196 protein-coding genes, 1 tRNA gene and 1 pseudogene (1 of these 198 cut by a window edge) are annotated in these 211,299 nt (G+C 69.3%); 71 read left to right on the top strand and 127 right to left on the bottom strand.

The features are described 5' to 3' along the window. From E3O44_RS18575 to E3O44_RS18565, 3 genes are all read right to left on the bottom strand, one after another. Positions 1-565: phytoene desaturase family protein (locus E3O44_RS18575; RefSeq protein WP_134536531.1), on the bottom strand; the 565-nt coding region annotated here is incomplete at its 3' end. Beyond that, positions 558-2,027: a lipase maturation factor family protein gene (locus E3O44_RS18570; protein WP_134536529.1), complete on the bottom strand. Its 1,470-nt coding sequence runs from the start codon at positions 2,025-2,027 to the stop codon at positions 558-560. The genes E3O44_RS18570 and E3O44_RS18575, both read right to left, overlap by 8 nt. A 103-nt stretch (positions 2,028-2,130) precedes the next feature. Beyond that, the gene (locus E3O44_RS18565) at positions 2,131-3,063 is read right to left on the bottom strand and encodes a cytochrome c oxidase assembly protein (RefSeq protein ID WP_134536527.1); all 933 of its coding nucleotides are present in this window, start codon (positions 3,061-3,063) and stop codon (positions 2,131-2,133) included. Between the two features lie 195 nt (positions 3,064-3,258). Here E3O44_RS18565 and E3O44_RS18560 point away from each other — a divergent pair, with 195 nt between their 5' ends. The 5 genes from E3O44_RS18560 to E3O44_RS18540 all read left to right on the top strand — a co-directional run bounded on the left by E3O44_RS18560 (position 3,259) and on the right by E3O44_RS18540 (position 8,728). After that, on the top strand, positions 3,259-4,284 hold the full coding sequence (locus E3O44_RS18560) for a LacI family DNA-binding transcriptional regulator (protein ID WP_134536525.1): 1,026 nt from the start codon (positions 3,259-3,261) through the stop codon (positions 4,282-4,284). Between the two features lie 162 nt (positions 4,285-4,446). Beyond that, positions 4,447-5,748, top strand: coding sequence for an extracellular solute-binding protein (locus tag E3O44_RS18555; protein WP_134536523.1), 1,302 nt, complete (start codon positions 4,447-4,449; stop codon positions 5,746-5,748). A gap of 6 nt (positions 5,749-5,754) precedes the next feature. After that, positions 5,755-6,708 (top strand): carbohydrate ABC transporter permease, encoded by a 954-nt coding sequence (locus E3O44_RS18550; protein ID WP_134536521.1) that lies wholly within the window; start codon positions 5,755-5,757, stop codon positions 6,706-6,708. Further along, positions 6,705-7,559: a carbohydrate ABC transporter permease gene (locus E3O44_RS18545; RefSeq protein ID WP_241976430.1), complete on the top strand. Its 855-nt coding sequence runs from the start codon at positions 6,705-6,707 to the stop codon at positions 7,557-7,559. The genes E3O44_RS18550 and E3O44_RS18545 overlap by 4 nt, the downstream gene beginning before the upstream one ends. Before the next feature lie 86 nt (positions 7,560-7,645). Continuing rightward, positions 7,646-8,728, top strand: a complete 1,083-nt coding sequence (locus E3O44_RS18540) for a glycoside hydrolase family 130 protein (RefSeq protein ID WP_198416025.1) — start codon at positions 7,646-7,648, stop codon at positions 8,726-8,728. 103 nt (positions 8,729-8,831) lie between these two features. On the opposite strand, the gene csrA is transcribed toward E3O44_RS18540, so the two are convergent. The 31 genes from csrA to E3O44_RS18385 all read right to left on the bottom strand — a co-directional run bounded on the left by csrA (position 8,832) and on the right by E3O44_RS18385 (position 37,363). Then, positions 8,832-9,218, bottom strand: a complete 387-nt coding sequence (csrA, locus tag E3O44_RS18535) for a carbon storage regulator CsrA (RefSeq protein WP_241976429.1) — start codon at positions 9,216-9,218, stop codon at positions 8,832-8,834. Next, complete coding sequence (locus tag E3O44_RS18530; RefSeq protein ID WP_134536519.1) at positions 9,215-10,396, bottom strand: hypothetical protein; 1,182 nt, start codon at positions 10,394-10,396, stop codon at positions 9,215-9,217. The genes csrA and E3O44_RS18530 overlap by 4 nt, the downstream gene beginning before the upstream one ends. Beyond that, on the bottom strand, positions 10,371-12,422 hold the full coding sequence (locus E3O44_RS18525; RefSeq protein ID WP_134536517.1) for a flagellar biosynthesis protein FlhA: 2,052 nt from the start codon (positions 12,420-12,422) through the stop codon (positions 10,371-10,373). Before E3O44_RS18525 ends, E3O44_RS18530 begins: the two co-directional genes overlap by 26 nt. Next, positions 12,419-13,633 carry an EscU/YscU/HrcU family type III secretion system export apparatus switch protein gene (locus E3O44_RS18520; protein ID WP_134536515.1) on the bottom strand — a complete coding sequence of 405 codons (1,215 nt, stop codon included), beginning with the start codon at positions 13,631-13,633 and terminating at the stop codon, positions 12,419-12,421. Before E3O44_RS18520 ends, E3O44_RS18525 begins: the two co-directional genes overlap by 4 nt. Further along, entirely contained in the window at positions 13,634-14,392 is a 759-nt protein-coding gene (locus tag E3O44_RS18515; RefSeq protein ID WP_134536513.1) for a flagellar biosynthetic protein FliR, read from the bottom strand. It abuts the gene before it with no gap. Continuing rightward, entirely contained in the window at positions 14,392-14,667 is a 276-nt protein-coding gene (fliQ, locus tag E3O44_RS18510; RefSeq protein WP_134536511.1) for a flagellar biosynthesis protein FliQ, read from the bottom strand. The genes E3O44_RS18515 and fliQ overlap by 1 nt, the downstream gene beginning before the upstream one ends. Beyond that, positions 14,667-15,467, bottom strand: coding sequence for a flagellar type III secretion system pore protein FliP (gene fliP, locus E3O44_RS18505; RefSeq protein ID WP_134536603.1), 801 nt, complete (start codon positions 15,465-15,467; stop codon positions 14,667-14,669). The genes fliQ and fliP overlap by 1 nt, the downstream gene beginning before the upstream one ends. A 143-nt stretch (positions 15,468-15,610) precedes the next feature. Beyond that, the gene (gene fliO, locus E3O44_RS18500) at positions 15,611-16,180 is read right to left on the bottom strand and encodes a flagellar biosynthetic protein FliO (RefSeq protein WP_134536510.1); all 570 of its coding nucleotides are present in this window, start codon (positions 16,178-16,180) and stop codon (positions 15,611-15,613) included. After that, entirely contained in the window at positions 16,181-16,879 is a 699-nt protein-coding gene (gene fliN, locus E3O44_RS18495) for a flagellar motor switch protein FliN (protein WP_134536508.1), read from the bottom strand. Next, positions 16,876-17,784 carry a flagellar motor switch protein FliM gene (locus tag E3O44_RS18490; protein ID WP_241976428.1) on the bottom strand — a complete coding sequence of 303 codons (909 nt, stop codon included), beginning with the start codon at positions 17,782-17,784 and terminating at the stop codon, positions 16,876-16,878. Before E3O44_RS18490 ends, fliN begins: the two co-directional genes overlap by 4 nt. Before the next feature lie 117 nt (positions 17,785-17,901). Continuing rightward, positions 17,902-18,816, bottom strand: a complete 915-nt coding sequence (locus E3O44_RS18485; RefSeq protein WP_134536506.1) for an OmpA/MotB family protein — start codon at positions 18,814-18,816, stop codon at positions 17,902-17,904. Beyond that, on the bottom strand, positions 18,813-19,625 hold the full coding sequence (locus tag E3O44_RS18480) for a motility protein A (RefSeq protein WP_134536504.1): 813 nt from the start codon (positions 19,623-19,625) through the stop codon (positions 18,813-18,815). The genes E3O44_RS18485 and E3O44_RS18480 overlap by 4 nt, the downstream gene beginning before the upstream one ends. Further along, complete coding sequence (locus E3O44_RS18475) at positions 19,625-19,930, bottom strand: flagellar FlbD family protein (RefSeq protein ID WP_134536502.1); 306 nt, start codon at positions 19,928-19,930, stop codon at positions 19,625-19,627. The genes E3O44_RS18480 and E3O44_RS18475 overlap by 1 nt, the downstream gene beginning before the upstream one ends. 146 nt (positions 19,931-20,076) lie before the next feature. Next, positions 20,077-21,273 (bottom strand): flagellar hook protein FlgE, encoded by a 1,197-nt coding sequence (locus E3O44_RS18470; RefSeq protein WP_134536500.1) that lies wholly within the window; start codon positions 21,271-21,273, stop codon positions 20,077-20,079. 73 nt (positions 21,274-21,346) lie between these two features. Further along, entirely contained in the window at positions 21,347-21,826 is a 480-nt protein-coding gene (locus E3O44_RS18465; RefSeq protein WP_134536498.1) for a flagellar hook assembly protein FlgD, read from the bottom strand. A gap of 89 nt (positions 21,827-21,915) precedes the next feature. After that, positions 21,916-23,988 carry a flagellar hook-length control protein FliK gene (locus E3O44_RS18460; RefSeq protein WP_134536496.1) on the bottom strand — a complete coding sequence of 691 codons (2,073 nt, stop codon included), beginning with the start codon at positions 23,986-23,988 and terminating at the stop codon, positions 21,916-21,918. Further along, positions 23,988-24,692 (bottom strand): C40 family peptidase, encoded by a 705-nt coding sequence (locus E3O44_RS18455; protein ID WP_134536494.1) that lies wholly within the window; start codon positions 24,690-24,692, stop codon positions 23,988-23,990. Before E3O44_RS18455 ends, E3O44_RS18460 begins: the two co-directional genes overlap by 1 nt. Then, positions 24,689-25,123 (bottom strand): hypothetical protein, encoded by a 435-nt coding sequence (locus E3O44_RS18450; protein WP_134536492.1) that lies wholly within the window; start codon positions 25,121-25,123, stop codon positions 24,689-24,691. Before E3O44_RS18450 ends, E3O44_RS18455 begins: the two co-directional genes overlap by 4 nt. Beyond that, complete coding sequence (locus E3O44_RS18445; RefSeq protein ID WP_134536490.1) at positions 25,123-26,448, bottom strand: FliI/YscN family ATPase; 1,326 nt, start codon at positions 26,446-26,448, stop codon at positions 25,123-25,125. The genes E3O44_RS18450 and E3O44_RS18445 overlap by 1 nt, the downstream gene beginning before the upstream one ends. Further along, on the bottom strand, positions 26,445-27,176 hold the full coding sequence (locus tag E3O44_RS18440; RefSeq protein ID WP_134536488.1) for a FliH/SctL family protein: 732 nt from the start codon (positions 27,174-27,176) through the stop codon (positions 26,445-26,447). The genes E3O44_RS18445 and E3O44_RS18440 overlap by 4 nt, the downstream gene beginning before the upstream one ends. Next, a complete protein-coding gene (gene fliG / locus E3O44_RS18435; protein WP_134536486.1) occupies positions 27,166-28,185 on the bottom strand; it encodes a flagellar motor switch protein FliG in 1,020 nt (339 codons plus the stop codon). The genes E3O44_RS18440 and fliG overlap by 11 nt, the downstream gene beginning before the upstream one ends. Next, positions 28,182-29,801, bottom strand: a complete 1,620-nt coding sequence (fliF, locus tag E3O44_RS18430; RefSeq protein WP_134536484.1) for a flagellar basal-body MS-ring/collar protein FliF — start codon at positions 29,799-29,801, stop codon at positions 28,182-28,184. The genes fliG and fliF overlap by 4 nt, the downstream gene beginning before the upstream one ends. Then, positions 29,801-30,121: a flagellar hook-basal body complex protein FliE gene (fliE, locus tag E3O44_RS18425; RefSeq protein ID WP_134448951.1), complete on the bottom strand. Its 321-nt coding sequence runs from the start codon at positions 30,119-30,121 to the stop codon at positions 29,801-29,803. The genes fliF and fliE overlap by 1 nt, the downstream gene beginning before the upstream one ends. After that, on the bottom strand, positions 30,121-30,513 hold the full coding sequence (locus E3O44_RS18420) for a flagellar basal body rod protein FlgC (RefSeq protein ID WP_134448950.1): 393 nt from the start codon (positions 30,511-30,513) through the stop codon (positions 30,121-30,123). Before E3O44_RS18420 ends, fliE begins: the two co-directional genes overlap by 1 nt. After that, complete coding sequence (locus E3O44_RS18415; RefSeq protein WP_134536482.1) at positions 30,513-30,854, bottom strand: flagellar basal body rod protein FlgB; 342 nt, start codon at positions 30,852-30,854, stop codon at positions 30,513-30,515. The genes E3O44_RS18420 and E3O44_RS18415 overlap by 1 nt, the downstream gene beginning before the upstream one ends. Before the next feature lie 243 nt (positions 30,855-31,097). Beyond that, positions 31,098-32,723 carry an HNH endonuclease signature motif containing protein gene (locus E3O44_RS18410; RefSeq protein WP_134536480.1) on the bottom strand — a complete coding sequence of 542 codons (1,626 nt, stop codon included), beginning with the start codon at positions 32,721-32,723 and terminating at the stop codon, positions 31,098-31,100. Positions 32,724-32,832: 109 nt separating this feature from the next. After that, the gene (locus E3O44_RS18405; RefSeq protein WP_134536478.1) at positions 32,833-33,159 is read right to left on the bottom strand and encodes a hypothetical protein; all 327 of its coding nucleotides are present in this window, start codon (positions 33,157-33,159) and stop codon (positions 32,833-32,835) included. Next, on the bottom strand, positions 33,152-33,601 hold the full coding sequence (gene fliS / locus E3O44_RS18400) for a flagellar export chaperone FliS (protein ID WP_241976427.1): 450 nt from the start codon (positions 33,599-33,601) through the stop codon (positions 33,152-33,154). Before fliS ends, E3O44_RS18405 begins: the two co-directional genes overlap by 8 nt. Then, positions 33,598-34,986 (bottom strand): flagellar filament capping protein FliD, encoded by a 1,389-nt coding sequence (gene fliD, locus E3O44_RS18395; protein ID WP_134536476.1) that lies wholly within the window; start codon positions 34,984-34,986, stop codon positions 33,598-33,600. Before fliD ends, fliS begins: the two co-directional genes overlap by 4 nt. A gap of 177 nt (positions 34,987-35,163) precedes the next feature. After that, complete coding sequence (locus E3O44_RS18390) at positions 35,164-36,336, bottom strand: flagellin N-terminal helical domain-containing protein (RefSeq protein WP_134536474.1); 1,173 nt, start codon at positions 36,334-36,336, stop codon at positions 35,164-35,166. An 85-nt stretch (positions 36,337-36,421) separates the two neighbouring features. Further along, on the bottom strand, positions 36,422-37,363 hold the full coding sequence (locus E3O44_RS18385) for a sigma-70 family RNA polymerase sigma factor (RefSeq protein ID WP_134536472.1): 942 nt from the start codon (positions 37,361-37,363) through the stop codon (positions 36,422-36,424). Between the two features lie 440 nt (positions 37,364-37,803). Here E3O44_RS18385 and E3O44_RS18380 point away from each other — a divergent pair, with 440 nt between their 5' ends. From E3O44_RS18380 to E3O44_RS18335, 11 genes are all read left to right on the top strand, one after another. Beyond that, the gene (locus tag E3O44_RS18380) at positions 37,804-38,289 is read left to right on the top strand and encodes a flagellar protein FlgN (protein ID WP_134536470.1); all 486 of its coding nucleotides are present in this window, start codon (positions 37,804-37,806) and stop codon (positions 38,287-38,289) included. Positions 38,290-38,299: 10 nt separating this feature from the next. Beyond that, positions 38,300-39,832, top strand: coding sequence for a flagellar hook-associated protein FlgK (flgK, locus tag E3O44_RS18375; RefSeq protein ID WP_134536468.1), 1,533 nt, complete (start codon positions 38,300-38,302; stop codon positions 39,830-39,832). A 2-nt stretch (positions 39,833-39,834) separates the two neighbouring features. Continuing rightward, the gene (gene flgL, locus E3O44_RS18370; RefSeq protein ID WP_134536467.1) at positions 39,835-40,794 is read left to right on the top strand and encodes a flagellar hook-associated protein FlgL; all 960 of its coding nucleotides are present in this window, start codon (positions 39,835-39,837) and stop codon (positions 40,792-40,794) included. Further along, complete coding sequence (locus E3O44_RS18365) at positions 40,791-41,177, top strand: flagellar assembly protein FliW (protein ID WP_134536465.1); 387 nt, start codon at positions 40,791-40,793, stop codon at positions 41,175-41,177. Before flgL ends, E3O44_RS18365 begins: the two co-directional genes overlap by 4 nt. A gap of 159 nt (positions 41,178-41,336) precedes the next feature. After that, the gene (locus E3O44_RS19355; RefSeq protein WP_166792719.1) at positions 41,337-41,504 is read left to right on the top strand and encodes a hypothetical protein; all 168 of its coding nucleotides are present in this window, start codon (positions 41,337-41,339) and stop codon (positions 41,502-41,504) included. Continuing rightward, positions 41,501-42,184 carry a cytochrome b N-terminal domain-containing protein gene (locus E3O44_RS18360; RefSeq protein WP_134536463.1) on the top strand — a complete coding sequence of 228 codons (684 nt, stop codon included), beginning with the start codon at positions 41,501-41,503 and terminating at the stop codon, positions 42,182-42,184. The genes E3O44_RS19355 and E3O44_RS18360 overlap by 4 nt, the downstream gene beginning before the upstream one ends. Further along, positions 42,181-43,146 (top strand): hypothetical protein, encoded by a 966-nt coding sequence (locus E3O44_RS18355; protein WP_241976426.1) that lies wholly within the window; start codon positions 42,181-42,183, stop codon positions 43,144-43,146. Before E3O44_RS18360 ends, E3O44_RS18355 begins: the two co-directional genes overlap by 4 nt. Before the next feature lie 197 nt (positions 43,147-43,343). Next, positions 43,344-44,312, top strand: coding sequence for an acetylxylan esterase (locus tag E3O44_RS18350; RefSeq protein WP_134536461.1), 969 nt, complete (start codon positions 43,344-43,346; stop codon positions 44,310-44,312). Positions 44,313-44,381: 69 nt separating this feature from the next. After that, positions 44,382-44,954, top strand: a complete 573-nt coding sequence (locus E3O44_RS18345; RefSeq protein ID WP_134536459.1) for a hypothetical protein — start codon at positions 44,382-44,384, stop codon at positions 44,952-44,954. Between the two features lie 332 nt (positions 44,955-45,286). Continuing rightward, positions 45,287-45,766: a hypothetical protein gene (locus tag E3O44_RS18340; protein ID WP_134536457.1), complete on the top strand. Its 480-nt coding sequence runs from the start codon at positions 45,287-45,289 to the stop codon at positions 45,764-45,766. A gap of 510 nt (positions 45,767-46,276) precedes the next feature. Next, complete coding sequence (locus E3O44_RS18335; protein WP_166792718.1) at positions 46,277-47,221, top strand: N-acetylglucosamine kinase; 945 nt, start codon at positions 46,277-46,279, stop codon at positions 47,219-47,221. Between the two features lie 402 nt (positions 47,222-47,623). Here the strand turns inward: E3O44_RS18335 and E3O44_RS18330 are convergent, their stop codons facing one another. The 6 genes from E3O44_RS18330 to E3O44_RS18305 form a co-directional block, all read right to left on the bottom strand. Then, positions 47,624-48,268 (bottom strand): iron-sulfur cluster assembly scaffold protein, encoded by a 645-nt coding sequence (locus E3O44_RS18330; RefSeq protein WP_420897943.1) that lies wholly within the window; start codon positions 48,266-48,268, stop codon positions 47,624-47,626. After that, positions 48,265-49,581 (bottom strand): SufS family cysteine desulfurase, encoded by a 1,317-nt coding sequence (locus tag E3O44_RS18325; RefSeq protein WP_134536453.1) that lies wholly within the window; start codon positions 49,579-49,581, stop codon positions 48,265-48,267. The genes E3O44_RS18330 and E3O44_RS18325 overlap by 4 nt, the downstream gene beginning before the upstream one ends. A 4-nt stretch (positions 49,582-49,585) precedes the next feature. Further along, positions 49,586-50,392, bottom strand: a complete 807-nt coding sequence (locus E3O44_RS18320) for a sulfate/molybdate ABC transporter ATP-binding protein (RefSeq protein ID WP_134536452.1) — start codon at positions 50,390-50,392, stop codon at positions 49,586-49,588. Positions 50,393-50,528: 136 nt separating this feature from the next. Next, positions 50,529-51,293: an ABC transporter permease gene (locus E3O44_RS18315; RefSeq protein WP_134536593.1), complete on the bottom strand. Its 765-nt coding sequence runs from the start codon at positions 51,291-51,293 to the stop codon at positions 50,529-50,531. Between the two features lie 274 nt (positions 51,294-51,567). Beyond that, positions 51,568-52,410 (bottom strand): molybdate ABC transporter substrate-binding protein, encoded by an 843-nt coding sequence (gene modA / locus E3O44_RS18310; RefSeq protein WP_420897942.1) that lies wholly within the window; start codon positions 52,408-52,410, stop codon positions 51,568-51,570. Next, complete coding sequence (locus E3O44_RS18305; RefSeq protein WP_134536450.1) at positions 52,407-52,811, bottom strand: TOBE domain-containing protein; 405 nt, start codon at positions 52,809-52,811, stop codon at positions 52,407-52,409. Before E3O44_RS18305 ends, modA begins: the two co-directional genes overlap by 4 nt. 79 nt (positions 52,812-52,890) lie before the next feature. Here E3O44_RS18305 and E3O44_RS18300 point away from each other — a divergent pair, with 79 nt between their 5' ends. The 3 genes from E3O44_RS18300 to E3O44_RS18290 all read left to right on the top strand — a co-directional run bounded on the left by E3O44_RS18300 (position 52,891) and on the right by E3O44_RS18290 (position 57,576). After that, complete coding sequence (locus E3O44_RS18300; RefSeq protein WP_134536448.1) at positions 52,891-53,400, top strand: MogA/MoaB family molybdenum cofactor biosynthesis protein; 510 nt, start codon at positions 52,891-52,893, stop codon at positions 53,398-53,400. A 340-nt stretch (positions 53,401-53,740) separates the two neighbouring features. Then, positions 53,741-54,589 carry an FAD binding domain-containing protein gene (locus E3O44_RS18295; RefSeq protein WP_134536446.1) on the top strand — a complete coding sequence of 283 codons (849 nt, stop codon included), beginning with the start codon at positions 53,741-53,743 and terminating at the stop codon, positions 54,587-54,589. Continuing rightward, on the top strand, positions 54,586-57,576 hold the full coding sequence (locus E3O44_RS18290; RefSeq protein ID WP_134536444.1) for a molybdopterin-dependent oxidoreductase: 2,991 nt from the start codon (positions 54,586-54,588) through the stop codon (positions 57,574-57,576). Before E3O44_RS18295 ends, E3O44_RS18290 begins: the two co-directional genes overlap by 4 nt. Positions 57,577-57,641: 65 nt before the next feature. Here E3O44_RS18290 and E3O44_RS18285 read toward each other — a convergent pair whose 3' ends face one another. The 5 genes from E3O44_RS18285 to E3O44_RS18265 form a co-directional block, all read right to left on the bottom strand. After that, on the bottom strand, positions 57,642-58,334 hold the full coding sequence (locus E3O44_RS18285) for a class I SAM-dependent methyltransferase (RefSeq protein WP_241976425.1): 693 nt from the start codon (positions 58,332-58,334) through the stop codon (positions 57,642-57,644). Between the two features lie 127 nt (positions 58,335-58,461). Then, positions 58,462-59,313, bottom strand: a complete 852-nt coding sequence (locus tag E3O44_RS18280) for an ABC transporter permease (protein ID WP_241976424.1) — start codon at positions 59,311-59,313, stop codon at positions 58,462-58,464. Continuing rightward, entirely contained in the window at positions 59,313-60,125 is an 813-nt protein-coding gene (locus tag E3O44_RS18275) for an ABC transporter permease (RefSeq protein WP_134536442.1), read from the bottom strand. Before E3O44_RS18275 ends, E3O44_RS18280 begins: the two co-directional genes overlap by 1 nt. Further along, on the bottom strand, positions 60,125-60,946 hold the full coding sequence (locus E3O44_RS18270; protein ID WP_134536440.1) for an ABC transporter ATP-binding protein: 822 nt from the start codon (positions 60,944-60,946) through the stop codon (positions 60,125-60,127). The genes E3O44_RS18275 and E3O44_RS18270 overlap by 1 nt, the downstream gene beginning before the upstream one ends. Before the next feature lie 149 nt (positions 60,947-61,095). Next, entirely contained in the window at positions 61,096-62,199 is a 1,104-nt protein-coding gene (locus tag E3O44_RS18265) for an ABC transporter substrate-binding protein (RefSeq protein ID WP_134536438.1), read from the bottom strand. Positions 62,200-62,433: 234 nt separating this feature from the next. Here E3O44_RS18265 and add point away from each other — a divergent pair, with 234 nt between their 5' ends. From add to E3O44_RS18245, 4 genes are all read left to right on the top strand, one after another. Continuing rightward, positions 62,434-63,462: an adenosine deaminase gene (gene add / locus E3O44_RS18260; RefSeq protein ID WP_134536436.1), complete on the top strand. Its 1,029-nt coding sequence runs from the start codon at positions 62,434-62,436 to the stop codon at positions 63,460-63,462. Positions 63,463-63,674: 212 nt separating this feature from the next. Further along, positions 63,675-65,120: an allantoinase AllB gene (allB, locus tag E3O44_RS18255; protein ID WP_134536434.1), complete on the top strand. Its 1,446-nt coding sequence runs from the start codon at positions 63,675-63,677 to the stop codon at positions 65,118-65,120. A 41-nt stretch (positions 65,121-65,161) separates the two neighbouring features. Further along, on the top strand, positions 65,162-66,067 hold the full coding sequence (gene pucL, locus E3O44_RS18250) for a factor-independent urate hydroxylase (RefSeq protein WP_134536432.1): 906 nt from the start codon (positions 65,162-65,164) through the stop codon (positions 66,065-66,067). 41 nt (positions 66,068-66,108) lie between these two features. Next, entirely contained in the window at positions 66,109-67,575 is a 1,467-nt protein-coding gene (locus tag E3O44_RS18245; RefSeq protein WP_134536431.1) for an amidohydrolase family protein, read from the top strand. Between the two features lie 119 nt (positions 67,576-67,694). Here E3O44_RS18245 and E3O44_RS18240 read toward each other — a convergent pair whose 3' ends face one another. Beyond that, positions 67,695-68,072, bottom strand: a complete 378-nt coding sequence (locus E3O44_RS18240) for a hypothetical protein (RefSeq protein WP_134536429.1) — start codon at positions 68,070-68,072, stop codon at positions 67,695-67,697. A 111-nt stretch (positions 68,073-68,183) separates the two neighbouring features. Next, entirely contained in the window at positions 68,184-69,200 is a 1,017-nt protein-coding gene (uraD, locus tag E3O44_RS20025) for a 2-oxo-4-hydroxy-4-carboxy-5-ureidoimidazoline decarboxylase (RefSeq protein ID WP_420897941.1), read from the bottom strand. A 64-nt stretch (positions 69,201-69,264) separates the two neighbouring features. Here uraD and E3O44_RS18225 point away from each other — a divergent pair, with 64 nt between their 5' ends. Continuing rightward, a complete protein-coding gene (locus tag E3O44_RS18225) occupies positions 69,265-69,948 on the top strand; it encodes a nucleotidyltransferase family protein (RefSeq protein WP_241976423.1) in 684 nt (227 codons plus the stop codon). Between the two features lie 89 nt (positions 69,949-70,037). Here E3O44_RS18225 and E3O44_RS18220 read toward each other — a convergent pair whose 3' ends face one another. From E3O44_RS18220 to E3O44_RS18205, 4 genes are all read right to left on the bottom strand, one after another. Continuing rightward, entirely contained in the window at positions 70,038-71,369 is a 1,332-nt protein-coding gene (locus E3O44_RS18220) for a Zn-dependent hydrolase (RefSeq protein ID WP_134536427.1), read from the bottom strand. Beyond that, positions 71,366-72,589: a pyridoxal-phosphate-dependent aminotransferase family protein gene (locus E3O44_RS18215; RefSeq protein WP_134536582.1), complete on the bottom strand. Its 1,224-nt coding sequence runs from the start codon at positions 72,587-72,589 to the stop codon at positions 71,366-71,368. The genes E3O44_RS18220 and E3O44_RS18215 overlap by 4 nt, the downstream gene beginning before the upstream one ends. Before the next feature lie 171 nt (positions 72,590-72,760). Next, positions 72,761-74,599 carry an AtzH-like domain-containing protein gene (locus E3O44_RS18210; protein ID WP_241976422.1) on the bottom strand — a complete coding sequence of 613 codons (1,839 nt, stop codon included), beginning with the start codon at positions 74,597-74,599 and terminating at the stop codon, positions 72,761-72,763. After that, positions 74,592-75,692, bottom strand: coding sequence for an acetamidase/formamidase family protein (locus E3O44_RS18205; protein ID WP_134536425.1), 1,101 nt, complete (start codon positions 75,690-75,692; stop codon positions 74,592-74,594). Before E3O44_RS18205 ends, E3O44_RS18210 begins: the two co-directional genes overlap by 8 nt. A gap of 188 nt (positions 75,693-75,880) precedes the next feature. Between E3O44_RS18205 and E3O44_RS18200 the strand changes: the two genes are divergently transcribed. From E3O44_RS18200 to E3O44_RS18190, 3 genes are read left to right on the top strand one after another with little or no spacing between them, the layout of a single operon-like run. Next, positions 75,881-76,588: a YoaK family protein gene (locus E3O44_RS18200; RefSeq protein WP_241976421.1), complete on the top strand. Its 708-nt coding sequence runs from the start codon at positions 75,881-75,883 to the stop codon at positions 76,586-76,588. A 50-nt stretch (positions 76,589-76,638) separates the two neighbouring features. Then, a complete protein-coding gene (gene clpS / locus E3O44_RS18195; protein WP_198416016.1) occupies positions 76,639-76,923 on the top strand; it encodes an ATP-dependent Clp protease adapter ClpS in 285 nt (94 codons plus the stop codon). Further along, complete coding sequence (locus tag E3O44_RS18190) at positions 76,923-77,471, top strand: DUF2017 family protein (protein ID WP_134536421.1); 549 nt, start codon at positions 76,923-76,925, stop codon at positions 77,469-77,471. The genes clpS and E3O44_RS18190 overlap by 1 nt, the downstream gene beginning before the upstream one ends. 196 nt (positions 77,472-77,667) lie before the next feature. Here E3O44_RS18190 and E3O44_RS18185 read toward each other — a convergent pair whose 3' ends face one another. Further along, a complete protein-coding gene (locus E3O44_RS18185; RefSeq protein WP_134536420.1) occupies positions 77,668-79,005 on the bottom strand; it encodes a glycosyltransferase in 1,338 nt (445 codons plus the stop codon). Beyond that, a complete protein-coding gene (locus E3O44_RS18180; protein WP_134536418.1) occupies positions 79,002-81,437 on the bottom strand; it encodes a glycosyltransferase in 2,436 nt (811 codons plus the stop codon). Before E3O44_RS18180 ends, E3O44_RS18185 begins: the two co-directional genes overlap by 4 nt. A gap of 224 nt (positions 81,438-81,661) precedes the next feature. Between E3O44_RS18180 and E3O44_RS18175 the strand changes: the two genes are divergently transcribed. Beyond that, the gene (locus E3O44_RS18175) at positions 81,662-83,977 is read left to right on the top strand and encodes an FdhF/YdeP family oxidoreductase (RefSeq protein ID WP_134536416.1); all 2,316 of its coding nucleotides are present in this window, start codon (positions 81,662-81,664) and stop codon (positions 83,975-83,977) included. On the opposite strand, the gene E3O44_RS18170 is transcribed toward E3O44_RS18175, so the two are convergent. The 5 genes from E3O44_RS18170 to fdhA all read right to left on the bottom strand — a co-directional run bounded on the left by E3O44_RS18170 (position 83,974) and on the right by fdhA (position 88,237). Continuing rightward, complete coding sequence (locus tag E3O44_RS18170) at positions 83,974-84,438, bottom strand: MarR family winged helix-turn-helix transcriptional regulator (RefSeq protein WP_134536414.1); 465 nt, start codon at positions 84,436-84,438, stop codon at positions 83,974-83,976. The genes E3O44_RS18175 and E3O44_RS18170 overlap by 4 nt on opposite strands. Further along, positions 84,438-84,878: an SRPBCC family protein gene (locus E3O44_RS18165; RefSeq protein WP_134536412.1), complete on the bottom strand. Its 441-nt coding sequence runs from the start codon at positions 84,876-84,878 to the stop codon at positions 84,438-84,440. The genes E3O44_RS18170 and E3O44_RS18165 overlap by 1 nt, the downstream gene beginning before the upstream one ends. 58 nt (positions 84,879-84,936) lie before the next feature. Continuing rightward, positions 84,937-85,857 carry a formate dehydrogenase accessory sulfurtransferase FdhD gene (gene fdhD, locus E3O44_RS18160; protein WP_134536410.1) on the bottom strand — a complete coding sequence of 307 codons (921 nt, stop codon included), beginning with the start codon at positions 85,855-85,857 and terminating at the stop codon, positions 84,937-84,939. A gap of 9 nt (positions 85,858-85,866) precedes the next feature. After that, complete coding sequence (moaA, locus tag E3O44_RS18155; RefSeq protein WP_134536408.1) at positions 85,867-86,913, bottom strand: GTP 3',8-cyclase MoaA; 1,047 nt, start codon at positions 86,911-86,913, stop codon at positions 85,867-85,869. A gap of 109 nt (positions 86,914-87,022) precedes the next feature. Further along, complete coding sequence (gene fdhA / locus E3O44_RS18150; RefSeq protein WP_134536406.1) at positions 87,023-88,237, bottom strand: formaldehyde dehydrogenase, glutathione-independent; 1,215 nt, start codon at positions 88,235-88,237, stop codon at positions 87,023-87,025. 218 nt (positions 88,238-88,455) lie between these two features. Between fdhA and E3O44_RS18145 the strand changes: the two genes are divergently transcribed. The 7 genes from E3O44_RS18145 to E3O44_RS18115 all read left to right on the top strand — a co-directional run bounded on the left by E3O44_RS18145 (position 88,456) and on the right by E3O44_RS18115 (position 95,278). Next, positions 88,456-89,724, top strand: a complete 1,269-nt coding sequence (locus tag E3O44_RS18145; protein ID WP_134536404.1) for a ThiF family adenylyltransferase — start codon at positions 88,456-88,458, stop codon at positions 89,722-89,724. 2 nt (positions 89,725-89,726) lie between these two features. Then, positions 89,727-91,109, top strand: a complete 1,383-nt coding sequence (locus E3O44_RS18140; protein ID WP_134536402.1) for a molybdopterin molybdotransferase MoeA — start codon at positions 89,727-89,729, stop codon at positions 91,107-91,109. Between the two features lie 32 nt (positions 91,110-91,141). Continuing rightward, complete coding sequence (moaC, locus tag E3O44_RS18135; RefSeq protein ID WP_134536400.1) at positions 91,142-91,720, top strand: cyclic pyranopterin monophosphate synthase MoaC; 579 nt, start codon at positions 91,142-91,144, stop codon at positions 91,718-91,720. A gap of 12 nt (positions 91,721-91,732) precedes the next feature. Then, complete coding sequence (mobA, locus tag E3O44_RS18130) at positions 91,733-92,752, top strand: molybdenum cofactor guanylyltransferase (protein ID WP_134536398.1); 1,020 nt, start codon at positions 91,733-91,735, stop codon at positions 92,750-92,752. After that, positions 92,749-93,036, top strand: a complete 288-nt coding sequence (locus tag E3O44_RS18125; protein ID WP_198416014.1) for a DUF6457 domain-containing protein — start codon at positions 92,749-92,751, stop codon at positions 93,034-93,036. The genes mobA and E3O44_RS18125 overlap by 4 nt, the downstream gene beginning before the upstream one ends. Beyond that, positions 93,036-93,275 (top strand): MoaD/ThiS family protein, encoded by a 240-nt coding sequence (locus tag E3O44_RS18120; protein WP_134536396.1) that lies wholly within the window; start codon positions 93,036-93,038, stop codon positions 93,273-93,275. Before E3O44_RS18125 ends, E3O44_RS18120 begins: the two co-directional genes overlap by 1 nt. Before the next feature lie 143 nt (positions 93,276-93,418). Next, on the top strand, positions 93,419-95,278 hold the full coding sequence (locus E3O44_RS18115; RefSeq protein ID WP_134536394.1) for an HNH endonuclease signature motif containing protein: 1,860 nt from the start codon (positions 93,419-93,421) through the stop codon (positions 95,276-95,278). 199 nt (positions 95,279-95,477) lie between these two features. On the opposite strand, the gene E3O44_RS18110 is transcribed toward E3O44_RS18115, so the two are convergent. Continuing rightward, positions 95,478-95,918: a molybdenum cofactor biosynthesis protein MoaE gene (locus E3O44_RS18110; protein WP_241976420.1), complete on the bottom strand. Its 441-nt coding sequence runs from the start codon at positions 95,916-95,918 to the stop codon at positions 95,478-95,480. Between the two features lie 172 nt (positions 95,919-96,090). Here E3O44_RS18110 and E3O44_RS18105 point away from each other — a divergent pair, with 172 nt between their 5' ends. Continuing rightward, a complete protein-coding gene (locus E3O44_RS18105; protein WP_134536392.1) occupies positions 96,091-97,599 on the top strand; it encodes a leucyl aminopeptidase family protein in 1,509 nt (502 codons plus the stop codon). A gap of 82 nt (positions 97,600-97,681) precedes the next feature. Here E3O44_RS18105 and E3O44_RS18100 read toward each other — a convergent pair whose 3' ends face one another. The 9 genes from E3O44_RS18100 to E3O44_RS18060 form a co-directional block, all read right to left on the bottom strand. Then, positions 97,682-98,917 carry an acetyl-CoA C-acetyltransferase gene (locus tag E3O44_RS18100; RefSeq protein WP_241976419.1) on the bottom strand — a complete coding sequence of 412 codons (1,236 nt, stop codon included), beginning with the start codon at positions 98,915-98,917 and terminating at the stop codon, positions 97,682-97,684. Further along, the gene (locus E3O44_RS18095; protein ID WP_134536390.1) at positions 98,902-99,579 is read right to left on the bottom strand and encodes a 3-oxoacid CoA-transferase subunit B; all 678 of its coding nucleotides are present in this window, start codon (positions 99,577-99,579) and stop codon (positions 98,902-98,904) included. The genes E3O44_RS18100 and E3O44_RS18095 overlap by 16 nt, the downstream gene beginning before the upstream one ends. A gap of 1 nt (position 99,580) precedes the next feature. Then, positions 99,581-100,405, bottom strand: a complete 825-nt coding sequence (locus E3O44_RS18090) for a CoA transferase subunit A (protein WP_134536388.1) — start codon at positions 100,403-100,405, stop codon at positions 99,581-99,583. A gap of 21 nt (positions 100,406-100,426) precedes the next feature. Beyond that, entirely contained in the window at positions 100,427-101,782 is a 1,356-nt protein-coding gene (gene pcaDC, locus E3O44_RS19915; protein WP_134536386.1) for a bifunctional 3-oxoadipate enol-lactonase/4-carboxymuconolactone decarboxylase PcaDC, read from the bottom strand. Next, positions 101,779-103,311 (bottom strand): lyase family protein, encoded by a 1,533-nt coding sequence (locus tag E3O44_RS18080; protein WP_134536384.1) that lies wholly within the window; start codon positions 103,309-103,311, stop codon positions 101,779-101,781. Before E3O44_RS18080 ends, pcaDC begins: the two co-directional genes overlap by 4 nt. Further along, a complete protein-coding gene (gene pcaG / locus E3O44_RS18075; protein WP_134536382.1) occupies positions 103,304-103,897 on the bottom strand; it encodes a protocatechuate 3,4-dioxygenase subunit alpha in 594 nt (197 codons plus the stop codon). The genes E3O44_RS18080 and pcaG overlap by 8 nt, the downstream gene beginning before the upstream one ends. Then, positions 103,890-104,660, bottom strand: a complete 771-nt coding sequence (gene pcaH / locus E3O44_RS18070; protein ID WP_134536380.1) for a protocatechuate 3,4-dioxygenase subunit beta — start codon at positions 104,658-104,660, stop codon at positions 103,890-103,892. The genes pcaG and pcaH overlap by 8 nt, the downstream gene beginning before the upstream one ends. Before the next feature lie 30 nt (positions 104,661-104,690). Beyond that, positions 104,691-105,872: a 4-hydroxybenzoate 3-monooxygenase gene (locus E3O44_RS18065; protein WP_134536378.1), complete on the bottom strand. Its 1,182-nt coding sequence runs from the start codon at positions 105,870-105,872 to the stop codon at positions 104,691-104,693. A gap of 115 nt (positions 105,873-105,987) precedes the next feature. Then, on the bottom strand, positions 105,988-106,797 hold the full coding sequence (locus E3O44_RS18060) for an IclR family transcriptional regulator (protein ID WP_134536376.1): 810 nt from the start codon (positions 106,795-106,797) through the stop codon (positions 105,988-105,990). A 51-nt stretch (positions 106,798-106,848) separates the two neighbouring features. On the opposite strand from E3O44_RS18060, the gene E3O44_RS18055 reads away from it, so the two are divergent. The 7 genes from E3O44_RS18055 to E3O44_RS18025 all read left to right on the top strand — a co-directional run bounded on the left by E3O44_RS18055 (position 106,849) and on the right by E3O44_RS18025 (position 115,842). Then, complete coding sequence (locus E3O44_RS18055; protein ID WP_134536374.1) at positions 106,849-107,640, top strand: IclR family transcriptional regulator; 792 nt, start codon at positions 106,849-106,851, stop codon at positions 107,638-107,640. Positions 107,641-107,783: 143 nt separating this feature from the next. Next, on the top strand, positions 107,784-109,451 hold the full coding sequence (locus E3O44_RS18050) for an FAD-dependent oxidoreductase (protein WP_134536372.1): 1,668 nt from the start codon (positions 107,784-107,786) through the stop codon (positions 109,449-109,451). Continuing rightward, complete coding sequence (locus tag E3O44_RS18045) at positions 109,448-109,765, top strand: Dabb family protein (protein WP_134536370.1); 318 nt, start codon at positions 109,448-109,450, stop codon at positions 109,763-109,765. Before E3O44_RS18050 ends, E3O44_RS18045 begins: the two co-directional genes overlap by 4 nt. Further along, positions 109,762-110,559 (top strand): SDR family NAD(P)-dependent oxidoreductase, encoded by a 798-nt coding sequence (locus E3O44_RS18040; protein WP_134536368.1) that lies wholly within the window; start codon positions 109,762-109,764, stop codon positions 110,557-110,559. The genes E3O44_RS18045 and E3O44_RS18040 overlap by 4 nt, the downstream gene beginning before the upstream one ends. A 76-nt stretch (positions 110,560-110,635) precedes the next feature. Further along, positions 110,636-112,012 carry an MFS transporter gene (locus tag E3O44_RS18035; protein WP_134536366.1) on the top strand — a complete coding sequence of 459 codons (1,377 nt, stop codon included), beginning with the start codon at positions 110,636-110,638 and terminating at the stop codon, positions 112,010-112,012. A 66-nt stretch (positions 112,013-112,078) separates the two neighbouring features. After that, positions 112,079-112,351 carry a hypothetical protein gene (locus E3O44_RS18030; RefSeq protein WP_134536364.1) on the top strand — a complete coding sequence of 91 codons (273 nt, stop codon included), beginning with the start codon at positions 112,079-112,081 and terminating at the stop codon, positions 112,349-112,351. Then, positions 112,348-115,842 carry a DNA polymerase III subunit alpha gene (locus E3O44_RS18025; RefSeq protein WP_134536362.1) on the top strand — a complete coding sequence of 1,165 codons (3,495 nt, stop codon included), beginning with the start codon at positions 112,348-112,350 and terminating at the stop codon, positions 115,840-115,842. The genes E3O44_RS18030 and E3O44_RS18025 overlap by 4 nt, the downstream gene beginning before the upstream one ends. Before the next feature lie 136 nt (positions 115,843-115,978). Here E3O44_RS18025 and E3O44_RS19875 read toward each other — a convergent pair whose 3' ends face one another. The 7 genes from E3O44_RS19875 to E3O44_RS17985 all read right to left on the bottom strand — a co-directional run bounded on the left by E3O44_RS19875 (position 115,979) and on the right by E3O44_RS17985 (position 127,363). Continuing rightward, positions 115,979-117,262: a hypothetical protein gene (locus tag E3O44_RS19875; protein ID WP_194088623.1), complete on the bottom strand. Its 1,284-nt coding sequence runs from the start codon at positions 117,260-117,262 to the stop codon at positions 115,979-115,981. Between the two features lie 237 nt (positions 117,263-117,499). Next, complete coding sequence (locus tag E3O44_RS18010; RefSeq protein WP_134536360.1) at positions 117,500-119,695, bottom strand: transglycosylase domain-containing protein; 2,196 nt, start codon at positions 119,693-119,695, stop codon at positions 117,500-117,502. A gap of 169 nt (positions 119,696-119,864) precedes the next feature. Continuing rightward, entirely contained in the window at positions 119,865-121,553 is a 1,689-nt protein-coding gene (locus tag E3O44_RS18005; RefSeq protein WP_134536358.1) for a cellulase family glycosylhydrolase, read from the bottom strand. A gap of 232 nt (positions 121,554-121,785) precedes the next feature. Then, a complete protein-coding gene (locus tag E3O44_RS18000; RefSeq protein ID WP_174774856.1) occupies positions 121,786-122,277 on the bottom strand; it encodes an aromatic ring-opening dioxygenase LigA in 492 nt (163 codons plus the stop codon). Between the two features lie 204 nt (positions 122,278-122,481). Then, positions 122,482-123,348, bottom strand: coding sequence for a pyruvate formate-lyase-activating protein (pflA, locus tag E3O44_RS17995; protein ID WP_134536356.1), 867 nt, complete (start codon positions 123,346-123,348; stop codon positions 122,482-122,484). Positions 123,349-123,442: 94 nt separating this feature from the next. Next, positions 123,443-125,707: a formate C-acetyltransferase gene (gene pflB, locus E3O44_RS17990; RefSeq protein ID WP_134536355.1), complete on the bottom strand. Its 2,265-nt coding sequence runs from the start codon at positions 125,705-125,707 to the stop codon at positions 123,443-123,445. 267 nt (positions 125,708-125,974) lie between these two features. Then, positions 125,975-127,363, bottom strand: a complete 1,389-nt coding sequence (locus tag E3O44_RS17985; protein WP_134536353.1) for an FAD-binding oxidoreductase — start codon at positions 127,361-127,363, stop codon at positions 125,975-125,977. Between the two features lie 156 nt (positions 127,364-127,519). On the opposite strand from E3O44_RS17985, the gene E3O44_RS17980 reads away from it, so the two are divergent. Both E3O44_RS17980 and E3O44_RS17975 read left to right on the top strand, forming a co-directional pair. Continuing rightward, positions 127,520-128,188 carry a GntR family transcriptional regulator gene (locus tag E3O44_RS17980; protein ID WP_134536351.1) on the top strand — a complete coding sequence of 223 codons (669 nt, stop codon included), beginning with the start codon at positions 127,520-127,522 and terminating at the stop codon, positions 128,186-128,188. A 48-nt stretch (positions 128,189-128,236) separates the two neighbouring features. Then, positions 128,237-129,427, top strand: a complete 1,191-nt coding sequence (locus tag E3O44_RS17975) for an MFS transporter (RefSeq protein ID WP_134536349.1) — start codon at positions 128,237-128,239, stop codon at positions 129,425-129,427. Here E3O44_RS17975 and E3O44_RS17970 read toward each other — a convergent pair. From E3O44_RS17970 to E3O44_RS17955, 4 genes are all read right to left on the bottom strand, one after another. Beyond that, positions 129,424-130,101 carry a TetR/AcrR family transcriptional regulator gene (locus E3O44_RS17970; RefSeq protein WP_134536347.1) on the bottom strand — a complete coding sequence of 226 codons (678 nt, stop codon included), beginning with the start codon at positions 130,099-130,101 and terminating at the stop codon, positions 129,424-129,426. The two genes, E3O44_RS17975 and E3O44_RS17970, sit on opposite strands and share 4 nt — an antisense overlap. After that, positions 130,098-131,360, bottom strand: coding sequence for a nitroreductase family protein (locus E3O44_RS17965; protein ID WP_134536345.1), 1,263 nt, complete (start codon positions 131,358-131,360; stop codon positions 130,098-130,100). Before E3O44_RS17965 ends, E3O44_RS17970 begins: the two co-directional genes overlap by 4 nt. Positions 131,361-131,420: 60 nt before the next feature. Then, entirely contained in the window at positions 131,421-132,107 is a 687-nt protein-coding gene (locus E3O44_RS17960) for an ABC transporter ATP-binding protein (protein WP_134536343.1), read from the bottom strand. A gap of 79 nt (positions 132,108-132,186) precedes the next feature. Continuing rightward, positions 132,187-133,707, bottom strand: a complete 1,521-nt coding sequence (locus tag E3O44_RS17955) for an ABC transporter permease (protein WP_134536341.1) — start codon at positions 133,705-133,707, stop codon at positions 132,187-132,189. A gap of 199 nt (positions 133,708-133,906) precedes the next feature. Between E3O44_RS17955 and E3O44_RS17950 the strand changes: the two genes are divergently transcribed. Continuing rightward, positions 133,907-135,400: a maltokinase N-terminal cap-like domain-containing protein gene (locus tag E3O44_RS17950; RefSeq protein ID WP_166792716.1), complete on the top strand. Its 1,494-nt coding sequence runs from the start codon at positions 133,907-133,909 to the stop codon at positions 135,398-135,400. Between the two features lie 56 nt (positions 135,401-135,456). Here E3O44_RS17950 and E3O44_RS17945 read toward each other — a convergent pair whose 3' ends face one another. After that, positions 135,457-137,211, bottom strand: a complete 1,755-nt coding sequence (locus tag E3O44_RS17945) for an AMP-binding protein (protein ID WP_134536337.1) — start codon at positions 137,209-137,211, stop codon at positions 135,457-135,459. On the opposite strand from E3O44_RS17945, the gene E3O44_RS19350 reads away from it, so the two are divergent. Both E3O44_RS19350 and E3O44_RS17940 read left to right on the top strand, forming a co-directional pair. After that, the gene (locus E3O44_RS19350) at positions 137,196-137,342 is read left to right on the top strand and encodes a hypothetical protein (protein WP_166792715.1); all 147 of its coding nucleotides are present in this window, start codon (positions 137,196-137,198) and stop codon (positions 137,340-137,342) included. The genes E3O44_RS17945 and E3O44_RS19350 overlap by 16 nt on opposite strands. Positions 137,343-137,456: 114 nt before the next feature. Then, a pseudogene (locus E3O44_RS17940) lies at positions 137,457-138,416 on the top strand (glycosyltransferase family 2 protein); the annotation flags it as partial. Positions 138,417-138,752: 336 nt separating this feature from the next. On the opposite strand, the gene E3O44_RS17935 reads toward E3O44_RS17940, so the two are convergent. The 4 genes from E3O44_RS17935 to E3O44_RS17920 are packed head-to-tail and all read right to left on the bottom strand — an operon-like array spanning position 138,753 to position 141,759. After that, on the bottom strand, positions 138,753-139,283 hold the full coding sequence (locus E3O44_RS17935) for a dihydrofolate reductase (protein ID WP_241976417.1): 531 nt from the start codon (positions 139,281-139,283) through the stop codon (positions 138,753-138,755). Further along, on the bottom strand, positions 139,273-140,082 hold the full coding sequence (locus tag E3O44_RS17930) for a thymidylate synthase (protein WP_134536335.1): 810 nt from the start codon (positions 140,080-140,082) through the stop codon (positions 139,273-139,275). Before E3O44_RS17930 ends, E3O44_RS17935 begins: the two co-directional genes overlap by 11 nt. 27 nt (positions 140,083-140,109) lie before the next feature. Next, positions 140,110-140,844 carry a glutamine amidotransferase gene (locus tag E3O44_RS17925; RefSeq protein WP_134536334.1) on the bottom strand — a complete coding sequence of 245 codons (735 nt, stop codon included), beginning with the start codon at positions 140,842-140,844 and terminating at the stop codon, positions 140,110-140,112. Between the two features lie 60 nt (positions 140,845-140,904). Then, positions 140,905-141,759, bottom strand: coding sequence for a glycoside hydrolase family 25 domain-containing protein (locus E3O44_RS17920; protein ID WP_134536332.1), 855 nt, complete (start codon positions 141,757-141,759; stop codon positions 140,905-140,907). A 165-nt stretch (positions 141,760-141,924) separates the two neighbouring features. Here E3O44_RS17920 and E3O44_RS17915 point away from each other — a divergent pair, with 165 nt between their 5' ends. Then, positions 141,925-142,317: an S-adenosylmethionine decarboxylase gene (locus tag E3O44_RS17915; RefSeq protein WP_198416012.1), complete on the top strand. Its 393-nt coding sequence runs from the start codon at positions 141,925-141,927 to the stop codon at positions 142,315-142,317. Further along, positions 142,317-143,144, top strand: a complete 828-nt coding sequence (locus tag E3O44_RS17910; RefSeq protein WP_134536331.1) for a hypothetical protein — start codon at positions 142,317-142,319, stop codon at positions 143,142-143,144. Before E3O44_RS17915 ends, E3O44_RS17910 begins: the two co-directional genes overlap by 1 nt. Positions 143,145-143,147: 3 nt before the next feature. Here the strand turns inward: E3O44_RS17910 and E3O44_RS17905 are convergent, their stop codons facing one another. Then, positions 143,148-143,570 carry a VOC family protein gene (locus tag E3O44_RS17905; protein WP_134536329.1) on the bottom strand — a complete coding sequence of 141 codons (423 nt, stop codon included), beginning with the start codon at positions 143,568-143,570 and terminating at the stop codon, positions 143,148-143,150. 142 nt (positions 143,571-143,712) lie between these two features. On the opposite strand from E3O44_RS17905, the gene E3O44_RS17900 reads away from it, so the two are divergent. Further along, on the top strand, positions 143,713-144,624 hold the full coding sequence (locus E3O44_RS17900) for a LysR family transcriptional regulator (protein WP_134536327.1): 912 nt from the start codon (positions 143,713-143,715) through the stop codon (positions 144,622-144,624). Here the strand turns inward: E3O44_RS17900 and E3O44_RS17895 are convergent. Next, on the bottom strand, positions 144,593-145,447 hold the full coding sequence (locus tag E3O44_RS17895; RefSeq protein ID WP_134536568.1) for an aldo/keto reductase: 855 nt from the start codon (positions 145,445-145,447) through the stop codon (positions 144,593-144,595). The two genes, E3O44_RS17900 and E3O44_RS17895, sit on opposite strands and share 32 nt — an antisense overlap. 86 nt (positions 145,448-145,533) lie before the next feature. Beyond that, entirely contained in the window at positions 145,534-146,505 is a 972-nt protein-coding gene (locus E3O44_RS17890) for an aldo/keto reductase (RefSeq protein ID WP_134536325.1), read from the bottom strand. A 109-nt stretch (positions 146,506-146,614) separates the two neighbouring features. Here E3O44_RS17890 and E3O44_RS17885 point away from each other — a divergent pair, with 109 nt between their 5' ends. After that, the gene (locus E3O44_RS17885; protein WP_134536323.1) at positions 146,615-146,941 is read left to right on the top strand and encodes a hypothetical protein; all 327 of its coding nucleotides are present in this window, start codon (positions 146,615-146,617) and stop codon (positions 146,939-146,941) included. A gap of 42 nt (positions 146,942-146,983) precedes the next feature. Here E3O44_RS17885 and E3O44_RS17880 read toward each other — a convergent pair whose 3' ends face one another. From E3O44_RS17880 to E3O44_RS17860, 5 genes are all read right to left on the bottom strand, one after another. Continuing rightward, positions 146,984-149,566: an ATP-dependent Clp protease ATP-binding subunit gene (locus E3O44_RS17880; protein WP_134536321.1), complete on the bottom strand. Its 2,583-nt coding sequence runs from the start codon at positions 149,564-149,566 to the stop codon at positions 146,984-146,986. Positions 149,567-149,735: 169 nt separating this feature from the next. Continuing rightward, positions 149,736-150,038: a hypothetical protein gene (locus tag E3O44_RS17875; protein WP_134536319.1), complete on the bottom strand. Its 303-nt coding sequence runs from the start codon at positions 150,036-150,038 to the stop codon at positions 149,736-149,738. A 51-nt stretch (positions 150,039-150,089) separates the two neighbouring features. Continuing rightward, a complete protein-coding gene (locus E3O44_RS17870) occupies positions 150,090-150,833 on the bottom strand; it encodes a maleylpyruvate isomerase family mycothiol-dependent enzyme (protein WP_134536317.1) in 744 nt (247 codons plus the stop codon). Positions 150,834-150,857: 24 nt separating this feature from the next. Beyond that, complete coding sequence (locus tag E3O44_RS17865; protein ID WP_134536315.1) at positions 150,858-151,493, bottom strand: CE1759 family FMN reductase; 636 nt, start codon at positions 151,491-151,493, stop codon at positions 150,858-150,860. Positions 151,494-151,495: 2 nt separating this feature from the next. Beyond that, entirely contained in the window at positions 151,496-152,623 is a 1,128-nt protein-coding gene (locus E3O44_RS17860; protein WP_134536313.1) for an LLM class flavin-dependent oxidoreductase, read from the bottom strand. A gap of 516 nt (positions 152,624-153,139) precedes the next feature. Here E3O44_RS17860 and E3O44_RS17855 point away from each other — a divergent pair. Further along, positions 153,140-153,376 (top strand): hypothetical protein, encoded by a 237-nt coding sequence (locus E3O44_RS17855; protein WP_134536311.1) that lies wholly within the window; start codon positions 153,140-153,142, stop codon positions 153,374-153,376. A gap of 19 nt (positions 153,377-153,395) precedes the next feature. Here E3O44_RS17855 and aroD read toward each other — a convergent pair whose 3' ends face one another. After that, the gene (gene aroD / locus E3O44_RS17850) at positions 153,396-154,175 is read right to left on the bottom strand and encodes a type I 3-dehydroquinate dehydratase (RefSeq protein ID WP_241976416.1); all 780 of its coding nucleotides are present in this window, start codon (positions 154,173-154,175) and stop codon (positions 153,396-153,398) included. Further along, on the bottom strand, positions 154,172-155,074 hold the full coding sequence (locus E3O44_RS17845; protein WP_134536310.1) for a shikimate dehydrogenase family protein: 903 nt from the start codon (positions 155,072-155,074) through the stop codon (positions 154,172-154,174). Before E3O44_RS17845 ends, aroD begins: the two co-directional genes overlap by 4 nt. Positions 155,075-155,221: 147 nt before the next feature. Between E3O44_RS17845 and E3O44_RS17840 the strand changes: the two genes are divergently transcribed. The 3 genes from E3O44_RS17840 (at position 155,222) to E3O44_RS17830 (ending at position 158,741) form a co-directional block, all read left to right on the top strand. Then, positions 155,222-156,202 (top strand): Gfo/Idh/MocA family protein, encoded by a 981-nt coding sequence (locus E3O44_RS17840; protein ID WP_134536308.1) that lies wholly within the window; start codon positions 155,222-155,224, stop codon positions 156,200-156,202. A 98-nt stretch (positions 156,203-156,300) separates the two neighbouring features. Continuing rightward, the gene (locus E3O44_RS17835) at positions 156,301-157,794 is read left to right on the top strand and encodes an arylsulfatase (RefSeq protein WP_134536306.1); all 1,494 of its coding nucleotides are present in this window, start codon (positions 156,301-156,303) and stop codon (positions 157,792-157,794) included. Positions 157,795-157,838: 44 nt separating this feature from the next. Then, entirely contained in the window at positions 157,839-158,741 is a 903-nt protein-coding gene (locus E3O44_RS17830) for a formylglycine-generating enzyme family protein (RefSeq protein ID WP_134536564.1), read from the top strand. On the opposite strand, the gene E3O44_RS17825 is transcribed toward E3O44_RS17830, so the two are convergent. The 4 genes from E3O44_RS17825 to E3O44_RS17810 form a co-directional block, all read right to left on the bottom strand. Further along, positions 158,728-160,443, bottom strand: a complete 1,716-nt coding sequence (locus E3O44_RS17825; protein ID WP_134536304.1) for an HNH endonuclease signature motif containing protein — start codon at positions 160,441-160,443, stop codon at positions 158,728-158,730. The genes E3O44_RS17830 and E3O44_RS17825 overlap by 14 nt on opposite strands. Before the next feature lie 442 nt (positions 160,444-160,885). Further along, positions 160,886-162,316, bottom strand: a complete 1,431-nt coding sequence (locus E3O44_RS17820; RefSeq protein WP_134536302.1) for a DHA2 family efflux MFS transporter permease subunit — start codon at positions 162,314-162,316, stop codon at positions 160,886-160,888. Next, positions 162,306-162,836 carry a PadR family transcriptional regulator gene (locus tag E3O44_RS17815; RefSeq protein WP_134536300.1) on the bottom strand — a complete coding sequence of 177 codons (531 nt, stop codon included), beginning with the start codon at positions 162,834-162,836 and terminating at the stop codon, positions 162,306-162,308. Before E3O44_RS17815 ends, E3O44_RS17820 begins: the two co-directional genes overlap by 11 nt. Before the next feature lie 14 nt (positions 162,837-162,850). Continuing rightward, positions 162,851-163,381, bottom strand: a complete 531-nt coding sequence (locus E3O44_RS17810) for a hypothetical protein (protein WP_134536298.1) — start codon at positions 163,379-163,381, stop codon at positions 162,851-162,853. 152 nt (positions 163,382-163,533) lie between these two features. Here E3O44_RS17810 and E3O44_RS17805 point away from each other — a divergent pair, with 152 nt between their 5' ends. Further along, entirely contained in the window at positions 163,534-164,145 is a 612-nt protein-coding gene (locus tag E3O44_RS17805) for a helix-turn-helix domain-containing protein (protein WP_166792714.1), read from the top strand. 6 nt (positions 164,146-164,151) lie between these two features. Here the strand turns inward: E3O44_RS17805 and E3O44_RS17800 are convergent, their stop codons facing one another. The 10 genes from E3O44_RS17800 to E3O44_RS17755 form a co-directional block, all read right to left on the bottom strand. Continuing rightward, complete coding sequence (locus tag E3O44_RS17800) at positions 164,152-165,246, bottom strand: peptidase C39 family protein (RefSeq protein ID WP_134536294.1); 1,095 nt, start codon at positions 165,244-165,246, stop codon at positions 164,152-164,154. A gap of 64 nt (positions 165,247-165,310) precedes the next feature. Beyond that, positions 165,311-167,083 carry an ABC transporter ATP-binding protein gene (locus E3O44_RS17795; protein ID WP_134536292.1) on the bottom strand — a complete coding sequence of 591 codons (1,773 nt, stop codon included), beginning with the start codon at positions 167,081-167,083 and terminating at the stop codon, positions 165,311-165,313. Further along, complete coding sequence (locus E3O44_RS17790; protein WP_134536291.1) at positions 167,080-167,991, bottom strand: ABC transporter permease; 912 nt, start codon at positions 167,989-167,991, stop codon at positions 167,080-167,082. Before E3O44_RS17790 ends, E3O44_RS17795 begins: the two co-directional genes overlap by 4 nt. Then, complete coding sequence (locus E3O44_RS17785) at positions 167,988-168,980, bottom strand: ABC transporter permease (RefSeq protein WP_134536289.1); 993 nt, start codon at positions 168,978-168,980, stop codon at positions 167,988-167,990. Before E3O44_RS17785 ends, E3O44_RS17790 begins: the two co-directional genes overlap by 4 nt. 2 nt (positions 168,981-168,982) lie before the next feature. After that, complete coding sequence (locus E3O44_RS17780) at positions 168,983-170,620, bottom strand: ABC transporter substrate-binding protein (protein WP_134536287.1); 1,638 nt, start codon at positions 170,618-170,620, stop codon at positions 168,983-168,985. A gap of 164 nt (positions 170,621-170,784) precedes the next feature. Then, complete coding sequence (locus E3O44_RS17775; RefSeq protein ID WP_134536285.1) at positions 170,785-171,852, bottom strand: LLM class flavin-dependent oxidoreductase; 1,068 nt, start codon at positions 171,850-171,852, stop codon at positions 170,785-170,787. A 66-nt stretch (positions 171,853-171,918) separates the two neighbouring features. Beyond that, positions 171,919-172,521 carry an FMN reductase gene (gene msuE, locus E3O44_RS17770; protein WP_134536283.1) on the bottom strand — a complete coding sequence of 201 codons (603 nt, stop codon included), beginning with the start codon at positions 172,519-172,521 and terminating at the stop codon, positions 171,919-171,921. A 9-nt stretch (positions 172,522-172,530) separates the two neighbouring features. After that, positions 172,531-173,988, bottom strand: a complete 1,458-nt coding sequence (locus tag E3O44_RS17765; protein WP_134536281.1) for an NtaA/DmoA family FMN-dependent monooxygenase — start codon at positions 173,986-173,988, stop codon at positions 172,531-172,533. 133 nt (positions 173,989-174,121) lie between these two features. Continuing rightward, positions 174,122-174,195 (bottom strand) — tRNA-Met (locus E3O44_RS17760). A 159-nt stretch (positions 174,196-174,354) separates the two neighbouring features. After that, the gene (locus tag E3O44_RS17755) at positions 174,355-176,460 is read right to left on the bottom strand and encodes an FAD/NAD(P)-binding protein (protein WP_198416002.1); all 2,106 of its coding nucleotides are present in this window, start codon (positions 176,458-176,460) and stop codon (positions 174,355-174,357) included. 187 nt (positions 176,461-176,647) lie between these two features. Here E3O44_RS17755 and E3O44_RS17750 point away from each other — a divergent pair, with 187 nt between their 5' ends. The 5 genes from E3O44_RS17750 (at position 176,648) to E3O44_RS17730 (ending at position 181,180) form a co-directional block, all read left to right on the top strand. After that, positions 176,648-177,274, top strand: a complete 627-nt coding sequence (locus E3O44_RS17750; RefSeq protein ID WP_241976415.1) for a GNAT family N-acetyltransferase — start codon at positions 176,648-176,650, stop codon at positions 177,272-177,274. A 4-nt stretch (positions 177,275-177,278) separates the two neighbouring features. Then, a complete protein-coding gene (locus tag E3O44_RS17745) occupies positions 177,279-178,328 on the top strand; it encodes an amino acid ABC transporter permease (protein WP_134536279.1) in 1,050 nt (349 codons plus the stop codon). After that, positions 178,325-179,134 carry an amino acid ABC transporter ATP-binding protein gene (locus E3O44_RS17740; RefSeq protein ID WP_166792713.1) on the top strand — a complete coding sequence of 270 codons (810 nt, stop codon included), beginning with the start codon at positions 178,325-178,327 and terminating at the stop codon, positions 179,132-179,134. The genes E3O44_RS17745 and E3O44_RS17740 overlap by 4 nt, the downstream gene beginning before the upstream one ends. A 77-nt stretch (positions 179,135-179,211) precedes the next feature. Then, positions 179,212-180,216 carry a transporter substrate-binding domain-containing protein gene (locus E3O44_RS17735; RefSeq protein ID WP_134536275.1) on the top strand — a complete coding sequence of 335 codons (1,005 nt, stop codon included), beginning with the start codon at positions 179,212-179,214 and terminating at the stop codon, positions 180,214-180,216. Between the two features lie 121 nt (positions 180,217-180,337). Further along, positions 180,338-181,180, top strand: a complete 843-nt coding sequence (locus tag E3O44_RS17730; protein WP_134536273.1) for an alpha/beta fold hydrolase — start codon at positions 180,338-180,340, stop codon at positions 181,178-181,180. Here E3O44_RS17730 and E3O44_RS17725 read toward each other — a convergent pair. Then, entirely contained in the window at positions 181,152-181,952 is an 801-nt protein-coding gene (locus E3O44_RS17725; protein ID WP_166792712.1) for an alpha/beta fold hydrolase, read from the bottom strand. The genes E3O44_RS17730 and E3O44_RS17725 overlap by 29 nt on opposite strands. A 135-nt stretch (positions 181,953-182,087) precedes the next feature. On the opposite strand from E3O44_RS17725, the gene E3O44_RS17720 reads away from it, so the two are divergent. Continuing rightward, entirely contained in the window at positions 182,088-182,648 is a 561-nt protein-coding gene (locus E3O44_RS17720) for a cysteine hydrolase family protein (protein WP_134536269.1), read from the top strand. 207 nt (positions 182,649-182,855) lie between these two features. Here the strand turns inward: E3O44_RS17720 and E3O44_RS17715 are convergent, their stop codons facing one another. Together E3O44_RS17715 and E3O44_RS17710 are read right to left on the bottom strand one after the other, a co-directional pair. Continuing rightward, on the bottom strand, positions 182,856-184,253 hold the full coding sequence (locus E3O44_RS17715; protein ID WP_134536267.1) for an NtaA/DmoA family FMN-dependent monooxygenase: 1,398 nt from the start codon (positions 184,251-184,253) through the stop codon (positions 182,856-182,858). Continuing rightward, entirely contained in the window at positions 184,253-185,557 is a 1,305-nt protein-coding gene (locus tag E3O44_RS17710; protein WP_134536265.1) for an LLM class flavin-dependent oxidoreductase, read from the bottom strand. Before E3O44_RS17710 ends, E3O44_RS17715 begins: the two co-directional genes overlap by 1 nt. A gap of 219 nt (positions 185,558-185,776) precedes the next feature. Here E3O44_RS17710 and E3O44_RS17705 point away from each other — a divergent pair, with 219 nt between their 5' ends. The 4 genes from E3O44_RS17705 (at position 185,777) to E3O44_RS17690 (ending at position 191,224) form a co-directional block, all read left to right on the top strand. After that, positions 185,777-186,757 carry an ABC transporter permease gene (locus E3O44_RS17705; protein ID WP_134536263.1) on the top strand — a complete coding sequence of 327 codons (981 nt, stop codon included), beginning with the start codon at positions 185,777-185,779 and terminating at the stop codon, positions 186,755-186,757. Continuing rightward, the gene (locus E3O44_RS17700) at positions 186,754-187,764 is read left to right on the top strand and encodes an ABC transporter permease (RefSeq protein WP_134536261.1); all 1,011 of its coding nucleotides are present in this window, start codon (positions 186,754-186,756) and stop codon (positions 187,762-187,764) included. Before E3O44_RS17705 ends, E3O44_RS17700 begins: the two co-directional genes overlap by 4 nt. Further along, positions 187,761-189,512, top strand: a complete 1,752-nt coding sequence (locus tag E3O44_RS17695) for a dipeptide ABC transporter ATP-binding protein (RefSeq protein WP_134536259.1) — start codon at positions 187,761-187,763, stop codon at positions 189,510-189,512. The genes E3O44_RS17700 and E3O44_RS17695 overlap by 4 nt, the downstream gene beginning before the upstream one ends. Before the next feature lie 77 nt (positions 189,513-189,589). Further along, on the top strand, positions 189,590-191,224 hold the full coding sequence (locus E3O44_RS17690; RefSeq protein ID WP_134536258.1) for an ABC transporter substrate-binding protein: 1,635 nt from the start codon (positions 189,590-189,592) through the stop codon (positions 191,222-191,224). Positions 191,225-191,275: 51 nt separating this feature from the next. Here E3O44_RS17690 and E3O44_RS17685 read toward each other — a convergent pair whose 3' ends face one another. Both E3O44_RS17685 and E3O44_RS17680 read right to left on the bottom strand, forming a co-directional pair. Continuing rightward, the gene (locus E3O44_RS17685; RefSeq protein ID WP_241976414.1) at positions 191,276-191,536 is read right to left on the bottom strand and encodes an SHOCT domain-containing protein; all 261 of its coding nucleotides are present in this window, start codon (positions 191,534-191,536) and stop codon (positions 191,276-191,278) included. A gap of 92 nt (positions 191,537-191,628) precedes the next feature. Then, a complete protein-coding gene (locus E3O44_RS17680; RefSeq protein WP_134536254.1) occupies positions 191,629-192,075 on the bottom strand; it encodes a DUF6325 family protein in 447 nt (148 codons plus the stop codon). Between the two features lie 302 nt (positions 192,076-192,377). Here E3O44_RS17680 and E3O44_RS17675 point away from each other — a divergent pair, with 302 nt between their 5' ends. Both E3O44_RS17675 and E3O44_RS17670 read left to right on the top strand, forming a co-directional pair. Next, positions 192,378-192,761, top strand: coding sequence for an SHOCT domain-containing protein (locus E3O44_RS17675; protein ID WP_134536252.1), 384 nt, complete (start codon positions 192,378-192,380; stop codon positions 192,759-192,761). A gap of 62 nt (positions 192,762-192,823) precedes the next feature. After that, on the top strand, positions 192,824-193,783 hold the full coding sequence (locus tag E3O44_RS17670; protein ID WP_134536250.1) for a 1-phosphofructokinase family hexose kinase: 960 nt from the start codon (positions 192,824-192,826) through the stop codon (positions 193,781-193,783). A 51-nt stretch (positions 193,784-193,834) separates the two neighbouring features. On the opposite strand, the gene E3O44_RS17665 is transcribed toward E3O44_RS17670, so the two are convergent. From E3O44_RS17665 to E3O44_RS17635, 7 genes are all read right to left on the bottom strand, one after another. Continuing rightward, positions 193,835-194,086 (bottom strand): hypothetical protein, encoded by a 252-nt coding sequence (locus E3O44_RS17665; protein ID WP_134536249.1) that lies wholly within the window; start codon positions 194,084-194,086, stop codon positions 193,835-193,837. After that, a complete protein-coding gene (locus E3O44_RS17660) occupies positions 194,079-197,471 on the bottom strand; it encodes an ATP-binding protein (RefSeq protein WP_134536247.1) in 3,393 nt (1,130 codons plus the stop codon). The genes E3O44_RS17665 and E3O44_RS17660 overlap by 8 nt, the downstream gene beginning before the upstream one ends. Continuing rightward, positions 197,468-198,262, bottom strand: a complete 795-nt coding sequence (locus E3O44_RS17655; RefSeq protein ID WP_166792711.1) for a DUF4194 domain-containing protein — start codon at positions 198,260-198,262, stop codon at positions 197,468-197,470. The genes E3O44_RS17660 and E3O44_RS17655 overlap by 4 nt, the downstream gene beginning before the upstream one ends. After that, the gene (locus E3O44_RS17650; RefSeq protein WP_166792710.1) at positions 198,255-199,757 is read right to left on the bottom strand and encodes a DUF3375 domain-containing protein; all 1,503 of its coding nucleotides are present in this window, start codon (positions 199,755-199,757) and stop codon (positions 198,255-198,257) included. Before E3O44_RS17650 ends, E3O44_RS17655 begins: the two co-directional genes overlap by 8 nt. A 107-nt stretch (positions 199,758-199,864) precedes the next feature. Further along, on the bottom strand, positions 199,865-201,160 hold the full coding sequence (locus E3O44_RS17645) for an MFS transporter (RefSeq protein ID WP_372488160.1): 1,296 nt from the start codon (positions 201,158-201,160) through the stop codon (positions 199,865-199,867). Positions 201,161-201,314: 154 nt separating this feature from the next. Then, on the bottom strand, positions 201,315-201,620 hold the full coding sequence (locus E3O44_RS17640) for a hypothetical protein (RefSeq protein ID WP_134536236.1): 306 nt from the start codon (positions 201,618-201,620) through the stop codon (positions 201,315-201,317). A gap of 173 nt (positions 201,621-201,793) precedes the next feature. Next, positions 201,794-202,792, bottom strand: coding sequence for an LLM class flavin-dependent oxidoreductase (locus E3O44_RS17635; RefSeq protein WP_134536235.1), 999 nt, complete (start codon positions 202,790-202,792; stop codon positions 201,794-201,796). Between the two features lie 60 nt (positions 202,793-202,852). Between E3O44_RS17635 and E3O44_RS17630 the strand changes: the two genes are divergently transcribed. Continuing rightward, on the top strand, positions 202,853-203,497 hold the full coding sequence (locus tag E3O44_RS17630) for a YitT family protein (protein WP_134536234.1): 645 nt from the start codon (positions 202,853-202,855) through the stop codon (positions 203,495-203,497). Between the two features lie 71 nt (positions 203,498-203,568). Here the strand turns inward: E3O44_RS17630 and E3O44_RS17625 are convergent, their stop codons facing one another. The 7 genes from E3O44_RS17625 to E3O44_RS17595 all read right to left on the bottom strand — a co-directional run bounded on the left by E3O44_RS17625 (position 203,569) and on the right by E3O44_RS17595 (position 210,260). Beyond that, complete coding sequence (locus E3O44_RS17625) at positions 203,569-204,171, bottom strand: sugar O-acetyltransferase (protein WP_241976412.1); 603 nt, start codon at positions 204,169-204,171, stop codon at positions 203,569-203,571. Between the two features lie 73 nt (positions 204,172-204,244). Then, complete coding sequence (locus E3O44_RS17620) at positions 204,245-205,933, bottom strand: long-chain-fatty-acid--CoA ligase (protein ID WP_134536233.1); 1,689 nt, start codon at positions 205,931-205,933, stop codon at positions 204,245-204,247. A gap of 134 nt (positions 205,934-206,067) precedes the next feature. After that, positions 206,068-206,877 (bottom strand): DUF1206 domain-containing protein, encoded by an 810-nt coding sequence (locus E3O44_RS17615; RefSeq protein ID WP_134536232.1) that lies wholly within the window; start codon positions 206,875-206,877, stop codon positions 206,068-206,070. Positions 206,878-207,036: 159 nt separating this feature from the next. Beyond that, positions 207,037-207,306, bottom strand: a complete 270-nt coding sequence (locus tag E3O44_RS17610; RefSeq protein ID WP_166792709.1) for an SHOCT domain-containing protein — start codon at positions 207,304-207,306, stop codon at positions 207,037-207,039. 14 nt (positions 207,307-207,320) lie between these two features. After that, positions 207,321-209,624, bottom strand: coding sequence for a heavy metal translocating P-type ATPase (locus tag E3O44_RS17605; RefSeq protein ID WP_134536230.1), 2,304 nt, complete (start codon positions 209,622-209,624; stop codon positions 207,321-207,323). After that, positions 209,621-209,866 carry a heavy-metal-associated domain-containing protein gene (locus E3O44_RS17600; protein WP_134536228.1) on the bottom strand — a complete coding sequence of 82 codons (246 nt, stop codon included), beginning with the start codon at positions 209,864-209,866 and terminating at the stop codon, positions 209,621-209,623. The genes E3O44_RS17605 and E3O44_RS17600 overlap by 4 nt, the downstream gene beginning before the upstream one ends. Positions 209,867-209,915: 49 nt before the next feature. Beyond that, positions 209,916-210,260, bottom strand: a complete 345-nt coding sequence (locus tag E3O44_RS17595) for a metal-sensitive transcriptional regulator (protein WP_134536226.1) — start codon at positions 210,258-210,260, stop codon at positions 209,916-209,918. Positions 210,261-210,401: 141 nt separating this feature from the next. Here E3O44_RS17595 and E3O44_RS17590 point away from each other — a divergent pair, with 141 nt between their 5' ends. After that, positions 210,402-211,299 carry the 5' end (the start) of a DEAD/DEAH box helicase gene (locus tag E3O44_RS17590; protein WP_134536224.1) on the top strand. 965 nt of this gene lie beyond the right edge of the window, so the window shows 898 of its 1,863 coding nt (coding positions 1-898); the start codon lies at positions 210,402-210,404; its stop codon lies off the right edge, out of view.

Raw genomic sequence — 211,299 nt, 5'->3', positions numbered from 1 at the left:
CGGGCTGGCGGCCGGGAGCGTGCGCCGCCACCCCGGAGAGGAGGGCCGGCGCCGCTGGGCCGCGGAACAGCATCCGCCCGGCGGGGGTGCCGAGGGCGAGCACGCGGAGGCCGTACTCGAGGGCGGCGCGCGGGTCGTCCGGCCGGCGCAGCAGCTGGTGGCCGGTGAAGGAGACGACGCCGTCGATCCGGTCGACCAGGGGGCGGAGCAGCCGGGTCCAGGCCGGGCCGTCGGGGCCGAGGCCCGCGGCGGTGCGGTCGAGGTCCCGGTAGGCGACGGCGGCGCGGCGGGCATCGAGCGGATGCGCGTATGACACCTCCGGGATCACGAACGGCACCCGCTCGGTGAGCCCGAAGGCGCGGAAGAACGGGGAGGCGAGCGCGGCGGGGTGCACCGCGGAACCGAGGTCGTGCCGGAAGCCCGGCAGGGTGAGCTCGCCGGTGCGGAGGCCGCCTCCGGCCATGGCGGCGCGCTCGGTGACGGTCACCGACAGGCCCGCCCGCGCGCAGACCACCGCGGCGGCGAGACCGTTCGGCCCGGCCCCGACCACGTTCACGTCAGGCATCGGGGCCTCGCGGGAGGGCGACCGGCCGCACGTAGAACCCGGCCGGGGTGCGCACCCACCAGTCCCCGGTCAGGCGCTTCTCCGCACCCGTGGCGAAGCGGTAGTGGAACAGCCGGGCGCGCACGTACCGGGGCGGGGCGTCGGGAAACGGGTTGACCCGCAGCATCCGCAGGGTCGGCCGGTCGCCCTCGAGCAAGCGCACCAGGAACATCTCGAACCACCGGGTATCGCGCACGCCGAGGGCGAGGAACCACATCAGCCAGTCGAGCCGCAGGTGATAGGGCGCGAACTGGCGGGGAAGGCGGGCCGGGTCCCCCGGTTTGCCGTGGAATTCGTAGGCGCGCCAGGCCTTCTCGTCGCCGGGATCGTCGGCGGAGCTGCCCTCGACGATGATCTCGTAACGCTTCTTCGTGACGGTACCGAAGGCCCCGTAGGCGTTCACGAGGTGGTACCGGTTGAAGCTCGCGTTCATCAGCTGCCTGCGGGCGACCAGGTTGCGGGCCGGCCAGAAGCTCAGCACCACGAGCAGCAGGGTCACCGCGAGCACGAGCCAGACGAACCACGGCGGCGCTGCAGCGGGCGAGGCCACAGCCGCACCGGCCGGGCCGCCGGGGAGGAACGGGAACACCGTCCGGAACGCCCGGTCGTCGACGGCCGCGAAGACGAGCACGATCGTGATCCAGTTCAGCCAGGCGAAGTTGCCCGTGACGACGAGCCAGAGCTGGGTGAGGGCGAGCACGGCGGCGGCGACGGATGCGACGGGCTGGGGCGCGAAGAGGAAGAACGGCACCACGAGTTGCGCGACGTGGTTGCCGAGCACCTCGCCGCGGTGGAACCAGGCCGGCAGCCGGTGCACGAACGAGCTGAGCGGATTCGGCATCGGCTGCGTCTCGTGATGGTAGGTCAGGGCGGACAGGTCCCGCCATTCCTGGCCGCCGCGCATCTTGATCATGCCGGCGCCGAATTCCAGCCGGAATACGAGCCAGCGCACGAAGACGATGATCGTGAGCGGAGGGGCCACCTCGTTCGAGCCGAGGAAGGCGACGACGAACCCGGCCTCGAGCAGCAGGCTCTCCCAGCCGAAGGAATAGAAGGTCTGCCCGACGTTGACGATCGACAGGTAGCCGGCCCAGAGCAGCAGGAAGGCGAGCATCGGCAGCCAGGGCGGGCCGAGCTGCGGCAGGCCGGCCACGAGAGTCGCGGCCAGCAGCACGCCGCCCCAGGCCAGCACCCGCAGCATCCGGTCGGAGTACCGCCAGTGGAAGAGGCTCGGCGCGTCGCGGAACCGGAGCCGGGACACCCAGTCGCGCACCGGCAACAGGCCGTGGTCCCCGAGCAGCGCCGGGAACTGGTTGGCCGTGGACAGGAACGCGACGAGGAAGATCGCGGCGACGCCGCGCTGCAGCACCTGACGCGCTATCGAGTAGTCGCCGGCATCGAAGACGGCACCGAAGAGATCCATCGTGCAGTCACCCTAGCCCCGCCCGGCCCCGCGGGGCAGGGTCAGGGGCGCGGCACCGGGTCATGGGCGCGGAGACGGGTCAGGGGCGGGGTCAGTGCCGGAGTCAAGGGGCGCGGCGCAGGTGTTCCGCGGTAAGGGCGGCCATCTCCTCGTCGGAGAGTTCGTCGAGTTGTTTCGCCTCGTGGCGGTCGGTGCGGTTCCAGCGCAGGAACAGGATGATCAGCACCGGGATGTCGGCGACCTCGGCGATGAACCAGAGGAAGTCGCCGGAGAGGTGCTGGTCCCAGAGCGGCGACGGGAACCAGGCGGGAAACGAGCCGACGAGGGCCGGTGCGCCGTCGAGCACGGTCTCATTGAGGCGCAGCAGAATCCCGGGGATGGCATCCATCACGAGTTCGACGAAGGCGAGCATGAATTCGGCGGTGATGAAAAGGCTCGTGCGCAGCAGCGCGTGGTCGGTGATCGGCAGCACCATGAGCAGCCCGACGAGCGGCACGAGCAGCGTCAGGCCCGCCTCGGCGACCGGATTGCTGCGCAGCACGAAGGCGAACGGCGTCAGGAAGACGAGGAAGGCGGCGATCGCGAAGAGCGGGGCGAAGACGGCGTTGCCGACCAACCGCACGAACCAGGACCCGAGGACGGCGTTGAACCCGTGCAGCGCGCGCCCGCCGAGGGCGGCCCTGGCCAGCTCGACCGGGCGGCCGAGGCTCAGGAGCGCCGGAACCACGAAGAGCAGCAGCGCGATCCGGGTGGTGAACGCCCAGCGCAGGTCGAGGCTCCAGGCGCCCAGGAAGCCGAAGGACACCCACGCCCAGGAGCCGAGCCCGAGCAGGAAGAAGCCGAGGGTCGGGCGGAGCGGCCAGGCGGTCCCCCTGCGGCCCGCGGCGCGAACGCCCACGAGGTACAGGGCGGCGGCGACAAGGATGCCGGCACCCGCGACCGGATCGAACCGGGCGGTGCCGAGGAAGTCGAGGAAGGTAGGCGTGAGCGACCATTCTGGCTGAGGTGCCGCCGGGAAGTCCGGGGCCCGTCCCATTATGCGTCCCCGCCCTCCCGCGAGAGTACGTTTGTGGCCCTTAAGCCGCGGGTTTAAGGGCCACAACTCCGCTCTCGCGGAGGGGGGCGGGCGGGAATGAGTGCGATGGGTGGTTGACGAGGGGGACTAAACCGGTATAGGTTGGCCTAAACCGGTTCAGACAACGTGGGCGGGTGCTATCGATGAGGAGGCGCGATGAGTGAGAACAAGGTGACCATCGCTGATGTGGCCCGCGAGGCCGGCGTCAGCAAAGGCCTCGTCTCCTTCGCCCTCAACGACCGGCCCGGTGTCTCCGCCGAGAGTCGCGTCCGCATCCTCGAGATCGCCGAACGGCTCGGCTGGACCCCCTCGCTGCGGGCCAGGTCGCTGTCCACCCGGCGATCGTTCGCGCTCGGCCTCGTGATCGCCCGCGACCCAGAAGTGCTCGGCTCGGACCCGTTCTTCCCCTCGTTCATCGCCGGCGTCGAGACCGTCCTCGCCCCGCAGGGTCTCGCCCTCGTCCTGAGCGTCGTCCCCGACGAGACGACCGAGATGCGCACCTACCGCGCACTCGTCTCCGACGGCCGCGTCGACGGGGTCTTCCTGAGCGACCTCCGGCACAACGACCCCCGCATCCCGTTGCTGCAGGAACTCGGCCTTCCCGCCGTCACCCTCGGCCGGCCGGACACCAAGAGCCCGTTCCCGTGCATCTCGGTCGACGACACCCCCGGCGTCGCCGAGACCGTGCGCTACCTCGTCTCGCTGGGCCACCGGCGCATCGCCCACGTCGCAGGCAGCCCGGCGCTCCTGCACGGCAGCCGCCGCCGGGCCGCCTTCGACACAGCCCTCCGCGAGGCCGGGCTGCCGGCCGGGCAGTCCATCGAGACCGACTTCTCCGTCGCGGCGGGGGCGGATGCCGCCCGCAGGCTCCTCACGCAGGACTCGCCGCCCACCGCCATCGTGTTCGCCAACGACCCGATGGCCATCGCAGGCCTCGGCGTCGCCCACGAACTCGGCCTGCGCGTTCCGGACGACGTCTCGATCACCGGCTTCGACGACATCGACTTCACCCGCTACGTCTATCCCGCCCTCACCACGGTGCGCACCGCCCCCAGCGACTGGGGCCGCGCTGCCGGCCGAACCCTGCTCGACCTCATGGAGCACGGCACGGCACCCGACGTCGATCTTCCGGCGGGCCGCCTCGTCATCCGAGGCTCCGCCGGTACCCCGGTGCGACCCTAGCCGCCGCACGGCCCCGCCCCTCCCCTCCGATCCGCCACCGCACCTACCGTCCTGCACCGACCCGCGTCGGCCGCAGTCCTCCCGCATGCCCTGTTCCCGCATGCCGCACCACAGTCACTCACCCGAGGCAGAGCTGCCGCGGGGTACGAAATGGAGAGAACCATGCACACAGCACGAACCCGGCGAGTCCTCGCCGCGACAGCGGCATCGGCCGCCGTCATCCTCGCCCTCGGCGCCTGCTCGTCCGGCGGCGGCGCGGCCGGAGCGGCGACGACGGCCCACGGCCCGATCACGATCTGGTACTCGAACAACGCGACCGAGATCGCCTGGGGCAAGCAGATGGTGACGGCCTGGAACGCCGATCACCCGAATGAAACCGTCACCGCGCAGGAGATCCCCGCAGGAAAGAGCAGCGAGGAAGTGATCGGCGCCGCCATCACGGCGGGCAACGCACCCTGCCTCGTCTACAACACGGCCCCGGTCGCGGTTCCCCAGTTCCAGAAGCAGGGCGGCCTCGTCGATCTGAGCAGCTTCGCCGACGGCGACTCCTACATCAAGGCCCGCTCCGGCGCCACCGCGACCCAGTACGAGTCCTCCGACGGAAAGTTCTACCAGATGCCGTGGAAGTCCAACCCCGTGATGATCTTCTACAACAAGGACATGTTCGCCAAGGCCGGACTCGACCCGGAGAACCCGAAGCTCGCGACCTACGACGAGTTCCTGACCGCATCCCGCGCCCTCGTCTCCAGTGGGGCAGCCGCGAACGCGATCTACCCCTCCCCGACGAGTGAGTTCTACCAGAGCTGGTTCGACTTCTACCCGCTGTACGCCGCCGAGACCGGGGGCAAGCAGCTCGTCGAAGACGGCAAGGCGACGTTCACCGGCGACGAGGGCGCCAAGGTCGCCGAATTCTGGAAGACCATGTACACCGAGGGCCTCGCGAACAAGGAGCTCTACCAGGGCGACTCCTTCGCCGACGGCAAGGCCGCGATGTCGATCGTGGGACCGTGGGCGGTTCCGGTGTACAAGGACAAGGTCAACTGGGGCGCCGTTCCGGTGCCGACGAGCGCGGGGACATCCGCTGACAAGACCTACACCTTCAGCGACGCGAAGAACGTCGGCATGTACACCGCGTGCAAGAACCAGGGCACGGCCTGGGACGTGCTGAAGTTCTCGACGAGCGAGGCGCAGGACGGCCAGCTGCTCAGCCTGACCGGCCAGATGCCGATCCGGTCCGACCTCACCACCACGTACCCGGACTACTTCGCCGCGAACCCGGCATACGTCGCCTTCGGCGACCAGGCCGCCCGCACCGTCGAGGTGCCGAACGTGTCGAACTCGGTCGAGGTGTGGCAGACGTTCCGTGACGCGTACTCGAAGTCGGTCATCTTCGGTCAGGGCGACATCGCCTCCACCCTGGGCGGCGCGGCTGACAAGATCAACGCCCTGGTCTCGAGTAAGTAGCACCTCGTGACCGTCACCGAATCGCGGACCTCGTCCGCCGGGAGCCCCACGCGGGCTCCCGGCGGACGGGCCACCCGGCGCCGCCCGTGGCTCGGCCGGAACCCGATCGGGCTCCTGCTCAGCGCCCCCTATCTCGTCTTCGTGATCGCCGTCTTCGCGTACCCGCTCGTCTTCGCGGTGTACATGGCGTTCCACGACTACTTCTTCGCCGCCCCCGGCGCCCAGGTCGACCGCCCCTTCGTCGGCCTCGACAACTTCCAGACGGTGCTCTCTGACCCCGCGGTGATCCGCTCGTTCGGAAACGTCGGTATCTTCCTGCTGATCAACGTGCCGCTGACCGTCGTGCTCTCGCTCGTGCTCGCAACGGCGCTCAACAAGGCCGTGCGCGGCCGCACCTTCCTGCGGGTCGCCTACTACGTGCCCTACGTCACCGCGAGCGTCGCGGTCGTCGGCGTCTGGCTCTTCCTCTTCAGCGGCGGCGGCCTCGTCAACCAGATCCTCGGTCCGCTCGCTCCGGACCCGTCCTGGCTGATCAGCCCGACCTGGGCGATGCCCACGATCGCCCTGTTCGTGACCTGGAAGCAGCTCGGCTTCTACATCCTGCTCTACCTGGCCGCGCTGCAGAGCGTGTCGACCGAGCTCTACGAGGCGGCCGCGACGGACGGGGCCGGTGCGATCCGCAAGTTCTTCTCCGTCACGATCCCGGGCGTGCGCCCGGCGACGGTGCTCGTGCTGCTGTTGTCGACCGTGACGGGGGCGAACCTCTTCACCGAGCCGTACCTGCTCACCGGCGGCGGCGGACCGAACGGGGCATCGACCTCTCCCGTACTGCTGATGTACCAGAAGGGCATCGAGCAGGGAAACCCGGACACCGCGTCCGCCATCGGCATCATCCTGGTGATCGGCGTGCTCATCATCGCGTTCATCCAGCGCAAGATCGCCGGAGGTGACGAATCATGAGCACAAAGACCAGCGGCATGAGCCGCGGACAGAACATTCTCCGCGGCGTCGTGCTCTCCATCGGAGCCGTGGCGTTCCTGTTCCCGTTCTACTACATGATCGTCGGCTCACTGCAGAAGTCGCCGGACACCTCCATCGCCGGCGCATTCCCGAACCCGGCCAACCTCACCCTCGAGAACTACGCGGACATCAACAGCCGGGTCAACCTGATGCAGACCCTGCTCAACTCCGGCATCTTCACCGGCGGAGTCATCGTCGGCACCCTCGTCTTCGGGGTGCTCGTCGGTTATGCGCTCGCCCAGCTGCAGTGGCGCGGCCGCGGGATCACCTTCGCGCTCGTGCTGCTCGTGCAGGTCGTTCCGTTCCAGCTGCTGATGATCCCGCTCTATGTGATGATCGCGAGGGACTACGGCCTCGCCGACAACTACCTCGGCATGATCCTGCCGTTCGCCATCAACTCGACGGCGGTGATCATCTTCCGGCAGTACTTCCTGCAGGTCCCCCGCGAGCTCTTCGACGCGGCCAGGATCGATGGTGCCGGCGAGGTCGTGCTGCTCTGGCGGATCGCCATCCCGCTCGTGCGCCCCGCCCTGCTCACCGTCGTGCTGCTGACCTTCATCGGCCCGTGGAACGAGTTCCTCTGGCCGTTCCTGGTCACCAAGCAGGCCTCGATGCAGCCGCTCGCGGTCGCCCTCGCCAACTACATCAGCACCGTCGCGGCCTCCGCGGCGAACCCCTTCGGAGCGGTCCTCGCCGGTGCCTGTGTGCTGGCCGGACCGGCCGTCATCCTCTTCATCCTCTTCCAACGACACTTCGTCTCGACCGACATCGGTTCCGGCGTGAAAGGCTAGTCATGCGCGAATCCACTGCAGCATCCCCCATCCCGGCCCGTGCCCCCTCCCCCGGGACGGTACCGGCAGCATCCGCCCCGAAACGGATGCCCGGAGCGGCATTCCCCTACCGGCTCACCCGGATGGGCGTCGTCATGACGCCGGAGCCGGGCAACGATCTCGAGGCGGAGGGCGTGCTCAACCCCGGCTCCGGGCACACGCAGGACGGCACCCTCTACCTGCTGCCGCGGCTCGTCGCGACCGGGAACGTCTCCCGGGTCGGGCTCGCCCGCGTGATCATCACCGACGGCGTTCCGACGGGTGTCGAACGCGACGGCGTCGTGCTCGAGCCCGACCAGGGCTGGGAACGCGGCGCCCACAACGCCGGCGTCGAGGACCCGCGCGTCACGTTCATCCCGCGGCTCGGCCTGCACGTGATGACCTATGTCGCCTACGGGCCGCTCGGCCCGCGCACGGCCCTCGCGGTCTCGTCAGACCTCCGCAGCTGGCGCAGGCTCGGCCCGGTGCTGTTCGCCTTCGACGAGGCACTGGACATGGACCTCAACCTGTTCCACAACAAGGACACCGTCTTCTTCCCCGAGCCCGTCACGGGACCGAACGGTGTGGAGTCCTTCGCGGTGCTGCACCGCCCGATGTGGGACCTCGGGGAGGTCAAGCCGGGTGAAGGCATCCGGGTGCCCGCCGGGGTCACCGACACCCGGCAGAGCATCTGGATCAGCTACGTGCCGGTTGCGGACGTGCTCGCCGACGTGACGAAGCTCGCCTTCTGGAGCGGCCACCGGTTCCTCGCCGGGCCGGAGTTCGCCTTCGAGGAACTCAAGATCGGCGGCGGTCCCGCTCCGCTGCGGGTGCCGGAGGGCTGGCTGCTGCTGCACCACGGCGTGACCGGCGTGATCGACGGCGCGTTCTCGCAGCAGCAGAAGGTGAACTACGCGGCGGGGGCCATGATCCTCGACGCGGACGACCCGACCATCATCCTGCAGCGCACGAGCGAGCCGCTCCTGAAGGCCGAAACGCCCGACGAGCTCAGCGGCATCGTGCCGAACGTGGTCTTCCCGACCGCGATCGAGGAGATCGAGGGCCGCCAGTACGTCTTCTACGGAATGGCGGACTCGAAGATCGGCGTCGCCCGCCTGGACAGCAGCACCCTGGACCCGACTGACGGATAGTTCCGGAACCCCCCGTTCGGAACATCCGCCCAGTTGCGGAAAAAGCACCCTCGCCGACACGGCGAGGGTGCTTTTTCCATGATTCAGCGGCGGATGCCGGGGCTCACTCCGCCGGGAGCGGCGGGCGCGGAACGGGCGGCCGGGTGGCCGCCGCGGGGGTCGCTGGCGTCGCAGTCGCGGGCGCTCCGGCGTCGGGTGCAACGGTAGGTGCAGCGGCGGGTGCAGCGGTCGGCGGGCGCAATAGGCCGAGGGCGGCCTTGAGGTGCGCTTCCGCGGCCTCGGCGTCCTCGTCGGAGAGACTCCCGCTCTGGCTCGCGGAAAGGTTGGCCTCGATGACGGCTCGGAGCACTTCGTCGCGCTGGATCTTGACGCCGCGGGGGGCGTCGACGCCGATGCGGATGCTGTCGCCGCGTACATCGAGGACGGTGATGACGATGTCATCGCCGATGAGGATCTTCTCCCCCGGCTTGCGCGTGAGAACCAGCATCATGCCAGCCTAGCGCGGGCATCGGGCGCGTCAGGGAGGCGGGGTGCCCGCCGTCCGAGCGTCGCGGAATCGGCAGGGGCGCCGTCGACCCAGCCGACCGGGATCCCGAGGTCGTCGACGGTTTCCGGCGACGACGTCGTTGCCGACCCGACCACGGCGACCGCGTCGATCGGGATGACCGCAGCGACCAGACCGACCCAGTCGGCGGTGTCCGAGGGCTTGCGCCCGGCATCCACCACGACCCAGGTCTGGTCGGCGCCGACCATGAGCAGGTCGCCGCCGAGGTATTCGCGGTCGCCCGGGGTCTCGCCGATGCCGAAGGCGAGGAAGCACGTGCGCCCGCGGGCGACTCCCCCGGCGCGGGCCGCGAGGGCGGAGCGGCGGTCGTCGACCCGGCGGGCCCCCTCCGACAGCACGGAGCCAGCCACGAGCACCTCGGCAGCCCCGTCCATCGCCGCCATCATGCCGGCGACCCGCAGGGTTTCCGCGGGCGTGCCGACGAGCACGACGAGGTCTCCGGGGTGGGTGAACGGTCGCGGCACGGCGGTCGGTTCCGCGGGTCGCTGCACCGGATGCCCGGCACGGGGCACGAGGGTCGCCGGTCGCCGGTACATCCCCGCGTCCCGCGGTGCGCCAGCCTCGGTCGCGTGACCGGACGGCTCCGCCGCGCGCACGGACCCGGGCAGCGGACCGGACGCCGGCCCGGACGCAGACTCAGGAATGGGCTCGGGAACCGGCTCAGACACGGTGAAGGTGAGCTCGTCCATCAGCTGGGCGAAGCCCGCCGACCCGGTCGAGAGCAGCGGGGCCTGGACGGCGGGTCGCTGCCTCCCGAGTGTGCCCGCATCGTCGGCCCCGTCGGCGTCCTCGAGCAGGGCGAGGATCCCGAGCCGCGCGGCGCGTCCCGGCACCACGTCACCGCTCGCGTCAGCGCCGTCGCCGCCCGGCTCGTCGCGCTCGAGCGGTACCATCCGCACCGGCTGGGCGTGCGCCGCCCGGCGGCGCCGCTCGGGCACTTCGACCGTCACCTCGTAGTGGCGGCGGGCGAAGAAGCCGCGGATGCCGCCGACCGTGACCCGTTCGGCGGAGACGATGCGGGCATCCGCCCCGTGTTCGGCGAGGATGCGTGCCTTCAGCTCCGGAAGCGTCGGACCGTCAAGCTGAAATCGTTTCGGTTCCACGGACCACCCCCACGGTTTCGATGGCGACGTTCGCGGAGGTGACCTCAAGGTAGGACAGCACCGGGAGGCCGCCGGTCTGCGCGGAGACGAGCCGGTGGATCGCCGGTCGCAGCGCGGGGGCGCAGACGAGCACGGCGGTCAGCCCGCTCGCCTCGACGGTCGCGAGCGAGGCCTTGAGCGAGCTCAGGATCGCGTCGATCCTGGCGGGTTCGAGCATGATCTGGGTGCCCTGCTCCGAGGCGCGCATGCCCTCGAGCAGGGACTGCTCGAGGCCGGGTTCGATCATGATGACGCGGAGGAGTCCGTCGTCGAGGTACTGGGCGGCGAGTGCCGGGCCGAGACCCTGCCTGGCGGCCTCGATCAGGCCCTCCGGGTCGGTCGATGCCTTCGCCCGCAGCGAGAGGGCCTCGTAGATCCGGGAGAGGTCGTTGATCGGGATCTGCTCCATCAGAAGGCCCTGCAACACCCGTTGCACCTCGGCGAGGGACAGCATGCCGGGGATCAGGTCGTCGACGGCGGCCGGGTTGACCTGCTTGACGCCGTCGGTCAGCACGCGCACGTCCTCCCGGGTGAGGAGACGCGCCGCGTTCCCGGTGACGATCGAGGAGAGGTGGGTCACGAGCACGGACACCCGGTCGATGACGGTCGCGCCGGCCATCTCCGCGCTGTGCCGCATCTCGCTCGGCACCCATTTTCCGGCGAGGCCGAAGACCGGCTCGATGGTCGCGGTGCCCGGGAGGCCGTCGAGGTTGTCGCCGAGGGCGAGCACCTTGCCGGACGGGGCGAGTCCGCGGCCGGCTTCGACGCCCGCGATGCGGATGACGTAGGTCGCGGAGGGCAGCTCGACGCTATCGCGGGTGCGCACCGGCGGAACGACGACGCCGAGGTCGATCGCGATCTTGCGGCGGAGGGCGCGCACCCGGGCGAGCAAGTCGTCCTGGGCTCCCGAGACGAGGTCGACGAGATCGGAGGCGAGCAGGATCTCGAGGGCGTGCACCCGCATCGACTCGATCAGGTCCTCGGGGGTGTCCGAGCGCACCGGCGCACGTTCGGCGACGGCGGCCGCGGCCTGCCTGACCTGCTCCCGCGCCTCGCTCGCCTTGATCCGCTGGGAGACGAGCAGCAGGCTCGCCCCGGCGACCACGAACGGGAGGATGGGCATCCCGGGGATGAGCGCCATCAGGAGGGCCGCGCCGCCGGCGATCATGAGCGCGTTGCGGGACTGGGTGAGCTGCGCCGACGCGGTCGCGCCGATGTCGGACTCGGCGTTGGACCGCGTCACGATCATGCCGGTGGACACGGCCATCAGCAGGGCCGGGATCTGGGTGACGAGCCCGTCTCCGATGGTCAGGAGCGAGTAGGTGCTCATCGCGTCCGTGATCGACATGCCGCGCTGGATCATGCCGATGCCGATGCCGCCGACGAGGTTGATGATGATGATGATGATCCCGGCGATCGCGTCACCCTTGACGAACTTCGACGCGCCGTCCATGGCGCCGTAGAAGTCGGCCTCCGCGGAGACCTCGGCCCGGCGTTCCCTGGCCTGGGTGTCGGTGATCAGGCCGGCGTTGAGGTCGGCGTCAATCGCCATCTGCTTGCCGGGCATGGCGTCGAGGGTGAACCGGGCGCCGACCTCGGCGACTCGCTCGGCACCCTTGGTGACGACGACGAACTGGATCACGACGAGGATCAGGAAGATCACGGCGCCGATGATGATCGACCCGCCGACGGCGACCTGGCCGAACGAGGCGATCACCTGGCCGGCGTAGCCGTCGCCGAGCACCAGACGGGTGGATGCGACGTTGAGGCCCAGCCGGAACAGGGTCGCCACGAGGAGGAGGGACGGGAAGACCGAGAAGTCGAGCGGCTTCTTGACGAACATGGTCGTGAGCAGCACCACGAGGCCGAGCAGGATGTTGACGATGATCAGCATGTCGAGCAGCACGGCGGGCACGGGGACGACGAGGAGCAGGATGATGCCGACCACACCGATCGGCACGGCGAGCCTGGAGAGCGTGGTCTTCATCGGGAACCTCCGGTGGAGTGAGCGGCGGAGTGGGACGCGGAGCGTGAGGCCGGGCGCCCGGCGGAGCCGGCTCCGGCGAAGGCCGTCGGCACGGCGTGGGCGGCCTGGGTGAGGGTATGCACGCCGGCGTCCTCGCCGTAGCCGGTCGTGTATCCGGAGCCGGAGCTCGACCCGCGGGTCTTGAGCGCGAGCACGAACGCGAGCACGCGGGCGACGGCGTTGTAGAGCTCGACCGGGATCTCGTCACCGAGCTTGCAGGCGCTGTGCAGCGCCCGTGCGAGCGGGATGTCGCGCACGATCGGCACCCCGTCGGTGGCCGCCTGCTCGCGGATGCGCAGGGCGATGTTCCCTGCTCCCGTCGCCACCACCCTCGGTGCGGACTTGCCCGGCTCGTAGCGGAGGGCGACGGCGAAGTGGGTCGGGTTGACCAGCACGACGTCGGCGGTCGAGACGGATGCGATCATCCGGTTCCGGCTCATGGCGAGCTGCCGGGAGCGGCGTTGCGACTTGATCCTGGGGTCGCCTTCCGAGCTCTTGTTCTCGTCGGTGACCTCCTTCTTGGTCATCCGGGTGCGTTTGCGGTTGCGGCGCATCACCACGAAGACGTCGGCTGCGGCGAGCACGAGCCCGGACACGATGGCCGCCTGCACGAGCGAGGCGGCTCCGCCCCCTGCCGCGTCGATCAGGGCCGCGACCGGGAGGCCGCCCGCGGTCATCAGGACGGGGGCGAGGCCCTGGATCACGAGGGTCAGCACGACGCCGACCGCCGCGGTCTTCAGCAGGGCCTTCACACCCTGCCAGACCGCCTGGCCGCCGAAGGTGCGGCCGAGCCCGGTGACGAGATTGAACTGGTCGTACTTGCCCTCGAGCTTCTTGAGGTGCACTCCGCCCTGGGCGGCGGCACCGAGGAGCACGACGGCGAACACGGTCGCCAGCAACGGGGTCAGGGTGCCGGTGAGCGAGGAGAACGCATCGCCCATCAGCTGTTCGGCGAGTTCGGGGCTCGGATCGGCCATGATCGCGTGCAGTCCGTCGAGCTGGCTGGAGCCGGCCTGGGAGCCGAGGCTGATCGTGACGGGGGCGAGGGCTGCCGCGGCGCCGATGCCGATCCAGGCGGTGAGGTCCTGCGACTTGGAGAGCTGGCCCTTGGCGCGGACCTCTTTCATCCGCTTGTCGGTGGCCTGCTCGGTCTTTTCGCCGGAGTCCGACATCTACCTCACCCCGAATACGGTCGACACGGCGGTGTCGGTGAGTGCGGACACGATGCGCGGGAGCGCGACGAAGGCGCTCGCCCCGAGGGTGAGGGTGATCAGGATCTTGAGGGGGAAGCCGAGGGCGAAGGCGTTGAGCGCCGGCGCGACCCGGGTGAGCAGGCCGAGGCCGGCATCCGCGAGGAAGAGCACGACGATGAGCGGGCCGGCGATCTGCACGGCGGAGAGCAGCAGCTGGCCGACGGCGTTCGTCGCGGCCTGGACCGGGGCGGCGAGGTCCATTCCCCCGCCGATCGGGATGGCCGTGAAGCTCCGGGTCAGGCCGCCGATGATGAGCTGGTAGCCGCCGGACGCGAAGAGGAGCGCGAGGGCGGTCATCTGGTAGAGCCGGGTGAACATGGCGCCGTTGACCATCGCCTGCGGGTCGAAGCCCTGGGCGAGCTGAAATCCGCCGAACTGGTCGATCAGGTTGCCGGCCGACTGCACGGCCGAGAACACGATCAGCACGAGGAAGCCGAGCATTCCGCCGACGACGATTTCCAGCAGGAGCGCGAGGATGAAGCCGCCGGTGTCCGGGGAGACGTAGCCGGGGGTGACGACGGGCGACACGGCGAGGGCGAGCCCGAGCGAGAGCATGCCCTTGATCCGGAGCGGGAACGCGTTGTAGGAGAACGGCGGGGCGATCACGAGGAACGCGATGAGGCGCACCCCGGCGAGCATGACGGCCTCGATCCAGGTGAAGTCGAGGGTGATGTTCATCAGCCGCCGCCGATGAGGGTCGGGATCTTGTCGAAGAGCGCGGTCGTGAACGAGACGATCTCGGAGATCATCCAGTGCCCGCAGATGAGCAGGGCGATGCAGACGGCGATCGCCTTGGGCACGAAGGAGAGCGTCACCTCCTGGATCTGCGTGATCGACTGCAGCAGGGAGATGGCGAAACCGACGACGAGGGCGGTGATCAGGATCGGCGCGGAGAGCTTGCCCGCGACGATGATCGCCTGCATGCCGATGTCGAGAATGGCGTTGGTGTCCATCAGCCACCCCGGTAACTCGTGATGAGGGTCGTGATGATCAGTCCCCAACCGTCGACGAGCACGAACAGCAGGATCTTGAACGGGAGCGAGATCATCACCGGCGGCAGCATCATCATGCCCATCGACATCAGTGCGGCGGAAACGACGATGTCGATGACGAGGAACGGGATGAAGATGACGAAGCCGATGATGAAGGCCGCGCGCAGCTCGGAGATCATGAACGCCGGGATCAGGGTGAGCAGGGACACCGCGTCACGGCTGACCGGGTTGGCCTGGTCGGCGGCCCTGGTCATCAGGGCGAGGTCTTCCTCACGGGTGTGGGCGAGCATGAAGGTGCGCAGCGGCGCCGAGCCGATCGTGACCGCGTCGTCGAACGAGAGCGTGCCGTTCAGGTAGGGCTGCAGGGCGTGGTTGTTGATGTCGGTGAGCACGGGCGCCATGATGAACAGCGACAGGAACAGGGCGAGGCCCGCGAGCACCTGGTTCGGCGGAATCGACGGGAGCGCGAGCGCGTTCCTGGTCATCGCGAGCACCACGAAGATCTTGGTGAAGCTCGTCATCATCAGCAGCAGGGCCGGGGCGACCGAGAGCAGGGTGATCCCGATCAGGGTCACGATCGCCGACGACGGGGAACCGTCCGGGCCGTTGATGTCGACGCTGAGCCCGGTGCCTGCCGCGGGCGTCGGAGTGCTCGGCGCGACCGGGTCGATGGGCGCGACCGGGGCAACCGTCGCGGCGTGGCCCGCGCTCGTGGCGAGCAGCACGACGGCGACGACGATGACGAGAACGAGCGCCGCCATCACGAGGAGTCGTGCGTGACGGCGCCGGTCGGCGGAACGCAGCGAGTCGGAGCGCTCGGCGCCGAAACGGAGCGCGTTCGGGCGCAGTCCGTCCGAGCGCAGCGCACGAAGCCCGGACAGGGCGGGGCGCACGGTGCGGGTGCTCACCGTCCCTGCCGGAGTGCCGCGGCAGTCTGCTGCCACGTCGCCGGCGAGAGGATCGATCCGGCCAGACGGTTCGGCCGCGAGCTCGAGCCCGGTCCCGACTCGTCGCGCACGGCCGGGTCTGCCGCGCGGGTGCCCCTGTCGTGACGGGGCCGGAAGGTGAGCGGCGCCGGAAGTGCCTCGTCGTCGGCCGCTGCTGCGGTCGCCGCACCCTCGTACGCGCGCGCGGTGGAGGCGTCCGCCCGGGCGAAAGGACCCGTCGTGGCGCGCGAGTCCGCGTCGGCATCCGCCGCGTGCAACGTCGTGGCGAAGCTCTCCGCGGGGCTCACCGCGTCGTGCAGCACGGTGACGGACTGTTCGGTCACTCCGAGCACGAAGCGCCGGCCCTCGACGTCGACGACGACGACGGATGCCTTCTGGCCGAGACCCTGCCGGCCGACAACCGAGACGAGGCTGGCTTTGGGGCCACGGCGGGTGCCCTTCTGCATGCGGCGCTGCAGGACCCAGAGGAGTCCGACGACGACGGCGAGCGACAGCGCGACGCGGAGGGCGACGAGGAGGGTGTCCATCTAGCCCAGGCTCTCGGCGACATCGAGGATCTGGGTGATCCGCACGGCATAGTCCTGGTCGACGACGACGATCTCGCCGTGTGCGATGAGCCGGCCGTTCAACAGGATGTCGGCGGGGGCTCCCGCGGAGCGGTCGAGCTCGATCACGGCGCCGGGTTCGAGGGCGAGCACGTCGCGCACGGACATCCGGGTGCGGCCGATCTCAACGGTCAGGGCCATCTCGACGCTGTTGATCCGGCCGAGCTTTCCGACCACGGACGGGTGCTCGGCCTGCGGGATTCCGGACCCAGCACCGTTCTCGCGGAGGCGGATCGCGAACCAGGCGCTCACGACGCCCTCGCTCGCGAGCTCGAAAACGCTCGTGTCGGCATCCGCGAACAGGGCGGTGACGTCTTCGAGGCGGGAGGCGCCGAGTACGCCGATGCCGAGGACCGTCGCGGCACTGTCGAGGGCGGGCCGGAGGACGTCGAGGCTCGCGAAGGCGCCGTTGCCGGCAGCGGCGTCGAGGGAGTGCGGGTCGGTGAGGACGATCGCGAGGTCGGCGCTCGTGACGCCGACGAAGGACGCGACGACGCCGGCGCCGAGGCGTCCGGCAAGGGCCCCGCCGGAGCACGGGGTCGCCTGCAGGCGGGTGGGCGTTGGCAGGACCGTGAGCAGGGCCTCGACGAGATTGCGGATGGCGGTCGTGGCAGGGCTCATGGGGACAGTTCCTCGGTGTCGGTGACGATGCAGGCCAGGCGGGAGCCGTTGGATCCGACGGCGGCCCTGGCCAGGGTGTGCCCGTCGACGACGAGGTCGAGCGGGCGATGCCTGGAGTGCGGGACGGGCAGCAGGTCACCGACGGCAAGGCCGAGGATGACGCTCGGGAGCACCCGGATCGGGCTGAGCTGCAGGGACAGGTCGACGGGCACCCAGGCGAGCTGGGCGTGCAGCTTCGCCTGCTGCTCTTCCGCGGTGATGACCGGGATAGACTCCCCGAGTTGCGGAAGCAGGGTCTCGGCGGGCATCGCGAGAGTTGCGGTCGAGGTCGTCTCGCCGACCCGCATCGAGAACGTCGCGACGATGACGAGGTCGCTCGTTGCCGCGGCCTGGGCGAACTGCGAGTTGTACTGGATGCCGCCGAACGAGATCGGCAGGACGAGGAGCGTCCCGAGGGAGTAGCGCAGGTCCTCGAGGGCGTCCTCCATCAGGCGTCGGACGAGGGCGAGCTCGATCTGGGTGAAGGTGCGCTCGGGAAGCGGAGGGCCCTCGCTGCCGCCGAGCATGTGGCTGACCCAGGACAGGGCCGCCGCGGTCGGGAACTGGATGACGGCCTTGGCCGCGAGGCTGCCGATCGGGCAGAGCACCATCGCGGTCGATGACGGCAGCGAGCTCGCGTATTCGTCGTAGCTGCGCATCAGGACGTGCTCGCAGGTGACCTGGGACATCACGCGGACCTTCGCGGTCAACTGGGTGCCCCACTGGCGGGCGAAGGTCTCGAAAGCGAGTTCGAGAACGCGCGAGTGCTCGCGCGCGAGGGTCGTCGGACGACGGAAGTCGTACACCTCGACCGAGCGCTCTGGCGCTGCGGGCACGCCAATGCTCTGTTGTTCCTGGACCGTCACGACTGCAACTATCGGCCGGTGAATCCGTCCGGTAAGCAGCTCGCCGGGATTCCGGGCGAAATCATGCGCGGGTTGACTGCTCTGCCTGGCTCAGGATGCCTGGCGTCCGTCCGCCGCTCAGGGTCCGGCCTGCTGCCCGGCGAGGATCGAGGGGATCAGCGCGCGGACGGCATCCGGTTCGCTCGAGAGCAGGACGACGTCGACGCGGCGATTCTGCGCCATCGCATCGAGGGAATCGGCGGTCGTGACGGAGCGGGTCGAGCCGTAGCCGATCGCGGAGATCCGCTCCCCCGCCACACCGCCAGACTCGACGAGCCTGCGCAGGACGCTCGTCGCCCTCGCCGAGGAGAGTTCCCAGTCGGTCGCGTAATTCAGGGTGACGCCGTGCCGGTCGGCGTGGCCTTCGACCCTCACTTCGCGCTTGTCGGCTGCGAGGATGGGCGACAGGGCATCGATGACCGCCGTCGCCTTCGGGCTCAGGGTGGCGAGGTTGGGGGCGAAGAACGCGTCCGTTCCGACGAGCCCGATGGTCAAACCGCGGGCATCGATCGTGAACTGCACGATCGAGTCGATGCCTTGCGCGGTGACGGCGGCCTGCAGGGCCGCCTGCACCGAGGTGAGTTCTGAAATCTCCTGGGTCGCGATCTGAAGGTCCGTGAGCGCGGGCGTCGGGGCAGGGGTCGCCGTTGCGGTCGCGGTCGACGTCGAGGTCGCGCCCGTCGTGCCGAGGTCCTGTGCAGCCGGGTCATTGGCGTTCGCGTTCGCGGCAGAGACGACCACACCCGTTGCCGTGTCGATCTTGCCCACGTCGACGGAACCGAAGCCCGTCGCGAGGGAATTCTTGAGCTGCACGAACTTGACCTCGTCGACGGAAGACATCGCGAACAGCACGATGAACATGCACATCAGCACGGTGACCATATCCATGTACGACGCCATCCAGCGCTCGTCGACGTGCTCGACGTGTTCTTCTTCGAGGCCGCGGCCTCGGCCACGGCCTCGGGCCCCGCCGCGCCCCTTGGCCGCACTCATGCTGCCTCGGACAGTGATTTGTCTGCCTTGTCCGCCTTCTCCGCCTTGCTGGCCTTCTTAGCCGGAGCGGACGGGACCATGGCCCTGAGACGTTCGCCGAGGAGCCGCGGCTGGCTGCCGGCCTGAACCGCGAGAGCTCCTTCCATCAGGAGGGTCATCCGTTCGACCTCGAGGTCGGAGAGCCGCTTGAGGCGGTTGCCGATCGGCAGCCAGATGAAGTTGGCCGAGACGAGTCCCCACAGCGTCGCGACGAAGGCCGCGGCGATCATCGGGCCAAGCGTCGCCGGGGAGTCGAGGTTCTCAAGGACGTGGGTGAGCGAGATGACGGTGCCGATGATGCCGACCGTCGGGGCGTACCCGCCGAGGGTCACGAAGAATTTCGAGGCGTTCCGGCTGATCTTCGTCGCGGTCGCGAGCTCGTCCTCGAGCAGGATCCGCAACTCGTCGCCGTCGGTGCCGTCCGCGATGTTCTGCAGGGCCGTGCGCAGGAACGAATCGTCGATCGCGTCTGCCTCCTGCTCGAGCGCGAGGAGCCCGGCACTGCGGGCCTTCTCCGCGAGCACGACGATCTGGTCGATCACGTCCTGGGGTGGGGTGGTCTTTCCCTTGAACGCACTGGGAAGCGCCTTGAACGCGTTGAGGGCGTCGTTGATGGTTCCGCCGGCGATGCCGACGGCGATCGTGGCGCCGAAGACGAGGATCATCGGTGCCGGCAGCAGGATCGACATGATCGTCGATCCCTCGAGGGAGATCATGGCGACCATGGAGCCGAAGGCGAGGGCGATCCCGATCAGGGTTGCCGGATCCATCAGAGCCTCCGCGGGCGCTGCCCGCTGCCCGGTTGGACCTGGTCCTCGATCGCGTGCGGTCCCGTCGGGATCTCGAGGGAGCGGGCGCCGGACCGGTAGTCGCGGTCGTCGGTGAGGGAGGCGAGCGAGATCACGTGCGCCCGGAAGCGGGCGATCTTCTCGATGATCTCGTCGAGGGTCTCGAGGACGATGAACTTCGCCCCGTCGACCATGACCAGGGTCGTGTCCGGGCTGGCGTGGATGCGCTCGATCAAGTCGGGGTTGATCGCAAACTGGCTGTCGTTTAGCCGTGTCACAACGATCATGGGGCCCGTCCCTGGTCTCGACGGTCACACCGACCGTCAGGCACCACTGTCGGTCGTCGGACGCCGAAGGTTAGTTCCGGGCCGGCGGATGCCCGTGGCCGGGTCCTCGACGGACCCGGCCACGAACGCGCCGAAGCTCTACGGGACTACCGCTTGAGGTTTGTCAGCTCGGTCAGGACCTCGTCAGACGTCGTGATGATGCGGGCGTTGGCCTGGAAACCGCGCTGGGCGACGATCAGGTTCGTGAACTCCTGGGAGAGGTCGACGTTCGACATCTCGAGGGAGCCGCTGGTCAGGGTGCCCATTCCGGCGGACCCGGCGGCGCCGAGGACGGCGGTTCCCGAGTTCGTGGTCGACCGGTACTCCGATGATCCGGCCTTTTCGAGACCACCGGGATTCGTGAAGGTCGCGAGGGCGATCCGGCCGATCGACTGCTGCTTGCCGTTGCTGAACAGACCGGTCAGGGTGCCGTCGGCACCGAGGGTGAACGACGTCAGCGAGCCGGCCGCGTGGCCGTCGGTGCTCGTGGCGGTCAACACGCTGAGCTTGGCAGCGCCCGAGATCGTGCTGAGGTCGACATCGATATCGACACCGTTGACTGTTGCAGTGAATTTGTTCGGCGTCGACGTCATTACCCCACCGGCGAACGTCAGAAGAGGCGTGTCCGTCGACGAAGGTGACGAGACGCTCCAGGTCGGGGCGACACCAATCGCCGCCGTGTTCTTGAACGTCAAGGAGACCTGGATCGCGGCGCCGGTCTTGTCATACGCCGTGAATTCGCGGACCACGGTCGCATCAGGGGCCGCATCCGCCGGCAGGTTGCCGGTCACGGTGGCCTTCGCTGAAGCCAATGGCGGCTGAATGGTTGTGAGCGGCAGGGTAATCGTGCCTAGCGCCCCTCCTTGATTGACCGTGCCCGCCGCGTCGGCGTTCCAGCCCTGTACGAGCGCGCCGGACGGCGACACAAGCCGGCCCTGGGCGTCGAAGTCGAACGCTCCTGCGCGGCTGTAGAGGGTCTGACCGGCGAGCTGGGTGACGAAGAAGCCGTCGCCGGAGATCATCATGTCGGTCGCGCGACCGGTCGACTGGGTGGAGCCCTGGGCGAAGTTGGTGGAGATACCCGCGACCTGCACGCCGAGGCCGACCTGGGCCGGGTTGGTGCCGCCGACGACGGTCTGGGGCGAGCCCGCGCCGTGGGTCAGCTGGGACAGGGTGTCCTGGAACTGTGCCGATGAGGACTTGAACGCGGTCGTGTTGACGTTGGCGATGTTGTTCGCGGTGACGTCCAGCATGGTCTGGTGCGCGCGAAGGCCGGAGATTCCGGAATACAGGGAACGAAGCATGGGATGCTGCCTTTCGAAACGGTAAGGGTGGAAAGCGTGTGGTGACTGGGGGCCGGAAGGGCTGTGTCGTGCGTCAGGTCGTGGTCGCCGCGGCAACCGGTGTCGCCGGGGTCGTCACTCCGGAAATCGCGTCGAGTTTGACGTTCACTCCCCCGACCGTGACCTGGGGCACCGAACCGGCGTAGGACACGGCGGAGGCGACTCCCGTGACCGCGGTCCCGGTGGCATCCGTGTATGTCACGTTCTGCCCGACCAGGGCGGCTGCCGCGATGCGCATCTGAAGCGAGAAGTTCTCGTCGGAGGTCGTCGACAGCGCCGTGAGCTTCTCCATCATGGAGAGCTGAGTGGTCTGACTGATCATCTGGTTCGAGTCCATCGGCGAGCTCGGGTCCTGGTTCTTCAGCTGCGTGACGAGCAACCTCATGAAGGCCTCCGAATCGAGGCTCTGGCTCGGCGTGCGCGCTGTCGTCGATCCGCTGTAAACGCCGGCGGTCGCGGTCGCTGCTCCCGTTGCTCCGGCTGCCGAGGCGGCCACGATGGCTTCGATCGTCATGGGTTCTCTCTTCTGGTGGTTCTCGTGGATCTCGTGGTCGTGGTGTCGAACAGGATCGGTGTCCGGCCGGTCATCCGCTGGGCTGTCACTCAGGCCAGCACATCGACGGAGGGGCGGTAGCCGAGGGGGTCGTCCCGGAACCTCGGTGCGGCCGGAGGGAACCCGGTCTCCCGAGCGTCACCGGGTTGATCGGGTGCCCGGGCGGATCCGGGATCCGGACTGGACCGGGCATCCTGCCTGCCGGGGGCGCCGAAGGCACCGGAGCCCGCTGCACGGGAATCGTCGGGCTGGGAGTTTCCGGACAGGTCAAGCCGGGTATCCAGACCACCCTGGGCGAGGTCGCGCCGAAGCTCGGGCAGGATCGCCCGCAGCGCGTCCCTGCCGAGATCGGTCGGGGCGAACAGTTCCACCCGAATCGCACTGCCGCCGATGTGGGCCCGCACGATGACGGGGCCCAGGTTGTCGGGGTTCACGGTGATGGTCATCGCGTGTTCGCCGTTCGCCGCGCCGATCAGGCTGGCGAGGCCGCGGCCGACCTGGCCGGCGAACGGCAGGTCGGCGAGCGGCGCAGCTCCCGGCGTCGCGGTCGAGGCTCCGGCAGCGGATGCCGCCGTGACGGCCGCATTCGAGGCGACCGTGTGCGGGGCAACCGGGAATGCGGTGCCCACGGTGGTCGGGTCGGTGGGGGTCGCCGCGGAAGCGACGGACGCGAAAGCCGTGCCTGCGGCAGCAAGGGGTGCGGTTGCCGTTGCCGAACGGAATGCGCCGGCAGGGTCGGCGACCGCTCCCCCGTTGGAATTGCCCGTTCCGGCATGGTCCGAACCGGCACCGGCCGAAAGGTTGCCGTCCGAGCCGGTGACGGCCGCGGAGGCGGCGCGCGGGTCGACCGGTGTCGTGGGCGCGAGGCCCACGCGGGTGTCGCCGGGAGTAGCAGCGGTGCGGGCGGCCGCGGCGGATGCGCGGCCCGCCAGGTCCGTGAGGACGGCACCCGGTGTCTCGGTGTTCGTACCGGAGAGCGTCGCCCCCGTCGAACCCGCCTGGCCGTTCGGTGCGTCCGTGCCGGTCGTCGGTGCGCCGGGAGCGACACCGCTCGCGCCGGTGGCCGCGCCGGTCCCGCGGTCTCCCGGAACGCCGGTCGGTACGGCCGCTTCGGCCGGAACCGCCCCCGTCGTGACGCCCTGGGCGCCGGACGTCGTGGTCCCGAATGCAGAATTCACGGGCGTTGACTCTGCCGGTGCGGCACCGACGGGAGACGGCAGTGAAGCCGCGGCGGCGCCCACCGGCGCCCACTCGAGGGTCGCGGAACCGACGGGCGCGGATTCCGGAGCCGTCGAACCGGACGACGGAGCAGGGGCGACCGCTGAACCGCTGGGCGCAGTATCGCCTGATGCCGCGCCTGAAGCCGCACCTGAAGCCGAGACCGACCCGGCGGCTGAAGTCGACGTCGAGGCCGAGAGGGATGCCGAATCGGCCAGGAGCAGGTCACGCTTCGCGGCTGCCGGCGCGTGGTCAGCTCCCGGCTGGCTCGCCGGCTGTCCAGCCTGTCCGGGTGCCCCGGACGTCGCTGCTGATCCGGATGCCGACTGTCCGGAGGAGATCTCCCTGCCGGCAGATCCGTGGCCGGACAGGGACGTCGGTTCCGGCTGGGAGTCCCGCTCGGTGTGGGCGCTCCGTGCGGCCCTGACCGAGCGCACGTCCCTGGCGATCTGGACCGACCGTGCCGCACGGGCATCCTGCGCGTCCCGTGCCGTCTGTCCGGATTTCTGGGCCGATTCCCCGGCGGATTCCCGTGTGTCCTGGCGTGCCGACGTTCGGGCTGCCGATGTCCGGGCGGCGTCATGCGCCGAGGACCGCGCGGCGGACGCGTCCATCCGCTCGCGGGCGGAGGCATCCGCGGTCGAGCGCGACAGCGCAGCCTCAGCCGCCCGTGCGGTCACGGCCCGCGCGTCGACGGAGGCACTCGAGGCCTCACGACGCTGGATCGTCCCGGCGTCCCTGGCCGTGTCGAGCGCGGCGGCGAAGCTGCCCGCGCTCATGTTCGCTCCGGAACTCGTCCCGTTCCCGGTCCGGGCATCCGACGCTGCACTGGCGAGCAGGGCCTGGGCGTTGGCCCGGGCGAGGGAGGCGTGCGCGGACACGGCGCTACCGAAAGATGCCGGCATCAGGAGGCGCTCTTCATCATCGAGGCGAGGGCGGCGCTGAGGAGGTCGGCGGTGCCGGATGTCGCGGCAGCCTTCGCCGCGGTCAGGGCCGCGGACGCCGAGGATGCGGCACTGGACGCAGCGGGGGCGTCCGGAATCACACGGCGAATGGTGTCGATGTCCGAATCCTTCATGTAGGCCTCGACCTCGCAGACCGTGCGGCCTTCGTAGGGAGCGTGGATGACCTTGTGGTTGCCCGCATAGATCAGGATGTGTTCGCCGCCGCCCGTGACGATCAGGTCCCCCGGCTTCGCGTCGGCGAGGGACGCGACCTCGGTGCCGATCTTCATCTGCCCCGAGACGAGGCGCGGAACGGAGATGCCCATGTCGGCATAGACCTTCTGTACGAGCCCGGAGCAGTCCATGCCGCTCGAGCTGGTGCCGCCGAAGACGTAGGGTACGCCGAGGTATTTCTGTGCCGAGGTGACGATGTCGGTTCCGGTCACGCTGCCGGTGGCGACGCCGGCACCGCTCGCCGCGCTCGTCGCCTTGCTGGCCGCGGCCGCGAGGGCGTCTGCGAAGGTCGCCGCGGTTCCGGTGCTGTCTGCGGTGGTGGTCGCGGCGGCGGCCGCAGCCGTCGGCGCCGAGGCGGCGTTCAGGGCATCGAAGCGCGCCAGGGTGGCCTGGATCGTGCTGATCCGGCTCAGGGCGTCGACCATCGTCATCGGGTGCCTCCGGCCTTGCGGCGGTGCCACCCGGTCGACGCGATCTCGTCGAGCACGGTCTGCTCCGCCCGGAGGTCCTCCGCGGCGACGAAGATGCCGTGGCGGTCCTCGAGCTTTTCGAGTCCGACGGACTCGGCACGCTTCGCGGTGAAGGCGGCGTGCGCGGTCTCGGCGGTCCGCCGGTAGTCCCGGCCGAGCGCGTCGAGGTCGGCGAGCATGCTCTGCGCCGAGGTACGGCCGGCCGCGATCGCGGCGAGGGATGCCGTGCCGGTCGCCTCGCTCGGGAGCACGGTCAGGGCCGCGGATGCCTCCGCACGCCTGGCCTCGTTCGAGTGCAGCAGGGCGTTGGCCGCGGCCAGTTCCCCGGCAGCGGCGTCTTGCTGCAGGTGGCGCAACCGGAGGAGTCCGGCGAGGGCGAAGTCACGTTTCATCAGAGGCCTCCGAACAGCCGGGTGAGTCGGGTGAGCTGGTCCCAGGCGAGCGGGGCGGACGTCTGGTCGTCCATCCGCTGCTGCAGGAATTCGTTGATCGCGGCCTCGTTGTCCACGGCCGCGTCGACGAGCGGGTTGGTGCCGGCCTTGTACGCGCCGACGTCGAGGAGGTCCTGGGCGTTCCGCCGCGCGGCGAGCACCTTGCGAAGCGTTCCGGCGAGCCGGTTCTGTTCCGGGGTGTTGACCCGGGAGGCCACCCGGGAGATCGAGGCGAGGGCGTCGACGCTCGGGAAATGGCCTTGGACGGCGAGCTTGCGGTCGAGGACGACGTGTCCGTCGAGGATCGAGCGTGCGGCATCCGCGATGGGTTCGTTGTGGTCGTCGCCGTCGACGAGCACCGTGTAGATGCCCGTGATCGAGCCGGACCGGTCGGTGCCTGCGCGCTCGAGCAGCCGCGCCATCAGGGAGAACGTCGATGGCGGGTAGCCGCGGGTTGCCGGGGGTTCGCCGACGGAGAGGCCGATCTCGCGCTGGGCCATCGCGACCCGGGTGAGCGAGTCCATCATCAGCATGACGTCCGCGCCCTGGTCCCGGAAGGATTCGGCGATGCGGGTCGCGACGAAGGCGGCGCGCAGGCGCATCATGGCCGGTTCGTCCGAGGTCGACACCACGACGATGGAGCGGGCGAGGCCCTCTGCCCCGAGGTCGTCTTCGAGGAATTCGCGCACCTCACGGCCGCGCTCCCCGACGAGGGCGATCACGGAGACCTGCGCGTCGGTGCCGCGCGCGATCATCGACAGCAGCGAGGACTTGCCGACCCCGGAACCGGCGAAGAGGCCCATGCGCTGGCCGCGGCCGACGCTCGTGAGGGTGTCGAGTACGCGCACGCCGAGCTGCAGCGGCGTCGTGATGCGGGACCGCTGCATCGCGGAGGGGCTGTCGTGGTCGATCGAGACGTACTCCTCGACGACGAGGGGTCCCTTCCCGTCGATGGGGCGGCCCATCCCGTCGATGACACGGCCGAAGAGGCCGCTGCCGGTGGGCACGAGGTGCGGGGTCGCGTCGGACCGGACCGGTGCGCCGACCCGGATTCCGGTCATCCGGCCGAGCGGCATGCAGCGGATGCCGTCCTGCGTCGTCGCAACGACCTCCGCATCGATCTCGGCGTCGTCCCCGATCGCGACCAGGTCGCCGATCGCCGAGTTGAGCCCACGGACCTCGAGGCCGAGGCCGACGATGGACGAGACCACGCCGACCCGTTCGGGGCGGGCGACCCGGAGCGCGCGCGCTAATGCGACGGGGCGCGGTTCCCAGGTGAGAGTCATCGGGTTCCCCCGAGGAGCGCGGCGCGGGCCCGCTCGAACGCGGTGCCGATCCGGGCGTCGAGGAAACCGTCCGCGAACTCGGAAACAGCGTCGCCGCGGGCGAGCGACGGATCGGCCTGGAACTGCACGCCGGTGGCGGCGATGACGGCCGGGTCGATCACGGCGAGGTCGGCGGGGTGCATGCGCACCGCGTTCGGACGCGTCGCCGATGCGGGGTCGAGCGCGCGGCGCATGGCCAGCCGTGCGGCGGCCGGTCCGTCACGGAGTTCGTATCCGATCACGGCCTCCGCGAGGTCGAGGGCCGTGGCGATCAGGGTATCTTCGGCGTCGTGCAGCACGGGCAGGGTCCGCGCGTCCAGCGCGGTGCTCGCCGCGGTCAGGAGCCGGACGGTGCGGTCGAGCTGCGCCTGGATCTGCCAGACCCGGGCGGCGTGATCCGCTTCGAGGCGCGCGACCTGGGCCGCGATATCGCTCGCTGCCGCCCGTATGCCCGCCGTGTATCCGGCCGCATGTCCCTGGACCCTCGCGGCCTCGATGGTGTCATCGCCGGTCACGGCGCGCAGGGTCGGGAAGGAGATCGCGGAGAACGGCGGGTCGCCTGCCGTATCGGACGACCTCAGGGACGCCGGGCTGGTCGCCGGTCCGGCCGCGGCCGGGACTCCTTCGGCAGCGGCGTCCACGAGCACGGGCTCGGCGTGACGGAACGGGATCGCGGGGCTAGACAACATAAGCGTCCTCGTCCGCGCGGGTCACGGTGATGCTGCCCTGGGCCTCGAGGTCGCGGATGGCCCGCACGATCGTCGCGCGGCCCTCCTCGACCTGGGAGACGCGAACGGGCCCGAGCGCGCGGATCTCGTCGTCGAGGATCTCCCGGTTGCGTTCGGAGAGGTTCTTGCGGATGATCTCGATGACGCCCTCGGTGGAGCCCTTCATCGCGATCGCGAGGATGCCGGCGTCGATGCCGCGGAGGACCTGCTGCACGTCGCGGTCCTCGAGGCGGACGATGTCGGCGAAGGTCAGCATCCGGGCGCGCACCTGTTCGGCGAGGACCGGGTCCCGGGCGTCGAGCGCTTCGAGGAGGGAGCGCTCGGTGGCGACATCCGCCCGGTTGATGATCTCGACGAGCGGCTGGATGCCGCCGACGACCTCGACCGAGTCTCTGGTGGCGGTGACGGCACCGACGCGGGCCTTGAGCGAGTCGGTGACGACGCGGATGGCTTCGGGCGTCGCCGTTCCCATACCGGCGATGCACTGGGCGACCTCGGCGGGCAGGGTGCCCTCGAGGCCGGCGATCACGGCGGAGGCGTGTTCGGGCCGGAGGTGGGCGAGGACCAGGGCGATGGTCTGCGGCAGTTCGCCGTCGAGGAGGGTGAGGATCTGGAGCGGTTCCGCGGTGTCGAGGAATTCGAAGGCCTTGCCGGCCATCGAGGAGGCGACCTTGCTCATGACCCCGGCGGCGCGCTCCGCGCCGAAGGATGCCTCCAGCAGGCCGACCGCATAGGCGTGGCCGCCGCGGGGGGCGCGTCCGCCGCGCATGGTGAGGTCGTGGAATTCGAGAACGGTCGTCTCGGCGACGTCGGCGTCGACCCGGCGCAGTTGCACGATCTCGGCGGCGATGTCGGCGGCCTCGGCCTCGCTGAACTGCTTCATCACTTCGGTCGCGCGGTCGTGGTCCATGTTCATCAGAACGATGGCGACCTTCTGGGTTCCGGTCAGAGGGACCTGTGCGTCGATCATGCGGGCTGCCGGTCATCCATGAGGCCGCGGAGGTACTCTGCCGTCTTCTTCGGATCGCGCTGGGCGAGGGCGTCGATCTCGACGCGCATCCGCTCGGAAGCGACCGGAGGAGTGAAGGCCGGGACGCCGAAGGCGACGGTCGGGCTCGGGTCGATCATGATCGGCGCGATCGGGGCGGTCAGTCCGAACGGGACCGCGGCGGGAGCGAGGGCCTGACGCACCTGGAGCATGTCGTCGACCTCGATCGATTCGCGGCTCTGGCGCCGTGACCGGCGGGCGTAGAGCAACATGCCGAGGATCAGGGTGATCAGGATTCCGGCAGTGATGATGCCGATGCGCACGATCTCGCCCATCCGGTCCGCCGAGGTCTGGGCATCCTGCTGGGCGAGGGCCGCAGCCGCGTCCGTGGCGGCCTGGCCGTTGAAGCTGACGACCTCGACCGTGACGGCGTCGCCGCGAGTCGAGTCGATGCCGGCGGCCGAGGAGACGAGGCTGGTCACGTCGGCGACGTTGAGGCTGCCGATCGTGTCCTTGTTCACGGCGACGGAGACCGTCTGGCGGTTGACGGCGCCGGCCGGGATCGTGCGGGTCTCGGTGACCTTGTTGACGGCGTTGTTCTTCGTCGTGTCCGCCGAGGTGAAGGAACCGTCGGTGCTTGTCCCCGTGGGGGTCGTCGTGGTGGTTGTGGTGCCGAGCACGCCGGCCGCACCGGCAGCGCCGGAGCCGGTGTACGTCTCGGTCTTGACGGCCTCGTTGAGGGCGGGAGCGTTCGTCGGCGAGGTGAACGATTCCTCGACGCGGGAGGCGGACTGTGCGCTCATGTCCGCGGCGACGACGACGGTCGCGTTGCCGGCGCCGAGCACCTTGTCGAGCATGGCCTGGACGGAACCGCGCACGCGCTGCTCATAGTCGGTGGACTGTTCGGCGCCGGTTCCGGTGACACCGGTGCCGACGGCCGAGAGCACGATGCCCTTGGAGTCGATCACGGCGACGTCGGTGGGCTTCATGCCGTCGATCGACGCGCTCGTCAGGTGCACGATGGCCTGGACCTGGTCGCTCGAGAGTGTCACGCCGGTCTGGGTGGCGACGAAGACGGATGCCGTCGGGTCCTGCTTTTCGGACACGAACACGGTGTCCTTGGGGATGGCCAGGCGCACCGAGGCGGTCTTGACGCCCTGCATGGCCTGGATCGTGTTGGCGAGCTCACCCTCGAGGGCCCGCTTGTAGGTCACCGACTGCTGGAATTCGCTCGCGGTCACGCCCATTTTGTCGAGGAGCGAGTATCCCCCGGTGTCCGAAGTCGGCAGCCCGGCCGCGGCGGCCTTGAGCCGCTCGGCGTAGACATCCGCCTGGGGAACGAGGATCGTCGCGCCGCCGTCGCTGAGCTGGTAGTCGACCTTGTCGGTCGCGAGCTGGTCGACGATGGCGCTCGCGTCGGCGCCGGCGAGCCCGGAGAACAGCGGCGTGTACGCGGGCTTCGTGGCCCACATCGTGAGCGCGGCGATGCCGAGTGCGAGCACCGCGACGCCGATGATGGCGACCGTGCGCTGCGCGACGGTGAATTCCCGGATGTTCTGTCCGAGGCGCTGGAAGAAGGAACTGATCTGGCGGGGCATCAGGCCTGCATCCTCATGATCTCGTTGAAGGCGTCGACGCCCTTATTACGCACGGCGGCGACGAGTTCGAGGCTCACCTGTGCGCGGGTGGCTGCGATGGTGGCGCTCGCGATGTCATTGAGGTTGCCGGTGACGGCGGCGACGGCCTGGGTGTTGGCGGTCGACTGCAGCTGCTGGAGGTTGTCGACGGCGCCGGCCATGGCAGTTCCGAAGCCCGAGCCGTCGGTGGCCGTGGTGGCCTGGCTGGATTGCGTCGCCTGCACGCTCTGGGTGGCCTGGCTGGCCTGGAGCGCGAGCGCCCCGATGGATGCGATGGTCATCAGGCACGGCCGATCTGAAGTGCTGCTTCGTAGGTTGTCTTGGCGCGGTCGACGACGGCCGCATTTGCCTGGTAGCCGCGCTGGGCCATGATCAGGTCACCCATCTGCTCGCCGAGGTCGATGTCCGGGTGACGGACGTAGCCGGCCGCGTCGGCGAGCGGGTTGGTCGGGTCTGAGACGAGGATGCCGGCGGCCGAGCCCTGCGCGGTGCCCGCGACCTCGACGCCGTTCACTCCGGCGCCGGCCTGCGCCACGATGTAGCGGGCCTGGAAGGCATTGCCGCTCGTCGGCGTGACGGTGTTGACGTTGGCGATGTTGTCAGCGATCGCATCGAGCCACTTGCGGTGCAGGGTGAGGCCGGAGCCGGCGATTCCGATCGCGTCGAGGCTCATCAGGCGGTCTTCATCGCGGCGCGCACGGCGCTGAACGGCATGTTCATCTCTTGCGCGGCGAACTGGTACCGGAGCACGGTCGAGGTGTTCGCGAGCGTCTCGGTGTCGAGGTTGACGTTGTTGCCGTTGACGTTGGTGGGTTCGAGCGACTCGGTGGTCGTTGCGGCCGTGCTGCCGTTGCCATCGGCGACCGACTTGGCGAGGGCGGACTCGAACGCGACCTGCTTGGCGTGGTAGTTGGGGGTGTTGACGTTGGCGATATTGCTCGCGATAGTGCTCTGTCGCAGAGAGAGTGCAGCCAGTGCGCTCGTGAGAGCGGTGGAGGTCACGGATTCAAGCACGGTTACCCGATTCGTCGTCAGATGTACTGGACGGCCGGTCCGTGGCCTGGTGCGAGCAATCCGTGCTCGTCTCTAGCTATCGGCCCGGTTCCGGCCCGCGTAAGGACTTTCTCTGCCGATTCCCGCCCTTGGCTCGAAAGGGGGGTGCGGCGGCCGTTTCGACCCGCCGACCGCCCGCCACTCCACCCGCATGTCAGCCCGCCTGTCCGCCCACTTACTCAGTCTGTCCGTCGGTCAATCGAGTCAGTCGTCATCGCGGAGGATCTCGCTCTTGCTCCTGAGGAGAATGGGCCTCTGTTCGGGGTCGAGTCCGGGTGGTGGGGTGAGCCAGTACCGGCCGGTGTCGTCTCGGGAGATGCGCCAGTGTTCGTTGTGGAGCCGCAGATGATCGGACCGACAGAGCAGGATCCCGCCGTCGAGGTTGGTCTCGCCGTGGTCGTCTTTCCAATGCTGGATGTGGTGGGTTTCGGTCCAGGAGGGTGGGCGGTCGCAGCCGGGCCACATGCAGCCGCCGTCCCGAAGGGCGAGGACCGCCCGCTGGGCCGGGCTGAACGTGCGCTGCTCCCGGCCGAGGTCGACGCCGCTGCCGTGGTCATCAAACGTGACATCGAGGAGACCGCTGTCGCACCGGTTTCGCTCTAAGGTCTCGGACGAGACCGTGACCGCGGTCCCCTCGATCACACCGGGCTGGAGTGCGGCGCCGTCGGTCTTGGGTTCCGCTTCGGCATCGGTTGAGGCCTCGGCCGTAACGGTGCCGGTGGGCGCCGTACCGGCGGGTGTTGTGCCCCTGGGGCGGATGGTGACCATGCGCACGGCGGGGCTGCGGCCGCCCGCGATGCGGTTCGGGTCGGCTTTGACGCCGAGTTTGGTCAGGGCGAGGAAGGCGTCCGCGGTGAGCTGCTCCGTGGTGCGCGGGTCATCCTGCACCCGCTTGGCCCAGGCGGCCTGCTCTTTGTCGACGAACCTGACCCCGCCGCGGCGGGGGCTGGTGATGGCGTCGTAGGTCTGCATCAGGTATTCGCCATCTTCCGGAGCGAACAAGCCGATCAGGCGTACCTGGCCGGTGGAGAGCCGGTAGAACCGCAAGGACCGGTCGTCGTAGGCGGCCTTCTCCCGGGCGGCGATGCCGGCCTCGTCGAGCACGTCCCGCATCCGGCGGGCCCGTTTGAACAGCTGGTCCGCGTTCAGGGTTCGTGCTTCGGTGAGGAGCCTGGCGAGGGCGGAGGCGAGTTTCTCCGGGGTGATCGCCCGGTCCAGGTCGCCCAGGCCCTTGCGGAGCGCATCGGCCTTCTCCACGCTGAGCCAGCCGTCCCCGAGGGCCCGGCCGATCGGGGCGTGCCACGGCGGCACCGCGGCCGAAGGAATCGGCGGTTGCACCGGCGGCAGGTCTGGAGCAGCCCCGTCGAGGGGCGGAGTGTCGTCGAGGAGCTTCTGCGCTTCCGCGGCTTCCCGGGCGGCCTTCTCGGCGTCGTCGGTCTCGGCCACCAGCCGGCCCACTCCGAGGAGCTTGACTGCGTCGCCCTTGCTCGACCCGGAGATGCTCTGCAGCAGGTCCTCCGGGCTGCGGAACCCCTTCCGGGCCGCGAGGCCTTTCCCGCCGAGTTCGGGACGAGACCGGCGGGCCAGGGTTGCGGCGAACCACGCCGCCTGGGTATCCAACGCCCGCCGGGCCCCCGCGATCAACGAGTGACCTTCGAGCACCGCCTCATCACTGAGCGTGTCGACAGCGGCGGACGAACCGCCCAGCCCGGTGACGATATCCGCCATCGACCGCAACCCACCGAGCACACCGCCATGCACTGACCCGCGCAACACTCGGTCGCCCTGCGGCTGATCGGGTGAAGCGGGCGACTCCGGGAAGTTGGTCATGCCTCAAAGTTACGACGGACCACTGACACTCTTTGAGCATGGCTCAGGTCTGTGGAAACCCCGTTTGATCAGCCACCTGTTGAGGAGAAGCGACCCTCAGCGAGTCCGATCAGCCGGTGACGTCTATATAGACGGAACGGTCGGCGCGCTGGGCGGTGAGGATGGTGCGCACGGCAGTGAGGTGCGCTCCGGCGGAGCGCCGGGCATCCTCGATCTCGCGGATCAGCTCGAGCTGGCCCGCGATCAGCAGCCGGGCGCGCTCCTCGAGCTGCACGGGAAGCTGACCCAGGTGTTCGGGCGCGCGCCACTGCACGCCCGTGGAGAACCGCTCCCCTTCGATCGCGAGCACCGCGTTGCGCGTGCCGCTGCCGAGGCTGCGTTCGAGCTCGTCGAGCACCCGCAGCCATTCCTCATACGATCCCGACGGCCTAGGCATAGCCGAGTTCCCCCCCGATTCGGGCACCCATCGACTGCGCGGGCAATTGCTCGGCGGCTTCGTGCCAAGTCTGACGCAGCGGCTCCAACAGGCCGATGCACTCCACCGTGCGAGCAACGTCCCGGTGCGCGTTGGCGCTCATGAGCGCGTTCTGCACGTACACGTAGATCGCGAACAGGCCTTCGGCGCCATCCCAGGCCTCTACGTTGAGGGAAGTGGACAGCTCGGACACGATCGCCTGAGCGTGCAGAAGGTTCTCCGAAGCAACCTGCCAGTCCTGGTTCAGCTGTGCCGCCTGCGCGCGGTTGAGATCCAGGAGAAGCCTGTCATACAGCATCGTCAGGAGCCGCGCCGGGGTGGCGGACAGGATCGATTCGCGGTTGAACTGCGCGCGGCGGGCCTGCGCGTTGCTCCCCATCATGCTCATAATTGCCATCATCATCCAGCGCTCGTAGTAGTGGTCGGGATCGCAGCGACCTGGGCGGTGAGCCAGGTCGACTGCGCTTTGAGAGCGGCGAGGGAGACCTCGAGCGCCGTGTAGGTGGCCTGTAGGGTGGAGCGTCGCGTGGCGAGGCTGATGTCCCACGCGCTGATCCGGGCGCTCATGTCCTTCACCGACGACTGCTGCCCGGTGATCTGATTTGTCAGCGCGCCGGTGTACTTGTCCGACACGGCCACGGCTGCGGCGGCCACCCGGGTGGCGATCTCCTGCACGGCTGCCTTGACCGTCGTCGGGTCCGCGGCCAGGGCCGTCGCGAACTTCGCAGGGTCGAACTCCATCGTGCCGGTCTTGGTGATGCTGATGCCGTACTCCGACGGAGAGTGCCCGTTGATCGGGGCGGATGCCGCGTTGAGCAGCTTCTGGCTCACGTCGCGAACGCCGCTGTCTCCGGTGAAGACACCCGGCGACATCACTGCGGCACCGGAGGCGTTGGTGCTGTTGGTGACGACGGTCTGGGTGGAGATGAGCGCAAAGATTCCGTTGAGCGAGTTCACGAGCCCGGAGGCGAGCGAGCTGATCGCGGCATCGTCGCGGGTGACCTTGATTGTCACGGGCGTGGTGGACTCGGCCGAGACAGTGACTGCGACGCCCGGAAGCAAGTCGGCGAAGGTATTCGTCGAGGAGGTGATCTTCTGCTCGGCAGGGGTGTTGGCCCAGAGCGTGATGCTCGCATCCTTGGCCTCAGTAGTGATGGCGGCGCCCGTCTGGGTGAGCACGTTCGTCGCGGTGTTGGCCGTGACCTCTGCCTTGGTGCCCTGGTAGATCGAGAATGCGCCGGCCAGTCCCGAGCCGCTGGCGGTGAACTGGAGACGGTACTGTGCGGCCCCACTCGCGTCCACGCCGGACGCGACCTTGGTCGCGGTGACGCCGGCACCGGCAGCATTGACCGCAGTGACGACATCGTCAAGGGACGTGGAGGCGGGCGTGATTTCGGTGCTGACGCCGTTCACGACGACGGTGAGTGCCGCGGGGCTGGCCGGCCAAATGGTCAGGGGCGCGGAGACGCCGACCTGCGTCTTGGCGAGGGCGCCGACGACGACGTCGATCTGGCCCGCACCCGCCCCAGCCGAAACCGCCGTGGTCACGCTCGTGGAACTGCTGGTCGCCGCATAGAGGTCGGTGGCCGCCGGCTTCGAAGCCGCGGTCGCGAGGGTCGCAAGGGCGGCGACCTGGTTGTTGAGCCCCTGAAGCGCAGTGATGAACTTTTGCGAGGTGGCAACGGATGCCTTGAGCAGCGTCTGAGGACGAGCCTCGACGCTGATCAGATTATTGATCAGGGTTGTGGTGTCCAGACCGCTGATGAGCCCATCGATCGCGTTTCCCATGCCTCCACCTCCTTAGGTGTGAAACTCTGTGCTGCTGATAGTGCTGCGAGTAGAACGTGTACTGCGACTGGAACGTGGAATGGCCGGCGACGTTCGAAGGATGAGGTCCAGTTCATCTCCCGCGCGCCGCCGGCCATAGTTCACCGGTCGGTTACCCGACTGCCTGGGCTATCCGATTTACTGGAGGAGCTTGAGCACGCCCTGGTTGCCCTGGTTCGCCTGAGCGAGCATGGCGGTACCGGCCTGCACCAGGATGCTGGAACGGGTGTACTTGACCATTTCAGCGGCCATGTCGGTGTCGCGGATGCGGGATCCGGCAGCGGTCAGGTTCTCGGTCGAGACAGCCAGCGTCTTGACGACGCTCTCGAACCGGTTCTGTACGGCACCCAGGTCGGCGCGAGCCGACGACACACTGTCGATCTTCGCATCCAAAACCGTGATGGCCGCCGCTGCGCCAATAGCGTTGGAAAAGTCGAGAGCACCAGCAGCGCCAGCCGTGTTAAGGGCAAATCCGGTGCCTGCCGTACCGGCCGTGTTCGCAGTGCTGCCGCCGTTTACCGTGCCACCATTGAGGGCGGTGACCACGAGCTTGTTGTCCTTGTCGACGGATGCGGTGAGTCCGGTCTTGAAGCCAGTGTCCGAGTTGAGTGCGTTTGCCACTTCCTGAACGGTCTTGTATGTACCGGCAGCCCCCAATGTGACGGCGACGCCAGTGTCAGTCGTGGCACCGACTGGTCCAGTCCTAACCGTGAAGCTCACGGTTCCGGTCACATCGGTCGGAGTATTGACCGCAATGACTGCTCCGGCTGCTCCCGATGTCAGGCTAGCCGCGAGGCTCTTGACATTCACGCCACCGGTCAGGTTGACGGCGATCTGGCTACCCGTGCCGCCACCATTCGCCCCAACCTGGAAGCTCATGGATGTCTTGCTCCCGTCGAGGAGGTTCGTGCCGCTAAAACTCGTGGACTCGCTGATCCGGTTGAGCTCGGTCGTTAGCTGACCGACCTCAGTGGTGATCGCTGATCGTGACTTGTCGCTGTTCGAGTCGTTACCGGCCTGAACGGCGAGGTCTCGCATGCGCTGCAGGATCGAGGTGACTTCGCTCAGCGAACCTTCAGCGGTCTGCACGACCGAGATGCCGTCCTGGGCGTTGCGACTGGCGACCGTGAGGCCACCGACCTGCGACTTGAGGCCCTCGGAGATTGCAAGGCCGGCCGCGTCGTCCGATGCGCGGTTGATGCGAAGACCACTGGAAAGCTTCTCGAGCGACTTGGACATGTCGTTCTGCGTAGCGGTCAGGTTGCGGTAGGTGTTGTTCGCCGCGATGTTGGTGTTGATCTGCATACCCATGATGTATTCCTCCGTGAGTGGGTGTTGGTGCGTCTACCCATCCATGGGCTGACACCTAGAGCTATCGGCCTCGGCCGCGTTCGCGTTAGCCGTTGAGCGAGAAAGATTCCCGGGCCGGGTAAACGCCGTGATCGCCGAGCGATCCAGCGGCGGCGGCGTACTTCGCGGCGGCGATCGCAGCGGTGCGCGAGGGCACCGGCAGGCTGATCGGCTGGGTGAGGGGAAGGTCGGTCGCGACGGCGGGCATCCGCTCGTTGACGATGCCGAGCATCGCGTGGTCGGCGAGCCTGGCAAGGTAAGCGCTGCGGCGGGCCGGCGCCACGCGGGACTCCGGCACGTAGTCGGCTTCGTCGTCGGCGTAGTGGGTGCCGAGGCCGTCGCGGAGCAAGCGGATGGCCTCCGCGCGCTGCTGGGACACGGCCGAGTGGGTGATGCCCAGGTCTGCGGCGATGTCCTTGACCGGGCGGTCGTCGAAGTAGACCTGCTCGATGATCTCGCGCATCTTGGGCGGGAGCGCGAGCACGGCCGCGCGCAGGTACGCGAGGCGCTCGGCGGAGAGCAGCGACTCCCCCGGCAGCACGGTGCTCGCCGGGATGTACTCGGCGGTGGTGTCGTCGAGGGCGATCACGGTGCGCTCGCTGTCGGCAAGTCCGGCGGCGGCGGTCTCGCGGTCGACGCCGAGTGCGGCGGCGATCTCGTCGACGCTCGCGGCACGGCCGAGGGCGGCGGCGAGGGTTTCCTGCACGGCGCGGGTTTCCTTGATGCGCCGGCGGGCGGTGCGGGTGGCCCAGTCGTTGGAGCGCATCTCGTCGGCGAATGCCCCGATGATGCGGCGACGGGCGAAGGCGCCGAAGGGAACCCCGAGATCGGGATTGAAAGCATCCGCGCTCGTGACGAGCGCGAGCGCGCCCGCGGACGCGAGATCATCGCGGGAGAGGTGCCGGGCCTTGGCCCAGACCTCGGAAACCAGGTACCCGACGAGGGGCAGGTTGTCGGTGACCAGCCGATTACGCTCAGTGCGATTCACGTCGCAGCCCCCTGTGTTCACCAAACCGAATGTTGAGCGAGAGACCTCTGGCAGGGCCAGGATTCTTCGCTTCGTACCGGGTGAGCACTGGGACAAATTCCAAGATCGGACGGGGGGTTCGGGGCCCCTTTATTACAAAATGTTTTGTCCGCACGTCAAACTTACAATCAGCCCACCCTGAGTCCAGCCGTGCGGCACCCCCACTCTGGGGGGACTGGCACCCCCCAACCGGGAAACGCTTACCACCGTGGATCCCCCCAACCCTCCCCCACTTCGGGAAAGCGTTGTCCTCATTTAGGTGGACATTCCCAGGCCCCACCTGCCAGTCTGAACACACAGATCGCTTACGTGCGGCGAAACCCTGCCGATAGTGCCATCTGAAGCCAGAGTCGACGCGGTCGTGCGTCCCTCGGCCCGACCGGAACCGTGTGGAGGAAATCGTGGGCGCCAATGAACTCTCCGCCCTCCTGTGGCGCGAGCGTGAGCTCCTCGAACTCCTCGTCTTCAAGCTCGACGAAGAACAGCTCCTCCTCACGAACGGCAAGACCCGCTGGCTCCAGCAGGGCACCCGTGAGGTCGAGCAGGTGCTCGGCCACGTGCAGGAAGCCGGCCTCGCCCGTAGCGTCGAGGTGGCCGCGATGTCGAACGAGTGGGGAACCAGCGAAGACGCCACGCTCCGCGAACTCGTCGCCCACGCCCCCGTCGGCCCCTGGACCGAGATCATGACGGCGCACCTCAAGGCACTCGGCGAGCTCGCCGCCCAGATCAAGGAACTCCGCGACGCCAACGAACACCTGCTGCGCTCGGCCGCACGCTCCAGCCAGGAGACGCTCGCCGACATCCGCGTGAACACGAACACCTACGACGCCCGCGGCACAGCGGATGCGCCCACCCCGCCCGCCCGCCTCTTCGACCAGTCGTTCTAACGGGAACCCCATGAGCACATTCGGCGGACTCAACACCGCATACTCCGGCCTCCTCGCCGCCCGGCAGGGCATGGACGTCGTCGGCCAGAACATCGCCAACGCCGGAACGGAGGGCTACACCCGCCAGCGCGTGACGACCTCCTCGGTGGATGCCGTGACGCGCGCCGGTCTATTCTCTTCCGGAGTCGGCGCCGGCCAGGGCGTCTCGGTGACCGGCATCGCCCGCCTCGGCAGCGCGAGCCTCGACGCCCAGGTGCGTGCGACTGCCGCGATCGCCGGCTTCTCTGCCGTGCGCGCCAACGCGTTCACCGCGGTGGAAGCAGCCACCAACGAACCCGGCACGAGCGGACTGTCCGCGACCCTCTCCAAGTTCTGGGCCGGCTGGCAGGACCTCTCCAACGCCACCGGCGACGCCGCACCGGCCGGCGTCGTGCTGAGCCAGGCCAACGCGGTTGCCACCCAGATCGCCTCCAACTACCAGGCCGTGGCGACCGAGTGGTCCTCCCAGCGTTCGAGCGTCGACTCGATGGTTTCCGAAGTCAATGCCGCGGCCACACAGGTCGCCGGGCTCAACTCCCAGATCCGCATGACGGTCGCAGCGGGCGGTTCCGCGAACGAACTCCTCGACAAGCGCAGCGCGCTCACCACGACGATCGCCGCACTCACCGGTGGGGTCGTCTCCGAACAGGCCGACGGCACCGTCAACGTCTTCGTCGGCGGGAACGCCCTCGTCAGCGGCGACCAGGCCCAGGCACTCGTCGCCGTCGGAGCGCGAACCCTCACGGGAACCGGGACCGGAACGGGCGCCGCGGGGACTGTGTCCATCGCGTGGGCACGCGCCGCGGGGACCCCGCTCGTGCCCGCCACTGTCGACGGCGGCGAGCTCGCCGGCGCCCTCTCCCTGCTCGGGCCCGCGACGATCGACCAGAAGACCGGCGCCGGCACCGGCTCGACCCTCGCCGACGTCGCTGCGACCTACAACTCCTTCGCGACGTCGCTCGCCGCGAGCGTCAACGGCGTCTTCAACCCCACGTCGACTCCCGGCGGGGATTTCTTCAAGGTCTCCACCACCGGGGCAGCTGCCCTCGGCGTGAGCGTCCTGCTGGCGACGCCCACCGACCTCTCTCATGCCCTCACCGCAGCCGGGACCGCGGCAACCGCCGCCGCCGTCGCAGTCGGATCCACCACCGTGACCTCGGCCGGCACGATCGCCGACGCCGTCTCGCAGTTGGGTGCGGGCAAGGCGACAGCAATCGACCCCACGACGAAGCTCCCCTTCACCTCGCCGAGCACAGACTGGTCCAATGCCGTGACCCGCCTCGCGGTGACGACGAAGTCCGAGCTCCAGGGTGCGTCCCTGGCCAGCGTCGCGTCGACCGCAGCGGTCAAAGCCCAGCTGTCCAACGCATCCGTCGACCTTGACGAAGAGAACGTGAGCCTTCTGATGTTCCAGCACGCGTACCAGGGCGCCGCCCGGGTCATGACCGCCGTCGACGAAATGCTCGACGTGCTCATCAACAAGACCGGATTGGTGGGCCGCTGACCATGATCTCCCGTGTCACCACCCAGACCCAGATTCGCGCGGCCCAGTCGAGCCTGCAGACCAACCTCGCCAGGCTCACCCAACTGCAGGAGCAGGCCTCGGCGCTCACGACCCTGAAGAACCCCTCGGACGACCCGGCACGCGCCGCGGACTCGCTGGCGGTGCGCGCCCAGCAGACCGCGGTCGCCCAGTACACCCGCAACGTCGACAACGGCACCGGCTGGTTGACCACCGCTGACTCAGCCCTGGCCGCGACGACCAACATCATGAACCAGGTGCGCGACCTCACCGTGCAGGGCGGCAACGGCTCGCTCTCGCAGACAGCGAAGAGCGCCCTCGCCACGCAGCTGCAGGGCCTCAAGCAGGACCTGCTCACCCAGGCAAACACGCAGTACCTCGGACGCAGCGTCTTTGCCGGCACCTCGGATACCCCTACAGCGTTTACCACGACAGCGGCGATCCCGGCGAATGGGGCAACCCCGGCGATTCCGGCGACTGTGAAGTACAACGGCACCGCCGGTGCGACCGTCGAGCGCCGCGTCGCCTCGGACTCGACCGTGCGCGTCGACTCGGACGGCGCATCCGTCTATGGAATCGGGACCGATTCAGTGTTCAGCCTCATCGACCACATCAGCAACGCACTCGATTCGTCGACAGGCGTTGCCGCTGCCGGAGCGACGGCGACGACGACCGCGAGCGACTACCTCTCGACCGTAGACACGAGACTGACCACGGTCATCGCCGCGCAGTCGGACAACGGAGTTCGGCAGAAGCAGATCGAAAGCGCCGGTGCCGGGCTCGTCACCAAGGCCGGAACGCTCGAAGCCCAACGATCCGGGATCGAAGACGTGGACCTCGCCCAGGCCGCCCTCAGCCTCAAACTCCAGGACGTCAGCTACCAGGCTGCACTCTCCGTGACCTCGAAGGTACTGCAGCACACCCTGATGGACTTCCTCCGATGAGCGCCACCCTGACCTTCGTCTCACCACCGCCCGGGCTCGCCCCGCTCACGGAGTTCGATCTGACCGAGATCGCGGGAGCCGACGGCCTGTATACACTGCAGTCCGCCGAAGACCGGCACACCCGGCTGTTCGTGCTCGACGCCGCGATCTACCTGCCGGACTACTCCCCCGTCATCACCGACGACCACGCCCTCTCCCTCGATCTGGCCGGCCCCGACCACGCGCTGGTGCTCGTCGTGACCAACCCGCGCGAAGGCGGAACGACCGTCAACCTGATGGCGCCGATCGTCGTGAACTCCGCGACCGGTCGCTGCGCCCAGATCATCCTCGAGGGTCAGGACTGGTCCCTCCGCGCCGAACTCGGCGCCGCGTCGGGAGCCTGACCGCGCGTTCCTGACCTGCGCGTTCCTGAACGGAGTCTCAGGGCATTTCCTCGACGAAAGATGAGCGGTTCCCCCCGAACGGGAATAGCGTGAGATCCATCGGGGCGTAGCCGCTCGGATCCACCCGCGGCTGCATACACCCCGGGCATGGAGCCACAAATGCATCCGCTCATCAGCTATTTTGCGAGCCTTGACAGTCCAGGTGTGTACCTCGGCTGGGGCGCATTCCAGATCCAGCTCGGCAACCTCATCGTGATTCTCGTGATGATCCTGCTGTTCGTGCTGGCCCTGTTCCTGCCGTTCCCGAGCGGGAAGAAACGGCCATGAGCATCCGTGAGGAACGGAAGACTGAACCCGTCGAGGAGTACTACACCTGGACGGGGAAAGCCCGCGGCTGGCTGCTGAAGCACTTACCCGCCGACAAGCTGCTGCCACAGGACCAGCCCAGCTACGTCGCATCCTGGATCTACGTCTTCGGAATGGGCGCGATCGTCTCACTCGTGTTCATCCTGGTCTCCGGTGTCGTGCTGAGCCTGAACGGCCCGGCCTGGTACCACGTCTCCGACTTCGGCCATTTCGTGAACAGCGTGCACCTCTGGAGCGTCGAGCTCTTCTTCATGACGATGGTCGTGCACCTCTGGGGCAAGTACTGGATGGCCGCCTGGCGCGGCGGGCGCACCCTCACCTGGATCACCGGGATGGGCGCCTTCCTCGTCTCCATCGTCGCGGCGTTCACCGGCTACCTGCTGCAGACCAATTTCGACTCGCAGTGGATCGCCTTCGAGGGCAAGGACGCGCTCAACGCTTCCGGCATCGGCGCGTGGTTCAACGTGGCCAACCTCGGCCAGATCTTCGGGTTCCACATCGTGCTGCTTCCCCTCGCCGTCGGCGCCGTCGTTGCGCTGCACGTGATCCTGGTGCGGATGCACGGGGTCGTCCCCCCGATCGACGCGGCCGAGACCGATGCGCAACTGAGCGGCCCGGACCGGACCGAGGCTACGCGATGAGCGCCCCGACGATGTCCCGCTCCGACAGGGATGGACTCGCCCGCCGCCCCTGGCGCGGAACAGTGCGCGAGTACGACCTCTTCAAGGAACTCACGGTGGCCCTCGTCGTCGTCGGGCTCGTGATCGTAGGTCTCTCGGCGATCTTCGGCTCGCCGGACGAACCGAGCGTGACCCTCAAGTCCTGGGCGCAGGCCGAGCCCGCCGACTTCGTCGCCACTGCGACCGCCGAGCTCGGCGGCACGAGCGAGACCGCCGGCTACGGCCCGCCCTACAACACCACGGCGGATGCGACCCAGACCATCGGTGCCTTCGACCTGCAGAGCTTCTCCGGGGTTCAGCTGCCGATCGATACCGCGAAAGACCTCGTGATCACCCCGCTGACGACGCTCAACGCGCCGCCGAGTGCCGCCCTTGACGCCTGGAACGCCGCGAGCGACACCGAGAAGACCGACTGGACCGCCGCATACACGGATGCCCTCACGAACGCCCCCGACGGCGACCCCGCCCAGGTCGTCACCGGCGACTACGGTCCCGTGCCGGTCCTGACCGACGCGTTGCTCACCATGGCGAGTCAGGGCGCCCTCGACGGCGTGCTCAACGCCCAGCAGTCGTTCTACAACAACGACTACACCCGCACGATCCTGTTCCTCGGCGACGGCGCATACTTCGGCGACCTCGCGACCGCCGCGCATCTCACGGGCGACCAGTGGGGCATGATGAACGAGACCGGCAACACCCCAGGGCAGTCCTGGCTGTGGCTCTTCTCCTTCTGGTATCAGATCGAACCGTTCGCATCCGCCCCCAACGCCGACCTGCTCGTCGTCCTTCTGATGCTCGTGCTGAGCGTGCTGTTGACGCTCGTGCCGTTCATCCCCGGCCTGCGGGACATCCCGCGCTGGATTCCGATCCACCGCCTGATCTGGCGGGACTACTACAAGAAGCGCGCAGCGGGCCGCGGCTGAGCGGTCGCGAACCCCCGGCCAGAACCGATTCGGGACGGTTCCGGCCGGGGCATTCTGCGGTGTGTCGGGCGTGCTGACGAGAGCGCGAAGCAGACCGAGGACTACGCTCGCAACGGGTCCGCAGAATCGGCGGCATCCGCCCGATCGCGCGCGCTCGAAGCCGAGCCGGTGCGAGCACGCCCGAAAGGCTCCTGCCCATGTCCCGTTACGACCTCAGCCTGCCCGAGCTTCGCGACTACCGGCCGGTCGTTGCCGAGCCGGACGAATTCGACGAGTTCTGGGAGGACACCCTCGCGGACGCCCGCCGCTTTCCCGACGAACCGCACCTGACCCGGGTCGATTCGCCGCTGAGCCAGGTTGAGGTCTACGACGTGACCTTCAACGGCTTCGCCGGGCAGCCGGTGCGCGCCTGGTTCCTGGTGCCGGCAGGCACGACCGGCCCGCTGCCCGCCGTCGTCGAGTACAACGGCTACGGCGGAGGTCGTGGATTCCCGCACGAGAATCTCGCCTGGGTGACGGCGGGCTACGCCTACCTGTTCATGGACACCCGGGGCCAGGGCAGCGTCTGGGGCTCCGGCGGCGAGACCGCCGACCCGGTCGGCACCGGTCCGTCCGTGCCCGGTTTCGTGACCCGCGGCATCGAACGGCCGCAGGACTACTACTACCGCAGGGTCTTCACGGATGCCGCCCGCGCGATCGACGCCGTGCGCACGCTCGACCGGGTCGACCCGACCCGAGTCGCCGTGTGCGGCGGCAGCCAGGGCGGCGGCATCGCACTCGCGGCCGCTGGCCTCAGCGAAGGGCTCATCGGGGTCATGCCCGAGGTACCGTTTCTCTGCCACTTCGAGCGGGCCGTTGAGATCACCGACGGAGATCCGTACCAGGAGATCGTGCGCTATCTCTCGGTGCACCGCGATCTCGTCGAGCAGACGTTCACGACGCTCTCGTACTTCGACGGCGTGAACTTCGCCAAGCGGGCGACGGCTCCCGCCCTCTTCTCCGTCGGGTTGATGGATCCGGTCTGCCCGCCGTCGACGGTCTTCGCCGCGCTCAATCACTACGCGGGCGAGGCAGACATCGAGGTCTACCCGTTCAACCAGCACGAGGGCGGCTCGGGGCACCACTGGCTGCGCCAGGCCGCCTGGCTCGAGGAGCGCATCCTCTAGCCTCTCCGCCGGAGCTCGGCCTGTGGATAACTCGAGCGGGACTTGGTCGGACTGATCTAGCCTGACCGCATGCGGATCCGCGCGAGGTACCGGCTGGCAGCGACGGCCCTCTGCGCCGCGCTCTGCACGGCCGACCTCCTCGCCCTGTCCGGGTGCGCGCCGTCGCCGCCGATCGCGCCCGAGTCTGCCTCCCCGACAGCGGATGCCCCCGCTTTCGCTTCCGACGCCGAAGCGCTGGAGGCCGCGCGAACCGCCTACGCCGCCTTCGCAGCCATGTCCACATCCGTCGGTCATGATGGTGGCAAGTCGCCTGAGCGGATGGCCGACGTGGCGGCCGGAGATGCGCTGACATATGAATTGCATTCCCTTCAAGACCTCGCCAATCGGGCGGTGAAGGGGACGGGAGAATTCTCCTTTGACTCGATGACACTGCAATCTGCGGATCTGAAATCAGGCACTGTGGTGACATATATCTGTCTTGATGTTTCGAGAGCCGATGTGGTTGACGCCAGTGGGTCAAGCACCCTCCCGCCCGACCGTCCCACCCGGTATCCCCTTGAAGTTACTTTCTCATTGGACGCATCGAAGGATCGATTGCTCGTCACTAAGTCGGACTCATGGCCTGGCACAAACTTCTGTTAGTGGGATGCGCGCTCGCATCATTGTCATTCGGTATTTCTGGACCTGCAGAAGGGGCACAGGCTCAGGAAGGTTGCTCCTTCTGGGGCGCAATTGGTGAAAACTGCCCACCACCGGTTACGGGCGTCGTGAACGGCGGGGGCGTGGATTTGTCGACGGGATTCGACTCGGGAGGACCCGGAGGCACAGCTTCGGGAGCGGCTGGCGGCTCGGGCGCTTCCGGCAGTCCGCAGGGCGCGGGCGCTCCGGCCGCAACACCGACGCCGGCCGCAGGGCTGCCGTTCGTGCGGGACGGATTCGCCGTCAACTGCCCGCTCTGCGACCCGAATCTCGTGGTGAGTATCAGCGATCTCGTGCATTTCCCGGCGGCCGTGCCCAGCAAGGGCATGGAGCCCAACGGCTGGGCGATCACCGGACTTCCGGCGAACTTCCTGGCCCGGGCATCCGTGCATGTGCGCTCGGGCGTGCTGCTCGGGTTCCCCGCCGAGGTCCGGTTCACGCCGATACGGTTCCACTGGGATTTGGGTGACGGCACCCGCATCGACTCCTCGACCGGCGGCGCGACCTGGGCCGCGCTCGGTGTGCCGGAGTTCTCGGACACCGCGACCAGCCACATCTTCCGCTCTACGGGCAGGCCTGCCGTCGTTCTCTCGGTCGTCTACTCGGCCGAGTACCGCGCAGGCGCTCAGCCCTGGCGTCCGGTTCAGGGGACACTCACGATCGCAGCGTCTCCGCTCACCGTCGTCGTCAGCACGGCCGCGACCGTCCTCGTCGGACAGGACTGCACGGCCAACCCGGCCGGTCCCGGCTGCTGACCTCGCGCTATTTCCGGCGCGACAGCCGGATGGCCACCACAATGATTGTGACTGCAATCGCCGCGATGAGTACGGCAAACCCCAGCACCGTCAGGCTCGTCCAGACGGACATTCCCATCACTGCTGCGCCTGTGTTCGGCGCCAGGCTGCGACCATCGTGCGCACTACTTACGGCGCGCGAGCCGAATGGCGATAACGATGATCGCCACAGCACCGGCGGCCATCACGGCGGTCACCCCGATGACGATCAACAGGTGCCAGCCCATCAGGTTGTTCAGCATTCTCCCCCCAGAGGCCGGCTGTCGGACCGGCGATACCAGAAGGCTAGCCGACCCCGGGTTCACGCGCACTCCCTGATACGGGGACCTCCCTGCGGAGTCCATCTCCGGGACTGGCCGCGCGCGGACTGCCCTGCGGGCACGGCAACGCGGAATGATAGGAACTGTGCACCGACACCCTCGCTGGTCGCACCGCAGTTTCGATTCGCCCCACGATCAAGGACGCCCCGCGATGACCGACGTATCCCGCTCCCTCACCATTGATGCCGGTCAGACCGGCATCCGTGCCCTGCTCCGCTCGGCCGACGGGCGCCACGACACCTTCGACTTCGCCGGCATCCGCACCGACCGGGCGCTGATGCCCCAGCTCGCCGATGTCGTCAAGGCCGTCGCGGCGACCGAAAGCGGGCTCTCCGACGACCTCGGAATCCGTACCCTGAGCGCCGGGATTTCCGGTTTCACCCAGTCAGACACCGATGCCGCCGAACTTCGCCATCTCACCCACGGGCTCGGAGTGCGCGACGTGTTCCTCGCCCACGACTCGGTGACCTCCTACCTGGGCGCCCTCGGCGATACCCCGGGTGCCGTGATCGCCGTCGGCACCGGCGTCGTCACGCTCGCGGTCGGTGTCGGCGCCGTCGCCCGGGTCGACGGCTGGGGGTACCTGATCGCGGATGCCGGCAGCGGCTATTGGCTCGGACGTGCGGCCCTCGACGCGGTCATGCGCGACTACGACGGACGCGGCCAGGTGACGGCCCTTCGTGACGCGGTTCAGAAGGAATTCCCGAACCTCGAAACCCTCTACCTCGAGCTGCAGGCGGACCCGGCCCGGGTGAGCCGGATCGCGGCGTGGTCACGCTCGGTCACTGCCCTCGCCGACACGGATGCCGTCGCCGCGGCGATCTGCGACGCTGCGGCCGCCGAACTCGCACTCTCGGTGCGCACGGGACTCGAACGGGTGGGCCAGTCGGAGTCCGACTCCCCCGTGATCGGCGGACTCGGGGGCGTGCTCCGGGCACCCGAGATCGCGACCCGCTTCGAGCGCGACCTCCGCGTGGTCTGGCCGGCCGCGGACATCCGCTTTCCCACCGCGAACGGTCTCGACGGCGCCGCGCTCCTGCCGAACCTGCCCGCCACCAGCGCCGTCCTCAGCCTGGTAGCCACGGCCCGCGCCTGACCCGCGCTGACCCGCGCCCGCCCCGCACGTCCGTCGCCCGCCACTCCCACGGTGCGCCACAGACTCCGCGAGGCGACCACACGATGCTGGGGACCCGGCGTGACGGGCGCGGTTGCCCGAGCGAGCGAGTGCATACGCGTGCTCCCCAGCGTGCGCGCCCCACGTTCCGCGCGCCCCACGTTCCGCGCGCCCCACGTTCCGCGCGCCCCACGTTCCGCGCGCCCCACGTTCCGCGCGCCCCACGTTCCGCGCGCCCCACGTTCCGCGCGCCCCACGTTCCGCGAGAGTACGTTTTTGGCCCTTAAAACCCGGTTTTAAGGGCCAAAAACGTACTCTCGCGGACGAGAATCGGCCCAGTGACCGCGGCGACGCCCTGCAGGCGACCGAACGTGACGGGCGCGGCTACGCGAGCGGACTTGCGGGGGCAGCGGATGCCGCGGCGACCTGCATCAGGGCGGCCTCGAACGCGACCCACGGCAGCATCGCGCACTTGACTCTGGCCGGATACTTGGACACCCCGGCGAAGGCCGCGGCGTCGCCGAGCACCTCTTCGTCTGGCTCGATCGTGCCGCGGGAACGGAGCAGTTCGCGGAAGGTCGTGACGAGCGCCTCGGCCTCGGCGACGGTCAGTCCGGTCATCGTGTCCGCAAGCACGGATGCCGACGCCATCGAAATCGAGCAGCCGTCACCCCGCCAGACAAACTGTTCGATCACGGGAGCAGGCGCCGGAACGGAAGCAGCGACGGCCGGAGTCGGTGCGGAATCGCTCGCCTGGGCATCCGCTTCGGATATCAGTACCGCGGAATCGAACGTCGACGCCGCCGCAGACCCGGGCTCGGTCGCCAACCCAGCACCGACGCGGACTCCGACGCGGACGGTGATCTCGTCGCCGCAGGTCGTGTTGACCTGGTGCGACTCGGCCAGGCGCAGCCCCGGCATACCGTCGGCGTCGAACACGCCGAACGGCTCCGCGGACGCACCATGCCGGTATTTGGCGTGGTCGAGGATGATCTGCTGGTACAGCTGCTGCAGCTCGCTCGAGCTCATAGCTTCACTCCAAAGAAGGGGGCGACCTCGTGCATGGCGGCCAGGAACTGGTCGACCTCGTCGGTCGTCGTGTAGAGGTACGTGCTGGCGCGCGTCGACGCGGTGATGCCGAGGCGTCGGTGCAGCGGTTGGGCGCAGTGGTGCCCGACGCGCACGGCGATGCCGGCCTCGTCGAGGAACTGGCCGACGTCGTGAGCGTGCACCCCGGCGACGTCGAAGGCAGCGAGGCCGATGCGTTCGATTCCGGCGGACGGGCCGAGCACCCGCACACCGGGGATCTCGGCGAGCCCGGCGACGAGGCGCTGGCCGAGTTCGGCTTCGCGGAGGGCGATCCGGTCCATCCCGGTCTCGGTCAGGTAGTCGACGGCGGCGGCGAGGGCGATCGCCTGCGAGATGCGCTGCGTGCCGGCCTCGAAGCGCTGCGGCGGCGCGAGGAACTCGGCGTGCTCCATGTCGACGGTCGTGATCATCGAGCCGCCGGTCAGGAACGGCGGCAGGCCGGCGAGCAGTTCGGCCTTGCCGAAGAGCGCGCCGATGCCGGTCGGGCCGAGCATCTTGTGCCCGGAGAAGACGGCGAAGTCCACGTCGAGCGCCGCGACGTCGACCGGCAGGTGCGGCACGGTCTGGCAGGCGTCGAGCATGACGAGCGCGTCGAAGCGGTGGGCGAGCTCGACGAGCTCGGCGACGGGGTTGATCGTGCCGACGACATTGGACGCGTGGGTGAAGGCAAGCAGCCGCGTGCGCGGGCCGACGATCGCGGCCGCGGCGGCGAGGTCGAGGGTGCCGTCGTCCAGCACGGGAATGAAGCGCAGGGTCGCCCCGGTCCGCAGGGCGAGCTGCTGCCACGGGATGAGGTTGGCGTGGTGCTCCATCTCGGTCACGACGATCTCATCGCCGGCCCCGATGCGGAACCGGGCGGCATCCGGCCCCCCGAGACCGAGCGAGGCGTTCGAGATCGCGTAGGCGACGAGGTTGACGCCCTCCGTCGCGTTGGACGTCCAGACGAGCTCATCGGGCTGCGCGCCGATGAAGGCCGCAACGGTCGCCCGCGCACTCTCGAAGACCTCGGTCGCCGCGAATGCCAGTGTGTGCGCACCCCGGTGCACGGCCGCGTTGCGTTGCTCGTAGTACTCCTGCTCGGCTTCCATCACGCTGATCGGGTTCTGCGAGGTGGCCCCGGAGTCCAGATAGTTGAGCGGATGCCCGTTGATGCGCTGCCCGAGGATGGGGAAGTCGTTGCGAATGCGAGCGACTTCGTCCTCGGTCAGCGCCACGGCGGCGGCACGACGGAACGATGGAGCGGAAAGCGTCATGCTCCTAGGTTAAGCCGTCTTCGCGGGATTCGGCCGTCCCGGGGGTGAGGCCGAAGGTGAGGGCCCGGGTGAACTCGGTCCGGGGGTTCGCGAAGACGTCGCGGGTGGGGCCGGCCTCGACGATCCGGCCGTGCTCGAGCACGATGACCCGGTCGGCGAGGGCGAGGGCGTCGAGGGGATCATGGGTGACCAGGATCACGGACCGGTCGGACAGCATCCGGTGCAGCAGCTGACGCTGGGCCGGTACGGCCGCGACGTCGAGAGAGGTCATCGGCTCGTCGAGCAGCAGCAGGCGCGGCCGGGCGGCGAGGGCGCGCGCGACGGCCACCCGCTGGGCTTGGCCGCCGGAGAGGGCGCCGGGCTTGCGGTCGGCGAGGTCGGCGACGTCCGCGGCGACGAGCCACTCCTCGGCGAGCTCACGCGCCGCGGCCCGGGGTATCCCCGCACTGCGCGGCCCGAAGGCGACGTTGTCGCGAACCGAAAGGTGCGGGAACAGCAGCGGCTCCTGCGCGAGGAGCACGGTGCCCCGGGCGTGCGGCGGAGTCCAGGTGCCGGTGCGCGGGCGGGCACCGGCGTCGGTGCCGGTGCGCGCGCTGCTCGATGCAGCGGATGCCCCCGGCAGGTCGAAGAGGACCTGGCCGGCGAGGCTCGCGTGGCCTGAGTCCGGCCGCAGGAGGCCGGCGCTGATCTGCACGACGGTCGACTTACCGGCCCCGTTGGACCCGAGCAGCGCGACGGTCTCCCCCGGCTGCACGCTGAACGAGACGTCGAGGTGCCGGCGCGCGAGCACGGCCGCGAATTCGAAGGTCACGACGCGCCACCTTCGCCAATTCGACTACCGGCCCCGACCGCGCACCCCGGGCCGGCAACGGATTCCGCCACACGCGCGCCCGCGCACCCCAAGCCGGCAACGGATGCCGCCCCGCGCGTGCCCGCGCACGCGGCGGTCACGAGAGGCCTCGCGGCCGGTGGGTCGCCACCATGACGACGACCGCGACCACGACGAGCACGAGCGCGAGGGCGACGGCGGCATCGGGATCCGTTTCGCGCTGCAGGTAGATTTCGAGCGGCAGGGTGCGGGTGACACCCTCGAGACTGCCCGCGAAGGTCAGGGTCGCACCGAATTCGCCCAGCGCGCGCGCGAAGGCGAGCACGGCCCCAGAGACGAGCCCCGGCACGACGAGCGGCAGGGTCACCCGCCAGAACACGGTGTTCGGGGCGGCGCCGAGGGTCGCGGCGACGGCCTCATACCGCGCGCCCGAGGCCCGCAGCGTCGCCTCGACGCTCAGCACGAGGAACGGGAGCGCGACGAACGCCTGGGCCAGCACGACGGCCGTCGTCGAGAATGCGATCTGGATTCCGAGCACCTCGAAGGTCTGGCCGAGCAGTCCGCGCCGCCCGAAGGTCGACAGCAGCGCGATCCCGCCGACGACGGGCGGCAGCACAAGCGGCAGCAGCACGAACGCCCTTACGAGGCGCTGGCCGCGGAACCGGCTCCGGGCGAGCACGACCGCCATCGGCACCCCGAGCAGCAGGCAGAGCGCCGTGCTCGCCGCGGCCGTGCGGAGGCTGAGCAGCAGCGCGGCGATCGCGGACGGCGAGGTGACGAGCGCGCCGAAGTTCCCCCAGTCGACCCGGGCCGTCATCCCGACGATCGGCAATACGATGAAAAGCGCTCCGACGGCCGCGATCGCGACGATCCAGCGCGGCATGCCGAGCACCTCGGTATCGTCCCGCGCGGTTCGGGCGCGGGACCTAGTCCCGCCGAAGACGTTCGTCACTGAGTAGCGCCCCACGCGAAATACGCCCGAACCGGGCCAAGCTGATGGAGGTGGGCGCGAGCGCGGCGCGCGCGAACATGGCCTGTCCGCCCGGGGCCGATCTGAGATGGCCCGATCTGAGCGGGGCCGAACGGAGCGAGGCCGACTCGGGGCGGGCCGGTACCAGTGGATGCCGGGCGGCGGGCATTCGAGAGGGTCGCGCCGGTCATGGGGTGCTGAAGCCGGCGGCGGCGAGCACCCTGTGTCCGGTAGGCCCGGTGACGAAGGCGGCGAAAAGGCCGGCGAGCTCGGCATGGGTACTCCCGGCGACGACGCCGATCGGATACGAATTCACGGCACTGCCGGATTCACTGAACGGGATGCCGAGGACGCTCGTGCCCGCGGCGGCGACGTCCGTGACGTAGACGAGGCCGGCATCCGCTTCGCCTGAGGAGACCTTGCCGAGCACGTCGGTGACGGCGTTCTCCTCGCTGACCGGGGTGAGGTTCACGCCGGTCGCCTTCTCGATCGTGGCGGTCGCGGCGCCGCAGGGCACCTGGGCGGCGCAGACGACGACCTTGGTGCCGGGGTCGGCGAGGTCGGCGAAGGTCGTGACGCCGGCCGGGTTGCCCGGCGGAACGGCGATTTCAAGGGTGTTGGTCGCGAAGACGGTCGGCGTTCCTGTGACGAGGCCGGCGGCGGTGAGCTTTGCCATGTTCTTGGTGTCGGCCGAGGCGAAGACGTCGGCGGGGGCGCCCTCGGTGATCTGGGTGACGAGGTCGGACGATCCGGCGAAGTTGAGCGCCACGGTCACGCCGGGGTTCGCGGCCTCGAACTCGGTCGCGAGCTCGGTGAACGTCTTCTTCAGGGAGGCTGCGGCGAAGACGGTCAGGGTCTCCGGGGCACGGCTTGCGGCGGTCGTCGACGACCCGGAGGATGCCGCGGCCGACGCGGACGCGGACCCGCCCGCCCCGGCCGGGCCGGCGCACGCCGTCGTCAGCGCGGCGGCGGCAAGGACGACGAGCGAGGCACGAAGGTACCGGCGAGCGTCGTGACGGCGAGCGCTCACGAATGCTCCTGGGGGATTTCGACGATCACGGTCGTGGCCTTAACGACGGCCACCGCGACGGACCCGGGCACGAGACCGAGTTCCCGCACGGCCTCGGTGCTCATCAGGGAGACGACGCGGTGCGGCCCGCACTGCAGCTCGACCTGGGACATCACCGGGTCGCTCACGACCCGGGTCACGAGGCCGACGAACCGGTTGCGGGCCGAACTCGCGGTGCCGGACGGGTCGGTCGGCACGGCGGCGTGTTCGGTGGCGAGGCGGGCGAGGTCGACGCCGTCGACGACCATGCGTCCCGCGGCATCCGTCGTGGCCGGCAGCACGGCGTTGTCGATCCAGCGGCGCACCGTGTCGTCGCTCACACCGAGGAACCCGGCGGCCTCTCGAATCCGTATTTGCGACATATGCAGCACTATATTCCCTCATCTGCGGATTTGTCCTGGGTCCGGCGTCGATTACCTCTCCGTGCGGCACACTGGGAGGATGACGACGAAGGCCCCAACGGATGCGACGCCGCGCGTCGCGCAGATCATCGTCGCGTCGACCCGCGCCGCGGCCGGTGTCTACCCGGACCGCACCGGGCCGGTCATCGAGGCCTGGCTCCTCGACAGGGGCTGGACCGTGGCCGCCCTCCACGTCGTGCCGGACGGCGACCGCGTCGGCCACGCCCTCGGCGCCGCGATCGCCGCGCACTGCGATCTCGTGATCACGACCGGCGGCACCGGCGTGAGCCCGCACGACGAGACGCCCGAGCAGACGCTGCCGCATCTCGACCGGCTCATCCCGGGACTGGCGGAGGAGCTCCGCCGCCGCGGCGCGGCATCCACCCCGCTTGCACTGCTCTCCCGCGGCCACGTCGGCGTCGCCCGCGGTCGAACCGTGGTCGTGAACCTGCCCGGCTCGACCGGCGGCGTGCGCGACGGCCTCGCCCTGCTCGACGACGTGCTCCCCCACCTCATCGACCAGCTCCACGGCCTCGACCACACCCCCTGAGCCGCCTCCTCCACGCGGCGACGCACCGCCCGCCGCACCGTCCCGAGACGTAACGTCGGAGATTTTCCCGACCCGCGGCATCCGCTGCCCGGATCCTTCGCGTGTCGCAAGAATCTCCGACGTTATCGAGGCCACCGGACGACTCAACGGGAGTGCAGGCCCGAGCGGATGCTGCTCGCCCGATTCGGTCTCCGGCGACGAGAATCTCCGTCGAATTGGTGAGGGGTACGGTCGCCGGGGCTCACTCCGGCGCGGCCCCGGACGGGGACGGGTACCGTGGACGAAACCCGCCCGGAAATGCGGTTGACTGGATACTCGGCCCCGGACGACTGGAGCAGCGATGGACCTGAATACCGTTGTGACGATCACGCCCGCCCGCGTGCGTTCCGATCTCTCGGCGCTCGGCGACACCGTCGCCCCGCTCGCCGGCGGCTCGGAGCTGTTCGCCGATCCCCGAGCGCATCTCACCGGCCTCGTCGACCTGCAGGCGTTCGGCTGGCCCGCGCTCACCGTCACCGGTGCCGGCCTCGAGATTGCCGCGACGTGCACCCTCGCCCAGCTCGCGGCGCTCCCCGCGGGGCCGGGCTGGACCGCGCATCCGCTGCTCTTCGAATGCTGCACCGCCCTCTACGGTTCGTTCAAGGTCTGGAACGTCGCAACCGTCGGCGGCAACCTCGCCACGGCCCTGCCCGCCGGCCCGATGACGAGCCTCGCCGCGGCCCTCGACGCCGAGGTGCTCGTCTGGCGGCGCGACGGCAGCGACGAGCGCCTCCCCGCCGCGGACTTCGTCACCGGCGACATGACGACGGTGCTCGGCACCGGCGACGTGCTGCGGTCCATCCACATCCCGGAGGCCTCGCTCCGCGCCCGCACAGCGTTCCGCAAGATCGCGCTCTCGCCGATCGGCCGCTCGGGCGCCGTCGTCATCGGCCGCCTCGACCGCGACGGCCGCTTCACCCTCACCGTCACGGCCGCGACCCTGCGGCCAGTGCAGCTCCGCTACGACGCGATCCCGGCCGCGGCCGAGCTCCGCGCCGACGTCGCAGGCATCGACGCCTGGTTCACGGATGCCCATGGCGCGGCCGACTGGCGCGCCGCGGTCAGCGCCGTGCTCGCCGAGGAGATCCGTCACCAGCTCGAGGCCCCGGAATCCGGCACCACCCCGACCGAAAGCGAGGCCCGCCCGTGAGATTCGAGATCAACGGCCAGTGGGTCGACGCCGCGGCTGCCCCCGGACAGTGCCTGCGCACCTTCCTGCGCGAACTCGAGCACTTCGAGGTGAAGAAGGGCTGCGACACCGGCGACTGCGGGGCCTGCTCCGTGCTCGTCGACGGCACCCCGGTGCACTCCTGCGTCTACCCCGCGTTCCGCGCGGAGGGAACCGCGATCACGACCGCCGCCGGCCTCGGCACCCCGGGCTCCCTCGCGCCCGTGCAGCAGCGCTTCGTCGACCACGCCGGATTCCAGTGCGGCTTCTGCACCCCGGGCATGGTCGTGACCGCGTCCACGCTCACCGAGCACGACCTCGAAGACCTTCCGCGCCTACTCAAGGGCAACATCTGCCGCTGCACGGGGTACCGCGCGATCGACGACGCCATCCATGGGCGGCACACCCCGGCCGACGGCTCCGCCCCGTGCGCCCTCCCGGCAGACGGCCTCGGCCCCGTGGTCCGCACCGGAACCCGCGCGACGACCCAGGCCGGGCAGACGCCCACCGCGCCCACCCCGCCCGCGCGCGGCTACGTCGGCTCCTCGACCCACGCCCCCGCGAGCGAGCGGGTCGTGAGCGGCCTCGAACCGTACACTCTCGACGTCGCGGTGCCCGGCCTGCTGCACGTCAGCGTGCTGCAGAGTCCGCACGCGCACGCCCGCATCCGCTCGATCGACACCGGGCGAGCCGCGGCCCTGCCCGGCGTGCACGCGGTCCTCACCCACACCGACTCCCCCGCGACCCTGTTCTCGACGGCCCGGCACGAGGACCGCACCGACGACCCCGACGACACCCTCGTCTTCGACCGGGTGCTCCGGTTCCGCGGCCAGCGGGTCGCGGCCGTCGTCGCGGATACCGTCGCGATCGCCGAGGCCGCCTGTCGGCTGATCGAGGTCGAGTACGACCTCCTCCCCGCCGTCTTCGACCCGGTCCTCGCAGCGGCGCCCGGTGCGCCCCTCGTGCACGGCGAGAAGGATGCCGCCGCGAGCCGCGTCGCCGACCCCTCCCGCAATCTCGTGGCCGAGTTGCACGGCGAGTACGGCGACCTCGAGGCCGGTCTCGGCGAGGCGACCCACCTCGTCACGGGCACCTGGCAGACCCAGCGGGTCGCCCACACCCACCTCGAGACCCACGGCACGATCGGTTGGCTCGAACACGCCGGCACCCCCGAGCAGCGGCTGGTACTGCGGACGAGCTCGCAGGTGCCGTTCCTCGTGCAGCGTGAGATCTGCCACATCTTCGACCTCGACCCGGCCGCGGTCCGCGTCTTCACCGCGCGCGTCGGCGGCGGGTTCGGCGGCAAGCAGGAGATCCTCACCGAGGACCTCGTCTCCCTCGCGGTGCTCGCGACCGGCCGCCCGGTGCAGTACGAGTTCAGCCGCTCCGACGAGTTCCGGGTTGCACCCACCCGGCATCCGATGCGGGTCGGCGTCACCCTCGGCGCGACCGACGACGGCCGGCTCACCGCCCTCGCCCTCGACGTGCTGAGCGACACCGGCGCCTACGGCAACCACGGCCCCGGCGTGATGTACCACGGCAGTTCCGAGTCGGTCAGCCTCTACTCCGTGCCGAACAAGCGAGTGGACGCCCGCAGCGTCTACACGAACAACCTCCCGTCGGGCGCCTTCCGCGGCTACGGACTCGGCCAGGTCATCTTCGGTGTCGAGTCGGCGCTCGACGATCTCGCCCGCGACCTCGGCGTGAGCCCCTTCGACCTCCGCCGGCTGAACTCGGTGCGGCCGGGCGACCCGCTCGTCGTCACCCACGTCGAGGGCGACGACCTCATCTTCGGAAGCTACGGCCTCGACCAGTGCCTCGACCTCGCCGAGGCGGCCCTCGCCCGCGGCAACGGCGTTCCCGTTCCCACCGGACCGGAGTGGCGGGTCGGCGAGGGCATGGCGACCGCGATGATCGCGACGGTCCCCCCGCGCGGACACTTCGCTCAAGCATCCGTCACCCTCTGCGCCGACGGCCGCTACGCCGTACGCGTCGGCACCGCCGAGTTCGGCAACGGCACCACGACCGTGCACACCCAGCTCGCCGCGACCGCGCTCGGCACGAGCCCCGACCGGATCGACATCCTCCAGTCCGACACCGACACGATCGGCTACGACACCGGCGCCTTCGGCTCGGCCGGCGTCGTCGTCGCCGGCAAGGCTGTGCTCGGGGCGTCGACCGCACTCGCCGCGGTGCTCCGGCAGGCGGCAGCGGATGCCCGCCCCGGCACTCCCGCGGACGCCTGGCTCCTCGAGCCCGACGGCCTCCGCTGCGGCAGCACCGCCGTCTCCCTCACGGAGCTCGCCGCCCGCGCGGCGGCCGCGGCGCCCGCCGGCGACGCGTCCGTCAGCACAACTCCGGTCGACCCGACGGACGTCGGCACAACTCCGGTCGACCCGATATCCATCGGCTCCGCCCCAGCTCCCTCCGCCCCAGCGGCTCTCACCACACCGCCCACCGCAGCGCCTGAACCGGCACCGTCCTCGACCGTTCTCCGCGGCACGAGCTCCGAGGACGGCGCCGTGCGCTCGGTCGCCTTCAATGTGCAGGCCTTCCGGGTCGCCGTGAGCACCCTGACCGGTGAGGTCCGCATCCTGCAGTCGATCCAGGCGGCTGATGCCGGTGTCGTGATGAACCCGGCGCAGTGCCGCGGCCAGATCGAGGGCGGCGTGGCCCAGGCGATCGGCACCGCGCTCTTCGAGGAGGTGTTGCTGGACGGCGAGGGCACCGTGACGACGAGTGTGCTGCGCAACTACCACGTGCCCCTGCTCGCGGACCTACCCGTCACCGAGGTGTACTTCGCCGAGACGACTGACGAACTCGGCCCGTACGGCGCGAAGTCGATGAGCGAGTCGCCGTACAACCCGGTCGCCCCTGCGCTCGCGAACGCGGTCCGCGACGCGATCGGCATCCGCCCGTACGAGCTGCCGATGTCCCGCGACCGGATCTGGCGCCTGATGCACCCCTGACAGCCACCTTTCCGGTCGAGAGCGCCCGTCACGCCGGTGCCTCTCGACCGGAACGGCAACCCTCGCTACGCGGCCGCGGGAGGAAGGGCGGGCGACGCGAGCAGCAGGTGGTAGGCGTCCGGGCCGCGTCCGACCCGGAGGTGCCGGGTCTGCACGAGCCCGGCGCTCTCGAGGGCTGCGGTGATCTCCTCGGTCGGCCGCACCCGGAAGCCGTACTCGACCACGGGCATCCGCTGCATCGCTGCCGGGTCGAACACGCCCACGACGAGCCGGCCGCCGGGCCGGAGCACCCGCGCGAACTCCGCCGCCGCCCGGCCGAGGTCCGGCAGGAAGTAGAAGGTGTTGAGGGTGATCACCCCGTCGAGGCTCGCGTCCGCCAGCGGCAGGTATTCCATCGACGCCTGGAACAGCGACAGCCGACCGGCGGTGAGGGCGTCCCGAAACCGCCGGTGCGCGGCATCCAGCATGGTCTCCGAACGGTCCACCCCGTCGACGTGCCCGTCGGGTCCGACCCGCTCGAGCAACAGCTCGATCCCGACACCGCCGCCGAAGCCGACGTCGGCGAGCCGGGATCCGGGCGCCGCCTCGAGCGCGTTCACGGCGGCGCGGATGATTCCCCGGTTCCGTCGGTTGAGCATCCGCCCGACCATCCGGCCGCGCAACCCGCTCGGATGCCCGAGCTGCTCGGCAAGTGCCCGGAGCATGGGTGCGGGAGTCTTGAGGGTGCCCATCGGCTTACGGTTCCGCGGAGTGTCCATGCCAGGAACAGTAGCCCCGTGCCGGTGCGCCCACTACGGCTGGCCCAACCGCCGAACGCGGGTGTTCCGCCGGTGCGCGGGTGGTGCACCACCCGCGCTGCGGCGGAACACCAGCGCTCGAGCCTGACTAGGCCCCGGTGCTGCTTTCCATGCCCATCCGGCGCAGCACGAGGTTCTCCACGAGCTGGGCGACGCCGTACAGAACGATGGACACGAGCGTGATCGCCACGACGGATGCCCACACCTCGTAGTTCTTCACCTGGGCGACCGCGATCACGATGCCGTGGCCGAGGCCCTGCCCGGTGGAGAGCCATTCGGCGAGAAGTGCGCCAGTGATCGCGCCGGGGATCGAGATCTTGACGGCCGCGAAGAACGACGGCAGCGAGCTCGGCAGCGCCACCTTGCGGAGCGCCGTGAACGCGTTACCGCCGTAGACGGCGATGACGTCGTTGATCTGCGGCGACGACGATCGCAGGCCGAAGGCGATGTTCACGAGAGCGGGGAACAGCACCACGATCGCGCCCATCACGACGACGAGGCTCGGCCCGCGCCCGGTGATCAGGCTGATCACCGGCACGAGAGCGACAAGAGGCACCGAGCGCAAGAGCAGGGCGATCGGCATCAGCGCGCTCTCGATGCCGCGGGAGAGCGTGAACGCGATCGCGAGCACGAGGGCGACGACGAGTCCGGCAACGAAGCCGAGGAAGGCATCCCCCAGGGTGACCGTGAGGTTGGTCAGGATCGTCGCGCGGTTGACGGCGGCGTTCGGAACGGTGAAGAGCCAGTTCCAGACGTCGAGGGGTCCTTTGGCGATGAACGGGGACACCCCGAGCAGCAGGATCAGGCCCTGCCAGGCGACGAGGACGATGACGAGGGTGATCAGGCCGGTGAGCGCGGCGCGCCCGACGACGGCGCCCAGGCCGCGGACGACCTTCGCGGTGCTCGGCGGGCGAGCCGCCGACATGGTTTCGAGGGTCATCAGGAGTTCCGTCCCGTCAGCCAGGGTGTCGCGAGCCTGCTGATCAGCCCGAAGAGGCCGTAGCCAAGGCCCGCCAGAAGGCCGGCGACGAGCGCGAGCCCCCAGACCCGGTCCACGTTCGCCGCTGACCCGGCCGCGAGCATCGCGATGCCGAGGCCGCGGTCGACGCCGCCGAGGTATTCGCCGAGGATCGCGCCGAGCAGCGCGGCGGGAGCGGCGATCTGCAGCGCGGAGAGCACGCTCGGCAGCCCGGCCATCAGCCGCACCTTGCGCAGCTGCATGAACCGGCCGCCGCCATAGACGCTGACGAGGTCAAGGCTCGCGGGGGTCGCCGCCTTGAGGCCGACGAGGGAACCGACGACGGTCGTGAAGAACACAGACATCGCGGCGAGGAAGATCGCGGTGCCGGAGAGTTCACCGCCGCGCGGGGCGCCGATCACGATGTAGGCGATCGGGCCGATCGCGACGATCGGGATGCAGTAGGTGATGACCGCGATCTGCAGGGCGACCTTCTCGATCCGCGGCACGACGAGCACAAGGCCGGCGAGCACCAGAGCGGCCGCGTTGCCCCAGAGGAACCCGACGGATGCCTCGCCGACGGTGATCGACACATGCGAGAGGTAGAACGCCCAGCCGTCCGAGACCAGCTGGGAGAGGACGGCGCCGGGGGTCGGGATCGCGCCGCCCGGGACGGTGCCGATGCCGCGGAAGACCGTGGTCGCACCGAGCCACCACAGGGCGACCACGACGACCACGCCGATCAGCCCGGTCGCCCACGACGGGAGAGTGCGGAACGAGGCGAAGCCGCGCATCAGTCCGTCTCCGCCACGGAAAGGGCGTCGGGGCTGAAGAGGAGTTCGGAGGCGCGGTCGTGCAGGGCGTGGAATTCGTGGGAGCGCATCATGTCCGGATGCCGCGGGCGGGGCAGGTCGATGTCGATGACCTCCTTGATGCGGCCGGGTCGGGGGCTCATCACCGCGACCTGGTCGGAGAGGAAGATCGCCTCCGAGATGCCGTGCGTGACCATCATCGTGGTCGCGGGCTTCTCGGTCCAGATCCTGAGGAGTTCGATATTGAGGCGCTGGCGGGTCATGTCGTCGAGGGCGCCGAAGGGCTCGTCGAGTAGCAGCACGGAGGGCTTCAGCACGAGGGACCTCGCGATGGACACCCGCTGCCGCATGCCGCCGGAAAGCTGGGCGGGCTTGGCGTGTTCGAAGGCGGTGAGCCCGACCAGGTTGATCAGTTCGGAGACGTAGTCCTCGTCGACGGGCATCCGTGCGACCTCGAACGGGAGCTTGATGTTGCCGCGCACGCTGCGCCACGGCAGCAGGGCGGCGTCCTGGAAGGCGATGCCGAGCTCGTGGCCGCTGCGGAGCTCGGCCGGGCTCTTGCCGTCGACCTTCGCGGTGCCGCTCGTGGGTTCCTCGAGGCCGGCGAGGATGCGCAGGATCGTGGACTTGCCGCAGCCCGACGGGCCGAGCAGGGACAGGAAACTGCCCTTGTCGGTGTGCAGGGTCGCGTCCTCGAGCGCGGAGACTTCCTTCCGGCCCACGGTGAAGACCTTGTGGAGCCCGGAAATGTGGAGGCCGGTGCCCAGAGCGTTGCTCTGGACACCGGCATCGGTCGTACTCACAGGGTGTGTTCCTTTACTGGGCGTCGGCGGCCGCTTTCGGGGCGGCCGCGTTTCGATGTTCCTGCGTACTGCTGGTTGTGCTGGTGATGCTGGTCTGGCTGGTGATGCTGGTCTGGCTGGTGGTGCTGATGCGACCCGGAGGGAACGACCTACTTGGCGTAGTTGACCAGGTCGGGGTTCTCGGCGTAGACCTCGGACAGCAGGCTCATGTCGAAGAGCTTGTCGGCCGTGATGGTGACACCGGCGGCAGCGAGCGTCTTGATGCTCTCCTGCTGCAGCTTATCGCTGATGGTGAAGAGGCCGTTCTTGACGGTGTCGTCGCTGACGATGAGGTCCTTCGACTGGATCGTGGCCTGCTTGGTCTCCTTCTCGATGGTGAGACCGAGGTCTGCGCCGTACTTGTCGATCGTGAGCTTGGCAGCGGCGGCGGGGTCCTTGATGGCAGCGGCCCAGCCCTTGATCTCGGCGATCAGGAGGCCCTTGAGCTTCGCACGGTCACCCGAGATCTCCTTGTCGGACGCGGTGAAGGTCTCCGCGACGAACGGGAGGCCGTTGTCGGCGAGGGGCAGGTTGACCGGGCCGAGGCCCTTGAGGTCGGCGTCGATGCCCTCGTTGGTGAGGTAGGAGAACCAGCCGTCGACCTCGCCGTTGAAGAGCGGGGTCGGGTCGTACTCGACGGGAACGGTGGTCAGCGAGGTCGGGTCGATGTTGTTGACCTTGAGGAACGCGTCCCAGAGGCTCTGGTTGCTCGCCTGCACGCCGATCTTCTTGCCCTTGAGGTCGGCGAGCGTCTTGATGTTGCCCACCTTGGCGAGCGAGAGGATCGAGAACGGGTTCTTCTGGTACGTGGCGCCGATGATCTTGATCGGGGCGCCCTCGTTCGCGATGACCGTTCCGGTGGAGATCGCGTTGCCGATGCCGAGGTCGACGGTTCCGGAGATGACGCCCGCCTCAGCGGATGCCGGGCCGGCGATGAGGTCGACGGAATCGAAGCCGGCCTTGGTGAAGTCGCCGTTGGCGTCGGCGAGGAACTCGCCCATGAACTCTGTGTTCTTGATCCAGGACAGCTGGATGCTCGCGGTGCCGAAGGACGCGGGGGCGCCGGCGGTTGCGGAGGTTGCGGGAGTGGAGCTCGTTGCGCAGGAGGTGAGCGCGATGGTCACGACCGCCGCAGCAGCGATGCCCTGCAGGATGCGACGGGCGGGGCGCCCTGCCGGTGAACGGTGTGCTGTTAAACCTTGGGTCCGGGTCATGAAGCTGTTCCTCTCGATGGTGCTCGTGGGGTGCCGTCGGGGTGCCGTCAGGGAAAACGGCTGCTGTGATACCGTGCGGCACACGTGCGGGTTCCCTGAATTTAGACCCCGCAGATGACGCTGCGACCTCGACAGTGTTTCCGTCGTGTTGCAGCATTCTGGGTAACCGTCGCGGGAGGAAAAGTGCATCTGCCGCGTGATACGGTCACGGCGTCCGCCCGAAAAGGAGCCCCGATGCCGTCCGTTACTGAGCCTACTGCCGCGTTTGTGTCCGGATTGCCCAAAGCAGAGCTGCATGTGCACCTCGAAGGCACCCTCGAACCCGACCTCAAACTCGCCCTCGCCACCCGCAACGGAGTGGACATCGGCCAGTCGACGGTCGAGGAGGTGCGCGCGAGTTACGCCTTCGACTCCCTCGCGAGTTTCCTCGCGGTCTACTACCCCGCGATGGATGTGCTGGTCACCGAGCAGGACTTCTACGACCTCGCCACCGCGTACTTCCGCCGCGCCGCCGCAGACGGCGTGCGCCACGTCGAGGCCTTCTTCGACCCGCAGGCGCACACCACCCGCGGCGTGCCCTTCGAGACCGTCATTTCGGGGCTGCACCGTGCTGCAGCGGATGCGGTCGGTTACGGCCTCTCCGCCGACCTGATCCTCTGTTTGCTGCGTGACGCATCCGCTGAGAGCGCCCACGAGACCCTGCTGGCCGCCTTGCCCTACCGCGACCTGCTCGTCGGGGTCGGGCTCGACTCCGACGAACGCGGCAATCCCCCGGCGAAGTTCGCCGAGGTCTTCCAGATCGCCCGCGACGCCGGCCTCAAGCTGACGATGCACTGCGACATCGACCAGGTCGGCAGCATCGAGAACATCCGCCAGGTGCTCGGTGAGGTCAGGGTCGACCGGATCGACCACGGCACGAACATCCTCGAAGACCCGGCGCTCGTCGCCCTCGTCCGGGAGCGGCGGATCGGCCTGACCTGCTGCCCGGTCTCGAACAGCTTCGTGACCGCGGACATGAAGGCGCGGGAAATCGTCGAGCTCCTCGGCCTCGGGGTGCTCGTCACCCTCAACTCCGACGACCCCGCGTACTTCGGCGCCTACGTCGCAGACACCTACACGGCGTTCGCCCGGCAGGCCGGCGTCGGCAGGGACGAGCTCGTGCAGCTCGCCCGGAATTCCTTCGAGGCGAGCTGGCTCTCCGATTCCGAGCGTGCAGGCTACCTCGCCGAGATCGACGCCTTCCTCGAGGCGAACCCGGCCTGACCAGGCCTGACCCCGCCTGACCCGACCCCGCCCGTTCCCGTCGACCGCGCGGTGTTTCGCAGCCCGCCGCACCGCCCGCGTTTCGGGCATTCGCCGAGTGTGTGACGATCGCGTTTCACGAGTCCCGATTGGCACCCTGAGGTCCTCATCAGGGTGTTTGCTAGACCATCTGGCCGGCTCACGGCCGGGGATTCCAGCTGGCAGGAGGACCGATGCGCGAACGAGTCGACCGGGTGATCCGTTCGGACGCCGTGCTCACCCCCGCCGGTTTCGTGCCGGGGGCGGTGACGATCACGGGCGGGGCCGTCACCGCGATCCTGCCGATCGACGAGCCCGTCGACACCCGACCGATCGCGGAGTCCGGCCTGTCCGACGGTGCGGCCACGGACCTCCGTCTGCCGACGGGCCGGGTGCTGCTTCCCGGTCTCGTCGACACCCACGTGCACGTCAACGAACCCGGCCGCACGGACTGGGAGGGCTTCGCGAGCGCCACCCGCGCCGCAGCGGCCGGCGGTGTCACGACCCTGATCGACATGCCGCTCAACAGCATCCCGCCGACGACGACGGTCCGCGGACTCGAGCTCAAGCGTGCGTCCGCCGGCCCGCAGGCGAGCGTCGACGTCGGCTTCTGGGGCGGGGCGGTTCCCGACAACCTCGGCACCCTGCGCGACCTGGACGACGCCGGCGTCTTCGGGTTCAAGGCCTTCCTCTCCCCCTCGGGCGTCGACGAGTTCCCGGCGCTCTCCTCCGCAGAGCTTCTGACGGCCGCCGCCGAGATCGCCGCGTTCGGCGGCCTGCTGCTCGTGCACGCCGAGGATCCCGCCGAGCTCGACGCCGCCCCGCCCGCCCACGGGCGCTCCTACGCCGGCTTCCTCGCGAGCCGCCCGCCCCAGGCCGAGACGAGCGCGATCGACCGGGTGATCGACGCGGTGCGCCGCACCGGCGTGCGCGCGCACATCCTGCACCTCTCGGCGGGCGCCGCGCTGCCGCGGCTCCGTGCGGCGCGGGCGGCGGGCCTGCCGATCACGGTCGAGACCTGCCCGCACTACCTGTCCTTCGCCGCGGAGCAGATCCCCGACGGTGCCACGGCCTTCAAGTGCTGCCCGCCGATCCGGGACGCCGCGAACCGGGAGCTGCTCTGGGCGGCCCTCCGCGACGGCACGATCGATTTCGTGGCCTCCGACCACTCGCCGGCGACCCCGGAGCTCAAGCTCGGCCACGACGGCGACTTCGGTCTCGCCTGGGGCGGGATCTCCGGCCTCGAGCTGAGCCTGCCCGCGGTCTGGACGGCCGCCCGCGCCTCCGGGATCGGCCTCGACCGGGTGCTCGGCTGGATGTCGGCCGCGACGGCGCGCTTCGCTGGGCTGCCCGGCAAGGGGTCGATCCAGCCGGGGGCGGATGCCGACCTCGTCTCCTTCGCGCCGGAGGAGTCGTTCACGGTCGACGTCGGTGCCCTGCGGCACAAGAACCCGGTGAGCGCCTTCGACGGTGCGACGCTGACGGGCCGGGTGCACACCACCTGGCTGGCCGGTGCTGTCGTGCACGACACCGGGGTGGGAGACGGCGGAACGTCCGGGGCCACCTCGCCCGCGGCATCCGCCCACCCGGAACGCCCTCCCCGCGGCGCCCTGCTCCGCCGCCAGACACCAAAGCCCTGATTCCCCACCCCTTCCCCACCCTCCAGAAGGAGCACCATCCGATGTCGATCATCCTCGGACCCAACCGGTACGGAAAAGCGGAAAACCGGGTCGTGCGCATCTACCGCGACTCGCCGCGGCACGAGATCCACGACATCAGCGTCTCGACCGCGCTCCGCGGCGACTTCGCCAGGGCGCACCTCGCGGGCGACCAGCTGAACGTGCTGCCGACCGACACCCAGAAGCAGACCGCGTACTCCTTCGCCAAGGAGAAGGGGCTGCTCTCGATCGAGAGCTACGGGCTCGACCTCGCCACCCACTTCGTGGACACGGTCGAGCCCGTGCACAACGCCCGGGTCGAGATCGAGGAATTCGCCTGGCAACGGGTGCTCGTCGACGGCAGCGAGCACGACCACACCTGGGTGCGGCGCGGCCAGGAAGTGCGCACCGCAGCGATCACGGTCGAGGGCATGGGCGCTGACCGGCGCAGCTGGGTGATCGGCGGTCTCAAAGACCTCGTGATCCTCAAGTCGACCGGCTCGGAGTTCGCCGGCTTCATGCAGGATCCTTACACGCTCTTGCAGCCCACCTCCGACCGGGTGATGGCGACCTCGCTCACGGCCGGCTGGCGGTTCGCCACGACGGATGTCGACTGGGAAGCAACCTACGCCGGCATCAAGCAGGTGCTCGTCAGCCAGTTCGCGACCGTGCACTCCCTCGCCCTGCAGCAGACGCTCTTCGAGATGGGGCGCGCCGTGCTCGAGGCGTTCCCGGTCATCGCCGAGGTGCGCCTGTCCGCGCCGAACAAGCACCACTTCCTCTACGACCTCTCCCCCTTCGGCGTCGCCAACGACAACGAGGTGTACCACGCCGCCGACCGCCCCTACGGGCTGATCCAGGCGACCGTGCTGCACGACGACGCCGCGGACGCCGGGCCCGCCTGGGACTCGTACACCGGGCTCGTCTAGGTGCGCGGCGTCCGGTTGCCCCAGCCCATACGATTGCCGTGATGAGTACCCCAGCGCACGCCCCGGCTCCCGGCTCCACGCCGTCCCGCGCGGCCTCGGCCCCCGGTCACGTCTACCGCGGCCACGTCTTCCACATCGCGGGATCCCCGGTCGTCGCCGACGCCAGGGAGCACCTCGTCTCGGTGCCGGACGGCGCCCTCGTCACCGCTCCGGACGGCACGATCGCCTGGGCCGGGCCGTTCGCCGAGCTCCCGGCCGGCTTCCGCGACCTCCCGGTGACCGACAACCGCGGCGGGTTCATCCTGCCGGGCTTCGTCGACACCCACCTGCACTACCCGCAGACCTACTCGACCGATGCGTATGGCGGCGGCCAGCTGCTCGAATGGCTCGACAACTGCGTGTTCCCCGCGGAGACCCGGCTGCAGGACCCCGAGTTCGCGGCGCGGATCGCCCGCGACTTCACCCGGCGCCGCGTCGCTGCCGGCACCACGAGCGCCCTCGTCTTCGGGTCGGCGTTCCCGCACGCCCAGGACGCCCTCTTCGCCGAGAGCCAGGCCGCCGGCCTGCGCCTGGTCAGCGGGCGCGGGGTGCAGACGGTCGGGTCCGGCCCTGCCGGCGCACTCCTGACCGGCGAGACCGAGGCCCTCGACCTGATCAGCGCGGAAATCGACCGCTGGCACGCCGTCGACACCGGCGACCCCGCGACGGCGCTGCTCCAGGTCGCGGTCGTGCCCCGGTTCAGCCTCTCGGTGACCCCGACGACCCTCGCCGGCCTCGGCGAGCTCTACGACGACGCGCGCGAACGCGGCGTGTACTTCCACTCGCACCTCAACGAGAACAACCGCCCGGGCACCGGCGAGATCGACGCCGTGAAGGCGGTGTACGGGGTCGACACCTACCTCGACACCTACGACGGGCTGTTTCTGCCGGGATCGCAGCGGGGCGGGTCGAGCCTGCTCGGGCGGCGCAGCATTCTCGCCCACGCGGTGCACTGCGAGGATGCCGAGCTCTCCCGACTCGCAGAGTCAGGCACCTCGGTGGCGCACTGCCCGACCTCGCAGCAGTTCCTCGGCTCCGGCACGATGCCGTGGCTGCGCACGACGTCGTTCGGCGTGAACGTCGCAATCGGCTCGGACATCGGCGCCGGCGACGAGTGGCTGATCTCGCGGGTGCTCAACGACTGCTTCAAGGTGCACCTGTCGGAGCCGGGCGACGCCGGGCTCTCGCTCGACCCGGCCGCGCTGCTCTTCACCGGGACCCTCGCCGGAGCCCGCGCCCTCGACATGGAGGCCCGGTTCGGCAACTTCGACGTGGGCAAGGACGCCGACTTCCTGCTCATCGAGCCGGACCGCTGGGAACCGCTCGCGACCGTGCTGAACCGCGGCATCCGGGCGGACGACGAGCGGATGGCCACGGACCAGACCCTCTTCGCCCTGCTGCTCGCGCTGCGCCAGCCCGCGATCACGGGAGTGTTCGTGCGAGGCCGCCGCGTGCAGGCCCCCGAGTAGCGCCGCCCGCCCGCCCGCCGGACTGCGCACCGGACCGAGCGCGGGTGTTGCGCCGCTGCGCGGGTGGCGCACCACCCGCGCAGCGGCGGACTACCCGCGCCCGTGCGCCCCGGCGACGGTCAGGGCTCGGGGTGCTCCTTCTCGAGGGCGTTCGCGAGCGCGATCGAGAACGCGGCCGCGAGGAGCACGAAGCGGAGGGTCACCGATATGTCTTCGTGGCCGGTCACGAGCATCCCGATCACATCGAGGCCAGAGAGCGTCAGCGCGACTATTCCGACGCCGGCGAACGCACGGCTCGCCAGGCGCCGGTCGTTGGCGTCCCGATACTCGAAATTACTGATCCGCAGCTGTTCGGATGCCCGGGGACTGCGGGCGTACCGGGCCACTCCGACCCAGATCACGGCGAAGCCGAGCAGCACGGCCGCTCCGACCAGATTGCCCAGCACCGCCGCCACGACGGCCGCGATCAGGAATGCCGCGCTGATCAGTGAATTCACTGGCGATATTGGCAGGCGATCTCGGATCGTCGACACGATGGTCTCCTCACTGGCGGTGTGGGTCGGACACCGGGATCGGCGGGTCGGCGGCCGGCCGGCGGATCCCGCGGGTCAGCTGCCGCGGTACGTCGAGTAGGCGAAGGGGCTGAGCAACAGCGGCACGTGATAGTGCGCGGCCGGGTCGCTCAGGTCGATGGTCACCGAGATTTCCGGGTACAGGGTCGGCTGGCCGGTGCCGGCGAAGTAGCGCCCGGTGTCGAAGGTGAGGCGGTACCGACCCGCGGGAAGATCGGCCGGGCCGAGCACGGAAACCCGGCCGTCGGCATCCGTGCCGGCGCTTGCGAGCGCGTGCCAGCCGGACTCGAGTCGCTGCTCGAGCTCGACGGGCACGCCGGCGGCGGGCCGGCCGGACACGGCATCGAGCACGTGGGTGGTGATGCGGCTTCGGGGCGCGATGTTCCCGGAGTCGGACACCGAGGTCGCGGCTGCCTCGGTCTCGATAGCGCTGCGTGTGCGGGTGCTCGTGTCGGTGCCAGCCGCGGTCGCGGCAACGACGTCGGCCACGACCGCCGAGACGACGTCCCGGTCGGCCGGCGCATCGGCGGAGCCGCCTGCGGTCGCGCGCTCCGCGGCGACCCGCTCGGCGACGGTGCCGGCGAGCGTGGCCAGCCGGAGCAGGGCGATGTCGCGCAGCTCGGTGCCGACGATCTTCAACTCGGCGGCGTCGTCGAGCGCGAGGCGCCGGTGCAGTTCGGCGAGGATCTCGGTGCGCGACCGGCCGGCGGCGCGGATCAGGAAGACGCGGCCGAACCGCTCCTCGTACGCCCGGTTGCCCTCGGCGATGGCGGCGGCGAGGGTGGCGTCTGTGGCGTCCGACGAGGACTGCTCGCGGCGGGAGAATCGCGCGGACGGCGAGTCGCCACGGGCCGTCTCGCCGATCCGCGGATGCCCGGACAGGGCTTCGTCGATCTCGCTGCGGCTGAGCGGCGTCGCGGCCGTGCGGGCGGCGGCGAGCAGGGCAGCCGCGGACTCGAACGGTGACTGTGCCGCGACCTCATCGGCCCAGCGGGGTACGGCCAGGCAGGTCAGGAGCGCCTCGCGAAGCTCAGGTGTCGACATCCTCTTCATGAAAGCTCTCCTCGTCCTGGTCCAGCCTAGAGCGCCCGCGGCGACAGCGCATACGATGGCGGACATGGTGGATGCAGACGCAGCGCGCGACCGGGCGGATGCCGGGAAAGCCCCGGTCGCGGGCATTCTGCTGGCAGCGGGGGCCGGTTCCCGGTTCGGGCAGCCGAAGGCGCTCGCGCGCGGCGCCGACGGTGTGCCCTGGCTCGTGCGGACGGCCGGCGTGCTGCGGGCGGCAGGCTGCGCGCCGGTGATCGTCGTGCTCGGGGCCGAGTCCGCCGCGGCCGTCGAGCTGCTCGCCGAGGCGGGCCTGATCGACGGGTCGGCCCCTGCGTTGGCCGGGCCCGAGGCCGACCGTGGCACGGTCGTCGTGCAGGCCGCCGACTGGGCCGACGGGCTGTCGGCCTCGCTGCGCGCGGGGATCGGCACGGCCCTGAGCCTCGCCGGGGCCGTGGCCGCCGTCGTCGTGGTCCCCGTGGACGTCCCCGACCTCGACGCCGCGACCGTGACGCGGGTGCTCGACGCTGACGCGGGCGTGACCCGCGACAGCCTGAGGCAGGCCGTGTTCGGCGGCCGGCCCGGGCATCCGGTGCTGATCGGCCGCGCACACTGGGAGCCGCTGCGGGCGCAGCTCACCGGCGATACCGGGGCGCGCCCGTATCTCCGCTCGCACGACGTGTTCCCTGTCGAGTGCGGCGACCTCACGACGGGCGCCGACGTCGATACCCGCCCCGGCGTCCCCGAGGCATAACTCCTGCACATTCCCGGCCGGCCGGCAGGAGGCCCCGGAAACACGGGCCGGTCTGCGTGAGCCAACAGAATTTGCAGGAGTTATGCCAACTACAGGGCCGGGTAGTCGGCGGCGAGGGCTCGGACGGCCACCTCGAGGGCGTCGACGGCGAGGGCGACGTCGGCCGCGGTGACCGACTCGTCCGGGTGGTGGCTGATCCCGCCGGCGCAGCGCACGAAGAGCATGCCGACGTCGGTGATCGCCGCGATCGCCATCGCGTCGTGACCGGCGATCGAGGGCAGCTCGCGCGGGGCGTCGTCGGCCGGGGCCTCCGGGCCGGAATCCGATCCGCCCTCGTCGGGCCGGGCCGCGTCGGCCGGTGCCGTTGTCGGCTCGGTCGAGCGGATGCCCGCCGCAATCGCCGCGCGCAACCGCGGTGAGCAGGCGACGGCCGCGGCCTCGTGCACCTGGGTGCTGGCGAGGTCGAGGCCCCGCGTGCCGCAGATGTCCGTGAGTGCGGACTCGATCAGTGTCCAGCCGCGGTCCCGGTCGGCGTCGTCGGGAGCGCGCAGGTCGAGGCTGAATTCGACCTTCCCGGGAATGACGTTGACGGCGTCAGGGAAGACCCGCAGGTGCCCGACGGTCGCGGTGAGCCCCTCGGCACGCGCAATGCGCTCGATGGTGGTGATGCCTTCCGCCGCTCCGGCGAGGGCGTCGCGGCGGCGGGGCCACGGCGTCCCGGAATGCCCGGCCGAGCCGGTGACCGTGAGCAGGAAGCGGCGGGCCCCGGCGATTCCGGTGACGACGCCGAGGGCGCGGCCTTCCTCCTCGAGCACGGGCCCTTGTTCGATGTGCGCCTCGAGGTAGCCCAGGAGTTCCTGGGGTGCCCGGGCGGCGTCTCCGACCTTGGCGGGGTCGAGCCCGAAGGCGAGGAACGCCTCGCGGAGGCTCACGCCGCCCGCGTCGCGCAGGTCCCACCAGGACTCGAGCCAGGTGCCGGCGACAGCGCGGCTGCCCAGCAGGGTCGTGCCGAAGCGGGTGCCCTCCTCGTCGCCGAACGCGGCGATCTCGAGCGCGAACGGCAGCGGGCGGCCGGAGGCGGCGATCCGCCCGGCGACCGCGATGGCAACGAGCACACCGAGGATGCCGTCATAGCGGCCCGCCGCACGCACGGTGTCGAGATGGGAGCCGAGCATCAGGGCGGGAAGCCCGCGGGTACTGCCGGACAGGCGCGCGCACTGGTTGCCGGCGGCATCCTGCCAGGTGGTGAGCCCTGCTGCGGTCATCCAGCCGGCAACCCGGTAGTTGACGGCGGCGTGCTCCGCCGAGAGGTAGGTCCGCTCGATCCCGTCGGTGAGGGAGGAGTGCCGGGCGAGCTCGTCGCACCGGGCCAGAATGACGGCGGCCTCGGCATCCGACACGGTCGGCACCGCGGCCGTCATGAGAGCACCGCGGCGTCGTCGGACGCAGCAGCGTCACGGTCCGCGTCGGCGTACAGGTCCCAGGCCGCGCCGACTCCCCCGCCACCGGTGACGGATGCCCCCGCGCGCCGGAGCACCTGCTCGAGCGCCGCGAGGGTGGTCAGCACGGTGTCCTTGCGGGCGTTGTAGCCCATCACGCCGATCCGCCAGACCTTGCCGTGCAGCGGTCCGAACGAGGTGCCGATCTCGATGCCGAAGTCCTCGAGCAGGGTGCCGCGCACCGCGTCACCGTTGACCCCGTCGGGGATCTCGACCGCGACGACGTTGTTCATCCGGTGGGCCGGGTCGCCGAACACGGACAGCCCGAGGCCGTGCACTCCCGCGAGCATCGCCGAGCCGTGCAGCCGGTGCCGGGCGACGGCCTCTGCCATGCCCTCCTCGACGAGGATGCGCGCGCACTCGCGGGCGCCGTAGAGGGCGGTCGTGGCCTCGGTGTGGTGGTTGAGCCGGCGCGGACCCCAGTAGTCGAAGAGCATGGCGAGGTCGAAGTAGTTCGAGCGGATCCGGTTGGGCAGCACCGCGTCCCCGGCCTCCCGGATGCCGGCCTCGATGCTCCGGCGGGAGTCGATCACGTCGACGGCGCGGGCCGAGAAGGTGGCCGGTGCGGAACCGGATGGCCCGGCGAGGCACTTCTGCAGGCCGGCGGTCACGGCGTCGAGGCCCCAGGCATCCGCTTCGAAGGTGTTGCCGCCGAGCGACGCCGTCGCGTCGGTGTAGAAGAGCACGCCGTGCCGGGCGCAGATGTCGCCGAGCTCGTCGAGCGGCTGGGCGAGGGTCGTCGAGGTGTCGCCGTGCACGATCGCGAGCAGCGTCGGCCGGGTCTCGATGATCGCCTGTTCGATCGCGGCGGGCGTGAACACGGTGCCCCACGGCACCTCCCGCACGTGCACCTCGGCGCCGACGCGTTCGGCGATCTCGCGGAGGAGGTGGCCGAAGCGTCCGAAGATGGGCACGAGCACCCGGTCTCCCGGCTGGATCAGTGAGACGAGTGCCGCCTCGATCCCGGCACGTGCCGTGCCGTCGATCAGGAGCGTCTGCTCATTGCCGGTGCGGAATACGTCGCGGTACAGGCCCATCGTCTCGGTCATATACCCCGTCATCGCCGGGTCGTACTGGCCGACGAGCTGCGCGGACATGGCACGCAGCACCCGTGGGTCGGCATTGATCGGCCCCGGTCCCATCAGCAGGCGCTGCGGCGGGTTGATCGGAAGGCTCGGGACGGGGGTCGACTGCAGCGGAAAGGTCACATGACCAGCTTAGGCACGCGGCGTTTCCACGGTGTTACCCCGCCGCATCCGGCGTTCGGTCAGGGATTCCGTCGGCCTCGCCCGCGGGGCCGGCCGTCGACGGGCTCAGCCCTCGAGCCCCGCAGCGAGCCCGGCGGCCAGGTCGAGCAGGGCCAGGTCGGAGTGACGCGGTCCGACGAGGCTGAGCCCGACCGGCGCCCCGGCGACGGACAGGCCGGGCAGGGACACCGCGGGGTACCCGCCGATCGCGGCGAGGCAGGTCAGGGAGAGCGTCGCGGTGCGGATCGCTTCGATCCGGGCCCCGGACGAGGTGCGGGCCGGCGCGGTCGATGAGGTGGAGGGCAGCAGCAGGATCCGGCCGTCGAGGGCCGCGTCGAGCCGTTCCCTGGCCTCGGCGAGGTCGATCCGGTGCGCGCCTGCCTCGTCCTCGTCGATGAGCGAGGCGAACGCGAAACGGGAGCGCACGTCGGGGCCGAGCGTGCCGGGGTGGGCGTCGACCCAGTCGCCGTGGGCGTGCCAGGCCTCGGCCGCCTGCACGGTGCGGAACGTCTCGAATAGGCGGGTCAACGGGTCGAGGGAGACGATCTCAACTGCGGACAGGTGCCCGCTTCCCTCGAGGCGGTCGACCGCGGCGACGAACGCCGCCTGCACCCCCTCCTCCGCTGCGAACACGGTCTGGGTGCACACGGCGAACCGGGCGGGCAGCAGCGGCAGCTGCTTGTCGGTGTCGAGCGAGACGGCGGCGGCGGCCCGGAGCAGCTCCGGGTTCCTGGCGAGCCAGCCGACCGTGTCGAACGAGGGCGCGAGCGGGAGCACCCCGTCGCGGCTGACCGCCCCGTGGCTCGTGCGCAGCCCCCAGAGCCCCTGGTAGGAGGCAGGCACCCGGATCGACCCTGCGGTGTCGGTCGCGAGGCCGAGGTCCGCCTGGCCGAGGGCGACGGCGGCGGCGGGTCCGCTTGACGAGCCGCCCGGCAGTCCTCCCGGTACGCGCGGATTCGGGGGTGTCCCCGAGTGCACGTTGGTCCCGGCGATGCTGTACGCGAACTCGTCGGTCTGGGCGATGCCGATCACGCTCGCCCCCACCCGGAGGAGGGCGGTGAGCGAGGGTGCGCTCTCGGTCGCGGCGGTCGCGCTCTCGAGGTAGGCCGGGGTGCCGGCCCCGACCGCGAACCCGGCCACGTCGAAGAGATCCTTGACCGCGACCCGCACGCCCGCGAGGGTTCCGCCGGCCTCGCCGGCGACGAGCGGCGTGCCGACCACCCGCCAGATGGTCCGGTCGATCGCGGGAGCGGATGCGGCGACCTGCGCAGCCTCGATCCGCCAGCCCGCCGCGGTCCGGCTCCAGAGTTGCGTCACCAGTCCGGCCCCGCCGGCCACGGGCGCGTTCTCGGCGACGATCAGGGCGTGGTCGGTCCCGATGGCCCGCACGTGCAGTGAGCGGATGCTGCGCCGCACGACCCCGGGTCGGCCGGCGCGGAATCCGGCGATCGCGTCGCTCCCGACGAGCAGCCCGGCCGCGTCGCCGCGGAGCGTGTCCGGTCCGGGAGCGAAGAACCCCGCGAGCGCCTCGAGGTCATTGGCCGCGAGCGCGGCCTCGTAGGCCTCGAAGGCGGCGAGCAGGCCACCGGGCAGCTCCCCCGTGATCGAGGTCGGCCGAAGCTCGGGCGCAGCGGCCGAGGGTGCGGCGCGCACGGGCCGTCCGGCGGGGAGCGCGGCGGCCGGGGACGTTGCGGCAGGGGGCATCGCCGCCGTGGGCCCGGCAAACGCAGGAGTGGCTGCCGAGGGCGTTGCGGCCGAGGGCACGGGCACGGGCACGGGCACGGGCACGGGCACGGGCACGGCGACCGTAGGCGTGCCGACCGCAGGCGGGGCCGGACGGAGCACGGCAGGGACGGACGCACGAGCCGCCGTGACTTCGACGGGTCGGCCGTTCTGCTCAAGCACCGAAGTCCGCCGTCCGGATGCGGGCGTGCACGCCCGTGACACGGTCGACGACCTGGGAGATGTTGAAGTCGGTCGCCGCACTCAGGTAGGCGTACGCGAGGGTCTGGTCCATGCCGTAGCGGGCCCCGAGCAGGGCGATCGCGGCGCGCACACAGGCCCGCATCGCTTCGTCGAGGTCCGGGTCGAGCCCGGTCGGCACGAGGAACTCATCAGTCTCGGCGAGCGGTCCGGTGAGCCGGCCGAAGAGCGCCGCCGCCTCCTCCGCCGGAATGACGTCGAAGCGGATGCGCACCCGCAGGCTCGCCTCGAGCGCCGTCAGCGCCACCTCGCCGTCGCCCTGCGCGAAGTGCGGGTCGCCGACGTAGGCGAGCGCGCCCGGCACCTGCACGGGCAGGTACAGCGCGCTGCCGACGGTGAGCAGGCTGATGTCGAGGTTGCCGCCGTGCGCGCCGGGCGGGACGGAGTGCGGCCGGGTGTCACCGGCGACGCCGACGCCCATGATGCCGAGGAACGGGTCGAGCGGGAAGCGCACGACCCGGTCTCCGCCGGGGACGAGCGGCAGGGTGCCGACGAGCGCCCCGGCTTCCGTCCCGTATCCGGGATCGGTGTCGACCTCGGTGAACACGGAGACCGTGCCCGGTCCGACGGGGTACTCGCCGGGCAGCGCCCCGCGGCCGTGGCGGCTCGAGATGACGCCGTACGGCACCCGGGGCGTCGCCTCGAGCAGGGTCATCCTGAGCAGGTCGCCCGGGAGCGCACCGCGCACCTCGATCGGTCCGGTCACGACGTGCGGACCGTCCGCCTCGGCGTCCCGCGGGTAGTCGCTCGCGGCGAGCGCAACGGCATCCGTGAGCACATCGATCGCCGCGACGCCGTGGCCGCCGAAGAAGGCGAGCGGGTCCCTACCCTGGTCCTCGAGCAGCCCCTCGTGGCTGAGGGTGTCGATCGTCACGACGTCACCGGATGCGATCGAGAGCACCGCGGCATCCGCCGCACAGGGCAGGCGGCCCCACAGCACGGTCTGCGGGGTGGCCGGAAGGTAGTGCCCGGGCGGAATACTCCCCATGCCTGGGTGGAGTACGACGTACGACATGGGAGCGCCTTCCAGGTACGCAGAAACAAGAACGTGGTGCTTCACACTATTGGTGCCTCGCGATCGAGGCTATCTCCCGTTTGCGTGCCATTCCACCAGCCGGTACGTTTCAGGTCACTGTTGACACGATCGACATGAGTTTTACCTCCAGGAAACATACCCAGCAGTCCCCGTCCCGAAGGATCATCGTGCTCGAGAAGCTCCGCCGTCATCCCGCGAACCTGCACCTCGGCCTCATGCTGGCGCTGACGTTCTCCACCGGCCTGGCGGATGCCGTCGGGTACCTCGGCCTGGACAAGGTGTTCACCGGCAACATGACGGGCAACGTCGTCATCCTCGGGATGGCGCTCGCCGGCGCGAGCAACCTGCCCGTGCTCGGCCCGTTGCTCGCCCTGTTCACCTTCATGCTCGGGGCGGCCATCGGCGGCCGGGTGCTGCGGCCCGTCGCGATCGGCTGGACGACCCACGCGACGGCGCTGTTCGCGGTGCAGGGCGCGATCATGGCGGGACTGGCGCTTGCCCTGGTCCTCGGCGGCGGGCATCCGGCGCAGCCCTTCGACCTGGTGATCACGAGCCTCCTCGCCGCGATGATGGGACTCCAGGCGGGGGTCGCCCGGCACATCGGGGTCAAGGACGTCACGACGGTCGTCGTGACGTCGACCATCACCGGGCTGGCCGCGGACTCGAGACTCGGCGGCGGCAAGGGCCAGCCGTGGTTCCGCCGGGTGGCCGCCATCCTGCTGATCTGCGCGGGCGCCCTGGTCGGGGCCCTCCTGCTCTCGGTGCACATCGCCTGGGGCGTCGCCCTCTCTGCCGTGATCACCCTCGCCGTCGCGGCGCTCGGGCATGCGGCCGGGCGCCCGCACCACGCGCCGGAAGCCGTGGTGCGAGGATGAATTTCCGGTAACGGTGGCGGGAACGACCCCCGGCATGTCAGGCTTAACCGGTGCCGAAGACTTTTGAAAAATCGGACCTGCGTGAAGCCGTCTCCCTCGACCGCCCCTGGGTCACCATCGTGTGGGACGATCCGGTCAACCTGATGTCCTATGTCTCCTACGTGTTCCGCAGCTACTTCGGGGTCGCACCCGAGGAAGCCGAACGCCTGATGCTGCGGGTGCACAACTCCGGCAGGGCCGTCGTCGCAACCGGAAACCGCGAGTCGATGGAGCGCCACGTCGAGGCGATGCACGGCTTCGGGCTCTGGGCCACCCTCTCCCACGAGGACTCGTGATGCTGTTCACCCGCGATCCCGCCGGAACGGTGTCCGCGAGCTTCGAAGCCGTCGAGCTCGGGCTGCTCCGGCTCGCCGCGAGCCAGCTGATCGAGCTCCTGCTCGCAGCGGAGTCGCATGCCCTCGGAACCGGCGCGGACCCGGCGCTCACACGGCTGCTTCCGGATGCCTACCCGGGCGACGCAGAGGCCTCCGCCGAGTTCCGGCGTTTCACCTCCGGGGACCTCCTCGAACGCAAACTCGACAACGCCAGGGTGCTGCTCGCGACGCTCGGCGAGGAGCCCCTCGACGAGATCGCCGACGAACCCGTCGGGCCCCTCGTGGACGACCTCTTCGAGGTCCCGGCGACGCCGATCGCGCTCGACGCCCCCGCCGTACAGTCCTGGCTGCGCACGCTCACCGACCTGCGGCTCACCCTCGCCGAGCGGCTCGAGATCTCGCCGGACGGCGAACAGCACCTGGACGCCGACGAAGCCCCGCTGCTCAGCAGCATCTACGAGTGGCTCGGCATGGTGCAGGAGTCCCTCGTCTACGCCATCGACCGCTGAGTCCCAGCCGCAGAGCCGGGCACTGAGTCCCGGAGGCAGCATCCGCACTCGCGCAAAGTCGGAGATTTTCGCGACACGCCGTGCCTCCACGAAGCGGATGCGGCGAGTCGCGAAATTCTCCGACGTTACGCCCGTCACCGGTCGCCGGAACGCCGCGACCGAAGGAGCGGGACAGCGACGGAGGAAGGCGGCGCGATCAGCCCGCTGCAGGGACCGCCGCGAGCGCCGTCAGCGCCTCGTAGGCCCGGCGCGGGCCCGTTCCGCCCTGCAGTGACCCGCTGAGGTCGTCGAGCCGCACCCGGTCGGGTGCCGCGAGCGCGAGCACCGACCGGAGCGCGTCGCCGAGTTCGACCGCCGTCGCGGTATTGGGCGCGAGCGAGAGCCCGAACCCGGCGGTCTCGACCGCCTCCGCCCCGGCGAACTGGTCGGTGGAGAACGGCAGCACGAGCAGCGGTACCCCGGCGGTCATCGCCTCGGTCACGCTGTTGTTCCCGCCGTGCGTGACGGCGACCGCGGCGGCACCGAGCAATGCGACCTGCGGCAGGAAGCCGCGCACGAGCCAGGAGTCCGGGATCGGGCCGAGTTCGGCGGGGTCCGTGGACCCCGTCGCGAGAGCGACCCGGACATCGAGGCCGCGGAGGGCATCCGCCACCCGGGCGAGCACGTCGCCGCGCACCGACAGGAAGCTCCCGAAGCTCACGTAGACGAGGGGCCGGTCGTCGCCTGCCGCAACGGCGTCGGCAAGCCACGCCTCCACCTCGGGGTCGCGGGCCTCGGCGCGCACCGCGGAGCCGAGGAACACGTGCTGCGGAAGCAGGGCCGTGCGATCGGGCGCGTGCAGTTCACCCGGGTAGTTGAGCATCAGCACGTCGCCGGATTCGGTGAAGGCGTCCCGGCTCGGCTCCGCCGCGGGGTCGAGTTCGAGCAGGGCGGCATTCCACTGGGCGGTGAAGGTGTCGCGTACCGCCTCGCAGGTGCGGTGGAGCCCGGCGAGGTCGTCCGGCTCCGGGGAGAAGGCGTCTGGCCAGGTGGACGGGTAGCCGTAGACCTCCGTGCCGACCGGAAGGGCGCTCGGGTGCCCGAGCACGACGTCGGCGTGACGGATGCCGGCGCTCAACAGGGCGAGGCGGGCGCTGAAGGCGAGGTGGTCGACAATGATCTGGTCCGGGCGCACCTCGGCGACGATGCGCTGCACCTCACGAGCGATCTCGACCGGGTTCCAGAGCAGGTCACTGCTGCGGGCCTCCGCCTGGAACCGCAGCGTCGGCACCAGGCCGAGCCTGGTCGCGGCGAAGAAGCCGCGGAGGGCGTCGTCCTCACCGCTCGGCTGTTGTTCCGCCCGGATGGTGCCGGGGTTCGAGCCGCGGCCGAGCTGCAGGTTCACCCGCTCGAAGCCGAACTCGGCGACGATCCCGGCCGTCGCGGGGCCGCTCGCGACGACGACCCGTTCCCCGGCGGCCTGCCAGGCCGTGCCGAGGGTCGCGAGCGGGAACAGGTGCGAGGCGTAGTCCGGGCTGATGATGAGCAGGGTCATGAGGCGCTCAGCGTCCAGGTCGACGCCAGTCCCCGGCCGGCGAAGCCCTGGCCGGAGAGACCCTGGCCGGTGAACGCCTGGCCGAAGCCCGTCCCCGCGTCCGCCCTGAGGCGTTCGTGCGCCTCGGCGACGTCGTGGTACACCCCGGAGAGGGTCGTCGCCATCGCCTGGATCGTGAACGAGCCGGAGACCATGGCCATGGCGCGCTCGGCGAATTCGGGACCGAAGGGGCCCGCCGCGAGATCGAGCGCCTCACGCACACCGCCGGCGAGACCGGCCGGGTTCCCGGTGTCGACCAGGAACCCGGTCACGCCCTGTTCGACGTAGGTGGCCGGTCCCCCGCCGTTCGGGGCGACCACGGTGAGCCCTGCCGCCATCGCCTCGAGTAGCGCGATGCCGAATTCCTCTTTCATGCTCGCGCAGACGTAGACGCCGTTGGCCGCTGCGAGACCGGTGCGGCCGAGGCGGGTGGCGGCGAGCCAGCGGGCGACGGTGTCGTTCGAGCGGTGCCCGGCGAGCAGCAGCCCGGCCGAGGCCGCGTCGCCGCGCGGGACGGCGGCGTGGATCCTGTCGAGCTGTCCGGCCTCGTCCGGGGTGGGGTTCGCAAGGTCGCCTCCGACGATCAGGAGGTTGCAGGCGGCCCGGAGCGCAGGGTCGGCCGCCCAGGCTTCGACGAGGGTCGCCATGCCCTTGACCCGGTGCAGCCGGCCGACCGTGATCGCGAGCGGCAGCGCGCGGCGCTCGGGCGGGAGGGTCGCGAGGAGGTCGTCGAGCTGTCCGAGGGCGACAGCGCCCTCGACGCTCATCTGCGCGGGAACCGTGGATGCGGGTGCTGCGGCGGCGTCGGACACGGGCTCGGCGTACGCTGCGGCCACGTCAGCCTCCTCCGGCGTGCCATCGCTCGCCCGGGCGTCGACGAGCGAGGCCTCGATCACGGCGATGTCGATGCCCTCTGCGACGATCGAGTGCCGTTCCGGGTGCTGCGTCACGTCGATGCCGACGAGCTCACGCAGGTCACGCTCGAGGTCGGGCCGGGGAAAGAGCACGGTGTGCGCGGCATCCGCTGCGAGGCGCTGGACGAGCCGCACGCGGAACCAGAAGTGTTCGGTCGCGTCGACCGTGCCGAAGGTCGCGCGGGTGAGGGCGCCGGCGGACTCGAGCGAGCGGATGAGGCTGTGCGGGTCTGGCGCGACGGTGAACACGACCGGGATGTCGAGTTCCCTGGCGACCGTCGAGGCGGCGAGGGTGCCGACGTCCGCCATCCGCAGGTGGATGGCGTCGACAGGTCCCGCGGCGCGGAGCACCCGGCGGATGCCGCGCTGGGTCGCGATCCGGCGCGACCAGGCGTCGGCGGATGCGACGGGCTCGCCGAGGAACGGTACTGTCGCGAAGGCGTGGCCAGACAGGGTCGACGACACCTCGGGCAGGCAGTCGAGGGCGGATGCGAAGCCGCCCCGGGAGAGGGTGAGCACCCGGCCGACCTCGCCGGCACCGCTGCCGGCGTCGCCGGTGGCCTGGCCGGCGACGAGGGCGTCCCCGAGCCGGACCAACAGGGTCGCGATGCCGCCGTTGTCGCCGGAGCCGACCCGGGTCAGCGCTCCGTCGATGTCGGCGTGCAGGAACAGCTGGGCGACGGTCGTTCCGCTGCTCCACGGGGCCCGCGGGTAGCTCGGCACGGTCAGGTCGATCACGGCGAGCCTGGCGACCTCGGCGAGGACCCCGCTGCCCGCGGCCAGCCCGGTGACGATCCGGAGGCCGGTGTCGCCGGAACCGAGCCCGGAACCGATCCCGGTTCCGATTCCCGCGCCGGCGCCCGAGAGGGAGCCAGGGGCGGCGTCTGCGAGCCCACGGTCGCCGATGGCGGCGATCGCCGCAGCCCGCACCTCGGTCGCCTCCGCCGGGTCGACGGCGACGCGGAACAGCGTGCGTTCCGGGATCCGCCCCGAGATCTGGCCGATCGTCTCGACCAGGCGCGCCCTCTCGCCCGGCTCGCTGACGCCGAGCAGTGCTCCCTCGACGGCGAGGGCGACGGGGGCCGCGACGGCCGCGCTCCATTGTTCGAGGGTGCGCTGGGCGATCATCCCGGCGAAACCGCCGTCGATGACCATGCCGAGCAGGGGTGCGACCGCGTCGAAGCGCGGTAGGCGGGCACCGAAGGCCCAGGCCGCGTGCTCGCGGAGGAAGAGCTGCTCGTGCCCGAGCAGCGAGACGAGCACCTCGTCGGCGGTCTCGTCGAAGACCTGGGCGAGGGCGTGCACGGCGGCGATCGCGGTGACCTGGTCTGCGGGGTCGACGGCGGCCTCGGCGAGCAGGCGCACGGCCCGGCTGCCACCGTCCCGGCTCGCGGAAACGGTGAGGTCGTCTGCGGCCATGATCGTGGCGAGGATCGAGTCTGCGGCCCTGAGCGAATCCAGTGTGCTCTGTGTTCCCATGGTCGAACTCCCTGTCTGCCGGCGGTGCCGCGGCTGGTGTCGGCCGAGGGGCCGAGAATGGCCCGGTGGGCCGGGACAAACGTCCCTCGTTGATTTAACGCCACTTTTCCGGCTCGCGGGCCCTTCCGGGCTGGGAATCAACCGAGAGGACGCTCCACCCTCCTGTGACCCGGCGAAGGCATCCGTTGCGCCGGTATGCAGTCAAGAGGAGCATCATGGATTGCATGACACGCCACGCTCCGATCCAGGACATCAACGAAGACTCCCTCGTCGTGAAGAAGCCGAAGACCAGCGCGGCGGGCCTCGAAGCCGTCGTCGTCGCGCTCGAGCGCGGCGTCGCCCAGGCCGGCATCGGCCGCACGGCCCGGGCCCTGCTCCGGCTCAACCAGCGTGACGGGACCGACTGCCCCGGCTGCGCCTGGCCGGAATCGCAGGGTCACCGCAAGACCGCCGAATTCTGTGAGAACGGCGCGAAGGCCGTCGCCGAGGAGAGCACCGTCCGCCAGGTGACCCCGGCCTTCTGGGCGGAGCACTCCATCGCCGAGCTCGCGACGAAGACCGAGTACTGGCTCGGCAACCAGGGCCGTATCACGCACCCCGTCGTCATCCGCCCCGGCGACACGCACTACTCGCAGATCTCCTGGAACGACGCGTTCGAGCTCATCGGCGAGCAGATCCGCGCGACCGTGCCCGACCGCACCGTCTTCTACACCTCCGGCCGCACCGCGAACGAGTCTGCGTTCCTGTACCAGCTGTTCGCCCGCTCGATCGGCACGAACAACCTGCCGGACTGCTCGAACATGTGCCACGAGTCCTCCGGGTCCGCCATGAACGCGACGATCGGCATCGGCAAGGGCACCGTCTCGCTCGAGGACATCCACCACGCCGAACTCATCCTCGTCGTCGGCCAGAACCCGGGCACCAACCACCCGCGGATGCTGTCCGCCCTGAAGGAGTGCAAGGACAACGGCGGAAAGGTGGTCGCGGTCAACCCCCTGCCCGAGGCCGGGCTGTTCAACTTCAGGGACCCGCAGTCCGTCTCCGGCCTGATCGGCGACGGCACCGCCCTCGCCGACGAGTACCTGCAGATCAAGGTCGGCGGCGACCTCGCCCTCTTCCAGGCGCTCGGCCACCTGCTCCTCGAGGAGGAGAAGAGGGTGCCCGGCTCCGTCGTCGACCAGGCCTTCGTCGACGCCAACACGCAGGGACTCGATGAGTACCGGGCCGCGCGCGGCGAGATCGACTGGGAGGAGACCGAGAAGGCGACCGGGCTGTCCCGGCTGCAGATCGCCGGCGTCGCGAGCATGCTCGTGGCGTCGAAGGCCACGATCATCTGCTGGGCGCTCGGACTGACCCAGCAGCCGCACTCGGTCAACACGCTCAAGGAGATCATCAACCTGCTTCTGTTGCAGGGCAACTTCGGCAAGCCGGGCGCGGGCGCCTGCCCGGTGCGCGGGCACTCGAACGTGCAGGGCGACCGCACGATGGGGGTCTGGGAGAAGCCGAAGGAGGCCTTCCTCACCGCACTCGACACCGAATTCGGCATCGTGTCGCCGCGCGCACACGGACTGGATTCCGTGGCGACGGTCGAGGCCTTCGAGAACGAGGACGTCGACGTGTTCGTCTCCCTCGGCGGCAACTTCGCCCTCGCCTGCTCCGACACCGCCAAGCTCGAGGCCGCGATGCAGCGGGTCGGGCTCACGGTGCACATCTCCACGAAGCCGAACCGCTCGCACGTGATGCACGGGCGCACCTCGCTGATCCTGCCGACCCTCGGCCGGACCGACACCGACGACAAGCACCCCGGTGGCCGCCAGGTGCTCTCCGTCGAGGACTCGATGTCGGTCGTGCGCACGACGCAGGGCCGCCTCGACCCGGTGTCCGAGCATCTGCTCGCCGAACCGGTCATCGTCGCCCGGATGGCGAGCGCGACCCTCGGCGCCGACCACCCCGTCGACTGGAAGGCGATGAGCGAGGACTACGACCTGATCCGCGACCACATCTCCCGGGTGATCCCCGGGTTCACCGACTTCAATCGCCGGCTGAAGACGAAGAACGGCTTCGTACTGCCGAACCCGCCCCGCGACACCCGCAGCTTCGCGACCGACATCGGCCGGGCCCGGTTCACGGTCAGCCCCCTCGAGTACCTGACGCCGCCGGCCGGGCACCTGATCCTGCAGACCATCCGCAGCCACGACCAGTACAACACCACGTTTTATGGGCTCGACGACCGTTACCGCGGCATCTCGAACGGGCGCAGGGTCATCCTGATCAACGAGGATGACGTCGTCGAACTCGGTTTTCACGACCGCGACCTCGTCGACGTGATCAGCACCTTCCGCGGTGAGGAACGCCGCGCGGACGAGTTCCGGCTCGTGGTCTACCCGACCCCGCGGGGCTGCGCGGCGGCGTACTTCCCCGAGGCGAACGCGCTGATGCACCGCGAACTCGTCGCCCGCGAGTCGAACACCCCCGGCTACAAGGCCATGTCGGTGCGCTTCATCGCCCACGAGCCCGCCCTGGTACCGACCGCCGGTTAGGACGCGGGGCCGAGCACCACGCGGAGCATCCGGGTGAAGGCCGCCCGCTCGGCGCCGAGCGGGGTGAAGAAGCGTTGGTCGACTCCTTCCACGGCCGTGGTTGCGTGTCGGGCGAGCTCGGCTCCCGCCGCTGTCACCCGGAGCGACCTGGCCCGGGCATCCGTCGGGTGACCCCGCCGTTCCACGAGGTCCTTCCGTTCCAGGGTGCGCAGCACCTGCGAGGTCATCATCGGGTCCGTTCCGGCGTGGCGGGAGAGTTCGCGCTGGGTGGTCGGCCCGTCTGTGTCGAGCCACGCGAGCGAGGCGAGCAGCACGAACTGCACATGGGTCAGGTCGAACGGCCGGAGTGCGGCCCGCTGGGCCGCCTGCCAGGCGTTGGTGAGCCGCCACAGCATCAGCCCCGTGCTGTCTTCCGCGGACGCGAACTCGCTGTCGAGCCCGTTCTCCCCGGCGTCCGGCATCAGTGGTCAGGGCCTGTAGGGGCAGCGGATGCCTCGGCGAGCGCGAACAGCCCGGCCATCGCCTCGGGGAAGTCCGCACTGATCTCCGGGCCGAGCCCCGGTCCGATCTCGTCGGCATCCTGCCCGGTGATCACGAGCTCGTGGGTGACCCGGGTTCCGCCGTCATTCGGTGTGAACGAGTGCCGGAACGTCAGCACGACGTCGCCGAATGTGGTCTCGTCGGCATACCGTTCGTTCGGGGCAAGTTCGATGATGCGGGACCGGAAGGTGTCCTGCCCGACCGGCGTGACGCTCAACTCGGTGCCGACGGTGAACGCCCCGTCCATTTCGAAGACGTCCCCGCCCGCGGCCGCGGCGACCCCGGTGTGGATGTCCCGAAACGCCGCCCAGACCGCGGCGGGCGTGGCGCTGGTGTCTGCCGTGTACTCAGTTCTCCACATGAGGTGACCTCTCGTCCGCAGCTGCCCCGCGAATCGGGGCAGTTAGTATGCGCACATACTAATTCGGCGTGGCGGAACCGGCAAGAGCCGAGGGGGCGGACGTCGCAGCACCCTCAGCACCGGCGACATCGTCCGCCGCGCGCCCGCCACCGCCCGTGATCCGCTCGGCGCCCGCGTAGATCACCATGGAGTCGCCACGCAGGAACCCGACGAGGGTCATGCCGACGTCCGTGGCGAGTTCCGCGGCGAGCGAGGAAGGAGCCGAGACCGCGGCCAGCATCGGGATGCCGGCCATCGCTGCTTTCTGGACGAGTTCGAAACTTGCCCGGCCGGAGACCTGGAGCACGGTTCCGCGCAGCGGCAGCCGGTCCTCCTTGACCGCCCAGCCGATCACCTTGTCGACGGCATTGTGGCGCCCGACGTCTTCGCGCAGCACAAGCAGTTCCCCGGTGGCGGCGTCGAAGAGTCCGGCCGCGTGCAGGCCGCCGGTCTTCTCGAAGACGGCCTGACCGGCCCGGAGCACGTCCGGGAACGTGATGAGGCGTTCGGCGTCGAGGAGGACGGGGTCGTCCGAGACGGTGAAGACCGACCGGGTGCGCACGGCGTCGATGTTCGCCTTGCCGCACAGCCCGCACGCGCTCGTGGTGAGGAAGTTCCGTTCCAGGCTCGGGTCGGGTGCGGCGACGCCGGGCGCGAGGCTCACGTCGAGGACGTTGTAGGTGTTCTCACCGTCGACGGTGGCGCCGGCGCAGTAGCGCGCCGCGAAGAAATGCTCGCCGCGGCTGATCACGCCCTCGGAGACCAGGAAGCCGGCGGCCAGGTCATAGTCGTTGCCGGGCGTCCGCATCGTCACCGCGAGCGAGGTGCCGTTCACGCGGATCTCGAGCGGCTCCTCGACGGCGAGCACGTCTTCCCTGGTGGTCCGGCGGCCGCCGACGGTGAGTCGGACGACCTTTCGTCGTGCAGTGATTCGTGTCATTGTTGCTGGTCACCCTCCGATGTACGACATTTCGATCTTCTTCTTGCCGGATGCCCGCAGCTCGCCCGTTTTCGCGCTCCGCAGGTCCGAGTACCGGTCGGTCCGCTCTCGCCAGACCGACGCCATGGCCGCGGACAGCTCGTCGTCCGTGGCGCCGCCGCGCAGAAGCGCGCGCAGGTCGTGTCCCTCCGTCGCGAACAGGCAGGTGAAGAGTTTGCCGTCCGTCGACACCCGGGCGCGGGAACAGGTCGAGCAGAACGACTGCGTCACGCTCGAGATCACCCCGATCTCACCGCTGCCGTCGCGGTAGCGCCAGCGCGCCGAGGTCTCACCGGTGTAGTTCGGGGCGACCTCCTCGAGCGGCAGTTCGGCGTCGATCCGGGCGATCACCTCGCTGGAGGGAACGACGGCGCCCATCTCCCAGCCGTTGCTCGACCCGACGTCCATGAATTCGATGAAGCGGAGGACGACCGGGGTGCCCTGGAAGTGCCGGGCCATCGCGACGATGTCCCCATCGTTCTGGCCGCGCTTGACGACCATGTTGACCTTGACCGGGCCGAGCCCGACGTTCGAGGCGACCTCGATGCCGTGCAGCACCTTCGCGACCGGGAAGTTCACGTCGTTCATGGCCCGGAAGGTCACGTCGTCGAGGGAGTCGAGGGACACCGTCACCCGGCGGAGCCCGGCCTCTTTAAGGGCCTGCGCCTTGACCGCGAGCGCGGAGCCGTTGGTGGTGAGGGCGATGTCGATGGGCCGTCCGTCCGGGGTGCGGAGCGCGGCGAGCTGGGCGACGAGGTCCTCGAGGCCGCGACGGAGCAGCGGTTCCCCGCCGGTCAGCCGGATCTTGCCGACCCCGTGCGCGACGCTCACCCGGGCGAGCCGGGTGATCTCCTCGAAGGTGAGCAGTTCGTCGCGTTCCATGAAGGCGAAGTCGCGGCCGAAGACCTCCTTCGGCATGCAATACACGCACCGGAAGTTGCACCGGTCCGTGACCGAGATCCGCAGGTCGTGCAGCGGCCGGCCCCGGGTGTCCGTGAGTGTCGGGTTTCCGGTCATACGCTCCACCCTAATCTTCTGTCAGCATGGCCCCGCGACACGGATGCCCGGCCAGGGCGGCCCTGGCCGGGCATCCGCTCGACACGGCTGCTGTTACGTCACTGGTTCACTACTTGACGTAACCGTTCGGGTTGAGCACATATTTCACGGACTTGCCGGCATCGAACTCGGCGTAGCCGCGCGGCGCGTCCTCGAGGCTGATCGCCTGCGCGTTGACGGCCTTCGCGATCTGCACCTTGTCGTTCAGGATCGCCATCATGAGCTTGCGGTTGTACTTCATCACCGGGCACTGGCCCGTCGTGAAGGACAACGACTTCGCCCAGCCGAGGCCGAGCCGGATCGAGAGCGACCCGACCTTCGCGGCCTCGTCGACCCCGCCCGGGTCACCCGTGACGTAGAGCCCGGGGATGCCGAGCGCGCCACCGGCCGCCGTGATCGTCATGAGCGAGTTGAGCACCGTCGCCGGACGCTCCTCCCCCGCGGCCTGGCCGTGCCCGCGGGCCTCGAAGCCGACCGCGTCGACGGCGCAGTCGACCTCGGGTACACCGAGGATCTGCTCGATCTGGTCCTGCGGGTCGCCCTTGCGCAGGTCGACCGTCTCGCAGCCGAAGCTGCGGGCCTGGGCCAGCCGCTCCTCGTTGAGGTCGCCGACGATGACGGCGGCCGCTCCGAGCAGGTGCGCGGACGCCGCAGCCGCGAGGCCGACCGGCCCGGCACCGGCGACGTAGACCGTCGACCCGACGCCGACATTGGCGCTCACCGCCCCGTGGAACCCGGTGGGGAAGATGTCGGAGAGCATGGTCAGGTCCATGATCTTCGCGAGGGCCTGGTCCCGGTCCGGGAACTTCAGAAGGTTCCAGTCGGCGTACGGCACGAGAACGTATTCGGCCTGGCCGCCGACCCAGCCGCCCATGTCGACATAGCCGTATGCGCTGCCGGGGCGGTCGGGGTTGACGTTCAGGCAGATCCCGGTCTTGCGCTCCTTGCAGTTGCGACACCGGCCGCAGGAGATATTGAACGGGACCGACACGATGTCGCCGACCTTGATGAACTCGACGTCCGGCCCCGTTTCGACGACCTCTCCGGTGATCTCGTGCCCGAGCACGAGGTCTGCGGGCGCTGTCGTGCGTCCGCGGACCATGTGCTGGTCCGAGCCGCAGATATTGGTGCTGACCGTGCGGAGGATGACCCCGTGCGGCACCTTCCGGCCGACATTGGCCGGGTTGACACCGGGCCCGTCCTTCAGTTCGAAGGTGGGGTAGTCGATGTCGATGACCTCGACGTGTCCCGGGCTCTTGTAGGCAACTGCTCTGTTCCCTGTCATTACATACCTTCCTAGATTCTGCGATGTGATCCTCTGTACACGGCCGCTCCGGTCGTGCGAGATTGCAGTGGTGCTAGTTGGTGCGCTGTGGGGGTGGTGCGTTACTCATCGGTACCGTCTTCGACGAAACACCCATCGGTGGGGGATATCAAGGGGGTGGCCGAGACTCTGGGCGGATGCGGATGCGCGGGCCTCCGGGAGCGCCTAGCGTAAGGGGCATGGCCCTTCCTCCCCTTGTCGAACCCGTTGCCCGGCTCACCCCGACCGAATCCGTGCGCACCGCCCGCCAGCGCCGCCTGCCGCAGCTCGACGATCTCGGCCAGCGCCGTCTCGCGAACGCGAAGGTGCTCGTGCTCGGCGCGGGCGGCCTCGGCTCCCCCGCCCTGCTCTACCTGGCGGCCGCCGGAATCGGCACGATCGGCATCGTCGACGGCGACGACGTCGAACCCAGCAACCTGCAGCGCCAGATCGTGCACGGGCAGGCGGATGTCGGCCGGCCGAAGGTCGTGAGCGCCGCGGAGTCCATCGCGGCCATCGCGCCCGCCACCATCGTCGTCCAGCACGCCGAGCGCCTGGACCACGGCAACGCCCGCGCGCTCATCTCCGGGTACGACGTCGTGATCGACGGCACAGACAACTTCCCGACCCGGTTCCTCGTGAACGACGTCTGCGCCGAACTGGGGAAGCCGCTCGTCTGGGCATCCGTGCTGCGCTTCGATGCCCAGCTCTCGGTGTTCTGGGCCGCCCCGCCCGCAGGGAGCGGCGTCGCGGGCGTGCAGTTGCGGGACCTGTTCCCGAATCCGCCGGCGGAGGGCGAAGTGCCCAACTGCGCGGAGGCCGGAGTGCTCGGCGCCCTCTGCGGCCAGGTCGGTTCGCTGATGGCGACGGAGGCGATCAAACTCGTCGCCGGCATCGGTGCGCCGCTGATCGGGCGGGTGCTCGTGATCGACGCCCTCTCCGGGCGCTTCACCGAGGTGCCCCTCGTCGGCGGAGACGCTGAGCTCCACGCCCGGGCCGCCACGGAGGCAGCGGAGGCCGCAGCCGCGACAGCGACCGGTTCCGGGCCTGCGCCCACTCCCGCCTGGCCGACGCTGTCACCGGCCCAGCTCGTCTCCCGGCTCGTGGCGCGTGCGAACGGCGCAGACGACTTCATCGTCGTCGACGTGCGCGAACCCGGAGAGCACGCCGAAAGCGCGGTCCCCGGCTCGCTGCTGCTCCCCCTCGACCAGCTGCGCAGCCCGGAGGGCCTGGCGTCGCTGCCCCGCGACGTACCCCTCGTGCTGCACTGCGCGCAGGGGCCGCGCGCCCTGAGCGCCGCCGCCGCGCTCGCTGCGGACGGCTTCACCGACCTGACCCTGCTCGAGGGCGGGATCGCGGCCTGGGACGCCGCCGTCACCCAGGGCTCAGCGCCGGGATCCGGGCAGAAATGGTCCACCCAGTGGTCGGGGACCTGGTCCCCGGAGTGGTCCATCGAAGCGCGGAGCTGACCGTGGTCGCACCGGAGGGCGACGCCGGCCACCACGGCCACATGCGGCGCGACGGGCACGGTGACGCGGCATCCGCCCGCCCGGTCGCCGAGCATCTCGACTGGATTCTGGCGCAGCTGCCCGTTCTCGAGCCCGTCCGGGTTCCGCTCGACCATGCGCTCGGGCTCGCACTCGCCGAGCCCGTCACGAGCGCGACGGACACCCCGCCCTTCGACAACTCGGCGATGGACGGGTACGCCGTGCGGCGTGCCGACCTGCTCGCCGCGACACCGGGGAGCCCGGTCATGCTGCCCGTCGTCGCCGACCTCGCGGCGGGTACCGCGCAGAACCCGCGCATCGACGCCGGGCAGGCCGCTCGCATCATGACCGGGGCTCCGATCCCCGACGGGGCGGATGCCGTCGTCCCGATCGAGGACACCGACCGGGGAATCGACCGGGTCGGCATCCTCAGGGCGCCGGAACCCGCCGCGCACATCCGCAGGGCCGGCAGCGATGCCGCCGCCGGCGACACCGTGCTGCGGGCGGGGACGACGCTGTGGCCGACCAGGATCGCCGCCGCCGCGAGCGCCGGCCGGGCCGAACTGCTTGTGCACCCCGCGCCCCGGGTCGCCGTGATCTCCACCGGAGACGAACTGATCGTGCCGGGCTCCCCAGCACGGCGCGGCCAGATCCCGGACTCCAATTCCTACCTGCTCTCCGCCGCCGTCGCCCAGGCCGGCGGCGTCGTGCACCGGATCGGCGCCGTCCCCGACAACGAGGAATCCCTCCGCAGAGTGCTCGACTCCCTCGTCGGAACGGTGGACGCGATCATCCTCTCCGGAGGGGTCAGCGTCGGAGCATACGACGTCGTCAAGGCCGTACTCGCTCCGCTCGGAATCTGGTTCGGTCCCGTGCGGATGCAGCCGGGCAAGCCCCAGGGCTTCGGCCGGCTGCCCGCAACCGGCACCGGCACCGGCAGCGGCGACGCCGGCAGTAGTGCCGTCAGCGCAGCCGGGGGCACGGGCACGGCCGGGAGTACTACCGGGAGCACGGCACCCGGCCCGATCGTGTTCGCCCTGCCCGGTAACCCGGTGAGCGCGTTCGTCTCCTTCGAGGCCTTCGTGCGTCCGGCGCTCCTGTTCATGGGCGGCCACGGCAACATCACCCGCCCGACGATCACCGGGACCGTCGCCCGCGGCTGGAGCTCCCCCAGCGGGCGGCAGCAGTACATGCCCGTCGTCTGCGAACGCCGCGGCCCGGAGACCCTGGTCTGGCCGGCCACTTCCGGCGGCTCCGGCTCGCACCTCGTCGCGGGGCTCGGCCAGGCCGAGGGCCTCGCCGTCGTCTCGGAGGACTGCGACACCGTGACCGAGGGTGATCTGCTCCCCGTCATGCTGGTGATATGAGTCATTCCGGAGATGTGAGCCATGCTGGTGTCATGACTTCCGCCCGAGACGAAACCACCGCCGCCCCGACCCCGCAGCCCGTACCCGATCGGCGGACAGTGCGGGGAGCGCAGGGCGGACAGGCCGCGCAGTCGGCGCAGCCGTTCACGCATCTCAATGCGGCCGGCCAGGCCCGGATGGTCGACGTGACCGAGAAGCAGCCGACCGTGCGCAGCGCGACCGCTGCGGGCTTCGTGTTCTGCGGACCCCGCGTGGTCGCCGCGCTTCGCGACGGCACGACGCCCAAGGGCGACGTGCTCGCCGTCGCACGCATCGCGGGCATCCAGGGTGCGAAGAAGTGCGCTGACCTGCTCCCCCTGGCCCACGTGATCGGGGTTCACGGTGCGGCGGTCGACCTCACGATCGAGGACACGGGCGTGCGCGTGGCCGCGACCATCCGCACGGCCGACCGCACCGGCGTCGAGATGGAGGCGCTCACGGCCGTGTCGATCGCTGCTCTGGCGGTCGTCGACATGGTCAAGGGACTCGACAAGTCCGTCAGCATCGGGGACATCCGCCTGATCAGTAAGACCGGCGGCAAGTCCGGCGACTGGCTGCGACCCGCCGAGTAGGGCCCGCCCATCATGCCCGACCCCCTCGCCCCGAACGAATTCGACGGAGTTGTGGGGAAGAACGCACCGGAGAAGCCCGAAACCGCGGGTTTTGGGCAAAATCTCCGTCGAATTGGTTCGGGACCCGGCGGCTCGGGGCCCGGCGGTTCGGAGCCCGGCGGCTCGGGGCCCGGCGGCTCGGGGCCGATCGACCTGATCGTGCTCGCCGGTGGCCGCGGCAGCCGCCTCGGCGGTGCCGTCAAGCCCGCCGTCGAAGTCGCCGGCCGCACACTGCTGTCCCGGGTGCTCGACGCGCGCACGCTCGCCCGTCGAGTCGTCATCGTCGGGCCGGTGTCGGCTCGGGTGGCCGCCGGTCCTGAGGCGAGCGGAGTGCTCTGGGCGCTCGAGGACCCACCGTTCGGTGGCCCCGTCGCGGGTATCGCCGCCGGCCTCGCCGCCCTCGCCCGGCCGGTACCCGCGCCCGCATCCACACCGGGAGCCATGCCCACACCCGCATCCGCATCCGCATCCGCAGCGGGAGCCAAGGCCGTCGCACCCGGGGCCCGACGCGAACCCGAAGCCGGACCCACACCCGCGGGCACGGCGCCCGCCCCGGCGGAGTGGCTGCTCGTGCTCGCGTGCGACCTGCCCTGGGCAGCGGCCGCCGCCGGCACCCTCGTAGCGGCCCTCAGCGATCAGGCCCTCGCTGACCAGGCCCGCGCTGAGCCTGGCCTCGCTGACCGCGCGGGTACGAACGCCTCCGGCCCGGACGCCCTCGATGGCCTGCACCTGTCCGACGCGGACGGTCACCCCCAGTGGCTCGCCGGCCTTTACCGGGCAAGCGCCCTCCGAAGCGCCGCCGCACGTCTGGGCCCCGGAGTGGACGGAGCGAGCATGCGCGCCCTCCTCGCCGGACTGCGTCTCGTCGGAGTCGCCGACGCTGACGGCAGCGGACGTGACGTGGACACGTGGCAGGATGTTGAGTGGAGCACCGCGCTCCTGTCGGGAACCAGCCCGATCAGCAGCACCCCTCCGAGGAGCGACACCGAATGAGCACCTCCACCCCCCTGCCTCCCGAGGCCCTCGACGACTGGCTTGCCGTCCTCGCCGCCGGACTCGACCTCGATCCGGCCGACGTTCCGGTCGGCGCGCTCCTGGACGTCGCCCGCGACGTCGCCCATGGCGTCGCCCGTCCTGCCGCCCCGCTCAGCACGTTCCTCGTCGGTTTCGCCGCTGCCCGCAACGGCGGCACCGCTGCCGACATCGAGCAGGCGTGCGCGACCGCCACCCGGCTCGCCCTGGCCTGGCCGGCGACGCACCCCACCGAGACGCGCTAGTGGCCGGCATCCGCTTCTTCGCGGCCGCAGCAGAGGCGGCCGGCACCGAGACCACGACCGTCGATGTTGCGAGCATCGGCGAGCTTCGAACCTTCCTGTCAGACCGGCACGGCGCCGAGTTCGCCAAAATCCTGTCGCGCTGTTCCCTGCTGGTCAACGGCACGAGGGCAGCGGATGATGCGGTCCCACTCGCCGGGACCGATATCGTCGACGTCTTGCCCCCCTTCGCCGGCGGCTGAGTCTCCGGCCACCTCCGACTCCCCACCGGGTCCGTGGGCCGCGAAAGCGATGGATCCTCCTCAACAGGTGCCTGATCAAAGGACGTTTCCACAGACCTGAGCCTTGCTCAAGGAATGTCGGTGGTTGGTCGTAACGTGGGGGCATGACCACCCTCCCCGTATCGCCCGCTTCGCCCGATCAGCCGCATGGCGACCGGGTGCTCGGCGGTGTGCTCGATGGGTTCCGGTCGATGGTGAATGTCGTCACCGGGCTGGGCGGTTCGTCCGCCGCTGTTGACACGCTCAGTGATGAGGCGGTGCTCGAGGGGCACGCGTTGATCGCGGAAGCGCGGCGGGCGCTCGATACCCAGGCGGCGTGGTTCGCGGCGGCCCTGGCCCGCAGGTCGCGTCCTGAGCTCGGTGGGAAGGGCCTGGCGGCCCGGAAGGGTTTCCGTAGCCCGGAGGATCTGCTGCAGTCGATCTCCGGGTCGAGCAAGGGTGATGCTGTCAAGCTCCTCGGGGTGGGACGGCTCCTGGTCGAGACGGATGCTGCCGAGAAGGCGGCGCGGGAAGCTGCCGAAGCGCAGAAGCTGCTCGACGAGACTCCGCCCCTCGACGGGCAGGACGGGATCGGCGGAGGGGCAGGCCCCGACGGGACCGGCGGGCAGCCACCCCTCGACGGGCTGGCGCCGAGCATGCCGCCGGTGCCGGCGGCCGCGGTACCACCCTGGCACGCCCCGATCGGCCGGGCCCTCGGGGAGGGCTGGCTCAGCGTCGAGAAAGCGGACGCACTCCGCAAAGGCCTCGGCGACCTAGACAAAGCGATCACCCCAGAGAAACTCGCCACCGCCCTCGCCCGGCTCCTCACCGAAGCACGCACCCTGAACGCCGACCAACTGTTCAAACGGGCCCGCCGGGTGCGGGACGTACTCGATGAGGCCGGCATCGCCGCCCGGGAGAAAGCCGCCTACGACGACCGGTCCCTGCGGTTCTACCGGCTCCACACCGGGCAGGTACGCATGGTCGGCCTCTTCGCCCCCGAAGACGGCGAATACCTGATGCAGACCTACGATGCCATCACCAGCCCCCGCCGCGGCGGGGTCAGGTTCGTGGACAAGGAACAGGCCGCGTGGGCCAAGCGGGTGCAGGACGACCCGCGCACCACCGAGCAACTCACCGCGGACGCATTCCTCGCCCTGACCAAACTCGGCGCCAAAGCCGACCCCAAGCGCATCGCCGGCGGCCGCAGCCCCGCCGTGCGCATGGTCACCATCCGCCCCCGGAACAACACACCCACCGGCACCACACCGACCGGGACCGCACCGACCGGGACCGCACTCATCGGCGTGGCACCGGCCGGTGCCACACCGACCGGGATTACACCCACCAGCGCCGCACCAACCGACGCCGCACCTACCGGGTCCGCGTTCACCGGCGTCGCACCGTCCGCGACGGCCCAGGTTCGGACCGCTCTTATCGGGACCGCAGCCGGCGGGACCGAACCGGGCGGGCCGACTCCCGACGCCGTGGCCGAAACCACAGCCGATGCCGGTCGCGAGACCGAGGCACCCGCGCTCCAGCCCGGCGTCATCGAGGGGACCGCGGTCACCGTCTCCACCGACACCCTCGAAAGAAACCGGTGCGACAGCGGGCTCCTCGATGTCACCTTCGATAACCACGGCAGCGGTATCGACCTCGGCCGGGAGCAGCGCACCTTCAGCTCAGCCCAAAGAGCGGCCCTCGCCCTTCGCGACGGCGGCTGCATGTGGCCCGGCTGCGACCGGCCACCCTCCTGGACCGAAACGCATCACATCCAGCACTGGAAAGACGACGAAGGCCCCACCAACCTCGACCAAGGCATCCTGCTCTGCCGGGCCGACCACCTCAGACTCCACAACGAACACTGGCGCATCACCCGAGACGACACCGGCCGCTACTGGCTCACCCCACCACCCGGACTCGACCCCGAACAGACAGCCATCCTCCTCACCAGCAAGAGCGGAATTCTCCGCGACGACGACTGAGCCGGCGGAGGATCGGCGCCGCAGAGCGGACGGTGGGGACGGCAGATTCGATGGGCCCGATGCGCTCGACAGGCTCGTACGCCCGGGAGGGCCGAGCGCCGGGTCCGCTACGGAACCACTGTGCAGCGGACGCCGGGTCGATTGCGAGCGACGCCGCTCACGCGAACGGCCGCCAGAGATGCCGGAGACTCCGGAGGCGCTAGAGCCCCAGGCCGACCCAGGAGTGGGTGCCGTCCACTTCGTACTGCTTCTTCCAGATCGGGACCTCGGCCTTGACCGCCTCGACGAGCCGCTCGCAGACCAGGAAGGCGTCGGCGCGGTGCGCGCTCGCGACGGCGGCGACGAGGGCGAGGTCGCCGACCTCGAGGTGGCCGATCCGGTGGCTCACGACGAGCTCGACCGCGGGGTTCGCGGCCCGGAACCGGGCGGCGATCTCCGTGAGGATGCGCCCGGCATCCGGATGGGCGCTGTAGTCGAGGCCCGTCACAGCGCCTGTGGCATCGGGGTCGTGGTCCCGCACCTGGCCGACAAAGGTCACGACGGCGCCGGCCGACCGCGACGACACCGCGAGGACATGCGCGGCGACGTCGAGCGTCTGCTCGGTCACGAGGGACAGCGGAGGTATGCGTTCGGAATCCACAGCCCCAGAGTACCCGCGGCTGCCCGCGATGACCCGCGAGCCCCCACGAATCCCCGCGAATCCCCGCGAATCCCCCGTACCGGCACCCTCCCTAAGTACCCGTAACGGGCAGTATGCTGTCGCCGGCGGAAACCATTCACCGTCGAATCGACAGCCGGAACGAGGTTCACCGATGACGCACCAGCCCCACAGACTGATCCCCGCGAGTTTCACTCCCGGCCCCTCCCTCACGCTGCGCACACGGGTCGAGATCACGCCCGACTTCGGTCGGAGCGCCACGATCGCCGGCTACGCCGTCTCGAGCGACGGTCCCGTTCCCCCGGCGATCGGGCTCGACCGTGCGGCGCTCACGGATGCCGGGTTCACCGGGGCGGTGGGCCAGACGCTCGTGCTGACCCGGGCATCCGCACCGACCCTCGTGGCCATCGGCGTCGGCGGGCAGGGGCAGCTCACGACCGCGACCCTCCGGGACGCCGCCGCCGCCTTCGCCAGGGCCGGCCGGCACGGACGCCATCTCGCGACGGACCTCATGAGCGCCGCGAGCGGCCTCGAACCGGTCGCGGCCAGCGCCGCCGTCGTCGAAGGAGCCCTGCTCGCCCGCTATCGCTACCTCGAACTCAAGACGAAGACCACCGAGGTACCCCTCGAGGCCCTCGACCTCGTCGGGAGCACAGCGCACCCCGCCGGCGTCACCCGCGGTCTCGCCCTCGCACGGGCGACGGCTCTGGCGCGCGACCTCGCGGCGGCCCCGCCCTCCCACCTCACGGCGACGGTCTTCGGCGACTTCGCCGAGGCCCTCGCACCGCAATTCGGGCTCGAGGTGAGCGTGTTCGACAAGGCGGAGCTCATCGACCTCGGCTGCGGCGGCCTCCTCGGCGTCAACGCCGGCAGCATCGAAGAGCCCAGGATGATCGAGGTCCGGTATCGCCCCTCGGGACAGCCGACCGGCCACCTCGCCCTCGTGGGCAAGGGCATCATGTATGACTCCGGCGGGATCGCGCTCAAGCCGGGAGACGTCACGCACCTCGCGATGAAGATGGACATGTCCGGTGCCGGCGCGATCTTCGCCGCGATGACGGCGCTGGCCGAACTCGGCTGCACGAACGCCGTGACCGGTTACCTGATGTGCACAGACAACATGCCCTCCGGTTCGGCGACGGCGATGGGCGACGTCCTCACGATCCGCGGCGGTACGACCGTCGAGGTGAAGAACACCGACGCGGAGGGGCGGCTCGTGATGGCGGATGGCCTCGTCCTCGCCACCGAAGAGGGCGTCGACGCCATTGTCGACCTCGCGACCCTCACCGGAGCGGCCCTCGTCTCGCTCGGCCCGATGATGGCGGCGCTGTTCGGCAACGAGCAGGGCATCGTCGACCAGGTACGCGCAGCATCCGACCTCACCGACGAGACCGTCTGGCAGCTACCGCTCGACCGCCGCTATCGCAACCAGCTCGACTCGGACGTCGCGGACATGTCGAACCTCGGCGGGCCATTCGCCGGTGCGACGACCGCCGCCCTGTTTCTCGCGGACTTCGTCGGCGACACCCCCTGGGCGCACATCGACATGTGCGGTCCCATGCAGTCGGACTCCGATGACTCCTGGCGGACCAAGGGACCGACCGGTTTCGGCGCCCGCCTGCTCGTCGAACTCGCGCTCGGCTTCCGGCCCCCGGCCTCCTGAAGACGACCGTCGCCACCGGAGACAGACGGCCCGCCCGTGTCAGGGAGCCCTGACGAGGTCGCGCTGTCCCGTTGGCGCGAGCTCACACCCTCTCGAAGACGGCGGCGAGGCCCTGGCCACCTCCGATGCACATGGTCTCGAGCAGGTAGCGCCCCCCGGTGCGGTGCAGGTGCCTGCTCGCTGTCGCCAGGATGCGTGCGCCGGTTGCGCCGACGGGATGACCCAGGGAGATGCCGGAGCCGTTGACGTTGGTGCGTTCCCAGTCGGCGTCGGTGAAGTTCCACTCCCGGCTTACCGCGAGCACCTGGGCGGCGAATGCCTCGTTGAGCTCGATCAGGTCGATGTCCGCAAGGGTGAGCCCTGCACGTTCGAGAGCTCTCTTCGTTGCGGGCACCGGTCCGATTCCCATCCGCGACGGCTCTACGCCGGCCCTGGCCCAGGTCACGAGGCGCACGAGCGGCGTGAGCCCGAGTTCGGCGGCGCGTTCCGGGGTGGTCACGAGGCACGCGGCGGCCGCGTCGTTCTGCCCGCTTGCGTTTCCGGCGGTGACCGTCGCGTCGGCATCCGTGCCCAGCAGGATGGGACGCAGCCCGGCGAGACCGGCCAGGGTCGTGTCCGGCCGCGGGGTTTCGTCGCGGGCGACGACGACGGCGCCTTTCCGCCCCGGAACAGTGACCGGCACGATTTCGGCATCGAAACGGCCCTCTGCGACGGCCGTCGCGGCACGCTGCTGCGACCTCACGGCGAGCTCGTCCTGCTCGGCACGACCGACGCCGTACTCCCGGCGCAGGTTCTCCGCGGTCTCGAGCATGCCGCCCGGAACCGGATAGTTGCGGCCGCCCGCGGTCTCCCGTCCGCGACTGAGTGCGTCGCGGAGCAGCAAGCCCGGCCCTGCCCCGATTCCGAAGCGTGACTCGACGGTGTAGAACGGCGCCTGGCTCATCGAGTCGACGCCGCCGGCCACGACGACGTCGCTGATGCCGGTCTGCACCTGCATCGCCGCGTCGAGCACGGCCTGCAGGCCTGAGCCGCACCGCCTGTCGAGTTGGAGCCCGCCGACGGTCACCGGCAGACCGGCGTTGAGGGCGGCGACGCGGGCGACGGATGCCGCCTCCGCGGTCGGGTAGGCCTGCCCGAGGATCACGTCGTCGATGACGCCCCCGTCGATGCCGGTACGTTCCAGCAGCGCCGCGATCACCGCGGCGGCGAGGTCGGCCGGTGCGACCGTGGCGAACACGCCGCCGAAGCGCCCGATCGGTGTGCGCAGCGGTTCACAGATGACGACCTCGCGCATCCGCTCGTTCATGCGCCGACCCACGACAGGAGGGTGCGAATGACGCCCGGTTCCGCGGGCACAAGCAGCCGCGCCCCGGTCGCCGCCTGGACGTCCGCGACGGCGACGCCCGGAGCGACCTCGCGAAGTACGAGCCCCTCAGCGGTGACGTCGATCACCGCGAGGTCGGTGATGATCCGGGTGACCACGGCCTTGCCGGTCAGCGGCAGGGAGCATTCTTCCAGGATCTTGAAGTCGCCGGCACGCGTGACGTGCTCCATCACGACGATCACGGTGTCCGCACCGTGCACGAGGTCCATCGCCCCGCCCATGCCCTTGATCAGCTTGCCCGGCACCGCCCAGTTGGCAATGTCTCCCGACGCCGAGACCTGCATCGCGCCGAGCACGGCCACGTCGATGACCCCGGCACGGATCATGCCGAAGCTCTGCGCGGAGTCGAAGTACGCCGCACCGGGATTGACGGTGATGGTCTCCTTGCCGGCGTTGATCAGCTTCGGGTCTTCCTCGCCCTCCCACGGGTACGCGCCGACGCCGAGCACCCCGTTCTCCGAGTGCAGGATGACCTGCACCCCCTCGGGCAGGAAGTTCGGGATCAGGGTCGGCAGGCCGATCCCGAGATTGACGTAGCTGTCTGGGGCGAGTTCCTGCGCGGCGCGGGCCGCCATCTCGTTGCGGGTCAGGGGCATGTCAGCCTTCCATTCTGGAGGTCGGGGCGGATGCCGCGGCCGCGGCGGCAGCTCCCGGCCGCGGCCGGGTCGTGACCTTCTCGATCGGCAGGTCGCGCGCATCCGCGTGGTTCAGCTGCACGATCCGTTGCACGTAGATGCCGGCGAGGTGCACGTCGTCCGGATCGATCTCGCCCGGTTCGACGAGCTCGTCGACCTCGGCAATGGTGATCCGGCCGGCCATCGCGGCCGGCGGGTTGAAGTTGCGGGCCGATTTCTCGAAGACGAGGTTGCCGTGGCGGTCGCCGCGAGCGGCGCGTACCAGGGCGAAGTCGGTGACGATCGCCTCCTCGAGCACGTATTCCTGCGTCTTGCCGAGCGAGGAGAACACCCGGGTCTCCTTCGGCGGTGAGGACACCAGTACCTCTCCACCCGGTCCGTAGCGCCAGGGCAGGCCGCCGTCGGCGACGAGGGTTCCGACGCCGCTCGCGGTGAAGAACGCGGGGATGCCGCTGCCGCCCGCGCGGAGCCGCTCGGCGAGGGTGCCCTGCGGAGTGAGCTCGACCTCGAGTTCGCCGCCGAGGTAGCGCCTGGCGAAGTCCTTGTTCTCGCCGATGTATGACGCGATGACCCGGCTGATCCTGCCCTCCCTGAGCAACTCGCCGAGCCCCCAGCCGTCGACGCCGCAGTTGTTGGAGACGACCCGGAGGTCGGTCGTGCCCCGGTCGAGCAAGGCGCGGATCAGCACGATCGGCACGCCGACGAGGCCGAAGCCGCCGACGGCGAGGGAGGCGCCGTCTGGGATGTCCGCGACGGCGGCCGCCGCTGAGGTGAACGTCTTATCCATGGAGCAGTCCTTCGGTTCGGTTCAGGGACGTGACGGGGTCTGGGACGAGTCGGCGCCGGGCTCGGCATCCGGGGCGCACTCGGCAGGCAGGGCGGCCTCCTCGTCCAGGGCGGCGAACGTCGTGCGGGCGATCGAGAGCGCCGAGTTCGCGGCAGGCACCCCGGCGTAGATCGCGGTGTGCAGCATCGCCTCGCTGATCTCGGCGCGGCTGAGCCCGTTGGTGAGCGCGGCGCGCACATGCATCGCGAGCTCGTGCTCGTGGCCCCCGGTGATCAGGCAGGCGAGGGTGAGGAAGCTGCGGGTGCGCCGGTCGAGGCCGGGCCTGGTCCAGATCTCACCCCAGGCGTAGCGGGTGATGAAGTCCTGGAAGTCGGCGGTCTCCGGGGTGATCGCGGCCGTCGCGGCATCCACGTGCGTGTCGCCCAGCACGGCCCGACGCACGGCCAGGCCCGCGGAGTACACCTCTGCCGCCGTGCGCGCGGCGGGTTCCCGGGCGCTGGGTCGCCCGATCGGGTGCTCGGCTGGCGGGGCTGGTGGCGTTTCCATAAGCTGGTCCAGCAGCAGGCCGGCGAGCTCCCGTGGCCGCTCGAGGGAGGGCAGGTGGGCGGCTCCGGCGATCTCGGCATACCGGGCACCGGGAACGGCCGCAGCGAGTTCGGCGACGAGGGCACGCGGCGTGGCGAGGTCGAGTTCCCCGGCCACGCAGAGCATCCGCAGGGGGATGCCGGCGACCGCCTCGCGCGCGTCGAAGCCGGCGAGCGCCTCGCAACAGAGCGCGTACGACTCGTCGTCGATGTCGAGGAGCCGGTTCAGCGCTCCGGCGCCCGCCGCGGGATCGCGCTCGAGGAACCCGGGGGCGAACCAGCGTTCGGCGCTGCCGATCACCATCGACGGCGTTCCGCTCGCCCTGATCCGCGCGGCGCGTTCGTGCCAGCCCTCCGCGGTGCCGATCCGCGCCGCCGAACACACGACGCTCAGGCTCAGAAGGCGTCCCGGGTGGCGGATGCCGAGCTCGAGGCCAACCGCGCCGCCGAGCGAGATCCCGGCGTAGTGGAAGGACTCCGGTGCGGCGTCCGGACCGAGAGCGGCGGCCGTCGCCGAATCGACGAGGGCGATCACCGCGTCGGCGAGTTCGGCGACCGTGAACGGTTCCCGCGCGGCCGGGCTGACCCCGTGTCCGGGCAGGTCGAAGCTGAGCACCCGGAGATTCGGGGCCGACGGCGCGCCCAGCGCATCGACGACCGCGTCCCAGAGCGTCGTCGTCGTGCCGAGCGAGGGTCCGAGGACGAGCAGCGGCGCCCGGCCGGCGGGACCGACCGGACCGGCCGGATCCGCCGGATCGGGGCGCAGCGTGCCGCGAAGGAGAGGCTGGGTCATCGGGAATCCGTCCTTGACTGGTGTGCGGGAACTGACTGCTGTGCGGGAACTGCCTGGCGTTCGGGTGCTTCCGGCTCTGCAGGCGCGTCCGGTTCGAACTGCGCCCGGAACCGGGCGAGCACCCGGTCGATTGCTGCGGAACCCTGGCCGAGGTCGGTGTCCGCGTCGAACGCGGCCCAGGCCTGGGCTCGCAGGGCGTCGGTCACGCCCGCGGTCGAGCCCTCTGCTGCAAGCAACCCTCCCAGAGTCACCCGCAGCGGCCGCCGGGTCTCATGGGACTCCTCCGCGGCGCGCTGCACGAGCGCGAAGGCCCTGGTCCTGCCGAGTGCCTCGGCGAGGAGCGTGGTCACGCGTTCGCTGAAGACGAGCCCGTCAGTGAACTCGAGGTTGACCCGCATCCGCCCGGGGTGGATGTCGAGCCGCCCGGCCAGGTCCGCCGCTCCGGTGACCGCGGACACCGCGAGCCGCTCGAGGTCCCGCAACGTCTGCCACTCGGCGTGCCAGGCGCCGCTCGGGCGCTGGTCCTCTGCCAGCAGGCTGCCGTAGAGCGACCCCAGCAGAGCCGGGGACTGGCGCGCTGCGGCGGTGACGAGCACGGCCGTGACCGGGTTGCGCTTGTGCGGCATCGCGCTGGAGCCGCCCTGCCCTGCGCCGAGCCGCTCGTTCACCTCGGCGATCTCGGTGCGGGACAGCACGGACACGTCGAGTGCGAACGCCCCGGCGACGCCGGTCACCGCGGCGAGCGCGGATCCGAGCTCCACGACCGGCAGGCGGTCCGTGTGCCAGCTGAGCAGCGGCCGGCGCAGCCCGAGCCGGGCGGCGAACCTTTCCGTGACGACGTCGACGGCCGGGGTGCCCGAAGCGGATGCCGTCGGCCCAGAGACCCCGGACCGGGCGTTCGCGATGGCGGTGAGCACCGCGAGGTTCCCGACTGCGCCGCCGAGCTGCGCGGGCAGCGCCGCGCGCACCCGGGCGAGGGCGGTGGCGGCCGTGAGCACGGCGTCCAGCCATCCGGCCGCGACGAAGCCGAAGCTCGTGGGCGACGCCTGCTGGCCCAGGGTACGGCCGGCCATGATCGTGTTCCGGTGCTGCCCCGCGAGCACGGCGAGCGCGGCGGCGAAGTTCCCGAGCCGGTCGGCGAGCTCGCCACAGACCCGGTCGGCGATGAGCATCGCCGACGTGTCGAGGATGTCCTGGCTCGTGGCTCCGACGTGGATGTGATCGGAGGACCCGGCGCGCACGCGTTCCGCTGCGAGGCCGAGGTGCTTCACGAGCGGGATCACGGGGTTGCCGCCGCCGCGCCCCTCCCGGGCGATCGCACCGAGGTCGAGCGCACCGGCGTCGGCGAGAGTGTCGCACACGCCAAGCATCCACTCGGGGGCGAGTGCGGCGTCGACGAGCGCCCGGGTCAGGGCGAGCTCGGTGTCGACCATCGCCTGCAGCCAGGCGGCGTCGCTCGTGAGCGTGGTGGCCTCGCTGCCGTGGGCGAGCGGGGCGAGCAGCCCGGCGTCGAGAACGGGCTCAGGCATCGAAATCCAGGAACACGGTCTCGTTCTCACCCTGAAGGTGGATGTCGAACCGGTACGAGGCCGCGCCCGTCGGCCCGGTTCCTTCCGGAACGCAGACGAGGGTCTGCCGCCGGGCCGCCGGGACCGCGGTGAGCACGGCATCCGCGGCGTTCCGCTCCGCATTCCCGGGGAAGTAGGCCCGGGTGAACAGGTGGTGGATGAGCCCCCTCGCGAACACGGCGACGAGCACGTACGGCGCACCGCCTGCGACCGGTCCGGGCTCGACCGTTGTGAAGGTGTAGTGGCCGCCGAGGTCGACGGCCGCCCTGCCGAAACCGGTGAAGCCGAAACCGTCGCGGGCGAGGGAGCCGCGCTCGTCCGGCAGGGCTCCGGTCTCGTCGGCCTGCCAGATTTCGAGGATGGCGTCGGGCACCGGATCCCCTGCACCATCGAAGACGGTGCCGTGCAGCCGGATCGCCCGCGGGTGGTGGCCGGGCACGAGCTCGGCTCCCCCGTCGTACGGCAACGCGAAACCGTAGAACGGGCCGACGGTCTGCGCGGGGGTCTGCACGTACCGGGCTTCCGGCGCTGCGGACGGTTCAGTCATGGGCTTCTTCGCTTTCCATCCACGTCGACTTCGGACCGGTGAGCACGATGTCCCAACGGTAGCCGAGCGAAAACTCGGGCACGCTCAGGTCGTGGTCGTACACGCCGATCAGCCGGGCGCGCGCCGCGGGATCGGTGATCGACTGGTAGATCGGGTCGAGCGCGAAGAGCGGATCACCCGGGAAGTACATCTGGGTGATCAGTCGCTGGGTGAACGCGGTGCCGAACAGCGAGAAGTGGATGTGCGCCGGGCGCCAGGCGTTCAGGTGATTCCGCCACGGGTACGGGCCCGGTTTGATCGTCGTGAACGAGTACTCGCCGTTGTCGCCGGTGATGACCCGGCCGACGCCGGTGAAGTTCGGGTCGAGCGGGGCCGGGTGCTGGTCGCGCTTGTGCACGTACCGGCCGCCGGCGTTGGCCTGCCACACCTCGACGAGCTGATGCCGCACCGGGCGACCCTCGCCGTCGAGCACCCGCCCGGACACCGTCATCCGCTCGCCGAGCGGCTCGCCGTTGTGTTGGATGGTCAGGTCGCTCTCGAGCGGGCTGACGTCGCTGTGCCCGAAGGCCGGCGAGTGCCGTTCGATCTCCTCCGGGTCCGCCCGCACGAGCTCGTGGGTCGGGTGCCGCAGGATCGAGCTGCGATAAGGCGGGTAGTCGCGACGCGGGTGCAGCTCAGGGGCGTTGCCCTCTGCAACGAGGGCACGGGCATCCGCCTCGATGGCCTGCATCTCTGCGGAGATCTCGTGTTGTGACGTGGTCATTGTCGATGATTCCTCTCGGGAGAATGGGGGCTAGAACGGCAGGCCGGAGTACTGCTCGGCGAGTTCGCGCTGGGCATGGACCGAGCCGGTGACGTAGTCGAGGCGGCCGAGCTGGCTCTGGTAGTCGAACTCCATCGTCTGCAGGTCGGTGCGGTTGCGGTGCAGCAGGTCGGTCATCCACTGCGAGAACTGCTGCACGCGCCACTGGCGACGGAGCGCCGCCTCGCCGTAACCGGAGAGGAGGGCGTCGTCGTCCGCGTAGTGGGCGGCGAGGGCTGCGGCGAGCATCGTGACGTCGGCGATGGCGGAGTTGAGTCCCTTGGCCCCGGTCGGCGGCACGATGTGTCCGGCATCCCCCGCGAGGAAGAGGCTGCCGTACGCGAGGCGGGAGGCCACGAAGCTGCGCATCGGCGTGATCGACTTGTCGGTGATCTCGCCCTCCTGGAGGGTCCAGCCCGGCACGCCGAGGCGAGCGTGCAGGGTCTCCCAGATCCGTTCGTCGGGCCACTGCTCGAGCGAGTCTGCGGTGTCGACCTGCAGGTAGAGCCGGGAGACGTGCGGCGAACGCATCGAGTGCATGGCGAAGCCGTCCTCGTGCAGCGCGTAGATCAGCTCGTCGGTCGACGGCGCCACGTTCGCGAGGATCCCGAGCCAGGCGTACGGGTAGCTCCGGTCGTAGAGCGTGATGGCTTCGCGGGGGATGCTGGCGCGACAGACGCCGTGGAAGCCGTCTGCGCCGACGACGAAGTCCGCCGCGATCGTGTGTGCCTCCCCCGCGTGGGTGAACGTCACCCGGGGTGCGCTCGACTCGAGGTCGTGCACCGCGACATCCGCCGCCTCGTAGTAGATCGTGGATCCGGCACTGGTATGCGCGTTGATCAGGTCTTTCACGACCTCTTGCTGGCCGTAGACCGTGACGCTGCGGCCGATGAGCTCCTGGAAGTCGACGTGGTGGCGCTCGCCCCGGAACTGCAGGTAGATGCCGTCGTGTTCGAGGCCCTCCGTCCGGATGCGCTCGCCGAGCCCCAGCCGGGTGAGGGTCTCGACGGCGCTCTGTTCGAGCACGCCGGCCCGGATCCGGGCGAGCACGTAGTCCTGGGAGCGGTTCTCGACCACGATCGAGTCGATGCCGGCGTCCCGCAGCGCCCAGCTGAGGAGAAGACCGGCGGGACCTGCGCCGATGATGGCGACACGGGTGTTTTCTGGGGACACGGGGTTCTCCTAGCGACGATGACAGGTGATCGCACCATCTTGCGGAATCAACGGCACCCCCGAGGTGGTGGTTTCCACTGAGTGAAAGACCGTCCGGCGGATGCCCAGCCTCGGCTCAGCCCGTGGCGCGGCGGTACCCGAGCGCCCTGCCCACCCCGTGGGCCGCAACGCGCACGGCCTGTTCCTGCTCGGGGCTTGGCCGGGGTGTTGTGCGCGTGACGATCGACACGGCCGCAACCACCTGCCCGGTTCTGTCCCTGATCGGCGCCGCGATCGAACTCGACCCGGCCGTCATCTCCTCGGACATGCGGGCGATGCCCTGGCTGCGGATGCCGGCCAGGCGCCGCCGCAACTCCTCGGGGTCGGTCACCGTCTGCGGCAGGAAACGCGGCAACGGTCCCGCCAGGTACTCCTGGATCACCTCGTTCGACGCGTTGGCCAGCAGGACGAGGCCGACCCCGGTCGCGTGCAGCGGCAGGCGGCCTCCCACGCGGGAGATCACCCGCACGGCCTGGTGGCCGGACAGCTTCTCGAGGTAGAGGGCGTCGCCTCCGTCGAGGATGGCGAGGTGCACGTGCTCATGGGTCGACTCGTACAGGTCTTCCAGATAGGGCAGGGCGATCGTGCGGAGGTTCCGCGCCGTCGGCGTCTGCACGCCGACCTCCCACAACCGCATCCCGAGCGCGTACCGGCCGTCCTCCTGGCGGGCGAGGCCGCCCCAGCTCGTCCACTCTCCGACGAGGCGGTGCACCGTCGTCAGCGGGATCCCGGTGCGCTGCGCGATCGCGGTGAGGGTGAGCGAACTCGCCGGCGGCGCGGTGAACGCGTCGAGGATGGCGAAAAGCCGCGCGGCCACACCGCGGTCATCGACCGGGAACGCCGCAGCGCCCTCGGTTCCCCTCGACTGTGCGGGCTTCCCTGACATCAGCACCACGCTACTCGCCCCCCACACCGGCGGGGAGCATACTGTGGGGCCATGGCGAATTCACGCTCCGGCGACTCCCTGCTGTCCCGGCTCGTAACGATTCTGGACGCCTTCGGTTCGCATCGCTCGTCCATGACGATCTCCACGTTGTCGCGACGGGTCGGCATGCCGCTTGCAACGACCCACCGTCTCGTCCTTCAGCTCCTCGACGAACGACTCCTCGAACGCGACGCGGACGGAGAAGTGCGCCTCGGCATCCGGCTGTGGGAACTCGCCTCCCGGGGGTCCCGCACCACGGACCTGCGCGAAATCGCGCTGCCCTTCATGGAAGACGTGCAGGCCGTCGTGCAGCAGCACACGACCCTGAGCCTGCTCGACAGCGAGAACGTGCTCTACATCGAGCGGCTCACGACCCGCGGGTCAGCGGTGAACATCACCCAGATCGCCGGTCGGCTGCCGATCCACGCGTGTTCGTCCGGCCTCGTGTTGCTGGCGTATTCCCCGCCGGAATTCCAGGACGATGTGCTCGGCCGGGAGCTCGTGCGCTACACGGAACACACCGTCACCGAACCTGCGGCACTGCGTCGGCTGCTGGCCGGGATCAGGCAGCTCGGCCATGCCTCCGTGCCCGGGATCATCGTTCCGGACACGACCGGGATCGCCGTTCCGGTGTTCGAACGGGGCGACCGGGTGATCGCTGCACTGAACGTGATCGTCCCGTTAGGCGAGGAGGACCTGCGCGCGACCGTCCCCGCGCTGAAGACCGCGGCGCACGGCATCTCCCGGGCCCTCGGCGCCGACCGGCCGCGTGGCGGAACAAGCCGGATGCCGCGGGCCGTCTGACCGGGACGCCCCGGGTCACCGGGCCCGGTCCCCCGGAGAGTTTTCCTCCCATTGAATGGGAGGGGCACGATGAGCGAGCCCGACCGTTGACAGTCTTCAGAAACGCAAAATTCTTGTGTCAACGACGACGGGAGTGGGATTCGATGCGAATTCTCCAGGGCAAGCCGCAGGACCGATTCGATGTCGTGGTGGTGGGGTCCGGCGCCGCGGCGCTCGCGGCCGCGGCGACGGCGGCCAACGAAGGCAAGAGCGTTCTGGTCGTCGAGAAGTCGGCCCTGCTCGGCGGCACGTCGGCGGTGTCGGGCGGGATGCTCTGGGTCGCCGCCAACCACCTCGCCCGTGCGGCCGGAATCGACGATTCTCCTGCGGACGCTGCCCGCTATGTCCGGGCCGTCTCCCGGGGCAGAGGCCGGGACGACCTGTTCGATGCCGCCATCACCCGCGGCGACGACATGCTGCGCTACCTCGAACGCGAGCTCGACGTGGCCTTCCTGCTGCTCGACAACTTCCCGGACTACCGGATGGACCTCGACGGCGCCCTCGACGGCGGACGCACGGTCGAACCCGCGCTCTACGACGCCGCCGCCGCGCTCGGCCCGCTGCGGGCGCACGTACGCACCGACGGCCGGGCGCCGTTCACGATGCAGGAGTACGAGAACTGGGGCGCCTTCACGCACTTTCCCTGGGCCGAGCTCGCTGCGCGGGAGACGGCCGGCCTCGTCGCCAAGGGGCAGGCGCTCGTCAGCATGCTGCTCGCCTCCTGCCTCGGGAACGACGTGACCCTCGCCGTCGAGGCCCGCGCCGAACGGCTCGTCGTCGTCGACGGCCGGGTCACGGGCGTCGTCGTCGACGGACGCACCTTCCACGCGAACGACGGCGTCGTGCTCGCCAGCGGCGGCTTCGAATGGGACAAGCGGCTCGCCGACGGGTTGCTCCAGACCCGGCTGCATGTCGTCTGCTCTCCCCCGTCGAACACCGGAGACGGCCTCCGGATGGCCCAGCGCCTCGGTGCGCGGACCGGCGGGACCCGTGAGGCCTGGTGGGCGCCGATGTCGGTCATCCCCGGGGATCTCCGCGACGGCGAGCAGGTCGGCACCCTGCTCCGCTTCGAACGCCAGGGGCCCGGCTCGATCATGGTCAACCAGCACGGGCGCCGTTTCGCGAACGAATCCCAGAATTACAACGACCTCGCCCGCTCGCTGCATTCCTGGGACCCGGCGGCCAATGCCCCACTGAACACCCCGGCCCACGTCGTCTTCGACCACGCCTTCCTCGAGCGTTACGGCGTCCTGAGCCACCGCGCCGGACAACCGACGCCGGCCTGGCTGCTCGAAGGCGCCACCCTGGCCGACCTCGCCGCGCGCATCGGCGTCGACCCTGCCGCGCTCGCGGACACGGTCGGCCGCTTCAACCACAATGCCGAGCTCGGCCAGGACCCCGACTTCGGCAGGGGCGGCAGCCGCTACGACACCTACTGGGGCGACGCGGCGAACGTCTTCCCCAACCCGAGCCTCGCCCCGCTCACCACCGGGCCGTTCTACGCGCTCGCGGTCGTGAACGGCGCCTTCGGCACCAGCGGCGGGGTATCGACGGATGCCGTCGGCCGCGTCCAGGACGTGGACGGCGACCCGATCGCGGGGCTCTTCGCGGCGGGGAACATCGCGGAGAGCGCCTACGGGGCCGGCTACCCCGGCGCCGGCGCGACCCTCGGACCCCTGATGACGATGGGCTACCTGATCGGCCGCACCCTCGCGGGGCAGCCGGCCGGCTACCCCGCCGAGGTCCCCGCGGCGGCGGCGGCGGCCCGGTGATCCGCCACGTCGTGCTGTTCCGGTTCGAGGACAGCTTCACCCCGGGGATCGAACGACGCTGGCGCAGCGGTCTCGACGGCCTCGTCGGCAGCGTTCCCGGGCTCCGGTCGCTCAGCGTCGGGCGGGACCTCGGCGGGGAGGCGCGGTCCTGGGACTGCGCCATCGTCGCCGACTTCGACTCGCTCTCCGACGTCGCCGGCTACGCCACTCATCCGCTGCACACCCCCCTGATCGCCCTGTCCGCGCCGCACAGCCGACAGATCGCCTCCGTCGATTTCGACCTGCCCACCCACCGAAAGGACTCCACGGAATGACCATCACCGACACGGCCGCAACGGCCGCAACAGCCGCGACCCCGCAGGGCCGCGTGCAGGGCAAGATCGTCATCGTCACAGGAGGGAGCGGCGACCTCGGCAGCGCCTGCGTGCGGCTCCTCGCCGGCGAGGGCGCCCTGGTCGTCAGCCTCGATGTCACCGCGCCGTCCGAACCGTGGCACGAGCCGGGAGTCACCTCACTCGAGCTCGACATCACCGACCCGGACCAGGTTGAGCGCGCCATCGCGCGGGTGCTCGCCGACGTCGGGGTCCCCGACGTGCTCGTGAACGCGGCCGGCATCATCGGGAGGGCGGCCCCGTCGCACGAGTCGACCCTCGCCGAGTTCGACCGGATCTTCAACGTGAACGTCAAGGGCACCTGGCTCATGACGAAGTACGTGGTCCCCGCCATGATCGCCGCGTCGCGCGGCAGCATTGTGAACTTCTCGTCGATCCACGGCATCACCGGCGGCAGGAGCGTTCCGCTGTACCACGCCACGAAGGGGGCCGTTCGGCTGCTCAGCAAGGCGGATGCCGCGACCTATGGCGAGTACGGCATCCGGGTGAACTCGATCCACCCCGGCTCGATGAACACCCGGATGAGCCGCACGGCCGCCGAGATGAGCCCGATCGGGCCGGAGGCGTACTACCGCCAGCTGGTCGACGGCAATCCGCTCCGCCGCCAGGGCGAGCCGGAGGAGATCGCATACGGCGTGCTCTACCTGGCCAGCGACGAATCACGCTTCACGACCGGTTCCGAGCTGGTCATCGACGGGGGCTACACCGCCGTCTGAACCAGGCTTCCCTTCCCGAGTCCCACTCGCCCCAACCCGCCCCAACCCAACCAGGCACCTTGTCAAAGGAGACAGCATGTCCAGCACGGTTCCAGCTCCGACCATCCCCCAGCGGATGCCGCGAAAGGCCGCCGCAGCGGCGTTCGTGGGCAGCGCCCTCGAGTACTACGACTTCTTCATCTACGGCGCGGCGGCCGCCCTCGTCTTCAACCACATCTTCTTCTCCGCCGCCGACCCGGCGATCGCGACGATCGCCTCCCTGGCGACATTCGGCGTCGGCTACGTCGCCCGGCCGTTCGGCGGGCTCATCCTCGGCCACTTCGGCGACCGGATCGGCCGGAAGCGAGTGCTGATCCTCACCCTCGTGATCATGGGGGTTGCGAGCCTCGCGATCGGCTTCCTGCCCACCTACGACCAGATCGGGGCATTCGCGCCCGCCCTGCTCGTGCTGTGCCGCCTGGCCCAGGGTTTCTCGGCCGGAGGGGAAGCGGCAGGGGCGAGCACCCTCGCGATCGAGCACGCACCCGAACACCGCCGCGCATTCTTCTCCGGTTTCACGATGACCGGATATGCCGCCGGGATGGTTCTCGCCACCATCGTCTTCATCCCGGTCGCCGCCCTTCCGGAGGACCAGCTGTATGCCTGGGGCTGGCGGGTGCCGTTCCTGCTGAGCGCGGTCGTTCTCGTCGTCGCCTACGTCGTGCGCTCCCGTCTCGACGAGACGCCGGTCTTCGCCGAGGCGAAGTCAGTCGCCGCCGTCGAGAGGTTCCCGGCCGCACAGGTGTTCCGGCACCAGTGGCGCGACGTCGTGCGCGTGCTCGTCTGCTCCCTGTTCGCCGTCACCCAGACCGTCTTCACGGTCTTCGGACTCGCATACGCCACGAGCCCCGCCGTCGGGATCGATCGCGGCACGATGCTCTGGGTCGCGACCGTGTCCATCGCGGGCTCCCTCGTCACCATCCCGCTCTTCTCGGCCCTGTCGGACCGCGTCGGGCGCCGCCCGGTCTGGATCGCCGGGACCCTGGGTTCCGCGGCGACGATCTTCCTCTACTTCTGGGCGATCTCGACCGGGTCGATCCCGCTCATCTTCCTCGGCGGCTTCCTGAACATGACCCTGTTCTATTCGATGGTCAACGGGCTCTGGCCGTCGTTCTTCACCGAGATGTTCGCCGCCCCGGTGCGCTATTCCGGCTTCGCGATCGGCACCCAGCTCGGATTCCTGCTCGCCGGCTTCGCTCCGAGCATCTGTTACGCCCTCCTCGGGAGCGGGATCGACGGCTGGGTGCCGGTCGCCGTCTTCACCGCGGCCACCATGGTGCTCTCGGCGATCGCCGCCGTCACCGCCCGGGAGACCTTCCGGGTGCCGACCGCCCTGCTCGGGGCACACGCCCTGCGCGTCGCGGCACCGGAGACCGCCCCTGCTGCGTCACCGACGACGGTCGGCGCTGGCTAGTGTCGGCGGGGTGACGTACACTCCCAATATCGAACATTTGTTCGATAGGTACGGAGGAGTCACCGAATGCCCCAGATCATCGACACCCGCGTCGACGTCGAGCTCTCGGCCGATGGCGACCCCCTGGCATTCACGTGGGACCGCTTCGAACACACCATCATCGGGCAGCCGCAGGCGGTGTTCACCCGCACCCGCTGGTGGGAGAACGACGGGGTTCCGACCCGCATCGACACCGAGCTGTGGCGGGTCGACGCGGCCCGCGGGGGCGAGGAGCAGCACCGCTACGACCTGCGACGCGACGTCGACGGGTCGTGGGTGCTCGCCCTCGACTGGGGATGAACGGGAACGGCACGGGCGTGCCCGCCGGCGGTTTCCCGCACCTGCACGTCGCGAGCGCATACTCGACGCACTACGGGGTGACGCTCCCCGAGGCCCTTGCCGGACAGGCGAGGGCTCAGGGCTCCTCCTTTCTCGCCCTCACCGATCGCGACGGACTCTATGGGGCGGTCAAGCACCTGCGGGCGTGCGTGGCGGAGGGCATCCGCGCCGGCCTCGGGGCCGACCTCGCGGTGCACGACGACGACCGGCTTCCACTCGGCCGTGTCGTCGTGCTCGCGCACGGCGGCACCAGCGGCCGCGGGTATGCGGCGCTGTGCCGCGCCGTGTCCGCCGCCCACCAGACGGTCGGGGCGGGAGCCGGGTCCGAGCCGAGCATCGGCCGGTCCGAGCTCGCCGAACTGGCCGGGCTCCGGACCCTGACCGTGCTGCTCGGGCCGACCTCAGACGTCGGCGAGGCGATCGAACGCCGCGCGACGAAGGAGGCCGGCGCCCGGTTGACCGCCTGGCAGCGGTCAATGCCCGCCGCGTCGGTGTGCCTCGAAATCGTCTGCCACCTCGCCGAACCCGGCAGCCCGGGCAGCGTCACTCCCGCCACCCGCATGCTCGCCCTCGCCGAACAGAGCGGCCTGCCCGCCGTGCTCACGAACGCCGTGCGTTATGGCGAACCGGAGGACGCGGTCACCGCAGACCTTGCCGACGCCGCACGCACCCTGACCCCGCTCGCCGAGCTCGAGCAGCCGCAGACGAACGGACAGGCCTGGCTCAAACCGGCAGGGGCGATGCGGCAGGTGGCCCGCATGGTCGTGGACGCCGGGCTGCACGACGACGGCGCGCTCGCCCGGTTGTTGCGCGACACCGAACTGCTCGCCGACCGCTGCACGCTCGACCCGCAGGCGGACATCGGCCTCGGCACCCCGCGGATGCCGGAGGCGCGCGTGATCGGCGTCACCGGCGACCCGCTCGCCGAACTCTGGAAACGCGGACGATCCGGCGTTGAGGAACGCTACGCGGCATCCGGTCGACCGGCCGTCGAATCGGCGCACACCCGCCTCGAGTACGAGATGGCCACGGTCGAGCACCTCGGCTTCGCGAGCTATTTCCTCACGGTCTCCCGGGTCGCCGACATCGTCAGGGGCATGGGCGTGCGCATCCAGGCCCGTGGCTCCGGCGTCGGCTCGGTGCTCAACTACGCCCTGCACACTTCCTCGGTCGAACCGATCGCGAACGGCCTGCTCTGGGAACGGTTCCTCTCCCCCGAACGGCAGACCCTGCCGGACATCGACCTCGACGTGGAGTCGGCCCGCCGCCACGATATCTACCGCACCCTCTTCCAGACCTTCGGCAGCGACCGGGTCTCGCTGATGTCGATGACCAACGCCTACCGTGGTCGTGGCGCCGTCAGGGACGCCGGGCTCGCCCTCGGCATGGACCCCGGGCAGGTGTCGGCGATCGCCAAGCAGATGTGGCGGTTCAACGCCCGCGACTTCCGCCGCGCCCTCGAGGAGAAGCCCGAGCTCGAACCGCTCGCCGCCGAGGTACGCGCGTCACAACAGCTCGACCAGCTCGTCGACCTCACGGCACGGCTCGACCGGCTGCCCCGGCATATCTCGGTGCATCCGTGCGGCGTGATCCTCTCGGACGCGAGCCTGCTCGACCGCACCCCGGTGCAGGCCTCGGGCATGGGGCTGCCGATGTCCCAGTTCGACAAGCACGACATGGACCCGATGGGACTGATCAAGCTCGACATCCTCGGCGTACGGATGCAGTCGGCGATGGCACATGCCGTCGAGGAACACCGACGCCTCACGGGCGAGAGCATCGACCTCGACCGGATCCCCCTCGACGACGAGCCGACCTACGAACTCATCCGCTCGACGCGCACCCTCGGCATCTTCCAGCTCGAGTCTCCCGGCCAGATGGAACTCGTCGGCAAGCTGCAGCCCGAGGTCTTCAACGACCTCACCGTGGAGATCTCCCTGTTCCGGCCCGGCCCGATGAAGAACAACATGCCCCTGCTCTACCTGCAGGCCAGGCACGGCGAGGTCATGCCCGACTACATCCATCCGCGGTTCGAGCCGATCCTGCGGGAGACCCGCGGCGTCGTCATCTTCCACGAACAGGTGATGCGGCTCTTCGACGAACTCACCGGCTGCGGCCTGGGCAAGGCGGATGTCTTCCGCAGGCACCTGGGGAAACCGGAGCAGTTGCCCCTCATCGAGGCATACGTGCGGGAGCAGGCCCTGACCCGCGGGTTCCCTCCCACTGTGATCGACCGGATCTGGACGGTACTCGCGGGCTTCGGTAGCTTCGGCTTCGCCAAGGCGCACGGCGCCGCGTTCGCCCTGCCCACCTACCAGTCCGCGTGGCTGAAGACCCATCACCCTGCGGTGTTCCTCGCCGGACTCCTCACCCACGACCCGGGCATGTGGCCGAAGGACCTGCTCGTGGCGGAGGCCCGGGTGCTCGGGGTTCCCGTGCTGCCGCTCGACGTGCAGCACAGCGTCCTCGACTACCGGGTCGAGGACCTTCCCCCAGGCTATGCCGCGCTCGTCCGGACCGAACCGGAGCCGACCGAACCGGAGCCGACCGAACCGGTGCCGAGCGGGCCGGCCGGTCCGCGCCGCGGTATCCGCCTGGCTCTGCCGGAGCTCTCCGGCAGCACCGCCGCCGAGCGGGCCCGGATCGTACGGCACCAGCCGTTCTCCTCGCTGCAGGACTTCCGGGACCGGGTGCGGCCCCGGCGGTCGAGCTTCGAGGCGCTCGCACGGGTCGGCGCCCTCGACAGCTTCATCGGCTACGACCGCGAGCGACGGCACGAGCTGCTCGCGCATATCCAGTCGCTCCGCGGCACGGCCGTCACCGTGCACGACGACCAGCTCGCCTTCGAGGTCGACCTGCCGGTTCCCCGGTACACCGGCGACCGGTTCACCGCCGTCACATCCCTCGAGCTGCGCGGCCGCACCCAGACCGAACTCGAGCTCCGTGACCTGAGCCTCGCCGTCTCCGGGCATCAGCTCGCCCGCTTCTATCCGCTCTTCGCCGAACTCGGCGTCACCCCGGCGTCGGCCCTCGCCGATCTGCCCGGCGGCACCGAGGTGCTCCTCGCGGGAGTGCGCCGGGCGACGAACACCCCGCCGATGCGCGGCGGGCGTCGCGTCGTGTTCGTGAGCCTCGACGACGGCACCGGACCGGTCGCGAACGTCGTGTTCTTCCATGACGCCCAGGAACGCATCGGCGGTCCGGTCTTCCAGACCAGGCACCTGCTCGTCCGCGGCCGCACCCGGCGCTCGGGTGCGAAGGGCGTTTCGGTCACGGGCGACATGCTCTGGGACCTCACCGATGCCGCGCGGCTGGTCAGACAGCGGCACAGCACCGAGCGTGCGGCGGAGAAGGCAGCGGGCGACGAGGCCAGGGCCGAGGCCCTTGCCGCCGAACTCGCCGCTGTCGCTCCAGCCAACGTGCACCGGCTCTGGTCCGTGCGCTCCGCCTGACCCGAACCGGTGCGGGCGGATGCGCGGGTTCCGGACAGGCGGATGCCCCGGTGTCGCAGGTGCGACACCGGGGCATCCGGTGGATCCTCGTGCGGGCCGCTCGGCTATCGAGCCGTCGGCCGGAGAGCGCCTGTTGCTACTGCGAGACCTGACTGGTGGTCTCGACGGTCAGCCACGGGCCGGCCGGGACATCGGCACGATCGACGAAACGCCAGTTGACGTGGTCGTTATCGCCGTCGAGGTCAGCGAAGCCGAGGCATCCGTTGAGGGCGGGTGACACGTCGGTGCCTGCACCCTGGCTCGGGTCGCCGCTGAACTGCTTGTTCACCGGACGGGCGTCGTTGCTTCCGAACACGTAGGCCGCGTCGTGGTACAGCGATCCGCTCGAGGGACCGGCGTCTTCGACCTGTCCGTAGCACGTCTTGCCATTGGGGCCGGTGAGCTGGACCCAGTGGTTCTTCATGTACGAGTAGTTCGAGTCACCGTGGTGCGCGCTGTACGGTGCCACGTTCGCCCACGGTACGACGGTGTCACGGTTCGCGAACGCCGTCGCGTCGTTGATGTCGTCGTACGGGAGGTCCAGGTAGAACGGGTTCTCGAGCGGCTTGGGCTGGCTGGTCGGGAAGTAGCCGTTTGCGGCTGTGCGCTTCTCGGTCGTGCAGGTGAACGTCGCAGCGGTCGCGCCGCTGGACGGACCATCGCACCCGCCGACGGGCGAGCCGCCGCAGCCGGTGTCCGTGGAGGATCCGAGCTGAACGCCGGTGTGGTGGAGCGCCCACTTGCTGTCATAGGTGCTGCAGACCTGGCTGCCGTCGCTGAGGTTCGCGTTGAAGATCTCGCCGACCCAGAAGGTCGTCGACACGATGTTGGTGTGCAGCGGGGACGTTCCGATGGCGATGGGGGGCGGCGTCGGAGTCGGCGTCGGAGTCGGCGTCGGAGTCGGCGTCGGCGTCGGAGTCGGAGTCGGCGTCGGAGTCGGAGTCGGCGTCGGAGTGGGCTTCGGAGTCGGGGCCGGGGTGGGCTTCGGAGTCGGCGTCGGAGTCGGAGTAGGCGTCGGCGTCGGGGCCGGGGTGGGCTTCGGAGTCGGCGTCGGAGTGGGCTTTGGCGTCGGGGCAGGCGTGGGCTTCGGCGTCGGAGTCGGAGTCGGCGTCGGAGTCGGAGTCGGCGTCGGCGTTCCCTGGTGGTGGTTCTTGCGGTGCGACCACACGCCGGTCACGGCGAGCCAGCCCGACGGGGCGCTGACGGACGACGAGCCTGACGAGGAGGACGAGGTGCCGCCGGAAGCGAACGCACACGAGGCCGTTGTGCCGACGACGATACACAGGGCCGCCGTTGCGGCGACGATACCGCTTGCGAGCTTGTGGCGCGCGGCTGTACTACGCGGCGAGGATTTCTCGGCGCGACGAAAGAGCTGTTGCATGGAGTTTTTTGCCTTTCAGATGACCGGAACGCGCCGATCACAAATCCATCCACAGAACCTACGACACGCATTTTCGATGGGTTGACTGTAACCCATTCGGGGGACAGGGCGCCGAAAAATACCCCCAGTTCTCGACCTGCGCTAGGGGCTTGACAAATTAAAATACTGAGAGATCGCCGTGATTACGGGGAACTCAGGACAAATTCAGAGTTGAGAAACTCTCAGGAAGGAAAACCGTCAGCGCGGCGTTGAAGGGGGCGCCGATGCCGGCGTCTTCGGTTTCGGTGTCGGCGCCGGCGCCGGATTGGTCTCGACGAAGTCGTCTCCACCGTACTTCGCGTTCGCGACCGACATCACAGCGGGCCACATCCGGTGTCTCGCGGTCGCGGCCTGGCCGCTGTCGAAGAAGGTCGTCCGCTGGTTCACCTGGCCGGTGAGGCTGACCACCGCGACGACCGTTGCCACCTTCGTGCTCGCCCCGGTCATCCAGGTGTCCTTGTTGCCATCCGTCGTCCCGGTCTTCCCGATCACGGGCACGCGCGGCGCCATGGCCCGGTTCGACTGCTGCCCGGTCCCGTTCGTCATGACCTTGTGCATGGCATACGCCATGCCGGCCGCAACAGTGGGGTCGACAGAGGCGGCGCACTCGCTGCTCGGTACGGGAACGTCCGCGCCGGTCGGACCGACGATCCGGTCGATCACGACCGGACTGCAGGTCACCCCCTTGTTCGCGATTCCCGCGAACGCGACGGCCATGCTCAGCGGGGCGATCTCGTTCGTGCCGATCACCGAGGATGCGCTCTGCAGGAGCGCGGTCGCATCGGCACGGTGCATCCGGAACGCCTCCGCCGTCTTCCGGATTCCGCACAGATCGAGTTTCTTGGCCATCCCGATGTACCCGGTGTTGATGGATCCCACGGTGGCCTCGAGGGCGCTGTAGTGCGCCCCGCTCTCGTCGGCGTCGTTCTTCGGGTTCCATTTCTCCTTGTCGTAGTTCTGGGGGCCGAAGCAACTGTCCTGGAAGGTGCCCCAGTTGGCCTTGCGGCGGGAGTCGACTCGTTCGTAGAGGGCATGGCCTTCCTTCAGCCACTCGGCCAGGGTGAATACCTTGTACCCGGAACCCGGCTGGAAGCCGCTCGAACCGCCATCGGCATAGTCGGTGTTGTAGTTGATGCTCGTGTAGTTCGCGCCCGTTGCCTCGACCGCGGGGTCCTGGCTATAGTCCTTGTTCTGAACCATCGCGAGCACCCTGCCCGTCCCCACCTGCACGCTGGCGATGACCGCGCCGACATCCCAGCCGGGGAACGTCATCGGAACGTTCTGCTTCATCGTGGCTTCTGCGGCGTCCTGAAGGTCGAGGTCTATGGACGTGTACACGTTGTACCCACCGCGCCGGAAGTTGAGCAGCCGGGTGTCGGCATCCGCCCCGAAGGTCGGATCGTTCCGAAGCACATGGGTCACGTAGTCGCAGAAATAGGCGCTGCCGCCGGCGGTCTGGCAACCGGTACTGGGTTCATGGATGCTGGGCTCGACCGGTGCCGCGACCGCCGCCGCGTAGTCCGCAGGTCCGATCGCGCCGTACTTCAGCATCGTCCCGAGGATATAGTCCCTACGGTCCCGGTTCGCCGCGTAGCCGTTGGCTGCACCATTGGTTGCACTGTTCGGGTCGTCGAGTTGGAACTTGACGGGGTTGTTGATGATGGCGACCAGGCTCGCGGCCTGCGGCAGACTCACGGCCGCGGCCGTCGTGTTGAAGTAGTACTCCGCGGCGGCCTCGATTCCGTACACCGTTCCTCCGAAGCCGTTGATGTTGAGGTACTGGCGAAGGATGTCCTTTTTGGAATACTTCTTCTCCACGCCGATCGCGAGTCGCATCTCCTTGAGCTTGCGCTCGGCGCTCGTGCGGGTGGCCGTGTTGTAGCAGGTGTCGCGCGCCGTCGGGTCGGGAAGCATCTCGCACTTCTGCACGAGGACGTTCTTGACATACTGCTGGCTGATGGACGACCCGCCCTGCGTCTCTCCCCCGAGGCTCACACTGAGCCCGGCCCGAATCGTCCCCTGCAGGTCGATGCCGCCGTGTTCATAGAAGCGCGGGTCCTCACTCGAGACCGCCGCATCCGTCACGAAGTGGCTGATCGCGTCCCAGCCGACCTCGATCCGGTTCTGGTCGTAGAACGAGGCGAGGAGTTGCGTCGAACCATCGCGCACTGCGTAGATATTGCTCTTCTGGGACAGCTGGTCGATCGAGAGGAATTCAGGCAGGCTTTCGAACGTGTTGATCGTGTCGGTGACGGCAAGCCCGGAGAGCGCCACGACGGGCGTCACCGACGCCGCGACCAGGAGTCCCGCGGCAGCGCTCAGGGCAACGAATCCGGACAACCCGCCGAGCACGCCACCAAAGGTCCGTCTTTCCTGGAATTCCTTCGTGCGCATCTGAACCCCCAATCACGGTTCATGGAACTCCGTGGTCGCGGGAAATGCTAGGGGTGTCTCACGATCGTTATCCGAGCGATCAGGTCAGAGAGCGTGCACGCGGTTGCCTCGCGGGTTGTGCTCGATTTCGTCACCATGCGCTGGTGACTCGAGTATGTTGCCCAGACGACTACCTGGCGGTGAGGACCAGCTTCGGTGCAACGGGGGCCTTGGCCGACTCGACCTGAAGGCCGACCCAGACACTCTGACCCGCGGGAATCGTGCTCGCCCAACCGGCGCCGGTGCACGTGATCGAGGTCTTGACCTTGACCGTGCACGTCATCCCCCAGGCGTTGGTGACCGCAGTCACGGTCGGATCGGCCCAGGTCACGCTCCACGCCTTGGCACCCGTCGCACTCGTCACCCGGAAGTCGGCGACGTACCCGGCGCCCCAGGCGCTCTGCACGTTCCATGTCGTGGTGATCGAAGCGACGCCGGGGACGGATGTCGGCATCGGCGTCGGCGTCGCGGTCGGCGTCGGCGTCGCAGTGGGCTTCGGCGTCGCAGTGGGCTTCGGCGTCGCAGTGGGCTTCGGCGTAGCGGTCGGCGTCGGCGTAGCAGTCGGCGTCGCAGTCGGCGTCGGCGGAATGACGATCGGAGTCCCGGCACCGAGCAGCGGTACGAGGGCCGCAAGCTTGGCCGCCTCCGGTGTCACCCAATCGTCTTTGACGATGCCGCCGGTGTCGCCGCTGTTCGGGTTGAACGACCAGTACGCGAAGCTCATGCCGTTGCCCGAGAGGTACGGCACCAGCTTGGCGAGCCACTTCTGGTCGGAGTCGGTCGCGAGCTTGGTGCCGAACTCACCGAGGAGCACGGGTGCGATCCCGGTCTTGCTGATGTAGCCCCAGTTCTGGTCCCAGACGGCGGTGAGGTTGTCGGGGTAGTTGGCCGCGCTGAACCATTTCTGCGCCCACACAGTGGACGGGTAGTCGTGCGGGGAGTACACCACCCGGTTCGCAACGGAGAGCACGACGGGCTTGGCCTTGACGCCGCTCAGGCCGCCGCCCCACCAGGTGGATCCGCCGGTGGCCTGGTTCTCGATACCCTCGACGAGGATCAGCAGCTTCGGGTTCACCGCGAGCACGGCGTTGCCACCGCGAGTCGCGGCGGCCTGCCAGTCGATCGCGGGGTCACCGCAGCCCCAGCAGGCCTGTCCGTGCGGTTCGTTGTGCAGGTCGAAACCGATCACGGTCGGATCGTTCTTGTACCGGGCGGCGAGTGCCTGCCAGTCGCTGATCCACTTGGCTTCACTGTATTGCGCGGTGTACCAGAGCTCGGATTGTGCTCCGGAATCCGGACGGTGCCGGTCGAGGATGACATTGAGCCCGGCGACCGTGGCCCGAGCGATCACCGTGTCCATGAGTTGCTGCGGGGTCAGCCCCGCGAGGGTCGGATTCACCGCGTAGTTGATCGAGTTGCTGGGAGCCCCACCGAGGCACTCGTTCGAGAAGGGCAGGCGCACGGTGTTGAATCCGAGCGACTTGATCTGCGCGAGACCGGCGTCGAGGCCGATCGTCCAGAGCCCGTGCGGGGCGCAGTTGCTCGTCTCCATTCCGAACCAGGAGATGGCCTTGACCACGTAGGTCTGGTTGGCGGAGTTCTGGATCGTGCCCCCCGCGGTGTGCAGCCAGCCGGACGGCGCACTGACGAGGGATGCCGCAGATGCCGCCGGTTGCGGAGTGGCCGTCACGAGGCCGCCCGTCACGAGCACGGCGGCGGCGATGAACGCGACCAGTCGCCCGGTGGCACCTCCGCGCCGCGGTCGTGTCGACGCCCCTGGGGCACTCCGCCACGTGGCATAGCTGTCGCGAGCACTCATGCTGGTCCCCCAGTATTCCGCGGACGTGGTTCCCGATGTCCGCCGCCCGGGGCAGCAGAATCGTCCGGTAGCCCCATAGTAGGGGTTCCCGTGTTTCGACTGCGTAACAAAGGTGCCCGCGGGGTGAACGCTGCGTGTCTGCCGGGCTGCTGGACGCTCCGGGTACGGAAAACGGGCCCCGCGAGTGCCGCGAGGCCCGTTGTACTGCCGGGTGTTACCGGGTGCTCCTCAATTAGGCGACTGCGGGAACCGCGGTCTTCTTCGAAGCGTGCGGCGTGAGGACGAAGATCGCCCAGCCGAACAGGCCGACGAGGATGCCGAGGCCCATGGCGAAGAAGGAGACGCCGAAGGCGACGATCGAGGTGAAGAGCGAGGCGCGCAGCAGCGACGCGGTCATAACCGTCGGGCGCACCTTGTCGTCCTGGGCGAGCTCGGCGTACGTCTTGCCGCCGGAGGCCTCCATGGCGTGGTGGTTAATGATGTTCGCCTGCGCGAGGGCGGAGAGGGGGTTGTCGACGGTCGTTCCGGCGAGGAACGATGCGTCGGCTGCGACTGTAATCTTCTCGCCGGCCAGCTGGCTGCTGACGGTGCCCCAGACGACGCCGCCGACGAGGAGCATAACGAGTCCACCGATAATGCCAAGGAGGCCGATAATCCGAAGAATACGCGCCTGGCCGGAACCGGCGATCAGGGGCTGGGCAGCCGTTGTCGTAGCGGTTGTCATGAGATACCTTTCCTGGTGTCGCGCCTGTCGTGACACTCGTGTTACCTACCAGTCTGCCAGTAATGAAAGCGCATTCATCACATTTTCTCGGCTGATTGCAACATTGGTGGTAAACGTTTTCATCGTGACGCACGAAAGGCGCGGCATCCGTGGGATGCCGCGCCTTTCTGAGCGTGCGGGGGCCGGTTTCAGTGCCGGTTCCGCCTAGAAGACGGTCAGGCCTCTCGAGCGGAATTGCTCCCGCACGCGCTCCAGCAACTCCTTGTCGGGGGGCGTCGCGCCGTGCAGCGGGTACGGGATCTCCAGGCGGTCCCACTTGTCCTCGCCCATCTGGTGGAACGGGAGCACTTCCACGCGCTCGACGTTCGGCCAGCGAGCCACGATGTCCGCGACGGCGTCGACGTTGTCGACGGCATCGGTGAGTCCGGGGACGAGCACGAAGCGGGCCCAGACGGGGATCCCCTTTTCCGCCAGGCGATCGCCGAAATCGAGGGTCGGCTGGAGTTCGCGCCCGGTGACCTCTTTGTACGTCTCGTGAAGCCCGGACTTGACGTCCAGAAGCACGAGGTCGAGGTTGTCGAGCAAGGTCTCGGAGGCGCTCTTACCGAGGAACCCCGAGGTGTCGAGGGTGGTGTGGATGCCGAGCTTGTGGCATTCCTCGAAGATGCGCTCCACGAAGGCCGGCTGCATGAGCGGCTCTCCGCCGGAGATGGTGAGGCCTCCCCCGGTGGCGTCGAAGACGCCCTTGTAACGCTTGAGGCGCGTGACCAGGTCGTCGAGGGTGGTGATCAACCCGTCGCGCATCTTCCAGGTGTCCGGGTTGTGGCAATACTGGCAGCGCAACAGGCACCCGGACAGGAACAGGGTCATCCGGGTTCCGGGGCCGTCCACGGCCGTGACGAGCTCCCACGAATGGACGCTCGCGACGGAACCATTGTGAATGGCGGCCATCTCGAGGTGGTGGAGTTCGGCAAGTTCTGCCTGTTCGGTGCTGGGGGTCTTGCCGTTCTCCAGTGCGACCAGAGCGACGGCGGGGCCGACGCTGGGTAGGCCGAGGTTTACTGCGGGCATATTCTCGTCCTACTCAGCGTCGCCGCCATTTGTTATCGGTGGATATTCAGTGCTGGTGAAGCGTGGTGCTGGTGGTGATCAGTACTGATCGGGATCAGTGCTGGTGGAACGTACGGCTGATGACGTCCATCTGCTGTTCGCGGGTGAGGCGCACGAAGTTGACCGCGTAGCCGGAGACGCGAATCGTCAGCTGCGGGTAGTTCTCCGGGTGCAGCATGGCGTCTTCGAGGGTTTCCTTGTTGAGCACGTTGACGTTGATGTGGTAGCCGGTGGCTTCCGTGTACGCGTCAATGAGTCCGACGAGGCTCGTGATCTGCTCGTCCTTGGTGTGACCGAGGCCACTGGGGACGACCGTGTTCGTGAGCGAGATGCCGTCCTGCGCCTGGCTGAACGGGAGCTTGGCGACGCTGAGCGCCGACGCGAGCATACCGTGCGTGTCGCGGCCGTTCATCGGGTTTGCACCCGGAGCGAACGGCTCACCCTTGCGACGGCCATCGGGCGTGTTGCCGGTGGCCTTGCCGTAGACCACGTTGGACGTGATCGTCAGGATCGACTGGGTGTGGATGGCGTTGCGGTAGGTCGGGTGCTTGCGGATCATGTTCATGAAGCGTTCCATGACATCGATCGCAATGGAGTCGACCTTGTCGTCGTCGTTACCGAACTTCGGGAATTCGCCCTCGATCGTGTAGTCGATGACGAGTCCGTTGTCGTCGCGGACCGGACGCACCTTGGCGTACTTGATCGCGGACAGGGAGTCGGCGACAACGCTCAGGCCGGCGATGCCACAGGCCATCGTGCGAACGATTTCCTTGTCGTGGAGTGCCATTTCGAGACGCTCGTACGCGTACTTGTCGTGCATGTAGTGGATGCAGTTCAGCGCGGTGACGTAGGTCTCGGCGAGCCACTCGAGCGTGACGAGGTAATTCGCAAAGACGGTGTCGTAGTCGAGGATCGTGTCGAGGTTCGGCGCGGTGGCCGGGGCGACCTGCTTGCCGGAAACCTCGTCCTTGCCGCCGTTGATCGAGTAGAGCAGCGCCTTGACGGCGTTGACCCGGGCACCGAAGAACTGCATCTGCTTGCCGACGCGCATCGGGGAGACGCAGCAGGCGATCGCAGCGTCGTCGCCGAGCTCGGCGCGGATGAGGTCGTCGGACTCGTACTGGATCGCCGACGTGTCGATGGAGACCTGGGCGCAGAAGCGCTTGAAGCCATCGGGAAGGCCGTCGTTCCAGAGGACGGTGAGGTTCGGCTCGGGTGCTGCGCCGATGTTGTACAGCGTCTGGAGGAAACGGAACGCCGTCTTGGTGACGAGCGGGCGACCGTCTTCACCGATGCCGCCGAGGGACTCGGTGACCCAGGTCGGGTCGCCGGCGAAGATCTCGTCGTATTCGGGGGTACGCAGGAAGCGCACGATGCGGAGCTTGATGACGAGGTCATCGATGAGCTCCTGTGCGCCTTCTTCGGTGATGGTGCCGTCGGCGAGGTCGCGCTCGATGTATGCGTCGAGGAAGGCCGAGTTACGGCCGAACGACATTGCTGCGCCGTTCTGTTCCTTGACGGCGCCGAGGTACGCGAAGTACAGCCACTGAACGGCTTCCTGGGCGGTCTGGGCCGGCTTGGAGATGTCGGAGCCGTAGGACGCGGCCATCTGGACGAGTTCCTTGAGGGCCCGGATCTGCTCCGAGTTTTCCTCGCGGGCGCGGATGATGTCCTCGGTCGAGGGCTCCATGTCGAGCTCGGCGCGGTCGTTCTTCTTGCCGGCGATCAGTGCGTCGACGCCGTAGAGGGCGACACGACGGTAGTCGCCGATGATACGGCCACGGCCGTAGGCATCCGGAAGACCGGTGATCAGGTGGCTGTTGCGAGCGCGACGCACACCGGGAGGGTAGACGTCGAACACGGCGGTGTTGTGGGTCTTGCGGTAGTCGGTGAAGATCTTCTCGAGCTCGGGAGAGACGGGGTAGCCGTAGGTCTCGAGGGAGTTGACGACCATGCGCCATCCGCCGAACGGCATGATCGCACGCTTGAGCGGCGCATCCGTCTGGAGGCCGACGATGACTTCATTGTCCTTGTCGATGTAACCCGGCTTGTGGGCTGTAATGGATGACGGCGTGAAGGCGTCGATGTCGTAGACGCCCTTACGACGTTCCTCGGGGAACATCGCGGACAACTTGGCCCAGACTCCCGTGGTGCGGGCGGTCGGCCCGGCCAGGAAGGACGCATCGCCGATATACGGCGTGTAATTGCGCTGAATGAAATCGCGAAGGTTAATCGAATCCTGCCACGGCCCGGAAACGAATTCCGCCTTGCCGTGCTGCATCGAAGTGTCGCCGCTGAGGACGCCCTCTGTAATTGTCATGTGGACTACTCTCCTCGTGGGATTGAGCTTTCCCGCCGCGGAAGATCCCGCGCTCGGGGTATCGAGCGGGGGACACGAGGCGCCAGACGTGCTTCGATGCACCGTGGTCCGCTCTCTTTTTCCAACACTACTCCCCGCCAAGGCCCGGTCGGGGGGTTGTCCTGCCGCGTCTCTCGCCCGCGCGTTTAAAAGGACTCGCCTAGCACAGTCAAACCCCGGTAAACCAGTGCTGAGAGTGACGATCCTGAGAATTCTCGAACCTGCGCGTCAGAGCTTTTTTCCGGGGTTCAGCAGGCTTGCGGGGTCGAAGGCGAGCTTGACGCGGCGCTGCAACTCCCGCACGGCGAGGCCGAGTTCGTCGTCGAGGTGCGCCTGCTTGAGCAGGCCGATCCCGTGCTCTCCAGACGCGGAGCCACCGAGCGTGACAGCGAGCTGGATCACCCGTTTGAAGGCACGATGGGCGGCGTCGACCTCCGCGGGCAGGTCGGGGTCGAACCCGATCACCGGGTGCAGGTTTCCGTCGCCGAGGTGTCCACCCGTGCTGATCGGAATCAAGAGTTCGCGGGAAATCTCCTGAAGCCCGGACAGGAGCGCCTGCAGCTGGGAGCGCGGAACGGTCACGTCCTCGTTGAGGCTCGCACCCCGCGCTGCCTGCAGGGCCGGCTGGAGGAGGCGGCGCGCGCTCATCAGCTGGTCGAGGTGCGCAGGGTCGTTGGCGATGACGATCTCGCCCGCTCCCCCGGCCTCGAGGATGCGCGCGTATTCGGCGACGTCATCGTCGGCCTGCCCCGCGGCATCCGACTGCACGAGGAGCAGCGCTGCCGCACCCTCCGGGAGGGTCGACGCGGGGTCGAAGGCGTTGATCGCGGTGATGCAGGATCCGTCGAGGAACTCGAGGACGCTCGGGCGCCGGTTGTTCGTGACGATCAACGCGGCGGCGGCGAGGGCCTCCGCTGTGGTCGAGAAGGTCGCGGAGACGCCGGAGGCAGGCGCGGGCGCAGGCAGCAGCCCGACCGTGATCTCGGTGATGATGCCGAGGGTTCCCTCCGAGCCGACGAGGAGGGCCGTCAGGTTGTAGCCCGCGACACCCTTGATGGTGCGCTGCCCTGTGTGCACGATGGACCCGTCTGCGAGGACGACCGTGAGGCGGCGCACGAAGTTGCCCGTCACGCCGTACTTGACGCACAGCATCCCGCCGGCGTTGGTGGCGACGTTGCCGCCGATCGTCGAACCCTTCCAGGAGCCCGGGTCCGGCGGGTAGAAGAGACCGGCGGCCGCGGCGGCCCTGGCCAGAGCGTACGTGCGCACTCCGGCCTCGACCGTCGCGGTCTGGTCCGCCGTGTCGACGGAGACGATCCGGTTCATCCGGGTGAGGTTCACGACAATGGCGCCGGTGATCGAGTTCGCACCTCCGGCGAGGCCGGTGCGGGCGCCCTGGGGCACGAGCGGAATGCCGTTGGCCGCCGCGAGGGTGACGATCGCCGCAACCTCGGCGGTGCTCTTGGGGAACACGACGGCGAGGGGCTCCCCCGCGGCGGTGCCGTCCGACTGGTCCGTGAGATACGCCTCGGTCGCCTGGCCGGTCACGAGCTGCGCCTGCGGCAGCACTCCGGCGAGTTCTTCGAGGATCGTCTGCGGGGAAAGCGTTTCAGTCACGGGGGCCTCTGGGTCAGAGTGGACGAGCCGGCACCGGGCAGTGGCCCGCGGCCCGGCGGTGGGTGTGCCTCAATCGGGGCGTTTGCCCAGTATATTCGGCGGCATATTCCGTAGCCGACTTGTAGTTATTGATGTATCTATGGCTAGGCTGGGGGTATGCCGACCGAATCAGCCTCCCTCCCGCCGGCCGGGGCGTCCGCCGTCGAGCGGGCGTACACGCATGTCGCGGACCTGATCATCTCCGGGGCTCTCCCCGCGAGTTCCTTCCTGACCGAGGGCGAGATCGCCGCCGCCCTCGCGCTCAGCCGCACCCCGGTGCGGGAGGCCTTCCTCGCACTCGAGGCGCGCGGCCTGATCCGGCTCTTCCCGAAGAAGGGGGCCGTCGTCACCGCGCTCGACGAGGCGGAGACCGCGGAGCTGCTCCAGGTGCGCATCATGCTCGAGACGACAGCGGTCCGACTACTGAGCGAACGCCAGGGCGGGACCGCTGCGGTGGACACCGACCTAGCCGCCCTGATCGGGATCCAGGCGGATGCCGCGGCGAGCGGCGACCTGCTCACCTTCGCCAGGGCCGACCACCGGTTCCACTCCCGGATCGTGGACGAGAACCGCAACCGGGTGATCGACGGCTTCTACGCCCAGCTCGGCCCGAGCCTCGAACGCCTCACCCACCGCGTCGCCTCCCGCGACCCCCGCAACCTCGAGCGCCTCCTCGCCGAGCACCGGACCCTGGCCGGTCACGTGTCCAGCGGAGACACCGGGGCGTACGACCGCGCCCTCCGCGAACACGTCGAGGCCGGGCACTTCACACCGCTCAACCACTGACCACCGCCAACTGCCCACACTTACCTTCGATCGCATTCCGAAAGTCCGATGATTCCCCGCACCATCCCCGCCTGGCTCCGCGCAGCACCCGCCATCTTCGTCATGGCCTGGGGCGGCAACCACTTCACCCCGTTGCTGCACATGTACGAAGCGCTCGGCCACTACACGACCGTGATGGCGGATGTCTTCCTCGGGGCATACGTCGTCGGGCTGATCCCCGGGCTCCTCATCGCCGGGGCGCTCTCGGACCGGTACGGACGCCGGCCGCTCGTGATCGCGGGCGTGATCACGGGACTCGTGGCCAGCATCCTCCTCGGTTTCGGATTTTCGAGCACGGTCATGCTCTGTGTCGGCCGCTTCCTGGCCGGACTGAGCGTCGGCGTCGCGATGTCGGTCGGAACCGCGTGGCTGAAGGAACTCTCCGCGCAGCCGTTCGACAGGCAGGCCGACTCGGTTGCGGGCGCCCGGCGCCCGGCGCTGACCCTCACCATCGGCTTCGGGCTCGGCGCCGGGGTCGCCGGTGCACTCGCCCAGTGGGGGCCGATGCCGACACTCGCCCCGTACCTCGTCCACATCGTACTGAGCGTTGCCGTGCTGCCGCTCCTGGTCACCGCGCCGGAGACCGTGCCGCGTTACCGCGCACACCGCCCGTTCTGGCGTGACCTCGCGGTTCCGCTCGCAGGGCACCGCCGCTTCCTGCGGGTCATCGCCCCGTCGGCGCCCTGGGTCTTCGGTGCCGCCGGGATCGCGTACGCGATCATGCCGAAGCTCGTGGACACCCAGCTCGGCGAGTTCAACCTCGCATATGCCACCCTGCTCACGGTCGTCACCCTCGGCACGGGGGCCCTGGTCCAGCCGCAGGTCGCCCGGATCAACGAGCTCACCAACGGGCGGGCACTCGTCGTCGGCATGGGCATGATGCTCGTCGGCATCCTGCTCTCCATCTGCGCCGCGGCGACCCTGTCCCCGATCGTGGCCCTCGTCACGGCGATCATGCTCGGCGCCGCGTACGGAGTGTGCGTCGTCGCCGGCCTCGTCGAGGTGCAGCGCATCTCCACCCCCGCCGACCTCGCCGGTATCACCGGCGTCTACTACAGCCTCACCTACCTGGGGTTCCTGCTGCCGGTCCTCTTCGCGGCACTCAACGCCGTCGCAAGTTACACCCTGCTGATGTCCCTCCTCGGTGTCGTCTGCGCCGCGTCCCTGGCCGTCGTGGCCTGGGGCATCCGCCGCGTCTAGCCCTTCCTGGGCGGCCGAGCGCTGAGGTAAGGCGTGAGCACCGCGCGCAGATAGCGCGTCCCGCCCGCGGAATCCGTCGTCCCACCGGAGTCCGCTCCGTCGAGCTCCTCGAATGCGAACCAGGATTCGGCGAGGATCCAGAGCGCCCGAACGAGGTCACCGAGCTCCGGATCGCCGAGCGGGATGATCTCGCCGTGTTCGCGCCAGCCGCGGGCGATCTCGCTGAACCTGACGAGGCGCCGGGCGCGCACGTGCCGGTACTGTTCGGCGAGCACGGGGTCCGCGTGCAGCAGCCCGAAGAGGTCACGGGCCAGGAACGCGTACTTCCGTGTCAACGCGGCGCCGGCCCCGAGGCGGTCGAACACCTGCTCAGGGTCGAGGCGTTCCGGCTCGAGGCGTTCGGACTCGTGAAGCTCGGGCGCGTCCCCTTCTCCGGCAGCGGATGCCCCCCAGAGCGTCTCATAGGCCGCCACGAGACTGGCGTGCAGCTCGCGCACGATCTCGTCCTTGCCGCCGAACCAGTAGTACAGGTTGCCCGGGCTGATTCCCGCGGCGGCCGCGATCGCGTTGGTGGTCACGGCGGAGGGCCCGCGTTCGTTGAAGAGGTCGAGGGCGACGGCGAGGATCCTGGACCTGGTCTCCTCAGCGGTTACCGTCGTCGGGACACGGCTCATGAGAGCACCACCTCCCGTGCCGGCCGCCGTGGGCTCGGCAGCGCCTCCGCGGTCGGGTACCCGATCCGGAAGGTCATGATCGCGTGGCGGCCGGCGGGCAGCAGCGCGGCCATCGCCTGGCCGAAGTCCGGGGTGAGGCCCGTCGAGCGTTCCCTGTCGATCCGTTCCGGAACCTGGCAGAGCGGCTGGGCGCGGAGTCCGTCGACCGTCATGCTCAGGTGCAGGCGCTGCCAGGCGCGTCCGACCGCGAGGCGCTGGCCAGTGTCGAGCGGGTCGCGCACGACGAGCGCTCCAAAGGCGGCCGCCGTCGGGACCTGGCTGTCCCTGGTGCCGGTGAGCCAGCCGGCGTTGTTCTGGGCCGTCGAAACGGGGACGACCTTCGAAACCGCCCTGATGAATTCCGACTGCCCGGACGGGTCGATCGTGATGCCGTCCTTCTTCGACTGGATCTCGTGCCAGCCGGTGCGGTACCAGGCGGCGTCGTCCGCGACCTGCTGCGGGTCCGCGATGATCGCCTCGGTCGCTCGCACGGTCAGGTCGCCGAATGCGTCCCTTTCCGCGGGAGCCGAGAACCAGACGAGTTCGGCGCCGACGAGTGCGGTGTCGCCCGTTTCGGCGCGCCCTGCTTCGGCGGGTTCCGCAGCGGCGATGCCGCTGAGTTTCGTGAGCTCCGCGGCGCTCACCGGCCGCGTGAGGTCATAGGCGTTACGGTCGGTGTGTCTGGATGCGATCGCGGTGAACAGCGGCGAGACTGATGCCTCCGCCGTCTCAAGGTCGATCCGCGCGACGTGCGCGGGGTCGGCGGGGTCCGGCAGCAGGGTGACGGTGGTCGTCTTCCCGTTCGCGGGCGCCGCGAGGACGATGTTCTCGATCGCGCACCCGAGCGAGACATCCATCTCCCGGAGCAGCGGGTCCATCGTCCCGAGGTTCCTGGTCGTGTCCGCGAAGACGTCGATCCGGTTGTCGGTCACCCGGAACTGCCAGGGCTGGGCGTTGTGCGCGTTCGCGGCGAGCACGGCGGCCCGCACGAGCCCGAGGGCGTCATGCGCCTCCGGACCGGCCTGTGCCCACGCGGCGAAGGCCTCTCCGGTCCCGCTCGCGAACACGCCGCCGTCGACCGCGCGCCAGGTCAGTCCGGCGGCGCCCGCGATCACGACGGACCCCACGCCGATTCCGGCAACCTTGAGGAACGAACGCCGGGTCGACGTCCGTCCGTTCGGTTCGTGCGTGCCGTTCTGGGGTGTTCTATCGGTGGCCATGCTTCAATTAGAGTCTTTACTCTAATCTTTGTCCACCCCAGAGGTCGGCCGGCCCGGCGCTCACGCAAGTTCGGTGAGCCGTCCGGCCTTGATGTGCAGGCGACGCTGGGCGCGTTTGGCCACTGCGCTGTCGTGGGTGACCACGATCAGGGTGAGACCCTGCGCCCGCCAGAGTCCCTCGAGCAGGTCCATGATCTCGTCCCTGGTCTCCTCGTCGAGGTTGCCGGTCGGCTCATCGGCCAGGAGCACGGTCGGGTCTTTGACGAGGGCCCTGGCGATCGCGACCCGCTGCTGCTGGCCGCCGGACAGTTCCGCAGGAAGGTGGCCGAGTCGATCGCCGAGGCCGACGGCCTCGAGGGCCGCCGCCGAGCGCTCGCGGCGCGCGGCGCTCGTCCCGCCGAGCGGGGCGAGCGCGGTCTCGACGTTCTCCTGCGCGGTCAGCGTGGGGATCAGGTTGAAGCCCTGGAACACGAAGCCGATCTCCGTCGCACGGATACGACCGAGCTGAGAATCCCCGAGGCTCGACAGGTCCGAACTCCCGAGGTGCTCCGTCTCGAAGACCACGGAACCGGAACTCGGCCGGTCGAGTGCTCCGAGCATCTGCAGGAGGGTCGATTTGCCGCCGCCGGTCGGCCCCTGGATCGCGACCATCTGGCCGTCGGGGATCGACACGGTGACGCCCTGCAGCGCGGTGACCGAGCGCTTGCCCTGGTCATACTTCTTGGTGACATTCGTCAGCTGGTACATGGTCTGGTTCCTTCTGGAAGCTGAAAGTGAAAAAACGGGAGGGCCGAAGGGCGCCGGCAGTGCCGCGCCGGCGGCAGTGCTACGCGATGCTGCGCAGCGCCTCCGCCGGCCGGAGCCGGGACGCCCGCCATCCGCCGATCACTCCGGCGAGCAGGCCGCCGAGGACGGCGAGTCCGACCGCAATCAGGATCACGGATACCGTGACGGGCGCCGTCAGGACGATGTTCGACTGGGCGGCCGCCTGGGTCGCTGCACCGAATCCGCCGCCACCCGGGCCGAAGCCCGCGCCGCCGGCACCTCCCGCGCCGCCGGCGGCCCTTGCTCCGCGGCCAGCCACCTGCGCGGCCGTCGAGGCCCCTGCGGTCAGGGTCGGGGCGATGATGTTGATCACGAGGATCCCGGCGAGTCCGACCACGATGCCGACGACGCCGCCGATCAGGCCCTGCACGAGCGATTCGCCGCCGACCTGGCGCACGATCCGGCCGTTGGACCACCCGATCGCCTTGAGGGTGCCGAATTCGCGGGTGCGCCGGGTGACCCCGGAGATGGTGAAGAGGATTGCGATCAGGAACGCGGCAGCGAGAACGATTAGGGAGAGCCACAACCCGAGGTTGGAGACGAGGCTCGATGCGCTCGCGAGCGAACCGGACACGCTCGACGCGAGGTCCGCCTGGGTCTTGACGGTCGCGGCGGGAAGCGCCGTCGCGATGTCCGCCTGGACCTGGCCGATGTCCGTCGACGACGCTGCCTGCACGTAGATGTTGGACACCTGACCGGGCAGGGCCGCGAGGGTCTGGGCGACGTCGAGCGGAATGTAGACGTTGGCTGCCGTGGCACTGTCCGCGGTCGCAGCGGAGACGAGACCGACGATGCTGAAGTCGGTGCCCGCGATCGCGACCGTGCCGCCGACGGCGAGGGACGCGGTCGTCGCATAGCTCGAGTCGAGGACGGCGACGTGAGCGCCGGCATCCGTGCTCGCGAGGGAGCGCCCCTCGGTGAGGGCGACGGCCGACAGCGGGCCGACGGCCGCGTCGGCCGGGTTCAGGCCGAGCACGGTGAAGGAGTCGACACTGAACGAGCTTCCGCCTGCACCGTCAGGACCGCCGGTCGGCGGCGTCTGCGCGCCCTGGCCGGTCGACGGCCGGGTCGCGCCCGGCTCCGTGCGGGTCGGGAGGGCTCCGCTGAACGTGGAGTTGCTCAGCAGGAGCGTCGCCGCCGCCGCGCTGACGTTGGGGACGGCACGAACGGTGTCCAGGCCGGTCGAGGCGAAGGTCTCCGTCCCGCGTTCAGCGGTGAGGCGGCTGCGGCTGATCGTGGTGGTCCCGTCGGCGGCGGCGCCGTCCGCCGAACCGAAATCGAAGCGCTGCGGGGCGCCGTTACCTGTGCCCGGCGTCGCGGCGGCCGCGGGTGCCTGGCTCACGGTGATGTCGGTGCCGACACCGTAGACGGACTCGAGAACGGATGCCTGGGCGAGCTGGACCCCGCTCGACACCGAGTTGACGATGATGACCAGGGCGATGGCGAGGGCCATGCCGATCGCGACGATCGCGGTCTGCTTGCGACGGCCCGCAAGTTCCCGGCGCAGGTAGGTGTAGAACATGAGTCTCCGGTTCCGGGGACTCTTCGTGGGGCCCACCGGGATCGAAGCTAGGGATCCGCGCTTGCCGGACGCTATCACTGTGCTGTGAATACGCCGTCAAACGATGGTTCTGGCTCACGGACATCGGCTGGGCACAGTAATTTCCAAGCTCATCACGATGTCTGCGGACCAGACTCTGCCGCTGGCGTACGCTGGCGGCATGACTGGGAATGGCCTCGGATCCGCACTGCCCACCGATGTGAGTTCCTGGGCCGCCCGCCAGCGCTGGTTCGCGGACACGGGTCGCCCGGTGGAGCTCTCTCGCGTGGGCTGCTGGTCGCTGCCCTCCGGCGAACCGGGGGTCCTGATCCGCACCGATTGCGTCCTCGATGCCGGTGACCCGCGCCGGACCGTCTACCAGCTTCCCGTAACCGAGCGCGATGTTGCGCTCCCGGGAGCCGAGGCGGCCCTCATCACGATCCTGACCGGAGCGGACGGGCGGAGACGGTTCGTCTACGACGCCCCCGCCGATCCGGCATACGCCCGGGCGCTGCTCTTGCTGATGCTGCGCGGGGGCAGGTCCGCACCCGGTCCGGATGGAGGCTCCGTCGCGCACGGCGAGCTCCTGCCCACTCCCCTCCCCGGTGGCAGCGAATCCGGTGGCAGCGAATCCGGAGCCGACGGCGTCGAGCCGACCGTCGTGTCGAGTCATGTGCTCAGGGGCGAGCAGTCCAACACCTCGATCATCTACGAACTCGCGGGTCCTGACGGTCGGGTTCTCGCCCCCGTGATCTGCAAGGTCTTCCGGGCGCTCCACCACGGTGACAACCCCGACGTCACCGTGCAGTCCACACTCGCCCGAGCCGGCTCGCACTTCGTTCCCCGCCCCGTCGGCTGCGTTGTCGGGGACTGGGCCGACCCCCGCACGGCGGATGGCACCGCACGCGGCCACCTGGCTTTCGCCCAGGAGTTCCTTCCCGGTGTCGAAGACGCCTGGCGGGTGGTACTCGATGCGGCGAGGAGAAACGAGGACTTCACTGCCCGGGCGCGGAGCCTCGGCGTCGCGACCGCGGCAGTCCACGCCGACCTCGCGCACGCGATGCCGACGGCGGAGCCGACCGCTGAGATCGTCGGCACGGTCATCGACGGCCTGCGCGCCCGCGCCCGGCGCGCGGTCGCGGAGGTGCCTGCACTCGACCGGTACGCCCCGGCGATCGAGGCGGTGTTCGCCTCAGCTGCCGAGGCGTCCTGGCCGAGGTTGCAGCGAATCCACGGCGACCTGCACCTCGGCCAGGTCCTGCTCGTTCCCGGTCGAGGCTGGGTGCTCGTCGATTTCGAAGGCGAACCGCTCAGCCCCCTCGAAGACCGGACCCGCGCCGATGTGCCCTGGCGCGATGTCGCCGGCATGCTGAGGTCGTTCTCCTACGCGGCGGGAACGGTGTCACGCGAGGCGCCTGGGCGAACGGGCGCCGTCACCGCGTGGGCCGACGCCTGCAGGCGAGCCTTCCTCGACGGGTACAGCGAACGCTCGGGCCGCAGCCTCGGCGAGCAGCGACCGCTCCTGGACGCCTTCGAACTCGACAAGGCCCTGTACGAGGCCGTCTACGAGAAGCTCAACCGGCCAGACTGGCTGCCGATCCCCCTCGCAGCGATCGACGCCCTCCTGTCCCAGGACGTCGTCCCCCGCTCCTCCGCCGTTCGCGAAAGCGGGTGAGCCGTCGGTATGCCGAGCTCAGAACGACGATTCATCCGCTTTCGCGGAAGGATGGATCAGCTTCGCGGTGAGCGCTTGAGCTCGGGGAACTGGTCGTCGCGCCATTCGTCGGGGAGCCGGAGCTGCTGATCCGCCGCTTCGTTCTCGCGTGCCCGCAGCTCGACCCTGCGGATCTTTCCCGAGCTCGTCTTGGGCAGTTCGAAGAACTCGATGCGCCGGACCCGCATGTACGGCGGCAGCCCGTTGCGGGCGTGACGCAGCACGGCGAGAGCGGTCGCGCTGTCGGGCGCCCAGCCGGCCGCAAGGTGGATGTACGCCTTGGCGATGTTGAGGCGGGTGTCGTCGGGGGCGGGCACGACCGCGGCCTCGGCGACGGCGGGGTGCTCGAGCAGCACGCTCTCGACCTCGAACGGGGAAACCTTGTAGTCGGACGACTTGAAGATGTCGTCCGTACGGCCGATGAAGGTGATGTAGCCGTTGTCGTCACGGGTGGCGACGTCGCCCGTGTGGAAGTAGCCGTCCCGCAGGGCAGCCTCGGTCCGGACCGGGTCGCCGTGGTAGCGGGCCATGAGGTTGACGGCGGGTTCGGCGAGGTCGAGGCAGATCTCGCCCTCGTCGGCGACACCGCCCGTGATCGGGTCGACGAGGGTGATCGCGACGCCGGGAAGGGGCAGGCCCATGGACCCGGCCTTGAGGACGGACCCCGGCACGTTTCCGACGATGGCCGTCGTCTCGGTCTGGCCGTAGCCGTCGCGGATCGTGAGTCCCCAAGCCCGCTGGATCTGGCTGATCACTTCGGGGTTGAGCGGTTCTCCCGCCGAGAGGATCTCGCGGAGGCCGACCGGCTTCTCCCCCACATCGGACTGGATCAGCATGCGCCAGACCGTCGGAGGCGCACAGAACGTCGTGACCTTGGCGCGATGCAGCTGGGCGGTGAGCGCCTGCGGGTCGAATCGGCCGTAGTTGTAGACGAAGACCGTGGCCTCGGCGATCCACGGCGAGAAGAAGCTGCTCCAGGCGTGCTTGCCCCAGCCGGGTGAACTGATGGCGAGGTGCACGTCGCCGGGACGAAGCCCGAGCCAGTACATCGTGGAGAGGTGGCCGACGGGATACGAGGTCTGGGTGTGCACGACCATCTTGGGCTTGCTCGTGGTCCCGGAGGTGAAGTAGATGAGTGACGGGTCGTCGGAGCCGACGGCCACGGGAACCGCGACGGACGGGAGCAGGTCGGCGTCGGCGTAGTGGGCCCAGCCGGGAACCGTGCCGCCCACGCAGATGCGCCGGAAGTCGCCGTCGATCTCCGCGAACTTGGCGGCGTCGCCGGCGTTCGCGATCACGCAGTCCACCTCGCCGCGCCGCACGCGATCCGCGAGGTCGCCGGCGGCGAGAACGGTCGAGGTCGGCAGGATGACTGCGCCGATCTTCATGATGCCGAGCATGAGTTCCCAGAGCTCGACCTGGTTGCCGAGCATGAGCATCACGTGATCGCCCTTGCCGACACCCTGCTGGGTGAGCCAGGCCGCGACCTGGTTCGAGCGGGCGGACATCTCCGCGAAGGTGACCTTCAGCTCGCGGCCGTCCTCCTCGACGATCCACAGGGCGATATTGTCGTTGCCCTCCGCGATGACGTCGAACCAGTCGACGGCCCAGTTGAACGACGCGCCGACATCCGGCCAGCGAAATTCGGCGGCGGCACGGGCGTGGCCGTCCCAGAGGCGCAGCAGCTGGTCGCGGGCGGCGCGAAAATTGGAGGTACTCGTCGGAAAAGTCACTCCTCCATCATCCTCACTAATGAATGCCTGTAACTGCATGCGTCCGCGGCGGCCTCGACAACGGCAGCGTCGACAACGGCAGCATCAGCGGCTTCGGCGAGTGGGCGGCCGTTCCGGGGGCAACCCACACCCGGATGTGGTTAACCACACGGGTCGCCCCATCCGGGTGACGCAGCGAGCGGTCCCCTCCAGCGTCGGGTAGCTTCGTGCAGGTCAACACCGACAGTCTCGACGTGGCGTTTCCGGTTCCAGTGCGGGACGTTCGATTGCACCCGGGGGCACAGATGCTTACCTTTTTCCTCATCTTCATTCTTGTCGTGGGAATCAACACCTTGCTGTGGACCACGGTCGGGCTCATCCGTGCCGTGGTCGAGAGCACTCACCGCCGGTCACCCGACCGGCCGGAGGACCCGCTCATCTCCGCCGACGAGGTCGCGATCCTGATCGCCGCCCACGACGAGGAACAGGTGATCGCCGCGACGATCGCTTCCGCGACCAGCCAGGTGCCCGTCGGCCATGTGTTCGTCGTCTCGGACGCCTCCGCCGACCGGACGGCGGAACTCGCGAGGGCGAGCGGTGCGAACGTCCTCGAACTCGGGTCGAATCACGGCAAGGCCGGCGCGCTCGTCGCCGCAATCGACCGCTTCGAACTGGCGCGCCGATTCCCCGTTGTGGTCCTCCTCGACGCGGACACGGTCCTCGCCGCCGACTACCTCCGAACCGGCCTGCCGTGCTTCCAGGATCCCGCCGTCGTCGCGGTTGCCGCGTGTGCGTCGACGATCGCGGATCCTCCTCCCGGGACGATGATGGGTCGCTTCCTGATCGCGTACCGGGAACGTTTCTACGTCATGGTGCAGTACCTGCTCAAGTACGGTCAGGCTGCCAGGCTCGCTAACGTGATCTCGATCGTTCCCGGTTTCGCGAGCATGTATCGAAGCCAGGTCCTCGCAAGCATCGACATCGATCCCCCCGGACTCGCGATCGAGGACTTCAACATGACGTTCGAGGTGCACGCGCGCAAGCTCGGCCGGATCGCCTTCCACCCCGCGATCGCGAGAGCATCGACCCAGGACCCGGCCAACCTCCGCGACTACACCCGGCAGCTGCGGCGTTGGACCCTGGGGTTCTGGCAGACCCTGCGCCGCCACGGATTCCGGCTCGGCTGGTTCTGGGGTGCGCTGGCGCTCCACGTCTTCGAACTCGTCACGAGCAGCGTGATGATGGTGCTGTTCCTGCCGCTGCTCATCCTGTCGCTCGGTGCGGTCATCTGGGAGGCGACCGCGACGGACCCGTCCGGCATCGCCACACGGCTGACACAGGCGATTCCGCCGACCCTGATCCTCCTCGGCGTGCTCGTGCCCGACTACCTGCTGACCGTTCTCGTCGTCGCCGTCACCCGGCGGCCGAGCTATCTGCTGCTCGGGTTCGCTTTCCCCCTCGTGCGCGTGATCGACGCGGCGATCTGCCTGGGGACCCTGCCCCAGGCGTTCCTGGCTCCGTCGAGCGGCCGCTGGACGAGCCCCGAACGCCGCGGCACTGTGGCGCACGCGATCGTGGACCCGCAGGTGCTGACCCAGGAGTCAGTGCTGTGGAACCGGCCGCTCGTACCCGACAAAGCGATACCGGATTCCGGTCCGCGAGACCATCCATTCCGAGGCGTGGGCACGCGTCCACTCCCCGTCAACAGCGGGGGCCCGCGTGTCGCCGGGCACGGCAAGGTCCAGCTCGGTGACCTCGAGTCGTGAGGCGCGGGCGAGGGCCTCGCGGTAGACCTCGCCTCCGCCGATCACCCAGATCGTCGTCCCCGGTTCGGTGGATGCCGTGTCTCCGGAGAGGGCCTTCTCGACCGACACCGCACGTTCCGCCCCGGCCGCGGCCCAGCCGGCATCCCGCGTGACGACCACGTTCCGTCGCCCGGGGAGCGGCCGGAATCGTTCGGGGAGGGAGTCCCACGTGCGCCGTCCCATCACGACCGTCGCGGCATCCGTCACGGCCTTGAAATGCGCGAGGTCTTCGGGAAGGTGCCAGGGGATCGACCCGGCGTCGCCGATGATCCCGTCGTGCGCCTGCGCCCAGATCAGTGCGATCGCGGGAGCGTGATCAGACGGCAACGGGTGCCTTGATCGCGGGGTGGTGCTGGTAGCCGACGATCTCAAGGTCCTCGTATTGGTAGTCGAAGATGCTCGCCCGCTCGGCCGTGATGCGGAGCGTCGGGAGCGGATACGGGGCGCGGGTGAGCTGCTCGGCGACCTGGTCGCGGTGGTTGTCGTAGATGTGACAGTCCCCGCCGGTCCAGATGAAGTCGCCGACCTCGAGGCCGGCCTGCGCTGCGACGAGGTGGGTCAGCAGCGCATAACTCGCGATGTTGAAGGGGACGCCGAGGAAGAGATCGGCGCTGCGCTGGTAGAGCTGGCAGGAGAGGCGGCCGTCGGCGACGTAGAACTGGAAGAGCGCGTGGCACGGCGCGAGCGCCATCGACGGGATATCGGCGACGTTCCAGGCCGACACGATCATTCGCCGCGAATCGGGGTCCGCCTTGAGGGTCTCGATCACCTGGGCGATCTGATCGATGTGACCGCCGTCGGGGGTGGGCCAGGAGCGCCACTGCACCCCGTAGACGGGACCGAGTTCTCCGGTTTCCGACGCCCACTCGTCCCAGATGCTGACGCCGTGTTCCCGAAGCCATCCGACGTTGCTCTCGCCGCGCAGGAACCAGAGAAGTTCATAGGCGATGGACTTGAAGTGCACGCGCTTCGTCGTGATGAGCGGAAAGCCCTCACGGAGGTCGAAGCGGAGCTGTGCCCCGAAAATGCTCGTGGTTCCGGTACCGGTCCGGTCGGCTTTGGCGGTGCCCGTCGCCAGGGTGTGGCGAAGCAGGTCTTCATACGGTGTCGCGAGTGAGGTTGGCATTCGTGTCAGTTTATTTGGTGGCGCAGCTTATTCGGTGCCGAAGCGCCGGACGAAGGCCCGCATCAGGTTCGCCGGTTGCGTGACCGTGGCCGCCGTGATGTTCGCGATGACTTCGGTCAGGGCATCCGGCTTGAAATAGCCGTTGTCGCGGTAGATCCGGATGCGGGTCAGGATGCTCGCATTGGTGAGTTCGGGGTGGAATTGGGTCGCGTAGACGTTGCGTCCGACCCGGAAGGCCTGGACCGGGCAGTTCTCTCCGGTGGCGAGGAGCACGGCGCCGGGCGGGAGGACCGTGCACGCCTCCTTGTGCCCGACGAAGGCCTCGAAGTCGGGGTCGAGGATGCCGAACAGCGGGTCCGCGGCCCCGTCCCCGGTCAGGCTCACCCTGGTCGGGCCTGCGTCCTCCGGCCACGTGCCGTCGACGACCCCTCCGCCATGGGCGGTGAGCAGTCCGATTCCGTAACAGGCTCCGAGGAAGGGGAAGTCCCTGGCGACGACGAGATCGAGGAGCGGCTGGAGTTCCGCTTCGACGCGGACCTGGACGGCGGACTTCGTCGCCTCGGGGTCGCCGGCGTTGAAGGGACTGCCTCCGACGATGACGCCGGAGTAGTCGTCCAGACGGATCGGGGGCAGCAGGTCCGCCTCGAGCCTCACCCGGTGCAACTCATCGGGGGTCAGGCCGCCGGCGCTCAGGAAGCCCTCGTACTCGTCGTCGGCGGCTTCGTCCTCCGGACGGGTGGCCAAGAGCAGGAAGGGCTTCACGCCGCCATAATACGCGGTGCGGTGCCCAGTGCGGTGCCCGGTACGGTGCCCGCTTCCCGATCAGTACAGGAACGACGTCGCGAAGGTGTTCACATCGATGTTGACGCCGTTGAAGACCCGTTCGAAATGCTGCTGGACACCGACCCGGAGATTGCCGGGCGCGTTCCAGCCGCCGAAGGAAATCGGCGCGGGCGACAGGAGATCGGCGGGGTCGTCGGGGAGGCCGGGAACGGCGGGCGAGTCCGGCTCGACGGGCACGGCATCCCAGAGGGCGACATCGGAATACTCCGTCGTTTCCCTGCCCATGATGTCCTCCCACATTCGCGCGCCGGTGTAGACGACGGGACGCACCCCGCTGGACTGCACACCCGTGATCATGTCGCGGGTGAGCGGCGGGCCACCCGTCTCGATGTCGAGTGCAAAGAACTGGAGCCGGATGCGGAAGGAGCCCGTCGCCGCGATCCCCTCCCGCCAGCAGCGCGGATCCCTGGTGTACGCGGCGACCGCGAGGCCGGCGTCGATCGCCATCGCGAGCTGCGCCTGGGTGCGAGCGAGTGGGGTGCAGCTGCCGAACTCGGTAGCGCTGAGGATGTAGAGCCGGAACCCGGCCTCGTACGCCTGCACGAACCAGGCAGGATCGGAGATCGGGTTGTCCGAATCCAGCGCCCTGAGCACCGGGGATGCTGGCGTCCCTGCGGTAGAAGCCGGCGTGGGGACCGCCGTCGGGTCATCCGTCGGGTCATCCGTAGGGACTCCGGCGGGAGCGGACGACGCCGGGTCCGGCCGGATCGCTCCCGCCACCTGAATGGCCGCGAGCGGAACGCCCACCGCAAGGGTCACCAGCAACGCGACCGCGAGAACCGGGGGCGCGACCGGCCCCTTTTCCGGGTGTCTCGTCACCGAAAGCCTGCGCATTCGCTCAGTGTGCCCCGGCATCATGGCAATGAAAAGGCCCCCACCGGGAACTCCTCCGCACCGACGCGGGTGCCCACTGACCGCGATGGATGCCTGGGGGGCGTACAGTGAGGCAGCAGCGCTCAGTCTCAGGTTCCAATGTCGCCCTGATGAAACGCTGCCGCCGTGGAATCTCTTCCCCATGGTCTGGACCACATCACTGGGGGAATGGCTTTCATGCGCGACCTTGCACCAACCATTTACCGGCAGCGGCTGGTCATCGAGGCCTACCCCGCCGAACCGATCAGCGCACTCCAGATCGTGGACTACCTGTCAGGACTTGCCCCGGTACTCGACATGAAAGGACTGATCGAACCGGTAACGCATCGCAGCGACCTGTACGGCTGGGCCGGGTGGACTCACTGGGAAACGTCGGGAGCGCATTTCTACGCGTGGGAACAGCCGGTGCTCTTCTACAGTGTCGACATCTACACCTGCAAGCCCTTCGATCCCCTCGTGGCCGTCGAATACACCAAGGGTTTCTTCGGCAGCGCCACCGCCGAATACAAGGAATTTTAGTGCCGGCCCGCGACACCGATACCGCGATCGGCGCCGAGGTGTTCAGCCCCCGCTATGACCTGAGCGATTCTGAGCTCGAGGAACTCACCGTTCGACTGCTCGCTGAGCGCGCGCGGGAGCTTCCTGAGCACTATCGACTCGTCGCGATCGAGGTCGACGGCCGGAGCCCGTTCTCGAATGTCGGCCGGCATGTGGAACGTGTCGTCTTCGAGGCGACGTTCGGCAACGACGCCGCCGAGATGACGGACGAGTACGGTGCGTACGAGGAAACGAGTACCTTCTTCATCTCCATCGACAGGGAGACACACACGCCGAGCGGAGTGCTGCGGATCATCGAAGATTCCCAGCACGGCCTCAAGAGCCTCAACGATGCCGCCCGGGAACCGTTCAATCTGGAACTCGATGAGGCCTTCCGCTTTCACGCGATCACCGATCCCACGGAAATCTGGGACATCGGCACCGTCGCGGTCCTCCCCGACTACCGGCGCGGCGAAGCGGCGGTGAGCGTGCAGCTCTACCGCGCCATGTACCTCTCCGCGCTCGTGCACAGCATCAAGCACATCGTGTCGATCGTCGACGACCGGCCACTGCGCAAGATGCGGGACTTCCTCGGAATCCCGTTCGTGCCGCTCGCGGACACTCCCCCTGGCCCGTACCTCGGATCGAAGAAGAGCCACGCCGTCTACGGGTACGTACCGCACTTCCTGCCGAAGGCGCGGGCGCACCGGGACACCATGCGTGGCCTGCTCGTGCGCAACGCCCTGCAACGACTCGTCGACGGCACCGAAGACGACTCGATCAGCCTCGACGCCCGGCCCGGCGCCTGAGGATCACGCGGGAGAACTCCCCGGACCGGCGATGTTGACCAGCCAGTTCACGCCGAACGGGTCCACGAGCATTCCGAAGCTGTCTCCCCACGGTGCCTTCGCGAGCGGCTGGACCACGGTCCCTCCCGCGGAGAGCTTCTCGAAATAACCCGTCAGTTCCGCCTCGTCGTCACCGCTCAGCGAGACCGAGAAATTGCTGCCCGGTGTCAGCTCCATGCTGTTCGGGGTATCCGCCGCCATCAGGACCATCCCGCTGTCCGTTGTCAGGGCGGAGTGCATGATCTTCTCGCCCTCTGCGGGATCCTCACTGGCGTGGAAATCGGCGAAGGTGCTGCGGGTGACCGTTCCGCCGAACACCGACTCGTACAGGTCCATGGCCGCCCTGGCCGAATCGCGGAAGGAGAGATAGGGGTTGAGCGAAGTCATCGTCAGGCCTCCAAACCGGGGCGTGCCCACCAGCGGGCGCGCGCTTCCGGACCAGTATCGACCTCTGACCGCCAAAAGACGAGGCCGGTGATCTATTCCTCGCGGCTGTGAATGGTGTCATCTGACGCACTAGCCTTGCTGAATGGAACTTCGCCAGCTCGAACATTTTGTGACCGTCGCCGAAGAACGTCATTTCACCCGAGCCGCCGATATCCTGCAGATTTCACAATCCGGGCTGTCGGCATCCGTTCGGGCTCTCGAAGGCGAGCTCGGGACTTCTTTGTTCATCCGAAGCACCCGCAGCGTCGAGCTCTCGGTCGCGGGCCAGGCCTTCCTCGTCGAGGCCCTGCGCACGCTCGCGAGTGCCACCGCCGCCCAGAACGCCGTTGCGGCCGTGCGCGGCCTGATGCTGGGACGCCTGACGGTCGGCGCAGAGCCGTGTCTGGGGTCGGTGGACCTGCCGGGTGAACTCGCCCGTTTCCGCACGACGCATCCCGGAGTCGACGTGCGTCTCCGGCACGCCGGATCGCTCGAGCTCAGCGAGGGCGTTGCGAACGGCCGCACGGACGTCGCCCTCATCGTCTCGGCAGGAGACCCGCCTCCCGGTATCCGACTCAGTCAGCTCAGCACCCAACGGCTCATCGTGCTCTGCCATCCCGATCACCCGTTCGCGGCCAGGGGCTCAGTGGACCTGGCTTCGCTGCACGCCGAGTCCCTCGTCGGCTTCCCAGCGGGCTGGGGGGCACACGTCCTCGCCCGACGCGGTTTCGCGGCCGCGGGGTTCGACTACCGGGCGGCGCTCGAGGTCAACGACGTGCATCCGCTGCTCGACCTCGTCGGCTACAACCTCGGGGTCGCGATCGTGCCGGAGAGTTTCGCTGCGAAGCGTCCTGACCTCCTGCGAGCCATCCAGATCGAGGACCCGATGCCGTCCTGGACCGTCGCGGTCGCCGTGGCGGACGAGCCCAGCCCGGCCGCCACGGCTTTCCTCACCCAGCTCGCGGGAGGCCAGCCCGCGGTGGTCAGCCGAGCAACGCCAGTTCCTCAGACGTGAGGGTGATGCCGGCGGCGTGAACCGAATCCCGGATGCTCTCCGGCCGGGAGGCGCCGGGAATCGGGATGACCACCGGCGACTTCGCGAGGTGCCAGGCCAGGCAGACGACCTGCGGGCTGACGCCTCGGTCCGCAGCGACCTGCTGGAACGGCGCGAACCGTTCACCGAGCCGGGCCGCGGAGGAGATCCCACCGAGCGGGCTCCACGGGATGAAGGCGATTCCGAGTTCGGTGCAGAGCTCGAGCTCCGGCTCGCTGCTGCGGAATGCGGGCGAGAACTGGTTCTGCACGCTCGCGAGGCGTCCGCCGAGGAGCTCCTGCGCGAGCCGGATCTGATCGACGTTCGCGTTGGAGATGCCGGCGAGGCGGATCGTGCCTGCGTCGAGGAGCTCGACGAGCGCACCGATGGAATCGGCGTACGGCACCGCCGGGTCCGGCCGGTGGAACTGGTAGAGGCCGATCGCGTCGCCGCCGAGACGCGCGAGCGACGCCTCCGCGGCCTTCTTGAGATACTCCGGGCGGCCGTCGACGTACCAGGTTCCGTCGCCGGGGCGCAGGTGCCCGCCCTTCGTCGCGACGAGCACATCACTCGTGTCTCCGCCCCAGGACGCGATCGCCCCGGCGATGAGGGTCTCGTTGTGGCCGACCTCGTCGGCGTGCAGGTGATAGGCGTCGGCGGTGTCGAACAGGGTCACGCCCTCGTCGAGGGCGGCGTGGATCGTCGCGACGGACCTGGCCGCATCCGGTCGTCCTTCGATCGACATCGGCATTCCGCCGAGTCCGATCGTGCTCACGGTGCGGTCGGCGATCATTCGGGTGGGCATCATTCGGGTCGGCATGGTTTCCTTCGTAGAGCGGTTGTCGGGGCTGGCGGTGTCTGATGCAGGTTCGGGACTCGTTTCGGGCGTGGTCACCAGGCGTAGTCCTCGGGGGCGGGCTTGTGCCCGGGGAAGATCTCATCGAGCCGGGCCAGGGCTGCGGCATCGAGGGTGACGTCGAGCGCCCGGAGGCCGTCGTCGAGCTGGGCCTGGGTGCGCGGCCCGACGATCGGCGCCGTCACTCCCGGCTGGTGCAGGAGCCAGGCCAGGGCCACGTCTCCCGGCTTGTGTCCCAGGTCTGCGGCGAAGTCCTCGAACGCCTGGATGGCCGGGCGGTGCGCGGCAAGCGTCTCCGCGGATCGCCCCTCGAGGCGCCGTCGACCGTCGCGCTCCTTGCCGAGCACTCCCCCGAGGAGGCCGCCCTGCAGCGGGGACCAGGCGATCACGCCGAGCCCGTTCGCCCGAGCCGCCGGGAGCACTTCGAGCTCGACGTCCCGGGTGAGGAGGTTGTAGATCGACTGCTCGCTCACGAGTCCGGTGAAGTTGCGCCGCCGCGCTTCCGCCTGGGCCGTCGCGATGTGCCAGCCGGCGAAGTTGCTGCTGCCCGCATAGAGGATCTTGCCCTGGGCCACGGCCGTTTCCATAGCCTGCCAGATCTCGTCCCAGGGGGTTTCCCTGTCGATGTGGTGGAACTGGTAGATGTCGATGTAGTCGGTCTCCAGCCGCCGGAGGCTCGCGTCGAGCGCGCGGCGGATGTTGAGGGCGGAGAGCCGCCCGTTGTTCGGCCAGTCCGAGGTCGTGCCGTAGAGCTTCGTCGCGAGCACGGTGCGTTCCCTGCGCTCACCGCCGCCGGCGAACCACCGACCGACGAGGGACTCGGTTGCGCCGGGGCCGTGCGCGCCGCCGTAGACGTTCGCGGTGTCGAAGTAGTTGATTCCGGAGGCCAGCGCCGAATCCATGATCGAGTGCGCTTCCGGTTCCGGGGTGAGAGGCCCGAAGTTCATGGTGCCGAGGCACAGCCGGGACACGGATAGACCAGAGCGACCGAGGTGTGTGTATTCCATGACTTCAGCCTCCTCCGCGACCACTGATGTGTCCAACAGCCTTCAGTACTGCGATTGACCAGTCCGGGTTCTCAATCGCGCGCCCGGAAAGCTGGGTACAGTTTCGAGCATGAAACTCACCACCATCGACCCGCCCGGTCGCAGTTTTTCGCGCTGGCTCACCGAAGAGGAGATCGGCCAGGTGCTCGCGAGCGATCGCGGCTGGCGGCTCGCGGAGGACGGGAGTGTCGTCGCCGGAAAGCTCAGGAAGACCAGGATCGCCGACTCCCTCCGGGACCTCGGTCGCGCGGCCCTCGCAAACAAGTGGACCGCGCGGGCGGCGGCCCCGGGAAGCGACGGCAGCGGCCCGACGCACATCATGTGGGGTGTGTTCAATGCCCGCTCCGAGGCCGAAATCGCCGCGGAGATCGCCGCAGGGATCGCCGCCAGGGACTGAAGTACCCTGGCGGCGATCCTGCGACGAGTCCTGCGGCGAGTCCTAGGCGGCGAGAGGCAGTGCCTGACCAGGCGCGGCCGCCGCGGCGGCCACGACGAGAGCGCCGTCCGCCACCGAGACCTCGACACCCGTGCTCCCCAGCAGCGCCGATCCGACGAGGAGGTCGGCGATCTTGTCGTCGAGCTCACGCTGGATCACGCGGCGCAGCGGCCGGGCACCGTACTCGGGTTCGTACCCCCGCGTGGCGATCCAGTCGATCGCGTCTTCGCTCACCGTGAGGCCGAGGCCTTGGGCGGCGAGCCGGGTGCGCGTCCCGCCGAGCAGCATCCGCACGATGTCATGCAGCTGCGGCGCGTCGAGCTTGCGGAACAGCACGATCTCGTCGAGCCGGTTCAGGAACTCCGGACGCATGGCCTCGCGGAGCTTGCCCATCACCCGGTCACGAAGAGCCTTCTCCGAGCCAAAGCCGTTGTCGGCACCGCCATCGATCTGGGCGGTGAAGCCCAGGGCGCCGCTCCGGCTGGCGAGGAACTCCGAGCCGAGGTTGGAGGTCATGATGATGACCGTGTTCCGGAAGTCGACGGTGCGACCCTGGCCGTCGGTCAGGCGGCCGTCGTCCAGAACCTGCAACAGCAGGTTGAACACGTCGGGGTGGGCCTTCTCGATCTCGTCGAGCAGGATCACGGAGTACGGGTTCCTGCGTACGCGCTCGGTCAGCTGCCCGGCCTCGTCGTAGCCGACGTAGCCGGGAGGGGACCCGACGAGCCGGCTCACGGTGTGGCGTTCGCCGAACTCGCTCATGTCGAAGCGCACCATCGCGTGCTCGTCGCCGAAAAGCGATCCGGCGAGGGCCTTGGCGAGCTCGGTCTTGCCGACGCCCGTCGGCCCGAGGAACAGGAAGCTCCCGACGGGCCGGCCTGCATCGTTCATGCCGGTGCGATTGCGGCGCACGGCCTTGGCGATGAGTTCGACGGCGTCGTCCTGGCCGACGACTCGTTCGTGCAGCTCGGCCTCGAGCAGGCCGAGGCGGGAGCGGTCGTCCGCGGTGAGCCGGGCGACGGGGATGCCCGTCGCGCGGGCGATCACGCCGGCGATCTCGGCCTCTCCGACGACGGCTTCCGCGGCGACGGCCTGTGCGGGGTCGTCCTCGCGCTCCAGCTGTGACTGCACCGTCTCGATCTCGTCCCGAAGGCGGGAGGCCTCTTCGTACTGTTCGGTGAGGACCGCGGCGCTCTTGGCCTCCTCGAGGGTCACCACGCGCGCACGCAGGGCCTCGAGGGCCGCACGGTCGGGCAGGGAACCGAGGGTCAGGCGGAGCCTGGCACCGGCCTGGTCGATCAGGTCGATGGCCTTGTCAGGCAGGAACCGGTCGGACACGTAACGGGAGGAGAGCTCGACGGCGGCACGCAGCGCCTCGTCGGTGTACCGGACGCCGTGGTGCTCTTCGTAACGGCCGCGCAGCCCCGCGAGGATGCTGACCGCGTCGTCGATGCTCGGCTCGCCGACCCGCACGGTCTGGAAGCGGCGTTCGAGCGCCGGGTCCTTCTCGACCTTGCGGTACTCCTTGAGCGTCGTCGCGCCGATGACGTGCAGTTCACCGCGCGCGAGCCGGGGCTTGAGGATGTTCCCGGCGTCCATGCCGCCGTCGCCGGATCCACCGGCGCCGACGACGGTGTGCAGTTCGTCGATGAAGATGAGGAGCTCGCCGCTGTGGGCGCTGATCTCATCCATGGTCTTGCCGAGGCGTTCCTCGAAGTCGCCGCGGTACCGGGTTCCCGCGACCATCGCCGCGAGGTCGAGTGCCACGACGCGCTTGCCGCGCAGCTGCTCGGGAACGGTTCCCGCGACGATGGCCTGCGCGAGCCCCTCGACGACGGCGGTCTTGCCGACTCCGGCCTCGCCGATCAGCACGGGGTTGTTCTTGGTGCGGCGGGAGAGGATCTCGATCGTCTGTTCGATCTCGTCGGCACGGCCGATCACGGGGTCGAGCTTGCCGTCGCGGGCCAGGGCCGTGAGGTCGGTGCCGTAGGTGTCGAGCATGGGCGTCTCAGATGCGGATGCCGGGGCAGCGGCCTGGGTCGTCGCAGCATCCTGCGGCTCGCGTGCGCCGGCCTGCAGGGACTCCTGGGTCACGCCGGCCGCAGCGAGGATCTGTCCGGCCGGGGAGTCCTCGTTCACCACGAAGGCGAAGAAGAGATGTTCGGGGTCGATGTACGTCGACCCGAAGGCGCGGGCGATCTGGTGGGCGTCGAGCAGAGCGCGCTGGGCGGATGGCGTGAGGCCCGGCGTCGTGTCCCCCGTCGGGGCGGAGCGCTCCGGCAGGCGCTGGTCTGCGGCCAGGGCGAGCGCGGCGGGGTCTGCTCCGGCATTCCGGAGCGCTTGGGCGGCCGGTTCGCGCAGGACGAGGACCCGAAGGATGTGCAGCACGTCGACGTGGGAGTGCCCGTGGTCGACCGCGTACTGGGCCGCCTCGGCGAGCACCTCGTGGGTGCGGCGGCTGAGCAGCCGGGTGATGTCGATCGGGCGACCCGCGGGTGCGGCGCCTTGCTGGCCCTGCAGGTAGCGGGCGATGAACTCGTCGAACGAACCGTTGCCGGAATCCGCTGGACCGAAGAATGTAGGCACGAGACCTCCTGGTGTTGAAACTTGAGTGCTACTGACTCAACCCAACGTCAGGCCGTGGGTTTCATTCCCTTCCCATCCTGGGAAATCGCCGGTTACGCGGTCGGCGAACGGAGCGATCACCGATGCCGGCGGGCAGGCCGGACACGCCCGCCCCGGACACGTCCAGACGTCACACCCCGAGGATGCCGCGGGCCACCGAGAGCAGCAGGGTCGCCGCCGCGATACCCAGTGATGCGAGCACCAGGCCGCGACCGGGGACGCCGGCGGGCATGACCCTGATCGCACGCATCGAAAATGCGAGCCCGACCAGGACGGCGATCACTCCCCAGAACGGGAGCACAATCGCGAGGGCGAACCCGGCGAGGGTGAGCCAGAATCCGAGCGTGCGCCCGGGTGTCTTCGTCCAGTCGGCGTGGGGCGCCCCGAGTGCGACCAGTCGGTTGTCCTGCATGTTCGCGCGCGGATCGTCCACTGTCTGCCCCCGTTGTTTCGACTACCAGTCTGCCACGCGGCCCAGTCCAGCTCAGAGCCACCGCGGCGGGTCGGCCGGGGACCCTGTGCTCGAGCTCACTCCGGAACCGCCCCGCCCGGTCGCCCACTGCACGAGTGCAGCGAGGCTGCCGGACACCACGACGGGATCCGCGGACCGGAGGTCACCGAACCTGCGCTCGGGGTGGGCTCCGGTGACCGAGAGCACCAGGTCTGCCCCGTCGCCCCGCGCCGCCCAGGCGGCGGTGATCTCGGTGAGCAGCCGGTCGAGCACCTCGACCGGCACGTCGTCGAAGGCGGCGCCGGTCGCGAGGTCGATCGTGTGCACCCAGAGTTCCTGGTTGCGCATCCACACGGTCTCGGACACGGGAATCTCCCGGCCACTCGGAGTCCGGACCGGGTGGCTCCACGTCTCCGGGGTGAGCCGGCGCCACGCTGCGTCGAGCTGGATGGTCGCAACGTCGAAGAGAGTGCGCAGGGCCTCACGGTCGAGCTCGGCCCCGGCGGCGATGTCGCTGTCGCGCGCCGCATTCGAGGCGTACATCGGCGTTTCCACGTCGGTGCGCGCCCAGGTCACGAGCCGGACGATTCCCCTCGCGTTGTACGCGACGTGCGCGATCACGTGGCGACGGCTCCAGCCCGGCAACAGCGAGTCCCCGTCGAGGTCGACGTTCGACAGCCCGTTGAGCTCGTGCGCGAAGAATGCGGTCGCGCGACGGGCGAGCAGAAGCTGGGCAAGCAGCTCGGGGTCAGCGGGGAGAGCGGTGGGTGCGGGCATGCTGCCATTCTCGCAGGGAACGGATCAGATCGACGGCTGGAAGCCTCCGGTCGGACTGAACGACGCGTCGATCGTGAACGGGTCGCGCACGGAATCCGACCGGTCGGACGCGGCGATGAGCGCGGCAAGCTCCCCGGCCGCCCTGTCGATGCGGTCGGGCAGCGTCTTGACCGTGTCTGCACCGCTGCCCCAGTCCTCAGCGGCGGCGAACACCGCCGTGGTGGCGACGACGGCGTGCAGGTAGGTGAACATCGGGCGGATGGCGTAGTCGAGGGCCAGGGAGTGGCGTGCGGTGCCGGCCGTCGCCGCGATGACCGTCGGCATATCGGTCAGCGACCGGTTGTCGATGACGTCGAAGAACGACTTGAACAGTCCGCTCGCGCTGGTCGTGAAGATCGGCGTGACGGCGATGAGCCCGTCCGCGCCGGTCACGGCTTCGATCACCGCGTCGAGCTTCGGGCTCGGGAACCCGGTGAGCATGTTGTTCATCACGTCGAGGGCGACATCGCGCAGTTCGAAGATCTTGACCTCGGTGGGGATGCCTTTCTCGGCCAGTCGGGCGGAGGTCGCCTGAGCGAGACGGTCGGCGAGCATCCTCGTCGAGGACGGCTGGCTGAGGCCCGCGGTGACGACAGCGATGGTCCGGGTGCGTTCGGCCATGTCTAGGACACCGCGATCGGAGAGGCGACGGGTGCGCCGTCGGGAGCTGCGGCGGCCGCGGCAGCCGCAGCGACGAGCGACGCGTGGGTGGGGGCATCCGGAACCGTTGCCGGGCGGTTCTTCGCGAACTCACGGCGCAGCACGGGTACGACCTCTTCGCCGAGCAGGTCGAGCTGTTCGAGAACGGTCTTGAGCGGCAGTCCGGCGTGATCCATCAGGAACAGCTGGCGCTGGTAGTCGCCCACGTAGTCGCGGAAACCGAGGGTGCGGTCGATGACCTCCTGCGGGCTGCCGACGGTGAGCGGCGTCTGCGAGGTGAACTCCTCGAGACTCGGGCCGTGACCGTACACGGGGGCGTTGTCGAAGTACGGGCGGAACTCCCGCACGGCGTCCTGCGAGTTCTTGCGCATGAAGACCTGTCCGCCGAGGCCGACGATCGCCTGCTCTGCGGTGCCGTGGCCGTAGTGCTCGAAGCGCTGACGGTAGAAGCCGACCATTTTCGCGGTGTGCGAAGCCGGCCAGAAGATGTGGTTGGCGAAGAAGCCGTCGCCGTAGAACGCGGCCTGCTCGGCGATCTCGGGGGTGCGGATGCTGCCGTGCCAGACGAACGGCGCGACGCCGTCGAGGGGACGGGGCGTCGACTGGAAACCCTGGAGCGGGGTGCGGAACTGCCCCTCCCAGTCCACGAATTCCTCGGTCCAGAGCCGGCGCAGCAGTGCGTAGTTCTCGAGCGCGAGCGGAATGCCCTGACGGATGTCCTGGCCGAACCACGGGTAGACCGGGCCGGTGTTGCCGCGGCCGAGGGTCAGGTCGACCCTGCCGTCGGCGATGTGCTGCAGCATCGCGAAATCTTCGGCGATTTTGACCGGGTCACTCGTCGTGATCAGGGTCGTCGCCGTGGAGAGGACGATGCGTTCGGTCTTGGCGGCGATGTAGCCGAGCATGGTGGTCGGGCTCGAAGGCACGAAGGGCGGGTTGTGATGCTCACCGGTGGCAAAGACGTCGAGGCCGACTTCCTCGACCTTCTGGGCGATCGTCAGGATCGCCTTGATGCGCTCCTGCTCGGTCGGGGTGCGGCCGGTGGTGGGGTCGGTTGTCAGGTCTCCGACCGAAAAGATTCCGAATTGCATGGTCAGCCTCTCTGAGTGTTCACTGCACATTCTCACACGAAATTTCAATGCATTTGCATGCATGTCGTACCCAACCGCGATCGGGGCTTTCCTATTCCCGCACTCGTTCCCGCACACCGACGACCTCGCCGGAGAACTCGCGGCAGTCAGAAATATCTCACGAATCCTCGATTCGCGACCGTTGACATCTCGCCATGAATCACATAACGTTCCTGCAAAGCTCCTCCGCCCGATGAAGTGCTGCAGGATCCCCGTCGGCCGTTCGGTTACCCACCGCGCTGCCGCACCCGAGAAACCGCTTCATCACGGAAGGACCCCCGATGCGGGAACGACTCCAGGCCACGCCTCACGTCGCTTCACGTCGCTTCACGTCATCATCCACTGCGCCGCGTATCGGCTACCACCACGCGCTGAAAGCGCCACCCGGACCCCCGGCACCACTGCCCGGGACCCCGGTTCGCCCGCCGCCGTCGCAGTTCCCCCACACTCACCCCAGAGAAAGAATTGGGTATCCCCATGAACCACGAATCCTTCGACCTGCCGCAGCAGTCCGAAATCACCGAGAACGTCACGAACGTCGAACACGAGAACGCCGAATACACCGAGCACCTGAAGCACGCCGATGAGACCGAGCACGCCCAGACCCTGGAGCCGTCGGACGTGGGCAGCATGTTCTCCGAGTACCGGCGTCGCCAGCTGAACATTTTCCGCGAACGCGAATCGACCCTCGAGCTCGACGACTCCGCGGTCTAGCGAGGAGCGGCCGGCCCGCTCACTGGGCTCCGTGCACCAGGTCCAGGACCGCCCGCAACTCGCGGGCCTCGATCTGGCCCGGGGCGCTCGACGCCCCGGCAGAACCGAAGGTGACGCAGGAACCGAAGGTCTCCCCGGACAGCCTCGACACCACGCCCAGTCCCCCCATGGACATCGTGATCACCGGGCGCCGGGCGTGCTCGGCGACGAACTCGGCGGTCGCGTCCATCAGGGTGAGGACATCACGCGGGTGTGACGGCATGACCGCGACCTTGAGGACATCCGCCCCGAGTTGCTGCTGCTCCGTGAGGCGCGCCAGGATCTCGGCCCGCGGCGGCGTGGACTCGAAGTCGTGCGAGGACATCACGACGACGACACCCGCCTCGTGGGCCGCGGTCACGAGGCCGAGCAGGCACGCCCGCTCGGTGAAGAGCTCGACGTCGATCGCATCGACGCCGGCTGCGATCGCCAGCCCGAGCAACTCGGCGTATGCGTCCGGGCGGATGTCCGCCTGCCCGCCTTCCCGCTTGGTGCGGAAGGTGAAGAGCACCGGGACCGCCTCAGGGAGAGCCGCACGCACGACGGCGATCGCCTCCCGGACCGCCGACGGCGTGTCCCAGCCGGAGAAGAAGTCGATCCGCAGCTCGACGAGGTCGTAGTCCCCCGCGACGAGCGCGGACGCGGCCGCAGCGAGTTCGGCGATCGTGGCCCCGACGAGGGGAACACAGATCTGCGGCCTGCCCTCGCCGAGAACGACGGAGCGCATCCGCACTACGGGCCGCGCTACCGCGCCGGTCACGAGACCTCGCCGCCCGCCGGAGCGTGCCCCGGAGCGTTGGTCGCCGGAAGACCGACCGCGGCGCGCATGGCGGCACGGATGCCCGCCTCACCGGGCAGGGGCTCGTCCTGCACTCCGCCGGTGAAGATGCGCACCTGGCTGATCGCCTGTTCGACGAGCATGTCGAGTCCGCTGAACACGATGCCGCCCGCGGCACTCCAGCCCTCGGCGAGTGGGCTCGGCCACGGGTCGTATGCGACGTCGAAGAGCACGGAACCGGCGTCCAGCGGCCGCAGGTCGAGGTCGTCCGCGACCCCGCCCGGCAGGGTGCTGATCACGAAGGGATGCGGGACGGCCACGTCGAGTTCGCCGAGCCGCCGGATCAGGACGGGGACGTCTAGCCGGTCGCCGAGCGCCGACAGGTCGGCGGCCCTGGCGGGGTCCCGCAGGTAGACCGTGACCTCCCCCGCGCCGAGCTGGTGCGCCGCGTAGAGCGCCGAGGTCGCCGTCGCACCGCCGCCGAGGATCACGACAGAGGAGGGCGATTCGAGGGTCGACACCGTGCGGACGATGCCGTCGACGTCGGTGTTGAAACCGTGCATCCGGCGCCGGCCGGTGTCAGTCGTGAACAGCACGGTGTTCGCCACGCCGAGCTCGTCGACGAGCGGCGACGTCGTGTCGAGCAGCGGGACGACCTCGCGCTTGAGCGGCATGGTGAGGCTGAGCCCGAGCCAGCTGTCGTCGAGGGAGGCGAGCCACGCGGTCAGCTCACCCGTGCGGACCTCGGCCCGGGAATAGTCGAACGGGAGCCCGAGCAGGGCGTATGCCGTCGTGTGCAGCACCGGCGAGCGGGAGTGCCCGATGGGAGACCCCAGCACCGCGAGGCGGCGGCGGCCGGCCGGGGAAACGGGTTCAGGCACGAGTCCCTCCGATTCGATTCTTCGACAGATGTAGCGGCAGCGTCAAGTGAGATGCGGCAGGCCGCTGCTCAATGGTAGTGTCCCGAATATGTCCCTAAACGCAACAAATAGTCGTCGCAGTGCCGCGGCCCGTGGGTCGGTGCGCTGATGCTCAGAATCGGAATCCTCGGTGCCGCCGGCATCGCACCGTCCGCGATCATCCGGCCGGCGCGGCGACGCACCGATGTCGTGATCGGTGCGGTGGCCTCGCGCCGGGCATCCGCTGCCGCCGCCTATGCGCTGGAACACGGCATCGAGCGCTCCTATGGCGACTACCGCGCACTCCTGGCGGACCCGGAGATCGACCTCGTCTACGTCGCGCTGCCGCCCTCCGAGCACGCCGAGTGGTCGATTGCCGCACTCGAGGCCGGCAAGGATGTTCTGTGCGAGAAGCCCTTCGCGATGAACGCCGCCCAGGCCGGGCGGATGCGCCGGGCGGCCACCGAGACCGGCCGGCGTCTCATCGAAGCGTTCCACGACCGGTACCACCCGCTCAGCCTCGAGCTCGACGCCATCGTCGCCTCCGGCCGGCTCGGCGAGCTCGTGTCGTTGCGCGGTGAATTCTCCGGCAGCAATCCCTTCGACCCGACGTCGCTCCGGCACATCCCGGCCCTCGGCGGTGGCTCGCTGATGGACCTCGGGTGTTACCCGCTGCACTGGGTGCGAGCGCTCACGGGCGAGGAGCCCCTCGTCACGAGCGCCGTCGCGACCCTGAACCCGCTGGGGGCCGACATGAGCATGGATGCCGCGCTCCTGTTCCCCTCCGGGGTCACCGCCCGGATCTCGTCGAGCATGATCGCGGGTACTCCCCTGAACACCTCGTTCGACATCGTCGGGACCGAGGGCAGCGTGCACGTCGACAACATGGTCTTCCCGTCCCGCGGCCACAGCATCCGCGAGGTACGCCGGGGAATCGAGAGCTCGCTCACCGTGCGCGGCAACGAGACCTACGATCATCAGCTCGATGCGGTCGTGCGCGGCCTCGCGAGCGGCGAGCCGCTCCTCACGGAGGGGGACGATTCCCTCGGGAATATGACGGCGATCGATGCCATCTACGCCGCGGCCGGGATCGAGCGCCTCATCGGGTAGTGCCTCCCGCCTCCCCCTTTCGGGGTGGACAAACCGGACGAACGGCGGCAGGATCACTCCGCCAGAGCACGAGACCGCCACCGTCGTCGGGAGAGTCCATGAGCGCAGACCGGAAGCCCAACATCCTCGTGATCTGGGGCGATGACATCGGCATTTCGAATCTGAGCTGTTACAGCGATGGCGTGATGGGGTACCGCACTCCGAACATCGACCGGATCGCGGACGAGGGCGTGCGCTTCACCGATTTTTACGGTGAGCAGAGCTGCACGGCCGGGCGGGCCGCGTTCATCTGCGGACAGAACCCGTACCGGACCGGACTCACCAAGGTCGGGATGCCGGGAGCCGACCTGGGACTGCGTCCGGGAGACCCGACGATCGCGACCGCACTGAAGGAGCAGGGGTACACCACCGGACAATTCGGCAAGAACCACCTGGGCGACAAAGACGAGTTCCTGCCGACCAACCACGGCTTCGACGAGTTCTTCGGCAACCTGTACCACCTGAACGCGGAGGAGGAACCCGAACTCTTCGACTACCCCTCCCCCGAGGAATTCCCGGATTTCCGGAAGCGTTTCGGGCCGCGTGGGGTGTTGCACAGCTGGGCCGACGGCCGGATCGAAGACACCGGGCCGCTGACGAAGAAGCGGATGGAGACCATCGACGACGAGGTCACCGTCGAGGCCCTCCGGTTCATCGGTGAGGCGAAGGAATCCGAGACCCCGTTCTTCGTCTGGTTCAACACGACCCACATGCACTTCCGCACGCACGGCAAACCGGGGAGCAGGGGCCAGGCCGGGCGGTGGCAGTCGGAGTACCACGACACGATGATCGACCACGACCAGGTCGTCGGGCAGCTCCTCGACGCGCTCGACGACCTCGGAGTCGCCGAGGACACGATCGTCATCTACAGCACGGACAACGGCCCGCACATGAACAGCTGGCCGGATGCGGGCATGACGCCGTTCCGGAACGAGAAGAATTCGAACTGGGAGGGAGCATACCGGGTGCCCGCCCTGGTGCGCTGGCCGGGTACGATCCCCGGCGACCGGGTGCTGAACGGGATAATGAGCCACAACGACTGGTTCGTGACCCTGCTCGCGGCAGCAGGCGACACCGACATCGCCGACCGGCTCAAGGCGGGGACCGAGCTGGACGGCCGCCCATACAAGGTGTGGCTCGACGGCTTCAACCAGCTCGACTATCTCACCGGGGAGGCCGCGGAGAGCCCGCGCCAGTACTTCTTCTATGTCTCCGACGACGGCGACCTCACGGCTCTGCGCTGGGACAACTGGAAGTTCGTCTTCATGGAACAGCGTGCCCGGGGCACTCTGCAGGTCTGGATGGAGCCGTACACGGAGCTGAGGGTGCCCAAGATCTTCAACCTGCGAACCGACCCGTACGAACGTGCCGACACCACGTCGAACACCTACTTCGACTGGCTACTCGACCACGCCTGGACTCTCGTGCCCGCCCAGGCCTTCGTCGCGCGGATGGTGCAGTCGCTCCTGGAGTTCCCGCCCTCGCAGACGCCGTCGAGTTTCACGATCAGCCAGGTGATGGCGAAACTGCAGTCCGGGATCGGGAGTCGGTGAGCGAATCTGCTGCTGAATCGGTGGTCGCGGATGCGCCGCCCGGGATGTGTGCGTTGCCCGGCGGCACGTTCGTGGCCGGTTCCGACGACCACTACCCGGAGGAGGCGCCCGCACACCGGGTGCGCGTCGACGCCTTCCTGATCGACCGGACCGCCGTTTCGAACGCGGCGTTCGCGCGCTTCGTGGCGGAGACCGGGTACCGCACGGTCGCCGAACGGCCGCTCGATCCCGCCGACTACCCCGGCGCACCCGCCGATAACCTCGTGCCGGGGTCGATGGTGTTCACCGGCACTCCCGGTCCGGTCGACCTGCGCCACCTGAGCCAGTGGTGGGCGTGGGTCGCCGGCGCGTGCTGGAGCCGGCCGGAGGGCCCTGGGTCTTCCGTCGAGGGGCGCGGCGAGCATCCGGTCGTGCAGGTCGCCCACGAGGATGCCGCGGCCTACGCCGCCTGGGCCGGCAAGCGTCTGCCCACCGAGGCCGAATGGGAGTATGCGGCCCGTGGCGGACTCGACCACGCCGAATTCGTCTGGGGCGACCGGCCGGAGTCGGGCGGCGAACGTCTCGCCAACTACTGGCACGGTGCATTCCCCTGGCGCGCCGATCCGGGCTACGGCCGCACGCGCCCCGTCGGTTCTTTCCCGGCCAACGGCTTCGGCCTCCTCGACATGGCCGGCAACGTCTGGGAGTGGACGGACGACTGGTACGCGCCGCGTCGTCGTCCCGAAGGGGAGGCTGATTCCGAGTCGGGCTGCTGTACCCCGGAGGGAAGCCTCGATCCGGCCCAGCCCCAGTTCGCCGTGCCGCGCAAGGTCGTCAAGGGCGGGTCGTTCCTGTGCGCGGACAGCTATTGCCTGCGGTACCGCCCTGCGGCCCGTCGCCCGCAACCGATCGACACGGGCATGAGCCATGTGGGCTTCCGCTGCGCAGCCGCTGTCAGTCGCGGTTAGGCGGTCCGGTCAGGACCTGATGGGCGCGGTGCCGGTTCGGTGGCCGCCAGAGTCGCTGCGGATCGATCAGCCCGGGAGCTCTCACCTGGGGTGATCCCTTCACCATCCGGATCTCCCACCCTGAGGTGTCGATGGTGTGGTGATGGAACCAGCACAGGAGGACCCCGTTGTCGACATTCGTGGGTCCGTCTTTCGCCCAGGGCTTCACGTGGTGCACTTCGGCCCAGTGCGCCGGGGCCTTGCAGCCGGGGATGATGCAGCCACCATCCCGGGCGGTGATCGCCCGGCGTTGGGCCCGGTTGAAGTACCGTCGCTCCGGGCCCAGCTTGAGCACTTGGTTATTCGCCCCGAACAACACCCCTTGGAAGCCACCGTCACAGATGCGCTGGTGCACCGTCTTCAGCGACACGGGGGCTTCGACCCCGTCGATCCACCCGACCCCGACCCCGGAGTCGAGGTCCGCGGCGTTCACGTGCACCATCACCGTCGGCGCCGACCCGCCCATCGACGGGGTGTCCTCGTCCCGGGCCGCGTGCTCGATCAGGGCCCGGAGGATGTCGGCGCGCTTCTCCCCGCTGGTGCGGGTGTCCTGGCGGCGTTCCCGCAGCTCCGCTTCGATCACGTCCAGCTCCGGGCCCGTGCCGGCGCCACTGTCGGCGTCGCCCGCGGTCTCGGCGCCGGGGATCATCTGACCCGAATCCATCAGCGCCTGTTCCTCCTCGGTGGGAAACGCGGGCCGCGCATGGAAGCTCAGGAACGCGTCGAAGAGGGTGTTCATCATCCCGAACAGTTCCGGCGTCACCCCACCCTTCACCGGGTAGAGCCCGTTCTTGAGTTGGCCGAAGCCGATGTTCGACTTCGCCTCGAACACGTCCTCCTGCGGCAGCACGCCGTCGGGGTCCAGGGCCGCCTGCCACTGCAGCACCATCCCCCGGATCAGGTCCGTGGCCGCCGGGACCCCCGCGCCGGCCAAATCCTCGGTCTCCGGTGTGATCCGCCCCGCCGCCGTGGCGACCAGGGCCCGCTCCGCCGTGAGGAGGTCATCCGGGGCGACCCGGTGGCTGATCGTCTGAAGCCCCGTCACGATCAGCTCCGCCGTCTCCACCCCGATCTCCCCCGCGGCCAGCGCGGCACCAACCGTCGGAAACAACGGCGGCAACCAACTGCTCCCACCGCACGGCCGCGGCAACACCGCGTCCCCGAGCTTCGTGCGTCGCTTGACCTCTCGGGCCGACACCCTCGTCACCCGGGTGAGGACGTCCCAAGGACCTTTGCAGCCCATCTTCCACGCCAACCCATCCCGGCCGAGCACCCGCGCCCGCCGATCCACATCCGTGGCCGTATTCACCCGGGCCGCATCCACCGTCCGCCCGATCGCCTCCACCGTGCTGAGCGCCTTCACCGCTTCGGTGTCGCTGAGCAGTCCCACCGGGATCGCCGCCAGAGCATCTGCGAGAGCCGCCTGCGCCTCGGCGAGCCGGGCGACAGCATCCGCATGAACCGACGGCACCAACCCGGCCAGCCCCTCCGCACCCTCGAAACCCTCAGCAACCGCAACAGGATGGGCCGACTCGGCTTGCCCGTCCGAGGATTCGGCCGACGGTTCGGTGGATGCGGGGCCCGCCATGGTGGGCTGATCTCCCGCGGCCCCGGAACCGGGTGTCTGCGGGGTGTGTGACTGTGGATCCGAAGCTCCTGCCATACCCCGATTCTACCCCGAATCGAACACGAATGCGAGACTTATTCATATAATTTTGTGCTGATCATCCCGAGTTTCACACCCGAAGACGAGTACTCCTGCACGCGTGGTTGCTAACTCAGGAAATCCGCCCGAGCGGGCAACACCGGCTCGCGGACCAGTGCGGCCGATCCCACCCGATCCAACGAATCTCCTGAATTCGACACACTCGCCGGGCCCGTGCCGGCCGTGGGATACCCAGGCAACGGCGGCGAGTGGTGAGGCGGCGCCGTCGAGTGATCCGCCGTCCACGCCCAGCTGTTCGAGGATGTGGATGCTCGTGCACGCGATCCCTCCCCCCACAATCCACAGGGTCGTATTCTCGGTGGCGTCCACCCGGTGCACTCATCACAGTCGGAGAAATACCCCGTTGCGTGGAGTGTCCCCTCAAATCGTGCGTACTCCGCTATTCGGCGACGGTGCTGACGAGCGGCACGGGCGTGTCTTTGCCCTGGCTCAGCCAGAGTGCCAGGGCCGCCCCGATCAGAGCGAGCCCGATCAGGATGGCTCCGACGAAGTGGAAAGCGTCGATGGTCGCTTCGAGGGTCGCTCCCCCGGCCACGATCGACCCGAGGATGCTCACGCCGATCGACCCACCGAGCCTCTGGGTGATGTTGAACAGGGTGTTGCCGTCGGCCAGTTCGTCCTCACGGAGCGGTGCGAGCATTGCGATGAGCAACGGCGTCGTCACGAAGCCGATCGCAACGGCGCGCCCGGACAGGATCAGCGCGGTCACCCAGAGCGGTGTGCCCTGCTCGAGGAAGAGCAGGAACACGCTTGACCCCGCGAGGATCAGGAATCCGGACACGACGAGCACCCGGAGCGACACTCGCCCGGAGAGCTTCTGACCCGCATAGGTGCCGACGCCCATGATGATGCCCTGAGGAAGGAGGGCGAGTCCCGTCGCGATGGCAGAGTACCCCTGCACGGACTGCGTGAAGACGGGCAGGAGGAACACGGTGCCGAAGGCGACCACGGAACAGAGCACCTGCAGGACGAGGGCGATGGCGGAGTTCCGGTGCCGGAACATCTGCACATTGACCGCCGGGTTCGGGCGGTGCAGCGCCCAAAAGGCGTAGAGCACCAACAAGACGATCCCGATTCCGAGCGGCAAGTACGAGATCGCTTCGTCCCAGCCCTGCGCGGAACCCTCGGTCGCGCCGAAGAGCGCGCCGGTGAGGCCGGCGGCGAGCAGGGTGAAACCGACAGGGTCGAACCGGATCGAGGCGTTCGCCGGGGCGCCCAGGTGCTTGGGCACCCGCAGCAGCAGGAGCAGACCGACGATGCCGACCGGCACGTTGACCAGGAAGATCCAGCGCCACCCGCCTGCACCGATCAGGAGGCCGCCGAGGGTCGGCCCGAGCGCGGGCGCGAGGAAGAGCGTAAGCGCGGCGGAGATCGGGATCTTGCCGCCGCCGATGCCGTCCTTGCCGAGAAGGATGCTGAGAGCAAGCGGCACGAGCGGCGCTCCGACGAAGCCCTGCACGGCCCGGAAGGCGATGAGGGAGCCGATGTCCGGCGCGACGGCGCACGCCGCGGAAACGAGTACGAAGAGGATCATGCTGATCGTGTAGACCCGCATGGTGCCGAATCGCTTGGCCGCGTACGCCGTGACCGCGAGGGCGACGCCCAGGGCCAGCAGGTACCCGCTGACGACCCACTGCACCTCGTCAAGCGGCGCGTTGAGTTCCCGGCCGATGTCCGGAACGGCGACGTTGACGATGCTCGAGTCGATCATGCTGAGGAGCGGCCCGACCAGGAGACCGTACCGGGCGACGGCGCCGAGGCGGGCCCGATCGGGGCCGGCAGCGGAATGCGGGGCGGTTTCAGTCGACATGGACGGTGATTTCTTCGTCATTCATCAGGCCGGTGACCCAGTCCCGCTCATGGTGCAGTGTCGACAACAGGTGTTCCATGCTCACGCTCGGCCAGTCCGTTCCGTCCCGCTCCGGCCGGGTCTCGACGAGGGCGCCGACCTGCGCGATCTTCTCGTCAAGGGCCGCCGCGCGCGCTGCCAGGATGGCGGCGCGGTCCCCCGAGGACACCTCGTCGAAGAAGCCGAGCCGGATCAGGAATTCCTCTTCGTTGCCCGCGAGCGCGGCAGGCAGGGTCGAGATGAGGTCGTGGAACAGGCCGCGCCCGAGCTCGGTGATCGTATAGACCTTGCGGGAGGGACGTCCGTCCTGAGCGGTGACGGCGTGCGTGACGGCCCCCGACTTCTCGAAGCGATGCAGGGCCGGGTAGAGCGAGTTATTGCTCAGCGCCGCGAAGCTCGGCCGCTGCACGCGGCGTTTCAGTTCGTAGCCGTGGGCGGGGCTTGAGCGCAGGGCACTCAGGACGATGATGTCGAAGATCATCCGTCCATTATGACCTATGTCATAGTGAACGACATCCGGATCGCGGCCACGGTCGTCCCGAGTCCGCGTGCGGCGGTCGTGGCCGCGGTTTCGCGCCGCCGCCGGGTGAACGGGTCGAGTCCGGCGAGCCGCACCGGGTCGGTGAGGTCGCCGATGCAGGCGAGCTTCACCGCGAGCGCGATCGGGTCGGCCAGCAGGAACCGGAAGCAGACGTCATCCGCTTCCTCGAAACCGTGTCCGAGCGCCGTGACGGCCATCAACAGCCGGTTGGGCACGAAGCCGCGTAGTCCGGCGAGGCCGACCAGCCCAGTGCCCGACGCCGCACAGGTGTCGTGCAAGAGGGCGACGACCTTCTCGTCGTCACCGTGGAGTGTGGCCATGACGCGCAGCGGATGCTCGATGGCCGCCTCCCCCGACTCGTCGTGCCTGCCTGCACACGCATTCTTTGCGAATCGCAGAGCATCGGCGAGGAGCAGCGCCGAACGACCGTCGGCTCCCGGCTGCTGCCCGCGCTGCGGAAGATGAGTGGGGTGGAGTGTGGTCATGGCGCTGTCCTTGCTGAGCTCGCGAACCGCGGGATTCGCGCGCACGTCAGTGTGCGTCTTTCCACCATACGTACTGCCCTCGGCGGCGACAGGGGCTTGACACTGCCGCCCGGACCTGCATGCCCGGCCGCCCGGTACGGCAGGATAGGGCTATGACGCCGCAGCCTGCATTCCACGACGTTGCGCCCACGCCGGCGGACGACATCCGTTCCACCATCGCCGAGACGGTCCGGCGGCGGCGGGCCGCCCAGTCGCTCACCCTGCGCGACCTCGCAGAGCTCACCGGTCTGAGTGCCGCCCTGCTCTCGCAGATCGAGCGGGCGACGGCAAACCCCACCCTCGACGCACTCTCCCGGATCGCGAGCGCTCTCAAGGTGTCCTTCTCGGAGCTGACCCGGAGGGATGAGGCACGGCCGCTCGTGATCCGGGCCGGCCACGGCCCGATCGTGGCGGCGAGCAACGCCAGCACCGTCGTGCACACCCTGTTCGAGAGCAGCGAACCCCGGCGATTCGACGTCAGCATCGGCCGGATCTCGGCAGAGGAGGAAAGTCCTCGCGCGTCGCACGGAAGCAGTTCGATCGAGTACGCGTTCGTCGTTTCCGGCCGGGTCGACGTCAGCGCGGAGGACTGGACCGTCACCCTCGGCACCGGCGACGCGGTGCGCTTCTCGGGTGCGGGCGCGCACGCCTACCGGGCGATCGAGGAGACGGCCGAGATCCTCACGATCGTGTCCCTGCCGAATGATTGGTCGCCGGACGCCTGAGTCGGCTCAGGGATACAGGATGACTCCCCGGTAGCCGGGGTCGCCCCAGTTCATCATGCGATCGAGAGCGGCGGCGGGGACCGGCAGGTCGTGGGCGTCGACCCAGCTCTCGCCGTGGTCCGCGTCGACCCAGGGATCCTGGATCAGGAAGATTCCGTCGCGAGTGGTGTGGGCGACGACCCAGTGCGGCTCAGGGTCCCCGTGCATCAGGGTCTCATCGACCAGCAGGAGGGCCAGACGGCCCCGACCGACGGCATCCGTCAGCTCATCGATCCCGAGTCGCCCCGGGAGGATGGGGAGCCCTAGCGCCTCGGCGTCCGCGCGGGAGATCTGCTGCAATTCCGCGCGCAGGGCGCGGCCGTGGCCCTCCGGCTCCCACTCGAGGAGCACGGGACCCTTGGCGTCCAGGTAGACCTCGAGGCCGTCTGCCGCACCGACGCCCTCGCGCTCGGACAGCCGGCCGTGGATGGCGACCGCGAGCCCGACCGGCTCGCAGGCGGGAAAGTTCGTCGCCTGACGCCAGAAGGCCAGTTCGGCGCGGCGGATGTCCGGCTCGGTTCCCGAGAAGACGTCGAAGGGCTGCGCGACGAGGGCCGCGACGGCGCCGCAGGTGTAGTTCGTGGTCTGCCGGTAGTAGTCCAGTTCCCGGTGCGGCCAGTCCTGCGACCACCAGACAAAACCGTCCGGCCCGGCGGTGCCCGGACCGGACGGCCGCGGAGCGGGAAGCGACTGGAACCCGAAGGAGCCGGGGTCTGCGGCGCCGGGATGGGCCTCCCACCTCACCGAGGCGAGACCTCGGGAGCGCGCCGTCGCCTGGATCGCCGTGACGAGCCGCAGGACGGCAGCGTGGGCGGCGGCCTCGGACAGACCTGCTGCGGCGACGACGTCGACGATCTTCACTGCGGCCGTGTGCGGCCTCGACGAGAGCAGGGCCGCGGCCTCGACGCTGTCCTGGCCCGCCTCCCGGAGGGTGACGATCTCAGGACTGTAGAACGAACGGTCAATGGTCCAGCGCTCCCGCTGGTCGGCGGTGAGGATCATCGCCACGTCACCCGGAAGGCCGGTACCGGTCGGGGCGAGCCACTCGAGGGATTGGGTCATGGGTGTCGTCGCTTTCGGTTGCGCTGGTCGAGGGGCTGGCCGTCGGGAAGACGTGGTGGCCGGGTCACGTCCGAGCCGCCGTGACGAGCTTCCGGGTGTACTCGTGCTGGGGATCGACAAGGACGTCCCTGCCCGCCCCGGATTCGACGATCCGACCCTCATTCATCACGTACACGCGGTCGGTGATGTGGCGCACCACGGCGAGGTCGTGGGAGATGAACAGGATCGTCATCCCGTAGCGTTCCCTGAGGTCCGTCAGCAGATTGAGGACCTGAGCCTGCACCGACACGTCGAGGGCGGAGACGGACTCGTCGCAGATCAGCAGTTCGGGGCGAAGCGCAAGCGCCCGGGCGATCGCTACCCGCTGTCGTTGTCCGCCGGAGAGGTCACGCGGCCGTTTGCCGCGATAATCGGGTGTCAGTCCCACGTCGGCGAGCAGCGCCTCGAGATCCGCAGCGGGACGCCGGGCGACGCCGAGGGCTTCGAGGAGGGTCTGCCCCACGGTCATCGCAGGGTTGAGCACCGAATACGGGTCCTGAAACACCACCTGGATAAGCAGCGGGTCGCGGCCGCGCAGGCCCGCGGACAGCCGGGCGCCCCGGAAGCGGATCTCGCCGGCATCCGCTTCGGCCAGGCCCGCGATGCAGCGCGCGAGGGTGGTCTTGCCCGAGCCGGACTCTCCGACGATTCCGACGGATTCGCCTCGGCCGATGACGATGCTCGCGTCCTCGACGGCGGCGCGGTGCCCGTAGGTCTTCGTGAGCCCCGTGACGCTCAACAGCGCTTCTCCCCCGGTCTCCCCCGGAGCCTCGAGCACCTCCGGCACCGGGGGCACCGGCAGCGGTCCGGTCGAGTGGATGCAGGCGAGGCTCCAGTCGGACCGGATCTCCTCCAGTGGCACGGGCACGGTTCGGCACTCGGCCGTGGCGAGAGCGCACCGCGGCGCGAACCGGCATCCGGCCAGGATCTCGCCCGGCCGCGGTACCGTGCCGGCGATCGTCGGCAGCCGGGCGGAGCGCACCTCGAGCGACAGGTTCGACGCGCGCAGGGCCGAGGTGTACGGATGCGCGGGAGTCGTCAGCACCTCGGCGGCCGGACCCTCCTCGACGATGCCGCCCGCGTACATCACAGCGACGGAATCGGCGCGTCCCCGCACGAGATTGAGGTCGTGGGAGATCAGCAGCAAGGCCATGCCCCGGTCGGCCTGCAGCCGGGCGAGCAGGTCGAGCACCTCCCCCTGGGTCGACGCGTCGAGTGCCGTTGTCGGTTCGTCGGCGATGAGCAGGAGCGGGTCTGCGGCGATCGCACACGCGATGGCGACGCGCTGCCGCATGCCGCCGGAGAGTTCGGACGGATACTGCCGGGCCACGTGTGCGGGCAGGTTCACTTCGGCGAGGCGCTCGGCAACGGCCTCGCGGAGCTTTCGCCCAGTCAGACCCCTCCCCGCGGAGTGGGCTCGGAGGGTCTCGGCGATCTGGGCGCCGCAGCGATGTACCGGGCTCAGACTCGTGAACGGGTCTTGGAGCAGGAGCGCGACCGTCGAGCCGCGGAACGGCCGCCAGACGCTTTCCGGCGCGGCCAAGTCCACGGACAGGTCGCCAAAGGACACCGATCCGGATGCGGAGAGTCCCGGGGCAAGCAGTCCGCTCAATGCCTGGGCGGTGAGGGACTTGCCCGAACCGGACTCCCCCACCACGGCGAGGGTGCGGCCAGCACCGATCCGGAGGTCAACGCCGGACACGATCGGGCCTGCGGGGCCGGTGACGCCCGCTCCGCGCACCACGATATCGAGTCCCGTCCTCCCGGTTGCGGTTCGTATTCCCGTGGTGTCGGTCATGCGGCCGTTCCCTTCCGGCCGGCGCTGAGCCGACGCACGCTGGGCCGACGCGTGCTGAGCCGGGCGGTACTGGGCGGACCGGCACCACGCCGGCCGGCACCGAGCCAGTCGCCGAGGATGTTGATCGAGCAGGCGACGGCAATGATCAGGATCGCGGGAGTGAGCACCGCTGCAGGATTCTCGCCGAGCAGGCTGCGCCCGTCGGCGAGCTGGCGGCCCCAGTCCGCCGCGTTGGCCGGCACCCCGAGTCCGAGGAAGGAGAGCGAGGACAGCGCGACGAGGGCGATCGCCATGTTGAGTACGCAGTTGGTCACGACGAGGGAGGAGACGTTGGGCAGGATGTGCCGGAACATGATCCGCGGGGAGCTGAGCCCGAGCATCCGTGCGGCTTCGACGTACGGGCGTGAGGACTGTTCGATGACGCCGGAACGCACCACCCGGATGTCCGACGGCGAGAACAGGGTGATCAGCAGAAGCACGGTGACCCAGTACCCGCTGCCGAAGATCCCGGCGACGACGATCGCCATCAGGATCACGGGCAGCGCCATCAGCAGGTCGGTCCACCGTCCGATGGCGAAATCGAGCGCACCCCGGTGGAAGCCGGCGACGGAGCCGAGAACGACGCCGAGGGCCATCGATCCGACCGCGATGCACGCGGGGCCGACGACAGCGGATGCCGTCCCCGCGACGGCGAGGGCCAGAATGTCGCGGCCGAGTTCGTCGGTGCCGAGGAGATGGCCGGGGCTGAACGGAGGGAGCAGGCTGTGCAGGATGTCCTGTCCGGTCGCATCCGGGAGCAGCAGGTTGCCGAAGAGGACAGCGAGGAGCACGAGGCCGAGGACGCCGAGCGACAGGACGATGGCGAACGCGGGCCGGGCGGCCCGGGTGAGCATCGGTGCCGCGCTCATCGGTTGCCCGCCAGACGGACCCGCGGATCGAGCAGGGCATAGCTGAGGTCGGTGAGCAGGGCTATCACGGCGATCAGCACCGCGACGAGGAGCGCCAGGGCCTGCACGACGGCGACGTCCTTGAAGAGCACGGAGCTCTGCAGGAGCGTGCCGAGGCCGGGCAATGCGAAGGTCGTCTCGACGAGAATGGTGCCGCCGACCAGGTAGCTCAGGGTCAGCCCCGCCCCGGTCACGATGGGGATGGACGCGTTCCGCAGGGCGATCCGGGTCACCCGTCTGGGACTCAGCCCCCTCGCCCGGGCGAACACGACGTAGTCGGAGTTCAGCTCGCGCAGGAGGGCCGTGCGGGTGAGCTTGACGAGGATCGCCCCAAGCCCGATGGCGAGGGCGAGGGCCGGCAGGACGAGGTGATAGAGGCTGTCGAGCGGCGAGTCACCGCCGCCGAACCCGGGGAACAGCGGCAGGTAGAAGGAGAAGGCGTAAAGCAACAGCAGGCTGACCGCAAACGCCGGGGCGCTCAGTCCGACGACGGACCAAGCCGAGATCGTCCGGTCGAGGCGACCTCCCGACCGCGTCGCGCTCAGGATTCCGAGGGGAATGGCCGTGCCGACGGCGAGCACGAAGGAGAGTCCGCAGAGCGCGAGGGTCGTCCCTGCTCGCCCGCCGATCACCGCGCTGACGCTCTCCTGGTTGCGGGTGGACGTGCCGAAGTCGCCCGTGACCGCCCGGCTCAGCCAGTTCCAGTACTGCACCAGGAACGGGTCATCGAGATGGTATTGGGCCCGCACAGCCGCGATCGCCTCCGGTGAGGTGTTCTTCGGGCCGAGCAGGTTCTTGACGATGTCGCCGGGGGCGAGGTACACGAGCGAGAAGATCAGGAAGGAGAGCACCAGGAGAATCGCGATGATCCCGAGGCCCCGGAGGGCCGGCGTCCTGGCGGAGAGCAGGACGCCGGCCGGGCGCCGACGTCGCGTGACAACGTCGGCCATGACTACTTGACCTCTCCCGCGCTGTACAGCAACGACGGCCACGGCGAAGTGAAGGCGAACGAGCTGTAGTCGGTGATGCCGAGGTCGGTCGCGAACGAGGTGGCGGACTGTCCCCACCAAAGCGGGGCGTCCACGACGTCGGCGCTCTGCAGAGTGTTGGCCTGGAGGAGCAGGTCGATTCGCTTCGAGGCATCCGTTGCGGCCTGGGCCTGGGCGAGCAGGTCGACGATCGCCGGGTTCGAGTAGTGCGAGGAGTTTCCCGCACCGAGGAGGTAGTTGGTGACTTCGCCGGGGTCGCCGGTCGTGGAGAAGTACCAGGTGAACCCGAGCCCGTGCACGCCGTCGCCGATCGAGGCGAGCCACTGTTCGATCGGCACCTCGGTGACGGTCAGGGTGATGCCGATCTTCTTCAGGTTCTCAGCGAGGGACTGCGCGGCGTTTCCGAGTTGGGGACCGGTGTTCGGGTAGAGGATCTCGGCGGTGAAGCCATCCGGGTGGGCGGACTTGGCGAGCTCGGCCTTGGCGGCGTCGAGGTCGAAAGTGTTCTGCGGGAGTGCGGCGAGGAGGGCGGTCGCGTCCGCGACGTTGTACGACTCACCGAGCGACTCCGGCGTCGGGATGGCCGTGGCCACCCGGCCGTGCCCCTTGAGCAGGGTGCTCACGATCGTGTCCCTGTCGATGCTCTCGGAGATCGCGCGGCGCACGTGCACGTCGTCGAAGGGGGCGAGGGTCGTGTCGAAGTTGAGGCCGACGTAGGACAGGTCGTTGACATACTGCACTCGCTGGGTGTCGAGACCCTCCCACTGCCCCGACTGGGCGAGCGGCACGTTGAAGGAGAGGTCGGTCGTTCCGGATTTCGCGGCGAGCAGCCGGGTGTCCTCGTCCGGGATGAAGCTGACGTGGATCGTCTTGATCTTCGGTGTCCCGCCCCACCAGGTGTCGACCCGTTCGAGCTCGACCCCGGTGTCCGGCGAGAAGCTGGCGACTTTGTACGGGCCGGTACCGAGGATCAGGCCGCCCTTGGTCCCGACGGTTCCGGCGTGCGCCTCGAGGAATGCCTTCGACGACACGAACAGGGCGCCCGCCGTCGAGAGGTTCCGCAGGAAGGCTGCGTCGGGAGCGGCCAGGGTGATGGTCAGCTGGTTCGTTGCGGTCTTCTCGAGGCCCGTCACGCCGGCGAAGGCGTAGGAGATCGATGGGCTGACGGTCGCGTCCTGGGCCTGCCGGATGCTGTAGATCACATCATCCACGGTGACGGGCGTCCCGTCCTGGAACCGGGCATCCGCTCGCAGAGTGAAGACGTAGCTCGCGGGATCCGGCTGGACCCAGCTCTCGGCCAGGGCCGGCTGGACCTTGCCGGAGGCGTCGACCGAGACGAGGCCCTCCTGGACGGCGGACGCCAGGTAGTAGTTGAGGATGCCGGCCTCCTGACCCGGGTACAGGTTGCTGAGCGAGCCGGGCAGCGCCACGGTGATCGCGTCGATCTCCTTCCCGGTGTCGGGGCCCGCCGTCTTGGTCACGCTCGCGGGTGCGACGCTCGAGCAGGCCGCGAGCACGAGGGTAGAGGCGAGGACGGTGGCGGCCAGGGCGACGGAGCGGGCGGTGCGCCGAGGCTTCTGTGGGCTGTTGAGGATACTCATGTCCGGACGTGACCCTTTCTTTTCGTCACGACCATGGACCTCGACGCGACTGGTTCTTACGAAACGTAGCGCTGCAACGTTTCGGGCTTGTTTACTGAAACGTAGTAGATGCGTCGTTTCAGTAAACAATTCCGGTTGTCGCACGGCGTAACAACCTCGAGAACCTAGTGGCCGCGGGGCGTCCAGCCGAGCGCAGGGGCGATGCGCTCCGCAACGGCCGTGAGGATGCGGTGCAGCCCCGCCGGCGGGTGGTCGAACGGAAGGGCGATCACGAGCTCGTCGGAACCCCGGAAGGCGACGTCGGCGAGGAGGGCCTCGATGATGGCGTCGGGGTCACCGGAAGGCACCCTGCCGAACTGGAACGGCAGAGCGGCACGAGAGGTGCCATAGTCGCGCTGCCTCTCCTCGTCACGCTCGATCAGCCAGGCGAATTCCTCGGCATCGTCCCTGCCGAGAATGGGGAGAACCTGACGCCCGACGAGTGCGTAGGACGGCCGATCGGTGACCGAGGCATGAGCGGCACGGTACGCGGTGATCGACTCCAGCTGGGCCTCCTCGAAGGAAAGGTCGCTCGGTTCCGTGTTGAGCGTCGAGAGCTGCAGGCGGAGGCCCTGGCGGCCGGTGCGAACGGCGCTCGGTGTCGCGCCTGCTCCGTAGTAGAGGCGGTCGGAGAGGGTCGGGCTCAGCGGCTGGGCGGTGAGCGGTGTGCCGGCGGGGAAGGCGGGGAAGCTCGCGTCGGCGACGGCGAGGGTGTCACCGCGGAGGGCCGATCGGAAGGAGGCGAGTCGGGCATCCGCTTCTTCTCTGAGCGAGCCGGTGATGGCACCGTAGACAGGGCCGAAAATGCCCTCCGACTGGGCGTAGCCGGAGCTCAGGCCGACCTCGAGGCGGCCACCGGTGAGAAGGTCGGCCGTGGCCGCCTCCTCGGCGAGTCGCACCGGGTTCTCGAACCGCAACGGGGTCACGGAGGTGCCGAGCCGGATTCCCTCGGTGTGCTGGGCGACGACCGAGAGGAAGGTCAGGGGTGAGGAGAGGTACTTCTCGAGGTGCCGGTGCCGCACCCACCCGGTGTCGAAGCCGAGCTCGTCGGCGTGCCGGAACAGGTCGATGCCGTCCTGAAGGCCCTGGGACGTGGCGCCGGAGACACCGCCGTGTTCGACGAAGGCGAGGAAGCCGAGACGGAACGGGGAGGGCGTGGGCGCTGATGCTGGGACTGAGGCTGGGGAGGTCATGTCCGGAAATCTAGCGTCCGGCAACACGGTGCGGGAATTGAGCAGGTCATGAAAGGTAAAGCGACGTCACAGAGCCGCTTCGAGGCTCTCCCGCCGACTGCGAATCAACGGCAGGGCGCGTGTGACCGCGAGATCGATGCGCTCCTGTAGGTCGAGGCTCGAGACCCGGTAGTCGGTGAAGTCAGAGTCCTTCGCGTAGACGCCGATCGGGAGGGTGAGCGCCTGGAAGAATCCGAACAGCGGACGGAGCTGGTGTTCGATGATCAGGGCGTGGCGGTCGCTGCCCCCGGTGGCCGCGAGCAGCACCGGCTTGTCGACGAGGGCGTACTGGTCGACGAAGTCGAAGAGGTGCTTGAACAGTCCGGTGAACGACGCCCGGTAGACCGGACTCGCCACGATGAGCAGGTCGGCGCTCTCGATCCGGTCGAGTTCGGCCTCGATCGTTGCGGGGAGCTGGTCACGTCGCAACGCACCGGCGAACTGCTCGCCGATCTCGTGCACGCCGATGAGATGCGCGTCGATAGGGAGTTCACGGCTGACGGAGGCGAGGATTTCCTTGAGGAGGACCGTCGTCTTCGACGGCGCGTGCAGGCTGCCGGACACGGCGACGACGCGGAGGGGCCTGGTCGGGGTCTCGGCCGGTGTCTCGGTCAGGTGTGATTCGGTCATGGTTGTCCTTCAGTCGGTGCGGGTGGTGGGGGCGATCGCGGCAGCGAGGGCGGGCAATGGGGCGGGCGGGCGGGGAGAGCCGAGGTGGCCACGGAGCGTGGTGGCCCCGTAGTCGTCCCTGACGAGCCCGCGGCTGTGGAGTTCTGGCACGACGAGACGGGCGAAGGTCTCGAACTGTTCGTGAAGGAACGCGTTCAGAACGTTGAAGCCGTCCACGGCGCTCGCCCGGAACCAGGTTTCGAGGTGATCGGCGATGTCGGTGGGCGACCCGACGACGATCGGGGATCTGATCAGGTGGGCGACGAGGAGGTGCCGGTAGGTGACCGGCCGCTTGCCGCCGATCGTGCGTCCAGAGCGGCGGTTGACCAGATCGACGAGGCGGGCGCCCGCCGCGGTGAACCGGCTCGCTGTGCCGGGGGTGACGGCTTCGTCGAAGCGTCGCTCGACGAGGGGAAGCCCGATGACCTGGCGCAGGTGCCGGATGTTCCGGTTGCCGGGTAGGTCGAGTTTCGCCGCTTCCGGGGTGCCGTCGTCGACGGGGAACAGCTCGACGAGTCGGTCGTAGACGGCCCAGGCATCCGCTCGCGTCTCGCCGACGATCGGGAGCACGAGGGAGACGATGGTCAGGGCGGATGCCGGACGGCCGGCCGCCTCAACCCTCGCCTTGGTGTCGTGGTAGAACTCGGCGGCGTCGCCCAGACTCGTCGGCGCGACCACGTAGATGTCGGCCTGCTCGGCCGCGAACTGCTGGGCGCGACGCGAGGTGCCGGCGTGGACAAGCGGGACATGACCCTGAACGGGTCGTTGCACGTTGAGCGGACCGGCTACCTCGAAGGCCGGCCCGACGTGGTCGAGAGGCGTGACCCTGGACCGGTCGATGATGGCCGCGGTCGCCGCGTTCCTCGTGAACGCGTCTTCGCCCCAGGTGTCCCAGAGACCGCGGAGCACGGTGACGTACTCGTCGGCCACCTCGAAGCGGTCGAGCTGGGCGCGAGCCCCGGGCGGCCCGAAATTCGCCTCGACCTTCGCATCGGCCCCGACGGTGAGGTTCAGCCCGAAGCGCCCTCCGCTGAGCCGGTCGACCGATGCAGCGGCCCTGGCCGTCGCGTACGGCTCAGAGTGGGCGGTCTCCACGGTTCCGACCAGACCGATCCGGCGCGTGATCGCGGCCAGGTAGGCCGCGGTGCTCAGCGAGTCGATGCGCGAGAGCAGGTGCGGATCGGAGAACTCGAGCTCGGGATCCGTCGCGAGCCAGTCACCGAGGAACAGGTAATCGAAGCCGGCCTTCTCCGCGGCGAGCGCGAGGCGCTTGAGCGCACGGGGATCGGTCGATGGGTCGTTGTGCGCGCCGGGGTAGCGCCACCCGGACGGGAAGGAACCCAGGGTGCGCACCATCGCACCGAGCACGAGGTGGCCGTCGCGCTCCGACCAGTCGGCGTCGGGCGCCGGGGAGGTGTGATTCGTCATGGGTCGACGCTAGGCCGGGTCGATTCGGGCCGGGGCCCCGACCGACATATCCCGTCGCGCACGGAAACATCTCGTAAAGAATGCTTGATCGCTGGCGTTATCCCGCTCCAGCGCATAGCTTCGGCGGGTCGTGACGCGACGGCAGGATTCGAACCTGCGACTACCGGAATATGAAACCGGTCCCTTCGTCCACTCGGGCACGCCGCGGTGCAATTCAGGTGGTGAGTGTGTCCCTTCTGCCGGGGCGACCAGCGCTGTCGTCGACGAGGTGCAGCACTGCGGACGGCGCGGTCGCAAGCAGAGTTTCGTCGCCCGGCACCGGGCAGCTCGCCAGGAATGCCCACAGGGCCCGGATCGCATCCCGGATCACCGGGTGCTCCCGGCCAGGTCCGCCGGCAGCCGTGTGCGCCCCGGCTCGCCCACGAGGCTGTCGAGGCGGACCAGGAGCGCCCTGGCGACCTTGTCGTTCTCCCGGAAGGAGATCGCGTTCGTGCGCGGGCGGGAGAACGCGCCGACGAACGGCGAGTTCGTGTACGGCCCGATGGCGAAGCGCCGCGGGTGATGGTCGCCGCCGGGGGTCAGCACGCGAGTGTCGGCCTGGCGCACCGCGAGGTGTCCCGTGCTTCCGGTGAAGTCGGCATCCGTCGCCTGTTCTTCGAAACCGGCACCGGAGTCGAGGAGCGACCTGAGCAGCGGGTTGTCGCTCGCGGAGACCACAGTGTCCGGAAGCCGGGCGTCGACGAGCGCGGTCGCCGTGACCACCCGGTCCAGATTCGCGCTCCCGGCCCGGAAGACGCCGGTCGTCTCGTCGGGCTCAACCCAGAGGTCACCGCCGAGGAATTCGACGATGCCGGCCTCGGAGAGCGCGAGGAGCTCTTCGAGCCGGTGACCCGGCGGGCCGCTCGCGATGAAGCTGAAGTAGCCGAGCCACCAGCCGTGGATGTCGCGCACCCGCGACTGCGCGCTCCACTTCGGCGAATCGATGATGTCCGAGAGCGCGAAGAGGCTCCGGAGCAGGGCGATGAACAGGGCGAAGGTCGCGCTGTGCTCCGGCGCGGTGCGGAGCGTCAGGTCGCGGCGGATGTAGTCGCGCAGGGCATCCTGGAGCTCGGCGGCAGACTCGAACCGGAGCCCGTCGAGCGGACGGTCGAAGTCGGGCAGGAACAGCCGGTCGATCGGGTCGGTGACGGTCGTCTCGACGAGGGCACGGAATCGTGCCGCATCCCGCTCGATGAGGAGCGTGTCGGCACCCCAGTCGGTGAGCGGATGACTCGCCGCACGTTCCCCCGACCGTTCCGGCCGGGCGGCCGCGACGGGCAGCGCCCGCGGGTCGAGCGCGGCGAAACGGTCGGAGAAGTCCGCCCACGACGTGGACACCCGGTCGGGGTGCCCGGTGAACAGCTCCCGGTAGTACCCCCAGACCATTTCCTGGGCGATCAACGGCCAGACATCCCTCGTGAAGTCGAGACTAGCGCTGTCCCTGTCGAGGGCGGCGGCGATGTCGGGCGTGAAGAACCGCGGAACCGGTGGCTCCCCGACGAGGGTCGAGCTGATCTTGGAGTGATACGGCACTCCCCGGCGCGACCCGATCAGCACCCGGGGTTCGAGCCCGGACGGCGCGTAGTGCAGCCGCCCGTCGGGCAACCGGGTGAACCGGCCGCCCCTGCCCTCCGTGAGGAGCACGGTGAGGTCGACTGCCGCAAGGCCGAAGCCGCGCACGATGACCCGTTCGCCGGGCTCGAGGGCGCTCGTATCGGCATCCGCTGTGAAGGCGGGCGGCAGGTAGTAGCGGTCGTGACGGCGGGCGAATTCGGCGAGCGCCGAGTGCTCGGGGCTCGGGTCTGCGCCGTTGTGGCCGAGGGAGTAGAGCACGAGGTCGACGTTGAGCGTGACCCCCGTCGAGAGCACGACGACCTGACCGGCAGGGTCTTCGGAGTCGTCGACCCGGATGGCGGCGGCCCGGTGGGCCTCGACCGTCACGTTCGGCCCGAGTGCGGCCACGGCCTCCGCGTGGAACCAGGCGAGATAGAGGCTCTGCAGGCGACGGGTGGGAAAGCTCGCACCGGTGAGGCCGGCGATCTCAGCGGCGAGGACCGCATCGATCCCGCTGGCACCGTCATCTTCGGCACCGTCGACCGCGGGAATCGCGATCGTTCCGGCCCTGACCCCCGCTGCCCACTCGATCAGGGACGGCCCGGGGAGAACCGGCCCCTCGATGACCGACGTCTCGTCGGTGAACATCGTGACGTCCTCGGCGAGGGAATTCAGTTTGAGCAGCGGGCACTGGTCGTGCCGCCAGATCCGGCCGGCTCCCGGCGGGAACGGATCGATCACATGGACGACCAGGGGCCTGTCCCGTCCCCAGGTCTCGTCGAGGTTTGCCGCGAGGCGTTCGAGCACGCCGGATCCCCGGGGACCGCCGCCGATGATCGCGATGGCCGGGGTGTTGTGGATGCCTGTGGTGTCTCTCATGACACAAGAGTCGTCTCGGTGGCGAGAATTCCCGCCCAATGTGTCGCGCCATGACGAGGTGACGAAATGTGAAGCGGATGCGTTGGCACCGGTTCTGAGACCCCCTTAGGTTTCAACTCCAGCGGGGTCGACCGGTTCCTCGCTCCCCACCGCTCCCACCGCTACCCACGAGAAAGGCAGGTACCCCGTGGCCATCGAATTCGCAGGCACAACCACCGTCACCACCACAGCGCAGGACACCTTCGTCTACGTCGCCGCCGACGACCCCCTCGCCCAGCCGCTGCTCACGGACCTCGCCGCCGAGTACCACTCACGCTACGGCTCGTACTTCGGCGAAAGCGCCTCCACCGAGATCTCCCGGTACCCGGTCGATGCCTTCGCGGCACCGGACGGTGCTTTCGTCGTTCTGGTGCGGGACGGCATCCCGATCGCGGGGGGCGCCTTCAAACGGTTCGACGAACGCACCGCAGAGCTCAAGCGCATCTGGACCGCCGCGACCCATCGCCGCCAGGGTCTTGCCCGTCTCGTCGTCGCCGAACTCGAAGCAGAGTCCGCCAGGCGCGGGTACGACCGGGTGTTCCTGACGACGGGCCCGCGCCAACCCGAAGCGAAGAACCTCTACCTCGTCACGGGCTACACGCCGCTCTTCGACACCGCGCTCACCCCTGACGAGGTCGTGATCCATGCCTTCGCAAAAAGCCTCGACGCCCAGGAACTCGACGTTGCCGGCATCACCGCCGCGCACTACGCGGCCATCCGCCGTGAGCACTCCGACAACCCGCGCTTTGCCGCGCTGATCCCCGAGAGCGACTGAGACCATGACGGATATCGTGCAGGAATACGGGTCGGCGGCGCCGACCGAGGACTCGTCAGCCACCCCTCAGGTCGTGAACCGCGACTCACCCGACTTCGCCGCCTTCACCGTCGTGCACACCCGCCACTACGTGCGCTGGATCTTCGGCGCCCTCGTGCTCTTCGTCGTGCTGCAGTTCCTCTGGAGCCTTGCGACAAACGACAAGTACGGCTGGCCGGTCTTCGCGACCTATTTCTTCGCCCCGGCGATCCTGAAGGGCATCCAGCTGACACTGGGCCTCACGGTCGTGGCCGGAACGATCGGGTTCCTTCTCGGCACGCTCCTGGCCCTCGCCCGGCTGTCGAAATCGCCGATCCTGAACAGCGTGTCCTGGTCGTTCATCTGGTTCTTCCGCTCGGTCCCCCTGCTCGTGCAGCTGCTGGTCTGGTACAACCTCGGTTACCTCTACCCGCGCCTCGGACTCGGCGTCCCGTTCACCGACAACTATTTCTGGAGCTTCGACACCGTCACGCTGGTCAGCCAGTTCGCTGCCGCGGTGCTCGGACTTTCGCTCAATCAAGCGGCGTACTCCGCCGAGATCATTCGCGGCGGCATCCTCTCGGTCGACCAGGGCCAACTCGAGGCCGCTGCCGCACTCGGACTCCCCCGGCACGTTCGGGTGCTGCGGATCATCCTGCCTCAGGCCGCCCGGGCGATTCTCCCGAACGCGTTCAACGAGATCATCGGCCTGATCAAGGGCACCTCGATCGTGTCGGTCATCGCCCTCGGCGAACTCTTCTACGTCACCCAGGTGATCTACAACCGCAACCAGCAGGTGATCCCCCTGCTCCTGGTCTCCGTGGTCTGGTACATCATCTTCACCACCGTGCTGAGCATCGCCCAGTTCTATGTGGAACGCCACTTCGCCAGAGGCGCCCTCCGAGTGGTTCCGCCGACGCCCATCCAGGCGGCACGCGCCTGGGTGAAGACCCAATGGGCGCGGCTCGACGAGAAACCCGCAGCACCGGAACCGTCCAAAGCAGCGACAACCCGGATCGGCGGAAACGGATCATGAGCATCGCAGCAACCCACGCGTCCGACACGGTGACCACACCGACAACCCGCGGCCTCGTCGACATCCGAGGCGTCTCCAAGAGCTACGCCGGCCACGACGTGCTGCACGACGTGAACCTGACCGTGCAGCCAGGGGAGGTCGTCGCGATCCTCGGCCCGTCCGGGTCCGGCAAGTCAACCCTGCTCCGCACGATCAACCACCTCGAGAGCGTCGACCGAGGCTGGGTCACCGTGGACGGCGAGCTGATCGGCTACGAACAGCGCGGTGACCGGCTCTTCGAACTCAAGGAACGCGAAATCCTGAAGCGACGCACGAATGTCGGCGTCGTCTTCCAGAATTTCAACCTGTTCCCGCACCTCACGGCCGCGGAGAATATCGCCGTCGCTCCCGTCGCTCTCGGGCGGCTGGGCAAAGCGGATGCCCGCGAACTCGCCCTCGGACTCCTCGCCAAGGTGGGCCTCGCCGACAAGCCGGACGCCTATCCCCGCCAGCTCTCCGGTGGCCAGCAGCAGCGCGTCGCGATCGCGCGCGCCCTGGCCCTGCAGCCCAAGGTGCTGCTCTTCGACGAACCGACGTCGGCGCTCGATCCCGAGCTCGTCGGCGAGGTCCTCGACGTGATCCGGGACCTGGCCAAACTCGGCACAACTCTCATCATCGTGACCCACGAGATCGGATTCGCCCGTGAGGTCGCCGACCGGATCGTGTTCATCGATGCCGGGCACATCCTCGAGGTCGGTCCCCCCGAGCGGGTCTTCGGTTCGCCGAAGCATCCGCGCACCCGAGAATTCCTGGGTCGCGTGCTCTAGCGCGTTCCGGGCCATTCACCACCCCACCCTGCACAGCAGCATTCACAAGCAGACACTCACAGAAATAGAGGCACACAATGGCAATTAAGAAGAAAACCGCGGTCATCATCGGAGGCATCGCCGCCGTTGCACTCGTCGCAGGCGGCATCACCGCGGCCGTCCTGGCCGGCACAGGCAACAGCTCGGCCCAGGCCGCAGGCGCAGCTCCCACTGCATCCGCAGCGGCGGTGACGTTCAACCTCGGCCCGAAGCAGGACCGGATCCGTCTCGACAAGGTGCCCGAAGCCATCGCCGCCATCAAGAAGAGCGGCTTCACCCCGATCGAGGCAGGCAAGCTCACCGTCGTAGTCAGCCCCTACGTCGCTCCCCTGGGCCTGTTCGCGACCGATGACACGACCCTGATCGGCAACGAGACCGACATCGCCCAGCTCATCGCCGACGGCCTCGGCCTCGAGCTCAACCTGCAGCCGGCCGCGTGGGCGGACTGGCCCCTCGGCATCCAGTCCGGCAAGTACGACCTGATCACGTCGAACGTCACGGTGACCGAGGCCCGCAAGGACCTCTACGACTTCGCGAGCTACCGCGAGGACCTTCTTGGGTTCTACGTGAAGAGCGACTCGAAGATCTCGTCGATCAAGGAGGCCAAGGACGTCGCCGGCCTCAAGGTCATCGTCGGCTCCGGGACCAACCAGGAGAAGATCCTCCAGGCCTGGGACAAGGAGAACATCGCCAAGGGCCTCGCCGCCGTCGAGTACCAGTACTTCGACGACACGGCTGCAGCGAACCTGGCCCTGCAATCCGGGCGCGCCGATGCGAACTTCGGACCGAACGCGACCGCTGCGTATGCCGCGGCCCAGAACGGCGAGAGCAAGCTCGTCGGAACCTTCAACGGCGGCTACCCGGCGCACGCGAACATCGCGGCGGGCACCAAGAAGGGCAACGGTCTCATCGAGGGCGTCAGCATCGTGCTCAACAAGGCGATCGCGGGCGGCCAGTACGGCGACGTTCTCGCTCGCTGGGGCCTCACCTCGGAGGGCGTCACCGAGTCGCTCGTGAACCCGGCAGGACTCCCGCGCGAGTAGCGAGAGCGTAGCCACCATTCACTGACCGGATGAGCCGGGCCAGGAGAGAGAGGTCTCCCGGCCCGGCTCGTCCGGTTTCCCGCCCTGGCTCCCTGTCCGGCCCGCTGCCTAGGATGTCTTCATGGTGTTCATTCAGGACCTGCACCTTCGCGACGGTCGCACTCTGCGCGTCCACGACAGTGCCGCCGACCACGAACTGGACTCGGCCTTCACCGTGCTCTGGCAACACGGTTCGCCCCAGACGGGAGCCCTGCTCAAGCCGTTGCTATCCGCGGCGGCCGCTCGCGGCATCCGTCTCCTCTCGTATGGGCGGCCCGGCTACGGCGGCTCGTCTGGCCTGCCGGGTCGTGACGTGGCCGCAGCGGCCGCCGACGTCGAACAGCTCTCCGACGCTCTCGGCATCGGCCGATTCGCCGTGATGGGTGCGTCCGGCGGCGGCCCGCACGCGCTCGCCTGCGCCGCCCTGCTGCCGGAACGGGTCTCGGCGGTCGGCTGCCTCGCGAGTCTGGCCCCGCTCGACGCCGACGGCTTCGACTGGTTCGCCGGCATGGCCACGGACGGAGCGTCCCTCCGCGCGGCGCAGCTCGGTCGGGCGGAACGCACGGCCTACGAGGAGACAGTCGAATTCGATCCCGACAGCTTCATCGAGGCGGACTACAACGCCCTCGCCGGCCCGTGGGCGGCCCTGGGCGCCGACGTCGGCCTGGCTTCGGCGGCCGGACCGGACGGCCTGATCGACGACGATCTCGCGTTCGTGGCCCCGTGGGGCTTCCCCGTCGCCGAGATCGACGTTCCGGGCCTCGTCGTCCAGGGCGGCAGAGACCGAGTGGTCCCGCCGTCCCACGGCGACTGGCTGAGCCGGCGCCTTCCCCGGGCGGAGCTCTGGCTGCGCCCGGACGACGGTCACATTTCCGTGCTCGAGGCGTGTCCCGCGGTCATGGACTGGTTATCCGCGCGCCCGTGATCGCGGCCTGCAGGGCCTCGGCTATCACCCGATCGGCCGAGTCCCGGTGGATGGAATGCCCTGCGCCTGGGACGAAGGCGTAGCTGAGGTTCGCGTGCCGGGCGGCAAGACGCTCGCCCTGGTCGGGAAGCACCGACGCACTGCCGGAGGCGGGGTCCGCACCGAGCAGCCGGACCGGCACCCTGACATCGTCGAGGTGCGGTTCGAGATCCCACGGGCTGGTATCGCCCAGCACGCGCTCCACAGTGAACGGACTGATCAGCCGGGCTGCCTCTGCCTTCTGGTGCGCGTCCTCTGCGTGCCAGCTCGGGTTCTGGTCCAGGATCTTTGACGCGCTCGGGTCGGTGATCTCCGCGATCGTCTCGGCGAGGAGCGGCGCGACCGAATCCGGTCCGAGGGTGAGCGGTGGGTCGAGTACGAGCACGCTTCGGGTCCACTCGTCAGTGCCCGCAGCTGCGAGGAGCGCGACGGCGCCACCGAGCGAATGCCCGATGACCAGGTCCCAGGACTCCCCTGGCGCCGGGCGGAGCCGCAACGCGTCGGCGACGAATCCCTCGAGCGGATACGAGATGGTACGGGGGGCCCGACCGTGACCACGCTGGTCGGGGGCGACCACGAACCAGCCTTCCGCGGCGAGTCCGCTCGCCACCCGCCACCAGACCGCGCCTGCGGAAGTGAGCCCGTGCAGCAGCAGTGCGCTCTTCGCGGCAGCAGGGTCGCCCCAGGTCAGCACGGGCAGTTCGACGGAGATTCCGGGAAATATGGGCGTCACGGTGTCCTGACAGGATCGGAAAGGAGACGGGAAGGATGGAGCCGAGAATACGGCAGCGTCGCAACGGAACAAATCCGGCCCGTAACAATTAGAGTCGTGTGAGGAATTCGGCACAGGAAACGAAGCGGAGCAGCTGTGAACACTGGAATTGTCGTCATTGATATCCAGAAGGACTACTTCCCCGGGGGTGCGTACCCCCTCACCGGCAGCGAACCCGCCGCTGTCGTCGCCCGGAGCGTACTCGACTCGGCGCGTGAGATCGGCACGCCCGTCGTGCACTTCCAGCACGTCGCCACCGAAGCGGATGCGACGTTCTTCGTCCCCGGCACCGTGGGAGTCGAAATCCATCCCCTGGTAGCGCCGGTTGCCTCGGAGCGCCAGTTCACCAAGGGCTCCGCCAACGCTTTTGTGGACACCGGCCTCGAGGAGCTGCTGCGCGACGAGGATATCGACCATCTCGTCATCATGGGCATGATGAGCAGCATGTGCATCGATGCGACCACCAGGGCCGCCCTCGATCTCGACTTCGCCGTCACCGTCGTGCACAACGCCTGCGCAGCCCCCTCCTTCGAGTTCGAGGGCACCGAGGTTCCCGGGGCATCCGTGCACGCCGCCTTCATGGCCGCCCTCCGCGATGCCGGTGCCGACGTGCTCGCGGCGGCCGACCTCGACCTCGAGCTGCTCCCGGCTCGCTAGCGGCGGAAGCGCCCGGTCGCGGCGCCGTGTTGGATCGCGTGTTGACGTTCCGGTGAGGACCTGGTGTGCGCGGTGTCGGTTCTGTGGTGCCGAATTCAGGAGATCGGCCCGGGTGAACGACACGGGTCCGCGGACCAGTGCGGCCGATCCCACCCGGCGGCAGGGATCTCCTGAATTCGACACCAGGACTGCTCGAATCTCCTGGGGCTACGGCGTGAGGCCCAGGGTGTCACGCAGGGTCGCACCGGGTTCGTACTCGGTGCGATAGACGCCGCGCTCCTGCAGTTCGGGGATGACCCGGTCGACGAACTCGTCGAGTCCCGTCGGATTCGTGTGGCCCACGATGACGAAGCCGTCCGACGCTTCCTCCTGCACGTGCCGGTTGATCTGCTCGGCGACCTGCACCGGCGTGCCGACGAAGGTGTGCTTCGCGGCGAAGCGGATGACCAGGTCGCGAATACTGAGCCCCTCGGCTTCCGCGATCCCGCGCCAGGTCTTCGCCACCGCAACCGGGTCGACGACATGGCGCACCCGTCCACGGGCGACGCCCTTGTCGGCGAGGACGGGGTCGATCTCCGGCAGCGGTCCATCGGGGTCGTAGCCGCCCAGGTCGGTGCCCCAGAGCTGCTCGAGGAACGAGATCGCGGTCTGGGGGCTGACCTGCAGGAGCGCGACTTCGCGGGAGCGTTCCCGCGCCTCGGCTGCGGTGTCGCCGAGGATGAAGGTCGCGGCCGGCAGGATCTTGAGCGAATCGGGGTGGCGGCCCACGGCCGGCAGACGGCCCTTCACGTCGCGGAAGAACCGCTGCCCGTCCTCGAATTCGGAATGCAGGGAGAAGATCACTTCCGCGTTCGCCGACGCGAAGTCACGGCCGTCTGCCGAGTCTCCGGCCTGCACGATCACGGGGTGGCCCTGCGGGCTGCGCGGCAGGGTGCCGAACCCGCTCACGTCGAACTGCGCACCGTGGTGGTCGACCGCCGTGAGCGCGTCGGCGGAGAGGAACTCCCCCGTCTTCTTGTTCGCGGCGGGGGCGCCGGGCGCCCAGCCGTCCCACAGCGCGCGGGCGACCGCGACGAACTCCTCGGCGCGCACGTAGCGGTCCTTCGGGTCGAGGAAGGCACCGCGGCGGAAGTTCTCGCCGTGGAAGGCGTCCGAGGTGGTGACGATGTTCCACCCGGCCCGCCCACCGCTCAGCAGGTCGAGGCTCGCGAGCTGCCGGGCGAGTTCGTACGGTTCGTTGAAGGTCGAGCTGAGGGTTCCGACGAGTCCGATGTGCTCGGTCACGGCGGCGATCCCGGCCAGGATCGCGAGGGTGTTGGGCCGGCCGACGACGTCGAGGTCGTGGATGAGCCCCTTCTGCTCCCGCAGCCTGAGCCCCTCGGCGAGGAAGAGGAAGTCGAACTTGCCGCGCTCGGCGTTCTGAGCGAAGTGCCGGAAGGAGGAGAAGGCGATCTGGCTCTCGGCTTTGCCGTCGCTCCAGACCGAGGTGTTGTTGACCCCCGGGAAGTGCGCGGCAAGGTGGACCTGCCGGAACGGGCGCCCTGCGGCGTCCCGGGCGGTCGGGTGGGCGGTCGGGTGGATGGTCGTACTGGCGGTCGTGGTCATCAGCGGATGCTTCCGGTCAGGTCGAGCTCTACGGTGGAGTCTGCGGCGGGGTCGGCTTCACTGTCTGCCGCGGCGGTGGCGCGGGCCGCGGGAGCGGTAGGGCTCGCATAGCGGCTCTCCGGGCGGCCGAATCCGAGTCGGGCGCGGAGGGTCGCCGCCCCGATCGGACGGTCGAGGACGCCGGCTGCACGCAGCAGCGGAACGACGCGCTCGGTGATCGCGGTGAGATCGTCCGGCAGCCGCGCCGGCCGCAGCCTGACTCCGTCGATGCCGAGCGAGTGCCAGTGCAGGAGCTGGGCGGCGACGGCCTCAGCGGTGTCGGCGAGGATGACCGTGTCGGAGGTCCAGGGCTCCCCGTGGGTGGCATTGAGCCGGTCGAGGGTCGCGAGGGCGGCATCCGCCGTCTCTCCGATCAGAACTGAGATCTCGGTCCAGACCCGCAGCGGTTCGTCCGCCCCACGCGACACGTCTTGGGCCGCCGTGTCGAGCTGCCCGAGGATGGCCACGAGGTGCGCGTCGTCGTGCGGGGTGATCCCGACGATGTCTGCCCCGGCCACGGCGAGTTCGTACGGCACCTTCTGGTGGGCGAGCGCGTAGACGAGCGGCTGGCCCTGCGGCGGTCGCGGGGTGATCGACGGCCCCTTGACGGTGAACCGGTCGCCCACGAAGTCGATGTAGTGCAGCTTGTCGCGGTCGACGAATCGGCCCGTCTCCACATCGCGGATCACAGCGTCGTCCTCCCAGCTGTCCCAGAGCCGGCGGGCGACCTCGACGGTGTCGCGTGCTTCGCCGAAGAGGTCCTCGAGCAGGGCAGTCTGCGCGGGATCGGTGCCCCGGGCGACGAGGGCGGGATCGAGGGCCGGCAGAGTGCGGCGGCCGACGTGCGCCGCCTCATGGGCGCGCCCGGAGACCTGCACGCGCCAGCCCGCCCTGCCGTCACTCACGAAGTCGAGGGTCTGCACGCCCGTCGCCACGTGGAATGGTTCGGTGTGCGTCGTGGTGATCGTCGGGATGAGACCGATCGTGCTCGTGTGCGGCGCGATGGCGGTGGCGAGCAGGAGCGCGTCGAGCCGGCCGCGCACCTCGTCGCGGCGGGGGTCGATCCCGCCGAAGCCGGTGCTCTGCAGGCCGAAGGAATCCTCGATCGTGACCAGGTCGATGCCGGCCGCCTCCGCGGCCCGCACAAGAGCGACCCAGTAGTCGAGATGGAACAGGTCTGCGGGGCGGGCGTCCGGCTCGCGCCAGGCCGACGGGTGCCAGCCGGCACCGTCGAGGGCGATTCCCAAGTAGAGCGGCGATGTCATCGAGAAGATCCTTTCGTCTGCGTTTCTTCTGCGCGAACGTCCGCGCGGACACCCACGCTATGCACGAGGTCGTTCCCTCGGGACACCGGAAAGTAACACGAGGTCACGGGCGAAATCTGCGGTAACAAACGAGAGGGACGACGGGAATGGCTGCCTAATCTGTGATTTCCCGTCCGGCCCAGAGCGGCCGGACCCACCGATCGACAAGGAGCCACCGACGTGTCCCGCTACATCGCACTACGCCTGCTGCAGGCGATCGGCGTGCTCTGGGCGGCGTATACCGTCTCCTTCCTGGTGCTCTACGCCCTGCCGGGTGACCCGGCCCGGCTCCTCGCCGGCCCAGACGCGACCGACGTGACCGCCGCCCAGCTGGATACCCTCCGCGCCCAGTTCGGACTCGACAAGCCGCTCGTCGTCCAGTACATCGAGCATCTTGGCGCCCTGTTGCGCGGCGACCTCGGCACGTCCCTTCCGACGGGACGACCGGTCGCCGAGCTGATCGGCGAGGCCATCCCGTCCACGCTGCAGATCGCCGCCCTCGGCCTGCTCCTCGCCGTGCTCGTCGGCGGCGGGCTCGCCCTCGCCGCGACCTTCACCCGGCATCGCGGACTCGGCCAGCTCCTGCTGGCGCTGCCGCCGATCGGCGTCGCCGTTCCCGGCTTCTGGTTCGCCCTGTTGCTGATCCAGTGGTTCTCCTTCGGGATCCCGTTGTTCCCCGCCGTGGGAAACCAGGGTTTCGCATCCGTCGTGCTGCCGGCGATCACCCTCGCCCTGCCCACCGGTGCGACGATCGCCCAGCTGCTCTCCAAGAGCCTCGTGACGACGCTCCGCGAACCCTATATCGACACGGCCTGGGCCAAGGGAGCCGGGCCCGGTCGGGTTCACCTCCGCCATGCCCTCCGGAACGCCGCCCTGCCGGCGTTGACCGTCACGGGCCTCATCGTCGGGCAGCTGCTCTCCGGGACAGTGGTCACCGAGACCGTGTTCTCGAGGCCAGGTCTCGGCCGGGTCACGGCCACGGCCGTCGCCCAGCAGGACATCCCCGTGGTGCAGGGCATTGTGCTCTTCGCCGCCGCCGTCTTCGTCGTGACCAACCTGCTCGTCGACCTCGTCTACCCCCTGCTCGATCCGAGAATCGTCATCCGAAAGCGGCGTCTGCCCCGCGTACGCGTGGCCGCAACGGCCGGAGCCTCCCGATGACCGACACAACCGCGCTCGCTGCAGAGTCCGCACGCGCATCGACCGGCCGGGGTACCGCGCACGACGACACCTTCGCGACGACGTCGGCCGACCGGTTCGCGGATGCTGCGGCGAGCCGGGAAGCCGGATCGATCGTCGAAGAGCCCTCGGCGCCCACGGCCGCCGACGGCCGCACCGGACGGGTCAGGCGCCTCCTCGCCACCGGGGTGCAGCATCCCGGGACCGTCCTCGCCGCGGTATGGATTGTGCTCGTCCTGGTCTCCACCGTCGCACCGGGCCTCTTCACGAGCCAGGATCCACTCGTCGGCGTCCCCGCCGAGAAGCTCACCGGGCCGTCCCCGGCACACTGGCTCGGCACAGACCAGCTCGGTCGCGACCTGTACACCCGGGTCGTCTTCGGCAGTGCGCTCACCCTCCAGGCCGCCCTGATCGCGGTCGGGATCGGCCTCGCCGTCGGGTCCGTGCTCGGGCTGCTCGCCGGCTTCGTAGGGCGCTGGGTCGACGACGTCGTGATGCGCATCGCGGACGTGCTGCTCGCGATTCCGAGCCTGCTGCTCTCCCTCGCCCTCATCACCGTCCTCGGCTTCGGCACCGTGAATGTCGCGATCGCGGTCGGCCTCGGCAGCGTCGCGACGGTTTCCCGGATCATGCGTTCCGAAGTGATCCGGGTGCGGAACGCCGTCTACATCGAGGCGGCCTTCGCCTCCGGCAACCGCTGGTCCCGCGTGCTGTTCCGGCACGTGCTGCCGAACTCCGCCGGCCCGGTGCTCGTGCTCGCCGCCCTCGAATTCGGAACGGCGATCCTCGCCGTGTCGGCCCTCAGCTTCCTCGGGTACGGCGCCCAGCCGCCCGCACCGGAGTGGGGGTCGCTCATTGCCACCGGCCGCAACTTCCTCACCACCGCCTGGTGGCTCACCACCCTGCCCGGCGTCGTGATCGCACTCACCGTGCTCTCCGCCAACGCGCTCTCCCGGGCACTCGACTCCGAAGGACGGCGCGTCCGATGACCCCGCAGACTCCACAAGAACCGGTCCTCGTGATCGAGGACCTCGCCGTGCAGTACCGAACGCCCACGGGTGTCGTCGACGCCGTCCGCACCGTGAGCCTCCGGATCGAGCGCGGCGAGAAGGTCGCCATCGTCGGAGAATCCGGCTCTGGGAAGTCGACAACGGCCCACGCCGTCGTGCAGTTGCTCGCACCCGCCGCCCGGATCGCGCGCGGCAGCATCCGCTTCGGCGGCATCGACCTCGTCCACGCGAGCCGTGGCGAGCTGCGCGCCATTCGCGGCCGACGCATCGGGCTCGTGCCGCAGGACCCGACGGTTTCGCTCAACCCGGTCACCCGGATCGGCACGCAGGTCGCCGAGGTGCTCGTGATCCACGGCCTCGCCGATCGGCGCACGGCAGCGGCGGCCGCCGTCGAGGCGCTCCGCCGGGCCGGACTGCCCGACCCGGAGCTGCACGCCCGGCAGTTCCCGCACGAGCTCTCCGGGGGCATGCGCCAACGGGTGCTCATCGCGATCGCGATCATCGCCGGGCCCGAGCTGATCATCGCCGATGAGCCGACGAGCGCCCTCGACGTCACCATCCAGCGGCAGATCCTCGACCACATCGACGAGCTCGCCGCGGAGACCGGCACGAGCGTCCTCCTGATCACCCACGACCTCGGCATCGCAGCCGACCGGGCCGACCGGATCATCGTGATGAACCAGGGTGTGATCGTCGAGGAGGGCACGCCCGCCGAGGTGCTCGGTGCGCCGAAGCACCCGTACACGCAGGCCCTGATCCGGGCGGCGCCGAGTCTCAACGCCCTCGGAGACGTCGAGCGGGTGCTCGACCGGCTCCCGAAGGAGACCCGGGTGCGGGTCTTCGGCGGCCGCGCAGGGGACCCGTTCACCGTGCGGGACCGGTCGAAGGGTCCCCTCGCCACCGACCCCTCCGGAGCCACGGACGAGTCCCCCGCGAGGACCGTGCTCGTCGCAGAGAACCTGGTGAAGGACTTCGCGCTCCCGCACGGCGGTGGCGTCGCCCATGCGGTCGCGAACGTGAGCTTCGCGGTACCCCGTGGCCAGACGTTCGCCCTCGTCGGCGAATCCGGTTCAGGGAAGACGACGACCGCGCGGTTGGCGCTCCGCCTCGACGACGTCACGAGCGGGCGGGTGCTCTTCGACGGGCGGGACGTGACGGATGCCCGGGGCCGCGAACTGCGGGACCTGCGACGGAGGATCCAGGTCGTGCACCAGAACCCGTACGCGTCGCTGAATCCGCGGCTGAGCATCCGTGCCATCATCAGCGACCCCCTCGTGGCGTACGGGCTCGGCGACCGGACGGAACGGCGCACGCGTGCGGCGGAACTCGTCGACGTCGTGGCGCTGCCCTCCTCCGTGCTCGATCGCCGGCCGGCGGAACTGTCCGGCGGGCAGCGGCAACGCGTCGCGATCGCCCGTGCCCTCGCCCTCAACCCCGAACTCCTCGTGCTCGACGAACCCGTCTCCGCACTCGACGTCTCCATCCAGGCCCAGATCCTCGGCCTCCTTGCGAGCCTGCAGGACTCGCTCGGCCTGAGCTACCTGTTCATCTCGCACGACCTCGCCGTGGTGCGTCAGATCGCCCATCGAGTGGGCGTGATGCGCCTCGGCGAGCTCGTCGAAGTCGGCGACGTCGGCACGGTCTTCGCCGACCCGCAGCACGAGTACACCCGTGCACTGCTCGACGCGATCCCCGGGGCCGGGGCTCCCGTGGTCCAGCCCGGGTGACCCGCGCAGCTTTCTTCCACTCAATCCTTTCCGTCCGACCGAACACCCATCTCTCACAGCCAGGAGAACACCACACCATGAGTACCCGACCCTGGGGGCGCACCGCCCTCATCGGCACGGCCGTCTTCGTCGGCATCGCGCTCAGCGCCTGCTCGGCGAACGGACAGTCCGCCACCACAGCCAGCCCCACCGCCGCGACACCCGTTGTCGGCGGAGACCTGACCTTCTCGATCGCAAACGACCCGATCTCGCTCAACCCCTCGGGGACGGGTTCGGGCAACGACACCCTGTATGTCACCCGTCAGCTTGTCGACTCACTCCTGTATCAGAACCCGAAGACGAACGACCTCGAACCCTGGCTCGCCACGAGCTGGACCGCCAACGCCGACGCGACGGCGTTCACCTTCGTGCTCCGCGATGGCGTCACGTTCTCCGACGGCACCCCGCTCACCGCGGCTGCAGTGAAGGCGACCTTCGACGACATCGTCGCTGCGGGCCCCAAGAGCCAGGCCGTCAGCTCCTTGGTCGGCTACCGGCAGACGGTCGCCGTCGATGCGCACACGGTCGAGGTGGACTTCTCCACACCGAACGCCGCGTTCCCGAACTCGACGGCGTCCGTCGCCCTCGGGATCGTCGGCGCGTCGACGATCGCGACCCCGTACGACGACCGGGCTACCGGAAAGGCCGTCGTCGGCACGGGTCCGTTCGTGCTCGCGAGCTACACGAAGAACGTCGCCACGAAACTCGCCAAGCGCACCGGCTACGCCTGGAGCCCCGAAGCCGTCGGCGCCACCGGCGAGGCGTACCTCGACACGGTCACCTTCCAGGTCGTGCCGGAACCTGCCGTACGCACCGGCAGCCTGACCTCCGGCCAGGTGGATGTCATCGGCGGAGTGCAGCCGGTCGACGTCGACTCGATCGCCGCGAGCGGATTCCCGCTCATCGACCGCGGCAACCCGGGCGTGAGCTTCGGCGAGTACTTCAACGTATCCCGGCCGATCGTGAGCGACATCGCCGTGCGCGAGGCGATCGCCCACGCGACGAACGCGGCAGAGATCCGCGATACCGCGCTCAACGACACATTCGCCGTTGGCACGAGCGTCCTCGCGAAGACCACGCCAGGCTGGGCCGACGAATCCAGCTACTTCGCTTTCGACACCGCGAAGGCAAGCAGCCTGCTCGACGCCGCCGGTTGGAAGGCGGGAGCAGACGGCATCCGCGCCAAGGACGGGACCAGGCTCTCGCTCGTCGTCAACTGGATCACCAACTTCGGACCCAACCAGACCTCCCTGGAACTGCTCCAGCAGCAGCTCAAGAAGGTCGGCATCGAGATCACCCTTCAGGGCGGCGACGTGCCGTCCTTCCTCGAACGACAGAAGAGCGGTGATTTCGACATCTCCTGGCAGAACCTCTCCCGGGCCGACGGCGACGTCCTGCGCACGACCTTCTCGAGCGCGGCCAGCAACACCCTCCGGATCAGCGATCCGACCCTCGAGGCCCTGCTCCAGAAGCAGCTCGCCTCCGGTGATGCCACTGCCCGGAATGCCGTCCTTGCGGACATCCAGAAGCGCATCGCCGAGCAGTACTACCAGATCCCCGTGCACGAACTCACGTCGATCATTGCCGAGCAGCCGAACGTCAACGGGGTCTCGCTCGGTGCGGACTCCCGGCTCGACCAGCTGACCGCGGCGTGGAAGTCGGCGACGAACTAGTGCCGTGCCGGCGGGGTCCGAGGGACTCGGGCCCCACCGGCTGCTCCCGGCCTAGATGCCGAGGAGCTTGGCCTTGGCCGCGGAGAACTCGGCGTCGCTGATCACGCCGGCGGTCTTGAGGGTCGCCAGTCGTTCGATTTGGGCAGACAGGCTGTCGTCCTCCGCGGCCGCAGCTTGCGGTGGTGGTGCGTACTGCGCCTGCTGCTGAGCGGCCTGCTGGCCCGCTGCGGATTGGGCCTGGGCCTGCTGGCGCCGGCTGACGTTGCCGGAGACCGCGGTAGCCGTGCTTGCGATCACGGCGGTCCGTGCCATTGTCCCCATCAGGCCGGGTCGGCCACCTCGACGCATCATCGTCTTCCTTTCATCGTGTTCCGAGTCCTGTTCCGAGTCCTGGTGCGTGGCTGTCAGTCGGTGTCTGCCCCGGGCGCGTCCATCGCCAGGAGCACCTCGTCGACGACCGAATCCGGCACGTGCACGTCTTCGAGCAGGACTCCTCCGGAGTCAACGATCGCGTCACGCAACGGCTTGAACCAGGTGTGCTCGAAGACGAGGATTGCCGCCGAGCTGTTGTTCTCGAGGTCGGCAGACAACTCGTCGACGTCGTCGTCCGAGAGGAGTCCGTCGACTCCCTCGAAGAGAGCGGCGAGGGCCGACACGGCCGCATCCTCGGTCACGCCGAGTTCGTCGAACTCCACGAGACTGACTTCGCCGGTTTCATCCTTCGAGACGAGCAGCGCATCGATGATGCTGATCGTGTTCGAGTCGACGAGATCGGAAAGCGCTGGAACTATCTGTCCGTTGAATTTGTTTCCCGGGAACGCAACCACGAGCACTTCGATTGGGCCAAGCACGGTGTCTCCTTCGCTCGTCGTCACGACCTCGTCGCCGCAACGCTCTATCAGGACAGTGGGGACACTAATCCGGTTCGGTGCGGGCATCAAGGTGCCCGGCGGCCTGGCCTGCCCGGCCGCGCCAGACGTGAACTACTCCTGGCGAAACGGCCCTTTCCGGCAAACTCCGGTCGCGCTATGGTCGGGCTGCCGGCGAGTTCGCCCGGCCCTGGAGCGGACAGTGTGCTCGGTTCGCCCTCCTCTGATCCACCTGTCCTGACACCGCAAGAACACAGAAGAGCACCTGAGGCAAGGAGAATCTCATGTTTGCGAATTTCTGGGATATCGTCTGGTTCTTCTTCTGGAGTTTCGCGTTCATCGCCTATCTCATGGTGTTGTTCTCGATCGTCGCGGACATCTTCCGGGACCACACACTCAATGGCGGGGCCAAGGCGGTCTGGCTGATCTTCCTCATCTTCGTTCCGTTCCTGACCGCCCTGGTCTACCTGATCGCGCGGGGCCCGGACATGGCCAGGCGTCAGGAGGAACGGGCACAGCAGGTTCAGGCGTACACAGACGACTACGTCAGGTCCGTCGCGTCCTCCGCGAGCCCCGCGGCCGAGATCGCGAAAGCGAAAGAACTCCTCGACAGCGGCTCGATCACGGCGGCCGAGTTCGAGGCGCTCAAGGCGAAGGCGCTCAAGTAACGCACAATGTCCTGTCGAACGGCGCTTTCGGGATGGGAGACGGCGGCTCCTAGACTGGGAAGATGGACGCCTCGAGCACTGTGAAGACACCGCCGATTCTGACCCTGACCGTCAATCCGGCCCTCGATGTGAGCACCTCGACGGCCCAGGTGACCAGTGAGCACAAGCTGCGGTGCAGCGCGACGCGCATCGATCCGGGCGGCGGCGGCATCAACGTGGCCAGGGTCATCCGTCGACTCGGTGGAACCGCCCTCTCGCTCTACGCTGCGGGAGGTCCCACCGGTGAGGCGTACCGCCAGCTGATCGCCGCCGAGGGGCTTCCAACCGTCATGGTTCCCATCCACGAGAGCACCCGCCAGAGTTTCACCGTCGACGAAACGGCCACCGGCAAGCAGTTCCGGTTTGTCCTGCAGGGGCCCGAATTCACGGAAGCGGAGTGGACGGCGTGCCTCGACACGCTCGCCGCCACGATGCCGGTCGGCGGCTATATCGTCGCGAGCGGGAGCCTGCCGCCTGGTGTCCCCGACGACTTCTATGCGCGCGTCGCCCGCCTCGCCCGCTCCAGCGGGGCACGGTGCATCGTGGATGCCTCCGGAGCGGCCCTGACCGCAGCACTCGCCGAAGGCGTCTTCCTGGTCAAGCCGAGCCTGCGCGAGCTCGAGACATACGCTGGCGTGACGCTCGATACGCCGGAGAGCCAGGCGGATGCCGCGGCGCGGCTCGTCGCCTCCGGTGCGGCCGAGCACGTGGCCCTGACCCTCGGTGGGGCCGGAGCCGTCCTCGCCTCCGCGAGCGGAGTCATCCGCTCTGACGTTCCGAAGGTGACGGTGATCAGCACCGTCGGTGCCGGGGACAGTTTTGTCGCCGCCTTCGTGCTGCGACTCGCCCAGGGCCGAACGGCGGCAGAGGCCTTCCGTGCCGGCGTCGCGGCCGGGAGTGCAACGGCTTCGACCCCCGCAACCGAACTGTGCCACCGGGAGGACGTCGAACGCCTCGAGGCCGAGCTCGCCGCCCGGGCCTGAGCGGGCCGGGCGGCGGATGGCCTGCGCGAAGCAGACCTTCGCTAAGAAGACCTACGCGAAGAAGATCGGGTCGAACTCGCGGAGGGTGTTGCCGGCCTTGGGTGCCTCGGTCAGGAACACGTTGAAGCCGTAGGGCAGGGGCGCGTCGTCGTCGTCGATGAACCAGAGGTCGGTGACGCGGTAGGCCACGCCGCCGGTGTAGATTCCGTCCCCGATTTCGGGAAGCGTGTCGCCGTCGGCGATCTCGAGGAATTCCTTGTTCGGCAAGACATAAGTGGTCGGTACGGTCTGTTCTTCATCCATGGTTCGAGCTTACCGGGACTGGATTTGGGGACGACAGCGGGGTGATGTACGAGTAGCCGGTACTGGTGTTCTTGGTCATCGACAGCACGAGCTCCATGTGCGGTTCGAGGGCGGTGACCTTGTCGAGCGGCGAGCCGACGATGAGCTGGAAGCCGAGTCCCTTCCAGGCGGCCACGGCACGGCCGGCGAACTCGGAGTCCGACTTCACGAAGCCCTCGTCGAGGAAGACCGGCGCGAACCGCGGGCGGGTGCGGCTCTCGTCGCCGAGCTGGAAACGCAGGGCCGCGCCGACGACGAACGCGACGAGCTCCTGGGACTCTCCACCGCTCTTGCCGCCGAGCGAGGAATAGGTGCTCACTTCGACGCCGTCGGGCGTGGAACGGACCGCGGTGATCTCCACGTGCTTCCGCACGTCGAGCAGGAGGTCCCGCTGCGACTCCGTGCGCGTCCCCGGCTCCGGTCGGCGAATCTGGGCCATGAAGTTGTGCAGCCGGGTGAACCGGGCCTCGGTTTCCTCGTCGGTGAAGTCCTCCGTCGACCCGGAGGCGAGAACCTTGAGCTCCTTGCGGAACGCGGTGGCGTCGTCGCGGTGCAGGCGGCGCAGTGCGATCTTCAGGCGGTCTCGACCGGCCCCGAAAGGCAGGGTCGCGAGGATCTCGTTGATCGGCCGGAGCCGGTCCTCGATCTCCTCGATGGCGGTGTTGAACGCCGCGGTGAGCGGCACGAGGTCCTGCCCGCTCCACGCAGACAGCCGACGCTTCCATTCCTGGCGCCGCTCGTGCAGGCCGAGCGTGTACACAGCATCGAGGATGTCGCGATAGCTCGTGTATGACTCGAGCGAGGTGCCGATGTTCGGGTCGGGCCACCGGCCCTGGAACGTTTCGAAGATGCGCACCAGCGAGTCCCGGGCGCTCGCGGCGCTCTCCCTGTCGTGCGCGGACTGCTCGGTGAGGCGCTCGCGCAGCCGTCGCACGCCGCCCTCGAGCGCCGCCAGGTCGCCCTGGTCTCCGACGAGGGCGAATTGTTCGGTGAGGTGCGCGGAGTGCTCCTCGGAGAGGGTGGCCGTCCGGTCACGTTCGATCCGGTCGAGCATGCCGGAGACGGCGTCCTGACGGTCGACGATCCGCGCCTGCTCCGCGGCAAGACGCTCGGCCGTCCCGTCGGCCGAGTGCTTGAGCTTCTGGGCGGTCTCGAGCTCGGAGGAGAAGCGTTCCTCCTCGGCTTTGAGGGCACGAAGGATGTCGCTGCCCGCGAGGACACGATCCGATTCGGCTTCCTTCTCCGCGATCCTGACCTCGGCGCCGGCCACATCGATCGATAGCCAGGTGGTGTCGACGACGTACTGGTGGGCGCCTCGCCTGCGGCGGAGGTCGGCGATGCGGTTTCCCACTTCGGCGGCATCCCGGGCGAATGCCTCGGCCGCGCCGGTCAGCTGGGCGCGTTCTGCCACGATCTCGGCGAGGCGACCGGTGTTCGAGAAGCCGATGATCGGCGCCTGGCCCTTGTTCCAGCCGTGTGCCCCGCGCTTGCCATTGCGGGTCTGCCCGGTCGGGGTGACCCGCGGGCCGTCTCCGGCCAGGTCGGTGGGGTCCGCGACGCAGAGCGCGTCGAGGCTCGGCGCGCTGACCCGGTCCTGGACCCAGCCGCTGAAGGGCGAATCCTGGTAAACGAGCTTGCCGGACACGAAGCGGGGGTCGCCGGTGCGGGGCCGGTGCGCCCGGAGTGCGACGCCTTCGAAGTGGATGCGCACGGGAATCTGCAACGGATCGATCGCGGCGCTGAGCGCGCGCAACCGCGTCTCGTCGACGAGCATGACGCGCACCACGGACGACAGGGTGACCTCGGCGGCCTGGCGCCAGGCCTCCTCGCCGGAGGCGAGGTCGACGAGTTCGGCGACGAAGGGCAGCTCCTCCGCGGGGATCCCCGAGGCTTCCGCGATCATCAGCCGGGCATTGTGCAGGTGCTGGGGAACCAGGTTCTCGCGTCCCGCGAGGAAGTCGTGCTCCTGGCCCAGGGTCCTGAGCTGTTCCTCGACGGGGAAGGCGTTCCGCTGCAGGGTCGTGCGCTCGGCCTCGAGGTCACGCTCCGCCCCGGAGAACCCGGTGAGGAAGCGTTCCGCGTCGTTCTGCACGAGGGTGAATTCGGCGGCGGAACCGGTGAACGGCTCGAGGGTCTTGGTGCGGTCGTCGAACTTCGCGCGCTCGGCGGCAACGTCGTCGCGCTGGTCTCGCAGCAGGCCGATCTCGTTCCGCAGGCTGACGAGCACGTCACCGCCGTTGTCGCGCTGCTGGTGCTGGACCTCGGCGACGCGGGACTTGAGCTCGGTCTCGGCGTTCCTGGCACGGGTGAGCTCGACCTGGTTGTCACGGCGACGGATGCGATTGGTGTCAGCGGCGCCCTCGAGCAGTCCCTGCTCGGTGAGGAGCTGCCAGAGCACGAACGGGGTGTCACCGGTGCGATGGACCCCGAAGGTGTCGATCAGGTCGGCCTTCTCCGCCGCGGTCTCGTACTCCCGGTGCAGGTCGGGGATCCGTTCGAGGACCTTCGCCTTCTGGGCCTCGGTCAGCATGGCCCCATAGGACCTTTCGAGGTCCTCGAAGTGATCGACGGCCTTGTCGGCCGCCGCGTAGGTGGCCGGCTCTTCAAGGACCATCGACTTGTAGAGTCCGTCGACCGTCTTGACCTGCTGTCCGGCCTGGATCCGCGCGAGGAGCCGCAGCGCCTTGCCGCCCTCGCCGTTGGCGCCGATTCCGAGCCGGGTGTAGAGGGTCTGGGCGAACGCCGCGTAGGTGTCGAAGACATCCAGTTCGGGGAACCGGGTCCGGAGCGCTCGCTTGTCGAAGCGCGCCTCGGTGACGTCGGCGAGGTCGCGCAGGTCGAGGCGGCCGTCCTGGGTGGCCATCTTCATCGTGATGTCCGCGAACCGGGTCGCGCCCCGCGGCACGAAATAGGCGCGCAGCACGGTGAACCGGCGGCCGTTGTCGTCGACGAAAGTCATCGCGACCGCGCCCCAGGTCGCGTCGTGCGCGCCGCGGAGGACCTGGTCCTGCATCTCCCCGGTTCCGGCCTCACGGTTGGAGTCGGTCTTGCCCCTGAGGTAGGTCATCAGGTTGCGCTGGTCGAGACTCCGGGCCCTGCCGGACCCCGCGTCGTTGGAGGCGCCGTTGAACGGGGTGTCCGAGGGCATCATCAAGGCGAGGTAGGCGTCGAGCAGGCTGCTCTTACCGGTTCCGGACGCGCCGGAGAGCAGGGTCGCCGAGGGGGCGAAGGTGATCTCGTGGTGGCCCTGGAAGCCTCCCCAGTTGACCATCTGGAACAGTTCGGCGCGCCACTGCGTCGTGCCCTCCGTGGATCCGTCGATGTAGAAGAGCGGGGAATCGCTCATGAGATCGCCTCCAGTTCGGGGTCCAGCTCATCGGGCGCAGGCGCGACCTCGGCGGGGGCATCCGCTGCGTTCTGCTCGACGAGCCATTCGTGCAGTTCGGCGAGCCGTTCGAGTGGAAGCAGCACCTCGATCACGGCCGAGATGCGGAAACGGTCCGGATCGCTCGTCTTGAGCAGCACCCGCGCCTTGGCGAGGCTGTCGACGGCGGCGCTCGCCTTGCGGGCATCGCCGTACCGGTCCGTCGAGAACTCGGGGCGGAAGTGCGCGACGTTCTCCACGAGGTTGTCGCGATCGACGAGGACGATGTCCTGGCCGTTGGCACGCTCGCTGCGGAACCGCTGGCGCAGCAGCACGAGCAGGATCGTCTCCTCGCGCGTGTACGCGACGTCGTGCAGGAGGGTCGGGAAGCGCTCGCCCGCCTCGGAGACGGCCTGCCGTTTGAACGCGACCTGATAGTGCAGGTCGATGTGCAGGTCGAGGAACATGTCGTTGAGGCGTGATTTGAGCAGCCTCTGCGAGTCGAGCAGGGTGCGCCATTCCGCTGGCTGCAGCGCGGCGGAGATATAGCGGTGCTTCATCAGGAGCACGAGGGTGCGGCGCTGTTCCACGGTGAGGCCGCCCTCGTCGCCCTCGAAGAGGGAGAAACTTGCGGGCTCATCGTCGATGGCGGCGTCGATCCCGGCGCCGGAGTCACCGTCCACGCCGTCGTCGTCGCGGTCGAGGTCATCGCGGTCGAGGTCGTCGCGGTCGAGGTCGTCGCGGTCGAGGTCGTCTGTCCACTCGTCAGTCATGATCGGTTCCATAGTTCAGGGCGGCCAGGGCCGCGGTTTCGTCGTCGTTCAGGATGATCCGGGGAACCGTGAAGGTGCGCCGGCTGCCGTCGGGCCGCACGGTCTCGAAGCTCTCCACCTGCTGTGCGCGGCTGAGCGCATCGACCTGGGTCGCGATCTGCAGCATGCCGAGGATCTCGACCGGGCGTCGCAGGGCGGGTTCGAGGCCGTTGAAGGCCGCTCCGACGGATGCCGCGCCGTCTGTCCCGCGGAACGTCACGAGGGCGTCCCGCATCCGTTCGAGCATCGGTCCGCCCTGCCGGCGCATCTCGTCGAGGCTCGGCGGCTCGGGGGCGTACTCCGACACGTCCTCGAGGTCCGGTGGCGGCCGGTGACCCAGCGGATCGTAGAACCGTTCGCGGAGGTGTTCCACGTCGAGGATGCCGGGCATGAGTTCCGCGGTCACCGTCGACCGGGGTCCCGCGGTCTCCATCCAGATCGCGAGTTCCTTGTTGATTTCCCGAAGCAGTCGTTCGAGTTCGCGGTCCTTGACCACGTCGTGGTTGACGATGTGCTCGCGGAGGGTGGTCGTGAGGCCGTTCCGCTGGGTCAGCACGTCGTCGATGCCCTTGCGGATCAACCCGACGGTGCCGAGGAAGGTGCGTCGCTCCGCGGTGGTCAGCTTGGCGGCGAAGGGGTGGTCGAGGATCGCCTCGAGGTCGTTCTTGACATCGGAGAGCAGCGCGTCATTGCGCAGCAGTGTGAAGGCGCCCTCGAAGGCGCGGCCTTCCGCGGTCGCCGACATCAGGGCATCCGTCTTGGCGAGGTATTCGTCGAGGACCTCGCCGATGGGGCGCTCCTCACCGCGGAAGTCGCTCACGATCTGGCGGTGCATGGCCGCGACCGATTCCTCGACGCGTTTGAAGTCGCTCGGGAGTTGCATGATCAGGTCGACGAGGTTCGCGTATCCCTCGTGCATCTGCTCGTCGGAGGCGGTGGCGATCTCGCCGCCGCCCTGCAGGCGGTCGCGTTCCGCGGTGTTCTCCGCAATCTGCTGGTCGAGCCTGCGGATCCGCTCGTCCCGGTCCGGGTTGGCCTGGGTCGCGCGGTGGCGGACGCTGTCGACGATTGTGGTGAGGCGGGACTCGCTGATCAGGGCGCGGTCCCGGGAGAGGCTGTCGACGAGGAGGAGCGCTTCGAGGGCGTGCGAGGTGAGCGAGTACTGCTCCTCACCGTTCTCCCCGGTCTCGCGGTAGAGCCACAGGTCGTTCATCCATTGCACGCAGAGGGCGCGGCCGTTCTTGCCGGGCACCTCGCTCCCGACGGACCGGAGGTCGGCGAGGTAGGCGTCGACCTGCGAGTGCAGGCGGTCGGCCTGCACGCTCCGCCGGTCGCGGCTGAACGCCGATTTGAAGACGGCGAGGACAAACGGCGCCCACTTGCGATCGAGCAAGCGCAGCGTGGGTTTGTCGAAGGCCTCGCGCACGCGCGCCAGTTCACCCGCAATTTCGCTCACAGTGGCAGTTCCCTTCCCGGACCCCTTCAACCGTAACGGGCGGGAGGATCGGTTCTGTGCAGTGGGCCGGTCGTCCGGGCCGGCGCAGGGCCGATCCCGGGGCCCGGTCAGGGACTGAGGGTGGAGCCGCCCCAGTGCTCCCCCGGCCGTCCGCGCCTACGGAGGCGCACGGTCAGGTGCAGCTCATTGCGGTGCGCGAGGATCAGGGCGATGACCACCGCGGCGAGCGCGGGAACGAGGCCGGATACGAGCATCCCGGTGTCCGGGCCGAATGACTCGACGATCCAGCCCATCAGGGGTCCTCCGATCGCCTGGCCGCCGAGCAGCACGAGCACCCAGACCGACATGACGCGCCCGCGCACCCGCACGTTGGAGGACATCTGCACGAGGGGGTTGCCCGCCGTGAAGAAGAACTGGTTGGCGACGCCCGTGACGATGAGAGCGGCCCCGAAGGTGATCTCCGTGGGCATCAGGCCGGAACTCGCCTGGATCAGTGCCCAGACTCCGCCGCTGACGATGACCGTGCGCAAGCGGATGTTGGCCCGACGGGTCGAGGCGAGCGCGCCCGCGACCGCGCCGACGGCGATCAGGGTGTTGAACAGGCCGTAGCCGCCTGCACCTACCTTGTAGACGTGGTCGGCGTATGCGGCGAGGAGCACCGGCATGTTGAGGGAGAAGACGGAGAGGAACGCGAGCATCACGATCGGCCAGAGGATGGTCGGCTTCGAGACCACGTAGCGGAGGCCCTCGACGAGCTGCCCCTTCTGCCGCGGCGCCGTCGGCGTGCGGTAGAGCGCCGAGGCGTCGAGCCGGGTCAGGGCGAGGACGGTCAGCAGGCATGCTGCGGCGTTGATACCGAATGACCAGCCAGACCCGACCGCGACGATCAGGACTCCGCTGATGGCCGGCCCGATCAGCGCGCCCAGTTGGAAGACCGTCGAGTTCACGGTGATCGCGTTACGGAGGTAGCGCGGACCGACGATCTCGTTCACGAAGACCTGGCGGGTGGGGTTGTCGATCACGGTGACGAGTCCGACCAGGAAGGCGATCGCCCAGACCTGCCACACCTGCACGGTGTTGGTGAGGGTGAGCACCGCGAGGACCGCACTGAGCAGGGCGGCAGCCGACTGGGTGAGCATGAGCAGCATCCGCTTCGAATAGCGGTCGACGATCACGCCGCCGAAGAGGCCGAAGGCGAGCATCGGCGCGAACTGCATCGTGACGGTCACCCCGACGGCTGCGACGCTGCCGGTCAGTTGCAGCACGAGCCAGTCCTGGGCGATGCGCTGCATCCAGGTGCCGGTCATGGCCACCGCGTTGGATGCGGTGAACAGGCGGAAGTTCGGGACGCTCAGGGAATCGAGGGTCTGGCGCCACGGGCGGGGGCCTTCGTTCACCGGAATCGGGGTGGTCGGCGGGAAAAGATCCGCTGGTGAAGTCAAGTAATGCCCTGCGTCTACCCACGATCGAAAATCGATCGGGTCTCCCCCCACGGTACGCTCCCTTGCGGCGCGTGGCGCACCACGAAAGGTCGAGCCCCGCCGACAGGCGGTGGGATCAGGCCGGGAGCAGGCCGCTCGCGTCGACGAGGAGGGCCGCCGCCTTGTCCCAGAGCAGGGAGTGTCCGCGTTCACACGCGCCGTCGAGCTGGGTGCCGCTGAGCGCGCGGAACAACGGCTCGTCCCGGCGGATGAAACCGATCACCTGGTCGCGGAACCGGATCTCCTGCAGGCTGTCATCCTCACACCGTACGACGATGAGGGGGATCGTCCTGATCGCGTCGTCCCGGGAAATCAGGCGAAGGGACAGGGACGCGACAGCGGGAGTGCGGCGGCGGGTGGTTTCTACTGCGTGGTGCGACATCAGATCTCCGGCTCTCACGACAGTCGGCCGGGGCTGCCGGTGACCCCGGGCAGCTCGTGGAACCTTGTGACTCGTGGCCGACATTAACTCCACCGCCTGCCGGAATCGGATAGTCCCCTCTTAGGAGGACCTTCCGGGCCGTCGCCTACGGAGAACCGACGGCGCCGGGATCGTCAGACGGTCGCGCCGTTCATCGCTCCGGCGGTCAGCTCGACCGAGTGCAGGCGCGCCTCGATGTCCCGCGAGGCATGGGCGATGATCAGTTCGTCGGCCTGGGTCGAGGCGACGAAATCGTCGAGGAAGACCCGCACGTCGGTGGGATCGCCGACGGCGGAGTAGCGCATCATGTTCGCGATCCGCTGCCCTTCCGCCGTAGTCAGGAAGGCGTCGACCTGCTGGTCGGTGTACTCCGGCGACGCCGGACCGCGGGTGAGCATGCCGCGCACCCGGTTGCGGCGGGTCTCCTCGAACTGCCCGATGGCATCCGCCCGGTCGTCTGCGGCGATCACGTTGACACCCACGATCACGTGCGGTTCGGCGAGCTGCGCCGAGGGAGTGAAGTCGCGACGGTACAGCGCGATGGCCTCATGCAGGGCGTCCGGCGCGAAGTGGGAGGCGAAGGCGTACGGCAGGCCGAGCGCGGCGGCGAGGCCTGCCCCGAACAGCGAGGAGCCGAGGATGTAGAGCGGGACGTTCGTGCCGGCGCCGGGAATAGCCCGCACCCCGGGCACGATCGACTCGCCGCGGAGGTAGGCCTGCAACTCCATCACGTCTTCGGGGAACTGGTCGGAGGCGCGGGGGTCGCGGCGCATCGCCCGTGCGGTGGTCTGGTCGCTGCCGGGGGCGCGGCCGAGGCCCAGGTCGATCCGCCCGGGGTAGAGCTCGGCCAGGGTGCCGAACTGTTCGGCGATGGTGAGCGGAGAGTGGTTGGGCAGCATCACGCCGCCCGCGCCGAGCCGGATGGTCGAGGTCTGGCCCGCGACGTGGCCGATGAGGACGCTCGTGGCCGAGGACGCGATCGTCGGCATGTTGTGGTGTTCGGCGTACCAGACGCGGGTGTAGCCATGCTTCTCGGCGGTCTGCGCGAGTCGCACGCTTCCCGCGAAGCTCTCCCGAGCGGTCTGCCCGGGTGCGATCGGGGCGAGGTCAAGAATGGACAGCGAAACAGTCATACTGTGGGCAACCACGCGGGGGTGCGAAACGATACCCGCACCATCGTGCAGACTTGCAGAATGCCGAAAACTCCCGTGGCCGCCGAGCCCAGAACACTCAACACGGATGTCGCCCCGCGCCATTCGGCCGTGGAGGACGTTCTCGGAATCCTCACCGGCACCCTCCTCGCCTCGTTCGGGCTGTTCCTGCTCAAGGCGAGCGCGGCGGTGACCGGCGGTACGGCGGGACTCGCGCTCCTGCTGAGTTACGCCGTTCCCGTTCCCTTCGGGGTGTTCTTCTTCGCGATCAACGTGCCGTTCTTCGCCCTCGCCCTGTGGAAGAAGGGCTGGAACTTCACGCTGCGCACCGTCGTCGCGGTCGCGCTCGTCTCCGCGTTCTCGTCCCTGCACCCGTATGCCCTCGGGATCGAGCACCTCAATCCGGTCTATGGCGTGCTGTTCGGCAACCTCGTGATCGGGGTCGGGCTCATCGTCTTGTTCCGTCACAAGGCGAGCCTGGGCGGGTTCAACATCCTCGCCCTGCTGTTGCAGGAGCGTCTCGGCTGGCGTGCCGGGTATGTGCAGATGGTGTTCGACGTGACCGTCGTCGTCGCTGCGATCACGGTCGTCTCACCCGTGAACGTCGCCCTCTCGGCAGCGGGCGCGATCGTGCTCAACCTCGTGCTCGCGCTCAACCACCGGCCCGGACGGTACCTCGGTACCTGAGCCGCAGCATCCGCTGCACGCGGCCGGGCTCCGCTCGGCAGAGTGCCGCTCTACCCGGCTTCGCTCGCGTCCTACTCCGGCTCGCCGATCGTGCGTACGACCCTGGCCGGGTTGCCGACGGCGATGACCCCGGCCGGCACGTCTTTGGTGACGACGGACCCGGCCCCGATCACGCTGCCGTCACCGATCGTGACCCCGGGGCACACGACGACGTTGCCGCCGAGCCAGACATCGTTGCCGATGTGGATCGGCAGCACGCGCTCGTAGCCCGCGCGTCGCTCGTCGACGTCGAGCGCGTGGATCGGCGTGTAGAGCCGGGCGCTCGGCCCGATCAGCACGTTGTTCCCGATCGTGATCTCACCGCCGCCCAGGGTGAGGAAGTCACCGTTGATGAAGGTATCCCTGCCGATGTGCAGGCGGGAGCCGTAGTCGAGGTACATCGGCGGCCGGAAGTCGAGGTTCTCCCCCGCCGTACCGAGCATGCCCGTCAGTAAGGCGTATGCGGCGTCCCTGTCCTCGTCGTAGAGGGCCGTGATGCGCCGGCAGGTGCGCTGGGTGCTGTTCGTCATTTCGGCGAGTTCAGGGCCGGACCGGTAGCGATACCAGTCCCCCGCGACCATCTTGTCGAATTCGGAGCGGTCGGGATCGGGGGTCGGTCGTTCGGTGAGGTCCACGCGATCAATCCTAAACCGCGCGGCCCGCTTTTGTTCTCGAAAACAACAAAGTCAGCGGCGAGCACGGTCCCCCTCAGAGCAGCGGCAGCACCTGCTCGCGCACCTGCCTGCGCAGGATCTTGCCGAGCATCGACCGGGGCATGTCGTCGATCTGCACGATGCGGCGCGGGATCTTGTATGCGGCGAGCAGTTCGCGGCAGTGTGCGCGCAGGGCCTCCTGGTCGAGCGTCGTGCCGGGCTCGAGCTCCACGGCCGCGACGACCATCTCCCCGCCGCGCTCGAGCGGCTTGCCGAAGACCGCGGCGTCCTTGACGGAGGCGTGCAGGCGCAGCGCCGTCTCCACCTCGGTGGGTGAGACGTTGAACCCTCCGGTGATGACGAGCTCCTTGGCCCGGTCGACGATGGTCGTGAAGCCATCCGCGTCGACGGTGACGATGTCGCCGGTGCGGAGCCAGCCTCCCGGCAGGAGCGCCTTCTTGGTTTCCTCGGGGTTGTTCCAGTAGCCCTGGAAGACCTGCGGGCCCTTGAGCAGCAGCTCCCCCGGCTCTCCCTGGGCCACTTCGATGCTCGGGTCGTCGAGGTCGACGACCTTCATCAGGGTCGAGGGGAACGGCACCCCGATCGTGCCGGGACGGCGAGTGGAGTAGAACGGGTTGCCGAGGGCGACCGGGGAGGATTCGGTCATCCCGTAGCCCTCGACGAGGAGCCCGCCGGAGACCGATTCCCAGAGTTCGACGACGTGCGCGGGCAGGTTCATCGCCCCGGAGATGCAGTACTTGCAGGAGCGCAGCGAGACGCCCTGTTCCTGCGCTGCCCGTGCGGTGCGCTCGTAGATCGGCGGAACGGCGCAGTAGACGGTGGCGGGTGACTTCTTCATCGCGGCGAGGATTAGGCCGGGCTCGAACTTGGGGAACAGTACGAGCAGGGCCTGCTTGCGGATGCCATAGGTCAGGTAGAGCGTCATGCCGAAGGCGTGGAACATCGGCAGGATCGCGTAGAAGATCTCTTTGCGGTACTCGGCGCCGTGCATCCACGCCTCGCCCTGGAGCGCGTTCGAATAGAGGTTGAAGTGGGTGAGCATCGCGCCCTTGGGGCGCCCGGTGGTCCCTGACGTGTACTGAATGGCGGCGAGGTCGTTGACCGACGGATGCGGGTGCTCCGGATCGATGCGACCGTGCGTGAGCAGTTCCTTCCAGGCGATCGTGCCCGGCGCGGAGCCGGTGAGCGCCTCGCGGGACTCGCGCAGGCTCTTGACGGGCAGGTAGAGGGCGAGGCGCTTGATCGTCGGGAACGCCATCAGCAGGTTGACCGAGACGATGTGGTCGATCTCGATGTCGGCGGGGAAGGCACGGATGGCCGCAACCGTCTTGTCCCAGGCGATCACGATGCGGGCCTGGTGGTCCTCGAACTGGTGGCGGAGTTCACGGGAGGTGTAGAGCGGGTTGTGCTCGACCACGACCGCGCCGAGGCGCAGCACCGCGTAGAACGCGACGACGTGTTGCGGGCAGTTCGGCAGCAGGAGCGCGACCCGGTCGCCGGCCCGGACGCCGAGGTGGCGGAGGCCCTCCGCCGCGCGGTCGACCTGCTCGCCGAGCTCGGCGTACGTCGTCCTCCGCCCGAAGAACTCGAGGGCGGGGTGGTCGCCCGCCTCGGCGACGGAGTGTTCGAGCATCGCGACGAGCGACTCCGTCGGAAGGTCGATTTCGGCAGGAACCCCCGGTTGGTAGTTCTTTACCCAGGGCGCGTTTTCCGTGTTCGGCATGGGGACATCATCCCGCGAAGCGCTCCCCTCCACCGCGCGACACGAGGCTCGGGCTCGGGATCGCCGCCGCTACCGAATCGGCAGCCCGCGCCCGAAACGGCGGTGGCGGCCTGCCGAAACGGGCGCGGCGACGGCTAAAAGCGGGCGCGCCAGGCCCGCGCGAAGCAGTACACGCCGTACATGACCAGGCCGACGCCGATTCCGCCCAGGATGAGCCCGCCCGACGGGAGAGCCGCAAGGGCCTTGAGCGCACCGTCGAGCCCCGTCGATTTGCTCGGATCTACGGTCAGGGCTGCCAGCACGATCAGAATCGCTACGACGCCGAGCACGATGCCCTTGGCGATGTACCCCACCACGCCGAGGACCACGACGACGGTCCCGGCCGATCCATCGGGCACCGAGAGGTCCTCGGTGAACTTCTTGCGGGCGCCCTTCTGCACGAAGTACACGCCGATGCCGAGCAGGGCCAGACCTCCCGCCAGGAGCAGCACCACTCCGCCGGGCGTCGCGAGCAGGGTCGCGCTCGCGTCCTGCGCGCTGCCGGAAGAACTCGTGCTGCCGCCGGCCGCGAAGACGGCGGCCGTGACGGCCAGCGCGAGATAGACGACGGCCTTGCTGATCTCGACCAGCCGATGCGTCCACACGCGCTTGGGGTCAGAGCCCTTCAGCAGGAACGCGCCGAGGAGCAGCCAAAGCCCGAGGGCCGACATTCCGACGACGATGACCCAGAGCACGAACAGACCCCCAGGACTCGCTGCGATCTGGCCGAGGGCGCCGGACTGGTCTGCGCTGTCGCGACCGGCTCCCAGCGCGATCGCAATGGCGATGCCCGCGATCAGAAGATGCAACAGCCCGTTGGCGGCAAAGCCCAGCCGCGCCAGCACCCGCAGCGGGCCGCTGTGCTGTGCTGCCTGGGCGGCGTCAGAAGCCGAGTCACTGTCCACGGCACCAGCCTAGGCGCCTGGCAGGCTCGGGACACGTGCAGGTCCATGCGCCGGGTCTTCGCCGCTACCGAATCGGCAGCCCGCGCCCGAAACGGCGGTGGCGGCCGGACGAAACGGGCGCGGCGGCGACTGTGACGTCAGAGCCTGAACCGGAGTCGGCTACTCGCCGAGGACCTGAACCCGGTGCCGGTATTCCTCGGCGTCGAGCTCGCCCCGCGCGAAGCGTTCGTCCAGGACGAGGCGTGCCGCGCTGCGTCCGGTGGCGCCCGGCCCGGGAGGAGGGCCGGCCTGCGGTCCACTCACGCCGGGCCCACCGCTGAAGATCCGGATGGTGACGATGGTCAGCAGGACCACGCCGAGGATCAGGACGAGCCCGACCGGCCAGATCCACCACACGAAGTGCATGCCGTACCCGTTGCCCCACATCATGCTGTTCTCCTTCGTTATGCCGTCACGCTACTCGCCACACCCGTGGGGGTGCGAGGGGCGGCAGCCGGTAGCGCCAGTCCGCGGAAACCGCGGAGCCGGAGGCTGTTACTCACCACGAAGACCGAGGACAATGCCATCGCGGCTCCCGCGATCAGCGGATTGAGCAGCCCGAGCATGGCGAGTGGAATCGCAGCCACGTTGTAGGCGAAGGCCCAGAACAGGTTCGCCTTGATCGTACCGAGCGTGCGACGGGACAGCCGGATCGCATCCGCTGCCGCGATGAGGTCGCTGCGGATGAGGGTGAGGTCGCTCGCTTCGATCGCGACGTCGGTGCCGGTTCCCATCGCGATGCCGAGGTCGGCGGTGGCGAGCGCGACGGCGTCGTTCACGCCGTCGCCGACCATGGCCACGACCCTGCCCTCGGCCTGCAACGCGCGGATGACCTCGGCCTTCTCGGCCGGAAGCACGCCGGCGCGCACATCGTCGATGCCGACCAGGGTTCCGACGTTGCGGGCGACGGTCTCGTTGTCTCCGGTCAGGAGCACCGGGGTCAGGCCGAGGCGGCGGAATTCGGCGATCGCGGCGGCGCTCGTGTCCTTGACGGTGTCGGCGACCGTGAGGATGCCGCGAGCCTGTCCGTCCCAGGCCACAGCGACCGGGGTCTCGCCCCTGCCCTCGCCCGCGGTGAGCGCAGCCACGAGATCGGGCGGGAAGACGATGCCCCACTGCTCGGTGAGCCAGCGCGGACGACCGACGGCGACGAGGCGACCGTCGACGACGGCCTGCACGCCGAGGCCGTCCGCGGAGGCGAACGATTCGGCCGCGGGGAGAGCGCCGACGAGATCCCTGGCCCCGGTCACGATGGACTTCGCGATCGGGTGTTCGGAGCCGGCCTCTGCGGCCCCGGCGAACCGGAGCAACTCGGCGGCCTCGAGCCCGGAGACGGGGACCGCCTGGACCAGGGACATCCGCCCGGTGGTCACGGTGCCGGTCTTGTCGAGCACGATGGTGTCGACGCGACGGGTCGATTCGAGCACCTGCGGGCCCTTGATCAGAATGCCGAGCTGCGCGCCGCGGCCGGTGCCGACGAGCAGGGCGGTCGGGGTGGCCAGGCCGAGCGCGCACGGGCAGGCGATGATGAGGGTCGCGACGGCGGCGGTGAAGGCGACGACGGGAGCTGCCCCGACGAGGAGCCAGACCACGAGGGTCGCGAGGGACAGGCCGAGCACGATCGGTACGAACACCCCGGAGACCCGGTCGGCGAGGCGCTGTACCTCGGCCTTGCCGGTCTGGGCCTGTTCGACGAGGCGCCCGAGCTGGGCGAGTTCGGTGTCGGCACCGATCCGGGTCGCCCTGACCACGAGCCGGCCGCCCGAGTTGAGGGTCGCCCCGACGACGACCGCGCCGGGACCGACCTCGACGGGCACGGCTTCGCCGGTGAGCATGCTCGCGTCGATCGCGGACACGCCCTCGACGACGACGCCATCCGTGGAGATCTTCTCGCCGGGCCGCACGACGAACAGGTCGCCGACGACAAGGGCTGATGTCGGCACGATGACCTCGACGCCGTCACGGAGCACGGCGGTCTCCTTGGCGCCCAGTTCGAGCAGGGCGGTGAGGGCCGCCCCTGACTGTTTCTTCGCTCGCGCCTCGAAGTACCGGCCGGCGAGGAGGAAGACCGTGACCGCGGATGCGACCTCGAGGTAGATTTCGTTCGCTCCCCCGCCGGCCGAGGCGGTGAGACTGAAGGTCATCCGCATGCCCGGCATGCCGGCAGTGCCGAAGAAGAGTGCGTAGAGCGACCAGCCGAGCGAGGCGATGATGCCCATGCTGATCAGGGTGTCCATGGTCGTGGCGCCGTGCCGGAGGTTCGTCCACATGGCGCGGTGGAACGGCCAGGCACCCCAGACGGCGACGGGCGCGGCCAGGGTGAGGGCGAGCCACTGCCAGTTGGTGAACTGCAGGGCGGGAATCATCGACAGGGCGGCGACCGGTATCGCGAGCGCCGTCGAGACGAGGAGGCGGTGGCGCAGGCTCGCGACTTCGAGTTCCTGTGCGGTGGGAGCGGCGACGCCCCCGGAGGTCCCCGCGGCCGGCTCTGGCGGCTTCGGCCTCTCGGCGGTATAGCCGGTGTCCTCGATCACGGCGATGGCCTGATCGACGGTGGTGCCCTCGGGGAGGGAGACGCTCGCCTTCTCCGTGGCGTAGTTGACGGATGCCTCGACTCCGGGCATCCGGTTGAGCTTCTTTTCGATCCGGGTGGCGCAGGAGGCACACGTCATCCCGCCCACGAGAAGGTCGACGCGTTCGGTGGTCATCGTGACTCAGCGACCAGTTCGTAACCCGCTTCGTCGATGGCCGCCGCGACGGCCGCGCGATCGAGCGGGGCACCGGTCACCGTCAGGACGGAGGTACCGCCCGGGACGAGGGCGATCGAGACGTTCTCCGGGCCGGCGAGCTTGCCGACCTCCTTCGTCACGGCCGCGACGCAGTGCGCGCAGGTCATCCCCGTCACCTGGTATTCGCTGAGGCCGAGGTCGTTGTCCGTCTGTCCGATCATGAAATGCACTTCTTTCTGGTTCCTGATGGTGAATGGGGCGAGCCGAAGCTCAGGACCGCACGAGCCTCGCGATGGCGTCGAAGGCCTCTTTGACCTTGGCGTCGGCCTCATCGCCGCCCTTGACGGCGGCCTCTACCACGCAGTGGCTGAGATGGTCGTTGAGCAGGCCGAGAGCGACCGCTTGCAGGGCGCTCGTCATCGCCGAGACCTGGGTGAGGATGTCGATGCAGTACTTGTCGTCCGCGACCATGCCCTGCAGCCCGCGGGCCTGGCCCTCGATCCGGCGCAGTCGTTTCAGGTAGGCGTCCTTGTTGGACATGTAGCCGTGCGGACCGCTGTGCGGGTCTGCACTCGCCTCGGTCGAACTGACGTCGGTTGCACTGACATCCGTCATCGCGCTGTCTTCCTCGTAGGTCCTTGATACCCCCCTATGGTACACCCGATACCCCCCTATGGTACATATTCGGCCCGATTAGTCCCGATGGCCCGGTCTCCCTAATAGGGGGGTGAGCTTCGACCGACTACCTTTGATAACATGACGCCTCCTGATACAACAGCGCCGAGCGAGGCAGCAACTGCCCTCGTCGCGAAGACCTTCTCCGAACTCGGCCTGACCGATGCCGTGCTCAAAGCCCTCAAGGACGTCGGGTACGAAACTCCCTCGGCCATCCAGGCCGCCACCATTCCTCCTCTCATCGCCGGGCGCGACGTCGTCGGCCTCGCCCAGACCGGCACCGGAAAGACGGCCGCGTTCGCGCTGCCGATCCTGTCCCGCCTCGACATGGCGCAGAAGAACCCGCAGGCCCTCGTCCTCTCCCCGACCCGTGAGCTCGCGCTCCAGGTCTGTGAGGCCTTCGAAAGCTACGCCTCGCACATGCGCGGCGTGCACGTCCTCCCCGTCTACGGTGGACAGGGCTACGGCGTCCAGCTGTCCGCGCTCCGTCGCGGCGTGCACGTGGTCGTCGGTACTCCCGGCCGCATCATGGACCACCTCGCCAAGGGCACCCTCGACCTGTCCGAACTCAAGTACCTCGTGCTCGACGAGGCCGACGAGATGCTCAAGATGGGCTTCGCCGAAGACGTCGAGACGATCCTCGCCGACACCCCGGAAGACAAGCAGGTCGCGCTGTTCTCGGCGACCATGCCCGCGTCCATCCGGCGCATCGCCAAGAAGTACCTGCACGATGCCGAAGAGATCACGGTCAAGACCAAGACCACGACTTCCGCGAACACCACCCAGCGCTACCTGATGGTCTCGTACCCGCAGAAGGTCGACGCGCTCACCCGCATCCTCGAGGTCGAGAACTTCGAGGGCATGATCGTCTTCACCCGCACCAAGAACGAGACAGAGACCCTCGCCGAGAAGCTGCGTGCACGCGGCTACTCGGCCGCCGCGATCAACGGCGACGTCGTGCAGGCCCAGCGTGAACGCA

The organism is Cryobacterium algoricola (genome assembly GCF_004402485.1).
GTDB classification, from domain to species: domain Bacteria; phylum Actinomycetota; class Actinomycetes; order Actinomycetales; family Microbacteriaceae; genus Cryobacterium; species Cryobacterium algoricola.
Note: the sequence above shows the minus strand (reverse complement) of the source record. Positions and strands in the feature narration are given on the sequence as shown.

Coding starts and splice junctions, on each gene's coding strand:
- E3O44_RS17740 (WP_166792713.1), top strand. CDS start 178,325: ATGAGCATCGCAGCAACCCACGCGTCCGACACGGTGACCACACCGACA.
- E3O44_RS17660 (WP_134536247.1), bottom strand. CDS start 197,471: ATGAGCGATTCCCCGCTCTTCTACATCGACGGATCCACGGAGGGCACG.
- E3O44_RS17595 (WP_134536226.1), bottom strand. CDS start 210,260: ATGACGGATGTCAGTGCAACCGACGTCAGTTCGACCGAGGCGAGTGCA.
- E3O44_RS18225 (WP_241976423.1), top strand. CDS start 69,265: ATGGTGGATGCAGACGCAGCGCGCGACCGGGCGGATGCCGGGAAAGCC.
- E3O44_RS17950 (WP_166792716.1), top strand. CDS start 133,907: ATGACTGGGAATGGCCTCGGATCCGCACTGCCCACCGATGTGAGTTCC.
- E3O44_RS18390 (WP_134536474.1), bottom strand. CDS start 36,336: ATGGGTATGCAGATCAACACCAACATCGCGGCGAACAACACCTACCGC.
- E3O44_RS17765 (WP_134536281.1), bottom strand. CDS start 173,988: ATGACGAATCACACCTCCCCGGCGCCCGACGCCGACTGGTCGGAGCGC.
- E3O44_RS17785 (WP_134536289.1), bottom strand. CDS start 168,980: ATGGCCGACGTTGTCACGCGACGTCGGCGCCCGGCCGGCGTCCTGCTC.
- E3O44_RS17745 (WP_134536279.1), top strand. CDS start 177,279: ATGACGGATATCGTGCAGGAATACGGGTCGGCGGCGCCGACCGAGGAC.
- E3O44_RS18035 (WP_134536366.1), top strand. CDS start 110,636: ATGTCCAGCACGGTTCCAGCTCCGACCATCCCCCAGCGGATGCCGCGA.
- E3O44_RS18525 (WP_134536517.1), bottom strand. CDS start 12,422: ATGAAGACCACGCTCTCCAGGCTCGCCGTGCCGATCGGTGTGGTCGGC.
- fliP (WP_134536603.1), bottom strand. CDS start 15,467: ATGGCGGCGCTCGTTCTCGTCATCGTCGTCGCCGTCGTGCTGCTCGCC.
- E3O44_RS18005 (WP_134536358.1), bottom strand. CDS start 121,553: ATGAGTGCTCGCGACAGCTATGCCACGTGGCGGAGTGCCCCAGGGGCG.
- E3O44_RS17865 (WP_134536315.1), bottom strand. CDS start 151,493: ATGGCCGAACGCACCCGGACCATCGCTGTCGTCACCGCGGGCCTCAGC.
- E3O44_RS18330 (WP_420897943.1), bottom strand. CDS start 48,268: ATGAGCTCGAGCGAGCTGCAGCAGCTGTACCAGCAGATCATCCTCGAC.
- E3O44_RS18275 (WP_134536442.1), bottom strand. CDS start 60,125: ATGCGCGGCTTCGCCTCGTTCCGCACTCTCCCGTCGTGGGCGACCGGG.
- E3O44_RS17655 (WP_166792711.1), bottom strand. CDS start 198,262: ATGACTGACGAGTGGACAGACGACCTCGACCGCGACGACCTCGACCGC.
- E3O44_RS18315 (WP_134536593.1), bottom strand. CDS start 51,293: ATGCCGCGCTGGATCGTCGCGATCGCGGCCGTCGGAGCGCTTTTCATC.
- E3O44_RS18040 (WP_134536368.1), top strand. CDS start 109,762: ATGACCATCACCGACACGGCCGCAACGGCCGCAACAGCCGCGACCCCG.
- E3O44_RS17815 (WP_134536300.1), bottom strand. CDS start 162,836: ATGATCTTCGACATCATCGTCCTGAGTGCCCTGCGCTCAAGCCCCGCC.
- E3O44_RS17895 (WP_134536568.1), bottom strand. CDS start 145,447: ATGCCCACCCGAATGATCGCCGACCGCACCGTGAGCACGATCGGACTC.
- E3O44_RS18335 (WP_166792718.1), top strand. CDS start 46,277: ATGACCGACGTATCCCGCTCCCTCACCATTGATGCCGGTCAGACCGGC.
- E3O44_RS18175 (WP_134536416.1), top strand. CDS start 81,662: ATGACACGCCACGCTCCGATCCAGGACATCAACGAAGACTCCCTCGTC.
- fliO (WP_134536510.1), bottom strand. CDS start 16,180: ATGGACACCCTCCTCGTCGCCCTCCGCGTCGCGCTGTCGCTCGCCGTC.
- E3O44_RS18185 (WP_134536420.1), bottom strand. CDS start 79,005: ATGACCCTGCTCATCATCAGCCCGGACTACGCCTCGCACCTGTTCCCG.
- E3O44_RS18300 (WP_134536448.1), top strand. CDS start 52,891: ATGACGACGAAGGCCCCAACGGATGCGACGCCGCGCGTCGCGCAGATC.
- E3O44_RS17955 (WP_134536341.1), bottom strand. CDS start 133,707: ATGTTCTACACCTACCTGCGCCGGGAACTTGCGGGCCGTCGCAAGCAG.
- E3O44_RS17730 (WP_134536273.1), top strand. CDS start 180,338: ATGGTGTTCATTCAGGACCTGCACCTTCGCGACGGTCGCACTCTGCGC.
- E3O44_RS17685 (WP_241976414.1), bottom strand. CDS start 191,536: ATGGCACGGACCGCCGTGATCGCAAGCACGGCTACCGCGGTCTCCGGC.
- E3O44_RS17710 (WP_134536265.1), bottom strand. CDS start 185,557: ATGACATCGCCGCTCTACTTGGGAATCGCCCTCGACGGTGCCGGCTGG.
- E3O44_RS18365 (WP_134536465.1), top strand. CDS start 40,791: ATGAGCGCCACCCTGACCTTCGTCTCACCACCGCCCGGGCTCGCCCCG.
- mobA (WP_134536398.1), top strand. CDS start 91,733: ATGCCCGACCCCCTCGCCCCGAACGAATTCGACGGAGTTGTGGGGAAG.
- E3O44_RS18170 (WP_134536414.1), bottom strand. CDS start 84,438: ATGCCGGACGCCGGGGAGAACGGGCTCGACAGCGAGTTCGCGTCCGCG.
- pcaDC (WP_134536386.1), bottom strand. CDS start 101,782: ATGACCCAGCCTCTCCTTCGCGGCACGCTGCGCCCCGATCCGGCGGAT.
- E3O44_RS17820 (WP_134536302.1), bottom strand. CDS start 162,316: ATGTCGACTGAAACCGCCCCGCATTCCGCTGCCGGCCCCGATCGGGCC.
- E3O44_RS17715 (WP_134536267.1), bottom strand. CDS start 184,253: ATGACCACGACCGCCAGTACGACCATCCACCCGACCGCCCACCCGACC.
- E3O44_RS17635 (WP_134536235.1), bottom strand. CDS start 202,792: ATGACTGTTTCGCTGTCCATTCTTGACCTCGCCCCGATCGCACCCGGG.
- E3O44_RS18060 (WP_134536376.1), bottom strand. CDS start 106,797: ATGTCAGGGAAGCCCGCACAGTCGAGGGGAACCGAGGGCGCTGCGGCG.
- E3O44_RS18440 (WP_134536488.1), bottom strand. CDS start 27,176: ATGTTGTCTAGCCCCGCGATCCCGTTCCGTCACGCCGAGCCCGTGCTC.
- allB (WP_134536434.1), top strand. CDS start 63,675: ATGCGCGAACGAGTCGACCGGGTGATCCGTTCGGACGCCGTGCTCACC.
- pflB (WP_134536355.1), bottom strand. CDS start 125,707: ATGACAATTACAGAGGGCGTCCTCAGCGGCGACACTTCGATGCAGCAC.
- E3O44_RS18555 (WP_134536523.1), top strand. CDS start 4,447: ATGCACACAGCACGAACCCGGCGAGTCCTCGCCGCGACAGCGGCATCG.
- E3O44_RS18565 (WP_134536527.1), bottom strand. CDS start 3,063: ATGGGACGGGCCCCGGACTTCCCGGCGGCACCTCAGCCAGAATGGTCG.
- E3O44_RS18205 (WP_134536425.1), bottom strand. CDS start 75,692: ATGTCGTACGTCGTACTCCACCCAGGCATGGGGAGTATTCCGCCCGGG.
- pcaH (WP_134536380.1), bottom strand. CDS start 104,660: ATGACCACGTCACAACACGAGATCTCCGCAGAGATGCAGGCCATCGAG.
- E3O44_RS17860 (WP_134536313.1), bottom strand. CDS start 152,623: ATGCAATTCGGAATCTTTTCGGTCGGAGACCTGACAACCGACCCCACC.
- E3O44_RS17930 (WP_134536335.1), bottom strand. CDS start 140,082: ATGCCAACCTCACTCGCGACACCGTATGAAGACCTGCTTCGCCACACC.
- E3O44_RS17835 (WP_134536306.1), top strand. CDS start 156,301: ATGAGCGCAGACCGGAAGCCCAACATCCTCGTGATCTGGGGCGATGAC.
- E3O44_RS17825 (WP_134536304.1), bottom strand. CDS start 160,443: ATGGCAGGAGCTTCGGATCCACAGTCACACACCCCGCAGACACCCGGT.
- E3O44_RS18560 (WP_134536525.1), top strand. CDS start 3,259: ATGAGTGAGAACAAGGTGACCATCGCTGATGTGGCCCGCGAGGCCGGC.
- flgL (WP_134536467.1), top strand. CDS start 39,835: ATGATCTCCCGTGTCACCACCCAGACCCAGATTCGCGCGGCCCAGTCG.
- E3O44_RS18450 (WP_134536492.1), bottom strand. CDS start 25,123: ATGAAACGTGACTTCGCCCTCGCCGGACTCCTCCGGTTGCGCCACCTG.
- E3O44_RS18570 (WP_134536529.1), bottom strand. CDS start 2,027: ATGGATCTCTTCGGTGCCGTCTTCGATGCCGGCGACTACTCGATAGCG.
- E3O44_RS18405 (WP_134536478.1), bottom strand. CDS start 33,159: ATGCCTAGGCCGTCGGGATCGTATGAGGAATGGCTGCGGGTGCTCGAC.
- E3O44_RS17780 (WP_134536287.1), bottom strand. CDS start 170,620: ATGAGTATCCTCAACAGCCCACAGAAGCCTCGGCGCACCGCCCGCTCC.
- E3O44_RS18540 (WP_198416025.1), top strand. CDS start 7,646: ATGCCCGGAGCGGCATTCCCCTACCGGCTCACCCGGATGGGCGTCGTC.
- E3O44_RS17630 (WP_134536234.1), top strand. CDS start 202,853: ATGCCGAAAACTCCCGTGGCCGCCGAGCCCAGAACACTCAACACGGAT.
- E3O44_RS18465 (WP_134536498.1), bottom strand. CDS start 21,826: ATGACGATCGAAGCCATCGTGGCCGCCTCGGCAGCCGGAGCAACGGGA.
- E3O44_RS17920 (WP_134536332.1), bottom strand. CDS start 141,759: ATGCGCAGGCTTTCGGTGACGAGACACCCGGAAAAGGGGCCGGTCGCG.
- E3O44_RS17695 (WP_134536259.1), top strand. CDS start 187,761: ATGACCCCGCAGACTCCACAAGAACCGGTCCTCGTGATCGAGGACCTC.
- E3O44_RS18360 (WP_134536463.1), top strand. CDS start 41,501: ATGAGCATCCGTGAGGAACGGAAGACTGAACCCGTCGAGGAGTACTAC.
- E3O44_RS17900 (WP_134536327.1), top strand. CDS start 143,713: ATGGAACTTCGCCAGCTCGAACATTTTGTGACCGTCGCCGAAGAACGT.
- E3O44_RS18165 (WP_134536412.1), bottom strand. CDS start 84,878: ATGTGGAGAACTGAGTACACGGCAGACACCAGCGCCACGCCCGCCGCG.
- E3O44_RS18025 (WP_134536362.1), top strand. CDS start 112,348: ATGAACGGGAACGGCACGGGCGTGCCCGCCGGCGGTTTCCCGCACCTG.
- E3O44_RS19875 (WP_194088623.1), bottom strand. CDS start 117,262: ATGCAACAGCTCTTTCGTCGCGCCGAGAAATCCTCGCCGCGTAGTACA.
- E3O44_RS18090 (WP_134536388.1), bottom strand. CDS start 100,405: ATGGATAAGACGTTCACCTCAGCGGCGGCCGCCGTCGCGGACATCCCA.
- E3O44_RS18115 (WP_134536394.1), top strand. CDS start 93,419: ATGACCACCCTCCCCGTATCGCCCGCTTCGCCCGATCAGCCGCATGGC.
- E3O44_RS18050 (WP_134536372.1), top strand. CDS start 107,784: ATGCGAATTCTCCAGGGCAAGCCGCAGGACCGATTCGATGTCGTGGTG.
- E3O44_RS18295 (WP_134536446.1), top strand. CDS start 53,741: ATGGACCTGAATACCGTTGTGACGATCACGCCCGCCCGCGTGCGTTCC.
- E3O44_RS18215 (WP_134536582.1), bottom strand. CDS start 72,589: ATGGGACCGGGGCCGATCAATGCCGACCCACGGGTGCTGCGTGCCATG.
- E3O44_RS18350 (WP_134536461.1), top strand. CDS start 43,344: ATGTCCCGTTACGACCTCAGCCTGCCCGAGCTTCGCGACTACCGGCCG.
- flgK (WP_134536468.1), top strand. CDS start 38,300: ATGAGCACATTCGGCGGACTCAACACCGCATACTCCGGCCTCCTCGCC.
- pcaG (WP_134536382.1), bottom strand. CDS start 103,897: ATGACTGAACCGTCCGCAGCGCCGGAAGCCCGGTACGTGCAGACCCCC.
- E3O44_RS17890 (WP_134536325.1), bottom strand. CDS start 146,505: ATGGAATACACACACCTCGGTCGCTCTGGTCTATCCGTGTCCCGGCTG.
- E3O44_RS18280 (WP_241976424.1), bottom strand. CDS start 59,313: ATGACCCTCGAAACCATGTCGGCGGCTCGCCCGCCGAGCACCGCGAAG.
- E3O44_RS17620 (WP_134536233.1), bottom strand. CDS start 205,933: ATGCCGAACACGGAAAACGCGCCCTGGGTAAAGAACTACCAACCGGGG.
- csrA (WP_241976429.1), bottom strand. CDS start 9,218: ATGATGCTGGTTCTCACGCGCAAGCCGGGGGAGAAGATCCTCATCGGC.
- E3O44_RS18080 (WP_134536384.1), bottom strand. CDS start 103,311: ATGCCTGAGCCCGTTCTCGACGCCGGGCTGCTCGCCCCGCTCGCCCAC.
- fliE (WP_134448951.1), bottom strand. CDS start 30,121: ATGACCATCGCATCCATCGGGGCGCTCGCGCTCCAGGCCAGCCAGGCC.
- E3O44_RS18325 (WP_134536453.1), bottom strand. CDS start 49,581: ATGACGCTTTCCGCTCCATCGTTCCGTCGTGCCGCCGCCGTGGCGCTG.
- E3O44_RS17855 (WP_134536311.1), top strand. CDS start 153,140: ATGAACCACGAATCCTTCGACCTGCCGCAGCAGTCCGAAATCACCGAG.
- E3O44_RS18055 (WP_134536374.1), top strand. CDS start 106,849: ATGGCGAATTCACGCTCCGGCGACTCCCTGCTGTCCCGGCTCGTAACG.
- E3O44_RS17670 (WP_134536250.1), top strand. CDS start 192,824: ATGGACGCCTCGAGCACTGTGAAGACACCGCCGATTCTGACCCTGACC.
- E3O44_RS17640 (WP_134536236.1), bottom strand. CDS start 201,620: ATGTCGCACCACGCAGTAGAAACCACCCGCCGCCGCACTCCCGCTGTC.
- E3O44_RS17965 (WP_134536345.1), bottom strand. CDS start 131,360: ATGGCCACCGATAGAACACCCCAGAACGGCACGCACGAACCGAACGGA.
- E3O44_RS18520 (WP_134536515.1), bottom strand. CDS start 13,633: ATGTCGGACTCCGGCGAAAAGACCGAGCAGGCCACCGACAAGCGGATG.
- E3O44_RS18190 (WP_134536421.1), top strand. CDS start 76,923: ATGCTGTTCACCCGCGATCCCGCCGGAACGGTGTCCGCGAGCTTCGAA.
- E3O44_RS18030 (WP_134536364.1), top strand. CDS start 112,079: ATGCCCCAGATCATCGACACCCGCGTCGACGTCGAGCTCTCGGCCGAT.
- E3O44_RS17700 (WP_134536261.1), top strand. CDS start 186,754: ATGACCGACACAACCGCGCTCGCTGCAGAGTCCGCACGCGCATCGACC.
- fliQ (WP_134536511.1), bottom strand. CDS start 14,667: ATGGACACCAACGCCATTCTCGACATCGGCATGCAGGCGATCATCGTC.
- E3O44_RS18420 (WP_134448950.1), bottom strand. CDS start 30,513: ATGAGCCTCGACGCGATCGGAATCGCCGGCTCCGGCCTCACCCTGCAC.
- E3O44_RS17980 (WP_134536351.1), top strand. CDS start 127,520: ATGCCGACCGAATCAGCCTCCCTCCCGCCGGCCGGGGCGTCCGCCGTC.
- E3O44_RS18445 (WP_134536490.1), bottom strand. CDS start 26,448: ATGACTCTCACCTGGGAACCGCGCCCCGTCGCATTAGCGCGCGCGCTC.
- E3O44_RS18095 (WP_134536390.1), bottom strand. CDS start 99,579: ATGCCCCTGACCCGCAACGAGATGGCGGCCCGCGCCGCGCAGGAACTC.
- uraD (WP_420897941.1), bottom strand. CDS start 69,200: ATGAAGAGGATGTCGACACCTGAGCTTCGCGAGGCGCTCCTGACCTGC.
- fdhA (WP_134536406.1), bottom strand. CDS start 88,237: ATGACAGGGAACAGAGCAGTTGCCTACAAGAGCCCGGGACACGTCGAG.
- E3O44_RS18265 (WP_134536438.1), bottom strand. CDS start 62,199: ATGACCCGGACCCAAGGTTTAACAGCACACCGTTCACCGGCAGGGCGC.
- E3O44_RS17830 (WP_134536564.1), top strand. CDS start 157,839: ATGTGTGCGTTGCCCGGCGGCACGTTCGTGGCCGGTTCCGACGACCAC.
- E3O44_RS18345 (WP_134536459.1), top strand. CDS start 44,382: ATGCGGATCCGCGCGAGGTACCGGCTGGCAGCGACGGCCCTCTGCGCC.
- E3O44_RS18285 (WP_241976425.1), bottom strand. CDS start 58,334: ATGGACACTCCGCGGAACCGTAAGCCGATGGGCACCCTCAAGACTCCC.
- E3O44_RS17690 (WP_134536258.1), top strand. CDS start 189,590: ATGAGTACCCGACCCTGGGGGCGCACCGCCCTCATCGGCACGGCCGTC.
- E3O44_RS17810 (WP_134536298.1), bottom strand. CDS start 163,381: ATGACCACACTCCACCCCACTCATCTTCCGCAGCGCGGGCAGCAGCCG.
- E3O44_RS18355 (WP_241976426.1), top strand. CDS start 42,181: ATGAGCGCCCCGACGATGTCCCGCTCCGACAGGGATGGACTCGCCCGC.
- moaC (WP_134536400.1), top strand. CDS start 91,142: ATGACTTCCGCCCGAGACGAAACCACCGCCGCCCCGACCCCGCAGCCC.
- E3O44_RS17970 (WP_134536347.1), bottom strand. CDS start 130,101: ATGAGCCGTGTCCCGACGACGGTAACCGCTGAGGAGACCAGGTCCAGG.
- E3O44_RS17610 (WP_166792709.1), bottom strand. CDS start 207,306: ATGATGTGGGGCAACGGGTACGGCATGCACTTCGTGTGGTGGATCTGG.
- E3O44_RS17735 (WP_134536275.1), top strand. CDS start 179,212: ATGGCAATTAAGAAGAAAACCGCGGTCATCATCGGAGGCATCGCCGCC.
- E3O44_RS17800 (WP_134536294.1), bottom strand. CDS start 165,246: ATGACCCAATCCCTCGAGTGGCTCGCCCCGACCGGTACCGGCCTTCCG.
- fdhD (WP_134536410.1), bottom strand. CDS start 85,857: ATGACACGAATCACTGCACGACGAAAGGTCGTCCGACTCACCGTCGGC.
- E3O44_RS18220 (WP_134536427.1), bottom strand. CDS start 71,369: ATGACGGCCGCGGTGCCGACCGTGTCGGATGCCGAGGCCGCCGTCATT.
- E3O44_RS17960 (WP_134536343.1), bottom strand. CDS start 132,107: ATGTACCAGCTGACGAATGTCACCAAGAAGTATGACCAGGGCAAGCGC.
- E3O44_RS18105 (WP_134536392.1), top strand. CDS start 96,091: ATGACGCACCAGCCCCACAGACTGATCCCCGCGAGTTTCACTCCCGGC.
- E3O44_RS17755 (WP_198416002.1), bottom strand. CDS start 176,460: ATGAGAGACACCACAGGCATCCACAACACCCCGGCCATCGCGATCATC.
- E3O44_RS17870 (WP_134536317.1), bottom strand. CDS start 150,833: ATGCCCGCACCCACCGCTCTCCCCGCTGACCCCGAGCTGCTTGCCCAG.
- moaA (WP_134536408.1), bottom strand. CDS start 86,913: ATGACCGGAAACCCGACACTCACGGACACCCGGGGCCGGCCGCTGCAC.
- E3O44_RS17605 (WP_134536230.1), bottom strand. CDS start 209,624: ATGACCACCGAACGCGTCGACCTTCTCGTGGGCGGGATGACGTGTGCC.
- E3O44_RS17795 (WP_134536292.1), bottom strand. CDS start 167,083: ATGACCGACACCACGGGAATACGAACCGCAACCGGGAGGACGGGACTC.
- add (WP_134536436.1), top strand. CDS start 62,434: ATGCCGTCCGTTACTGAGCCTACTGCCGCGTTTGTGTCCGGATTGCCC.
- E3O44_RS17975 (WP_134536349.1), top strand. CDS start 128,237: ATGATTCCCCGCACCATCCCCGCCTGGCTCCGCGCAGCACCCGCCATC.
- fliD (WP_134536476.1), bottom strand. CDS start 34,986: ATGGGAAACGCGATCGATGGGCTCATCAGCGGTCTGGACACCACAACC.
- E3O44_RS17945 (WP_134536337.1), bottom strand. CDS start 137,211: ATGCAGTTACAGGCATTCATTAGTGAGGATGATGGAGGAGTGACTTTT.
- E3O44_RS17665 (WP_134536249.1), bottom strand. CDS start 194,086: ATGGATGAAGAACAGACCGTACCGACCACTTATGTCTTGCCGAACAAG.
- E3O44_RS18470 (WP_134536500.1), bottom strand. CDS start 21,273: ATGCTTCGTTCCCTGTATTCCGGAATCTCCGGCCTTCGCGCGCACCAG.
- E3O44_RS18010 (WP_134536360.1), bottom strand. CDS start 119,695: ATGCGCACGAAGGAATTCCAGGAAAGACGGACCTTTGGTGGCGTGCTC.
- E3O44_RS18410 (WP_134536480.1), bottom strand. CDS start 32,723: ATGACCAACTTCCCGGAGTCGCCCGCTTCACCCGATCAGCCGCAGGGC.
- fliG (WP_134536486.1), bottom strand. CDS start 28,185: ATGATCGACGCACAGGTCCCTCTGACCGGAACCCAGAAGGTCGCCATC.
- E3O44_RS18245 (WP_134536431.1), top strand. CDS start 66,109: ATGAGTACCCCAGCGCACGCCCCGGCTCCCGGCTCCACGCCGTCCCGC.
- E3O44_RS17885 (WP_134536323.1), top strand. CDS start 146,615: ATGAAACTCACCACCATCGACCCGCCCGGTCGCAGTTTTTCGCGCTGG.
- E3O44_RS17675 (WP_134536252.1), top strand. CDS start 192,378: ATGTTTGCGAATTTCTGGGATATCGTCTGGTTCTTCTTCTGGAGTTTC.
- pucL (WP_134536432.1), top strand. CDS start 65,162: ATGTCGATCATCCTCGGACCCAACCGGTACGGAAAAGCGGAAAACCGG.
- E3O44_RS17790 (WP_134536291.1), bottom strand. CDS start 167,991: ATGAGCGCGGCACCGATGCTCACCCGGGCCGCCCGGCCCGCGTTCGCC.
- E3O44_RS18000 (WP_174774856.1), bottom strand. CDS start 122,277: ATGACAACCGCTACGACAACGGCTGCCCAGCCCCTGATCGCCGGTTCC.
- fliS (WP_241976427.1), bottom strand. CDS start 33,601: ATGATGATGGCAATTATGAGCATGATGGGGAGCAACGCGCAGGCCCGC.
- pflA (WP_134536356.1), bottom strand. CDS start 123,348: ATGCCCGCAGTAAACCTCGGCCTACCCAGCGTCGGCCCCGCCGTCGCT.
- E3O44_RS17840 (WP_134536308.1), top strand. CDS start 155,222: ATGCTCAGAATCGGAATCCTCGGTGCCGCCGGCATCGCACCGTCCGCG.
- E3O44_RS18485 (WP_134536506.1), bottom strand. CDS start 18,816: ATGAGTGCGGCCAAGGGGCGCGGCGGGGCCCGAGGCCGTGGCCGAGGC.
- E3O44_RS18455 (WP_134536494.1), bottom strand. CDS start 24,692: ATGACGATGGTCGACGCCCTGAGCCGGATCAGCACGATCCAGGCCACC.
- E3O44_RS17905 (WP_134536329.1), bottom strand. CDS start 143,570: ATGACTTCGCTCAACCCCTATCTCTCCTTCCGCGATTCGGCCAGGGCG.
- E3O44_RS18460 (WP_134536496.1), bottom strand. CDS start 23,988: ATGCCGGCATCTTTCGGTAGCGCCGTGTCCGCGCACGCCTCCCTCGCC.
- E3O44_RS18515 (WP_134536513.1), bottom strand. CDS start 14,392: ATGAACATCACCCTCGACTTCACCTGGATCGAGGCCGTCATGCTCGCC.
- fliF (WP_134536484.1), bottom strand. CDS start 29,801: ATGCCCCGCCAGATCAGTTCCTTCTTCCAGCGCCTCGGACAGAACATC.
- E3O44_RS18480 (WP_134536504.1), bottom strand. CDS start 19,625: ATGGATCCGGCAACCCTGATCGGGATCGCCCTCGCCTTCGGCTCCATG.
- E3O44_RS17805 (WP_166792714.1), top strand. CDS start 163,534: ATGACGCCGCAGCCTGCATTCCACGACGTTGCGCCCACGCCGGCGGAC.
- E3O44_RS19350 (WP_166792715.1), top strand. CDS start 137,196: ATGCCTGTAACTGCATGCGTCCGCGGCGGCCTCGACAACGGCAGCGTC.
- E3O44_RS18180 (WP_134536418.1), bottom strand. CDS start 81,437: ATGGGAACACAGAGCACACTGGATTCGCTCAGGGCCGCAGACTCGATC.
- E3O44_RS18305 (WP_134536450.1), bottom strand. CDS start 52,811: ATGTCGCAAATACGGATTCGAGAGGCCGCCGGGTTCCTCGGTGTGAGC.
- msuE (WP_134536283.1), bottom strand. CDS start 172,521: ATGACCGAATCACACCTGACCGAGACACCGGCCGAGACCCCGACCAGG.
- E3O44_RS17775 (WP_134536285.1), bottom strand. CDS start 171,852: ATGACCTCCCCAGCCTCAGTCCCAGCATCAGCGCCCACGCCCTCCCCG.
- fliN (WP_134536508.1), bottom strand. CDS start 16,879: ATGAGCCCTGCCACGACCGCCATCCGCAATCTCGTCGAGGCCCTGCTC.
- E3O44_RS17600 (WP_134536228.1), bottom strand. CDS start 209,866: ATGATCGGACAGACGGACAACGACCTCGGCCTCAGCGAATACCAGGTG.
- E3O44_RS18145 (WP_134536404.1), top strand. CDS start 88,456: ATGGCCCTTCCTCCCCTTGTCGAACCCGTTGCCCGGCTCACCCCGACC.
- E3O44_RS18125 (WP_198416014.1), top strand. CDS start 92,749: ATGAGCACCTCCACCCCCCTGCCTCCCGAGGCCCTCGACGACTGGCTT.
- E3O44_RS18545 (WP_241976430.1), top strand. CDS start 6,705: ATGAGCACAAAGACCAGCGGCATGAGCCGCGGACAGAACATTCTCCGC.
- E3O44_RS19355 (WP_166792719.1), top strand. CDS start 41,337: ATGCATCCGCTCATCAGCTATTTTGCGAGCCTTGACAGTCCAGGTGTG.
- E3O44_RS18475 (WP_134536502.1), bottom strand. CDS start 19,930: ATGATCGTTGTGACACGGCTAAACGACAGCCAGTTTGCGATCAACCCC.